This window comes from Kribbella capetownensis, from assembly GCF_004331485.1.
Lineage (GTDB): Bacteria > Actinomycetota > Actinomycetes > Propionibacteriales > Kribbellaceae > Kribbella > Kribbella capetownensis.
Map to the genome: position 1 here is coordinate 167,042 of NZ_SJKD01000009.1, position 228,478 is coordinate 395,519.

Sequence of the window (228,478 nt, forward strand, 5' to 3'; positions counted from 1 at the left end):
AGGACCTGCTGCGTGAACTGGCGCCGCAGGTGCTCGGGGCGCTGGTCCGGCGGTACGGGCATTTCGGCACCGCGGAGGACGCGGTGCAGGAGGCACTGCTCGCCGCGGCGCAGCAGTGGCCGGAGGACGGCGTACCGGACAGTCCGCGCGGGTGGCTCATTTCGGTGGCCTCGCGCCGGCTGACGGATCTGCTCCGCCGGGAGCAGGCTCGGCGGCGGCGCGAGGACCGGGTGGCGCAGTGGGCCTCCGGTCCGAGCGAGCCAATCGCGGACACGGACGACACGCTGATCCTGCTGTTCATGTGCTGCCACCCGTCGCTGTCGCCGGCGTCGCAGATCGCGTTGACGTTGCGGGCGGTCGGCGGTCTGACCACCGCGGAGATCGCTCGCGCGTTCCTGGTGCCGGAGGCAACGATGACGCGGCGGATCACCCGGGCGAAGGCGAGTGTGAGCGACAGCGGTGCGCGGTTCGCCCTGCCGGCGGATCGGGACGAGCGGCTCGGCGCGGTACTGAAGGTCGTGTACCTGATCTTCAACGAGGGCTACGCGAGTACGACGGGGCCGAGTCTGCAACGGGTCGAGTTGTCGGCGGAGGGGATCCGGCTGGGGCGGATGCTGCACCGGTTGCTGCCGGACGACAGCGAGGTGACTGGGTTGCTCGCGCTGATGCTGCTGACGGACGCGCGTCGGCCGGCGCGGACGGGACCGTTGGGTGAGTTGGTTCCGATGAACGAGCAGGACCGGACGCTGTGGATCTCTGAGTTGATCGAGGAAGGAGTGGGGCTGATCACCACAGCGCTGCCGCGAGGTCCGGCGGGTCCATATCAGCTGCAGGCTGCGATCGCCGCCGTACACGATGAGGCTGCGTCGGCCGAGGAGACCGACTGGCCGCAGATCCTTGCGCTGTACGAGGTCCTGCTCCAACTGACCGACAACCCGATGGTCGCGCTCAACCACGTCGTCGCGGTCGCGATGACGCGCGGCCCGGACGAAGGTCTGAAGCAACTAAGCACCATCGAAGACGACGACCTCCTCGCCAACGATCACCGCCTGTCAGCCGTCCGCGCCCACCTGTTGGAAATGTCCGGCGACACCGCAGCAGCCCGAGCCGCCTACGAAGAAGCAGCAACCAAAACCACCAGCCTCCCCCAACAGCGCTACCTCCACACCCGAGCCAAGCGCCTCTGACCGCGGTGGGGAATCGACCGGCGGTGGCTATGGCTGTGGGGTGGGGGTGAGTATCTGGTAGCGGATGTGGGTGGCTTGGGGGTGTCTGTTGCGCGGATGATCTTTGGTTCGGTTTCGGTGGGGAGGAGGTCGAAGAGGCGGTGGCCTCGGCCCAGGAGGACTGGGATCTGGTGGATCTGGATCTCGTCGAGGACGCCGGCCTCGAGGGCGCGTTGGCCGGTGTAGCCGCCGCGGACCTGGACGTCGCGGTCGCCGGCGGCTGCTTTGGCCTGTTTCATCGCGCTCACGATCCCGTCGGAGACGTACGTCACCAGCGGGTCAACCCCACGCCCGCGACCGTAGGCCGGCCGGCTTTCAGGCCCCTTTCACGCCCAGAAGAACGAGGGCGGCCCTGAAAGACGAGTCACGCCCTGGTGGGCGAGAGGCGCTCTGGACGGCTGGGAAGGGAGTTAGCGGAGGCCGGTGGGGCGGGTTCGGGCCAGGGTGAGGAGGCGGTTGACGAGGGTTGGGTAGTCGATGCCGGATTCGGCCCACAGGCGGGGGAACATGCTCGTGGGGGTGAAGCCGGGCATCGTGTTGATCTCGTTGATCACGACCCGCCCGTCGGCGTCGAGGAAGAAGTCGACCCGGGCCAGACCCTCGGCCTCGATCGCGTCGAAGGCTGTCAGAGCCTTCGCGCGGATGTCCGCGGCAACCTCCGCCGGGAGGTCGGCCGGCACCGAGAGCGCGAGGTATTCCTCACCCTCCGGCAGGTACTTCGTCTCGAAGTCGTAGAAGTCGTGCCCACCACCGGAGACCGCGACCTCGCCGCAGACACTGACCTCCGGCAGAGCACCGTCCAAGCCGCCCAGGACGCCGACCTCGATCTCGCGCGGGTCGTTCGCCGACGCCTCGACGATCACCTTCGGATCGTGGGCGCGGGCCTCGACGATCGCGTCGTCGAGTTCGTCGCGGCTGTTGACCTTGCTGATGCCCAGGCTCGACCCGCCGCGGGCCGGCTTCACGAACACCGGGTATCCGAGCTCGTCCACCGCGTTGCGGCAGGCCTCCGCGTCGCGCATCCAGTCGCGGTCGCGGATCACGACGTACGGGCCGACCTCGAGGCCGGCGGCCTGGAAGACGACCTTCATGTAGTGCTTGTCCATGCCGACCGCGCTGGACAGTACGCCGGAGCCGACGTAGCGGATGTCTGACATCTCGAGGAGGCCCTGGATGGTGCCGTCCTCGCCCCACGGACCGTGCAGGAGTGGGAACACCACGTCGACCTCGCCGAGCGTGCTCGGCACTGTGCCGGGTTCGCTCACCACGAGCTCGCGGTTCGCGCCGAACAGCACCGGCATCGCGGTGACGTCGACCTCCGGGAGCTTGCCGTCGGTGATCGACAGCCGCTCCGGATCACCGCTTTCCAGCACCCAGTGACCGCTGGTACTGATGCCGACCGGGACCACGTCGTAGACGTCGCGGTCGATCGCCTGCAGCACGTTGGCCGCGGTCACACAGGAGATGGCGTGCTCGCTCGACCGTCCGCCGAAGACCACAGCGACGCGGGGCTTGCGTTGTTCCCTCGAGTACTCACTCACCGGCTCGACTGTAGCGGCCCGGCGATCAGGTTCCGATCTGGGTTCGGTTAAGAGCTGTTCAGATTTCGGACGGTAGCGGCGCGTCCCAGGTGACCGGGAGCGCGGTCACGCCGTACACCAAGGTGTTGTCCTTGAACTCGAGTTCCTCGAACGGTACGGCGAGTCGCAGCGTCGGGATCCGCCGGTACAACCGGGTGAACACCTCCAGCAGTTCGACCCGGGCCAGCTGTTGTCCGAGGCACTGGTGTGGACCGAAACCGAACGCCACATGGCCAGCCGCCTTGCGAGTCAGCTCGAGCCGATCAGGGTCGGGGAACGCCCGCTCGTCGCGGTTGGCCGACGACAGCGCCGCGACCAGGAACCCACCCGCCTCGATCGTCTGACAGCCGGCCGGGAGGTCTTCCGTCACGTGCCGGAACACGCCGAACTGAACGACCGACAGGTACCGTAGCAGCTCCTCGACAGCGGACGACGCCAGCGACGGATCCGCGCGCAGAGCCTTGAGCTGCTGCGGATTGCGCAACAGCGCAAGGGTGCTGAGGGCAATCATGTTCGCCGTCGTCTCGTGACCGGCGATCAGCAGAGTGATGCCGATCGACACCAGCTCGGGCACTGTCAGCGGCTCGCCCTGTTCCTCGGCGCGGGTGATCAGGCGGGACAGCAGGTCGTCCTCACGCTCGGCCCGCTTGGCGAGCACGAGACCGACGATGTACTGGTTCAGTTCGCCGCTGACACGCATCATCTCGTCCGGATCCCGGTCGATCGCGACCAGCACCGCGCTCCGCTGCTGGAACTCGTCCCGATCCGCGTACGGCACGCCGAGCAGTTCGCAGATGACCAGCGACGGGATCGGCAGCGCGAACGCCTGCACCAGGTCGATCGGCCCGCCCGCCGCGAGCATCGCATCCAAGTGGTCCTCGATCATCTGCACGATCCGCGGCCGCAGCGCCTCCATCCGCTTCACCGCGAACTCGGTCGCCAGCAACCGGCGCAAGCGTCGGTGCGCCATGCCGTCGTTGTGCAGGACCGAGCCCGAGTCGACCTGCCGATCGAGGTCGGCGTCCACCCGGACGTGGTCCGACGGCGCCGACCGCGAACTCAGCCGGTCGTCACGCAGCACCGTGCGTACGTCGTCGTACCGGCTGAAGACCCAGGCGTCGACGCCGGCCGGGGTGGAGACCTTCGACGGTCCCTCGGTACGGCGGAGTGCGGCGTACTCGCTCGCGGGGTCGAACGGGCACCCGGACGGGCGGTTGACGGGGAACGTGTCGGTCATCGGCACCCTTTCGGCAGATTCTGGTAGCGACTACCATATGACTGAGACTGCCGACTGGGAATCGTACTGGCGAGTCGGCCAACCGATACTCTGCCCGCGGAGGTGGAGATGGGACTGCGCGAACTCAAGCGGGAGCGGACCCGCCGGCTGATCGCGGACAAGGCGTTCGAGCTGTTCACCGACCACGGCTTCGGCCGGACCACGGTGGAACAGATCGCCGCCGCCGCGGAGGTTGGTCCGAGCACCCTGTACCGGTACTTCCCGACCAAGGAGACGCTCGTCCTCGAGTTCGTCGAGGACTGCCTGATGGACGCTGTCGGCTGGTTCCGCGGGCAGCCGGTGGTCATCGCCCTGCCCGACGGCCTGCAGTCGGTGATCGAGCGGGTGCTGGAGCGGCTCGAGAGCAACCCGCAGCGGGTGCGCGCGGTGTTCGACCTGGCCGGACAGACCGCGTCGGTGAGTGCCCACCTGAACGAGCTGATCTGGCGGTTCCGCAACGACCTCACCGACGAACTGGTCCGCCGCCTCTCCGGCCCGCCCCGCCAACGCGCCGAGGCCGGTCTGGACCGCCAACGGGTCGGCATCGGTCCGGATCCGCAGCAGGTCGAGTTCACCGCGGCGCTGTCGGCCGGGATCGCGATGAACATCATCGAGACGGTGGTCCGGATCTGGGTCGAGAACCCGGACGACACCGAGGTCAAGGTGCTGGCCCGTCGCGCGATGAGCCTGCTCCGCAGCGGCGGCATCCCCCTCCCCGCCGCGGGTCCGCAGCTGCCCGGCCCGCTCCCGTCCTCCCCCGCCCGGAGCGACGCGGACGGCGGGCGGAACAATTCGCCGTATGGCCTCTGATCTCGATCCCTTCACTGTCGTCGTCCACGCCGGCCGCCCCGAGCGCGTGCCGAACGCGCCGGTCGGCGACTCGCCGGTGTTCAGCTCGACGTACGTCGCGGGCGGCGACCGCGGCTACGGACGGTTCGGCAACGACGCCTGGACCGCACTCGAGGAGACCCTCGGCGCCCTTGAAGGCGGGCGCGGACTGACCTTCGCCTCCGGAATGGCTGCGGTCGCGGCAGTCTGCGATCTCGTCCCCGTCGGCGGCCGGATCGTCGCACCACAGCACGCGTACTCCGGTGTCCTCGCGCTCCTCGACCAGCACGCAGCATCCGGCCGCCTGCACGTCGACAAGGTCAACATCGCGGACACCGACGCCGTCATCCAAGCGGTCGCGGGCGCCGACATGCTCTGGATCGAGTCGCCGACCAACCCGGCGATGGAGGTCGCGGACATCCCCGCGCTCTCGGCCGCCGGTCACGCGGCCGGCGCAACCGTCGTCGTCGACAACACGTTCGCGACCCCGCTCCTGCAGCAGCCGCTCAAGCTCGGCGCGGACGTCGTGATGCACTCGGCAACCAAGTTCATCGCCGGCCACTCCGACGTCATCCTCGGCGCGGTCGTCACCGCCGACGAGGACCTCTGGGCCGCGATCGAGCTCCGCCGCCGCGGCAGCGGCGCGATCCCCGGTCCGATGGAAGCCTGGCTAGGCCTCCGCGGCCTGCGAACACTCGCGCTGCGGCTCGAGCGCGCACAGTCCAACGCCGCGTTCCTGGCCGAGCGTCTCCTTCAGCACCCACGCGTGAGCCGCGTGCGGTACCCGGGCCTGCCGGATGACCCCGGCCACGCCCGCGCCGCCGCGCAGATGTCCGGCTTCGGCGCGATCCTGTCCATCGAGCTCGGCGGCGATGCTGAGTACGCCCAGCGGGTCTGTGAGAGCACCGAGCTGTGGGTTCACGCGACCAGCCTCGGTGGCGTGGAGTCGATGCTCGAACGCCGTCGCCGCTGGGCGATGGAGGTCGAGACGATCCCGGTGGACCTGATCCGGCTGGCCGTCGGGATCGAGCACCCCGACGACCTCTGGGCCGATCTGGCGCACGCGCTCAAGACCGCGACTTGAGCACCGGCCCACCGAGGAACGTCAGCACGCAGAGCACCAGCGGCAGGATGAACGCGATGTTCAGCGGCATCCAGTGCGCGAGCCCACCGATCAGCGCCGGGCCGGCGAGCAGGCCGACGTACCCGAGTCCGACGACGCGGGCCATCAGGGCGCCGGCGGCGCGCGGGTCGAGGTTGCCGGCGGCGGTGAAGAGTTGCGGTACGCCGCCGGCCAGGCCGAGACCGAACAACGCCCAGCCGAAGAGGGCGACGGGCACCCACGGAACGACGATCACGATGGTCAGACCGACCGCGGCCATCGCGGCACCCCACCGGACGATCGCCGCCGGCCCGACGACCGCGGCGACCCGGTCGGTGAGGAACCGGCCGACGGTCATCGCCACCGCGAAGGCGCCGTACGCGTAGGCCGCCGTGCTGACCGACGTACCGAGGATGTCGCGGAAATGCAGCGCGGCCCAGTCGTTGGCCACGCCCTCCGCGAGCATCAGGCCGAACGCGAGCCCGCCGAGCGCCCAGACCAGCTTGCCGGGCGGCTTCGCCCGCTCCTCCGCCGGCTCGTCGTTCTCGTCGGTGGTTGCCTCGATCAAAAACCGGCTGGCGGCAAGGGCGATCACGATGCACAGCGCCCCCGCCACGCCGAGGGTGACCTCGATCGGTACGCCGGCTCGCAGCGTGGCGGCACCGATCAGCGCTGCGATGGCGCCGCCGATCGACCACATCGCGTGGAAGGCGGCCATGATCGGGCGCGGGTAGCCGCGCTCCACCACCACCGCCTGAGCGTTCATCCCGACGTCGATCGAGCCGTTGCCGAAGCCGATGAGAATCAGCGTCAGGCCGAGCGTCCACCAGTTCGTCGCCAGGCCGGGACCAGCGAGGGCGATGCCGAGCAGTACACCGGCCGCAGGCACAAGCCGTCGCTGGCCGAGGCGGTCCACCAGCGGACCGGCCACCTGCATGCCGGTGAACGCGGCGCCACCGAGGACCAGCAGCAGAAGCCCGAGCGTGGGGTGCGAGATGCCGGCGGCGTGCTCGATGCTGGGGATGTGGACGACCCACATGCCGACGGCGAACCCATTCAGGCCGAAGTACAGCCAGGTGGCGACGCGAGCGGCTCTTGGCGGTGCGGTCTGCGAACGCAGATCGGTGGCGGTCAAGAAACGTCCTCCAAAGCGGCCACCTCGATCAGTACGCCGCGTTGGGCCAGCAGCGTGCGCTGTTCCTCCGGCGCGGTCGGGTCGGTGATGATCAGGTCCGGGTAGTCGGCCGGACAGACGTAGGCCAGCGCGGCGCGATCCCACTTCGCGCCGTCGGCCAGCACCATCGAGCGAGCGGCGACGGCCATTGCCTCCTGCTTGACCTCGGCGTCGCCCAGGTCGAACGCAGTCAGTCCCGCGTCGAGGCTGAACGCACAAGGGCTCAGCACGGCGAGGTCGAAACGCAACGCGCGCAGCGAGGCGACCGTGAGCGGACCGACCAGCGCAAGCTCGCCGCGGCGCGCCTCTCCCCCGGGCATCAGCAGCCGGATCCGCGGCGCGTCCGCCAACTCGTGCGCGACGTGCAGCGACAGCGGCATGACCGTCACCGCGCGATCGTGCAGAAGCTTGGCCACCTCGAGCGCCGTCGTACCGCTGTCGAGGACGATCGTCTCGCCGTCGTGGATGTGCTCGACCGCGGCGCGCGCGATCGCACGCTTGGCGGCGACGGCGGCCTGCGCCCGCAGCGAGTACGGCGGCTCGACGCCCGAGGCCATCGCCGGGACGGCACCGCCGTGGACCCGCTTGAGGACACCCTGGGCGGCCAGGAAGTCGAGGTCGCGGCGAATCGTCATGTCCGACGACTCGGTAGCCTCGACCAGTTCCTGGACCGAGACTCGGTCAACGCCCCGAAGTCGTTCTACGATCACTTGATGCCGTTCTGCACTCCTCACGCGCAGAAATCTACCATCCGCCTGATCGTTCAAACAGATTGTCTGTTCGCTTGTGACTGATGACACCACGCTGGTCAGGCGGTCGCGGTACGCCGTGGCCGCGGTCTTCTGCGTGCACGGCTCGGTGACGGGATCGTTCGCGACCCGGGTGCCGTGGATCCAGGAGCACGCCGGACTATCAGCCGGGCAGCTCGGGATCGCGCTCGCCTTCCCCGCGCTGGGTGCGGCGTTGATGATGCCGATGGCCGCCCGGGTCACCCACCGCTTCGGGACGCGGAACGCATTGCGGGGTCTGCTGGCGTTGTGGACGCTCGCGCTGATCCTGCCGTCGTTCGCTCCGAACCTGCTGCTGCTGTGCGCCGCCCTCTTCGTGTACGGGGGGACGTCGGGGATGGCCGATGTAGCGATGAACGCCCTCGGGGTCGAGGTGGAGCATCGGCTGAACAAATCGATCATGTCCGGCCTGCACGGGATGTGGAGTCTCGGTGCGCTGTTCGGGGCCGCGGTCGGCACCGTGGCGGCGCACTCTGAGCTCAGTGCGCAGGTCCATCATGTGGCGGCGGCCATCGTCCTGACGGTGATCGGCGCTGTGGTGTGCCAGTTCGTGCTGAACATTCACCCGGACGACGACGAGGAGCCGCCGGCGCGGTTCGCGCTGCCGCCGAGGTCGGCGTTGCTGATCGGTGCGGTCGGGTTCTGCGCGGTGTTCGCGGAGGGCGCGAGCCTGGACTGGTCGGCGGTCTACCTGCGCGACGTCCTCGACAGCACGGCCGGGGTCGCCGCGGGTGCGACGACGGGCTTCGCGTTGACGATGGCGATCGCACGGATCACCGGTGACGCGGTGGTCGACCGCTTCGGCGCCGTACGGACGGTGCGCTGGAGTGGCGTGATCGCGACGGCGGGCGGCGTACTGGTCGTCATCGCGCCTGTCCCGGCCGTCGCGATGCTGGGGTTCGGACTGGTCGGGATCGGGATCGCGGTCGTCGTACCGCTCGCGTTCGCCGCGGCCGGACGGACCGGCACCAACGCGAGTCAGGCCATCGCGGGCGTCGCCACGATCACGTACGCCTCCGGCCTGGTCGCGCCGTCGATCATCGGCGGCATCGCCCAGGCCAGCAACCTGACCGTCTCGTTCATGGTCGTCACCCTCCTCACCGTCGCCCTGGCTGTCTTCGCCCCAGTCCTCCGCACCAAGCCCCGCGTCCGCGCCTAGTCGAGCAGGCGGTTGAGCACCTCCCCCGCCTCCTCGTAGCCGGCGTCGCTGATCCGCTGCAGCTCCAGCAGATGCTTCGCGGCAGCCGCACGCCGCGTGAGGTGCTCCCCCGCCCGCTCATTCCCCTCGTCCAGCAACTCGTTCAGAACGTCCAGCTCAGACCGCCCATCCGCCAGATCGGCGAGCCGGTCCATCGCCTTCTCGTTCCCCTCGTCGGCGAGCGCGCGCAGGGTGTCCCAGTCACTCATGGATCGATGATGCGACCTTGCCCCTAGGGCAAGGTCAACAATGGCCGTGTGCTCACGATCGGACAGCTGGCCAAGTACGTCGGGGTGTCGACCAAGACCATCCGCGTCTACCACGCCAAGGGCCTACTGCCCGAGCCCGACCGCGACTCGTCCGGCTACCGGCGGTACGGCGCGGAGGCGGTGGTCGACCTGCTCCGGATCCGGACGCTCGCCGAGGCCGGTGTTCCGCTGGCGACAATCCGCAACCTGGGTGCAGGTCAGGAACTGGCCGCGGCCCTGCAGCAGATCGACGACGATCTGACCGACCGGATCCGTGGCCTGGAAGCGACCCAAGCCCGACTACGCGAGCTTGCCTCAGGCGACGTACAGCTGCTCCCGGCCGAGGTCGACGTACACCTGCGGGGTCTGGCTGAGCTGGGCTTCAGTGCGCAGTGGGTGGCGATGGAGCGCGATCTGTGGATCATCGTGTTCGCCACCTACCCGGAGACCGGGGACGAGCTCTTCAGGGATCAGGCCGGCGCTCTGGCCGAGCCGGCACTGCGCGAGCTCTACCTCGAGTACGACCGCGCCCGCGACCTGGAACCGGACGACCCAACACTGGTCGATCTCGCCGACCGGATCGTCGCAGCGAGCATCGAGCGCTACGGCTCGGATCTCCCGGGCCAGGCGATCGACCCCAACCTCCCCCAACTCCTGCAGAACACGGTCAACGCCTCCTCGCCCGCCTGGCAACGCCTCGACCAACTGATCCGCCGCCGCCTCGGCTAGGGCGCGCCTCCTCATTGCCTGCAGCGCAGCGAGGAGACACGCCCAGCGCAACTACTTGTCGGTGGCGAAGGCTGCGTCGAAGGCGGCTTCGGGCTTGTCGAAGGCGAGTTTGCGGATGACGTTGACCGCTTCGGCGGCGCCGACCTTGCGCTCCATGCCGGCGTCCTCCCACTCGACCGAGATCGGGCCGTCGTAGCCGATCGCGTTCAGGACACGGAAGCAGTCCTCCCACTGCACGTCGCCGTGGCCGGTGGAGTAGAAGTCCCAGCCGCGGCGCGGGTCGCCCCACGGCAGGTGCGAGCCGAGCCGGCCGTTGCGGCCGCCGCCGACGCGCATCCGGGTGTCCTTGCAGTCGACGTGGTAGATGCGGTCCTTGAAGTCCCACAGGAACGCGACCGGGTCGATGTCCTGCCACACCATGTGCGACGGATCCCAGTTCAGGCCGAACGCCTCACGGTGCCCGATCGCCTCGAGAGTCAGCGTGGTGGTCCAGTAGTCGTACGCGATCTCCGACGGGTGCACCTCGTGCGCGAACCGCACACCCTCCTGGTCGAACACGTCCAGGATCGGGTTCCACCGGTCCGCGAAGTCCTGGTACCCGGCATCGATCCGCTCGGCCGGCACCGGTGGGAACATCGCGACGTACTGCCAGATCGACGACCCGGTGAAGCCGATGACGGTGTTCACGCCGAGCTTGGCGGCCGCGCGGGCGGTGTTCTTCAGGTCCTCGGCGGCGCGCTGCCGGACGCCTTCGGGATCGCCGTCGCCCCAGATCCGCGACGGCACGATCGCCTGGTGCCGGAAGTCGATCGGGTTGTCGCAGACGGCCTGGCCGACCAGGTGGTTCGAGATCGCGAACACCTGCAGGTTGTACTTGGCCAGGATGTCCTTGCGGCCCTGGACGTACGAGTCGTCGTCGACCGCCTGCTGGACGTCGAAGTGGTCACCCGAGCAGGCGATCTCGACGCCGTCGTACCCGGCCTCGGAGGCGAACTGACAGACCTCCTCGAACGGCAGGTCGGCCCACTGACCGGTGAACAACGTGATCGGACGTGGCATCTGACTGACTCCTCAGCGATTAAGAGTTCTCGACGGTGGTCCAGGCGCTGTCGTCCGCGGCCGACCGCAGTACGGCGTCGACCAGCCGGGCGGACCGGGCACCGGCGGCGAAATCGGGCAGACCGTCCGGGCGATCACCCAGTACGGCGGCATAGCTGTCGGCAACGAACGAGTCGAACGCGTCCTGGTACCCCTGCGCATGCCCGGCCGGCAGCCGGTTCACACGGGCCGCAGGCGGGCTGAGCGTCTCCGGGTCCCGGGTCAGCAACTGCGAGGCGGCACGACGGCCGACCCAGAGGCGATCCGGGTCCTCCTGGTCGAAGCCGAAGCTCGACTCGGTCCCCGAGACCTCCAGATACAGGCGGTTCTTCCGGCCCGCGGCGACCTGGCTGACGACGATCGTGCCGACCACTCCGGCCTCGGTGCGGAACTGCGCGGTCGCCAGATCCTCGGTGCGCACCTGCACGCCACCACGCTCGCCCCGGACGGTTCGCAGCTGCGCGCTGATCGCCGCGATCCGGTCACCGGTGACGAACTCGGTCAGGTCACACCAGTGCGACCCGATGTCGGCGAACGTCCGGGACGGACCGCCGGTCTGGTCGTCCACCCGCCAGTTCTGGTCGTCCACACCGGCCAGCCAGTCCTGCAGGTACGACCCGTGCAGGCTGGTGATCACTCCGGCCTCGCCGGCAGCGATCCGGGTCCGCAGCTCGCGGACCATCGGGTGGTAGCGGTAGACGAAGGGCACGGCTCCAACGCGCTCGGCGTCGACAGCGGCTGCCTGCAGACCGGCCGCGTCCTGCGCCGAAGTCGCCAGCGGCTTCTCGCAGATCACGTGCTTGCCGGCCTCGAGTGCCTGCAGCGTCACCGGGAGGTGCGTGTTGTTCGGCGTACAGACGTGGACGACGTCGATGTCGGCGGCAAGCAGCTCGTCCAGAGTCGCGAAGCCGCGCTCGGCGCCGGTCGCCTCGGCCGCCGCCTCCGCGCGAGCCGGGCTGGATCCGATCGCACCGACCACCTGGGCTCCGGCCACCAGGGCCGACCTGCCGTGAACGCGGCCCATGAAGCCGCCGCCGACGATCCCGACCCGGAGCTTGCGCGCACTGGTGGACACGTCGAAGGACGCTATGTGACACTTTTGAACCCTGTCAAGCAAAAGTCCATCGGTCCAACGACGGAAGTGCTGCGATGAGCGATCTGGGTACGGCGGGCACCGGTGCCGTGCTGCGGTTGCTCCTGGACGGGCAGCCCCGGACCCGCGCCGAACTCATCGACCTCAGCGGCCTGGCCCGGTCCACGGTGACCGGCCGGATCGAGGAATTGCTGACGGCGGGGCTCGTCGTACCGTCCGGTGAGGCAGCGTCGACCGGTGGTCGCCCGCCGGCGCGGTTCCGGTTCAACCCGACCGCGCGGCTGATCCTGGCCGCGGACGTCGGCGCGACGCATCTGTCCGTCGCGCTCACCGACCTGACCGGCGAGATCCTCGATCGGTCGACCACGCCGCTCAACATCGCCGAAGGACCCGAGGTGGTCCTGACTGCCATCGCGCAGACCGGACGGTCGTTGCTGAAGGCCGCGCGGCGTTCGGTCAAGGACCTTGCCGGCACCGGAGTCGGACTGCCTGGACCGGTCGAGCACAGCACCGGCCGCCCGAACCATCCGCCGATCATGCCGGGCTGGGACTCCTACGACGTGGTCGGCCGGCTCGAACACGAACTGAAGGCGCCGGTCCTGGTCGACAACGACGTGAACATCATGGCCCTCGGCGAACACGCCACCGAGTACGCCGACGTCGAGCATCTCCTGTTCGTCAAGGTCGCCACCGGCATCGGCGCCGGTGTCATCAGCGGCGGCCGGCTGCATCGTGGCGCCAACGGCGCGGCCGGCGACATCGGGCACGTCCAGGCACCAGGTCGCACCGAGCTCTGCCGCTGCGGCAACACCGGCTGTCTCGAGGCGGTCGCGTCGGCCGCAGCCATCGCCGCCCAACTGCACGTCGGTGGCAGTCACGACATCGTCGACCTCGTCCGCGCCGGCAACACCGCCGCAACCGCAGCGGTCCGGCAAGCAGGCCGCGAGATCGGCACTGTCCTGGCCGCGGCCGTCAGCCTGCTGAACCCGTCGGTCATCGTCATCGGTGGCTCACTGTCCCAGTCCGGCGACAGCCTGCTGGCCGGGATCCGGGAAGCGATCTACGCCAGATCGTTGCCCCTGGCCACCACCGACCTGCACGTGACCACCAGCCGGTCAGGTCAGGACGCCGCCTTGTGTGGCGCCGCAACCCTCGTACTCCAGCACGCCCTCGCCGTTTAGCCGGGATCACCAAGACCAGCGGAGCGAGCCCGGATGATCGCCTCGGCCCGGCCGGCCACCTGCAGTTTCGCGAAGATACTGGTGATGTGGTTGCCGACGGTCGCGTTCGCGACGCCGAGCCTGGCAGCGATCGCAGCGTTGCCGAGTCCACCCGCGATCAGGTTCAGCACGTCGCGTTCGCGCGGCGTCAACTCCGCAAACGCGGGCTCGTCCGGCCGGGGCCCGGACAGGTAGGCGAGCGCCCGGCGAGCGACCCCCGGTCCGAAGATCGCCTCGCCGGCGGCGACCGCGGCGATGGCCCGAATCACGTTGTCCGGTGCCGCACCCTTCAGCACATATCCGCGGGCACCGGCGCGCATCGCGGCGAACACCGACTCGTCGTCGTCGAACATCGTCAGCATCACCACGGCCACGTCCGGCGCGACCCGACCGATCTCGCGGGTTGCGTCGATCCCGGACATTCCCGGCATCTGGATGTCCATCACCAACACGTCGGGCCGGAGCGTCACAGCCGAACGAACCGCCTCTGCCCCGTCGGCCGCCGTACCGACCAACTCGTATCCGTCGTGCGCGGACAGCAGGGCGCCAAGGCCTTCCCGGACGATGCCGTGGTCGTCGGCCACCACGATCCGCACCGTCATGCCCGCACCTCCAGGACGGACGGCCCCAACGGGAGTACGACGCTGACCGTGCACCCGGTCCGGTCGTACCGGATGTCGCACTCGCCACCGAGCTCGGCCGCCCGCTCGGTGATCGACGTGAGCCCGACCCCGGGTTGCCACTCCGGCCCGTCGTTCACACCGTTGTCCCGCACCTCCATCGACAGCCGCCTGTTCTGCACCGACAGCCGGACCCCGGCCGACGTCGCGTTCGAGTGCCTGATCACATTCGTCAACGCCTCGGTGACGATCCGGTACGTCGCGACCTCCACCGCCGCGGGCAGTTCGCCCACCTCAGGCGGCGCGTCCACCGTGATGCCGAGTGGGCCGCCGTCACTGCGCCGGCCCGCGGTCACGGCGTACTCCCGAAGCGCACCGAGCAGACCCAGTCCGTCCAGCGCGGGCGGCCGCAACTGGTCCACCAACCGGCGGATCTCCTCGACCGCCCCGATCGTCAGGTCGCGCAGACTCACCAGCAGGACCGAACTCCGCTCGCGATCCCGGTCGAGCAGGCGCAACGCCGCGTCGGCGTTCAGCACCACCGCGGTCAGCACCGGACCGAGCCCGTCGTGCAGATCGCGGCGGATCCGCCGGCGCTCCTCCTCACGGCCGGAGATGACCCGTTCCCGGGAGTCCCGCAACTGATCGGCCAGCCGCCTCGCCTGCACCGCGACCGCAAGCGGAGCCGCCAGCAGCGTGAGGACTCGCTCGTCTGCCGGAGCGAGCCGCTGTTCACCCGAACGCAGGCCGACGACGAGTTCACCAAGCCGCTCGCTTCCGGACCTGAGCTCGATCGCGTGCCGGACGGCGGGCAACTCGCTGTGCGCCGACACCTGGTTGCCGTCGACGACCACAGCGGCCGCCGGGAAGCGCATGACCCGGCACAGCGCCTCCAGTACGCCGTCCAGCCCGGAGCCGGCCGCCGTACCGAGCCGGGCGCCGACCTCGGCCATCGCCCGCACCGGATCCTTCCGTGCGCCGTAGAACGCCCGATGAATCAACCGCTGCAACCAGACCCGCACGGGGTTGAAGGCGAGCGCGATCACCAGGGTGGCGAGAACCGACGAGTTGAGCGAGACCTGGTGGCGCACTGTCCGGTCCAGCAGGAGGACGAGTGCCAGATAGCCGGCCACGACTCCGCCGGTGAGCAGCAGGTACAGCAGCGATCGCGAGACCACGAGCCGGATGTCGAGCAACTGGTACCGCAGGATGGCGATCGCGATGGCCACCGGGACGAGCAGGATCGGCAGCACCCCGATGAGCAGCGACTCCGATCCGGCCGCGCTCGCGACCACGAAACAGCCGACCATCAGGATCGTTGCCAGCAGCAACCAGAGGATCTGCCGGCGGGTCTGCTCGGAGCCGCGCCGGTAGCGGACGACGACCGCGGCCGGCGCCGACAGGTAGCCGACCGCGAGCCCGATCGAGCTGGCGTTCTGCAGCCAGACGATCTGCCCGAACCCGGACCAGGCCGGATAGCCCGGGATGCCCAGCTCGCTCGTCAGTCCGCCCTTCGGATCCAGCACCGCCGACGCTGTCCACGTGACTCCGGTGACCACGAGCACCACGACGACCCAACGCCAGCGACGACTTGGCAACCGCCCGTCCGGAAAAAGCACGAGTGACAACGGCAGGAACGTCGCCAAGGTCCAGGTCCAGCCGCCGTTCGTCAGCGTGGCGAACCAACGCCAGAACGTGCTGGACTCTCCCAGCCACGCGAGCACGCTGGTCCCGCACGCGGTCGAACCGTAGAACAAGCCACCGGCAAGCAGCGACCAGCCCACCAGGTTGCGCGGATGGCGGTTCGCGATCGGCCAGCCCGTCGACGCCAGACAGATCCCGATCAGGGCATTGGTCACTACGAAGAGATCGATCAGCCGGGTCCAGCTCAGTCCCGAAGCCGCTGCCCCGACCACGGTGATGACGGTTTGCGCCCACGCCACAGCGAGCACCGCGAGGGCTACCGACCGCAACCGGCGGTCGGCCAGGCCCGTCCTCGCCGAGGTGGTGCTCACTGGCTCATCATCAGTCCGCGAACCCACAGGCGGATAGGGGCACGCCCCCATGGCACCCAGGAGGATCTCCGGATCAGGACGTGAGCCGTGCACCTGCCGGCTGGGGCCGGTCCGGCCCGACGCTGAGGTGTCCAGCGCTGACGGCAGCGCATTCTCGAAGGAGTTGCTCATGTCCACCACAGCTTCGAAGGCCGCGAAGACCGAACGGAAACCCCGTGATGTGCGCGGCTTCTGGCGGGTCCTGCTCGCCGTCCTCGCCCCGGTGCCGATGCTGCTGCAGGGCATCGTCTACCTGACCAACCCGGTCGGCGGCAACGCGCCGTTCGACCAGGCGCTCGCCGCGATCGCCGCCGACCAGGGCCGGTTCGAACTCATACAGTGGCTGCAGGTGCCGTTCTTCTTGCTGATCCCGGCGACCTTCGCCGTCGCCTGGGTGACGCGCCGGCAGGTGCCGCGGCTGTCGACCGCCGGAGCCATCGTCTGTCTCGGCGGTCTGGGCGCCGGAATGTTCCTGCTTGGTGGTCCGGTGACACCGGACTACATGACAGTCCATGCAGGGCTGGACCCGGCGGTGATGGAGAAGTTCTCCGCCGCGATGGAAGACCAGCCCATCCTCGCCCTCGGCAGCCTGCTGTTCATTCTCGCCATCACCGTCGGCCTGTTGCTGCAAGGTCTCGCCCTCTGGCGCAGCCGGGTGGCGCCCGCCTGGATGGGCATCGCCCTGGCAGTGGGCGGCTTCACCCACCCGTTCATGCCGACCCATGTGGTCGCCGGCATCGGACTCCTGGTCGCAGCAGTCGGCTTCGCCGGAGCTAGCGTGGCTCTGCTCCGCACCTCGAACGACGCCTTCGACCTGCCACCTCTCGGTTGACCCGTACGTACGTCAGCACCAGCTGATGGCCCAGTGATCCACCAAGGCGAGCATCCGGTCGAGGAGCGGGCCGCCTCGTGCCCGCCCGAAGCCGCGGCGCCTGCCATGAAAGGCGGCCTGCACGACCTGGAGATGTGCCCACCTCCGGACCCGCTCCGGCTCCAGCTCCGCGGCGTCGGAGAAGACGTCGAGCTCGTGCAGCAGCGCCTTCATCACATCCTCGGACTCCATCAGCGCCAAGGCGCGCGGCTTGAGCAAGGTGGCACCGTCGTACGCCGGATCCCCGACGTACCCCTTGGGATCGACGGCCAGCCACGGTTCGCGGTCGGCGCGAAGGATGTTGCGGGGATGGAAGTCGCCGTGGACGACGAGGTCCGGCTGATCCCGGCCCAGTTCGTCGATCACCGCGCGTGCGGAGTCGACCACCGCAACGGGCAGGGCGCCCGCGAACTCCGCGGCGTCCTTGCGAAGCTCCTCGTCCCAACTGTCGGCCTGATCCGCCAGTCGCGGTAGCCCCGCCGATGCTGGGATCGACAACCGGCGACTGAGCCGGCCGGCCAGGGTGGCGATCTCGTCGCCGTCACCGAGCTCGGTCAGCGTCGAAGGTTGTGCTCGCTCGAGCAGCATGGCGAAGCGATCGTCGTCGCGCTCGTACAAGTGCACCGCACCGCGGCCATCCCAGGCAGCGAAGGCATCGGGCTCGTGCACGTTGCCGGGATGCGGGAAAGACACCTTGAGCACAGCCGGTCCGCCGGACCGCCGGACCGGCGCAATCACTCCGACCTGACCGTGCCCGAGCGGACCGTCCAAAGTGCAGTCCCAGCTCGCCAGCACGTCCTCGATGATCGTCGGCAGTTCGGACAGCCAGGCCTGCCCTGCCTCGCCTTCGCGGTCGACCGTCGATTGCGCGAAGGCGGAAGGGATCATCCCCAGCGCTCCGACTTCGCCGACCGGGACACCAGGCTGAACAGCATGTCCTTGGGGGTCATCTCGCCGGCCACGACCTTGGTGACGTGCTCGGCGATCGGCATCTCGACATCGTGGTGGTGAGCCAGGTCGGTGATCGACGAGCAGGACTTCACACCCTCGGCGACCTGGCGAGTGCCGCCGGCGATCTCGGCCACGGTCATGCCCTGGCCGAGCTTCTCACCGAACGTCCGGTTCCGCGACAGCGGTGACGAGCAGGTCGCGACCAGGTCACCCAAGCCGGCCAGCCCCGAGAACGTGTGCTCCTGCGCGCCCAGCGCCCTACCCAGGCGGGCTGTCTCGACCAGACCGCGGGTGATGACAGAGGCCCTGGCGTTGTCGCCGAAGCCGAGGCCGACCGCCATCCCCACGGCCAGCGCGATCACGTTCTTGGTCGCGCCACCGAGCTCGCAGCCGATCACGTCGTTGTTCGTGTACGGGCGGAACGTCGGCGAATGGCACAGCTTCTGCAGCCGCGTCGCAGTCCCTTCGTCGGCACACGCGACGACGGACGCAGCCGGTTGTCCTTCGGCGATCTCCCGCGCCAGGTTGGGTCCCGACACCACAGCGATCCGCTCCGGTCCGGCGCCGGTGACCTCCGCGATCACCTCGCTCATCCGCTTCGTCGTACCGACCTCGACGCCCTTCATCAGGCTGACCAGGGGTACGGCGTTCGGCAGTACGTCGGCCCAGTCCTTCAGGTTCTCCCGCAACGACTGACTCGGGACCGCCAGTACGACGGCCTCCGCGCCGTCGGCGGCCGCGGCCGGATCGTGGGTCGCGGTGATCGTGTCCGGGAGTCGCAGTCCAGGCAGGTAGTCGGGGTTCTCGTGCTGGGTGTTGATCACTTCGCACAGGGACTCACGCCGTCCCCAGACGGACACCTGGTTCCCCGCGTTCGCCAGCACCGTGGCGAACGCCGTACCCCAGGATCCGGCTCCGAACACCGCTACCTTCGTCATGCCGTCTCCTCACCATCGTCGGCTGCACGGGCCTTGCGCAGGTCGTAGAGCTCCTTCGGCGGGGTCTCACCGCGCAGCTCGCCCAGAGTGGCAGCGACCTCGGCCATGATCACCTCGGTTGCCTGGTGCAACAGCGAGTTGGTGATCGGCTTGCCCTGGAACGCGCTCAGGTCGACCGGCTTGCCGGCCCGCACCAGCAGCGTCTTGCGCGGCAGCAGCCGGATCCGCACGCCGCGGCCGGTGTAGGACTTGATGACCTCCTGGGCGCCCCAGTTGGCGATCGGGACCACCGGACAGCCGGTCATCAAGGCGATCCGGGCGGCGCCGGTCTTGCCGGTCATCGGCCACATCGCCGGGTCACGGGTGATCGTGCCCTCGGGGTAGACGCCGACGCACTCGCCCCGCTCGACCGCCGCGACCGCGTCCCGGAACGCGTCCGCGGCCTGGGTGGAGTCCCGATAGACCGGGATCTGGCCGGCGCTGGTGATGATCCGGCCGAGCACCGGCAGCTTGAACAGCGACGCCTTGCCCAGGAACCGCGGGATCCGCCGGCACTCCCAGATGAAGTACCCGAGCACGACCGGGTCGAAATGCGAGATGTGGTTCGGCACGTAGACCACGCCGCCGGAGCGGGGCATGTTCTCCCGGCCGGTGAACGTGCACTTGGTGAACACCAGCATGAACGGTTTCACGATCGCCACGATCAGGCCGAACCAGAAGCCCCGGGGTGGCCGGGGATCTTTCCGCTGCCCGTCCACTGCTGCCTCCTGGTGCTCGTGCCTGCCATCCGTCATGGGAGAATCCTGCCTGATGGCAGACCTACAGGTCGCTCCCTGGACCCTGGTGATCCCGGTGAAGCGTACGGCGATCGCGAAGAGCCGGCTCGCTGCCGCCTACCCACAGCACCGTCCGGAGCTCGCGCGCGCCTTCGCCGTCGACACTACTGCGGCGGCCCTCACCTCTGCTCTCGTCCATGCTGTCCTGGTCGTGACCGACGATCCGGTGGTGTCCGCGGACGTCACCGCCGTCGGCGCGCGGGTGGTGCCGGACCTCCCGGCCGCGGGCCTCAACGAAGCCTTGCTGCATGGCGCCACTGTCGCCGCCGCGGAGTTCCCGGAGCACGGGGTCGTTGCCCTCTCCGCGGATCTGCCCGCGTTGCGGCCCGCCGAGCTGACCGCCGTACTGGCTGCTTGTGTGGCTCCGCGGTCGTTCGTCATCGACCGGCCCGGCACCGGTACGACGCTCCTCGCGGCACAGCCCGGGGTCGCGCTGGACCCGCGGTTCGGTGTGGGTTCCGCACTAGCCCACCAAGCGTCCGGGGCGATGCCGATCGAGTTGACCGGCATCGAGTCGGTACGCCGCGACGTCGACACGGCAGCCGATCTGGCTCACGCCGTACAACTGGGCGTCGGTGAAGCGACCGCGGACGTGATGTCGCTCGTACTCGGCGCCGCGACGGGAACCGAGAGCCTCGCGGGCTGACTGACCGGGGTGGTGGGGTGGGCGACGAATCAACACTGCTTTAGGTTGAGGGCATGCAGGCAACTGTGAGCCGCTATGACACCGAGACGTTCTCCGGCGCGGTGCTGACCGACACCGGGATCGAGCTGCCCTTCACCGTGCACGCGGTCGCGAACACTCCGGTCCGCCATCTGCGCGTAGGCCAGCGGGTCCGGATCGAGACCACCGGCTCGGGCGCGGATCTCAGCGTGACCAGGGTGGATTTCGGCACCGTGCTGTAGAAGGTTGCCAAAGGCATCGTGACACGGCGCTGTGCACACGGCGAAGGCCGGTCGCCCCTGGAGTGGGGTGACCGGCCTTCGCTGTAGTGCGTACTGCGGTGCTGCAGTGCTGAAGGTCAGCGAGACGATGCGCGCTTCGCCGGAGCCTTCTTGGCGGGGGCCTTCTTGGCCGGCGCCTTCTTGGCCACGGTCGCCTTCTTCGCCGGAGCCTTCTTGGCCACGGTCTTGGCCGGGGCCTTCTTGGCCACGGTCTTGGCCGGCGCCTTCTTGGCAACCGTCTTGGTGGCCGTCGCCCTCTTGGCGGCGGTCTTGGTCGCCGCGGCCTTGGCCGGAGCGGCCTTCTTCGCCGGGGCGGCCGCCTTGGTGGCGGTCGCGGCCGGCTTCGGCACGACGAGCTTCGGCAGCTTCTTCGCGCCGGAGACAACGGCCTTCAGCTCCGCACCCGCGCGGAACTTCGGAACCACGGTCTTCTTGGCACGCTTGGTCTCACCGGTCCGCGGGTTGCGCACGATGCGCGCCCCACGCTCGATGGCCTCGAAGGCACCGAAACCGGTGATGGCGACCTTGCCACCCTTTTTGGTCAGCTCGCGCTCCACGGTGTCGATCACCGATTCCAGTGCGTGCTGGGCCTGGCGGCGGTTTCCGTCGAAGTGCACTGCGAGCGCTTCGACCAACTGGCTCTTGTTCACTGCTTCCCTCCGTGAACACTAGGCGTCGAGCACAGCGCTCGATCTCACGTGAACGTTATGGACTCAAGTGCCAGTTCACAAACACCAACGCGGCAATTCGGCCTTGTTTTGGGCGATTCGTGCCACAATTTGGCCCGATCCGGCCCTTACGGGCCTTCAGAATCCCTGCTGAGCAACGATCCGATGCCCATCCGTGACCGGGTGGAAGCCGCCTTCACAACCAGCCGCGGCGCTTGAAGATCTGGTGCAGACCCCCGCAGACCAACGCCATCAGGCCGATCGCGAAGGGGTAGCCGAACTGCCAGTGCAGCTCGGGCATGCTGTCGAAGTTCATCCCGTAGACGGTGCCGATCAGCGTCGGTGCGAACAGGATCGCCGCCCACGCGGAGATCCGCTTCACCTCTTCGTTCTGCTCGCTGCTGGCGATCGCGAGACTCTTCATCTCCTCGTTCTGCTGCTGGGCCACCAGGGTCGCGTTCACGGTCAGGATGTCGCGCAGCAGTTCGCGGAATCCGTCGACCTTCTCCACCACCTCGGTGACGTGGTCAGCGACATCGCGCAGCGAACGCTGCAGCTCCTCGTCGATGCCGTACTTCTCGAATCCGCCGCGCAACGCCTCGAGGATCGCGACCAGCGGCCGGGTCGCGCGCTGGAACTCGATCACCTCGCGGGACAGTTCGTAGATGCGCCGCGACACCTTCGGATCGCCGCGGAACACCTCGGTCTCGATCTCGTCGATGTCGTTCTCGAGGCCGGCCACCACCGGTGCGTACCCGTCGACGACCTTGTCCATGATCGCGTAGAGCACGGCCTCGGTGCCGCGGTCGAGCAACTCGGGGTCGCGTTCGACCCGGCGCCGTACCGCGGCCAGGTTGGGCGCCTCGGCATGCCGGACCGTCACCACGAAGTCCGGGCCGACGAACACGTGCACCTCGCCGAACTCGACCTCCTCGGTCGCGTCCCGGTAGCGGGCTGCCTTCAGTACGACGAACAACGTGTCGCCGTAACGCTCCAGTTTCGGCCGCTGATGGGCCTGGATGGCGTCCTCGATGGCCAACTCGTGCAGGTCGAACTCCTGGGCCAGGGACGCGAGTTCGCGCCGGTCCGGCCGGTACAGGCCGATCCAGGCCAGGCTCTTGGGCGCCTTGTGCAGCACGCGATAGGTCTCGGCCAGCGAACCCGGCGACGCGACCCGGCGGCCGTCGCAGTAGATCGCACTGTCGACGACGCTGTGTCCCTTGGGCTTCGGCTGGTCGCGCGGCTTCTCGGCCGGCTCGACGACCGGAGCAAGGGCATGCTTGCGGGCGGCGGTACGAAGCGACGGGGTGCGGCCGAAGGCGCGCAGCGTGCGCAGACGCAGGTCGGACATGAGTCCTCCAGGTGCGGTGAGGCAAGCGAGTGATGGGCACGCGTCTGCCCGACCCCCACGGCACTCAAGCCGCAACTACCAGAGGATTCCGCCTCTCAAGGTCGAGCGAGACCGGTATGTCTGGAGGGATCGCTGGTCATCAGCGCCTCACCTCCTCGGTCTCGCAAGCCTTGTTCTGACAACCCGGTAAGGGTAACACCAGAGTTATCGCCGCCGATGTGCTGCGCGTTACGGCGGCGACAACTCCAGATGTCTCAGGCCTTCGCCGGCAGCGTGGCCGGCTTGAAGGCGGGCCGGGTCGCCTCGTACGCGGCGATGTCGGCCTCGTGGGACAAGGTGATGCCGACGTCGTCGAGCCCGTTCAGCAACCGGTAGCGGGTGTAGTCGTCGATCTCGAACGGCGCCGAGACGTCACCGGCGGAGATCGTCTTGTGCTCCAGGTCGACGGTCACCTTGGTGCCCGGGTCGGCCTCGATCGTGGTCCACAGCCGCTCCACGACGTCCTGCTCGACCAGGGCCGCGAGCAGCCCGGCCTTGCCCGAGTTGCCGCGGAAGATGTCGCCGAACCGCGACGACACCACGACCCGGAACCCGTAGTCGAGCAGGGCCCAGACCGCGTGCTCGCGCGACGATCCGGTGCCGAAGTCCGGTCCGGCCACGAGCACCGAGACACCGCCGTACTCGGGCTGGTTCAAGACGAACTCGGGGTCGTTGCGCCAGGCCGCGAACAGCCCGTCCTCGAAGCCGGTCCGGGTGACCCGCTTCAGGTAGACCGCCGGGATGATCTGGTCGGTGTCGACGTTGCTGCGGCGCAGCGGGGCCGCCGTACCGATGTGCTGGGTGAAGGCTTCCATTCTTCCTCTGCTCCTCAGACGTTCTCGGGTACGGCGACATCGACCGGCGGCAGGTCCGCCGGGGCGGCGAGCGTCCCGGTGACCGCAGTCGCGGCGGCAACCAGCGGGGACACCAAGTGGGTCCGGCCGCCCTTGCCCTGACGTCCTTCGAAGTTCCGGTTCGAGGTGGAGGCGCTGCGCTCCCCCGGGGCCAACTGGTCCGGGTTCATGCCCAGGCACATCGAGCATCCGGCCCCACGCCATTCGGCGCCGGCGTCCTTGAAGATCGCGTCCAGGCCCTCGGCCTCGGCCTGCAACCGGACCCGGCCCGATCCCGGCACGACGAGCATCCGGGTGCCCTCGGCAACCTTCCGGCCGGCCAGCACTCCGGCTGCGGCGCGCAGGTCCTCGATCCGGCCGTTGGTGCAGGAGCCCAGGAACACTGTGTCCACGTGGATCTCGCGCATCGGCGTACCGGCGGTCAGGCCCATGTACTCCAGCGCCCGCTCGGCGGCGCGCTTGTCGTTCTCGTTGGCGAAGGCGTCCGGCGACGGGACGGACTCCGACAGCGGAATGCCCTGGCCGGGGTTGGTGCCCCAGGTGACGAACGGCGTGATGTCCTCGGCGCGCAGTACGACCTCACGGTCGAAGGTCGCGTCCGCGTCGGTGGCCAGGCTCTTCCAGTACTCGACCGCGGCTTCCCAGTCGACGCCCTGCGGCGCGTGCGGCTTGTCCTGCAGGTAGGAGAACGTGGTCTCGTCCGGCGCGATCATGCCGGCCTTCGCGCCCCACTCGATCGACATGTTGCAGATCGTCATCCGGGCTTCCATGCTCAGCGCGCGGATCGCCTCACCGCGGTACTCGACGATGTAGCCCTGGCCGCCGCCGGTGCCGACCTGCGCGATCAGCGCGAGCACCAGGTCCTTCGCCGAGACGCCGTCGGGCAGTACGCCGTCGACCGTGACAGCCATCGTCTTCGGCCGGGCCTGCATCAGCGTCTGGGTGGCCAGCACGTGCTCGACCTCGCTGGTGCCGATGCCGAAGGCAATCGCGCCGAACGCGCCGTGCGTGCTGGTGTGGCTGTCGCCGCAGACCACGGTCATGCCGGGCTGGGTCAGTCCGAGCTGCGGGCCGATCACGTGGACGACGCCCTGGTCCGGGTCGCCGAGGGTGTGGATCCGGATGCCGAACTCCTCGGCGTTCTTGCGCAGCGTGTCGACCTGGGTGCGCGACACCGGGTCGGCGATCGGCTTGTCCACGTCGTACGTCGGGACGTTGTGATCCTCGGTGGCGATGGTCAGGTCCGGGCGCCGGACCTGCCGGCCGCCCAGCCGGAGGCCGTCGAACGCCTGCGGACTGGTCACCTCGTGAACCAGGTGGAGGTCGATGTAGAGGAGGTCGGGTTCCCCGTCGGCATGGCGCACGACGTGCGCATCCCACACCTTTTCCGACAACGTCCTACCCATCAGACTTCTCCTCCTTGGATACTTTTTCCCAACCCCACCGCCCCGGTCGAGGCGTCTGGTGAGGTGCTGTATCGCTCACAGTGCTCTCGATCGGGTCACGGAAGCGACTTGCGTTCCACGATTCGAGACGGCAATATCGTCTCATGGACAACTCTAGCGGAGTCGGCGTTCTCGACAAAGCAGCCCTCGTTCTGTCCGCCCTCGAGTCCGGGCCGGCGACCCTGGCCGGCCTGGTGGCGGCCACGGGGCTGGCCCGTCCGACGGCACACCGGCTGGCGGTGGCGCTGGAGCACCACCGGCTGGTCGGGCGCGACATGCAGGGCCGGTTCGTGCTCGGCCCGCGGCTCAGCGAGTTGGCCTCGGCCGCCGGTGAGGACCGGCTGCTCGCGACCGCCGGCCCGGTGCTGGCGCGGCTGCGGGACATCACCGGTGAGTCGGCGCAGTTGTTCCGCCGCCAGGGTGAGTACCGCGTGTGCGTCGCGGCCGCCGAGCGCCCGTCTGGCCTGCGGGACACTGTGCCGGTCGGCAGTCAGTTGACCATGGCGGCCGGCTCCGCGGCCCAGATCCTGCTGGCCTGGGAGGACCCGGAGCGGATGCACCGCGGTCTGCACAACGCCACCTTCAACGCGGCCGCCCTGGCCGGCGTACGGCGCCGCGGCTGGGCCCACTCGGTCGGCGAACGCGAGCAGGGTGTCGCGTCGGTCTCCGCTCCGGTGCGTTCCCCGTCCGGCAAGGTGATCGCGGCCGTGTCCGTCTCCGGCCCGATCGAGCGCTTGTCCCGCCAGCCCGGCCGGATGCACGCCCCCGCGGTGATGGCCGCCGCCGAACGGCTCTCGGAGGCCCTGCGCCGCGCCTCGGAGTAGTCGAACGCCTGCGATCGAGCTGCCCCGCCGGCGTTCAGCCCCCGTACGGCACCGTGAGGATCTCGAGGTTGTGCCCGTCGGGATCGTCCCAGTAGAGGCCACGTCCGCCGTCGTTGGTGTTGATCTCACCGTCGCGGCGATGGAACGGGTCGGCCCAGTAGGTCAGTCCGCGCTCGACGATCCGGGCGTGGATCTGGTCGAACTCCTCCTCGCTGACGAGGAAGGCGTAGTGCTGCCGGTGTGGCTGCCCGTGGTCGTCGGCGAAGTCCAGCGTCGTGCCGTTCCCGAGTTGCACCACCGCGAACGGCCCGTAGCTGGTCGGATCGCCGAGTCCGAGGATCCCGGCCAGGAAGCGCGCCGACGCCTCCTTGTCAGTGCAGTTCACGATGGTGTGGTTGAACTCGACGGTCATGACCTCAGCGTAGGCCGATCTGGTCTCTTCAGGGTCGCTCTCCGCACCCGTTGTGCATTCGGGTGAGCGGGGTGACCATGAAGCTTGAGTGCTCTGGGAGCTCAAGGAGGTCTGGCCATGGATCGGGATTGGCTCACACTCGGTTGGAAGATGCTGCTCGTCCGCGGGGCGATCGGCATCGTCTTCGGGATTCTCGCGATCATCTGGCCGATCGAAACGGCCATCGCGCTGGCAGTGCTGTGGGGTGTCTGGGCCCTTGCGGACGGCATCGGTTCGATCGTGCAGGCGTTCCAGCCGGAATCGAAAGGCAACCGGATCTGGCTCGTGGTGCTCGGCGTCATCGCCCTGCTCGCGGCGTTCTTCGCGATCGTCCATCCGGGAATGGCCGCGAAGACACTGACATGGATCCTCGGCATCTGGCTGATCGTCCGCGGTCTGTTCGAACTGTTCGGTGCCTTCACCAACAACCACGTCATGCCCCGCTGGCTGCTCGTCGTGAGCGGTGCCCTGTCGATCCTGATCGGCGTCCTCTTCGTCACGAACCCGGGTGCGTCCGCGGTCGGCATCGCCGTACTCCTCGGGGTGACCGCCCTGGTCTGGGGTGTCGTCCTGATCGCCGTCGGCCTCAGCGTCCGCCGCGACCTGAGCCACCCACCCCAGGCCACCACGCCGTCCCCGGCGTGACGGCATTCAGTCCTCGACGACGGTGAGCGTCTCGATGAGCCGATCGATGTGACTGGACAGCGCTCGACCGGCCGGCACGAGGTCCGGTGTCGAGTGCGCCAGTTGCGCGTGACCGAGGAAGGCGGCGTACGCCAGTAGGCCACGGTCGCGAGCCCGGGCCTGGGAGAGACCGAGCTCGGCGAACAGCGAGGTGAGGTAGGCCAGCCGGCGCTCGGTCACGCGCGCCAGCGTAGGCGCGACCAGCGGATGCGTCGCGGTGGCCTGCAGGGCCAGCTCGACGGATCCGGCACCGGCCCCGGGGTCGCCGACCACCGCGGTGAACACCAGGCGGAGGAGCTTGCGCAGACGCGTCGCGACGTCCGGCGTCCGGTCGACCGCCGCGATCACCCGGTCGGTGTCGCGTTGCTCCCAGCGCTCGAGCGCGGCCGCGATGAGTGCGTTCCGATCGGTGAAGTGCCAGTAGAAGCTGCCCTTCGTGGTCCCGAGGGACTTGGCCAGCGGCTCGACCGCGACCGCCCCGAGGCCGCCCCGGGCGAGCGCGTCGAGCGCTGCCGAGGTCCAGTCGTTCGCCGTCAATGATTCGCGCTTCCCAATGGCCATGTCCATACGCTACCGTATGGTCAATCCTCCATACGGAGGCGTATGGAAGGGGGATGTCATGAACGCACAGACCATCGAGGCCGAGCCCGCCGCCCGACGCATCGCCGAGCAGCACAAGCCCCGGGGCCCGATCGGTGTGATCCGGCGCTACCCGATCATCAGCTTCGTCGTGCTGGCCTGCTTCTTCGGCTGGCTGCGCTACATCACCGCCTACTTCGGGCTCGGATCGAATCCGGAGAACAATCCGCTCGGTCCACTCGCGGCCGCACTCGTCGTCACCGCCTGCCAGGGCCGTGCGGAGCTGCGCGCCTGGGGCCGGAGGCTGCGCAACTGGAGAGCCGCCCCGAAGTGGTACCTGCTGGCCATCCTGGCCCCGGTGGTGGTGCACATCGTCAACGTGCTGGTGAACCATCTGCTCGGTGCGCCGTTGCTCACCTCGGCGCAGCTCGCGGGCTGGCCCGAGGTACTGCCGTCGTTCCTTGTGCTGGTCGTGCTGATCGGCGTCGGCGAGGAGGCGGGCTGGATGGCGTTCGCGGCACCGATCCTGCTGCGCCGGCACGGCTTCCTGGCCGCCTGGGCGCTCGCAGCGGCGATGCGGATCCTCTGGCATCTGCCGCTGATGATCACCGGCGACCTGCCGTGGGTGGTCGGGATCGTGGGCAACGCGGCCTTCACGATGGTGATGCTGCGGGTCTTGGTCGCCAGCGGCGGACGCTGGACCCTGGCGGCGGTCTGGCACGCGGGCCTGAACGCCGTCGGCAGCGGTTTCTTCTTCCTGATGGTGACCGGCGAGGACAAGGCGAGGCTCGGATACCTGCTGGCCGCCGCGTACACCGTCATCGCCACCGTCGTGTACTTCGCCGGACGGCGCTCGGTGACCTGATCCGTCCGGAACCAGAAAAGCCTCCCACCAGTTGGTGGGAGGCTTTCTCTGGTAGCCCCGACGGGATTCGAACCCGCGCTACCGCCTTGAGAGGGCGGCGTGCTAGGCCGCTACACAACGGGGCCAGAGGGTTGTCGTCCGGTCCTCACGGGCCGGGCAACGAGGTTGAACCTTACCGATTTCCGTCGGTGCGGTCCAATCCGCTGGGGTACTAGGACTCGAACCTAGACTAACTGAACCAGAATCAGACGGGCTGCCAATTACCCCATACCCCAAAGGCATTTCACTGCCGTTGTGAGACCGTCTCCGCCCTCACAACCTGGCTCGAAGAGAGTACCCGAGCAATGGCTCGGACACCAAAACGGGGGTGCCGGTGGCGGGTTGTCACTCCCGTCACACCAGCCTCGTGCCCGGGTGCGGCGCCGGCGTCAGCGGCAGGTCGCACACCGTCGCCAGCTTCATCCGCCGGGCCAGCCACAGCGCGACCGCACCGAACAGCGCGAACTTCACCACATCCACCGTCACCAGCGACCAGGGCGCGTCCTTCGCGCCGAGGCTGGCACCCACGCTGTTCGTCAACGCCGCGAACACGAACGTCACCACGTTGTTGGCCGCGTGCGCCGCGATCGACGCCTCCAGCCCACCGGTCCGTACGACGAGGAAGCCCGCGACCAACCCGAACGCGAACCGATCCAGGAACAGCGCCGGGCTCTCCCACGGCCAGATCCCGTGAGCCATGGTGAACAGCACGGTGGTGACGAGGATCGCGATCACCGAACTCCGGACCAGCGCGCCGACGGCCTGCAACAGGTAGCCGCGGAAGAAGTACTCCTCCCCCGCCGCCTGGAACGTCGATGTGAGCAGCGTGACCGCAATCACGCCGGCCGCATCCGGCGCGATCCCACTGCCACCATCGCCGCCGATGAGCTCGACGCCGCCGACCTGGATCACACCGAGCATGACCAACTCGGTCGCGACCGCAGCCACCGCGAACCACGCCAGCGGCCGCCACCGCAGCCGGCCGATGACCGAGGACAACAGTCCCGGCGCCTGCCGGTTGAGCGCCCGCGCGACCAGCATGCTCAGCGGGATCAGCACGATCAGCGACAGGTTCGTCGCCAGCAACCCGAGCCACGAGACCGTACCCTCGGGATCCTTCCGAATGCCCTGCTGGATCCCGAGCACGACCACGCTCGTGATCATCCAGCCGACCAGGATCGCCAAGGCGCCGAGTACGACGTACCCGCGCGGTGCCTCCGGGTTCACCAGCAGCCGCTGGTACGGCGGTGGCCCCGCATCGGACCTGTCCGTCGCCGGCGTCACGTCCTGCGGCATCTAGTCCGCCAGGAGGGAGGCACGCGCCTGCTCGAGCCGGTGCAGAGCCTTCTCCCGGCCGAGCAGCTCGAGCGACTCGAACAGCGGTGGCGAGATCCGGCGTCCGGAGATCGCCACCCGGACCGGGCCGAACGCGTTCTTCGGCTTCAGGCCGAGCCCCTCGATCAGCGAGGTCCGCAGCGACGCCTCGATCGCCTCAGTGGTCCAGTCCACGTCGGCCAGCGCCTTCACCGACGCCTCGAGGACCGCGCCCGCGTCACCGGTCAGCACCTTCGCGGCGGCATCCGGGTCGACACTGAACGCCGCATCGTCGACGAACAGGAAGCCGAGCATGTCGACCGACTCCGACAGCGTGTTCATCCGCTCCTGCACCAGCGGTACGGCGGCCTGCAGGACAGCCCGCTGGTCCGCCGACGGCTCGGCCGGCAGCAAGCCCGCCTTGGCCAGGAACGGGACCATCCGGGACCCGAACTCCTCCGGCGCCAGCATCCGCATGTGCGCGGCGTTGATCGCCTCGCACTTCTTCGGGTCGAACCGGGCCGCGTTCGAGTTCACCTTGCGGATGTCGAACGCCTCGATCATCTCCGCCGTCGTGAACACGTCGCGGTCGTCGGCGATCGACCAGCCCAGCAGGGCCAGGTAGTTCAGCAGGCCCTCGGGCAGGAAGCCGCGCTGCATGTACTCGCCGAGGCCGGAGCCCGGGTCGCGCTTGGACAGCTTCTTGTTGCCCTCCCCCATCACGAACGGCAGGTGCCCGAACCGCGGCGTCCGGCCGCTGCCGACGCCGATCTCGGCCAGCGCCTCGTAGAGCGCGACCTGCCGCGGTGTGGACGGCAGCAGGTCCTCGCCGCGGAGCACGTGGGTGATCTCCATCAGCGCGTCGTCGACCGGGTTCACCAGTGGGTAGAGCGGGTAGCCGTTCGCCCGGACCAGCACGTAGTCGCTCAGGTTCTCGGGCAGGAAGGTGATCTCGCCGCGGACCAGGTCGTCGAACACGATCGGCCGGTCCGGCATCCGCAGCCGGACCACGGGCCGGCGGCCCTCGTCGGCGTACGCCTTGACCTGCTCCTCGGTGAGCGTGCGGCAGTGGCCGTCGTACCCGCTGTGCTGGCCGGCGGTGCGCGCGGCCTCACGACGCTGCTCGAGCTCCTCCTGCGAGCAGTAGCAGTGGTACGCCCGGCCGGCCGCCAGCAGCTTGGCGACGACATCGGCGTAGATGTCCATCCGCTCGGTCTGCTGGTACGGACCGAAGTCGCCGCCCTTCTCCGGGCCCTCGTCCCAGTCGATGCCCAGCCAGCGCAGCGACTCCAGGGTGAAGCTCAGCCCGTCCGGCGTGTTGCGGGCGACGTCGGTGTCCTCGATCCGCAGGACCAGCTTGCCGCCGTAGTGGCGGGCGAAGGCCCAGGCGAACAGCGCCGTCCGGATGTTGCCGACGTGCAGGTAACCCGTCGGGGAGGGCGCGAAGCGCAGCCGCACCTGGTTCGGTTCGAGGCCACCCAGAACATCGTCGTCAGTGGGGGCTGGCCGGTCAGTCACGCACGATCACCTTGTTCGTCAGAGTTCCGATTCCTTCGACGCTGATCGCGACCTCGTCGCCGGGCAGCATCGGGCCGACACCCGCGGGAGTGCCGGTGAGCACCACGTCGCCGGGCAGCAGCGTGGTGAAGGAGGTGATGTAGGCCAGCACCTCCGGGATGCCGAAGATGAACTGCGACGTCCGTCCGTCCTGCTTCGGCTCGCCGTTCACCTGCGTGCTGACCCGCAGGTCGGACACGTCGAGCTCGGTGGTGATCCACGGGCCGAGCGGGCAGAACGTGTCGTAGCCCTTGGCCCGGGCCCACTGCCCGTCGAGCTTCTGCAGGTCGCGCGCGGTGACGTCGTTGGCGATCGTGTACCCGAAGATCACCTCGTTCACCCGCTCCTTGGGCAGGTCGCGGCAGATCCGCCCGATCACGATCGCCAGCTCGCCCTCGAAGTGCAGGTTGTTGGTCTGCTCGGGGTAGACGATGCCGTCCCGCGGCCCGATCACCGAGGTGTTCGGCTTCAGGAAGATCAGCGGCTCGGCCGGTACGTCGTTGCCGAGCTCCTCGGCGTGCGCCGCGTAGTTGCGGCCGACGCAGACGACCTTGCTGCGCGGGATCACCGGCGCAAGCAGCCGGACGTCGGCCAGTTGCAGTTTCTCCCCGGTGAACTGGACCGGCCGGTAGAGCGGGTCCGAGTCGAGCACGGACACGGTGCCGGTGAGCCCTTCGGGGTCATCGGTCTCGACGACGCCGTACCTCGGCTCGTCGTCCACGGAGAATCTGGCGATACGCACGGCCCGAGCCTACCGTCGCGACGGAATGAGACAGTTATCCGGTGACGATCGAGATCCGGCCGGCCCTTCCATCCGAGTACGACGCCGTCGGCGAACTGACGGTGGAGGCGTACTCGCATGACGGTTACGTCCGGGGCGACTACGCGAGGACGCTGCGGGCGGCGGCGGATCGGGCGGCCAAGGCGGAGCTGTGGGTCGCGGCGGACGAGACCGGACTGCTCGGCTCTGTTACTTACTGTCCGGCAGGCTCTGTGTACCGAGAGATCGGGCTGGACGACGAGGGCGAGTTCCGGATGCTCGGAGTGGTCGGCCGAGCGCGCGGACTGGGTGTCGGGACCGCGCTGACCGAGCGCTGCATCGAGCGCACCCGCGAGCTGGGCCTCAGCCGGATCGTGATGAGCAGTGCAACGTACATGACGACGGCCCACCGCATCTACCAGCGGCTCGGCTTCGTCCGCCTCCCCGACCGCGACTGGTCCCCAATCGCCGGCGTCGATCTGTGGGCCTTCGCCCTGGACCTGTGACCGTCACCCTCACCCCCGCCGAGTGGACGTCGTACGAGACAGCCCATCGGAACCGCGTCGACGCCTTGGTCGCCGGGCACCTTGAGCGGCGACGCCGTCGGCAGGCGCATCCGGTCGAGGACTTCCTCTTCACCTACTACCCCACCCGACCGAACCAGCTCCGCGTCTGGCACCCCGGGCCTGGCGTCCGGTTGCTCGGAGCCACGCAGTACGACGGACGCCGCGGCTACAGGTACGTCGGCGGTGCGGCGAGTGTGGATCCGGCGGAGGTGGAGCGGCGGGCGGACAGCATTCGATGGATCCGGCGGCTGCTGGGGTCGACGCTGGATCGCCAACCGCAGTTCGGTTGTTTCGGTTTGCACGAGTGGGCGATGGTCTACCGGACGTCCGACGTACGGCATGAGTCGTGGCCGTTGCGGCTGGGATCCGAGGGGACGGATCAGGTGGTCGAGTCGCACAAGATCGCCTGCTCGCATTTCGACGCGTTCCGGTTCTTCACGGATCCAGCGCGGCCGCGGAACGTGCTGCAACCGACGCGGGAGTCGCAACCACAGCTCGAGCAGGGCGGCTGCCTGCACGCCAACATGGACCTCTACAAGTGGGCGTCGAAGCTGATGCCGTTCGCTCCGAGTTCCTTGGTGCTGGACTGCTTCGAGCTCGCCCGCGACATCCGCACACTCGACATGCGCGCCTCGCCGTACGACCTCTCCGCTCTCGGCTACTCCCCCGTGCCGATCGAAACCACAGCAGGCAAAGGCGAGTACGCCGCCGCCCAACGCACCTTCGCCGAACGCGCCCGGCCACTCCGCGGCCGACTCGTCGACCTCTGCGACGAGTTGCTCGGCTAGAGACCTGCACTAGGCTCCTCGGCATGGGGAAGATCGTCGCCATCGCGCTCGGTGCACTGCTGCTTGCCATCGGCGCGGTCTGGACGCTCCAGGGCCTCGGCTACCTCAAGGGCAGCTCGATGACCGGCAGCTCGTTCTGGGCGATCGTCGGCCCGATCGTCGCGGCCGCCGGCGTCTCGCTCATCTACGTCGCGTTCCGCGGTCCGCGGAAACGGTGACGACCGCCCACTGGTAGTGCATGGAGCCACCGTCGTCCCAGGTCTCCCATTCGTCGACGCTGCCGTAGCGCTGCAATGTCCGTCGCAGTACGTCGTCCGTGCGGATGCTGAAGAAGCGCCCCGGGCCGAAGCCGCTCTCGTCCTGCCAGACCCGCTCGCCGCCGGTGGCACCACCCCAGAGGCCGATTGCCAGCGGTGCACGTGGACGCAGCACTCGCACGATCTCGCTCAGCGCCTGATCGACGTCCTCGTCCGCAACGTGCAGGAGGGTGCTCATCGTCCAGCCGGCGTCGAACGTCTCGTCCTCGAACGGCAACTCCAGGACTGAAGCAACCTGCGCCTGCAGACCGAGTGAGCGACAGGTCTCAACGCTGGCGGGCGCGAGATCCACACCCACGTAGGCGAACCCGGCATCCGCAATCGCCTGCCCGTCGCGCCCGGGACCACACCCGATCTCGAGGACAGACCGCCGTCCCTCACTCGCCAGTCGCCCGAGGTACGCCGTACGCCGAGCGACCCTGGCATCAGGCAGCTCACGCCCGACCCGCGCCCCGACCTCATTGGTGTAGTAGGCAATCAAGTCACTCTCACGCTGCGCCCGGCCGCCGTTCGTCATGGTCCGATCCTAGAGACGAGCGACTGGCCCAGCCTCTCCGCCGCCGATTGGCCCATTCCACTGGGCATTTCAGGCCTTAGCGTTGCACTCGTGAAGGTGATGATTGCCGGCGCGACCGGAGCGATCGGACGACGGCTGGTCCCCCTCCTGATCGAGGCCGGGCATCAGGTGACCGGGACGACCCGCTCCGATGCGGGACTCGAACAACTGCGGGCGGCCGGGGCTCACGGCGTACGGCTCGATGTGTACGACGCGGATGCGGTCAAGGCCACGGTCGCGGCTGCTGCGCCCGACGTGATCATGCATCAATTGACCGACCTCAGCAGCGGCGCACCGGGCGGCAACGGCCGGATCCGGCGCATCGGCACCCGCAACCTCGTCGACGCTGTCCGCCAGGCCGCCGTACCCAAGATGATCGCGCAGTCGATCGCCTGGGCCTACGAAGCCGGAGTCGGGCCGGCCGTGGAGACCACTCCGCTGGACGAGTCGGCCCCGGATCCGCGCGGTACGACGGTGTCCGCGATCCGCGCGCTGGAGGACGGCGCAGCCGAACTCCCGGAGTACGTCGTCCTGCGGTACGGACTGCTCTACGGCCCTGGCACCTGGCTCCGACGCGGTGGGTTGGCGGACGACGTACTGCGGAGCGAGCGTCCGACCGAGCACCCGGGTGCCGCGTTCTTCGGAGGCCTGACCGAGGGCGATGGTGTCTTCTCGTTCCTCCACGTCGACGACGCAGCACGGGCTGCCGTCGACGCCCTGAGCTGGCCGAGCGGCGCCGTCAACGTGGTCGATGACGAGCCGGCACCGACGCGCGAATGGCTCCCCGTGTTCGCAGCGTCCGTCGGGGCACCGACTCCGGCTCTGGTGTCGGGTCGCAGATCGTGGGAGCGCGGCGCCGACAACGCCCTGGCCCGCTCGCTTGGCTGGACGCCCCTTCATCCCAGTTGGCGCACCGGCTTCAGCGCGGAATGACTGCCTTCAGGGCGAAGAGGAGCGGAATGCGTGGCGCGTCGTCGGGGAGGCGCCACCAGCCCTCGGCGGTCTGCTTCATGCTGGGCCAGCGGGGCCACTGAAGAACCTCGGATTCACGCAGGCTGGTGATGTGGAAGCCGGTGGCCGCGAGAGTGCTGACCACCTCGCCCAGCCCGTGCATCCATTCGTAGCTGGTTTGACGGCCGGGCACCGCGTCGCCGGTGTAGGTGAGGGTCGAGTCGTGGGCGATCGGTCCGCGGCCTTCGAGGTAGTCGGCGCGGATGATCAGGTCGTCGGACTCGCCTGGCAGCGACACCGGCCGCATCGCGTTCAGTAGTGGGTGAAACTCGACGACGTACAAGGCGCCGCCAGGCTTGAGGAGATCACGGACCACACGCGCCCAGTGCTCCAGATCGGGCAGGTAGCAGAGCGCGCCCTTGCCCGTGTAGACGACGTCGAACCGGCGACCTTGCACCGCGTCCACGGCCTCGTACACATTCGCGTGGACGTAGTCGACCTCGACCTCTGCATCAGCAGCGAGCTGCCGCGCCTCCTCGAGCGACTTGGCTGACAGGTCCAACCCGGTCGTCCGCGCCCCGCGCCGAGCGAACGCGATGGTCTCTGTCCCCAGATGGCACTGCAGATGCAGTACGTCGCGACCCTCGAGCGGACCGAGATCCTCCCACTCGTAGTCGGCGAACCAGAACTCCGCCGGCTGACTGTAGAAGCGGCTCGCCGCATGCAGCGGCGCCCGCGCATCCCAGTCCGCCTCGTTGGCGGCCACCATCTGCAGTGTCTGCGCGTCCAGTCGCATAAGCGTCCTCAGGCGTCGGAGTCGTCTGGCAGTCGACCGTAGGACAGATCCTTGGCGCGGTCGAACGTATTGCCGTCCGGGTGATGCGCGTGCGGCAGCGCCGAGTCGGTGTCCAGGTCGAAGCCGACCGCCTCCTCCGAGGCGGTGACGTCGTCCGTCTCCGGATGGTGGTGATGGTGCGGCAGGTGCTTGCCGAGAGAGTGCAGCAGACCGTGGTGCTCGTCCTGCGGCTCGGTCTCCGGCTCGGTCTCCGTCATTGCCGGGCTCCTTCGATAGTCGCCCTGCGACGCCGGGCGGAGGGACTGATCGTGACGCGTTCGGGTGGCCGGCGGGTGAACGCCGCCAGCTTGACCGCAGCATACTCTTGTTCAAGGTTGTGAAATAAGCTTGAATAAGAGGTATGGCACGGGTGGAGTTGCATCGGTGGCCTGGGCATCCGGACGGGTTCACCCGGGCCGAGCGGTTGGGCGGGTCGTACGAGCTGTACTTCCCGGACCCGCTGGTCGGGCGCGAGTTCGACCTGAGCGACGACGTCCTCGCGGCATTGGAGGACGCTGCCGGCGATCTGGCCCGTCTGGACGCGACTGCCGCCGTACTGACGAACAGTGAAGCCCTGGCCCGCCTCCTGCTGCGCGCAGAGGCTGTCGGGTCGTCGCAGATCGAGGGGCTGGTGGTCGGCGCGCGTCGCTTGCTCAAGGCTGACGTACTGCGGGACCGGCAGCGCGACGTCACCGCCGAGGAGGTGCTCGGCGCGGTCGACGCGATGACCTGGGCGACCGAGTCGGTCCAGGCCGGCGACAAACTCGAGGTCGACCACCTGCTCGAGGCGCACCGCCGGTTGATGGCCCGGTCCCCCACACCCGAGTTCGGCGGCGAGGTCCGCTTCCTGCAGAACTGGATCGGCGGCCGCTCCCCCGCCGAGGCGTACTACGTCCCGCCGCCGGCACACCTCGTGCCCGATCTGCTGGCGGATCTGATGACCTTCGTCCGGGAGTCCCGGCTGCCGGTGCTGGCGAAGACCGCGATCGCGCATGCGCAGTTCGAGACCATCCATCCATTTGCCGACGGCAACGGTCGGACGGGGCGCGCGCTGATCCACCTGATCCTGCGGGCCGACGGACTGGTCACACGGACCGTGCCGCCGGTGTCGCTGTCGCTCGCCACGCACGCGATGCAGTACGTCGACGCGCTGACGGCGTTCCGGCATGTCGGTCGCGCGACCACCGCGAAGGCTCGGTCGGCGGCGAATCCGTGGCTGCGGATGTTCGCGATGGCCTGCAGCCACGCGACGGCGGAGGCCGCTCGCTTCGAGCAGACCGCGGCTGAACTGAAGTCGGCGTGGCGCGAGCGAGCCGCGCCCGTCCGCGGCGGCTCGGCCGCCGACCTGCTCATCGAGGCGCTGCCCGCCGCGCCGGTCCTCACGCTCGCGGCGGCCGCGCAACTTGTCGACCGCTCCCAGCAGGCGACCAACCAGGGTCTGGCGAGGCTCGTCGAGACCGGCATCCTGCGCGAGATCACCGACGGCCGACGCAACCGCGTCTACGAGGCGCCCGAACTGATCGACGCGTTCACCCTGCTCGAACGGCGCTTCGCCAGCCCGGCCGCGGACACCCGGATCGAGCCACCTAGCAGACCAGTTCCATCGAGGCCAGCACCAACACGCCACGCACATTGACTTTCTTCTCCCGAGCGAGCGAGAATTCGAACATATGTTCGATCGTACAGGGAGACATGATGCCAGAGCCGTTCGACTGGGACATCCTGCACCGGCCATCGGCGATGGCGATGGTCCGGGGCCAACTCGGCTTCAGCTGGATGGTGCTGTCCGGCCGGCTCGCGCAGTTGACCGACGACCAGTACTTCTGGCGGCCGAGCAGCGAGGCGCTGACCGTCGTACGCCGCCACTACACCGGGCGGTTCCGATCACTCGGGTCCGGCGAGTGGGTCGCGCAGTGGCCCGACGAGCCGGACCATCGCGGGCCGCGCACGATCGCCTGGCTGATCGCGCATCTGACCGAGACGTTCTTCGAGCGCTGGGAGTGGACCTTCGGGGCGAGCCAGCAGGGACGGGCGGACATCAACCTGCACGGCAACGCACGGGACGCGGTCGCGTGGCTGACACATTGGGTCGAGGCCTGGCAGGACGCGATCGCCACCCTGGACGAGGAGCAGGTGATGACGGTCGGCCTCAGCCAGGCGACCGAGTTGGACGCCGGCGAGCCGTTCGGTCACGTCGTACTGCGGCTGAATCGCGAGCTGATCCATCACGGCTCGGAGATCATGACACTCCAGGATCTCTACGCGGTCGCGGCGTGAGATTCGGGCGAGAACCACAACATGTGCGACACGCGGCGTGGCGCTACCACAAGATCTAGGGGCGGCGACCTAGCATCACTACTGCTGGTGGTTCGGGGTGGTCGGCACCACAAGATGTGGGTCACTCCGAGGCAACAGGGGAATCCGGTGCGAGTCCGGAGCTGCCCCGCAACGGTGAGCGGAAGCCTTCCGCGAGTCCGGATACCTGCCACCGGCGCGTGCACCGCCGGTGCACGTGGTCCGAGACCTCGCGGGTGGGTCGCAGGGCGTGGCGGCAGTGTTCCCGGCCGGTGCTGCCGGCCCCGTCGTGCGCCCCTCCGCGTGGCTCCGGTCCTCCGAACTCGTTTGGAGACAACACCTGTGACGATTGCTTCCTCATCCCGGGCGGCCACAGCCGACCAGTCGATCCAGCTGACCGTCGTACGCCGCGACGGCGGCCACACCGGTTTCGACCAGACCAAGATCTCGGTCGCCATGACCAAGGCGTTCCTCGCCGTCGAGGGCGCCGAGGCGGCCGCCACCCACCGGGTCCGTGACCTGGTGACCGACCTGACCGGCCGGGTCGTCGAGGCCCTGACCAGCCGCGGCCTCCGCCACCATCATGCCCGTCGCAGCGTGCAGGTCGAGGACATCCAGGACCAGGTCGAGCTGGCGCTGATGCGCGCCGGCGAGCACCAGGTCGCCCGTGCGTACGTCCTCTACCGCGAGGAGCGCACCAAGGCCCGCACCCCGGCCGATCCATCCGGCATCACCGACAAGCCCGCGCTCACCGTCCGCGCGGCCGACGGCAGCACGGCGCCACTCGACGTCGACCGGCTGCGCGTGATCGTCGCGGAGGCGGCCGCGGGTCTGGACGCGGTCGACCCCGAGCTGATCCTCGACGAGACCCTCGGCTCCTGCTACGACGGAATCGCGCAGCACGAGGTCGAGCTCGCGCTGGTGATGGCCGCCAGGTCGTACGTCGAGGCCGAGCCGCAGTACAGCTTCGCGGCGTCCCGGCTGCTGCTCGACCAGATCCGTCGCGAGGCGCTCGGCCGGGTCCACGGTGAGCCGCGGCAGGCCAGCCAGGCCGACATGACCGACGCGTACGCGGACTACTTCCCGCGCTACATCCAGCTCGGCATCGAGGCGGGACAACTCGACCCGGAGCTGGCCAACTTCGACCTCGACCGGCTCGCCGCCGCGATCCGGCCCGAGCGCGACCTGGACTTCACCTTCCTCGCCCTGCAGACCCTCTACGACCGCTACCTGCTGCACATCGACAAGGTGCGGTTCGAGCTGCCGCAGGCGTTCTTCCTGCGGGTCGCGATGGGGATGGCGCTGCGCGAGGACGACCGCGAGGCGCGGGCGCTGCAGTTCTACGAGCTGCTCAGCGCGTTCCGGTTCATGTCGTCCACCCCGACGCTGTTCAACTCCGGCACCACCCGGCCGCAGCTGTCGTCCTGCTTCCTGACCACGGTCGAGGACGACCTGGCCGGCATCTTCCACGGCATCCGCAACAACGCCATGCTGGCGAAGTACTCCGGCGGCCTCGGCAACGACTGGACCCCGGTGCGCGGCATCGGCGCCAAGATCCGCGGGACCAACGGCGAATCGCAAGGCGTCGTCCCCTTCCTGAAGATCGCCAACGACACCGCGGTAGCTGTGAATCAAGGAGGAAAACGCAAGGGCGCGGTGTGCGCGTACCTGGAGACCTGGCACGTTGACATCGAGGAGTTCCTCGACCTGCGGAAGAACACCGGCGACGAGCGCCGGCGTACGCACGACATGAACACGGCGAACTGGGTGCCGGACCTGTTCCTGCAGCGGGTCGAGGCAGGCGGCGAGTGGACGCTGTTCTCGCCCGACGAGGTGCCCGACCTGCACGATCTGTACGGCGCGGAGTTCGCCGAGGCGTACAGCAGGTACGAGGCGGCGGCCGATCGTGGTGAGCTCCGGGTGTTCAAGCGGGTCAAGGCGGTCGACCTGTGGCGGCGGATGCTGACCGTGCTGTTCGAGACCGGTCATCCGTGGATCACCTTCAAGGACGCGTGCAACCTGCGCTCGCCGCAGCAGCACGACGGCGTCGTCCACTCGTCGAACCTGTGCACTGAGATCACCCTGAACACGACCGTCGACGAGACCGCGGTCTGCAACCTCGGTTCGGTCAACCTGGTCGCGCACCTGACCGAGGACGGGCTGGACGCCGACCTGCTCCGCGAGACGGTGAAGACCGCGGTCCGGATGCTCGACAACGTCATCGACGTGAACTTCTACACCACCGCGGAGTCGGAGCGGGCCAACCAGCGGCACCGCCCTGTCGGCCTCGGGCTGATGGGGTTCGCCGACGCACTGTTCGCGCTGCGGATCCCCTACTCCTCCGACGCCGCCGTGGCCTTCGCCGACAGGTCGATGGAGCAAATCAGCTACCACGCGATCGAGGCGTCCAGCGACCTCGCGGCCGAGCGCGGCCGCTACTCGTCGTACGACGGTTCGCTGTGGAGCCAGGGAATCCTGCCGATCGACTCGCTCGAGCTGCTCAAGACTGCGCGCGACGGCGACCTGATCGTTGACCAGAGCAAGCAACTCGACTGGGACGCGCTCCGCCAGAAGGTGCTGCGGGACGGCCTGCGGAACTCGAACGTGATGGCGATCGCGCCGACCGCGACGATCTCCAACATCTGCGGGGTGAGCCAGTCGATCGAGCCGACGTACAGCAACCTGTTCGTGAAGTCGAACATGTCGGGTGAGTTCACCGTCGCGAACCCGTACCTCGTGGCCGACCTGAAGGCGCGCGGGCTGTGGGACCAGGTGATGGTGTCCGACCTCAAGTACCACGACGGCATCCTGGCGGGGATCGAGCGGATCCCGGCCGACCTGCGCGAGTTGTACGCGACGGCCTTCGAGATCGACCCGATGTGGCTGGTCAAGGCGGCGTCGCGGCGGCAGAAGTGGATCGACCAGTCGCAGTCGCTCAACCTCTACATGGCCGCGCCGTCGGGCCGCGCGCTGGACGAGCTCTACAGGTCGACATGGCGGTATGGACTCAAGACGACCTATTACCTGCGTTCCCAGTCAGCGACCCATGTGGAGAAGTCCACACTGCAAGGGACGGACGGCCGGCTGAACGCCGTACCGGTTGCGCTTCCCGAACCCAGCGGAGCTGTCTGCGCGATCGACGACCCGGACTGCGAGGCCTGCCAGTGACGACCGGATTGGGAGAGATCGCCGTCGGGGCGTCCCGGGTCGAGGTCGCCGACAAGGCGATGATCAACGCCCGGGCGGACGTGAACCAGTTGCTGCCGCTGAAGTACCGGTGGGCCTGGGAGAAGTACCTTGCCGCCTGCAACAACCACTGGATGCCGACCGAGGTGTCCATGCAGGCCGACATCTCGTTGTGGAAGTCGAAAGACGGCCTGACCGAGGACGAGCGGATGATGCTGAAGCGCAACCTCGGCTTCTTCGCCACCGCGGAGTCTCTGGTCGCGAACAACATCGTCCTGGCCGTGTACCGGCAGCTGACGAACCCCGAATGCCGGCAGTACCTGCTGCGCCAGGCGTTCGAGGAGGCCGTGCACACGCACACCTTCCAGTACATCTGTACGTCGCTCGGCCTGGACGAGGGCGAGCTGTTCAACATGTACCGCGAGGTGCCGTCGATCTCGGACAAGGACGCCTGGGCGCTGAAGTACACCCAGCACCTGGAGGACCCGGACTTCCGGACCGGAACGCCGGAGACCGATACGGCGTTCCTGCGCGACCTGATCGCGTTCTACGTGGTGTTCGAGGGGATGTGGTTCTACACCGGGTTCGCGCAGATCCTGTCGCTGGGCCGGCGGAACAAGATGGTCGGCATCGCCGAGCAGTACCAGTACATCCTGCGCGACGAGTCGATCCACCTGAACTTCGGCATCGACTGCATCAACCAGATCAAGCAGGAGAACCCGCACCTGTGGACGGCGCGGTTCCAGGCCGAGGTGCGGCAGATGCTCACCGAAGCGTGTGAGCTGGAGGTCGCCTACGGCCGCGCGACGATGCCGAACGGCATGCTCGGCCTGACCGCGGAGCTCTGCGAGCAGTACATGCACTTCGTCACCGACCGCCGCGCTGAGCAGATCGGCCTCGCCCCCATCTTCGGCGAGACCCGCAACCCGTTCGGCTGGATGTCAGAAGTCATGGACCTGAAGAAGGAGAAGAACTTCTTCGAAACCCGCGTCATCGAGTACCAGTCCTCGAGCGGACTGAGCTGGGACTGACCCCGGGTACGACGCGAGCCGGGCAGCGCAACGGCTGCCCGGCTCGCGTGTCCTACCCGCGGTCTACGCGGGGCTCGCGTGTCCTGCCTTCGGTCTAGGCGGGGAGCTTGGCGAGGATGTCGGCGGTGGTGCCGGTCTCGCCGAGGCGGGGGAAGATGTAGGTGGTGGCGTGGAGGTGGGAGTCGGCGCTGAGGTCCGTCATCGCGTCGGTGGCGAGGGTGACGTGGTAGCCGTGCTCATGGGCGGCGCGGGCGGTCGACTCGACACCGAAGCTGGTGGCCACGCCAGTCAGGACGATCTGGGTGATGCCGCGGCGGCCCAGGTGGACGTCGAGGTCGGTGCCGTGGAAGGCGCCCCAGTTCCGCTTGGTCACCACGGTGTCCTCGGGGTGACCGGCCAACTGCGGGACGATCTGGTCGGCGTCGGCGGGCGGCGTACCGGTCGCGCGGGTCGGTTGCTCGGTCCGGCCTGGTATCCGGTCCGCACCGTCCGCGCGGAAGCTGGCGCGGACCAGGAACACCGGGAGGCCGCGCTTGCGGAAGGCGTCGGCAAGCTCCGCCGTCCGGGTGATGACGTCGGCGGTCGGGTACGGCGCACCGGGGATCGCGGTGATGCCGTTCTGCAGGTCGATCACAACGAGGGCGGTGTTCGGGTCAAAAGTGGTGACGGGCACGACGGGCCTCTCAGTTGGGTTGTGGACGACCGATCCGCGCGAGGGACCGGTCCAGGAGTGTCACCAGCACGAGCAGGCCGGCGACAACGAGCAGAAACAGGGCCAGCTCGTGCAGACCTGTGGTGGTCGCGCCATGCTGGAAGAAGCGGGCGTTGGCCGCCGCGGCGACGAGGGCGCCGAGGTACCCGCCGGTGCGCAGCAGGCCGGCCGACGATCCGATCCGGGCCGGATCGGCTTGGTGATACAGGGCGTTCTGGTTCGCGAGACCGGTGAGACCCGAGGACAAGCCGGCCAGGACGCCGACGAGCGCCAGCAGAGCCAGCGCAGTGTGCGCGCCGACGAACCGCGGTGCGGTCGCGGCCGCGACCAGGAAGATGCTTCCGGCAATAAGTTTGCCGCGGACCCGCGCGCGCCGGCCGGTGATCACGATGATCAGTACGGCGGTGACGGACAGCGGGAGCATGAGCAGACCGGCGGCCGCGGCGTCCAGACCGTGCCCCTCCTCGAGCCACTGCGGGAAGGCGTACAGGAAGGAGTACGAACCAACCATCGCCAGCACCTGCCTGATGTAGGTCGAGATCAGCGGACGATTGCCACCGAGCACGTGCAGATCGATGAACGGCTCGACCACGCGCAACTGCACCTGTACGAACGCCAGACCGACGGCAACCGCGAACACCACCAGATACCAGCGCGAGACCCGCGGCTGCATCAGGAACAGCATCAGCGAAACGAGAGTGGCGCTGAACAGCACGATGCCCGGGTAGTCCAGGCGGCCGGAGGCGTTTCGGGTCCGCGGGCGGCTCGGCAACCACACCACGCCGAGGATCACGCAGATCACCGACAGCGGGACGTTGATGGTGAAGATCAGGTGCCAGCCGCCGAGGCCGATCAGCGCACCGCCGAGCGTCGGGCCGATCACCGAGATGACCTGGTTGGCGATCGACAGGATGCTCAGAATCCCCGCCGGCGTACTCATGCCGGTCCGGTCGGCCTCGCTCCGGATCAGCGACATCGAGGCCGGGTACGCCGCCGACGTCCCGAAACCGAGGAGGACGCGGGACAGGATCAGCACCCCGAGCGTCGGCGCCAGCGCACCGAGCAGACCGGCGAGGCCGACGACCGCCGTACCGATCAGATAGAGCGGACGCGGGCCGTAGAGGTCGACCAACCGGCCGGCCACGGGCTGCCCGACGGCTGTCGCCAGGTAGAGGCCGGTGATCAGCCAGGCGGTCTGGGACGGAGGTACGCCGAACGTCGCGCCGATCGGGATCAGCGCGACCGCGAGCATCGACGAGTTGATCGGGTTGAGGATGCCGCCGATCACCATCGGCGCGATGAACCGCCGGTCGAATCCGGCAGGGTTTGCGGGCACAGCAGAGGTCACCGGGTGATCGCCGCCGGAGCAGATTCGAGGGCGTTGTCGAGCAGTTCCAGCGCCTTGAGGATGAGCCGGCGGTCGGCCTCGGTGCAGCGCTCCTGCAGAGTCTGGGCGAGCCACTCCTGGCGAACCCGCCGGTCGCCTTGGAGCCGGTGGCGGCCGGTCGTGGTCAGGGAGACGACCTGACGGCGACCGTCCTCGGGATCGGGATGGCGCTCGATCAGGTCAGTCTCGCGGAGGGCGGCCAGGATCGCGGCCATCGACTGCGGGCGGACCCGCTCGGCGGCCGCGAGCTCGCTGGCCGACGCCGGCCCGTCCTTGTCGAGCCGGCTCAGCACCGACGACTGGGACGGCGTCAGGTCATCCTGATCGGCCAGATCCTTCAGCCGCCGCTTGACCCGCCCGAACACCACCCGCACCTGACTGGCCGCCTGCACCGCCGACGCTGAGAGCATGCCTCCAGCGTAGTTCCTCAGTCCAAACTGTCCAGTTGGAACTGAGCAGTTTGTCCTGTCTACTTCGTCACTCCACGGCGCAGTCCGGGGAGCAGGTCGAGCGCGTTCTGCCGGCTGATGCGACGATGCCCCCGAAGGTCGTCGTACTGACCACGTTCGATCTGGATGAGTACGTCGAGACCGCGCTCCGCAACGGGGCAGTCGGGGTCCTGCTGAAGGACGCGACCGCGGAACAGATGGCGCTGGCAGTCCGCAGCGCGGCGGGCGGGGACGCGATGCTGTCGCCGCAGGTGACGAGGCGACTGCTGCACCGGTTCACCGGCTCGCCGGATCCGCGCCGGGAGGACGCCGTACGACGGCTGTCGGCACTGACCGGCAAGGAGCGCGAGGTACTGGCCGCCGTCGGGGACGGGCACGCCAACAGCGCCATCGCCGAGCGGCTGTACCTGAGTGAGGCAACGGTGAAGACCCACGTCAGCCGGATCCTCGCCAAGCTCCAGCTCACCAACCGGGTCCAGGCCGCCATCCTCGCCCATCACGCCGGACTCAGCTGATCACGACGTCCATGACTCCGATGACCTTTCCGAGCCGGGCGGCCACGCGGCCGGCGTCGAAGCCGTTGCCTTCGACGGTGATGGTCAGGGTGCCTTCGTCGAGGGAGAGGGCGAGTTCGCGAACGTCGTACGGGTTCAGCATGACGGCGATCCGGGCCAGCATGCCTTCGGTTTCGACGACGCGTGCAGTGAAGACGGTGACCGTTCGTTCGACTGCGAGCAGGGTCATCGCACGACCTCCTTGTGACGCAGCAGACCGAACGTGACGCCGTCGACGAGCGCCTCCCAGGACGCCTCGACGATGTTGTGGCCGACTCCGACCGTCACCCACGAGCCCTCGCCGTCCGCGGTCTCGATGAGAACTCTGATTACCGCGTCCGTGCCATGGCCTTGGTCGAGGATCCGGACCTTGTAGTCGACCAGCTCGAACTTGTTCACCACCGGGTACGCGCGCTCGATCGCAGTCCGCAGCGCATGGTCGAGGGCGTTGACCGGGCCGTTGCCTTCCCCGGTGACGATCTCCCGCTCGCCGCCCGCGACCAGCTTCACGGTCGATTCCGACACCGCCTCGCCGTCGGCGCGCGACTCGGTGATCACCCGCCACGACTCGACGTCGAAGAAGGACGCCCGCTTCCCGGTGACCTCCTCGGTGAGCAGCAGTTCGAACGACGCGTCGGCCGCCTCGAACGTGTACCCGCGGGCCTCCATCTCCTTCACCCGCTCGGTCACCCGGCTGACCAGTTCGCGGTCGTTGCCGAGGTCGAACCCGAGCTCGCGCCCCTTCAGCTCCACGCTGGCCCGGCCGGCCATCTCGGACACGAGCATCCGCATGTCGTTGCCCACCCGGGCCGGATCCGTGTGCTGGTAGAGATCGGGATCCACCTTGATGGCACTGGCGTGCAGCCCCGCCTTGTGGGCGAAGGCGGACACACCGACGTACGGCTGCCGGGTCGACGGCGGCACGTTCGTCACTTCGGCGATCGCGTGCGCGATCCGGAACGACTCAGCCAGCTTGCCGGCCGGGAGCAGATCCAGGCCGCGCTTCAGTTCGAGGTTGGCGACGATCGCGAGCAGGTCGGCGTTGCCGGTGCGTTCGCCGTACCCGTTGATGGTGCCCTGGACGTGGGTGACGCCGGCCTCGACGGCGGCGATCGTGTTCGCCACCGCGCAGCCGGCGTCGTTGTGACAGTGGATGCCGAGGCGCGCACCGGTCGAGTCGAGGACGTCGCGGACGATGTCCTGCAACTCCCGCGGCAACGTGCCGCCGTTGGTGTCGCACAACGCCACCACGTCGGCGCCGGCCTCGGCGGCTACCCGCACGACCTCCAGGGCGTAGGCGCGGTTGGCGCGGTAGCCGTCGAAGAAGTGCTCGGTGTCGAGGAAGACCCGCTGCCCGTTCTCGCGCAGGTGGCGGACCGTGTCCGCGACCATCCGGAGGTTCTCGTCCAGCGTCGTACGCAAAGCCCGCTCGACGTGTGCATCGTGGCTCTTGGCAACGAGTGTGACGACGCCGGCGCCGGAGTCGCGCAGGGCCGCCACCTGCTGGTCGTCCGCCACCGCGGTCGCGGGCTTGCGGGTCGCGCCGAAGGCCGCGAACGTCGCGTTCCGCAGCTGCAACTCGGTCCGGGCCTGCTCGAAGAACTCGGTGTCCTTGGGCACCGCGCCCGGCCAGCCGCCCTCGATGAATCCCACGCCCAGGTCGTCCAGGTGCCGCGCGATGGCGATCTTGTCGGCCACGGACAGCGCCAGCCCCTCCTGCTGCGCACCGTCGCGCAGAGTGGTGTCGTAGACGTGGAACTCGTCCGAGATACTCATGATCGGCCTTCCGGTGGGGGCTGGCGGGCAAACAAAAAACCTCCCGCAAGGTGCGAGAGGTCTGCGCGCTCAGGTAGTGCTGGCTGAGCGCGCCTAGATAATGATGACCCGGTAGTTCTTCATGACATTTCGCAGTCTGCCACACAATGTCCACACCGTGGCGGGACCGTCTCGAATCACGAACATTCAGTACGCCGACCAGTACTACGGCGCACGCGGGAGTTCAGGCGGTCAGGGAAGATCAGGCTGTCAGTGAGGTGAGGGACCAGCCCGGGTCGTCCCAGGCGCTGTAGAAGTCCTCGCGGCTGAGCGGGCGCAGGCCCCACTCGTCACGGTCCAGGGCCTTGTCGGTGAGCATGCCCTCGTCGTCCTCGAGCCGCTGCCACCAGTACCTGGTGATGGTGCCGTCCTCGGCCGCGCCGATCTGGCGAACCACGACCCACTCCCGCTCGTGCCACACGGCCTCGTACAGCCAGTCCGTGCCTTCCTCGTCGGCCACCGCGCCGTACGTGCGGGTCGCCGTACCGCGGTCGAGGTCGCGGATCAGCTCGACGGTCGACCGGATCGCGGTGACGGTCTCCGGCGACCAGTCACGTCGCCCGGCGAGCTCCGCGTAATAGGCCTCGACATCGTCGGGGAAGCTACTCATGCCGCCCGACCCTATCGAACCCATCCTGTGGACAGCGACCGCGCCGCAGACCCCAAGCCTGAGAAGATGCTGTGAAACAGCTGCTTGAAAGGACCGCCGTGCCTGAGCCAGACGACCGCGATTCGCTGGACATCCTCAAAGCGCCGCTGCGCCGGCTGCCCGAGCTCAAAGAGCTGCAATTCCGGCTGGCGGGCTTCGCCGTCGGGCTGGCGTTGCTCGTCACGCTGGCGCCGACCTGGCTCACCCGGGACTACGGCGACGGCCAGCTGATCTACAGCGGGATCGGCATGATCCATTTCACCGACCACTCGCCCAAGTCGCCGATGGGCGGCCTGGGCACCTTCCTGTTCCTGCTCTACCTCGTGCTGGCGCTGGCCGCGCTGCTGCCCCCGACCGAGACGATCTTCGCGCTGGTCAGGGGCGGCGCGGGGCTCGTGGTCACGATCCTGATCCTGGTGAGCAAGCCGGACCACCCGACGCTGGGGTGGACGGGCGCGCCGGTCGTTGCCCTCGGCCTGTGGTTGCTGGCCGTCGTCGTCGCGGGCGTGGCCCGGACGACGACGCGTGGCTAGCAGATCCTGGTCATCCAGCCGTGCGGGTCGGCGGCGCGGCCGTACTGGACGTCGAGCAGGGCGCTGCGGACCGCGGCGGTGACCGGGCCACCGTTGCCGTCGGCCACCTGCACCTCGCCGTCCTTCCACTTCAGCGACGCGACCGGGGTGATCACCGCGGCCGTGCCGCAGGCGAACACCTCGCGGATCTTGCCCGACGCCGCACCGTCGCGCCACTCGTCGATCGAGATCTTCCGCTCGGTGACGGTGTGGCCGAGGTCGGTCACCAGCTTCAGGATCGAGTCCCGGGTGACGCCCTCGAGGATGGTGCCGGACAGCTCCGGCGTGACGACCGAGTTGTCGTCGAGGACGAAGTACAGGTTCATCCCGCCGAGCTCCTCGACCCACTTCTTCTCGACCGCGTCGAGGAAGGCGACCTGGTCACAGCCCTGCTCGATGGCTTCGGCCTGCGCAATCAGCGACGAGGCGTAGTTGCCACCCGTCTTGGCCGCGCCGGTGCCACCGGGGGCCGCCCGGGTGTACTCCTCGCTCAGCCAGATCCGCACCGGCTTGACGCCGTTGGCGAAGTACGAGCCGGCCGGCGACGTGATCACGCAGTACGTGACTTCCGCGGACGGGCGTACGCCGAGGAACGGGTCGGAGCCGAACATGAACGGCCGCAGGTAGAGCGACGTCTCGCCGCCGCCGGGGACCCAGGCCTTGTCCAGCTCGACCAGCTTGCGCAGCGAGTCCAGGAAGGCGGCCTCGGGCAGCTCGGGCAGCGCGAGCCGGCGTGCCGACTTCGCGAACCGGGCCGCATTGGCTTCGGGGCGGAACATGTGGATCGAGTCGTCGGGATGCCGGTAGGCCTTCATCCCCTCGAAGATGGTCTGGGCGTAGTGGAACACCGCGGTGGCCGGAGACAGCTCCAGCGGTCCGAAGGCGGTGATCCTCGCGTCGTGCCAGCCGTTCTCCTTGGTCCAGGTGGCGATCGCCATGTGGTCGGAGAAGTACTGCCCGAATCCCGGGTTCGCCAGGATCGTGGCGCGCTGGTCGTCGCTGGCCGCATGGGTGGTTGGCTCAACGGTGAATCGCAGATCGGCGCTCATACCTACACCTCGCTGTCGCTCGGTTGCGGCATGAGCGCGATGGCGACAGTGCTCTTTGTTCGCTCGCTCATAAGCCGCACCGTACCTCTTGGCCGACTGGTCATGCGAGCGTCAGCCGATCGCGCGCTTGGTGATGGCGTCACCGATCTCCGCGGTGCTCCGGACGGCGCCGGTACGCTCCGCGATATCGGCCGTGACAGCCGCCTCGATCGCGGCCGCGGCCTCGGTCAGGCCGAGGTGGTCGCACAGCAGCGACGCGGACAGGATCGCCGCGGTCGGGTCGGCTTTCTGCTGGCCGGCGATGTCCGGCGCGGAGCCGTGCACCGGCTCGAACATGCTCGGCGCGGTCCGGTCCGGGTTGATGTTGCCGCTCGCGGCCAGCCCGATGCCACCGCTGATCGCGGCCGCCAGGTCGGTGATGATGTCGCCGAACAGGTTGTCGGTGACGATCACGTCGAACCGGGCCGGGTCGGTAACCAGGAAGATGGTCGCCGCGTCCACGTGCAGGTAGTCGACGGCGATCTCAGGGAAGTCCGCGGCGACCTTGTCGACGGTCCGCTTCCACAGGTGGCCGGCGTGCACGAGCACGTTGTTCTTGTGCACCAGCGTGAGCTTCTTGCGCGGCCGCGCCTGCGCCCGGGCGAAGGCGTCCCGGACCACGCGCTCGACGCCGTACGCCGTGTTGACCGACACCTCGGTGGCGATCTCGGCCGGCGTACCGACGCGGAGCGCTCCTCCGTTGCCGACGTACGGGCCTTCGGTGCCTTCGCGGATGACGACGAAGTCGACCTCGCCCGGGTCTGCCAGCGGGGAGCCGACGGACGGGTAGATCTTCGACGGGCGGAGGTTCACGTAGTGGTCGAGGGTGAACCGGAGCTTCAGCAGCAGGCCGCGCTCGAGCACGCCGGACGGGACCGACGGGTCGCCGACCGCGCCGAGCAGGATCGCGTCGTGCTTGCGAATCTCCTCGAGCTCCGCGTCCGGCAGCGTCTCGCCGGTCGCGTGCCAGCGCCGCGCGCCGAGGTCGTACTCGGTCCGCTCGAACGTCACGCCGTGCTGCGCGGCTACCGCGTCCAGCACCTTCAGCGCCTCGGTGGTCACCTCCGGACCGATACCGTCACCGGGGACCACGGCCAGCGTGAAGTTCTTCTTGTCGCTCACTTCTCGGGTTCTCCCCCATTGTCGCGGCGGTTCATAGCCTCTTGGACGGCCCTGGCCTCGGCCGCGGTCACGCTCCCCGGGCGCGCCGGACGGCGACGGCGGGTCGCCTTCCGTTCCCGGGCGTCGATCGCGGGCCAGTTGGCCGGATACATGTCGTACATGCTGCTCCTCCCCAGACAGGATGCGGGCGGCAGGATGGCGACGAATTTACTCTGACGTCCGACTATTTCACCACTATGCGGGCACGATGTCCCGGAATGTGAGATGCCGGTGCAGGCGCTGGACCAGAGCTGTGCAACTCTCAACCGGTGAGTGCTCCTCCAGAACTGCCGCCGCTGGTTTCAGCGGCCCTCAGCCTGTCCGGCCGGCGTGGATTCGTCAGCTCCACCAGGAACGAGACCGGCCGGCTGCTGGCGACTCTCGCCGCGTCGAGGACCGGTCTGCTCGGCGAGCTCGGGACCGGCTGTGGCGTGGGCTCCGCGTGGTTGCGCAGCGGCGCCGGAGAGAGCACCCGCATCGTCACCGCGGAGAGCGACCCGCAACTGGCGCAGGCGGTGGCGGAACTGTTCGCCGCCGACGAGCGGATCGAGGTCGTCTCCGCCGACTGGACCGCCCTGATCGAGCGCGGCCCGTTCGCGCTGCTGTTCGTGGACGCCCGCGAGGCGAAGCTGTCGGCCCGCGACATCATCGCGGACGTGGTCGAGCCGGGCGGCTTCGTCGTCCTGGACGACTTCACGCCGTCGGCCGTCTGGCCGCCGATGTACGAGGGCCGGGTCGACACGCTGCGGCAGGAATGGCTGATGGACAAGCGGTTCACCACCGTCGAGGTGATGGTCGCCCCGGACGCCGCCGTACTCCTCGCCACCCGGCACTGAAACAACCGGGAACGAAGGCGGGCCCGAGCCATAGGTGGCTCGGGCCCTTGTCGGCCGCCATGCGCCTGCGGGCGGCTGACCGCTTCCAGTAAATCAGTCGTTCGCCTGAATTACGCCTCCAGGTCCACAGTGCGAGCCGTATCGGCCTGCACCGCACCGGCGATGTCGTCCAGTACGCCGGTCGCGATCGCCGAGTCGACTGCCAGCGCGACCAGCGCCTTGCCGCCCTTGCGGTCCCGGCTCACCTGCATGCCGGCGATGTTGACCTCCGCGTCGCCGAGGATGCGGCCGATCTGGCCGACGATGCCCGGCCGGTCCTCGTAGGTGAGGAAAGCCAGGTGCGCGGACAGCTCGATCTCGACGTCGAACCCGTCGATCTCCACCAGCCGCTCCGACTGCCGGACCCCGACCAGCGTGCCGGACACCGACACCTGGATGCCGTCGGCAAGGGTCCCGCGCAGGGTGATCAGGTTGCGGTGCTCGGGGCTGTCGTGGTCGGTGACGAGCCGGACCTCGAGGCCCCGCTCGGCCGCCAGCAGCGGCGCGTTCACGTACGACACGTTGTCCTCGACCACGTCGGCGAACACGCCCTTGAGCGCGGCGAGCTCGAGCACCTTCACGTCGTACTGCGTGATCTCGCCGCGGACCTCGACGTCGAGCTGCTGCGCGACGCCACCGGCCAGTGCGGTGAAGATCCGGCCCAGCTTCTCGGTCAGACCGATCCCCGGCCGGACGTCCTCGGCGATCACGCCGCCCTGGACGTTGACCGCGTCCGGCACCAGCTCGCCCGACAGTGCCAGCCGGACCGACTTGGCCACGGCGATGCCGGCCTTCTCCTGTGCCTCGTCGGTCGACGCGCCCAGGTGCGGGGTGGCGATCACGTTCTCGAGCTCGAACAGAGGCGAGTCGGTGCACGGCTCGGACGCGAACACGTCCAGACCGGCGCCGGCCACTCGGCCCTCCTTGAGCGCGGTGAAGAGCGCCTGCTCGTCGACGATGCCGCCGCGGGCCGCGTTCACCACGATGACCTCGGGCTTGACCTTGTGCAGCTCCTCGTCGCCGATCAGACCGATGGTCTCCGGAGTCTTCGGAAGGTGCACCGAGATGAAGTCGCTGGCCGCGAGCAGCTCGTCCAGGGACGCGAGCCGCACGCCCATCTGAGCGGCCCGGCCGGCCTGCACGTACGGGTCGTAGGCGATCACGCTCATGCCGAACGCGGCCAGCCGCTGCGCGACCAGAACGCCGATCTTGCCGAGGCCGACGATGCCGACGGTCTTCTCGAACAGCTCGACGCCGGAGTACTTGCTGCGCTTCCACTCGCCGTTCTTCAGCGACTGGTCGGCGGCCGGGACCCGGCGCGCGGTGGCCAGCAGCAGCGCGACCGCGAGCTCGGCGGCGCTGACGATGTTGGAGGTCGGCGCGTTGACCACCATCACGCCGGCCTGGGTGGCGGCCTTCACGTCCACGTTGTCCAGGCCGACACCGGCCCGGGCGACGACCTTCAGGCGCTTGGCCGCGGCCAGTGCCTCGGCGTCCACCTTGGTGGCGCTGCGGATCAGGATGGCGTCGACGTCGGCGATGGCCGGGAGCAGCTGGGCGCGGTCGGCGCCATTGGTGTGCCGGATCTCGAAATCGGGGCCGAGGGCCTCGACGGTGGCCGGGCTCAGCTCTTCGGCGATCAGGACGACGGGCCGGGTTACGTCAGTCATGGGAGAAGTCTCCTGCAGAAGCGGTAGGGGCTCGAAAGTCAGAGCACCGCGCTGTGCCCGCTGATGCGATGGTACCTCGTCGCCGGTAAGACCCGCCGGGCGACCCGAATGACGGTCAGTCGGTGTCGCAGCTCTGTGCGACGTTCACCGAACTGCCCTGGTCGACCTTGAGCCGGTTGCCTTCCCGGACCAGACGGTAGCGGACGTCCAGCCGGTTGCAGGTCTGGCCCTTCGCTCCGCTCGCGTTCGGCGAGAACAGCACGGTGAACATCATCCGGGCGTTCACGCCCTGGGCGTTGGTGGTCACCTCGGTGATCCTGGCGCCGAAGAAGTACGTCGTCTGGTGGCTGTCGCGGTCCCGTTCCTCCGACAGCGCACCGAGCAGCCGCTTGGAGTAGTACGCCGTCCGCAGGCCGCCGAAGTCGTGCTGGTTCATCAGCGTCAAGTAGGTGCCGAGCAGTCGCTGCGCCTCCATCGCCAGCTTGGTCTTCGAGACCAGCAACTCCGGGACGATCGGGGTCTGCGGGCCGAGCGACCGCACACACGTGCCACCCGGTTCGGGCGTGAGCGCCGGCGCATTCGGTACGACGTACTCGCGCAGCCGGGCGACCGGGACGATTGAGGCGGTCTTGGCGGTGTCACCGACGACCAGGCCGACGAGCTGGCCGGACTTGTCGACGACAGGGCCGCCGAGCTTGGCCGTGTTCATGATCTCGGTCAGCGTCCGCGGGCGGTCCGTCGTACCGACCTTCTGGACGGCCTGCCTCCCGGCCGCGGTGTAGCCGATGTGCGCACGCTCGGCCTTCCGGTCCGGGTCCGTGGGCGCCAGCGGCACCGGGTCCTCGTCGAGCCGCCCGATCATGCGCAGTACGGCGACTCCGTCCGGACTGGTCCCGAGCAGGTTGGCCCGGCGGATCCGGCCGTCAGGGGTCACGATCGCCATCGACAGCGACTGCCTCATCGCGGACGCCGCGGTCAGGACCAGCCCGTCACCGATCACGACCCCGCTCGCCTCGCCGTCCCCCGCACACGTCGTGGCCAGCACGCGTACGACGCCTGGGCCGGCCAGGTCCAGGACCTTCGCCGTGTCGATCTTGAGGCTCTGCGCGCGGATCAGCCAGCCGGCCGAAGCACCGGCGCCGAGAATCAGCAGGACGACCAGGAGGCCGGCCAGGAACCGGCCGAACTTCCACGGCGGCCGCGGCCCTCGTCGCGGGGTTCGTGGCACCGGGGTCTGCAGCTGGGTGAGGACGCCGGCGCCCACGGGCACACGCCGAGGCGGCCGCGGCAGCGCCTGCCTGCCGTCCTCCACCAAGGCTCACCTCCCCCAACCATCACCAGTCCAGACCACAATCGTCACTGATTGTGCCAAACGACAAGGCCCGGACCATCCACCTGGATGGTCCGGGCCTATCACAACGTCGTGTCAGCGGGCCGCGGTGCCCTCCACGTAGTCCTCGTCGTGGGACTTGACCCAAGCCATCAGGCCGCGCAGTTCCTTGCCGACCGCCTCGATCGGGTGCGACTCGCTCTGCTTGCGGAACTCGGCGAACTCCGGCGCGCCGGCGTCCTGGTCGGCGATGAAGCGGGCCGCGAAGGTGCCGTCGGTGATGTCGCCGAGGACCTCCTTCATCCGCTGCTTGACCGACGCGTCGATGATGCGGGGGCCGGACACGTAGTCGCCGTACTCGGCGGTGTCGGAGACCGACCAGCGCTGCTTGGCGATGCCGCCTTCGTAGATCAGGTCGACGATCAGCTTGAGCTCGTGCAGGCACTCGAAGTACGCGACCTCGGGCTGGTAGCCGGCCTCTGTCAGTACCTCGAAGCCGTTCTGGATCAGCGCGGACACACCACCGCAGAGGACGGCCTGCTCACCGAACAGGTCGGTCTCGGTCTCCTCGGTGAAGGTGGTCTTGATCCCGCCGGCCCGCAGGCCGCCGATGCCCTTGGCGTACGACAGCGCGAGGTCCCACGCCTTGGCGGTGGCGTCCTGCTCGACCGCTACCAGCACGGGTACGCCGCGGCCCTCGGTGTACTCCCGGCGGACCAGGTGACCCGGGCCCTTCGGGGCGACCATGAACACGTCCACGCCGGCCGGCGGCTTGATGTAGCCGAACCGGATGTTGAAGCCGTGACCGAAGACGAGCGCGTCGCCGTCGACCAGGTTCGGCTCGATGGCCTCCTTGTAGAGCTTGCGCTGGGCCGGGTCCGGAGCGAGGACGACGATCACGTCGGCCTCCTCCACCGCCTCGGCCGGGCTGAGTACGCGCAGGCCCTGGGCCTCGGCCTTGGCCCGGCTCTTCGAGCCCTCGGGCAGGCCCACCCGGACGTCGACGCCGGAGTCGCGCAGGGACAGCGCGTGCGCGTGGCCCTGGGAGCCGTAGCCGAGAACGGCCACGTGGCGGCCCTGGATCACCGACAGGTCGGCGTTGTCGTCGTAGAACATTTCAGCAGCCACTGTGGCGCTCTTCTCCTCTGTAGATATTCGGTACGGCGCTTTGTTGTCGGCTCAGCCCTGGCGGGCCGGGGCCACAGGTCGGCCCGGCGGCGGCGCCGGCACCGGGTGATGGGGTCGATCGGCGGGTTGCGCCTGCAGGTTCGGGGGGCCCGACGCGACGTGCGGCGGCGGCACCGGGACCGGCCGCAGTGTGCGGTCGGAGATGGAGCGACTGCCCCGGCCGATCGCCACCATGCCGGACTGCACCAGCTCGCGGACGCCGAAGGGTTCCAGCACCCGGAGCATGGCCTCGAGCTTCTCGGGATTGCCGGTCGCCTCGATCGTGATCGCGTCCGGAGCCACGTCGACCACCTTCGCACGGAACAGCTGGACGGTCTCCAGCACCTGTCCCCTGGTCAGGGTGTCCGCCTTGACCTTCACCAGCAGCAGCTCACGCTGCACGGTCTGGCTGGGCTCGAGTTCGACGATCTTGATCACGTTCACCAGCTTGTTCAGCTGCTTGGTGATCTGCTCCAGAGGCTGCTCGTCCACGCTGACCGCGATGGTCATCCGGGACACCTCCGGGTGCTCGGTCGGACCGACCGCGAGGGAGTCGATGTTGAACCCCCGGCGGGAGATCAGCGCGGCCACCCGGGCCAGCACACCGTGCTTGTTCTCCACCAGGATGCTCAAAGTGTGCTTGCTCATCGACGTCCTCGCTTCGCTCCGGGCGCCGCTGAGCGATGCTCGCTCTGTTGAATGGTTCCTTCGCTTCGCTCAGTCACTAGAGCTCCTCGGTGTCCCAGGCCGGCGCCATGTCGCGGGCGATCTGGATGTCGTCGTTGCTGGTGCCGGCCGCGACCATCGGCCAGACCATCGCATCGCGGTGCACGACGAAGTCGACCACGACCGGCGCGTCGGTGACCGCCATCGCCTTCTCGATCGTGGCGTCGACCGAGTCGCGGTCGGAGCAGCGCAGCCCGACGCCGCCCATCGCCTCGGACAGCTTGGCGAAGTCGGGGATCCGGGCCGAGTGCAGGTCGGTGTTGGAGTAGCGCTTGTCGTAGAACAGCGTCTGCCACTGCCGGACCATGCCCAGCGACTGGTTGTTGATCACGGCAACCTTGATCGGGATGCCCTCCAGCGCGCAGGTGACCAGCTCCTGGTTGGTCATCTGGAAGCAGCCGTCGCCGTCGATGGCCCACACGGTCTTGTCCGGCCGGGCGACCTTGGCTCCCATCGCGGCCGGAACGGCGTACCCCATGGTGCCGAGACCGCCGGAGTTCAGCCAATGGCGGGGCTTCTCGAACGGGAGGTAGTGCGCGGCCCACATCTGGTGCTGGCCGACGCCCGCGGTGTAGACGGCGTCCGGGCCCGCGATCTGGCCGATCCGCTCGATCACGTACTGCGGGGACAGGCTGCCGTCCTCGGGTTCGTCGTACGCGACTGGGTATTTGGCCCGCACGGCCTCGAGCTGGTGCCGCCAGGTGTCGTACGACGGGGTCCTGCCGGCGTTCGCGATCTCGGTCTGGAGCGCGGCGATGAGGTCGGTGATGACCTCCTTGCAGTCACCCACGATCGGCACGTCGGCGGCCCGGTTCTTCCCGATCTCGGCCGGGTCGATGTCGGCGTGGATGACCTTCGCCTCGGGGGCGAACGAGTCGAGCTTGCCGGTGACCCGGTCGTCGAAGCGGGCACCCAGGCAGATCAGCAGATCGGAGCGCTGGAGCGCGCCGACGGCGGACACCGAGCCGTGCATGCCCGGCATGCCGAAGTGCAGGTCGTGGGTGTCCGGCAGCGCGCCGCGGGCCATCAGCGTGGTCACCACCGGGATGCCGAGGAGCTCCGCGAGTTCCTTCAGCTCGGCGTGAGCCTGGGCCCGGATCACGCCACCGCCGACGTACAGGACCGGCTTCTCGGCGGCGGCGATCAGGCGGGCCGCCTCGCGCACCTGCTTGGGGTGCGGCCGCGTCACCGGCCGGTAGCCGGGCAGCGAGAGTTCGGTCGGCCACTGGAAGTCGACCCGCGCCTGCATCGCGTCCTTGGTCACGTCGACCAGCACCGGGCCGGGGCGGCCGGTCGAGGCGATGTGGAACGCCTCGGCCACCGTGGTGGCGATGTCGTTCGGGTCGTTGACCAGGAAGTTGTGCTTGGTGATCGGCATCGTGATGCCGCGGATGTCGGCCTCCTGGAAGGCGTCCGTGCCGATCGCCGCGCTGGCCACCTGACCGGTGATCGCGACCATCGGGACGGAGTCCATGTACGCGTCGGCGATCGGCGTCACCAGGTTGGTCGCGCCCGGCCCGGAGGTCGCCATGCACACGCCGGTCTTGCCGGACGCGGAGGCGTACCCCTGGGCGGCGTGGCCGGCGCCCTGCTCGTGACGTACCAGGATGTGGCGGATCTGGGTCGAGTCGAGCATGGGGTCGTACGCCGGGAGGATCGCGCCACCCGGGATGCCGAAGACGGTGTCCACCCCGGCATGTTCCAGTGCACGGATCAGAGCCTGTGCCCCGGTCAGCTGCTCACTCATGAGTGCCTTCCTTGTCCTGTCACGTTATGGCTTGTCGCGACCGACCCATCCTCGCTTGTGGTTGTCGCTTCGCGACATCTGGGTCTCAGATAGTCGCCCTGGCAACAAAAAACCCCTTCCGCCGGGTTGGCTGAAGGGGCGCGCTCGACTCAGTGGTCGCGTCAGTCGGCGCGCCGCACAAGTACGAGGAGAATCGATCGCATGTAGGCATTATTCGCCTGCGGACCGCGACGCGGTCAAGCTGGACAGCGTGACGTCTCATTCTCTGAGATGACAGTCTTTAGATACAGACGGCTCCCTCGGAGGCCGAGCGGACCAGGCGGGTGTACTTGCCGAGCACGCCCTTGGTGATCGCGGGCGTGTTCGGAGTCCAGCCCTCCTTGCGGCGTTCGAGTTCGCCGGGGCTGATGTGCAGGTCGAGGGTGCGGTTCTTGACGTCGAGGGTGATCCGGTCGCCGTCGCGGACGAACGCGATCGGGCCGCCGTCGACGGCCTCCGGTGCGACATGGCCGACGCAGAGTCCCGTCGTACCGCCGGAGAACCGGCCGTCGGTGAGCAGCAGGACCTCCTTGCCGAGACCCGCGCCCTTGATCGCGCCGGTGACCGCGAGCATCTCGCGCATGCCGGGGCCGCCCTTCGGGCCTTCGTAGCGGATCACCACGACGTCGCCGGGGTTGAGTTCGGCGACCGCGTCCATGGCGGAGCGTTCGCCGTCGAAGACTCGCGCCGTACCTTCGAAGACGTCGGAGTCGAAGCCGGCGCTCTTCACCACCGCGCCCTCGGGCGCGAGCGAGCCGTGCAGGATCGTGATGCCGCCGGTGCCGTGGATCGGCTTGTCCAGCGCGCGGATGATCGTGCCGTCGACGTCCGGCGGGGCGATGTCGGCGAGGTTCTCGGCCATTGTCTTGCCAGTGACGGTCAGGCAGTCGCCGTGCAGCAGACCGGCGTCGAGGAGCGACCGCATGACGACCGGGATGCCGCCGACGCGGTCCACGTCCGTCATCACGTGCCGCCCGAACGGCTTGAGGTCGCCCAGGTGCGGGACCCGGTCGCCGATCCGGTTGAAGTCGGCCAGTGTCAGGTCGACGTCGGCTTCGCGCGCGATCGCGAGCAGATGCAGTACGGCGTTCGTCGAGCCACCGAGCGCCATCACGACGGCGATGGCGTTCTCGAAGGCTTCCTTCGTGAGGATCTGGCGGGCCGTGATCCCCTTCTGCAGAAGGCCGACCGCGGCCTCACCGGACTTGCGCGCGTAGCCGTCGCGGCGGCGATCGACCGCGGGCGGTGCGGCCGAGCCGGGGAGCGACATACCGAGCGCTTCGGCGGACGCGGCCATGGTGTTCGCGGTGTACATGCCGCCGCAGGCGCCTTCGCCCGGGCAGATGGCGCGCTCGACCGCGTCCACCTCGTCCTGCGTGATCAGGCCACGAAGGCAGGCACCGACCGCCTCGAACGCGTCGATGATCGTGACGTCCTTGTCGCCGAGCTTGCCGGGCATGATCGAACCGGCGTACAGGAACACACTCGCCAGATCGAGACGCGCGGCGGCCATCAGCATGCCGGGCAGAGACTTGTCGCAGCCGGCCAGCAGGACGGACCCGTCCAGCCGCTCGGCCTCCATCACGGTCTCGACCGAGTCGGCGATGATCTCGCGACTGACGAGCGAGTAGTGCATGCCGACGTGACCCATCGAGATGCCGTCGGAGACGCTGATCGTGCCGAACTCCAGCGGGTAGCCGCCGGCCGCGTGCACACCCTCCTTGACCGCCTTCGCGAGCCGGTCCAGGGACAGGTTGCACGGAGTGATCTCGTTCCAGCTCGACGCGACCCCGACCTGTGGCTTGGCCCAGTCGTCGTCGCCCATCCCGACCGCGCGAAGCATCCCGCGCGACGCGGTCGCCTCCAGTCCGTCGGTGACCGTCCGGCTGCGTGGCTTCACATCGACCATGCGGCTCACTCTATTCCTTGGTGAATCAACAACGCCTTCATGACTCTGCAAGGTTGGTTAGTTGCCTCCTCTCAGTGCGGGCCGGGGGTTGGGGCGTGCAGATCGACAGGAGGTGTCGGACCGTTCATAGTTCAGTCGAGCGCGCCGAGGGTGCTGCGTACGGTGTATCGCAGGTGCACTACCTGTCGGCCTGTACACCGCCTAGGCGCCTGCGAGTCCGTCGTAATCAGGACATCTGGCGTGCCACCGCGGTGGCGAAGGCGGTGAGGGGGTCGGGGTCGTTGGTATAACCCCAGGGCAGGCTCTCGATCCGGCCTGTGGTCAGTGCGGCGTGCTCCATCGCCGCGGCTTTGGCACCGACCGCCTTCAGCGCGAACGCCATCGCGCCGTGGGCGGAGATGTCCTCCGGCTGCTGCTCGCGTCCGGGAATCCACCATTTGTCCCGCGCAGCCAGCAGTTCTTCGCGCCGGTTCGAGACCTCGCGCGTGAAACGGGCACCCCGCTGCAGCCGGGAGAGCTCGGTGTCGCCGAGTACGTCGACCCACACCTCGTTGAGCACCTGCGCGGCGACGACACAGAGCGCGCTACCCGGCTGTGCGTTCGCCACCACCTGATGACCGAAGTGCACGAGCTGGGCGAGATCCAGGCCGGACCACTTCGGGGCCAGCACCTGCACCCGCCCGCTGTGCGCGGCGTAGCTGTCGGCATGCCGCTCCACCGCCGACCGAAAGACGTTGTCCTTGACCTCCATCGACGACTGCAGTCCGACCGTGACCCACTGCAGCACCTCCCAAGGTGCCGCATCGTCGGGCGCCGCATCGATCGCATGATCCAGTACTGCGCCCGCGATCCCGAGGACGTCATGGAACGTGGCGAACTGCTGCTCCGAGACGTACCTTGCGCGGCTCCCGGTCCGCACCTGCCACGCCTCGAACACCAACGTCTGCCCGAACCACAGCATCAGATCCGGGTCGCCGGGCAACGCCTCCAGTCGCAACTCCAACTGCTCACTGTGCCCGACCGCCGCCTGCCCCAGCCCCACCACCCGCACCGACCGCAGCCCGGTATTCGCCGGTGTCGCCTTCAACAACGCCATCCCCGTCGACAGATCGCCGGCGCGCACAGCGGCGTACGCCCGATCGAGCTCGGCATCGGCCCACGCCTGATCAAGCCGAAGCCTGGAGACATCCACCGCCTTGCGAGACAAGATCCCCATGGTCGGATCGTACGTGTGCGGGTTGCCCGAATAGACTGCCGAACGACCGCGACTGGCGAGGGTGGAGCACCACCGGGGAGCGGTCAGCCGGCAAGCAAGGCGTCGTCCGCCTGGGCGCCTCCGATGCCCTCTCAGATCTCGGAGGTCGCTGGATGCGTTACGGAATGAACCCACACCAGTCCGCCACGATGACGCCCGTGTCCGATCGGGCGCCGTTCGCGGTTGTCAGCGGGAGTCCGTCGTACATCAATGTTCTGGATGCACTCACCGGTTGGCAGCTCGTGCGGGAGGCGGCCGCGGCGCTCGGGGTGGTCGCGGCTGCGTCGTACAAGCACGTCTCCCCTGCCGGTGCTGCGCTGGCGGATTCGGTGAGCGCCGCGTATGTGCGAGCTCGTGATGCCGATCCGAAGTCGTCGTACGGCGATTTCGTTGCGGTGTCGCATCCGGTCGACGCCGAGCTTGCGGCGGTGCTCAAGCGGGTCGTGAGCGACGGGATCATTGCGCCTGGGTACGACGAGGGCGTCGTCGGGACGTTGGCTGGGAAGAAGCGTGGGACCTTTCTCGTCCTCGAAGCCGATGCGTCGTTCGAGCCGCCGGATGTCGAGGTGCGCGAGGTGCACGGGCTACGGCTGACGCAGCAGCGGGATGATCTGCCGCTGACTCGTGAGCTGCTGGATACGCGAGTACCGGATGCGGCGGCCCGGGATCTGTTGCTCGGGATGATCGTGGCGCGGTACACGCAGTCGAACACCGTCGCGATGGTGAAGGACGGCACCACAATCGGCATCGGCGCCGGCCAACAGTCAAGAGTCGACTGCGTCCGCCTAGCCGGCGAGAAGGCCGACGAGTGGTGGTCGCGTCGCTCGTCTGCACCGCTGACCGGAGTCGCAATGGTCTCCGACGGCGCCATCCCCTTCACCGACAACATCGAAGAAGCCCACCGCCACGGCGTAACCCACATAGCCGAACCCGGCGGCTCAATCCGCTCCAACGAGGTAGCCGCCGCGTGCGCGACTCGTGGGATCACGTTGTCATGGACCGGGGTGCGGCTGTTTCGTCACTGAGCGGCGGGTTCGTCGACCTTGGGGGCTGCCTGGGGAGTTGGTGGAGGTGGCGTGGGGCCGCCTTCCAGTTGGATGTCGGGGACGATGCGGTCGAGCCACCGCGGCAGCCACCACGCGCGGTCGCCGAGGAGCGTCATCACGGCAGGCACCAGCACCATCCGGACGATGCTGGCGTCGATGAGTACGGCGACCGCCATGCCGACCGCGAGCATCTTGACCGTCGGGTCGTCGTCGAGGACGAAGCTGAGGAAGACCACGATCATGATCGCGGCCGCGGTGGTGATCACCCGGGCCGTCGCGCCGATGCCGATCGCGACGGCGCGGTGACTGTCCTTGGTCGCGATCCACGCCTCGTGCACCCGCGACAGCAGGAAGACCTCGTAGTCCATCGACAACCCGAACACGATCGCGAACATCAGCATCGGCACGAACGACGGGATCGGCACCTTCTCGTCGATCCCGACCAGCGAGGATCCCCAGCCCCACTGGAACACCGCGACGATCACGCCGTACGCCGCTCCGACCGACAGCAGGTTGAGGATCGCGGCCTTGACCCCGATCAGCAGCGATCGGAACGCGACCGTGAGCAGCAGGAACGCCAGCAGTACCACGGCCCCGATCAGCCACAGCATCCGCCCGGCAACCTTCTCGGTGAAGTCGACGTACCCGGCAGTCGTGCCCACGACGTACGTCGGCTCCTGCTGCCCGGCCAGTACGTCGTCACGGATCCGGTTGACCAGGTCCTCGGTCTCCGCCGCGGATGGCGACGTGGTCGGGATGACGTTGATGATCGCCGTCGTACCGGAGCTGTTCAGGCTCGGCGGCTGTACGGCGGCCACGCCGGAAGTCTTCTGCAGCGTCGACGCGAGACCGTTCAGCAGGGTCTGCTTGTCGGTCGAGCTCTCGGTCGGGAGCTGTACGACGACCGTCAGCGGACCGTTGGCGCCCGGGCCGAAGCCTTGCGCAACCAGGTCGTACGCCTTCCGGCTCGAGTCCTGCTCCGGATCCGTGCCGGCATCGAGCTGGCCGAGGTTCATCGACAGCAGCGGGATCGCCAGCACGAGCAGCACCAGCGTGGCGACGATGCCGTACGGCCACGGCCGGTCGCTGACCTTGCGTCCCCAGCGGGCGAAGGCGCTCTGCTCGTGCTTGATGTCGCGCCGTTCGCGCTCCTCGGCCCGGTGTTCGGCCACGGCCACGTCGTTGTCGAGGCCGGCCTCGAGCTCCCGTTCCTCCGCCAGGTGCTGCCGGTCCTTGCGGTTCAGGACCAGGAACTTCGCCAGACCGAGCATGGCCGGGATCAGCGTCAGGGCGGCAAGTACGGTGACAGCGACCACGATCGCCGACGACAGACCGAGCGCGCCGACGAACGGTACGCCGGACACGTACAGGCCGAGGATCGCGATGACGACCGTCCCACCGGCGACGAGGATGGCTGCGCCGGAGGTCGATTCCGTCCGACCGACCGATTCCTCGATCCCCATGCCGTCGTCCAGCTGTTCTCGATGGCGCGACACCATGAAGAGGCCGTAGTCGATCGCGACACCGAGTCCGAGCAGGGTGGCGACGGTCGGCGCCGAGACCGGGAAGTCCTTCACAGCCGCGAGCAGCCCGAGTACGGCGAGCCCACCGCCGACGCTGAAGACCGCGGCCACCAACGGCAGCGCGGACGCGGTGATGGACCGGAACATCAGGAACAGCAACAGCAGAGCGAGCGCCAGACCGATCGCCTCCGACAACGCATCGTCGGCCTGCTTGCCGATCTGCCCCGCGCCACCGCCGTACTCGACCTCGAGCCCGGCGGCCCGAGCCGGCTGGACGGCCGCGTCCAGCTTGTCGAGGTAGGTGCTGTCGAGCGACGCCGGCACCACCGAGAACGACACCGGAGCGTTGACGACGCTCCCGTCCTTCGAGATGTACGTCGTCGATGACGTCGCCAGCGGATCGACGGCCGACACGACGTCAGGCAGCTTGCCGACCGCCGCCATCGACGTCTTGACCGCGTCGGACTGCTCGGAGACCGTCCCGGACTTCGCATGGAAGACGATCGATCCGGAGTACCCGCCGGCTGTGGAGAAGTCCTTGTTCAGGATCGTCAGTCCAGCAGACGACTCACTGCCCGGAACCGTGTAGTTGTTGACGTACGTGCCGCCGAACGCCGCCCGCAGAACGAACAACCCGGCCACGACGACCACCCAGCCGAGGATCACGAACCAGTGAAATCGTGCGGCCCCCCGGCCGAGCCGATCCAGAAACGCATGCATAGGGCGCCCCCTCCCCCAGGCGCCCCCAGGCCGCGGCCCCGCCGCGCGCCCCTTCGCCGACAGTAAGCCGCGCTGGACCGTGCGACAACCCCTTGGTCACTGTACGCAGCTCTACGCCACCAGCGAATCGCTCTCCGTCGTCATCCGACCAAACGGAAGCGTTCGGAGGAGACCGCACGCCGTACTTCGTCTGCCGTCCGCTGCGGGTCGAACTCGCTGGTGTCGATCGCATGCGACTCGAACTCACCCAGGCCGGCGAACATCTCGTGCAGCCCGGTGATCGCCGCGGCATCCTTGAGCGAGTCGCCGCCCCGGTCCTGGGCCCGGCCCAGCGTGGTGTCGAGATCCGGCCGGAGTACGACGTACGACAGCACCAGGCCGGCCCGCTCCGCGGCGGCGCGGAACGGTGGCACGTAATGGAGGCCGACGACCCCGTCCACCACGACGTCGTACCCACCTCGTGCGTACGTCGTGGCTGCCCCGACCATCACGTCGACGACCACATCGTTCTGGTCCCCCGCCCCGGGCAGGTACGGCGGCACGAAGCCGGTGCGGATGGCCGTGTAGAACTGATCGGTCAGCAGGTGCACGGTCAGCCGTTCCGCGTCGGTGGCAACCAACTCGGCCACGGTCGACTTGCCTGCGCCAGGCGGTCCGGTCAGCACGATGAGCTCGCCGTTCATGTCGCCAGACGCTAGCCAACCGGCCCGGCGAACGGCAGTCATTTAACCGCCGGCGACGCTGGGCAGGATGAGGAGCTCGGCTTCGTCGGGCAGCTTGGTGTCCAAACCGTCCAGGTCGCGGATGTTGTCGTTGCCGAGGTACACGTTCACGTGCCGGCGGATCGCACCCTGCTCGTCGGTCAGGCGCCGGCGGAGCGCCGGGTGCTGAGCCTCGAGGGCGGCGAACACCGAGGCGACGGTCGGCTCGCCGCCGGCCTCGATCTCGACCCGCTCGGCTCCGTCCGCGAACGGTCTGAGCACCGTCGGCAGCCTGACCGCGACCATCATCAGCCCAGCACCGCGGCGCGCACGGTGAGCACGTCCGGCAGGTGACTCGCCACCTCGACCCACGTGTCGCCGGCATCCGCGCTCGCGTATACGCACCCGTCGCGTGTGCCGACGTAGACGCCCGCCGGGTCGGCCGCGTCGGTCGTCATCGCATCGCGCAGGACCGGCACGAACGAGACGTCGGGCAGTCCGGTGGACAACGGCTCCCAGGTCGCTCCGGCGTCGCGGGACCGGTAGACGCGACAGTTGGCCTCGGTCGGGATCCGGTTCGCGTCCGCGACCAGCGGGAAGACGTACACCGTGTCGGGCTCGTGCGGATGCACGACGATCGGGAATCCGAAGTCCGACGGCAGTCCGTCCGCGATCGACTTCCAGATCGCGCCACCGTCGTCGGACCGGTAGACACCGTGGTGGTTCTGCGCGAACATCCGGTCCGGTACGTCGGGATGCCCGGCCAGCTTGTGCACACACTGACCGAACTCGGGGTACGGGTCGGGGAAGAACTTCGCCTGAATGCCCTGGTTAGCCGGCGACCAGGACGCACCGCCGTCGGCGGTCCGGTAGACGCCGCCGGTCGACATCGCGACACTGACCCGCTCGGGGTCGGTCGGGTGCGGCAGCACGGTGTGCACCGCCTGACCGCCGAAGCCGGCGCCCCACTCCTTGCGGTGCGGGTGGTCCCACAGGCCGCGGACCAGCTCGAACGTCACTCCCCCATCGGTCGACTTCCACAGCGCCGACGGCTGCGTCCCGGCGTACACCACGCCGGGCTGCGATTCGGGCGCAGGCTGGATCTGCCAGACCCGCTCGAGCGACGCCTCGGCGTCGTCGGGGAACCCGATCGAGCCCTGCGGCGGCTCGGCCCACGTCGTCCCGAGGTCGTCGGAGTGGAACACGGCGGGACCCCAGTGCTCGCTGGTCCCGCCGACGAACAGCCGAGGCCGGTCGTCACGCGTGTCGATGCCGACCGCATACACGCTCTGCATCTCGAACTCCGGCACCGGACCGTCCAGCGTCCAGCTCCGGCGCGCGGCGTCGCTCCGGCCGATCCAGAGCCCCTTCTTGGTCCCGATCAGCAGTACGGCCTCGGACATCGTTGTCCTCCTTTAGCGTGGCGGCCCCGCCACCACATTGATGAGTGCTTCCCCGTTCGCGTAGCGCTCCAGCTGGGCGCGCACCAAGCGGGCGACTCGCGGCTCGAAGGCCGTCGACGCGCCGCCACGGTGCGGGTTGATCAGAACGTTCGGAGCTGACCACAGTGGATGCCCGGCGGGCAACGGCTCAGGATGGGTCACGTCGAGCGCAGCGCTGATCCGCTCCGTGGTGAGCTCCGCCAGCAACGCGTCCGTGTCCACGACGACACCGCGGGCGACGTTCACCAGCAGTGCGCCGTCCTTCAGCTGGGCCAGGAACTTCGCGTCCACCATCCCCCGCGTCTCGGCGGTCGCCGGCGTCAGCACGACGACCACGTCCGCGCGAGGCAGCAGCTCAGGCAGGTCGATGATCGGGTGCACACCCTCCCGCGGCCGCCGGGCGACCCGGATGATCTCGCACTCGAACCCGGTCAGCCGCCGCTCCAGCGCCTCACCGATCGACCCGTACCCGAGGATCATCACCGTCCGGTCCGCGAGCGAGTCGTCCAGCTCGGTGTACGACGACGGCCAGACCTCCTGCTCCTGGTTGCGGACGGCTCGCGGCAGGCGCCGGTACGACGCCAGGATCAGGCCGACCGCCAGCTCCGCCGTGGACGCGTCATGGACGCCGCGGGCATTGCACAAGGTGACGCCTTCGGCCAGGTGTGGCACAACATGCTCGAACCCGGCCGTCTGGGTCTGCACGACCTTGAGGTTCGGCATGTCCCGGACGACCTGGATCACCCGGTCACCGCCCATGTACCCCGGCACGTAGAACTCCACCTCGGCGAGCGACGCCGGCCGCTCGTCACCGTCGAAGAAGTCCACGTCGAACCCCGCGGGCAGCCCACCGAGGAAGGTGTCGGGGTCCTCCCAGGGCAGCCATGCCTTCACCACATCAGCCATGCCCACGAACCTACTCGGCCGCTCCGACAGTGTGAACTCCCGTGCCAGCCGCGAGCCGTCGTCGTACTCTGGATCGGTGCCTTCGACATCGGATCCGGTTCGGACTCTCGATCACGATCAGGCGGTAGGACAGCTGCGGGCGTCGTACGAACGGATCCCCGCAGGCAGTCCTGTCCGGCTGGCGAAGCGCAGTTCCAACCTGTTCCGGCCGAGAACCGAGCTCGACCGGCCCGGCCTCGACGTGTCCGGACTGACCGGCGTGATCGAGGTCGATCCGGTGGCGCGGACGGCCGACGTCCAGGGCATGTGCACGTACGAGGACCTGGTCGCGGCGACGCTGCCGCACGGCCTCACCCCGATGGTCGTCCCGCAGCTGAAGACCATCACCCTCGGCGGCGCGGTCACCGGGCTCGGCATCGAGTCGTCGTCGTTCCGGGCCGGGCTGCCGCACGAGTCGGTGCTCGAGCTCGACATCCTCACCGGCGCCGGTCAGCTCGTCACGGCCCGGCCCGAGGGCGAGCACGCGGAGCTGTTCCGCACCTTCCCGAACTCCTACGGCACGCTCGGCTACGCGACCCGGCTGCGGATCGAGCTCGACCGCATCTCGCCGTACGTCGCGCTCCGGCATGTGCGGACCGAGCTGGACCGGCTGGGTCCGGTGATCGAGGAGATCGTTGCCTCCGGCATGTACGAGGGCGAGCCGGTGCACTTCGTCGACGGAGTGGCGTTCACTCCGTCGGAGGCGTACCTGACGCTCGGCCGCAACAGCGACGCGGCGGTGCGGACCAGTGACTACACCGGCCAGCAGATCTACTACCGCTCGATCCAGCAGCGGCCGACCGACTTCCTCACCGCGCACGACTACCTGTGGCGCTGGGACACCGACTGGTTCTGGTGCTCGGCCGCGTTCGGTGCGCAGAACCCCTGGGTACGGCGGGTGTGGCCGCGGCGCTGGCGGCGTAGCGACGTGTTCCACAAGATCGTCGGCTTCGAGAACCGGCACCACGTCGCCGCGCGCCTCAATCGCCGGCGCGGCCACGCCGACCGCGAACGTGTGGTCCAGGACGTCGAGATCCCGGCGTCGCAGCTGGCCGGGTTCCTGCGCTGGTTCGACGCCGAGGTGGGGATGCGGCCGGTGTGGCTGTGCCCGTTGCGGCTGCGCGGGTCCACCGATTGGCCGCTGTATCCGCTGAAGCCCGGCGAGCCGTACGTGAACGTTGGCTTCTGGGGCACCGTGGCCGTGGCCGACGGTGCCGCCGACGGTGACGTGAACCGGGCGATCGAGGACGCCGTCGCGCGCTTCGACGGCCACAAGTCGCTGTACTCCGACGCGTACTACGACCGCGACACGTTCGACGGCCTCTACAACGTTCCGGCCCTGAACGCGGTGAAGAAACGCTACGACCCCGACGCCCGGCTCACCGGGCTCTACGAGAAGGCGGTGACGCGCCGATGACGACGCTTGCGACCCAGGTTTCGATTGCCGATGCACTCACGACGGTGACCCCGGACGGTCTCCCGTTCCGGTTCACGGCGTACGACGGCAGCGCGACCGGCCCGGAGGATTCGCCGATCCACATGCACCTCGCCTCCGAGCGTGGCCTGTCCTACGTACTCACGGCGCCCGGCGACCTCGGCCTGGTCCGCGCCTACGTGATGGGTGACCTGGAGATCACCGGCATCCACCCGGCCAATCCGTACGAGCTGATGCGGATGATGCTCAACCAGTTGCACTTCGAGCGGCCGACGACGGCGGAGGCGCTGCGGATCGTCCGCGGTCTCGGCTGGAGCCACCTGAAACCACCGCCGCCCCCGCCGCAGGAGCACCTGCCGAAGTGGCGCCGTGCGTTCGAGGGACTGCGCCACTCGCGGACCCGGGACAAGGCGGCGATCCACCACCACTACGACGTGTCGAACACGTTCTACGAGTGGATCCTCGGGCCGTCGATGACGTACACATGCGCGGTCTACCCGTCCGCGGACGCGACGCTGGAGCAGGCGCAGTACGAGAAGTACGACCTGGTTGCGCGCAAGCTCGATCTGAAGGCGGGGCAGCGGCTGCTCGACGTCGGGTGCGGGTGGGGCGGCATGGTCCGGCACGCGGCCCGCGAGTACGGCGTCCGCGCGCTGGGGGTCACGTTGTCGTCGGCGCAGGCGGAGTGGGCGTCGGAGGCGATCAAACGCGAGGGGCTGGAGGATCTGGCCGAAGTACGGTTCCTCGACTACCGCGATGTGCCGGAGCGCGACTTCGACGCGATCAGCTCGATCGGTCTGACCGAGCACATCGGCGTACGGAACTATCCGTCGTACTTCGGCTTCCTGCTCGACCGGCTCAAGCCCGGCGGCCGGCTGCTGAACCACTGCATCACCCGGCCGGACAACCGCTTCCGCTCCACTGGCGCGTTCATCGACCGCTACATCTTCCCCGACGGCGAACTGATCGGCTCCGGCCGCATCATCGCCGAAGCCCAGGACGCCGGCTTCGAGGTCCGCCACTCCGAAAACCTCCGTGAGCACTACGCCCTCACCCTGGCCGCCTGGTCCGACAACCTCCAGACCCACTGGGACGAAGCCGTCGCCGAAGTAGGCCACCCCATCGCCAAGATCTGGGGCCTCTACCTAGCCGCCTGCCGAGTCGGCTTCGAACGCAACAACACCCAACTCCACCAATTCCTGGCCGTAAAGCTAGACCCCAACCACAACGCCCACTTTCCCCTCCGCCCCACCTGGCTCACCTGACCCGAGCGTTCCAGCCCGCCGGCGGTACCAGCGCTGGAGTCCTCTGCGTCACCTGCACCCGGGTGGCCAGCATCAGCGACTCGTCCGCGAGCCGGAGCGTCACGGAGAACCGGCGGTCGGGATAGGCCGACGCGAGCCGCGCCGACCAGGTCTCGACCAACACACTGCCGAGCTGCTGCACAACGTCCTCCTGCACGTTCGCAGTCGCTGGCCGGACGCCGAACAGATACTCCAACTCGAAGAAATTGAAGCTGTCGACCGCCTCGGCCCACGACCCGCGCGGCTCGTCGCGGCTCGCAGCAATCGCAGCTGCGAGCCGTTCGGCAATGTACGCCTCGTCGTCTCCGTTGAGGGCTAGGAATACCGCCCCGTGCTGCTCCACCAGCTTCGGCCAGTACAGCCATCCGTACACCAGCGCGTCGACCGCCGAACCGATCTCCCCGAAGTACTCGACCGGATCCTCGGACTCCACCTCAGGAAACGAAACCTGGAAGAGCCTGCGCACAGCCGCGGCGTCCATCTAATCTCCATCTAGATAACCCGGCGGAATTCGATCCGGGATTTGCGCCCCCGGGATGGCCTTACCTCTGCCCTTAGGGTAGTAGAGCGGCGGATTCATCCCGGAGTGCGGCCCACCTGTACCGCGGAAGCGCGGGCCTGGCTGCCAACCCGCCGGGTGACGATCGTTCTTGATCCAGGTCTGGTACCTGGTCACAACGCCGTTCGCGTCCCGCTCGAACACAGTATGGTCGCCTGTTGCGTTCTCATCCGGAGACAGTCCCTGCGCGCGACTACGCTTGGCAGCCTCCGCCACTTCGTCCTCGCCGCCACAGTTGTGGACGAGCACCGGCGTCGCGCCGGCCATCACGTAGTAGGTATGCGGGCCTGCCACCGTCAGGTTGTGGACTCGGGCGACAGCCTCGTACCGGGTCTGCGCCACAACCCGTGCCGGCGCCGAGGATTCAAGGCTCGACAGTTCGTCACCCGAGACGAGGCCGGCCGCAGCGACCCACTGCTGCGGGCCAGGCAGATAGAACGGATGCCCATCGGTCGCCACGAGGTGCTGCACTCGCTGCGAATCAGCACCCTTCGCCGAGACCGCGATATCGACGAGTTCCTTGGTGCCCTGGCCGATGATGGTAGCGACGACCGGATGCGGTGCAACTCCTCCGGTGCTGGGGTCTGACGCCAGGACCGCGTCACCGACTTCGATTTTCTCGATCGGTTTGGTCTTCCCGTTCGCGAGGAGCACCAAGGTCCCGGGTTTGAACGAGTTACATCGTGCGACGGCTTTGAGTTCGTCTTCGGCTTTGTGGACTCCCTTGATGCCGTCGATGGCTTCGCCGGCGAGGTCTTTGATGCGGCCTACGAGTTTCCAGGCTTTTTTGAGGCGCCAGGCGTATTTGGTGATGAGTTTGCCGGCTATGCCGCCGGCGAAGGAGGACAAGACGGTGACGCCGGTGGAGATGCAGGCGCCGATGTCGCCGTTGGTGAAGCAGTTGAGGGCGTCGGTGATGCCCAGTTCGTCGGCGACGATCTTGACCAGGTCCTTGATGACCTTCTTGACGTGCTCCTTGGCCTCCTTGACCTTCTGCGTGTGGTGGGAGATCTCGGTCTCCGCCGCACTGCTCGTCCCCTTGGCGTCGTTGTCCTTGCTGGAGACGGTGGGTGTCGTCTTGGTCGGCTTGGTGTCCTGCGGCCCAGGGACGTGCGAACCCGGTCCCCTGGTCTCGAAGCCGTCGGCGCCCTTGCCGCCGACGAACATCATTCCGTCGGGGTCGCTGAAGGTCGCCGGGCTGTTGTTCGAGTAGGCGTAGGCGTTCAGCGTCTGCGGGTCCGAGATGTCGACCAGCGGGTCCACACTGATGAACCGGCCGAGCTTGGCGTCGTACTCGCGTGCACCGAGATGAGTGAGCCCGGTCGATGGATCATCGACACCGTTGACGAAGCCGTGCGAGTTCGGCTCCCAGGTCGGCGACGGCGTACCGCGTGAGTTGCCGAACGGGTCCATGAAGCGTCGCGAGACGGTCGTCGACAGGCCGTCCACGGAGACCGACGCCGTGCCGTGCGGATCCGACATCAGGTACTCGACCGAGGAGCTGTTGTTGCGCATGGCAATCGTCGCGCCGTTGAAGTCGTAGTACCGGGTGGAGCTGGCCACGTCCGTGGCCTTGTCCCAGCGGACCTCGGCCGAGGCGAGGTAGAGCGTCGCACCCTGAGGATCGTGGCGGATCAACCGGCTGCCGTCCGCGTCGTACACGAAGCTGGTGTCGCCGCCCGGGCCGCTGACGGACGCCAGGTGGCCTTCCGCGTCCCAGCTGAAGGTGTCCGTGTCACCGCCGACCGTCCGGGTCGACATGTTGCCGGCCGCGTCATACCCGTAGGTGTCAGCCGACGTCCCGCCAGGCCCGGCGGTCGACACACCTGTCACGGCATGCGGCCGGACCGCGGTCGCCCCCGGATACGCGTACGTCGACGTCGTGTCCCCCGCCACCTTGTGGTCAACCAACCCAGTCCGGTTGCCCGAGGCATCGTACGAGTACGACTGCCAGTACGGCGCAGGCCCGCCCAACGTCGACGCAGACCGCGCCGTCGCGCACGAACTGGCCGGCGTCCAGGCCTCACTCGTCCGCTGTAGGTAGTCCGTCGCGAAGCACTGCAGATCCGTCGACGTCGCGAACTGGTGCGAGATCGACGTGACGTTCGACGCGTCGTCGTACCCGTAGACGAAGGTGTCGTCGGTCTGCAGGACGCTCTCGCGGTCGACCTTCATCTTGGCCAGCCGCCGCGTCCCCTGCTCGTACTCGAAGGACTGGTACACGGACTTGCCGGTCTGCTGACCGAGGTTGTACTGCAGCGGATCGCCGTACTCGCCGTACTTGGTCGCGCTGACGTACGCCTGCCAGCCACCCATCTTGGCGACGTTGCCGGCCGCGTCGTAGGACAGATCGACCGTCTCGTCCGGCAGGCCCGGCGTGGTCGGCAGCTTCGCCTTCTTGACGCTGCCGTCCGGGTTGTACTGCGTCGTACTCGTGTACGTCCCGGCCAGCTTCCCCTCGGACGCCGGAATGACGACCTGGGTCCCCACCGGGCGATCCATCGTGTCGTACCCGGTGATCGCCGACACGTAGTTGTTGCCGCTGATCGTCCGCGTCGACGAGGTCAGCAGTCCCTTGCCGAGCGTGTCGTACACCCAGCTGGACAGCACCGGCCCGGTCGCCGATCCGTTGCGTACGGCGGTCTTGCGGTCGAGCTCGTCGTAGGAGAAGAACAGCTCCTGACCTCGCGCGTCCTTGGTGGACGTCACCCGATCCGCCGCGTCGTACGCCGAGGTCGTGGTCCCCTTGTCCGGGTCCTCGGCCCGGATCTGACGCCCGCGCAGGTCGTACCCGTACCGCCACACGCTGCCCGCCGGGTTGGTCACCGTCTCCAGCTGGTCGTCCGGTGTGTAGGTGTACTTCGTCGAGTCGTAGTCACCACCCGCCGCACGCCCATGGAACTGCCGCAGCTCCGTCACCTTGCCCCGGGCATCGATCATGTTGATCGAGGTGGTCGCGCCGGCCGGTGGAATCGTCGCCACTGCGTTCCCGCCGTAGATCGTCTCCGTCCGCCACTGCTCGGCGTTCTGGACGACGAACTGGGACGAGACGAGCCTGTTCGCGCCGTCGTAGGTGTTGAGCGTCCGCGCCGGCAGATTCGGCTCATTGGCGTCGAACAGGACGTTCGACGGCGCCGCCGTGTCGTAGTACGGCCCGTCCTGGCTTGCGACGTTGCCGCGCTCGTCGTACCTCGTGTCGATCAGCACCCGGCCGACGCCGGTGGCCGCCGGGGTCTGCACCTGCCGCTGGCGCAAGAGGCCGTCGAACAGCGTGCGCGTCGTCTTGTACGTGCCGTCGGGCTTGAGTTCCTGCGTTGCGACAACGGTCGGCGCAGTCTTGGACACCGAGTAGCTGAAGATCATCGAGGCGGTCGCACCACCGGACTTCGACCGGTTCGGCAGCCAGACCCCGGTCAGTCGACCGAGGGCGTCGTACTCGAGATCGGTGCGGCGCAGGTTCGGGTCGACCTCGGCCAGGGTCGCTCCCCAGGCCGGCGAGATCGAGGTGGTGCTGACGAAGCCCTTGGCATCCGTCGTCGACCTGGCCGTCACCGGACCGCCGGTCGCGGGTGTGAACGCGACCTTGCTCGTACGCCGGCCCAGGCCGTCGTACGTCTCGATGATCCGGCCGAGCGTGTCGTAGACCGTCCGCGACCGCTGCTCGTACACCGGGCCGGACGTCCACCCGCTCATGGTCTCGACCTTGGACACGAGACCGCGCACGGGCGCGTCCGTGAGGCCGGCGTTGCCGTCGTAGTAGCTGCGCTGGTCCGAGATGACCTGGGCCGGCCGGCTCGGTGTCGTGCCGCATGCGACCGACACCTTCTCCTCCCGGCTCACCGGGCTGAGCAACCACAGGCCGGTGTTCCGGTTGTAGGTGTACCGGATGCAACGGTCGTCAGAGGTGGTGGACAGATCGCCCAGATCGTCGACCTGGGTGGGCAGACCGACCGAGTCGAACGTGGTCACTGTTCCCGCCGTGCGGTAGCTCCCACTGCTCAACCGAGTCCGTGTCACCGAGGACTTCGTCCGCAGGATCATGGCCGTCTCGCCATCCACGGATCCGGTCGCCACCACCCACGGCGTGGAGATGGTTCCCTCGACCTCTGCCCCGCCGGCGCCGTTGTAGGTGATCTGCTCACGGACGAAACCGTTGTACCGGTTGGCGTCCTCGACCGTGCCGCCCTGGCTGTCGGTCACGATGACCGTCTTCTTCGTCGTACCGGCCGCGTCGAGACGGTCGTCGTGCATACCCCGGAAGAAGAGGTACTGCGTCTGTGTCTGGTCAGCCGGTGGGCCGGACTTCACGTTGACCTTGGAGTACCCGCGCCAGTCACCCCAGCTGCGGTACTTCAGCAGCGTCAACTCGTTGTCGTCGAAGTGCCAGGCCGGTGTGCCGAGATACTCGTACGACGTCAACTGGTCCGGAGCATCCGTGGAGTTGTCGTCGACCGCGATCGACCTGACCACGTACTTGTTGAACCACTGCAGTGTCGGCGCGGCGCCGCCTTCGATCGTCCAGTAGACCGGGAAACACAGTCTGGTGCTGGTCGCGGGACTGGCCGGCTTGGAGGTCGGCGTGCAGTCCGCGTCGCTGTAGTTGACGTTGGTGATCTGGCCGGACTCCGACTGGATCGACGACACCCGGTACTTGACCATCGCCGGGGCACCGTCACCGATCGCGTCGACCCGGTTCGGCTTGTCGATTCCCGTGAACGTCACGCTGGGGTTGGTCAACGCCGTGCCGACTCGGCCCTGGTGCGTGATCGAGCGCAGGAACAACGACGGAGCCACATCGGTCGCCGGATAGTCCTGGGTCAGGGTCCAGGTGTCGATCGGGTTGTACCTGTTGTTGCTGCCGAGGACCTCGGTGTTGATGGTGGTCAGCCGCTTGCGGGTGAAGAACGACGGCGACGTGCGGTTGGGGCACGTCGTGGCCGACGTACAGAGCTGGTCGAACGGCGTGTCCGGCCAGCGGGACGCGGTGGCCGCGGTCAGCTGGGCCGGATCACACGCCAGCGCGGCGTCGGGCAGGCACCGCTCCGAGACCCCGAACCACACCCGTGCCGGCGCGGCCGTGGTCGTCTCGGTGCTTCCTGCAACCTTCCCGTAGTCGATGATCCACGGATAGCTGGCGCGCTGGTAGATCGAGACGCCGGTGTTGTTGTTGCGGCCGTAGTAGTTGCTCTCCTGGATGTAGCGGTAGCTCATCAGGTTGTTGCTGAGGTCAACGACCCGGTCGACGTTCCAGCGCCACGCCTGGGTGCAGTACGACGCGGCGAACGTGGTCTGGTGGCAGGGTTCGCCGGCCTGGTTGCCGAAGACCGGAACCGTGCTGACCGAGTCGGCGCGGGCGTCGCCCGGAACCTGCGGGTTGAGACCGAACGAGTACTTGGACCCGTCGGTCGTCGTGACCTGCCAGTACTCGCCGTCCTTGGCGCCGTTGGTGGCACCGTACAAACGCTGGACCAGGGTTCCGTCGTCGTTCTTCAGCCGGAACGTGTCGACCCGCGGCGTCGTGGTGCTGCTGATCTTCAGCAGCTCACCGGTGTGACTGCCCAGGGAAAGGACCGCGTTGTCGGTCTTCCAGCACAGGTCGCCGGTCTTGACCGTGGTGTTGCTACCGGTCATGTCGTCGGCGCACGACACGTACTTGCGTTCGATGTAGCCGGGCTCTAGAGAGTGCCCCTGGCCAATCCACGAGGTCTGGTTGTTGGTCGATGCGACCTGCCCGTCGACCGACCCCGAGCTGTAGCTGATCGACAGCTCAGGCTTCGGGCCCGCGGTGCCCGGCGGCACCCGCAACGGGTAGCTCCAGGTGAAGTCGCCGGTCTGAGCGCCGACGTTCCACATCGAGGACGGAGAGAGCGTCGTCGCGGCGTACGAGCCGGCCGGGCCGGAGGCGCCGGCGGTCACGGCGAAGGTCGAGGCCTGCTTGCCGGTCAGTTCGACCTCACCGGAGACGACCTTCGTGTCGACGTCGTTCTTCGCCCCGGCGACCTCCTGCTCCTGGGTGCAGGTGGTCGCGCAGCTCAGTCGCACCAGACGCAGCCGGGACGACCAGTCACCGCCGTAGGCGTCGGCGAACTTCGAATAGTCGACCTGCACCTTCACCTTCGCGGGCGCGGCGGCCTGGGCATCGGTCCGGGACAACCGCATCGCGATTCCCGCGACGCCGAGGTCCTTGCCAGCGGCCTGGCTGAGCACCTCCAGCCGAGCGGTCGGCGCCGCCGTGCTCCGGGCCGTCGAGTTGACGGCCGCGGAGACCGGCGACGTGGCCGCGACCTTGCTCTGCAGCGAGGTCCCGATGGTCGAGACCGAAGCCACCGGCCAGACCGGTGCCGACGTCTTGGCTGCTACGGCCCGGTCGACCGGCCGCTTCGCTGCGGGCACGAAGGCCTTGCCCGGAGTGGGCTTCTCCTGCTGCACCGCCGGCGCCGGCCGGTTGGGTGTCTTGGCCTGGGCCTCGGGGACGTACGACCCCACACCAGCGACCAGGCTGATGCCGAGCAGAGTGACCAACGCGGCCGTGCTGCGCCGCTTGGAGTGAAGAGATCGCATGCAGGTTCCTCAGTTGGTCGGGGCGGAGTCGTACAGGTCCTTGTAGACCGCGGCGTCGTCGATCGGCCCGGCATACATGCGAACGTCGTCGGCCTGTCCGTCGATCGGACTGGCAACGCCGGCAACCATGCCGGTACCAACTCGCAGCAGCCCAGGTGCGTCCGCCGTCGGAGCGACGTCTGATTTCGCCGCCACCGCCTCCTCGCCGACGAACAGGGTCAACGTGTGCTCGCCGGAGTCGTAGACGCCGGTGAGATAGACCCAGTCACCGGCCAGGTACGACGTGGGCGGCGACACGACCGAGATGTCGCCGGATCCCTTCGGATTGGCGATCGAGAAAGACCACACGGCCTTGGGATCGCCCGGATCGGAGAGGTTCTGGCTCAGGACTCCCAGGGTGAAGCCGCTGGTGCCGGCGCGATCCTCGCTCAGGGCGATCTGACGCCCGGGCGTGTTGCCCAGCTTGACTCGCACGCTGGCGCTGAAGCTCCGGCTGGTGTCGACGATGTCGCTCGCCGGCGACCCCATCGTGGCGCCGCCGGTCAGCCCGACCGACCAGTCCTGATTCGGCACGGATGGATCCCACCGGTCGCCCTGCGCCCAGGTCGCGGTCGTGGCCAGGTTGAGCCGACGCCCGTGGCCGCTCGAGTCCGCTGTCGTGATTCCCGAACCCTCGTCCATCCTCCAGATGCCGACCGGGTCACCGGTCTTCACCTTGACGACTGCTTCGCCGTAGTCGACGCTGCGGTTCCCGACCCGGTCGTAGGCCCAGGCCCTGATCACCGTCGGGCCGGTCCTGGTGGCTGTGAAGGTGAAGGTTCCGGGACTGACCGGGATGTTCGGGCTGGTGGGCTCTTCGGTGTCGATGGTGTAGCGGAAGTAGTTCTGGTCGACGGCGGTCGCGCCGATCTTGACGCTGATCTGCTCCCCGAGCGAGTAGATCTTGTCGTCGCCCGACAGGATCGTGACCTCGGGTGGCGCGGGTTTGGACGTATCGATCGTGAACCAGCACATCGGCGACCAGGCCGAGTAGTCGACGCCGTCCCAGGCCCGAACCCGCCAGCCGATCAGCTTGTTCGGCAGCAGCGGAGCGACGTCGCCCTGGGGCGTGAAGTCCACCGTGCTGGTGGCCACCTTGGTGACGCTGGTCAGGCGCTGCGTCGCCGCCTGCTGGCCGTTGTACCAGAACTCGAAGCCGGCGCTGGCCGGCAGCTGGTCACCGTCCAGGATCTTGACGTGCGGGACCGGGCTGGTCTGGTTCACCCGCGCCGGGTTCTGATAGTCGGTCGAGCAACCCATGGTCGGATCCGTCGTACGCATCGCGGAGACCACCGGGAGCCGGTTGAAGGTGATGACGAGCGTCACCACCTTGTCGAAGCGCTTCCACGCCATCGAGTCGGTCTCACTGGCGGCGCGCAGTCCGAGGTGGACCCAGGCGCTGCGCGCGGCGGCCTGCTCAGCGACCGCGGTCAGCACGTCGAACTCGAGCAACTTCCCGCCCGGAGTGCATTCGTCGCGACCGACCGCATCGGTGACCGAGGCCAGCTTCTTGAGCCAGACGTTGGATCCCGAGCCATTGCTCCAGTCGACCTCGGTGTTGATCGCGGCGACCTTCCAGGCCTGAACCTCCTTCTTGTCACAGCTCGCGGCCCACGTCTCTTTCGCGCTGAACTTCGCGGTGAGGATGTGCGTGCCGGCCAGGCCCGACAGGCCCATCTTGTAGATGAGCCGCTTGCGGCTCCAGGGTTCGAACGACTGGTAACCCACGCCCTCCGGGCCCGCCCAGTTCCACGAGGCCGTGGTCGGGTAGTGCTCGTTCATCATCGCGCGACCGGACTGCCCCGCGTTGAAGGTCGGGTCGATGTGCAGCGGGTACTTCGTCGCGGCGTCGTTGACGAGCGCGGGCGCCGGACTCATGGTCAGCGAGTTCCGCGTCACCTTGACCGGGAGTTGCGCGACCTTGTCGCCTTCCAGCGGAGCCTCGGAGCGGTCGTCGTCGGTCGGTGCCGCCGCCCGGCCACGGGAGTCCCACATGACTGGTTGCGCCCCGCTGAACACCACCTTGCCGAGGTTGTCCTTCGCCTCGATCACGCCTCCCGGCGCCTTCGCGACGGTCAGCCCGGGAGCGTCGATCTTCAGGTCCAGGGCCTGGAGTTGCGGCAGGCGGGCAGCCACGGGCGTCTTGACGACCAGGACCTCGGTGTACGAGTCCGCCAGCGCCGTGATCTTCAGATCGACGTCCGGGAACACGCCCGGGTACGTGACGTTGTCACCGGCAACGACCGGCGCGGGCAGCGGGCCCGGCCAGCCGAGCGCGAGCTTGCGGTTGCCGGCGTTCATCACGATGAGCGGACCGGTGCCGCCGCCGGAGAACGTCATGTCGAGCGCGGTCGCCTTCGGCCGTACCCGTCCGTCAGCGCTCCTCTCGAGCGTCGTGTCGATGTCGACCCACTCGTTGCCACGCTTGACGCGCGCGGGAATGTTGGTCTGCTCCAGCGTGAACGTGCCGTCCGGGTTGGCGAACGTCTGCTCGGTCTCGGTGCGCTTCTCCGGCACCTCGACCCGTTTCCCGGTCGCCTTCGCACGCTTGGCCGGCGAGTCGGCGGCGGCCGCGTTCACCGCCGCCGGATGAGCCTCGGCGGGCGTCACGACCACTGCTCCGAACAACCCCACAGCCAGCGCGCAGGAACCTGCCACCGCACGCCGCGAACCAGTCTTCCGCCCCTTGGGCAGACCCCACCGATACATCGCGCCCCACCGCTCTCGACTCCCCCGAGCCATAGATGCGGAACGGATCCTAAGGAACGCACCCAGTGATCAACAGGTACAACCCATACAGTTCACCCATACAAACCGCACCGCTCCCTGCGCCCGGGATCCCCATCGGCGGATGCATGGATTCGGGGGGTGGTTGGCATTGGACGAGGGTTGGTGGGGCGGGGGACGGTGGTGGGGTGGATGTTGAGTTCGGGGTTTTGGTGGATGTCCGGGAGGAGGGGGCGGGGTACTCGGCGGAACGGGTCGACGAGGTGGTGGTTGCCGACCGGCTCGGGTTCGTGGGGGCCTGGTTGTCGGAGCATCATCTGGCCGCGGATGGCGTGTTGCCGTCGCCCTTGGTGATGGCGGGACTGCTCGCGGGACGGACGACGCGGATCCGGATCGGGACGAACGTGTTGGTGTTGCCGCTGCACCATCCGTTGCGGGTCGCGGAGGACGCGGCCGTGCTCGACCTGGTCTCGGGTGGACGGTTCGTGCTGGGGGTCGGTCAGGGGTACGCCGAGCGCGAGTTCGCCGCGTTCGGAGCCGATCGACGACGGCGCGGGGCACTGCTCGAAGAAGGCGTCGAGACGATCCGGCGGGCGTGGGCGGGCGAGCTGGCGGTGACACCGCGGCCTGGCCATCGGATCCCGATCTACGCCGCTGGAGTGACGGCACCGGGGCTGCGGCGGGCGGCGCGAGTCGGCGACGGGGTGATCATCTACTGCGCCACCCCGGCGGATCTGATCGCCCGGCGGGAACTGCTGGACGAGGTCGTCGATCAACCTCCGCCGTTGATCTGCACCGGGATCATGCACGTCGACGAGGACGCGGATCGCGCCTGGGCCGACGCGTCGCCCGGGATCGCTTACCTGGAAGGGGAAATCGCGTCGTACGGCGGGACCGAGCCACCGGCGCTGCGGCGGGAGGACTATCTGATCGGTACGCCGGAGGATGTCGCCGAGCGGCTGATCGAGTTGCACGCGGCGACCCGGTTCGTCCAGTTCGCGCACTGGTTGCGGCTTCCAACCATGTCGCACGAGGCGGCGCTGCGGTCTCTCGAATTGGTTGCAGCTCGGGTGATTCCCGCCGTACGGGCTGGTGCTGGAGGCTAGCTTGGGTGCAGGACGACCTGAGGAGACGGCGTGGGCGGGACGAGGGTCAGGCAGCGGGGACGGGCCGTGGTGGTTTTGACCGCGCTGGCGTTGGCGGCGGGGTGCTCCGATGACGGTGGAGCGACGACGGCGGGTCCCGGCACCTCCGCACCCAGTACGACGCCCGCACCGAGCAGCACCGGTACGACGTCCAGCGTGGCGCCGAGCACCAGTCAGCAAGGGCCGGTGAAGCTGACGGTGGCGTCGACGGTGGCGACCGGGATCGACGTACCGTGGGGGCTCGCGTTCCTGCCGGACCAGAGTGCGCTCGTGGCGGAGCGGGATTCGGCCAAGATCAAGCGGATCGCCGGCGGGCAGGTGAACGAGGTCGGCGAGGTGGACGACGTCGACCCGTCGTCCGAGGGTGGACTGCTCGGGCTGGCCGTGGATCCGGGGTACCCGGCTAAGCCGTACATCTACGCCTACTACTCCGCCGGCGACGACAACCGGATCGCCCGGATCACGTACCAGAACAACAAACTGTCCGACCAGCAGGTGATCCTCGACGGGATCCCACAGTCGGCGGTCCACAACGGCGGGCGACTGCGGTTCGGCCCGGACGGGTACCTGTACGCCGGCACCGGTGACGGGTCCGACCGGCCGAACTCCCAGGACGACGGGTCGCTGGGAGGGAAGATCCTGCGCATCACCACCGACGGCAAGGCAGCGCCCGGGAATCCGGACGGCCGGCTCTGGTTCACCAAGGGCCACCGCAACGTGCAAGGCCTCGCCTTCGACGGCAAGCAGTTGTACGCCGCGGAGTTCGGACAGAACACCTGGGATGAGCTCAACGTGATCACCGCGGGCACGAACTACGGCTGGCCGGCCGCGGAGGGCGTGAGCGGACTCGACGGCATGGCGGACCCGATCGCGCAGTGGCACACCAGCGACGCGTCGCCGAGCGGGATCGCGTTCGCGCAGGGACACATCTTCATGGCCTCGCTCCGCGGCGAGCGGTTGTGGGCCATACCAGTTGCCGACGGCAAGCGAACCGGTGAACCGCAGGCGTTCTTCACCAACCAGTTCGGGCGGCTGCGCACGGTCGAGGCCGCGCCGGACGGCTCGCTGTGGCTGACCACCTCCAACACCGACGGCCGCGGCGGCACCCGCGACGGCGACGACAGAATTCTCCGGATCACCATCAGCCGTTGACCGACAACCGTTTCAAGGCTTTGCGCGTCTGGTACTAGTGGGGGGAAGCCTTACAGCACAGCCGGTTGAGGGAGGAGTTGGTGATGCGGCCCGACCAGGTGTCCGTTGTCCCTAGCAGTGTGGTCGCTTCGGTGAGCACCTTCGAGGATGCTCAGCAGACGGTCAGCTATCTGCGCAGTTACGGGATGGAAGCGGGCAGCCTGGAGGTGGTCGGATCAGACCTGAGACAGGCGCGGAGAAAGCGCGTCGTCCCGGTCGCCAAGCTGACCGGCCTCGGCGCCTTACAAGGCGCGCTGCTCGGCATCCTCGCCGCCGTCTTCATCACCCTCGTCGCCGAGACGACCCTGACCGGCCTTGCCGTCGTCGTCTGGGGCTTCGTGTACGGCGCACTGATCGGTGCGCTGTGGGGATTGTTCCGGGGACTCGTGCGGAACCGGCCGGACGCGGTGACGACCGAGGTCGTGCCGACGCGCTTCGAGGTGCGCTGTCCGTCCGGGGAACTGTCGGTCGCGCGGACGCTGCTCGCGGACGCCACGGACGCCGACGACGACGGCCGGGTCGAACGCGAGGTCATCGCGAACGCACCCCACAAGGACAAGAAAGCAGCCTGAAACCGCGTCGGACCCCCGCAGGTGATACCCGCGGGGGTCCGGCGACCGGGCCTAGATGCCGAGCTTGGCGTTCAGCAACTCGCGGACCTTGGCAGCGTCCGCTTGACCGCGCATGTCCTTCATGACCGCGCCGATCAGGGCACCGGCCGCGGCCGGCTTGCCGGAGTTGACCTTCTCGACCACGTCCGGGTTGGCCGCGATCGCACGGTCGATGGCCTCGATCAGAGCCGAGTCGTCAGAGACCAGAGCAAGGCCGCGGGCCGCAATGATCTCGTCGATCGTGCCTTCACCCTTGAGCAGACCGTCGAAGACCTGACGGGCCAGCTTGTCGTTCAGCTCGCCCTTGTCGACCCGAGCCTGGACGTTGGAGACATCAGTCGGACTGATGCCCAGCTCACCCAGGTCCTTGCCACTCTCGTTCGCGGCGCGTGCGAGCTCACCCAGCCACCACTTCTTGGCGGCGGCGGGGCTCACGCCGAGGTCCACGGTCGTGACGATCAACTCGAGCGCGTTGCCGTTGATGACGTCGCGCATCTCGAGATCGGTGAAGCCCCACTCCTCCTGCAGCCGGACCCGGCGCAGTGAAGGTGCCTCCGGCAACGAGGCGCGGATCTCCTCGACCCACTCGCGCGACGGCGCGACCGGGACCAGGTCGGGCTCCGGGAAGTACCGGTAGTCCTCGGCGTCGGACTTCTCCCGGCCGGAGGTGGTGATGCCGGTGTCCTCGTGCCAGTGCCGGGTCTCCTGCAGGACCTTGCCGCCGGCGGACAGCACCGCCGCCTGCCGGGTGATCTCGTACGTCACCGCGCGCTCGACCGAGCGGAAAGAGTTCACGTTCTTCGTCTCGGTCCGGGTGCCGAGAACAGTCGAGCCGGAAGGCTTCAGCGAGACGTTCGCGTCACAACGCAGCGAGCCCTGGTCCATCCGGACGTCGGAGACGCCGAGCGCGAGCAGCAGGTCGCGCAGCATGCTCACGTACGCGCGCGCCACCGCGGCGGCCTTCTCCCCCGGCACCTCGATCGTCTTGGTGACGATCTCGATCAGCGGGATGCCGGCCCGGTTGTAGTCGACCAGCGAGTGCGAGGCCCCGTGGATCCGGCCGGTCGCGCCACCGACGTGGGTGGACTTGCCGGTGTCCTCCTCCATGTGGGCGCGCTCGATCTCGATCCGGTACGTCTCACCGTCGACGACCACTTCGGTCCACCCGTTGTACGCGATCGGCTCGTCGTACTGGGAGGTCTGGAAGTTCTTCGGCATGTCCGGGTAGAAGTAGTTCTTCCGGGCGAACCGGCACCACTCGGCGATCTCGCAGTTCAGCGCCAGGCCGATCTTGATCGCGGACTCGACGCCACGCCGGTTCACCACCGGCAGCGCGCCGGGCAGGCCGAGGCAGACTGGGCAGGTCTGCGTGTTCGGCGGCGCGCCGAACTCGGTCGGGCAGCCGCAGAACATCTTCGACTTCGTGTTCAGCTCGACGTGGACCTCGAGGCCCATCACCGGGTCGTACTGCGCCAGTGCGTCGTCGATCTCGAGGACGTCGGCGGTCATCGGGTCACCTCCAGCTCCGGAGCCTTGGTCATCAGTACGCCGCCCCACTGCTCGGCCAGCGCGGACTCCAGCGCGGCGCCGACGGTGTAGCACAGGTCGTCGCGCAGCACCGGCGCCATCACGTGGAAGCCGACCGGCATGTTGTCCTCGTCGGCCAGGCCACACGGGAACGACGCGGCCGCGTTGCCGGCCAGGTTGGACGGGATCGTGCAGAGGTCGTTCTTGTACATCGCGATCGGGTCGTCGATCCGGTCGCCGATCGCGAACGCCGTCGTCGGCGTCGCCGGCGAGACGAGGACGTCGACCTGGTGGTAGGCGTTCTCGAAGTCGCGGGCGATCAGCGTCCGCACCTTCTGCGCCTGGCCGTAGTACGCGTCGTAGTACCCACTCGACAACGCGTGCGTGCCGAGCATGATCCGGCGCTTCACCTCGGCGCCGAAGCCGGCCTCACGGGTCAGGTTCATCACCTTCTCCGCGCTGTTCGTACCGTCGTCGCCGACCCGCAACCCGTACCGCATCGCGTCGAACTTGGCCAGGTTGGACGACGCCTCGCTCGGCAGGATCAGGTAGTACGCCGGCAGCGCGTACTGGAAGTGCGGGCAGGAGACCTCGACCACCTCGGCGCCGAGCTTGGTGAGCAGCTCGACCGCCTCGTGGAAACGCGCCTCGACACCCGGCTGGTATCCCTCGCCGCCGAGCTCCTTGACCACGCCGACGCGCAGGCCTGCCACGTCACCGTTGCGGGCCGCCGCGACGACGGCCGGGACCGGCTGGTCGATCGAGGTCGAGTCCATCGGGTCGTAGCCGGCGATCGCCTCGTGCAGCAGCGCCGCGTCGAGCGTCGTCCGAGCACACGGTCCAGGCGTGTCGAGCGAAGACGCCAGCGCGATCAGCCCGTACCGCGAGGTCCCGCCGTACGTCGGCTTGACCCCGACCGTCCCGGTGAACGCGCCGGGCTGCCGGATCGAGCCGCCGGTGTCGGTGCCGATCGCGAGCGGTGCCTCGTACGCCGCGAGCGCGGCCGACGACCCACCGCCGGAACCACCCGGGATCCGGCCGAGGTCCCACGGGTTGTGGGTCGTGCCGTACGCCGAGTTCTCCGTCGAGGAGCCCATCGCGAACTCGTCCATGTTGGTCTTGCCGAGGATGACGATGCCGGCCGCCTTCAGCCGCTTCACCATCGTCGAGTCGTACGGCGGCTTCCAGCCCTCGAGGATCTTCGAGCCGGCCGTGGTCGGAATGCCCTCTTGGGTGAGCACGTCCTTCAGCGCCAGCGGGACACCGGCCAGCGGCGCGAGCTCCTCGCCCGCCGCCCGGCGCGTGTCCACTGCGGCGGCCTGCGCCAGCGCGCCCTCGGTGTCAATATGCAGGAACGCGTGCACGTCAGCGTCGACGGCGGCGATCCGGTCCAGATGCGCCTGGGTGATCTCCACCGAGCTGGCCTGGCCGGACGTCATCAGCTCCGCGAGCTCTGCCGCGGTCTTGCGGATCAGGTCACTCATGTCAGTCCTCCTCCAGGATCCGCGGCACCCGGAATCGCTGCTCCTCGGCGGCCGGCGCACCGGACAGCGCCTGCTCGGGTGTGAGGCACGGCACGTTCTCGTCCGCGCGCATCACGTTGGTGAGCGGGAGGGCATGCGAGGTCGGCGGGATGTCGTCCGCGGCCACCTGGCTGACCTGCCCGACCCAGGTGATGATCTGGTCGAGCTGCGGTGCGAGGTGGTCGAGCTCGTCGTCGGTGAGCTCGATCCGCGCCAGTCGCGCCAGGTGCGCGACCTCTTCGCGGGTAATCGATGGCATGAACTGATCCAATGGTTTCTTGAGGATTGACCGGGGTGAATTCGGCCCGGACCCGGCCATCCTAGTGGGCTCGTGTATCGGCTGCGTTTCCTTGTCCCCCGGGCTGTGGACAACGCTGCGTGTTCGATCGCCGAGAGGGCCGGGCGTGTCTTCGGGTTCCGCTCTGTAACATGGGCCACGACAGGGCGTTACGCGCAAGGTGATCGGCTGGGAGATGATCGTTCGGTGTTCCTGCTGCGCTTGATCATCCCGGACCGGCCCGGTTCGCTCGGCACCGTGGCCACCGCCCTCGGTGAGGTGAACGCCGACATCCACGCGATCGAGATCGTCGAGCACCGCCGTGAGAACGGCACCGCCGTCGACGACATCGTCGTGGACGTGCCGACCGGCGTACTGCCGGACCGACTCGTCTCCGCGTGCAACAGCGTCGCGGACGTCGAGGTCATCTGGTTCTCCCGGTACGGCGCCGGCGGCGGACTGCACATGGACCTCGAGGCCGTCGAGCAGATGACGTCTGCTCCGGCCGACGCGATCGACATCCTGGTCGAGCAGTCACCGGCCGTGCTGCACGCCGACTGGGCCGCGCTGCTCGACGGCACGGGCAGTGAGGTGAAGGTCGCGCTCGAGACCAGCGCCACCCCGGAGTTCGGTGACGTGGCCGCGACGTGGCTGCCGCTGAAGAAGGCGACCACGATGGCGTCTCCGCTGGAGCACAAGGGTCTGGCGGAGTCGGTCTTGGTGGCGGCGCCGCTGGAGTCCGACCTCCGCATGCTGGTCATCGGGCGTCGTGGCGGGCCGGAGTTCCTGGCCTCCGAGGTGGCCCGGCTCAGCTACCTGGCGTCGTTGGCCGTCACCATCCGCGCCACGGCCTGACCGCCCAAGCGCACAGCGTCGTACGACTCGCCGTCGTTCGGCTCGCCTACGTGAACTTGAAGTAGGCGAGCGTCCACAGCCCTGCGATCACCAGCAGGACGACGACCCCGACCAGGGCCACGATCAGGATCGCCTGGCTGTTGCTGCCGGTGCGCTCCGGGAGGTCGAACTGGGTAGGCCCCCAGGGCCCACCGCCGTCGACCCGCTGGGATGCCTCGGGCGGCGGTTTGACCACCGCCCGGGCATCCCGCTTCTCGCGGGGGAACTTCATCCGGCCTCCGTTGTGCGCTTGCTCAGACGTAGAAGGTCTCGTAGCTGACCGAGATCCGCTGCGAGGCGTAGTCGTCCTCGCTGTTGCCGGTGATCTCGACCCGCCATCCGGCCACATAAGCAGCGTACGACTTGCCGTCACTGTGCTTGTCGACGTACTCCTTCACCGCGGCCACGTCCTCGCCCTTCAGCGCGCCGAACGCGTCGTTCACCGCGGCCGGGAACGCCGTCTTCACGTCCGCCGGATCGCCGGACGCGCTCACCTCGAGCGACCGGATGCCCTCGCCCTTGCCGGCGTAGGAGTAGACCCGCTGCGAACCGTACTTGCCGACCTGCTTGCTGCAGGAGCTCGTGCAGACGTACTTCTTCGTCTTCAGCGCGGCGACCAGCTGCGGCTCGGTCGTGTCGAACGCCTTTCGCGGCAGGTCGAGCGAGTCGGCGCCGGACTTGCCGCCGGACAGCTGCAGGTCGTCGCCGTCGTTGCGCAGTTCGAACTCGCCCCAGCTGCTGCCGACCTTCTGCGACTTCTGGCCGGTCTTGACCGCGTCCTGGATCTTCTTGACCTCGCCGCCGCCGAACGTGTCGTTGCCGATCGCCTGCAGCGCGGCGTCGAAGGTGACGCCGGCGTTGTTGACGTTGTCCTCGTTCTGCGACCGCAGCAGGACGCCGAGGATGGTGCCGTCCTTCTGGAACTGGAAGACCGCCTCGGCCTCGGTGGCGCCGTCGTACTTGAAGCAGCCGCGGTGTGCACCCTGGTCGGTGTTGAACAGGTCGCTGCACCGGAACCCGATGCCCTGCAGCTTCTCGGTCGCGGTCTTCGCCTGACCGGTCGACTCGCCGAGCGAACCGTCGTCCTCGCCGTTGCTCTGGTTGCCGGTCGGCTGCGACTGCCCGTTGGTGGGACCCGCCTCGGGCTTGTCGTCACCGCCGAGGGCGCGGACACCGAGGAAGATCAGCAGTCCGATCAGCACGATGCCGACGACACCGCCACCGATCACCAGCGGCATCTTGTCCTTGCTGATGCCACCGGGACCCTTGCCGGAACCGCCCTGCTGCCACTGCTGCTGGCCGGACTGACCGCCTTGCTGCTGGTGCCAACCGCCCTGCTGCTGGCCCTGCTGACCCCACGGCTGCTGCTGGTAGGAGCCGCCGCCTTGCTGCTGCTGCGGGGAGCGCTGACCCCAACCGCCCTGGCCCTGGCCCGGTTGATCCTGCTGACCCTGACCGGGCTGGCCCTGCTGAGGCGGCTGCTGTGCCCACCCGCCACCCTGCTGCGGGGGCTGCCCTTGCTGCGGAGGCTGCCCTTGCGGGGGCTGCCCCTGCTGCGGCGGCTGGCCTTGCTGCGGGGGCCCTTGGCGTGGGGGCTGACCCTGTTGCGGCGGCTGCTGCGGGCGCTGCCCCCAACCGCCACCACCCTGGCCCGGCGGCTGTTGTCCCCAGCCGCCTTGACCTCCCTGTCCCCCTTGCTGCCCGCCCGGCTGGCCCCCCGGCTGCCCAGGACCCCACGGTCCCTGCGGCGGCGTCGTCATATTCGCTCCTTCTGAACCCACGTGTAGACGTGCAAAGTTAACAGTCCGACGGCTCAGTCCGGCCGCCGGATCCGTGGAATCCGGTGCGTTATGCGTCTCCGGGTTCGGGGGTGGTCGCAACCGCGGCGGCAGCGTCCGCGCCTTCGTCCAGCAGGACGCGGAAACCGGGGGCATCGAGGATCGGTACGCCGAGCTGGACGGCCTTGTCGTACTTCGAACCCGGCGAGTCACCGACCACCACGAACGACGTCTTCTTCGAGACCGAACTGGCCACCTTGCCACCCCGGGACACGATCGCCTCGGTCGCCTCGTCGCGGCTGAACCCCTCGACGGTCCCGGTGACCACGATCGACAGACCGGTCAGCGTCTGCTCGACGGTCGGACCGGTCCGCTCCTGCCGCAGCTCGACGCCGGCCGCCTTCCACTTGTCCACGATCGCCTGGTGCCAGTCGACGTCGAACCACTCGATCACCGCGTGCGCGATGGTCGGTCCGACGCCCTCGATCTCGGACAGCTCTTCCTCGCTCGCCGCCCGCACCGCGTCGATGTCGTCGTACACCGCGGCCAGGGCCTGGGCCGCAGTCGGCCCGACGTGGCGGATCGACAACGCGACCAGGCCGCGGGACAGCGGCTGGGTTTTGGCCTGCTCCAGATTCGCGATCAGGCGCTGGGCGTTCGCCGACAGCGCCCCGGCCTTGGTGGTGAAGAACGGACTCCGGGCCAGGTCCTCCTCGGTCAAGGCGAAGAGGTCGCCTTCGTCCGTGATCAGGCCGCCACTGATCAGTGCGTCCGCGCCCTTGAACCCGAGCACCTCGATGTCGAACGCGGACCGCCCGGCCAGGTGGAACAGCCGCTCCCGCAACTGCGCCGGGCAGGACTTGTTGTTCGGGCAGCGGATGTCGACGTCGCCTTCCTTCATCGGGCGCAGCGTCGTACCGCAGGAGGGGCACTCGGTCGGCATGACGAACTCGTGCGCGTCGTCGGGCCGCAGGTCGATCACGGGGCCGAGGATCTCCGGGATCACGTCGCCGGCCTTGCGCAGTACGACGGTGTCGCCGATCCAGACGCCCTTGCGCTTGACCTCCTGCGCGTTGTGCAGGGTCGCGAACTCCACCGTCGACCCGGCCACCCGGACCGGCTCCATCTTCCCGTACGGCGTGACGCGGCCGGTGCGGCCGACGTTCACCTCGATGTCGAGGAGCTTGGTGGTGACCTCCTCCGGCGGGTACTTGTACGCGATCGCCCAGCGCGGCGCGCTCGAGGTGGAGCCGAGCGCGCGCTGCAGGTCGACCTCGTCCACCTTCACCACGACGCCGTCGATCTCGTGGTCGACCGAGTGCCGGTTCTCGCCGTAGTACGCGATGAACTCGTTCACCTGGTCGAGCGTCTCGACCTTGCGGGCGCGGTCACTGACCGGCAGGCCCCACGCCTTCAACTGGTCGTACGCCGACGACAGCCGCGCGACGTGGTACCCGTCGACGCGGCCGAGGCCGTGGACGACGAAGCGCAGCGGGCGGTTCGCGGACACCCGTGGATCCTTCTGCCGCAGCGAACCGGCGGCGCTGTTGCGCGGGTTCGAGAACGGGTCCTTGCCGGCCTCGACGAGTTGGGCGTTCAGCTCCTCGAAGTCCTCGACCCGGAAGTAGACCTCGCCGCGGACCTCGAGGAAGGCCGGGTGGTCGTTGCCTTCCAACTCGTTCGGGATGCTCTTGATGGTGTGGACGTTCGGCGTGACGTCCTCACCGGTGCGGCCGTCGCCGCGGGTGGCGCCGGTGACCAGGCGCCCGTTCTCGTAGACCAGGTCGAGGGCGAGGCCGTCCACCTTCAGCTCACACAAGAAGCCGCTGTCGTGGATCTGCTGGACGGTGACCTCCCGCTCCAGCCGCTTCGCCCAGGCCTCCATCTGCTCGGCGGAGAAGGCGTTGCCCAGGCTCTCCATCCGGGTCGGATGCCGCACCGGGGTGAACAGGGTGGAGATCGGTACGCCGACCTTCTGCGTCGGTGAGTCGGGTGTGCGGAGCTCGGGGTACTGCTCCTCGATCGCCTGCAACTCGTGCATCAGCGCGTCGAAGTCCGCGTCCGAGATCGTCGAGGTGGCCAGGTAGTACCGCACCCGGTGGTCCTCGATCTCCTTGCTCAAATCGGCATGCCGCTCCCGCACCTCAGCCGGCGCAGCAGGAATCTCCGTGCTCATGTGCAGAACTTACAGGGACCTACCGACGTTTCAGCTGTTCTCCGCGGCTTCGGCGACGGCATCCGCGGTACGCCGCAGGAGTTCGAGGCGGGACCGCGCATCGGCTGGAGACGGGGAGGCAGCCAGTCCACACGCGGGTGTGATGACGACCTTCTTGAGCAGCTCAGGGTCGAGACCGAGTTCACGCCAGCGACGGACCAGCGGGCCGGCAGCCTGCTCCTCGTTCGGCAGAGCGCCGGTCGTCGGGATCAGGCCTGCGTACAGGGTCGTTCCGGCCTCGGCCGCGATGGCGATCTGATCCCAGGCAGCGTTGTTGAGCAGCGAGATGTCCACGGCGACCCCGGCTGCACCGGACTTGGTGAAGACCTCGATCGGCGGTCGCGCAGCGCAGCAATGGATCACTGTCGGTGCCTGCGTGGTCACGAGACTGAGCAGCTCGACGGCACCCGGACCATCCACAGACCGGTGCTTGCTCCAGCCACTAGCGGTAGGAACGGCTCCAGCCAGCACAGCAGGCAGCCCCGGCTCATCGATCTGTACGACGACCTCCGCACCCGGCACACGACGTCGTACCTCGGCCACATGGTCACTCAGGCCCAACGCCAGCGTCTGAGCGAGGTCCCGGCGGGCACCGTGGTCCGCCAGCACCTTGTCACCGCGCGGCAACTCCACTGTGGATGCCAGGGTCCACGGACCGGTGAGCTGCAGCTTCAGTGGCCCGGTGTAACCGTCGGCCAACTCTTCGAGCGCATCCAGGTCCTCAGCCAGCAGCGAGCGCGCCCGCCGCTGGTCCAGGCTGGCCCGCGGATCGCCACCTCCGGTGAGCCGCCAGCCGGCCGGCTGCAGGTCGGCAGCGAGCTCATTCAGTACGGCGACCGCACGGCTGAGCATGTCGCCGTACGGCCGGGACGGCAACTCGGCGAGGAAGGGGATGTCGACAGCCTCGAGCAGCACCTTCGTCCACTCGCGAATCTCATCGCCCGGGAGCGACCCCAGGCCGGTTGTGCTCATCCACGTCCTCGCTTCGCTCCGGGCGCGGATGAGACACGAGGTCGGCCGTGCTTGATGATGAACTCACTGCGTTCGTTCATGCGTGCTGCGCCGCCACGCGCGAGACCGTGTCGATCGTGGCCGACCCGATCACGCGTGTCCCGTCGTACAGCACGACAGCCTGACCGGGCGCGACAGCGGACGTCGGCTCGTCGAAGGAGACCTGCACCTGCTCACCCTCGAGACGGGCGGTGACGGCGACCTCCTCACCATGCGCGCGCAGCTGAGCCTTGACGTGCAGCTCGGAGTCCGGCGCGGGTCCGCACCACCGCGGCTTCGAGGCGGTCAGGTGTGAGACGGCCAGCTCCTCGCGCGAGCCGACCGTGACGGTGCGATCCACCGGGCTGATGTCCAGCACGAACCGCGGCTTGCCGTCGGCGGCCGGCGTACCGATCCGCAGGCCCTTGCGCTGGCCGACGGTGAAGCCGTGCGTGCCCTTGTGCTCGCCGAGCTTGTTGCCCTGCGCATCGACGATGTCGCCGGGCGCCTGGCCCAGGTGCTGATCGAGGAACCCCGGGGTGTTGCCATCGGCAATGAAGCAGATGTCGTGGCTGTCCGGCTTGGCCGCCACCGACAGCCCGAGCCGCTCGGCCTCGGCCCGCACCTCGGTCTTGACCGTGTCACCGAGCGGGAAGAACGCGTGCGCGAGCTGCTGCTGGGTGAGTACGCCGAGCACGTAGGACTGGTCCTTGGCCGGATCCACCGCCCGGTGCAACTCGCGGGCGCCGTCCGGGGTGTCCACGATCCGCGCGTAATGCCCGGTCGCGACCGCGTCGAAGTCGAGCGCCAGCGCCCGCTCGAGGACGGCGCTGAACTTCACCTTCTCGTTGCAGCGCAGGCACGGGTTCGGAGTCCGGCCGGCGGCGTACTCGCTGACGAAGTCCTCGACCACGTCGGCGTGGAACCGCTCGGCCAGGTCCCAGATGTAGAACGGGATGCCGATCACGTCCGCGGCCCGGCGGGCGTCGCGGGAGTCCTCGATAGTGCAGCAGCCGCGCGCGCCACTGCGGTACGACTGCGGGTTGCGGCTCAGTGCCAGGTGCACTCCGACCACGTCGTGCCCGGCCTCGGCCATCCGCGCCGCCGCGACGGCGGAGTCGACCCCGCCGCTCATGGCTGCGAGTACCCGCATCAGGTGTTCCTTCCCACGTTCTGCAATCCGGCGGACTTCGCCCGCTCCACCACCGGTCCGATGTTGTCCAGTACGGCGTCGATGTCGGCGCGGGTGCTGGTGTGGCCGAGGGTGAACCGCAGCGATCCGCGCGCCCGCTGGTCGTCGTACCCCATGGCCAGCAGGACATGGCTCGGCTCGGCGACCCCGGCGTTGCACGCGGAGCCGGTGGAGACCTCGATCCCGCGTGCGTCGAGCAGCAGCAGGAGGGAATCGCCCTCGCAGCCGCTGAAGGACAAGTGTGCGTTACCGGGCAAACGGTTCGCGGGGTCCCCCGACAACTTGGCGCCCTCGACCGTGGTGACCACACCGCTGATCAGCGCGTCCCGCAGCTCGGTCAGCCGCCGCGCCTCGTCCGCCTGGTGCTTCACCGCGTGCTCCACCGCGACCGCGAAGCCGGCCGTCGCAGGAGCGTCCAGAGTGCCGGAGCGTACGTCGCGCTCCTGCCCGCCGCCGTGCAGGATCGGCGTCAGCTTCGTCTCCTTGTGGACGACCAGCGCACCTATCCCATAAGGACCACCGAGCTTGTGGGCGGACACGGTCATCGCGTCGACGCCCAACTCGGCGAAGTCGACCGGCACCTGCCCGACCGCCTGGACGGCGTCGGTGTGCACGGGGACGCCGTACTCCTTGGCGATCTCCGCGATCTCACGCACCGGCTGCAGGGTGCCGACCTCGTTGTTCGCCATCATCAACGTGACGAACGACACGGACTCCGGGTCCTGCTCGATCGCCCGCCGTACGTCGTCCGGCCGCACCCGGCCGAGCTCGTCGACCGGCAGCCACTCGATCTCGGCGTGCTCGTGCTCGGCCAGCCAGACGGCCGGATCGAGTACGGCGTGGTGCTCGATCCCGCTCAGCAGGATCCGGCGCCGGCGCGGATCCTCGGCCAGCCGGGCCCACCACAGCCCCTTCAGGGCCAGGTTGTCCGACTCGGTCCCGCCAGAGGTGAACACGACCTCGCTCGGCTGGGCCCCGAGCGCCGCGGCGATCGTCTCGCGCGACTCCTCGACGGTTCGCCGGGCGCAGCGGCCGGAGCCGTGCAGGGACGACGCGTTGCCGGTGCGCGCGAGGTGGAAGGTCATCGCCTCGATCGCTGCCGGCAACATCGGGGTCGTCGCCGCGTGGTCCAGGTACACCGGGCGGCGGTCGGAAGCAGTCATATCGGTTTCAAGGGTATGTCCGCTGCCGTTGTTCCCGCTCATCCGGGCCGATTCACAGCTCCAGCGTGACCTTCTGCTCGAATCGGGCCCCGATCCGCTCGAACGCGGCCGCTGCCTGGGTCATCGCCGCCGGGTCGCCGGTCTGCCGGGCCCTGATCCGGAGTACGACGGCGTCCGACCACAGATTCTCGGCAGCCGCGGCCAGCTCGACGTAGCGCTCGGCGTCGGCCAGTCCGGCGACCACAGCCAGCTCGGCGCCGGCGGCGTGGGCGTACGGGCCCCACCAGGGCTCAGGGAAGTCCGCGAAGGCTCCTCGGACCACCGCCCCGGCGGCTCTGGTGTCGTTGCGGTGGAGGGCCAGGCGCGCGGCGACGAACGCGGACGCGGCCTGCAGGTCCGGAGCCGTGGCCGGAGTGCGGACGTGAGCCATCTCCAGTGCCCGAGCGTGCCAGACCGGTTCCCGTTCCGTGCCGAGCAGACCGTGCGCGAGCGCGGCAAGACATGCGGCCGACGACATCCAGGCGTGCTGCGGGCGGCCGGCGGACTGCCAACTGCTCCACATTTCGTCGGCGCTTCGGATCGCCTCGTCGAACAGGCCGCCCAGGGTGAAGGCACGAACCTGGCGTGGGCCGACGATGAACGGATGCCCGTGCATGGGGTCATCGGTCAGCCGCGCCAGCCGGACCGCCTCGACCACGTCGCCGACCGCGACAGCGGTCGCCGAGGCGACGTGGAAGGCGTCCACGATCTCCGCGCACGCCCGCGGGTCGTGCTCCGGCAGGGTCGCGGCCAGTTCGAGCCGCTCGACCGCTGCCCGGCGCGCGTCACGCAGGCGGCCGGCAGTGCAAAGGGCTGCGCTGTACGCGTCGAGCGCGTTCATCACGGCCAGTGGGTCCTTCGACCGCCGGGCCGCCGCGACGGCAGTCTCGGCAGGCTCCAGCTCGAGGCGCGCCGCCCAGGCCCGCGCGATGTCGACCTGAACCGTGTCCGCAGCGGCCGCGATCAGGCCGGCACCACGGTCGGCCGGGAGCGGAGGCTGGACCTCGTAGCGGTTCATCATCATGACGACGTACGCGAGGGCTTCCTGCTGAAGCTCAGGGTTGCCTTCGGCGGCGGCGTGGTCCGCCGCGCGCAGCATCAGGTGATACGCCTGCGTGCCGTCGGCAACAGTCAGCGTCGCGTCGGCCGCATCCCTGAGGTCGTCGTACAGCTCTGCGGCATCGGTCGCGTGGGCGGCGGCAGTGAGGTAGTGGTCATGCGCCTCGACGAACCGCTTGCGGGCGAAGGTCAGGTGAGCCAGGCGCCGAGCCAACCGGCGTACGTCGGCCTCCGGGTGACTGACCGCTGCCCGGAGATCAGCGGTGACCTGGTCGAACTCGGCCTGCCACTCCTCCCCCGCTTCGAGCCGCTTCTCTAGGTCCCCGGCCGCGGCATCGGCCCAGGCAAGGTGCAGTACGGCGACCTCGTCGTACTCACCGGATCGGTTGAGCTCTTCGAGTGCGTAGACGCGGACTGTCTCCAGCATGCGCCACCTGCTCGCGCCTGCGTGCTGGCTGCGATGCAGGAGGCTCTTGTCGGTCAGACGACCCAGCAGGTCACTCAGCTCGCCGCGGGAGCTTGCGGGCGCCACTCCGCTCACAGTTGCCAGGTCGAACCCGCCGACGAACACTCCGAGCCGCCGGAACAGTGCGCGCTCGTCGTCGTAGAGCAGGTCGTAGCTCCAGCCGATGACCTGAGCCAGCGAGTGGTGCCGCTCGTTCGGCCCGCGTCCTCCGGCCAGGAGCCGCAGACGATCGTCCAGCGCGGCCAGCAGCCCGTCCGGCCCCAGCGAGCCCGCCCGTGCGGCGGCCAACTCGATAGCTAGCGGTATTCCGTCGACTCCGGCACACACTTGCGCCGCGACGTCTGTGGGCTCAGCTGCCGTGAACTCCGGTGCGACGAGCGCGGCCCGGTCCCGGAAGAGTTGCTCGGCCTCGGATCCCTCCAGCGGTCCCAGCCGCAACGGCCGCTCCCCCGCCACACCGATCCGCTCCCGACTGGTCGCCAGTACGACGGTCTCGGACGCCTCGGTGAGGATGCGGGCCACCAGATCGCCCACGTCCTCCACCACGTGTTCGCAGTTGTCGAGCACCAGCAGGGTCCGGCCCTGAGTAAGTCGTCCCATTACTGCGTCGGTGAGCGTCTGCGGTGGTTGCTCTCGCACCTGGAGTGCTTCCGCCACGGCTGCGACGACGAACCCAGGTCGCACCGGGACCAGGTCGACGACCGCTCCGCCATACGAGTAGTTCTCGCCGACCTCGGCGGCGACCCGCAGGGCCAGACGGGTCTTGCCGACGCCGCCTGGACCGAGGAGGCTCACCAGCCGGTTGGTGTCGAGGGCGGTGAGGAGTTCGGCGCGGTCCTGCTCGCGGCCGACGAAGCTGGTGCCTGGACCGGTCGGTGCAGTGAACCCGTGCGCTCGGGCCGGGCCCACGCCTTCCAGTTCGGCCAGTCTGGCCAGTTCACGGCGGTCCGATACGCCGTACTTGCGCAGCAGTGACGAGACGTGGCTCTCGACCGTGCGGACGCTGATGTGCAGGTGCCGCGCGATCTGGGCGTTCGAGCGGTCGCCGGCCAGCGCGGACAGGACCTCGGCCTCCCGCGCGGACACCTCTCTCGGACCAGCCACCGCCCCATCATGCCCTGGCCATGGTGCGTTCGGTGGCGGTTCCGTGGCCGCTACTGAGGACAATGCGTGGGGTCCGATGCGACGGTGAAACCATGACTCAGGAAATCCTCGACCGGCGCGCGGCGGCGGTCATCGAAGCGAACAAGTACATGACGCTGGGGACGGTCGACCCCGACGGCCGGCCGTGGGTGACCCCGGTCTACTTCACCCCGGACGGTCACGCCACCTTCTACTGGGCCTCGTCGACCGCGGCCGCGCACTCGGTGAACATCGCGGCCAACCCGGACGTGAGCATCGCGATCTTCGACTCCAGCGTCCCGATCGGCGGCGCCTCGGCCGTCTACTTCCGCGCCCGGGCCGAACGCGTCCCCGACGACGAGCTCGAACACTGCGCGGCCCTCTACACGTCGCGCTACCCGGAGCTGCGCAAGTACGGCGCCGAGGAGCTCCGCGAGCCCGAGGAGCTCCGCCTCTACCGAGCTCACGCGACCGACCACTGGATCCTGGTCCGCGGCGGCGACCCGGACTACGGCACCGGGATCGACTCCCGCCGCTCGGTGTGGTCGTGACGTGACCCCGGGTCACGGCTCAGGCTCTGACGGTCTCGATCCAGGCGTGGCCGGGGTGTAGGTGGTCGATCATGTCGGCCAGCCAGGTACGACGCTCATCGGTCAGCAACGGGAGCGTCGCGGCCAGATCCTGCTCGTCCTTCGGGCGTGCCTGCTTCGCCTTGTAGGCGAGCACGATCTCGGGGTTCAGGTAGCGGATGCCGTCGGGCGCGACCCAGCTGATGTCGTGGAGGACGTAGTCGAGCTCCGGGTCGCGGCGGAACACCCACCGCCCGTCGCGGTCCGGATTCACCACCAGGTCGAACTCCCAGGGCGACAAAGCGTGCTTCCGCAACCAGATCTGGTCCGCTTCAGCGGGCTGCTCCGGCCGCTCGTCAGTCAGCGGCTTGAGCCGTCCACCCCCATTCGACCACAGGTCGTACTTGCCCTTCAGGTGCAGCCGCAGCCTCTCGATGTCCCGCCGCCACAACGACACGTCGACGTCCTCGTGCTCCCGCCGTACGCCGGTGAAGGCCTCGATCGCCCATCCGCCGGCGATCCACCACTCCCCGTCGTACCCGTCGAGCACCTCGCGTGCCTCCGCGGGCGTCGACTGCTTCCACGGCCCGTACAGCCGCTGCCACGCGAGTTCTTCCGCGTCCAGTCCGTCCGGATACCAGGTGCGCTCCATGGTCAACGGTCCCTCCAACGGCTCTCATGGGTCCAGCCGATGATCTCGACGGCACGGCGGCAGTCGTACGTCGAGGTGGTGCCGGGGAGGTCTCCGCGGATCGCGGTATCCGGCGAGTAGCGGGCGAGCAGTTCGGTGGTCGGCTGCTCCATGCCGGTGTCCTCTGCGGCGATCAGCAGGGTCTCGAACCGTTGGGCCGCGGGTCGGGGTTTGAGGGAGAGCACGCACGCTCGGGCTGCCTCGGCGAGGTCGACGTACCCCCAGAGGTTGCGCCGGTTCTCCTCGGGCGGTGCTTCGGCGATGTAGCCGCGTACTTCGGTGGGCGTGAGGATCCAGTGGAAGCGCAGAGCGGTGACTTGCATGCCGCGGCGCGCGTACATCTCACCGGTGCGCTCCAGCAGGTCTTTGGTCAGCGCGTACGGGTCGACGTACCGCAGCTCGGTGTCCTCGTCGATTGGCACCTCGGCGACGGTGAGCTCCTCCGGTGACCAGGCCGTGCCATAGATCGAGCCGCTCGACGCGAGGACGGCTGTGCGGATGCCTTGTGTCCAGGCTTCCTCGAGGGCGTTGAACGTGGTGAGGGCGTTGATCTCCACCAACCGCACCGGCGTGATGTTCTCCGGGCTGGGGATCGCGGCGCAGTGCACGATCGCGTCCACCCCACGGAGCGACCGGGCAACCGCCTCACGATCACTCAGGTCAACAGGCGCCGGGCCAGTCAGGTCGGCCTCAACCACCTCATGCCCGTCACCGACCAACTGCCGACAGACCTCACTCCCCAACTTCCCCCTGGCCCCACTAACCCAGATCCGCACTCGCCGCATCGTAACCAGCCCACCGGTCACAATCACCTGTCAGCGCGAAGATCTGGTGCGGTGGGGTGGGGGTGGTACGGGCCGGCTCGGGAGGGGGCGGGCCGGGGCGCGGGTGGCTGGGGGCGGAGGGGGCGCCCCCAGCCGGGTGGGTTATGACTTGCGCTTGGTGACTTCCTCGGTGGCGGCGGGGAGGACCTTGTGGAGGTCGCCGACTACGCCGAAGTCGACCAGCTCGAAGATCGGGGCTTCCTCGTCCTTGTTGACCGCGACGATCGTCTTCGAGGTCTGCATCCCGGCCCGGTGCTGGATCGCGCCGGAGATCCCGGCCGCGACGTACAGCTGCGGCGAGACCGTCTTGCCGGTCTGGCCGACCTGGTAGGCGTGCGGGTACCAGCCCGAGTCGACCGCCGCACGGGATGCGCCGACCGCCGCGCCCAGGGAGTCGGCGAACGCCTCGATCGGACCGAAGTCACCACCGGTACCGCGACCACCGGACACGATGATCGCGGCCTCGGTCAGCTCCGGACGACCGGTGGCCTCCCGCGGCTTGGACTCGGTGATCCGCGCGGTCTTCGCGGCGTCGGAGACCGTCACGTCGAACTCCTCCACCTCCGGCGAGGTCTCCGCGGCCTCCGGGGTCGCTGCGTTCGGCTTCACCGTGATGATCGGCGTGCCATGGGTGACCTTCGCCTGCACCGTGTAGTTGCCCGCGAACACCGACTGCGTGGTGACCGGGCCACCGTCACCGGCGGTGACGTCGACCGCGTCAGTGATCAGGCCGGAGTCGAGCTTGACCGCCAGCCGGGCGGCGACCTCCTTGCCCTCCGTGCTCGACGAGATCAGGATCGCGGCCGGCTCGACCTTCGCCGCGACCTGCTGCAACGCCTCCGCCTTCGGCGCCACCAAGTACTGCGTGAGGTCGGCATTCGTCAGCGCGATCACCTTGGTCGCGCCGTACTGACCCAGGACCGGCAGCGCGTCGGAAACGCCGTCACCGATGAACACCGCGACCGGCTCGCCCAGGCGCCGCGCGATCGTGAGGAGCTCCGCGGTGGTCTTGCGGACCTTGCCCGCGGTGTGGTCAACGAGAACCAGAACGTTCGACATGAACTGATCGCCCCTCAGAGGAACTTGTTGGTGGACAGGAACTCGACGAGCTCGGCAGCACCGCTGCCGTTGTCATCGGTGACGATCGTGCCGGCGCTGCGCGGCGGACGGGCGGTCACCTCGACCACCTCGGTCCACGCGCTGGCGCCACCCACCTGGTCCGGCGCGATCTCCAGGTCGGCCAGCGACCAGGTCTCCACCGGCTTCTTCTTCGCCGCCATGATGCCCTTGAACGACGGGTACCGCGGCTCGTTCGCCTGATCCGACACCGACAACACCAACGGCAGGGTGCCCTCGATCGTGTCGCTGGCGGTGTCGCCGTCGCGGCGGATCCGCACGGTCTGCCCCTCGACGGTGACCTCCGAGCCCAGCGTCACGGCCGGCAGCCCAAGCCGCTCCGACACCATCGCCGGGACGACACCCATACCACCGTCGGTCGAACCCATCCCGAACACGACCAGGTCGGCCTCGAGCTTGGCCAGCGCCTTCGACAGGATCAGCGACGTCGCGACCGCGTCCGAGCCATGGATCGCGTCGTCGAGCACGTGGACACCCGCGTCGGCGCCCATCTGCAGACCCTTCTTCACCGCGTCGGCCGCCTGCTCCGGTCCGACCGTGAGGATGGTCACCTCAGCATCCCCGGCCTCTTTCACGGTCAGCGCGGTCTCGACGGCGTACTCGTCCAGCTCGGACAACAGCCCGTCGACACCGGCCCGGTCCACCGTGCTGTCCTCCGGGCGGAACCGGCGGTCCGCCGTGGCATCCGGCACGAACTTCGCGCAGACGACGATCTTCATAGCGTGTGGGACCCCTTCTGGTTAACGGTCTCTCCCAAGCCTGCCACGGATGTTACTCGCGAGAAACATGAGTCCCGTGCGAGTCCCATCACAGTCCGGCGCAGCACTAGTCTGAGCCTGGTGACCGAGACGTTACCGCTGACCGGCGAGAGAACCGCGCCCGGGATCTGGCACGAGAACTACTGGTTCGCGCGCCACGACGCCGCCTATCGCTGGATCACGGCCAATCTGGACCTCGGGACCGGCCGGGTCCTCGACGCCGGCTGCGGCGAGGGCTACGGCGCGGAGTTGCTCCGCCTGGCCGGCGCGGCCTCCGTGACCGGTCTCGACTATGAACATACGACGTTGGGCCACGTCCGCCGGGTTTATCCACAGGTCAATGTGGTGCGTGGCAATCTCGTCCAGACCGGGTTCGCCGACGACAGCTTCGACTTCGTCACGTCACTGCAGACCATCGAGCACCTGTGGGAGCAGCCGCGGTTCGTCACCGAGTGCGCGCGCATCCTCGACACGACCGGCACCCTCGTGCTGAGCACGCCGAACCGCCTGACCTTCCCGAGCGGCAACTGGTACCACACCCGCGAGCTGACCCCCGCCGAGTTCACCGATCTCCTCGAGCGCGAGTTCGAGATCACCCACACACTCGGACTCCACCACGGCGAACGGCTCACACGATGGGAAGCGCAGTACGGGTCGTGTGTGGATGCTCAGTTGGCCGCCGGCCACGACCGGTGGAACGAGGAGCTGGTCGAACTCGTGACGAGCACCAAACACCAGGACTTCGAGATTCGCCCAGGCGACCTGGACGAATCTCTCGACCTCATCCTCGTGGCCCGACCACGCAGCTAGGGCCGGACGAACCGCTCGACGATCTTGCCGACGATCAGGTAGACCAGCGCCGCGATCCCCCAGTTCACCAGCAGGGTGTTCTTAGCGGTCTCCAGCCGGAACAGATCCTTGAACGGACCGACCAGATCCTGACCGCGCTCCAGCACCCAGCGCACGATCTCGTTGCTCTGGTTGGTCTGGTCGAGCGCGGTGAACAGCGCACCGAGCGCAAGCACCGCCGCAGCCAGTACGGCGACCAGCCAGATCAGCGACGCCAGCAGATTGCGCAGCCGCTTGACTCCGGAGCCGACCGTGCCCAGCGCCTGCTTGCCCTTACCGGACGTTCCGACCGCGGTCCGGCCCGTCGGCGGTTTGTTGCCCGAGGCACCAGCACTGGTGGCCGGCACCTTGCTCACCGGCGTCGTCACCGAGGTCTCGGCCGGATCCTTGCCCGCGGCATCCTTACCGGTCCCCGTTGCGGCGTCCTCCGAGCCGGCCGCACCAGTTCCGGCCGCCGCGGCCGGAGCCTCGGCAGCTGCCCTCTCCCGGGCCCGCTGCTCCGCGACGATCTCCGCCGCGGTCTTCGGCCGGGCCGGCTTCGTCGCCGTCGCGGTCGCGCGGCCGCTGTCGGGTGAATCCGTGTCCTTCGAGGCCGTCACCGCCTTGTCGGCTTCGGCGGCCGCCGCCTTGTCGTCGTGCGTACCCACGTCGTCCATCTCCTCAGCCGGGGTCGGTTCCTCATCCGTCGCCGGTGCCGGCGCTGTGGCCGGCGGTCTCCTCCGCCGGCTGACCGGGACCGGGCGCGGCGACAGCCTGCGCCGGGCGCCCGCGAGCGGGGCCGGTGGGGCTGTCCTGCCGTCCACTGTCTGCACTTCTGGGTCCAACCTTCGGTTCACGCCCACTTCCGTTCCCGCCGCCGGCGAGCCAGCGCTCTTTTCAAGCACTGATTCCAACGTAGCGCCCCCGGGTTCCGTCACGATCGGAACCGGATCGACCGCGCGCGTCCGCGCCTGCGTGATCGAGTCGTCGGCCGCGGCCTGGTCGAGCGGCGACCGGTCGGTCGCGGACTCGGCCCCGGTCTGGTCAGCCACGCTGCGTCTCCTCTCCGACGATCGACCGATCGGGTGGGACATCCAACCGCTCGTGCGGGACATAGTGCCGGACTGATGAGTAACTTGAGAACCCCTCGCCGCCGGTCTCGTCCTCACCAGGTGCTCTTACCCCGTCACTCCCGGTTTCTCCCGGATCAGTTTCCGACCGGACAGGTTCGGGCCGGACAGGTTCGGCCCGGACGGTTTCCGGCTGAACAGTCTCCGGAGGTGGCGGTGCTCCCTCGTGCAGTCGGGCCGTCGTACGGGCGTTTGCCTCGGCCAGACCGGCCAGGTAGGCGCGGCGGGCGGCGTCGGCGGCATAGCGGGTGGTGCGGTCGGCCACCACCACGGCCGGAACCCCGACCGCGACGGCGTACGACGGAATGTTGCCACGGGCAACGCTGTTCGCACCGATCACCACGCCGCGGCCGATGTCGGTTCCACGGGTGACGGTCACCTTCGTGGCCAGCCAGCAGTCCGGACCGATCCGGACGGGAGACTTCACCAGGCCCTGGTCCTTGATCGGCAGGTCCAGGTCGTCGGTCTTGTGGTCGAAGTCGCAGATATAGGTCCAGTCCGCGATCAACGTGGACGCGCCGATCTCGATGTCCAGGTAGCAGTTGACCGTGACGTCGCGGGCGAACACCACCTTGTCGCCGATCCGCAGCGTCCCCTCGTGCGCGCGCAGCCGGGTCTCGTCACCCAGGTGCACCCACTTGCCGAGGATGATCCGGCCGTGCCCGGGCCGCGCCACGATCTCGAGATGCTTGCCCAGGAAGACGAATCCCTCGGTGATCACCTGCCGGTGGCGCAGCTTGAACCAGGCGAACCGCCAATAGCGCTTCAGGTAGTACGGCGTCCAGGCCCGATGGCGCACCACCCAGCTCAGATTCGCCGCGGTCAGCAACCGCATCCGGACACCCTACTGCGCAGGAGGCGCGACACCAGTGATCGAGACGTTGTAGTACAGCTCGTCGGGCACCACGGCCGACAGAACCTTGTCCACCTTGGACAACTGCAGCCACGACTTGTACGCGAACATCCGCCAGCCGAAGCCCAGCTTCTGCTCCGGTACGGCGGCCTCGAACGTCCGGATCGGCCAGCCGACCCATGCGGCCAGCAGCTCTTCCGTCACCGTCTTCACGTTCGTCGCACCGGCACGCGAAGCCATCCGGGCCAGCGTGTCGGGGTCGAACGTGTGCAGGTCGACGACAGCCTCCAGCGCGGCGGCCCGCGAGGACTCGTCGAGCTCCTCCTGCGGACGGCGCCAGTGCGAGAGCGCAGGCAACTTGGTCACGTTGGTGGTCGCCCACCAAGTGAACCGGGACAGTCGGCGGGCAACGTAATCGCCATACCGGGTGGGTTCGCCGCAGATGACGAAGCGGCCGCCCGGCTTGAGCACGCGCAGCATCTCGCGGAACGCGAGCTCGACGTCGGGGATGTGGTGGATCACCGCGTGCCCGATGACGAGGTCGAACGTGTCGTCGTCGTACGGCAGCTTCTCGGCGTCGGCGACCCGGCCCTCGACCGCGAAGCCGAGGGTCTTCGCGTTCTTCTCGGCCGCCTCCACCATGCCTGGCGAGAGATCGGTGACGTGCGCCTCGGCGAGAACCCCGGCCAGCTTGAGGTTCAGGGTGAAGAAGCCGGTGCCCGCGCCGATCTCCAACGACTTGCCGTAGGGCCGGCCGTTCGATCCGGCGATCGCATCGAAGCGGTCCCGGGCGTAGTTGACGCAGCGTTCGTCGTACGAGATCGACCACTTCTCGTCGTACGTCGACGCCTCCCAGTCGTGGTAGAGCACCTGGGCGAGCTTGTTGTCGTTCCAGGCCGCCTCGACCTCTTCGGCGGTCGCGGCCGGCTTCGCGGTTGCAGACATCAGATTCCCTTGAACTCGGCCTTGCCCGGGCCGTTCTCGACGAAGGACTTCATCCCGATCGCCCGGTCCTCGGTGGCGAACAGGGCGGCGAACTGTTGCCGCTCGATCTCCAGGCCGGTGGACAGATCCACGCCGAGCCCGGAGTCGATCGCCTCCTTGGCGGCCCGCAGCGCCAGCGCGGCGCCGCCCGCGAACTGCCCGGCCCACGCGACCGCAGCGTCGTACACCTCAGCTGCGGGCACGACCTTGTCGACCAGACCGATGGCCAGCGACTCGGCTGCGTCCACGAAGCGACCGGTGTAGATCAGGTCCTTCGCCTTGGACGGGCCGATCAGCCGGGACAGCCGCTGCGTGCCGCCAGCACCGGGGATGATGCCGAGCAGAATCTCCGGCTGGCCGAGCTTGGCGTCGTCGGCGGCGATCCGGTAGTCAGCGCACAGGGCCAGCTCGCAGCCACCGCCCAGCGCGTACCCGGTGACAGCGGCAACGGTCGGCTTCGGGATTGCGGCGACCGCAGACAGCGAGGACTGCAGCGGACCGGAGCGCTTGACCATGTCGGCGTACGACATGTCGGCCATCTCCTTGATGTCCGCGCCGGCCGCGAACACCCTCTCGCCGCCGTAGATCACCACCGCACGTACGTCGTCGTTCGCGGTCGCCTCCAGCGCGGCGGCCCGGATCTCTTCCTGGACCTGGACATTCAGCGCGTTCATCTTCGGCCGATCCAATCGGATCGTGCCGATCCCATCACTGACGGTGAGATTGACGAACTCGCCCATCGCGGTGCTCCTTATGGTCCCGGGGTCCTACCCGTCGGTCACATCCCCGGCACCGTACCGGACCCGGATCCGCAGCACTCAGCAAACCCCCTGCAACCGGCCCGGAAGGCCGCGCCCGAGCGTGGGCTACAGCCTTCCGGACTAGTTGGTGAGTGTCACAGGTCCACAGGCTGGCCGGAGGTTGCCGAGCGGCGGGCGGCGTCGACTATGCGGAGTGTGCGGACGCCGACGGCGCCATCTGGCTGCGGTACGGCGGCCGGAGGCTGGCCTGCCACGGCCGGACCGGACTCGCGGACGGCCCGGAGGAACGTGGCGAGCATCGAGGCGTCGAAGTTCTCGCCGATCCCCAGGTACACCTCCCCGTCGGGGTCGGTGCCGTTGATACGCGGCAGGAACGGCTCGATCTCCACCGATCCGTTGGTGCCGGTCACCTGCAGCGTGACGCCACCCCAGGTCGGACCGTTGTCGGGAACGCTCCACGAGCAGTCGATGGTTGCCAGCAGCCCGTTGTCGTAGTTGACCGTCACCAGACCGCCGGTCTCGACCTCGACGCCCTTGTCTTGGTGCAGTACGCGGTTGGCCGCGGCGTACACGCGCTGCGGCGCCGCACCACCGGTGAGGCCGTCGATCAGGTCAGCACAGTGCACGGTGTGGTCGACCAGCGCGCCACCGCCGGCGAGCTTGGGGTCGGTGAACCATTGCCGCCCACCGATCGGGATCTTGCCGTTGTTGGTGCCGAGGACCGCGAACACGTCGCCGAGCAACCCGGCCTCGACGGATGCACGCAGTCGCAGGTACTGCGGCGAGAACCGGACTGGGTAGGCGACCATCAGGATCGCACCGGCAGCCTCGCAAGCCGCCAGCATGGCCTCGCCGTCCTCGACTTCGGTGGCGAGCGGCTTCTCGCAGAGCACATGTGCACCCGCGGCCGCGGCCCGCTCGACCAGACCGCGGTGCAGTGCGTTCTCACTCGTCACGACGACCGCGTCCGGGCCCCACGCGAACAGTTCGTCGTAGCTGTCGACGTACGGGACGCCGAGCTGTGCGGCGAGCTCGGCACCACGCGGGCCCGGGTCCGGCGCGCTCGCGCCGTCGGGGTCGGCGGACAGCACCTCGACATCGGGCAGCTGGTTGAGCAGGTCCGCGTACGACATCGCGTGCCCGTGCGCGAACGACGCGATCGCCACCTTGAGGGTCATGCCGCCGCTCCCGTCGGGTCGAAGGTCACCATGTCGATCACACGGCCGGTCTCCATCGAGGCGCGCGCCGCCTCGGCCAGATACACGGCGGCCGCGCCGTCCGGCGCCAGAACCCGCGGCTCCGGACCACCGCGCAGTGCGAGAGCGAACTCGCGCAGCTGAGTCAGGTAGGGGCTCTCCCCCAAGGTGTTGGCCGGGATGAGCAGGTCGGCAGCCGCGCCGCCGTCCTGCAGTTCCTCGGCATAGCCGGTGTCCGCGGCGGACGTGTACTTCAGTACGCCGGTGGAGCCCGCGATGTTGTAGCCGGACTGGAACGCGGACCCGGCCGCAGCCCAGGTCGCGCGGCAGTGGCTGATCGCACCGGAGGCGTGGGTGAGCGTCACGTGCGCGGCCACCGTCAGCGGGCTGATCCCCTCCACGGTCGGCGGGTTCTGGACGGCGTACACCTTGGTGACGTCTCCACACATCCAGCGAGCCTGGTCGAGGTCGTGCACCATCAGGTCCATGATGACGCCGCCGGAGCGGGCCACATCGCCGTACCAGCCGCCGGCCGGGGACGATGCCTGGCGGAAGAACCGCGCCACCGCGACGTCGCCGATGCGCCCGGCCTGGATGGCGGAGTGCGCGGCGACGTACGCCGGGAAGAACCGGACCACGTGCGCCGGGTAGATCCGGACGCCGGCGGCCGCGGCGGCCGCGATCACCTCGTGCGAGTCGGCGGCGGTCAGGGTCAGCGGCTTCTCGCAGATCACGTTCCGGCCGGCCTTGATCGCGGCCAGCGTGACTTCCTTGTGGGTCGCCGACGGGGTGACGACGTCGACGAACTCCGCCTCGGCCAGGCAGCCGTCCAGCGATGCCGCGACCTCGAGGCCGTACTGTTCGGCCATCGTCTCGGCGCCCTCGAGTGAGTGCACCAGGATGCGCGCGCCGAGCGCCTTCCACGCGGCGACATGCAAGTGGGCGATGTTGCCCGCGCCGATCAGACCAACGGTCAGACCGGCCAACTCTTCCGACATGTGATCCCCTACTCCGCCCAGTTGGGAGTCCGGTAAATTAGTAACGGTCCTTGCGTATCATTGCGCACAGGCGTCCGCAACTACCGTCTCATGAACACAAGCACCTCCGTTATCGAGAAGCGATGGCTAACTGTGCAGAATGTGCCGGTGACCGAAGCGACCGCCGCCCCGAGTGCTCTCGGCCCGACCGCCGCTACCGGGCCGCGGCTCGGAGCAGTGGTCCAGACCGATGGGACGACCTTCACCCTGTGGGCTCCGGCCGCCGAGCGGGTCGAGCTCGCGCTGATCGCCGCCGACGGCAGCCAGCGGAACCTGGACCTCGCCCACGCCGGAGAGTTCTGGACCGGATTCGTCGCGGGTGTGGGCCACGGGCAACGGTACGGCTACCGCGTGCACGGTCCGTTCGATCCGTCGCACGGTCTCCGCTTCAACCCGTCCAAGCTGCTGCTCGACCCGTACGCCCGAGCCATCGATGGCTCGTTGGACTTCTCCAGCCCGCTCATCTACGACTCGTCCGACGGCGACTCGGCCGGGCATGTGCCAGTCGGCGTCGTGGTCGCCGAGTCGGAGCCGCCACCGCCGATCAGCCGGCCGGTGCACTGGGGCGAGACGGTCATCTACGAGTTGCACACCAAGGGCTTCACCAAGCTGCATCCCGACGTACCCGAGCATCAACGCGGGACGTACGCCGGGCTCACGCATCCGTCAGTGATCGACTATCTGACCGAGCTCGGCGTCACGTCGGTGGAGTTGTTGCCGATCCACCACTTCCTCACCGAGCCCTCGATCGCCGCCCGCGGCCTGCCGAACTACTGGGGGTACAACACCCTCGGGTACTTCGCTCCGCACGCGCCGTACTCGTCGTCGGGGTCGGACGGTCAGCAGGTGGCGGAGTTCAAGGCGATGGTCGCCGCGTTCCATGCCGCCGGCATCGAAGTGATCCTCGACGTGGTCTACAACCACACCGCCGAGGGCGGCTTCGACGGGCCGACGCTGAGCTTCCGCGGCATCGACAACCGCGCGTACTACCGGCTGTCGCACGGCGGCACGATGTACGACGTCACCGGGACCGGGAACTCGGTCGACACCTCGCACCCGCAGGTCCGCCGGCTGCTGATGGACTCGCTGCGCTACTGGGTCGAGGAGATGGGCGTCGACGGGTTCCGATTCGATCTGGCCGTGACGCTGGTTCGCAACGAGCGGCACGAGGTCGACATCCCCGACCATCCGTTCCTGGCCGAGGTCGCGGCCGACCCGGTCCTAGGCCGGGTCAAGCTGATCGCCGAACCGTGGGACGTCGGCCCGTTCGGGTACCAGGTCGGCAACTTCGGCCCGCCGTGGTCGGAGTGGAACGGTAAATTCCGCGACAGCGTCCGCGAGGTCTGGCGGAACACCTCCGACGGCGTCAAGGACCTCGCCTACCGGCTCTCCGGATCCAGCGACCTGTACGGCGACGACGGCCGCTACCCGTACGCGTCGATCAACTTCCTCACCGCGCACGACGGATTCACGCTGCGCGACCTGGTCAGCTACGACCACAAGCACAACGAGGCGAACCACGAGGACAACCGCGACGGCACCGACGACAACCGGTCCTGGAACTGCGGCGTCGAGGGCGAGACCGACGACCGGCGCGTGGTCGCGCTGCGCAAACGCCAGATGGCGAACCTGATGTCCACACTGATCCTGTCCACCGGCGTACCGATGATCACGGCCGGGGACGAGTGCGGACGGACGCAGCACGGCAACAACAACGCCTACTGCCAGGACAGCGAGATGTCCTGGTTCGACTGGTCACTACCGGGCGCGTGGTCCGATCACCTGGCGTTGACGAAGAAGCTGATCGCCTTGCGGGCCGCGCACCCTGTTCTCCGGCAGTGGCACTACTTCTCCGGGGAGCCGGTCGTCGCGGGCGGGCGCAAGGACCTCTCCTGGATCGCACCGCACGGCGGCGAGATGACCGACGCCGACTGGTACGACGGCAACCTCCGGACCATCGGCATGTTCCTGGCCGGCGACGCCCTCCGCGCAACCGATGCCCAAGGCAACGCCCTCACCGACAGCTCCTTCCTGATGGCCCTCAACGCCACCCCCGAAACCCGCCAGGTCCGCGTCCCCGACCCCTCGTGGGCCCCCGCCTACGAAGTAGTCCTGGACACCAGCAACAGCATGGTCACCGAAGTAGAAGCAGGCGCCACCGTCCCCCTGGCCCCCCGCTGCCTGGTCCTCCTCCGAGCCCTCTAACAAGTCTTCACATAAGGCCGATCCCCAAAATTCTCCCGCCACTCCGCCACCGTCAGATCCCGCCCCGCCATCCGGCACGCAGTCGCGATCGCATGCTCCAACCGGGTGTCCCAGTGGTAGACCCCGTCGTCGTACGACGCGATGGCAACGGTGTGCCCGTCGGTCATGAAATCGGCGGTCACCAGTTGCTGGTTCGGTGTCGCGATCGACCCCAGCAACCCCGCGGTCTTTCCGTCGAAGAGACTCACCACGCCGTCCCAGCCGGCCGTGACCAGCAGCGAACTGTCCGGTGAGAACGCGATCCCGTTGATCCACCCCTGGTTGGCAACCTGCGGTGCCGCGACGGCCTGGCCGGTGACGGGATCCACGATCTGTACTTCTCCCTTCTCGGTACCTACACCGACTCGCGTCCCGTCCGGGGCGAAAGTGACGATGCTGGGATACCTCATCGGCACGGTGCCGCGCCGGACCACCTCACCTGCCAGCAGATCGACCAGCGCCCAACTCGTCGAGGGCACGTCCAGCCGGTCGGAGATATGACGGCCTCCGACCACCACGAAGGCGGACCGGTTGTCCGGGCTCGTCGTCAACCACGCGATGGGACCGCCGACCTGAACGGACCTGCCGACCTCGCGCAGCGTGGCTGCGTCGAGGAGCATGGCCCGTCCGGACGCGTCACCGACGACCAATCGGCTGCCGTCGAGTCCGCTGTAGTCAAGGTCCGCGATCGTGGCGGCCGCGACCTTCCTCGCGGTCAGTAGTCGACCGGTTCTGGCATCCAGGACGAAGACTTCGCCGTCGTCGTTGCCGAGCGCGAACCTGTCGCCGTTCGGATGCCAGGTGCCGCAGCTGCTCGTCGTTTCGCCCAGGTGGCTCGCGTCGAAGCGGACGACCTTCCCGCTCGAGCTGTCGACGAAGCCCCCGGCCGGCACTACTGGATCCAGAAAGGCGGCGTCGTAGGCGAGCAGCCGGAAGTAGCTTCCCCCACCAGGAGCGATGAAGCGGCAGCCCCAGTCGAAGTTGGGCGGCTTCCGCAGTCTGGCGACATAGCGGCGATTCCCTATCAGGTCCCAGCTGCGTAAGGCGCTGTCACCCGCCGAGGTGTAGAGGGTGTCGTCATCTGGGCTGAACGCGGCCGTCAGCGTGTCGTTCTCGGAAATCGGGATCTCCTCAGACGCAGCGCCGCTCGCGACGTCCCACACCACCACACGCTGGTCGGCCCCGGTCGACACGATCGACCTCCCGTCGTGGGAGAACCGCGCGGCGAAGGCTCGGTTCGTGTGCTTCTCCAGGCGATGCACAGTGGCCCCGCTCGACGCGTCGACCAGCAGCACGTCGTCGAAGTCGGCGCCGGCGGTGTCCTTGGCCTCGGAGGCGAGCGCGAGCATTTTCCCGTCGGGACTCAGGTCCGCCTCGACGAAGGCGAGTTCGGCCCGCTCCCACAGTCGTTTGCCGCTGGCAACGTCATACGCGGCCACCGGCTTGGTCAGGTAGAACCGATCGCCCGCGGGAGCGAGTACGACCCCTTGGACGGCGACCGTCGGCAACCGCACCACCTTGCGCAGGGATGCCGGGCCGCCGGGGACGAGGTTCCAGAAGAACACGGCACCGCTGCTGAAGTCACTCGTCATGCCGTTGCCGTAGTACTGGATCATCGCGACCAGCGAGCGTCCGTCACGGCTGTACCGGACATGGGTGGCTCGGGCGGGCGTCTTGGTGAACCCGGGCAGGTGGCGACCAGTCGGCCGCAGCCTCAGTGGATCGAGCAGCACGACCGGTTCGGAGGTCGGCGGCGGCATTCCCACCGCGAGCTCGCGGCCTTCAGGGCTCAGAGACAGCGGGCCCAGCCCGTCGAGATGGACTGCGCCCGATGTCCTGTTCGCGGGTCGGTGGGCCGCCATCAGCCGTCCGGTGCTGAGCCCGTAGCGCAGGACGGTGCCGTTCGCGTCGTACACGAAGGCGCCCGTGCCGTCTTCGCTCACCTCCAAACCGTAGGAGTCCAACCGCTCCGTCCCGAAGGATCTGACCAGCTGTGGATGCTTGGCCAATGCGGCCAGCAGATTCGCACGGGACTCCGACGACGGGTTCAGCCGGGCAGCGGCCGCCGCCAGCAGCAGGGAGGTGTCGAGGTCGCTTTGGACGAGGGCCTTTGCGCCGGCGCGGCCGGAGTCTGCGACTACGGCTGCTTGTTCGGCGGCTAGGGCTTGACGGTCGGCTTCTTGGGCTTGGCCTACGGCTAGGAAGCCGGCTATCAGGGCTCCTACGAGGAGGAAGGCAGCGGTGCCCAGGGCGGTGCGGAGGCGGCGGTTGACTCGGGTTTGGTGGCGGGCTCGGTCTTCGGCGGCGCGGAGTTCGGCGACTGAGAGGCGTTCGCTGGCGGCTAGGAACTCGCGTTCGGTGTCGTTGAGGACTGGGGCGGCTGTCTGCTGCCATTGGAGTGCTTTGGCTAGGCGGACTCCTCGGTAGAGCTCGCTTTCAGGGCGGTCCAGGGAGTTCCAGGAGTCGGCTACCTGGGTGAGGTGGTGGAGGATCTGCTGGCCTTCCAGGTCGTCCTCGAGCCAGCCGCGCAGGCGGGGCCACGCTCTGGCAAGGGCTTCATGGGCCAGTTCGACGACGCCGTCGTCGCTGGTGACCAGGCGGGAGCTGATCAGGAGGTCGATGAGTGCTTCAGACTCCGGGCCGGTGATGACTGTCCGTCTGGGCAGTCTGCTGCGGACTGGTTGACCATCCGGCCCAGGTGTGACGAGGCGCAACAGCAACGCACGCAGCAGCGGCCGCTGCTCCGGAGTGACCTGCGCGTAGACCTGCTCGGCGGACTGCGCGACGGCACCTTGGACGCCGCCGGACGCGCGGTAGCCGGCGACGGTCAGCGTGCGACCTTCGCGACGTTGCCAGGTCTCGGCCAGGACGTGGGACATCAGCGGCAGGGCTCCCGGCTGACCCGCGACCTCACCGACCAGCAGGTCGACCAGCCCGGGCTCGACGACCAGTGCGGCCAGCCGTGCGGGCTCGGTGATCGCAGCGCGGAGTTCGTCTTCGGTCATGCCGGTGAGCAGGTGCAGGCCGTCCTCCATGGCCCGGGCGAACCCGGGATGGGAGGCGATGTCCGCGAGCCGGTCGGCACGGAACGACAAGATGAGGGGCGCTTGGGCGACATGATCGGTCACCCGGGCCAGGAACGCCTTGCGTTCGGGCACGTCCTGGCACAGCGAGAAGACCTCCTCGCATTGATCGACGACCACCGTCGGCAACGGTCCGGTGCCGGGCAGTGCGTCGGTCAGTGCCTTCATCGGATGACGTCCGGGCGTGATGGTGACGACGCGGCCGCCGTCCTGTCGCAGGGTCGCGGCGATGCCGGCCCGGATCAGCGAGGACTTGCCGCACCCCGACGGCCCGACGACCGCGAGGATCGAGTGGTCGGACAGTCTCCTCAGTCCGGCGGCGACCTCGGCATCGCGGCCGAAGAACAGTTCGGCGTCGTCCACGTCGTACGGCTTCAGGCCCTGGTACGGACAGACCGCGCTCGGCTCTGGCAACGCGCTCGTTCCCAGCAACGCCGGATCCTGACGCAGGATCGCCTGCTCGAGCGCATCGATCTCCGGGCTCGGATCGAGCCCGAGCTCACGATCAAGCACGACCCGCAGCCGTCGGAGCGTCTCCAGCGCCTCCCCCTGGCGGCCGGCCTGGTACTGCGCGGTGGCCAGTAGGGCCCACCGCCGCTCACGCAACGGCGCCTCGGCGGTCAGAGCCTCGGCCTTGGCCAGCACCCCCGCGTGACCACCGGACCGCAGCGCGGATTCGACGTACAGCTCCTGCGCGAGTTGCCGGAGTTCGGTCAGCCGGCCGAACTCGATCCGCGCCGGATCCCAGTCCGCGACCTCGTCGAACGGTCGCCCACGCCACAGCGTCAGTACGTCGGCCAGCACCACCGACGCTCGTTCCGCCTCACCCGCCTCGAGCAGTACGCCGGCCCGGCCGACCGCTCGCTCGAAGCGCTGACTGTCGATCTGATCGTGCGGAATCGTCAGCCGATAACCGTCTGGCGACGTCTCGACCGCGTGGCTGCCGAGCAGCTTCCGCAGCCGGACGACGCAGCCTTGGACCACCTTGCCTGCTGAGGCCGGTGGCCGTTCTCCCCACAGCACGTCAGCGAGTACCCCAGCGCTGACAACCTCCCCCGGATGCACCGCGAGTGCGACCAGGACGACGCGGTCACGTCGTGCGAGGTTCTTCCACTCCCCCTCGATGGTTAGTGGGCCGAGTACGGCGATACCCACCCTTCGACTGTCGCCCCCTACCGACGCTCCGTCAAGGTCGTTGATACCGAGCCGATACCGGCGTCCGCCGGGTCGATACCACCAGCGGCGAGAACGGTTCCAAGACCTCGAGGCGCAACCGGACAACCGATCACGGAAGTCCCGCCGGAAGAGGAGAGGAAGCCATGAACAACGCCGTACACACGAAGCAGTCCATGACCACCCGGCTCTGCCGGCTGGCCGCGGGTGCCGCAGTCAGCGTCGCCCTGATGACAGTCGCCGCCCCTGCAATGGCCCAGGAGTATCCCGAACCGAACTACGGAACCTACGAACGAAACTCGGATCCACCGCAAGAACCGGCGTCCGTTGGGGCCGGCGAGGTGGACCGGAGCTCCGTCGCGCTCGGCGCCCTGTGCGGTATCGCGCTGGGCGGCGTGGGGGCGGGAATCGTGCTGGACATCCAGCGACGGCGGGACCGTTCCGCCGAGGATTCAGCCTGAGCCGCAGCATCGAACCGTCCCCCGGAGAGCCCCGTCCGGACGCTCTCCGGGGGACCGCTGTGCGCTGCCGGGATTCGTTAACCTTCCTGCAGTACATTCGGCGGTCACCTTCTGTTCATCTGTGGGGGGACCGATGTTTTTGGTGCGGCGTGGGGTGCGCGAGCGTACGACGCCGATCGGTGCGTTGCACCGGGCGGTGATGCGTTGGGGCGAGGCGGAGCGGACGAATTCACGCCTGGCGTTCCGGCGTTGGGTCGACGGTGTCGCGTACGTCGACGTCCAGGCGAAGACGTACGCCGACTTCTGGACCCGGCAGAACGAGAAGGCCCTCACCGCGGACGGACCGCTGTGGGTGGTCCTCGGCGACTCGACCGCACAGGGGCTCGGCGCATCGTCGCCGCTGCATGGGTACGTCGGCCAGGTGCTCAACGCGCTCCGCAGGTCGGGACGTCCGTGGCGGGTGCTCAACCTGTCCCGCTCCGGCGCACAGACCCGGCACGTGCTGGACGACCAACTGCCGTTGCTCGACGGTCTGACCCCCGATCTGGTCACCTGCGGCGTCGGCAACAACGACATCCTCGCCACGCCGCCGAAGCGGTTCCGCGACCATCTCCGCCAGGTGATCGAGCGGCTGCCGTCCTCGTCGGTCGTAATGGACCTGACCGTCCCCGACCGTTTCTGGCGCGTCGGTGGCGCGGTCAGCCCGTACGTGACCAGCATCAATCAACTGATCAGCACCACCGCCACATCCCGCGGCATACCAGTCGCCGAGGTCTCCCGCCACGCCCGCCCCCCCCCGTGGCGCGGCCTCCTCGCCCCCGACGCCTTCCACCCCAACAACCTCGGCTACCGCCGCCACGCCGACGCCCTCCTGGCCGCCCTCTCAGCAACGGCCCGCCAGTTGCCCGGGACCTAACAGGTCTTCCTATACGGCCGATCACCGAAGGCCTGGGTCCACTCGTCGGTGGTGAGGTTTCGGCCGGCCATCTTGCAGGCGAAGTCAAGTGCCGGCCCGACGCGCACGTCCCAGCGGTAGGTCTGTCCGTCGAACGCCGCGACCGTCACGACGTCAGGTCCGTCGGTGAACCTCGGGGAGACGGCCACCTTCCTGCTCCCGGCCGAGGTGGCGACGGAGCCGAGCAACTCGAGGTTGCGCGCGTCCCAGAGGCTCAAGGTTCCGTCCTCAGCCCCCGACACCAGACGAGACCCGTCTGCCGAGAACCGGACGAAGAGGCCCGCACCACTGTGCCCGGTTGTCGGCGCAGGGCGGGGTTGAGTCGAGGGCAAATCGATGAGCACCACCTCACCGCTGCTCCCGGTGACCGCGATGCTTCGGCCGTCGGGCGAGAACGCCGAAGAGTTCACACGGAGATTCAGGTCGCCCTCCGCGAGCACCGTGCCGGTCGACGTGCGGACTACCCGCCAGTGCTCTGCGGCGTTGTCCGGCGAGTCTTCGAAGAGGACCGCTGTCTCGGCGTCCGGGGCCGCCGAGATGCAGCAACTGCTGGACAGATTGAGGTTTCCATCACTCCTGGGTCGCAGGGTGCGCGCGTCGAAGTACATGGTGTGGCGCCGGGAGTCGCCGACCACGATGCGGTTTCCACTCTCGACGTACGCCATCGAGGAGATCTCCGGCTCGACGACCCGGCGCCGCACGACGACCTTGCCGGTCCGGGAGTCGAGAACCGTGATCACACCCGCGAGGTCGAAGACGGCGAGGTGCCGGCCATTCGGATGCCAGGCAGCAGGCGTCCGGGGGCCCGGTCTCACCTCACCGTGCAGTCGCACGGGTGCGGTGGTCGCACCGGTCGCCGAATCCGCGAACATCAGCCAGGAGTCCGTGGCGTCCCGCCACACATAGGCCGTGCTTCTGCCGTCGCCAGATGCCAACGCGTGCAGGTAGTCGCGCGCGGGGACGCCCTGCGCCCGGCGCACGTACAACTTTTGCCCGGAGAGGTCGTAGGCCCGCAGGATGCCCTCATCGCCGCCGGTGTACAGCGTTCGATTGTCCGGGCTGAAGCCGACGCCCCACGAGATCTCGAAGGTCTTGATCCGTTCGCGCGGAGTGCCAGTGGCCACGTTCCAGACGATGACTTCCCCGTCCTGCGAGGCGGAGCCGAGGAGGGTGCCGTCGCGGGAGAAGGTCATGTCGCGCGGTTCGCCGTTGTGACCGCGCAGCATCCTGATGGTCTTGCCCGTCTGCGCGTCGACCAGTGCGATCTCGTTGCTGTTCGTCTCGGCGGAGCGCCGGAGCGCCAGCAGGTTGCCGTCCAGGGTGATGTCGATGGTTCTGTCACCCGCAAGATCGTCGCGTCGCCACTGCCGGTCTCCGGTGGCGACGTCGTAGGCCCTCAGCGGCAGCTGCGTGTAGATGGTGCGGCCATCGGGGCTGAGGGCCAGACCCTGAGGTCCGGCTGGGAGGGTGACCTTGACCGGCCTACGGTCACGCGCGCGGAGATCCCAGACGAGCGCGAAAGCAGGGTCGCCGAACGACGACTCACCCGACGCTGGGTTCAGGATCACCTGAACGCTCGCAGCGAGGTGCTGCGCGTCGGCACTGAACACGAGGTCGCGGTAGCGGAGGTTCCCCTGGGTCGGCAAGGCGAGCGGAACCACGTCGAGGGTGTCGGGGGTGAGCAACCGAACCGACCTGGCGCGCGAGCCCTCGGGCTCGTCGGAGGTGTAGGAGGTGATCGCCGCCGCGTACCGACCGTCCGAGCTGAAGACCGGATGACAGAACTCCCGACCCGCGACCCCGATCCCTCCACCCTCCCTCCTGATATTCGTATCGGGGTCCGCCACGAACGCGTACCTGGCGATCACTCGGCCCGACTCGGTGTCGTACAGATGGCACGCCGCCTTCTTCCCGCCCGCGACGATGCGGGTTCCGTCCGGCGAGAGCGAGAAGGCCCCGAGATCCCCGGGCACGGCAGCTGGGAACGACCGGATCAGGAGTGGGCGCTTGTTCAGCGCCGCCAACAGGTTGACCCGTGTCTCCGGGGAGTCGTCCAGCCGCACCCCTTGCGTCGCGAGTAGCAGCGAGTGACTGATGCCTTCGGCCAGGACCGCTCGTGCCCCGACGCGGCGCGCAAGTTCTCTGACGGCCGACTGCTCAGCAGCGGCTGCCTGCTGGTCGGCCTGCTCCGCCTGCCGAACGGCTACGAAGCCGGCTACCAGCGCCCCGGCCAGCAACAGGGCCGCCGTGGTCAGAGCTCCTCGGAGGCGTCGGTTGACGCGGACCTGGTACCGGGCCTGCCTCTCGGCGGCGCGAAGCTCAGCCTCCGACAGGTGTTTGCTGGCAACGAGGAACTCGTTCTCGGTCTCCGTCAGCGCCACCGTCGCGTGCTCCCGCCATTCCAGAGCTCTGGCGAGGCGCAAGCCACGGTAAAGCTCGCTGTCGGGTCGGCCGAGTGAGTCCCACGAGTCGGCGACGATCGTCAAGTGGTGCCGGATCTGCTGGCCCTCGAGGTCGTCGTCCAGCCAATGCCGCAGCCTCGGCCAGGCTCGGGCGAGAGCCTCGTGTGCGAGCTCGACGACGCCATCGTCGCTGGTGACCAGGCGCGACCCGACCAGCAGGTCGAGCATGGCTTCCGACTCGGGAGCCGTCACGACGAGCCGCCGGGGCAGGCGGCTGCGCACGGGCTCACCGTCAGGCCCCGGGGTGACCAGACGCAGCAACAACTCACGCAGCATCGTCTGCTGGTTCGGCGGCACCTTCGCGTACACGTCCTCCGCGGACTGGGCCACGGCGCCCTGGATCCCACCAGAGGCGAGGTAGGCCGCGACGGTGAGGGTTCTGCCTTCACGGCGTTGCCAGGTCTCGGCCAGTGCGTGCGACATCAGGGGCAGCGCACCAGGCTGACCGGCTACGTCGTTGACCAGGAGATCGACAAGGCCCGGTTCGGCGACCAGGGCGGCCAACCGGGCCGGCTCCTCGATGGCTGTCCGCAGCCCCGCCTCCGACATGCCGGTCAACAGGTGCAAACCTTGTTCGACGACTCGGGCGAAGCCCTCGTGGGATGCGAGGTCGGCGAGCCGATCGGCGCGGTACGACAAGATGAGCGGCGCGATCGAGCTGTGTGCTGCCAGGGCGGTCAGGAACGCTTCGCGCTCGGCGAGGTCCTGACACACCGAGAAGACTTCCTCGCATTGGTCGACGAGCAGCGTCGGCTTCGGGCCTTTGCCCGGCATGGCATCCGTCAGCGCAGCAAGCGGGTGCGCCCCGGGGGTGATGACCACGACCTTTCGGCCGTCCTTGCGCAGCGTCGCCGCAACACCGGCTCGCACCAGCGAAGACTTGCCACAGCCGGACGGACCGACCACGGCGAGGACCGAGGTTTCGGCCAGCTTCCGCAGTCCCGCTGTCACGTCGGCCTCCCGGCCGAAGAAGACATCCGCATCGTCCAGGTCGTAGCTTTTCAGGCCTTGGTAGGGACATTCCGGGCTCGGCTCCGGGAGTGCCTGGGTGACACCCAGCGAGGGATCCTGCCGGAGGATCGCCTCTTCCAGTTCGTCGATCTGCTGGCTCGGATCCAGGCCGAGCTCGCGAGCCAGTACCGTGCGGAGCCGACTGATGGTGGCCAGCGCGTCGGCCTGGCGGCCGGACTGGTATTGCGCTGTGGCGAGGAGAGCCCATCTTCGCTCGCGCAGTGGCGCCTCGGCGACGAAGGCCTCGGCTTTGGCGAGGACGCTGCCGTGGCGGCCCGATCGCAGCGCGGCCTCGACGTACGTCTCCTGCGCCAACTGCCGCAACTCCTCCAGCCGGGCCACCTCGATCCGGGCGGTGTCCCAACCCTCCAGGTCGGCCAGCGGCTTGCCGCGCCAGAGCAGCAGTGCGTCGGTGAGCAGCACGACCGTGCGCTCCGCATCGTCTGCCGCGAGCAGAGCTCCGGCACGCCCGATGGCTCGTTCGAAGCGCTGCGTGTCTATCTCATCGAGCGGGACACGCAATCGATAGCCATCAGACGACGTCTCTATCGCGTGGAGGCCGAGGATCTTGCGGAGTCGGACCACGCAGCCTTGGACGATCTTGGCCCAGGAGGCCGGTAGGTCGTCGCCCCACAGGACGTCGGCGAGTGTCTCGGCACGGACAACGTCCCCCGGGTGCACCACAAGTGCAGCCAACACAACGCGATCACGCCGCCCGAGACTGCTGCGCTCCCCCTCGATCGTGAGCGGGCCGAGTACGGCGATACCCACCCTTCGACTGTCGACCGGGCCAGACCTCCCGTCAAGGCCGGTGATACCGCGCCGATACCGGACGGGGCTGGATCGAAACCACCCGGCGGCAGAACTGGCTCAGCACCTCGAGGCGACATCGGAGGACCGACAGCGGCCATCCCGTCTAGCGAGGTCAGGAGCCGCGGAGATGAGTACCACAGCAGGACCGACGTCAGCGCCACGAATCAAGCGATCGATCAAGACCAGGCTGATCATGCTGGCCACCGGGGCGGCAGCGAGCGTGGCGCTCCTGACCGTCGTCACACCGGCCATGGCTCAGGAGTACCCGAGCCCGGAGGGCGCCTCGTCCGGCGTGTCAACGGCAGCCGCCCCGGTCCCGGGCGAGGGTCTGGACGCGGACTCGGTGGTTGTCGGCGCACTGGCCGGAATCGCGCTGGGCGCAGCAGGTCTGGGGATCACCCTGGGCGTGCAGCGGCGCCGGGATCGCGCCGCGATGCCGATCGCCTAACAGATCCACCGAGGAGGCCGCCGCTCGCCGACGGCCTCCTCGCCGCCCTCCCCACAAACGTCAGATAGCGCTTTACTTTGCCCCCGGGGCAGGGGGTTTGATGTTCGCGTGTTGACGATCAGCGAGTTCGGGCGGCGTACTGGGCTCTCGCACAAGGCGCTACGCCTGTACGACGTGTCCGGGCTGCTCCCGCCCGCACAGGTGGACCCGGCCAACGGGTACCGGCTGTACGACGAGGAGCAGCTCGAGCGGGCCCGGCGGATCAGCGTGCTGCGGCAGCTGGACATGCCGTTGACCACGATCGCCGAGGTCCTCGCGGGCTCCGACGAAGAGGGGTTGATCCGGCTGGATCGGTGGTGGGCCGCCCAGGAGGCGACCACCGCGGCCCGTCGGGCGACCCTGCAGTACCTGCGGGACCGGTTCTCGCGGTCCGGATCGACGGGACTGGCGCCGCGGCCGGTGCTGACCCGCGACGTACCGGAGACGAAGATCGCGTCGATCCGGTCCGACACCGATCAGCAGAATCTGATCGGGATCATCGTGACCGCGACCGACGAGATCCGCACGTACCTCCAGGCCGCCGGCGCGACCCTGCCCGGCGAGTCGTGGGTGATCTACCACGGCCCGGTGACACCGGAGGCCGAGGCGACTGTCGAGGTGTGCGTGCCGTTCCAGGGGCTGGTGGATCCGTCCGGACCGATCGCGATCCGGGTCGAGCCGGCCCACCACGAGGCGTACTGCACGATCACGATGGACGAGTGCGCGTACCCGCGCATCATGCTCGCCTACGACCTGGTCGACGACTTCGTCCGTACCGCGGGCAGCACGATCACCGGGCCGCCGCGTGAGGTCTACCGGGCGAACTGCCACCTGATGCCGCGCGACCAGCCGGCCGTCGACATCGCCCAGCCGATTTCTCGCTCAGCCATTCTAGAAGGGAAGCCCTGATGGACTACGCGGTGCAGACCGAGTACAGCGACCCAGGTGCGTACGCCGGGTTGTACGACGCATTGCCGGACGACATCCCCGGTGTCGGGGCGGTGGTTCGCAACCTGCTGATCCACTACCGCGGCGGCGGGATCGAATTCACCGGCGACCGCCTGGCCGAGATCGACCATCGGTGGGTCTCGTCGATGCTGGCCACCGACCAGCGGCGCAACGGTACGCCGCTCGCCGTGCCGAGGGAGCCGGTCGACCGGATCGTCGGATGCTGCCGGGACTACACACTGATGTTCGTCTCGATGCTTCGCCACCAGGGCATTCCGGTCCGCAGCCGGATCGGCTTCGCGGCGTACTTCGCCAGCGGTTTCAATCACGATCACGTGGTCGCGGAGTACTGGAACGGCGACCGGTGGGTGATGATCGACGCCCAGCTCGACCCGGCCGGCGACCATCCGTTCAACTCGCTCGACATGCCCGCCGGCCAGTTCCTGTCCGCGGCCGAGGTCTGGCTGGACGTCCGCGCCGGCACGCGCGACCCGGAGCTGTTCGGCATCGACCCGGGGTCGCCGATCGGCGGGAGCTGGTTCATCCGCAACTACGTCTACCTGCAACTCGCCCACCTGCACGGCGACGAACTCCTGCTCTGGGACAACTGGGGCGAGATGTCCGCATCCCTCGACGGCGCCGACCTCACCCTGACCGACCGCATCGCCGGCCTGTTGGTTGCCTCCGACAACGGAGACGACACGGCAACAAAGGAGCTCGCGGACCTCTACCCGTCGCTGAAGCCGGCCGGACGCTCGTACCTCACCTCCCCCGCGGGCGGAGGTCAGTTCGTCTGGGTGGACCTGGTACGCCCGTCGGCCTAGGAGTACCTCCGTTGGTGTAGGTGGAGTGTCTCCGTCCAGACGACGCGCGGTGTGGGTGTCGTCGCTGAGGATCGTAGCTACGTGATCCGAGTGGACGGAGAGGGTAATGAGTGGCGCGGCACTGGACGTGGCGGCGGTGAAGCCGTGGCGGTTGGGGGCCAGGACCCGGAAGGCCGTTCTGGTGCTGCACCTGGCGTCGGTGGGTTCGTGGCTGGGGATCGACGTGGTGATGGCGGTGTTGACGTTCACCGCGATCGGTACGGACGACCAGAGCACCAAGGCGCTGTGCTTCCGTGTGCTCGAACTGGTGACGATCTGGCCGATGACGGTCTCCGGCCTGACCTGTTTGCTCACGGGTGTCCTGCTCGGCCTGGGCAGCAAGTACGGCCTGACGAAGTACTGGTGGGTGGTCCTGAAACTGGTCATCAACCTGCTGCTGAGCACGCTGGTCCTGCTCGCCCTTCGGCCCGGTGTCGCCGAGCTCGCCGACCGCGGCGAGGCCAACGACCTGGCGGTCCCGTTGAACGACATGATCTTCCCGCCGATCGTCTCGCCGACGTTGCTGACGGTCGCGGTGGTCCTGTCGGTCTTCAAGCCGTGGGGCCTGCTCCGCAAACAGAAGCCGGCTAGTCGAGCTTGAGGCACATGTCGTAGTTGGGCAGGTTCTCGCCCCGGATCCAGTTGTCCGGATTGGCCCGCTCGACCTCGAACCCGAACCGCTTGAACGCCGGCATCGCCGTACGACTCGCGTGCGTGCGGAGCTGAGCCAGCCCCAACTCACGAGCCTTGGCGACCACCGCGCCGACCAGCGCCCGCGCGACCCCACTGCCGCCGGCATCCGAGTGCACGAACAGCATGTCGAGCAGGCCGTCATCCGTCACGTCGCTGAACCCGGCGACTCGACCCTCGATCGTCGCCACAAAGGTATGAGCCGCCGACCGACGCTCGTTCCACTGCACGAGATCAACCGTCTCGGGAGCCCACGCGGCAACCTGTTCCGGCGAGTAGTCCTTCGACGCCGTATCCCGAATCGCCCGGAAGTACGCCTCCCAGGTCCCCTCGGCATCCTCGGGCCCATACCCACGCACGACAACACTCACCGGGGCACGATAGAACACCCGACCCCGCCGGCTGACGCGGGCGGGGTCGGCTTCAGGGACAGGGGCCTCAGAACTCTGAGCCGGCGGGGAGGTCGGGGGCGGAGGGGTCGTCGGGGTCGGACGGGCCGGCGGCCAGGCCGAGTTCAGCGGGGCTGGCGAGGCCGGCGTGGCTTGGGACTACTCGGACGGTGTAGCCGAAGGGGCCGGTCCGGTCGAGCTTGAGTTCGCCTTCGTAGCGGTGCCGATTGCCCTCGTAGGTTTCCGCCATCGCCAGCGTCGCGCGGACCGGGTCGGTGATCTCGTCGTTCGTGTCGACACGCCCGTGCAGCACCTCGACACAGATGTCCGAGGGCTCGAGATCCCCAAGCGCCGCGAAAGCACGGATCCCAACAGTGGTCCCGAGCTGCGGTACGTCGCCCAGACCCTGCAGCTCCACGTGGTCGACGCGGATCTGCGGCCAGGCCGTCCGGACCTTCTTCTTCCATGCGGCCAGCTCACGCGCGCCGTCGTACGTCGCGTTCAGAGAGCGCGACGACTTGGCGGCCGGGACGTACAGCTGCTCGACATAGTCGCGGACCATCCGGGTGGCGAGCACCTTCGGGCCCAGCTCCTTGATGGTGTGCCGGAGCATCTCGATCCAGCGGCCCGGCACTTCGCCGTCGTAGAAGCGCGGCGCGACCTGCTTCTCGATCAGGTCGTACAGTGCGTGCGCCTCGAGGTCGTCACGCCGGTCGGTGTCCTCGATCCCTTCGGCGGACGGGATCGCCCAGCCGAACTCGTCGTCGTACCACTCGTCCCACCAGCCGTCGCGGATCGACAGGTTCAACGCACCGTTGAGAGCAGCCTTCATGCCCGAGGTACCGCACGCCTCATACGGACGCAGCGGGTTGTTCAGCCACACATCGCACCCCGGGTACATCGGCTGTGCCAAAGCGATGTCGTAGTCGGGCACGAACACGATCCGGTGCCGCACCTCGGGGTCGTCGGCGAAGCGGACCATCTCCTGGATGAGCTTCTTGCCGCCCTCGTCGTGCGGGTGCGCCTTGCCGGCGATGACGATCTGGACCGGCCGCTGCGGGTGCAGCAGCAGTGCCTTGAGCCGGGCCGGGTCGCGCAGCATCAGCGTGAGCCGCTTGTACGACGGGACGCGGCGGGCGAAGCCCATGGTCAGGACGTCCGGGTCGAGGATGGAGTCGACCCAGCCGAGCTCGGCGTCGCTGGCGCCGCGGTTGATCCAGGACTGCCGGACCCGGGCCCGGGTGTCGTCGATGAACCGCTGCCGCAGCGTCCGCTTGGTCTCCCAGATCTGCGCGTCGGAGGTCTTGTCGAGCCCGTCGAAGACGCCGTCGCTCTCGGCCGTGTCGGTCGCGGCGTACGTGAGCCCGTGGATCTCCCGCGCTACCCAGGTCGGCGCGTGGACGCCGTTGGTGATCGAGGTGATCGGTACGTCGACCGGGTCGAAGCTCGGCCACAGTCCGGCGAACATGCCGCGGCTGACCACGCCGTGCAGCTTGGACACGCCGTTGGCCCGCTGAGCGAGCCGCAGACCCATGATCGCCATGTTGAAGACGCCCGGGTCGCCGCCCTCGAAGTCCTCGGCGCCGAGCTCGAGGATCCGATCGATCGGCACGCCCTCGCCGTACGCGTCGGGCGAGAAGTGCTGCTGGATCAGCTCGACCGGGAACCGGTCGATGCCGGCCGGGACCGGCGTGTGGGTGGTGAACACGGTGCCGCCGCGGGCGACCTCGAGCGCGGTGTCGAAGTCCAGCGCCTGGTCGGTGGCCAGCTCACGGATCCGCTCGATGCCGAGGAAGCCGGCGTGGCCTTCGTTGGTGTGGAACACCTCGGGCGCCGAGTGCCCGGTGATGCGGCAGAACGTGCGGACCGCGCGGACACCACCGACGCCGAGCAGCAGTTCCTGGAGCAGCCGGTGCTCGGTAGAACCGCCGTACAGCCGGTCGGTCACCTCGCGCTCGGCGGGGTCGTTCTCCTCCATGTCGGAGTCGAGCATCAGCAGCGGCACCCGGCCGACCTGGGCGACCCAGATCTGCGCGTGCAGCTGCCGGTTGCCGGGCAGCGTCAGGGTCACGGTCGCGGGGGCCCCGTTGGATTCAGGGCCGTCGCGGAGCAGGCTGATCGGCAGCCCGTCCGGGTCCACCAGGGGGTAGCGCTCCTGCTGCCAGCCCTCGGCGTTCAGCGACTGCGCGAAGTAGCCGTGCCGGTACAGCAGACCGACGCCGATCAGCGGTACGCCGAGGTCGCTGGCCGCCTTCAGGTGGTCACCGGCCAGGATGCCCAGACCACCCGAGTACTGCGGGAGGACATAGGTGATGCCGAACTCCGGGGAGAAGTACGCCACCGAGCTCACCGGGGAGCCGGCGTCGGTCTGGAACCACCGGTCGCCGGACACGTAGGCGTTCAGGTCGGTCACGGCCAGTTCGAGCCGGCGCAGGAAGACATCGTCGTGGGCCAGCTCGTCGAGCCGGGCCGCCGGGACCTCGCCGAGGAGCTTGACCGGGTCACCGCCGGTGCTCCGCCACAGCTGCGGGTCGACCGCTTCGAAGACGTCCTGCGTCTCCGGGTGCCAGGACCAGCGGAGGTTGTTCACCAGGGTGCCCAGGCCGGTCAACGGCTCGGGCAGGACAGGGCGGACGGAGAATCGTCGTATCGCTCGCACCGGGACACCGTACCGGCCTCGGGTTCAGGAGACACCTTCGGCATGCATCGATCTTGCAACGCTGGCAAGATTTTGCAGACGCCGTGCCGGGGTCTGTCACTGATGTTCCATCGCGTGGACCGAAATGTGACCCCTGACCGGGGCGGTGGGGTGGGATCGAATCGGCACTGCATGTCACGGTCTACGGCTGGGAACCGATAACGTCAGTGCTGTAGTCCCGACGTTCATACCCCTCGGCCGGATCCGCAATCGGAAAGCGAAGGTTCGTCTACGCCATGACTGGGCGCATCCCGATCACCGACGTCACCCCGACCGTCGACGCCGGAGCGTATCCGGCCAAGGCCTCGGTCGGCGAGACCTTCACCATCGCGGCCACGGTGTTCCGCGAGGGCCACGACGCGGTGAACGCGAACGTCGTACTGACCTCGCCGACCGGGCAGACCAGACGGATGCTGATGACACCGGTCGGGCAGGGCAGCGACCGGTGGACGGTCGACGTGACGCTGCAGGAGCAGGGTGCGTGGACGTTCGCGGTCGAGGGCTGGAGCGACCCGTACGGCACCTGGCGGCACAACGCCGAGATCAAGGTCCCGGCCGGCCTCGACGTGGACCTGATGTTCGCCGAGGGCGCAGCGTTCTTCGACCGCGCCGCCGCCGGCGTACCGCCCGCCGTTCGTGCCGATCGGGCCACGCTGAGCGATGCCGCGCACGCGCTGGCTAACGGCGCGCTGCCGCCGGAGGCCCGGCTGGCCGCGGGCATCTCGCCGCAGGTCCGGGCAGCGCTCGGGCGCTACCCGGTGCGTGAGCTGATCACGTCATCGGAGACCTACCCGGTGTGGGTCGACCGGACGCTCGCGCTGTACGGCAGTTGGTACGAGTTCTTCCCGCGGTCCGAGGGAGCGACGTACGACGACGAGTCCGGGCAGTGGAAGTCCGGGACGTTCCGTACGGCGGCCAAGCGGCTGGACGCCGTGGCCGGGATGGGCTTCGACATCCTGTACGTGCCGCCGATCCACCCGATCGGTCACGCGTTCCGCAAGGGCCCGAACAACACCCTCGACCCGAAGCCCGGTGACCCGGGATCGCCGTGGGCGATCGGCTCGGACGAGGGCGGGCACGACGCGATCCACCCCGAGCTCGGCACCTTCGAGGACTTCGAGTATTTCGTCGGCCGGGCCCGCGAACTGGGCCTCGAGGTCGCCATCGACCTGGCCCTGCAGGCGTCGCCGGACCATCCCTGGGTCAAGGAGCACCCGAAGTGGTTCTCGATCCGCGCCGACGGCTCGATCGCGTACGCCGAGAACCCGCCGAAGAAGTACCAGGACATCTACCCGATCAACTTCGACAACGATCCCGAGGGGATCTACGCCGAGGTACTGCGGATCGTCCGGCTGTGGATCGACCACGGTGTGACCGTGTTCCGGGTCGACAATCCGCACACGAAGCCGGTCAACTTCTGGGAGTACCTGCTCGGCGAGATCCGCAAGACCGACCCGGACGTGGTGTTCCTGTCCGAGGCGTTCACCCGGCGGCCGATGATGCGCGAGCTGGCCAAGGTCGGCTTCCACCAGTCGTACACGTACTTCACCTGGCGCAACGAGAAGTGGGAGCTGGAGGAGTACCTGCAGGAGCTGACCAAGGAGACCGGGCACTTCCTGCGGCCGAACTTCTTCGTCAACACGCCGGACATCCTGACCGCTTACCTGCAGTACGGCGGGCCGGGCGCGTTCAAGATCCGCGCCGCGATCGCGTCAACCGCGTCGCCGGCTTGGGGTGTGTACGCCGGGTTCGAGTTGTTCGAGCATGTGGCGCTCCGGCCTGGCTCGGAGGAGTACCTCGACACCGAGAAGTTCCAGTTGCGTCCGCGTGACTGGGATGCCGCGGCCGCCGAGGGCCGCACGCTGGCGCCGTACCTGACCCTGCTGAACAACATCCGCCGCCGGCACCCGGCCCTGCAGCAGCTGCGCAACCTGTCGCTGCACTCGGTCGAGGACGAGGCGATCATGTGCTACTCCAAGCGCACGACCGCCCCCGACGGCCACAGCGACACCGTCATCGTCGTGGTGAACACCGACCCGCACTCGGTCCGCGAAACCATGGTCCACCTGGACATGGCCGCGCTCGGCATGCGCCCCGAGGACACCTTCACCGTGTACGACGAGATCACCGGCGCCACCTGGCGCTGGGGGCAGCAGAACTACGTCAAGCTCGACCCCAACGGCGAACCAGCCCACATCCTCGCCGTACGCCGCGGCCAGGCCTAACCGACCCACGCGGCTGGACTACAGCGGGACGGTCTCCGGGTACTTGAGGCCCGCGCCGGTGTTCAAGGCAACGACTTGTTCGTCGGCGTGGATCCAGCCGGACTCGCGGAGCTGGCGGACGGCGGCGAAGTTCGCTGCGCCCTCCGGGCAGATGAACGATCCTTCGAGCTGGGCGACCTTGTGCTGCTCGGCCAGCAGATCCTCGTCGTCGACAGCAACGGCACACCCGTCGGTCTCCGCGATCGCCTGCAGAACAAGGAAATCGCCGAGTGCTTTGGGCACAGTGATGCCGAAGGCAACGGTCTGCGCGTCCGGCCAGGGCTCGCTCTCCGGCAAGCCTTTCTCCCACGCCCGGACGATCGGCGCACAACCACTCGACTGTACGGCGACCAGTCGCGGCAGCGGACCGTCGATCCAGCCGAGCTCGCGCAACTCGACCAGCGCTTTCCAGATGCCGATGATTCCGACGCCGCCACCGGTCGGGTACAGGATGACGTCGGGCAGCTGCCAACCGAGCTGCTCGGCGATCTCTAGTCCCATCGTCTTCTTGCCTTCGATCCGGTACGGCTCCTTCAGTGTCGACACATCCAGGTAGCCGTCCCGCTTCTCCAGTTCCGCGCGGATGAACGCGCCGGCGTCACCGATCAGCCCGTCGATCAGGTGCAGCTCGGCACCGACCACCTTGACCTCGCGACGGCAGATCTCGGGTGCGGCGATCGGCATCGCGATCAACGCTTCCATCCCCGCACGAGCGGCGTACGCAGCCCAGGCCGAGCCGGCGTTGCCGTTGGTCGGCATCGCGATCTTGCGGACACCGACCTCGTACGCCCGGGATACGCCGACAGCGGCGCCGCGCGCCTTGAAGGTGCCGGTCGGGATGAGCCCCTCGTCCTTCATCAGCAGCCGTTCGACGCCGAGCTCATGCCCGTACCGCGGCAACGGCAGCAGCGGCGTCATCCCCTCCCCCAGCGTCACCACGTTCTCCGGCGACCGGACGGGCAGCAGCTCGTGATACCGCCACAGGTCCGGCGGCCGGGTCGCCAGCTCGTCCTTGGTCAGCATGATCGCCTGTACGTCGTACCGGGCCAGCAGAGGCGAGCCGCACGAACACAGTCCGATGACCTGGTCCGGGGAGTAGGTGAGGCCGCACTTCGGGCAGTCGAGGTGACTCAAAGCGGAGAAGGGCACGAATGCTGACGGTACTCCAGTGCCGATCAGGCGACCTCGACGGGGAGCTCGACGTGCAGCGTCGTTCCCTCGCCGACCGGGCTGGTGATCGAGATCCGCCCGCCGAGCGCCTCGACCCGGTCGGTCAGTCCGATCAGGCCGGAGCCCCGGGCCGGATCGGCTCCGCCCACGCCGTCGTCGCGAATGCTCAGCTCGAGGACGTCGTCGTGGATCGCGACCTGGATCTCGACGAGCCTGGCGTCGGCGTACTTCGCCGTGTTCGTGAGCGCCTCCGAGACGACGTAGTACGCCGCAACCTCGACCCGCTCCGCGAGTCGTTCGCCGACGTTCACGTCCAGCTTCACCGGTACGGCCGAACGCCGTCCGAGCGCCCGCAGCGCGGGGTCGAGACCGCCCTCGGAGAGGATCGCCGGGTGGATGCCGCGGGAGAGTTCGCGGAGGTCGTTGAACACATCGTCCAGTCCGCTGCCGATCTGAGTGAGCCGGGCCCGCAGCTCGGGTGTTGCGGCCGCCTCGACTCCCCGCAGTTCGAGGCCCAGTGAGACAAGCCGCTGCTGGGCTCCGTCGTGCAGATCGCGCTCGAACCGGCGGCGGGCCAGGTCGGTGGTCTCGACGATCCGGGCGCGGGACGCCTCGAGGTCGGCGTGCGCCTTGAGGTTCGAGATCGCCGTCGCCAGCAGCTCGGTGAACTCGCCGATCTTGGACTCGGTGTCCGGTGGGAACGGCGCATCGCCCGTCGTCGACGCCGCGATCACGCCCCACAGGCGGCCCTGGACGATGACCGGACAGCCGACCGACGACCGGATCCCGAGCCCCTGCGCCTCTTGTGCGATCGCGCCCGAGGCGCCGGCGAAGCTGTCCACCCGCATCGGGCGTCTGGTCTGTCGTACCAGCGCCGCGATGCTCGGCCCCTGGAGCACGAAGCGAGTGCCGCTGGACAGTTGGTGGTCGACGTCCCGGCTCCACACGCCGACCCCGGTCACCGTTCCATCCGTCTCGTAGCGCTCCAGCCGGGCCAGGTCCGCGCCAGAGAGAACCCCGACCTCACGGATGACCGTCTCGACGACCTCGGCCGAACGCCCACCACGAGCGACCAGCGTCGCGACCCGCCGCAGCGCGGCCTGTTCGTCCAGCAGCCGTTCGACCTGCCGTCGTGACTCCAGGTTGGCGATCGCCGTGGCCGCGAGCTCGGTGAAGTCGATCAGCCGCGACTCCGTGTCCGGCGGCAGCGCATCGGCGACGGACCAGACGATCATCACTCCCCACAACTCGCCCGCGACGATGATCGGCGCTCCGACCACGGACTTGATCCCCAGCCCGCGGGTGACCTTCAGCCGGTGCTCGATGTCGTCGTAGTTGTCGATCCGGGCGACGCGGCCGGTACGCCGTACATCGCCGGCCACGCTCCTGCCCTCGAGCCTGGTGCGCTCGTAGGGTGCGGGATGGTAGCCGGGCCTGCTCCAGGCAGTCAGGTTCACGATCTCCTCATCGCCCTCGTAGCGGATGATGCGGGTCGCGTCCACGGCGAGCAACGCGCCGACCTCCTCGGCCACAGCTGCCAGTAGCTTCTGCGCGGGCACCCCCTCGGCGACCCCTGTCGCCACCCGTCGCAAGGCCGCCTGCTCGTCGGCGAGCTCGGCTCGCGCCACCTCGGCGGTCTGGGCCTTACGAGTCGCGTGCGCGGCCAGCTCGCCGATCAGGACCGACACCGCCAGATAGACGAGCAGATCCACCAGGTTCGACCAGGTCGGGAACCCGAGCGGATGGGTCGGGGCCAGGTGGTACCAGTCGTAGGCGAGCATGCCGGCCATCGCGATCGGAACGGCGTACGCGATGCCGATCAACTTGGTCACCAGGACGACGGTGGTGACGAGCGGAACGGCCAGGATCACGATCAGCGCATCCGAGCTGATCCAGGCGGCGAGTACTGCCACCACGACGAACGTCCCGGCACCGGCAAGGAAGGCCAGGACGATCTCCGCGACTCGAGGGACCTGTCGCGGGTGCGGCAGCGTACTCATCCGATGAGGTTAGCCCCGGCGAACAGAGAGCAGACCCCGGGAAACCCCGGGGCAGACCACGGGTGTGTCAGCCGGCCCGCAACCCCATGATCGCGGGACGCTGGTGATCGGTGAGCCGGAAGCCGGTGCCGCGAACCGCGTCGATGGTGACCGTGGTGCCCAACTCGTCGAGCTTGCGACGCAGCCGCTTCACCACTGAGTGGACGTCGGCGGTCCCCCGCAGGTCCCGGTTGCGCCACACCGCCTGGTGCAGGGCGTCGTACGTCCAGACACGCAGCGGTGCCGTCATCAGCCGGGTGAGCAGGTCGTGCTCGAGCTCGGTGAGCTGGACCTCGCGACCGCGCCACCGGGCGACCGAGCGGGACCGGTCGATCGTCAGTACGTCGGCATCGGGATCCTCGGCCGTCTTCGCAACGACCGCCTTGACCGCCTCGGGCTCGGGCGGCTCGGGGTGCTCGGGCGGGGCCGGCGGGGACTGCTGGGCGGGTGCCAGCAGTTTGCGCAGTTCCTCGAGGCTGGACACGAGGAGCAGCGGAGCGACGTCGTCGACGAGCTCGGCGAGCCGGACACGATCCTCTGGGGAGGCGGCGACCGCGATCAGCAGCGGAAACGATTCCCGGTCGGTCGTGGTCAGGTCGACGTCCTCGGGGCCGGGGACACGGGCGGTGACCATCTGATCACGATGTCAACCTCTGCCTCGGATCGTCAACGGACTGCCAATCTTTGACCAGGTTGCTTCGATTCAGGGCGACGGCTAGTCACATCTTGCTCACCATGTGTGCTTGTTCCCCCTCTGATCTGACACATAGGGTCCTCGTCAGGCTCGCGGCGTCACATGTCGCGACCTGGGGGGCACGGAGCGTTCGCCACGGGACTCGAAATCCGCCCACGCGAGGACCCTTGCACCTCTGCACCAAATGACTCGGGGGAGTCGACTCGGGGTCGTTTCAAGTGAGGGGCTGCAGAGATGTCAGACATGAGACGAAGGGGGCTCGCCAGAACTTTGGTGGGCGCCCTGGCGACGGTAGCCGTCGTCGCGACCGGGCTGGCAGGCGCCGGCCAGGCGCAGGCGTCACCGCCCACCAAGCCCGAGGCCACTCCGGCGAGCAAGATCAAGCCGGAGCTGATGGCCCAACTGGACGGCAAGGACGCCAAGGAGGCGTCCGACTACTGGGTCCGGTTCGCCGCCAAGGCCGACCTGACCGCCGCCGGCAAGATCACCAACTGGAACGAGCGCGGCACCGCCGTCGCCGCAGCGCTGCGCAAGACCGCCGCGCAGAGCCAGGCGAAGATCCGCGCCGAGCTGGACGCGCAGCACGTCAAGTACCAGGCCTTCTGGGGCACGAACGCGATCCGGATCAACAGCGGATCGCTCGCCCTGGCCCAGAACCTGGCCACCCACGCCGAGGTCGAGGGGCTGTACGCCCCGATGAAGATCGAGGTGCCCAAGGTCACCCAGGGCACGACCGAGCACGAGATCAACGCGGTCGAGTGGGGCATCGCCAACATCAACGCCGACGACGTCTGGTCGCAGTTCGGCGACAAGGGCGAAGGCATCACCATCGCCAGCATCGACACCGGGGTCCAGTACGACCACCCGGCGCTGGTCAAGCAGTACCGCGGCAACAACGGCGACGGCACGTTCGACCACAACTACAACTGGTTCGACGCGGCCGGCACCTGCGGCAACGCACCGTGCGACGGCAACGGTCACGGCACCCACACGATGGGCACCATGGCCGGTGACGACGGCGCCGGCAACCAGATCGGCGTCGCGCCGGGAGTCAAGTGGATCGCCGCGAACGGCTGCTGCCCGACCGACGACGCACTGATCGCCTCGGGTCAGTGGATGCTCGAGCCGACCGACCTGGCCGGGAACAACCCGGACGCGAGCAAGCGGCCGGACATCATCAACAACTCCTGGGGCTCGCAGCTGCCGTCGAACGACCCGTTCATGGAGGACATCACCCTCAACTGGGCGGCATCGGGCATCTTCGGTGCGTTCGCCAACGGCAACAGCGGTGAGCTCGGCTGCAACAGCAGCGGGTCGCCGGGCAGCCTGACCAGCAACTACTCGGCGGGCGCCTACGACATCAACAACAACATCGCGTCGTTCTCCGGCCGCGGTGTCGGCCAGGACGGCACGATCAAGCCGAACATCTCGGCCCCCGGCGTCAACGTCCGGTCCAGCCTCCCCGGCAACACCTACGGCGCCTTCAACGGCACGTCGATGGCCACCCCACACCTCGCGGGCACTGTCGCGTTGCTGTGGGCCGCCTCGCCGGCCCTGAAGGGTCACGTCGACGCCACCCGCACGCTGCTGAACCAGACCGCGATCGACACGCCGAACAGCCAGTGCGGCGGAACCGACGCCAACAACAACGTGTTCGGCCAGGGCCGTCTGGACGCACTCGCCCTGCTGAACGCCGCGCCGATCGGCGACACCGGCACCCTGTCCGGCACGGTCACCGCCGCCACCGGTGGTGCCCCGCTCGCCGGCGCCAGCGTGACGGTGAAGCAGGCCGGCCAGCCCGACCGCGTGCTGACCACCACCAGCACCGGCGCGTTCTCGTCCGTCCTTCCGGCCGGGAGCTACGACCTGACCGCGGCATCGTTCGGGTACCAGACCCAGACCGCCACGGTCGCCATCACCACCGGGAACACCAGCACCCAGAACTTCGCTCTGGTGAGCTCGCCGCAGGTGAACGTCGGCGGCAGCATCACCGACGGCTCCGGCCACGGCTGGCCGCTGTACGCGAAGGTCAGCGTCGAGGGTCCGGGTGGCGTGTTCGACTACACCACCCCGACCAACGGCCGCTTCAGCCTGAAGGTTCCGGCCGGCGCGTCGTACTCGCTCAAGGTGGAGTCGCAGTTCCCGGGCTACCAGACGGTCAGCGAGCCGATCACGGTCGGCTCCGGCAACCTGACCAAGAACATCGCTGTCCCGGTCCGTGCCGACGCCTGCACCACGGCGCCGGGCTACCGGTACGGCTCCGACGGCACCTACCAGACGTTCGACTCCGGTAGCACCCCGAGCGGCTGGTCCGTCGTCGACAACAAGGGCAACGGGCAGGTCTGGCAGTTCAACGACCCGGGTGCCCGTGGCAACCTGGCCGGCGGTACCGGCGGTACCGCGATCATCGACAGCGACAAGTACGGTCCGGGCGGTTCGCAGGACACCTCGCTGGTCAGCCCGGTCGTGGACCTGACCGCGGTCACCGCTCCGGTGATCCGGTTCAACCAGGACCTCAACTGGCTCGGCGGCGAGAAGGCCGACGTGGACCTGTCGATCGACGGCGGTGCCACCTGGGCCAACGTACTGACCCAGGCCGCCGACATCCGTGGGCTCAAGGACATCGCGATCCCGCAGGCGGCCGGCAAGTCCGCTGTGCAGGTCCGCTTCCACTACTACGACGCGCAGTACGAGTGGTGGTGGCAGGTCGACAACGTGCTGATCGGCAGCCAGGTCACCTGTGAGCCTGCTGGTGGCGGCATCGTCGTCGGCAACGTCAAGGACGCCAACACGAACGGTTTCGTGAACGGTGCGGTCGTCACCCGTGACGGCAACCCGGCCGAGACCGCGACCACCGTGGCGACGCCCGAGGACACCGGTCTGAACGACGGCTTCTACTGGCTGTACTCCTCGGAGTCCGGCGACCAGGGCTTCACCGCCAAGGCCGGCAACTACGTCACGGCGCAGCAGACCGTGGGCGTCGAGGCCGACTGGGTCACCGCGGCCGACTACTCGCTGGCCGCGGGCCGGCTGAGCGTCACCCCGGGGAGCATCTCGGGCAACCTGAAGCTGCCGTCGGGCAAGGTGACCAAGTCGTTCACCGTCACCAACACCGGCGGTGCCGACGCCGACGTCAAGTTCGGCGAGCGGGACAACGGCTTCGTGCTGCAGAACGCGAACGGCTCCACCACCAGCAAGACGCAGGTGCTCACCGGCACCGGCGCCCCGCTGCAGCGACTGCAGGTGCCGACCTCGTTCGGCAAGGTGATGTCGGGCAAGACGGCCGTCAAGACCGCGGCCGCGAACCCGTTGGCCGCACCGTGGGCCGACATCGCCGACTACCCGGCGACCGTGATGGACAACCGGGTGGTCAACCTGGACGGCAAGATCTACTCGATTGCCGGTGGCAACGGTAGCGTCTCGTCCGCGAACAGCTACGTGTACGACCCGGCGACGCTGGCGTGGACCGCCATCGCTCCGCTGCCGGCTGCTCGCAACGCCATCACCGTCGGTGTCGTGGGTGGCAAGATCATTGCCAGCTCCGGCTGGGCCGACGCCGGTCCGGACCCGGCGACCTGGGCGTACGACCCGGCCGCCAACGCCTGGAGCGCGCTCGCCGCGAACCCGGCACCGCGGGCCGCGGCAGGTCAGGCGGTTCTCGACGGCAAGCTGTACGCCGTCGGCGGCTGCACGACCTCGGGCTGTCTCCCGATGAGCAACACGGTGGTCCGCTACGACGCGGCCGCCAACAGCTGGGAGACGCTGGCGAACTACCCGCAGTCGGTCGCGTTCGCATCCTGCGGCGCCATCGACGGCAAGCTGTACTGCGCCGGCGGTAACGACGGCGTGAACTCGCTGAAGTCGGCCTACGTCTACGACCCGGGTGCGAACTCGTGGACCCCGATCCCGGACGCTCCGGCCGACCACTGGGCGGCGTCGTACGCCGTCGCCAGCGGCAAGCTGCTGGTCGTCGGCGGTGTCCAGGCCGGTGCCGTCACCAACGCCGGGTTCGCCTACGACCCGGCGGCCGACAGCTGGTCCGCCCTGCCGAACTCCAACCTGCCGCGGTACCGCGGTGGCGCGGCGTGCGGCTTCTACAAGATCGGTGGCTCGTCCGGTGGCTTCACCGCCACGGTGGACAGCGAGGCCCTGCCGGGTCTCGAGGGCTGCTCGGAGTCGTCGGCGGACGTGAGCTGGATGTCCATCGACAAGACCGAGTCGACGCTGGCTCCCGGCCAGTCGACCACCGTCAAGGTCACGCTCAACGCGAACGTCGACCAGCCCGGCAAGTACAGCGGACAGGTCACGATCGGCGAGAACACCCCCTACTCCGTTCCCGCGGTGGACGTGACGATGAACGTCACCCCGCCGAACACCTGGAGCAAGTTGCAGGGCACCGTCACGGGCGTCAGCTCGTCCGGCGCCGGCGCGCCGCTCCCGGGGGCGATCGTGGAGGTGGACTCGTGGGCGCAGTCCTACACCTTCATCACCGACAAGGACGGCAACTACGCCTACTGGCTGGACCGTCGCAACAACCCGCTCACCCTGATCGCCGCGAAGGACGGCTACAAGCCCCAGACCCGGACCACCCGGCTCGTCGCCGGTGAACCGGTCACCGAGGACTTCGCGCTGAAGTCCATCAAGTAGCTGAAATCCATCAAGTAGCAGTGAAGTAGCAGTCACGCAGTCAGGGCCGGCCCCACTCGGATCTTCCGGGTGGGGCCGGTCCCGTTTCACAACCGCGGGAAGATCTTTCCGAAGAACTCCCGGTCGCCCGCGAAGATCGGCTCCAACGCAAGGAACTGTGCGGGAGTGACCCAGCGGGTCTCGCTCACCTCACGCGGATCCGCCGTCACCTCGCCGGGTGACGCCGCCGCGGTCCACCAGTGGAGAAGGTAGTCGCCTCGGGCGGTGGCCGATTCCCAGACCTTGGCGAGTGGGGTGACCGCCAGGCCGATCTCCTCCTGGACCTCGCGGACGAGGGCCTCCTGCTGGCTCTCGCCGGGTTCGAGGGTTCCGCTGAGAGGCGCCCAGTAACCGGGCATGCAGGCCCCCGGGCCGCGGCGGATGACGAGTACCTGGTCGGCTTGTCGCAGTACGGCGACTATCGCTTCGTGCTGAGGCATTCGGCGCCATTCGTCAGAGTGGTGTGGACGATGAGTGCGGTGGAGAGTGCGGCCGGGTCGTGAGTGCGGATGTAGTCCGCGCCTTGGGTGGTGGCGTGGAGTTCGGCGGCGAGCGTGGCGGGGCCGATGTCGGACAGCGCCGTGTTCGTGAGCGTGCGCAGGAAGGACTTGCGGGACGGGGAGACGAGGACCGGTAGGTCGTAGCGGCTCTTGAGGCGGCTGAGGTTGGCCAGGACGGTGAGCGACGGTTCCGGAGTACTGCCCAGGAAGTAGCCGAGGCCGGGGTCCAGGATCAGGCGGTCGCGGGCGAGGCCGGCTGATTCGAGGGCCGTGACGCGGGCGTCGAAGAATTGCTCGATGGCCGGCCAGATCGTCTGTGGTTCGGTCCGGACCTTGGTGGCCGGCCCGAGGCGCTGGACCGAGTGCATCACCACCAACTGACACGTCATCGCGGCCAGTTCGTCGTACCTACTTGGGTCCGGGAAGCCTTGGATGTCGTTCAGGTACGTCGCTCCGTGCTCGGCGGCGTACCGCTGCGTGGCCGGATGGTAGGAGTCGACGGCCAGCGGTAGATCCGCCAGTGCGTCCAGCACCGGAGCCAGCCGGGCGATCTCCTGCTCGGGCGTCACCTTGGCGGCATCCGGATGGCTGGACGCCGGGCCGAGTTCGATGATGTCGGCGCCGCCGGCGTGCAACCGGTGCGCATGGGAGATCGCGTTGTCGGCCGCAAGGTAGCGACCGCCGTCGGAGAACGAGTCCTCGGTGATGTTGACGATGCCGACCAGGCGGGGCTGACCGTCGTACCCGGGCTGGAGCATGGTGAGGCTGAACGCTACCTCAGGTCAGTTGGTGGGGAGCAGGTGGAAGCCCACCCCGCGGACCGCGTGGATGGTGACGGTGGCGCCGAGGTTGGCGAGCTTCTGGCGGAGCCGCTTCACCACGGAATGGATGTGCGAACCGTGGCCGAGGTGCTCGTTGCCCCAGACCGCGTGGTGCAGGCGCTGGTACGTCCAGACCCGGCCGGGCTCCTCCACCAAGCAGTGCAGGAAGTCGTGCTCGAGTCGCGTCAGCGGGACCTCGCGGTCCTTCCAGCGCACCACCCGCCGGTCGACGTCCAGGAACAGCTCCTCCTCCTGCACCGGCTCGGGCTCAGCGGTCGGCACTGCCATGATCTGGGCAGGCTGCTCTGTAGTGGGCAGCACGGTCGGGGTCAGCACCACCGGTCCGGACGACGACGTCACCCCGGTCAGCGCAAGGAACGTACGGGCCTGCTCCGCACTGGACACCAGCAACAATGCATCCGCACCAGCCAGCAACCGCGCGAGCCGCACCCGCTCGGCCCTGGACGTGGCCACCCCGATGATCAACGACGAATCCGACGGCCTCTCCATATGCGCCCCTCCCCTTCAACGCCGGCCCGCACTAAGTACGGTTTACGGCGCGAAGTAAGTCAAGGGATTCCCTGCGCGCGGACCTGGCACAAATGCGAATTGTCCAAGACAGGACAAGACCACTGACCCGAGGAACCGCCGGCCGGCCCAGGACGGTGGGCGCGGCCGGCGGTCCGGTGGGCGGTTCGGTCGGGGTCAGCCGATCGACTTGACCGCGCTGATCAGCGTCCCGTCGGAGGTGTCGCCGGACAGCTCCCAGAAGAACGCCCCGCCGAGTCCCTGGCTGTTCGCGTACGACATCTTTCCGCGGATCGTGTCGGGGGTGTCGTACCCCCACCACTGCCCGTTGCAGAACGCGTACGCCGTACCGCCGACGGTCCCGGTCGACGGGCACCGGGTCGAGATCAGCTTGTAGTCCTCGATCCCGGCCTCGTACTTCCCTGGCGCCGCACCGGTGGCGGTGCCACCCGGAGCAGCCTGCGTGACGCCGGTCCAGCCACGGCCGTAGAACCCGACGCCGAGCAGCAGCTTCGACGCCGGGATGCCCTTCGCCTTCAGCTTCTGGATCGCCGCGTCGCTGTAGAAGCCGGGAGTGGGGATCCCGGAGTACGACGTGAGCGGCGAATGCGGTGCGGTCGGGCCCTGAGCACTGAACGCACCGAAGTAGTCGTACGTCATCGGCATCAGCCAGTCGAGCTTGCCGGCCGCGGCCGCGTAGTCCGCCGCGTCGATCTTGCCGCCGTCGGTGCCGTCAGCGGTGATCGCGGCGGTGACGAGAGCAGACGAGCCGAACTTGTTGCGCAGCGCCGTGATCACGTTGTTGAACGCACCGGGTCCGGACGTGTCGCAGCTGAGGCCGCACGCGTTCGGGTACTCCCAGTCGATGTCGATCCCGTCGAACACATCGGCCCAGCGCGGGTCCTTGACCACGCTGTAGCAGGAGTCGGCGAACGCGGCCGGGTTCTTCGCGGCCTCGGTGAAGCCGCCGGACCAGGTCCAGCCACCGAACGACCAGACCACCTTGAGGTCGGGGAACTCCTTCTTCAGCTTGCGCAACTGGTTGAAGTTGCCGCGCAGCGCGCCGGTGTCCCAGGTGTCGGCCACGCCGTCGACCGACGACGCCGCGTCGTAGAACTTGTCGTACGCCGCGTAGGAGTCACCGACCGCACAACGGCCGCCGGCGGTGTTGCCGAACGCGTAGACGATCGTGGACAGCTTCGCCGCCGAGCCACTCGTCTTGATGTTCTTCACGTGGTAGTTGCGGTCGTACACACCCCACTCGGTGAAGTAGCCGACGACTCGCTGGCCGGCTGTCACCGTTGGGGTCTGGGTCGGCTCCGAGGCCGATGCGGCTGGTACGACGGCCGCGCCGAGCAGAGCCATGGCCGCAGTGGCGACCAGCAATCGGATTCGCATGTCGTTACCTCCTGGGGGCGGTGAGGGAACTGTCCGCACCCTACCGAGTACTCCAGGTTAAGAAAAGAAGACATTCGAATAAAAATGATCCCGTGATCATCGCGACGCTCCCGTCGCTGCTGTGCAGTCGGGGCGCCAAGCGGAGTAATGTCCACGCGCACGGTCACTTCTTTGACCGCACCCGACGGAGGAACAGTGCCCGGATTCGTTCGGCGGCCGGTCGTCGTCTGGCTGCTGGCAGCCCTCGCCGTACCCGTGCTGCTGACCGCTGTGCTGATCCCGTCGATCGCGGACACCGAGGACGACGAATCCGCACCCGCAGCGCAGACCTCCAGCAGTACGCCGTCCCCGACCGAGGCACGCACCGAGTCGTCGATGCCGCCGTTCGAGGTGGGCCGGACGGACAACTCGATCCGGGTCCGCACCGTGGTGAAGGACCAGGCGGTCAAGGACGCGATCGCCACCGACGTCGACCAGGTGCTCGGCCCGGACCGCGAGTTCGACAACCGGATCACGGTCGACGCCGCGACCGGCCTGGCCGACGCCGCCGTACTCTCCTCGCTCCTGCACGCCCTCGCGATCGGGACCGGCGACGCCTCGGTCCGGTACGACGGGACCACGGTGACACTGACGGGCGAGGTGCCGGAGCAGGCGACCAAGGCCACCGTGGCCCGCGCGGCGGCGAAGGCGGTCCCGGGTGCGGTGATCGCGGACCAGATGCAGGTCCCGGCGCAGAAGCCGGAAGTCAGTGAGCCGTGCCGGACGTTCCAAAGCCGGCTGTCGGAGTTCACCCGGCAGCACACGATCATCTTCCTGTCCGGGACGTCGATCGTGAACAACGCCTCGAAGCCGTCGGTCGCCCGGGCCGCGACGCTGCTCAAGTCGTGTCCGACCGTGCGGGCCGAGTTGGCCGGTCACACCGACAACCTCGGTTCCGCGGCATCCAGCCTGCCGCTGTCCGAGCAGCGGGCCGCCGCGGTCAAGCGCGAACTGGTCCGGCTCGGCATCGCCTCCGACCGGATGGTCGCCAACGGCTACGGCGAATCCTTCCCGGCCGCGAGCAACGGCACGCCCGCCGGCCGGATCGCGAACCGCCGCGTCGAGATCCGCGTCCTGTAGCGCCCGACCCAGCCTGCCCGCTGGTGCTATCCGCAGGCTCTATCCGCTACCGTCGTCGGGATCCGTGGTCCGTAGATTCTCTAGGGGACTCCATGAGTTGGCTGATCGCACAGGTCTGGATCTTGCTGCTGGTCTCGTTCGTGCTCGGCAGCGCGGCGGCCTGGCTGGTGTACCGCCTCCGGCCGTCGAAGGGCGCGCACTGATGAGCTCGCTGCTGCGGAACAACTGGTTGTGGTCCCTGCTGGCGTTCGTGCTCGGCGCGGCGATCACCTGGGTCCTGCTCGACCGGCGCGTAGCCGTCGCTGTCCCGGAGCCTGTGCCCGTCGAGGAAGAACCGGTCGAGGAGAAGGAACCGGTCCTGGTCGGGGCCGGCGCGGCCGAGGCCGAGACCGCACCCGAGCCGGTGTTCTCCCGGTTGATGGCACCGGGCCGGCCCGAAGAGCTGATGCTGTTCGACACGGATCCCGACACGGATCCCGACACAAACGCGACCGAGCCGCAGGTGCACGACGACGTACCGCCGGGACGGTACGGTGTGGGCTCGGCCGATGCGGTACCGCACCAGGGTCCGCCGGACGGGTTCACCATCAAGGGCAACGCCCAGTCGATGCTGTTCCACACCCCTGACTCGCCGTACTACGGCCGGACCAAACCCGAGGTCTGGTTCCGCAGCGAAGCCGACGCCGAACGCGCCGGTTTCACCAAGTACACCCGCCGCCCGCGCAAGTCGGCGAACCCGGGGAACACTGCCGGATAGGGCGTCGAGGCCCCTATTTGCCTGTACTGGCAAAAGACCGTCAGACTGACCTGCAACGCCCTCCCGGAACCGTCCGTCCGACGGCGTCACCACATCACCGGTCTCCCCCGGATCCATCGCGCTGCCCCCTCTCCGGACCCGTCCGCCGGAGTACGAACCCCGCAACGGGGTACGTGAACCAGTGCATGTCCGGGCGAGCCCACCACACACACCGCCACCTGCCGTGGCGGCAGGCCGCTGTACCGCTAGGTTTGGAGACACCCGATGGAGGTGAGCGTGACCGACATGCTGCCGGAGCAGCACCACGGACTGACGAAGAGTGACCCGCTGTGGTTCAAGCGGGCCGTCTTCTACGAGGTCCTCGTGCGGTCGTTCAAGGACTCGAACGCCGACGGCATCGGCGATCTGCAAGGCCTGACCGAGAAACTCGACTACCTCGAGTGGCTCGGCGTGGATTGCCTCTGGTTACCCCCGTTCCAGCCCTCACCTCTGCGTGACGGCGGGTACGACATCTCGGACTACACGGGCGTGATGACCGAGGTCGGCACGATCGCCGACTTCGCCGCGCTGATGGAGGCCGCGCACGCGCGCGGGATCCGGATCATCGTCGACTTCGTGATGAACCACACCTCGGACCAGCACCCCTGGTTCCAGGCGTCCCGATCGGACCCGGACGGACCGTACGGCGACTTCTACGTCTGGTCCGACACCGACGACAAGTACGCCGACGCGCGCATCATCTTCGTCGACACCGAGACCTCGAACTGGACCTGGGACCCGGTCCGCGGCCAGTACTTCTGGCACCGGTTCTACTCCAACCAGCCGGACCTGAACTTCGAGAACCCGGCCGTCGGAGACGCGATTGTCGAGGCGCTGAAGTTCTGGCTCGACCTCGGCGTGGACGGCTTCCGGCTGGACGCGGTGCCGTACCTGTTCGAGACCGAGAGCACCAACTGCGAGAACCTGCCGCGCACCCACGAGTTCCTCAAGCGGGTCCGCAAGGAGGTGGACGCGAACTACACCGACCGCGTCCTGCTCTGCGAGGCGAACCAGTGGCCGGCCGACGTGGTCGAGTACTTCGGCGACCGCAAGTCCGGCGGCGACGAGTGCCAGATGGCGTTCCACTTCCCGGTGATGCCGCGCATCTTCATGAGCGTACGGCGCGAATCGCGGTTCCCGATCTCGGAGATCCTCGCGCAGACCCCGGAGATCCCGGAGACCTGCCAGTGGGGCATCTTCCTGCGCAACCACGACGAGTTGACGCTCGAGATGGTCAGCGACGAGGACCGCGACTACATGTGGGGCGAGTACGCCCAGGACCCGCGGATGAAGGCCAACATCGGCATCCGCCGCCGGCTGGCACCGCTGCTGGACAACGACGTGAACAAGATGGAGTTGTTCACCGCGCTGCTGCTCAGCCTGCCCGGCTCCCCGATCCTGTACTACGGCGACGAGATCGGCATGGGCGACAACATCTGGCTCGGCGACCGCGACGGCGTCCGGACCCCGATGCAGTGGTCGCCGGACCGCAACGCCTCGTTCTCCACCGCCACGCCGGGCAAGCTCGGCCTCCCGGTGATCATGGACCCGGTCTACGGCTTCCAGGCGGTCAACGTCGAGGCCGAGATGGAGAACGCCTCGTCGCTGCTGCACTGGACCCGGCGGATGATCCAGGTCCGCAAGCAGCACCCGTGTTTCGGCATGGGCACCTTCACCGACCTGGGGGGTTCGAACCCGAGCGTGCTGTCGTACGTGCGCCAGTTCGGTGACGACGTGGTGCTGTGCGTGAACAACCTGTCGCGCTTCCCGCAGCCGATCGAGCTGGACCTGCGGCAGTGGCAAGGGGTGGAGCCGATCGAACTGCTCGGCGGGGTGCACTTCCCGACCATCGGGGAGCTGCCCTACCTCCTGACGCTCGGCTCCCACGGTTTCTACTGGTTCCGGCTTCCGGTCGCGAAGCCGGCTGACCATGAGGAGAGCAATTCGTGACTTCCCATCTGGACCAGGTCCAGTCCTTCTGCGCGAGCCAGCGGTGGTTCGGTGAGAAGGGACACGACGTCCATGTCGACGCGATGGCCACCTCGGTGTGGCTGTCCGGGGACGGCGTCTGGCCGGCGGTCCGGATCGGGTTCGTCTACTGCGCCGGTCCGCCCGGATCGGAAACCCCGATCCGGGTGTACCAGCTGCCGCTCAGCTACCACCAGGCACCGGTCGAGAACCTCGGCCACGCCCTGGTCGGTGACTGGGAGGAGCCGGATCTGGACGGCGGCCAGGTCTGGGTGTACGACGCGTTGCACGACAAGGAAGCGACGCCGTACTGGCTGGATGGGCTGACCCAGGGACGAAAGTTGGACGGGGTGGAGTTCCACCCGGTCCACTCACCCGACCGGAGCACCGTCGTACCGGAGGACGCGCAGTCGCTGGTGCTCACGGTGGAGCAGAGCAACACGTCCCTGGTGTTCTCGGACGTGGCGCTGCTGAAGGTGTTCCGTCGGCTCGAGCCCGGGAGCAACCCCGGGGTCGAGATCGAGTCGGCGCTCACCGAGGCCGGGTCGGAGCTGGTTCCTGAGGTGCTCGGATCGGCGCGCGGCTCGTGGCCGCGGGCCGGCGGCGGCACCGACAGCGGTGAGCTGGCGATGATGACGGCGTTCCAGAAGAACGCCACCGACGGCTGGTCGTTCGCGACCTCGTCGGTGCGGGACCTGTACGCCGAGGCCGACCTGCACGCCGAGGAGGTCGGCGGGGACTTCGCGGCCGAGTCACACCGGCTCGGCGCGAGCACCGCGCAGGTCCACTCCGAGCTGGCCAAGGCGCTCGGCACGGACATCTGGGAGCCGTCGAAGCTGGTCGAGCACTCCGCGGCGATGCGCCGCCGCCTCGACCTCGCCGCGATGGCCATCCCCGAGCTCATGCCGTACGCCGACGGCCTCGCCCGCGCGTTCGACGCGCTGGCGGCGCTCGACCAGCCGGTGACGGTGCAGCGGATCCACGGCGACTTCCACCTGGGTCAGGTGCTGCGGACCATCGACGGCTGGAAGCTGATCGACTTCGAGGGCGAGCCGGCCAAGTCGCTGATCGAGCGACGAGCGCTGGACACTCCGGTGAAGGACATCGCCGGGATGCTGCGGTCGTTCGACTACGCGGCCCGCTCGCTGCTGGCCGACCACGAGGGCGACCAGCAGATCGCCTACCGCGCGGCCGAGTGGGCGAGCCGGAACCAGCGCGCCTTCTGCGACGGGTACGCCGAGGTCGCGGGCACCGACCCGCGCGAGCAGGACGTCCTGCTGAGCGCGTTCCTGGCCGACAAGGTGATCTACGAAGTGCTCTACGAGGCCCGGAACCGGCCGACCTGGCTGCAGATCCCACTCTCCGCAGCGGCCCACCTGGCCGAGAAGTAGGCTCGCCGTCCCCGGCCTTTGTGTACGTCCGGACTCGGCGGGTACGGAGTGCGGTGAATGCAGACTCGATCGGGCAGGATGGGGTTCATGGGAGCGAGCGAGCACGACGCCATGGAGGTGCCGGCCGTACCGGCGGAGAAGCCTGTGGTGACAGCGGTTCCGGTGGACCGGACGGTGCTGGAGCGGCTGGTCGGTGGGACGTACCACGACCCGCATCAGGTTCTCGGGCCGCATCTCGGCGAGCACGGCGTCACGGTTCGCGTGCTGCGCCCGTTCGCCCAGTCGGTGACCGTGCTGTACGACGGCCAGCGGCTCGAGCTGCGGCACGAGTTCGAGGGTGTCTGGGTCGGCGTACTGGTGGACATCGACAAGGTGCCCGACTACCGCCTCGAGATCACCTACACCGACGGTCCGGCGCTCGAGCTGGACGACCCGTACCGCTACCTCCCGTCGCTCGGTGAGGTCGACCTGCACCTGATCGGCGAAGGCCGGCACGAGCAGTTGTGGACCGTGCTCGGTGCCCACGTCCGCCGCTACGACGGTCCGACCGGGGCGGTGACAGGGACGTCGTTCGCAGTCTGGGCTCCGGGCGCGCAGGGCATCCGGCTGACCGCCGACTTCAACTTCTGGGATGGTCGCGCGCACCCGCTGCGCTCGCTGGGCTCGTCTGGCGTCTGGGAGCTGTTCGTCCCCGGCGTCGGCCCGGGTACGCGGTACAAGTTCGACATCTGCGGCCGCGACGGCGTCTGGCGGCAGAAGGCCGACCCGATGGCCAACCTGGCCGAGACTCCCCCGGCGAACGCTTCCGTCGTACACGAGTCGTCGTACGAGTGGAACGACGCGGCCTGGCTGGACCGGCGGGCGGCGGCACAGCCGTACGCCGAGCCGATGAGCGTGTACGAGGTGCACCTCGGCTCCTGGCGGAAGGGGAAGTCGTACCGCGAGCTGGCCGACGAGCTTGTTGCCTACGTCAACGAGATGGGCTTCACCCACGTCGAGCTGATGCCGGTGATGGAGCACCCGTTCGGCGGCTCGTGGGGCTACCAGGTGACGTCGTACTTCGCGCCGACCTCGCGCTTCGGTGACCCGGACGACTTCCGGCACCTCGTCGACGCGCTGCACCAGGCCGGCATCGGTGTGATCGTCGACTGGGTGCCCGCCCACTTCCCGAAGGACGCCTGGGCGCTGGCCCGCTTCGACGGCACGCCGCTGTACGAGCACCCGGATCCGCGCCGCGGCGAGCAGCCGGACTGGGGCACGCTCGTGTTCGACTTCGGCCGGCCGCAGGTGCGCAACTTCCTGGTCGCGAACGCGATCTACTGGGCCGAGGAGTACCACATCGACGGGCTGCGGGTGGATGCCGTCGCCTCGATGCTCTACCTGGACTACTCCCGCGCCGAGGGCCAATGGGTGCCGAACCAGTACGGCGGCCGGGAGAACCTGGAGGCCGTCTCGTTCCTGCAGGAGATGAACGCCACCCTCTACAAGCGGGTCCCCGGCGTCATCACCGTCGCCGAGGAGTCGACCTCGTGGCCGGGCGTCACCCGGGCGACGCATCTGGGCGGGCTCGGGTTCGGCTTCAAGTGGAACATGGGCTGGATGAACGACTCGCTCCGCTACCTGGAGCACGAGCCGGTCCACCGGCAGTACCACCACCACGAGCTGACGTTCTCGATGATGTACGCGTATTCGGAGAACTTCGTTCTGCCGCTGTCCCACGACGAGGTTGTGCACGGCAAGGGCTCGCTGCTGCGCAAGATGCCGGGCGATCGCTGGCAGCAGCTGGCTACGCTCCGCGCGTACCTGGCGATGATGTGGGCGCACCCGGGCAAGCAGCTGCTGTTCATGGGCTCGGAGTTCGGCCAGGAGTCGGAGTGGTCCGAGAAGGGCGAGCTCGACTGGTGGCTGCTGGACCACTCGGACCACCGTGGTCTGCAGCAGCTGGTCCGCGACCTGAACGGCGTCTACCGCGACACCGCCGCACTGTGGCGGACCGACCACGCGCCGGAGAAGTTCACTTGGATCGACGCCAACGACGCGAGCAACAACATCTTCTCCTTCGTCCGGTACGGCGACGACGGCGAACCGACCATCGCATGCGTCGCGAACTTCTCCGCCTTACCGCACCACGGTTACCGCCTCGGCCTCCCGTACGCCGGCGAGTGGATGGAGGCGGTCAACACCGACGCCGACACGTACGGCGGTTCGGGCGTCGGCAACTTCGGCTCGGTCCAGGCGGACGGACCGGAGTGGCACGGCATGTCGACCAGCGCCGAGCTGTCCGTCCCACCCCTGGCGACGCTGTACCTGCGGTACACCGGGTAGCGTTCACGGGGTGACCGCCGAACCTCCGCTGACCGATGGTGAGCTGACGCTGCGATTGACGCAGCAGGACGAGCAGGTGGTGACCTTCACGGTGTCCGGATCTCTCGGCACTGTGGAGGTACGGCGAACCTCTCCCGGTGCCGGCTTGCTCTCGTGGGCGGTCGACGGTGGACCCGGGGTCGCGCAGCGTGCTGTCCGGCTGGTGACGGAGTACGCCTTCAGCGAGCTGGGGCTGGAGCGGCTGCAGGTCGAGGTGGATCCGGAGCTGCGTGCGTCTGCCCGAGTGGCGATCCGGTCCGGTTTCCGGCGCGAGGGCGTACTGCGTGGCGGGGTCTTGGTGGACGGCGAGCGCCGCGACGTGGCGGTGTACGGGATGCGCAGCGACGACCCGCGCCCGGACACGTTGCTGGGCTGGACCTCCTTGATGGACTCGGCGCTGCCGAAGAAGCGCGTCATCGCGCATGTGGTCGTGCGGGACACCTCCGGCCGGGTGCTGCTGTGCCAGGTCAGCTACAAGAAGGATCTCGAGCTACCGGGTGGCGTGGTCGAGCCGGACGAGGACCCGGCGACGGGTGCGTCCCGTGAGATGGAAGAGGAACTCGGGGTCGCACTGCCACTGCTCGGCGTCCTCGCGATCGACTGGCTGCCGCGATGGGAAGGCTGGGGCGACGCGATCGAGATCCTGTACGACGGCGGCGTTCACGACCCGTCGCTGCTCGACTCGCTGAGCCCGGACGGCTTCGAGATCCTCGGCCTGTCCTGGCACGCCCCGGACGCGCTGGAGGGGCTGGTGTCGCCGCTGAACGCACGCCGGTTGCCGCAGGTCCTGAAAGAACCGTCGATGCTGCACAATCTGCGCGACGGTGCGCCGATCAGACTGGCAGGCGATTGAGGTCGGCCACGCACCAGGCGTAGTGGCCATCCTGCGCGTCCGCGTCGTAGATCGTAGCGGTGGTGATCGCGTAGGCCGCGCGGTACAGGTGCATGCGCTCGCGGTCGTGTCCTAGCTTCTCGAAGCGATCGAGCAGCAGGGTGTCGAGGCGTCGCGCCTGCGGTCCGTACATGTCGAAGAACCCGGCGGCCAGTGCGGCGTCGAAGGTGTTGTCGCCGGCGGTGGAGTAGAAGCCCCAATCCAGGACGGCTGCGGTCCGCTCGCTATCCATCAGCAGGTTGGGTGGGCAGATGTCGCCGTGGACGACGCTCAGGTGGTCCAGCTCGATCTGCTCGAGTGCTGCAGTGAGTCTCGCGAGCAGAGTGGTGAAGTCGGCGACGTCGCGTTCGAGGTGCGGCGCGGACTCCGCGGCACGGCGTCGTACCAGGGCTGCCAAGGCCTCCCCCCAGGACAGTCCGTCGCGCCAGAACGGCTGGTTGAGTACCAGCAGTTCCTTGCTCGCGGGTCCGGCCGTGGTCGTGCCGAGCGCCTCGACCACGCCGACGAACGCATCGAGCGCGTCTTCCTCGGGCAGGTTCGCCTCGTGCATCGGCGTACCGGTCAGCTTGTCCTCGACGCTGACGGCCAATCCGTTGCCGTCCGCATGGATCTCGCGGATCCGCGGCGTCCGGAACGGGAGCGGCGGCAACTCGTCCAGGAACGCCTGCATCGGGCGTACGTCGTCCGGCCGCCGGTCGAACCAGATCTTGCGCACCCGGCCGTCACCGACGTCGTAGACGGCGCCTTCCATGCCCTGACCGATCAGCTCCACCCGCGGAAGTCTGCCTGGATCGGGGCGGTCGATCCAAGTGGATTACTTCACGAAGCGGATGGTCAGTGGGTAGCGGTACTCGCTGCCGCCCGCGGCCGCGACGGTCGCCACGACGATGACGACCAGCGCCGCCACCGCGCCGATCAGGATCAGCGGAACGATGATCAGGACGCCGAGGCCGAACGTGATCAGGATCAGGATCACCGCCACCGCGGTGTAGATCAGCAGCGAGAGCTGGAAGTTGAGCGACTCCAGTGCGTGCTGCCGGACGTAGTCCGACCGGTAGCGGTAGATCAGCCAGATCACCAACGGGCACAGGAATCCCATCGCGAACCAGGCCGCGACCAGAACCCCGATGTGGGCCACCATCGCCCACGTCCGCTCCTCCGAGGCCGACAGCGGCGGCCCGACGTTCGGCGCACTCATACTCCAGTCAAGCACGCCCGGCACGCTCCGGCACCGATTCCTTTTCGCTCGGCTCTGGTCTGTATCTGTGCAAAGTCAGCCGAGAGAGGACAGCAGTTATGGCGAGCAAGCAGTCGGAAGCGGTCAGGGCGCACTGGGCGGCGGCCCGGGCCGGGAGTCAGTCGGCCGTCGACCAGGAGGCCTCCGACCATGGATGGGCGGTGCTGACGACCGAGCCACCTGGAGTCGACTACCTGTCGGTCGAGGAGCTTCCCGCGGTGTGGGTCGTGCCTCATGACGCCGCATCGGATCGGGTGTTGTTGTGCCTGCACGGTGGTGGGTTCATCAGCGGGTCGATGTACTCGCACCGGAAGATGTTCGCTCACCTCGCGAAGGCGGCCGGTGTGCGGGCGCTGGTCGTGGACTACCGGTTGGCGCCGGCGCACACGCATCCGGCACCAGTCGATGACACGACAGCGGCGTACCAGTGGCTGCTCGATCAGGGATTCGCTGCTACGAGGATCGCCATCACCGGGGACTCGGTCGGCGGTGCGCTCGCGATCACGACACAGTTGCGCGCCCGGGAGCGCGGCCTGCCACTGCCGGCCGCGGCCATGCCGTTCTCACCGGCGGTGGATTTCGAGGCTACCGGGACGTCGTACGACACCAATCGGGACCGGGACGCCTTCTTCCACCGGGATCTCGTGCGCGGGCTCGCCGGGATGTTCCTCGGGCCGGACGGTGATCCGCGCGACCCACTGGTGAACCCGCTGTACGGCGACCTGACCGGATTCGGGCCGATCTACATCCAGGTCGGCGGGGACGAAGTACTGCTGGACGACGCTCGTCAACTCGCCGCGGCGGCCGAGAAGGCCGGGGTCGAGGTGCGGCTCGATGTCTTCCCGGACATGCAGCACACCTTCCAGATGGCCGCGGGCCGCGCACCCGAGGCCGACGACGCGATCGAGCGGATGGCGGCCTGGGTCCGCCCGCACCTCGGGCTGCCAGACCTCGAACCGACGGACCTCGGGGCGACGGACCTCGGGCTGACACACTGATGCCCGACGTCGACGTACAGGGAGCCGCGATGACGGGCGAGGCCGAGTTTGCTCGTCGTACCGAACCGTTCCGGAAGGAACTGCTGGCGCACTGCTATCGCCTGACGGCGTCGGTGGACGAGGCCGAGGATCTCGTCCAGGAGACGTACCTGCGGGCATGGCGATCCTTCTCGACGTTCGAAGGCCGCTCGTCGCTGCGGGTGTGGCTCTATCGGATCGCCACCAACGCATGCCTGACCGCGCTCGAACAGCGTGGCCGGCGAGCGCTGCCCTCCGGTCTTGGCGCTCCTAGTGAAGACCTGTCCGGTGCTGTGCCTTCGCTGCCTGACGGGGTGACCTGGGTGGAGCCGATCCCGGATGCGTTGGTGATCTCCTCCACTGCCGATCCGGCCAGCATCGTGACCACTCGCGAGAGTCTGCGGTTGGCGCTGATCGCGGCGCTGCAACACCTTCCGCCGAAGCAGCGCGCCGTACTGATCCTCCGTGAGGTGCTCGCGTTCCCGGCTGCCGAGGTGGCGACGATGCTCGACACCTCGGTGGCCGCGGTCAAGAGCACGCTGCAACGGGCGCGCGCCCGCCTGGACGAGACCGCACCGGCGCGTGGCGAGGTGATCGAACCGAGCGATCCGCAGGCTCAGGCGCTGCTTGCCGAGTACATCGCCGGCTTCGAGAACGCCGACACGGCCGCACTCGAACGTGCCCTGCGCACCGATGCCGCGATCGAAATGGTCGGGAGCGCTGCCTGGTTCAACGGCCGGGTCATGTGCCTGCGCGTCCTCGCGGCGTCGGTCGGCAAGCCAGGCGATTGGCACATGCAGCCAACGATGGCCAACGGCCAACCGGCTGTCGTCGCCTATGTCCGCTCATCGGTCGACGCCCCGCACGAGGCCCTCGGCGTCGCTCTGCTGACGCCGACGGCCTCCGGGCTGACCCACATCCACGTCTTCAGCATCCCTGAGTTCGCTCGCCGGTTCGGCTGCCCGCTCACGTATCCGGCGAGCTGATCAGCGTGGTCTCGGCCCAGCGGCTGGTGCTGATCAGTGCCAGCAACAGGATGCCGAGACCGAGCCCGAGGACCGGCCACCACAGGACGTGTTCGGCGCGCGTGAACGCTTCGGGGTTGAGGGCTGTCGTCGATCCGACGATCGTGCCGGCGATGGCCACCCCCAGCGTCGTACCGGTCTGGCGGGCCGCCGAGGCCACAGAGGCTGCCAGGCCGGCCATCGAGGTTGGCATGCCGGAGACGGCAGTATTCGTGATCGGCGGGTTGACCATGCCGAGGAAGAGGCCGAACAGCAGATAGATCGCGAGTACGACGGGCAGCGGCGTGTCCACGCCGATCGCCTGCGACGCCGCCGCTCCGAGGGCCAGCGCGCTGCCGGCGATCACCAACGGCAGGCGCGGTCCCCTGCTCCCGACGATCCGGCCGGTGTACGGCGAGAGCACCAGGATCAATCCACCGACGGGTAGCAACGACAGGCCGGCGTTGACGGCCGAGAGTCCTCGGATGTTCTGCAGGTACAGGGTTGTGACGAACAGGAAGGCGCCGAATCCGCAGAGCGCGAACAAGGCCATCAGGATCGCCGAACTGAACGGCACGCTCCGGAACAGCCTCAGCTCCAGCAGTGGCTGCTGCCTCCGGCGCTCGTAGGTCAGCAGGCCGATCGCCGCCAGTACAGCCATCACGAGCAGGCCGAGGATCAGCGGTGAGGTCCAGCCGAGCTTCTCCGATTCGATGATCGCGTACACGAGTCCGCCGAGCATCAGGACCACCAACAGCTGTCCGATCGGGTCGAAGCGCCGTACCCTCGCGGCCCGGGACTCCGGAACGAACAGGCCGGTGCAGATCACCGCCGCAACCACGATCGGCACGTTCACCCAGAAGATCGACTGCCAGCCGAGGCCCTCGACCAGTACTCCGCCCAGGATCGGTCCCAGCGCCAACGACAAGCCGGACATCGAACCAAAAACGCCGATCGCCCTGGCCCGCTCGGCCCGATCCGGGAACGTGGTCGCGACGATCGCCATCGCGACCGGGTTGAGCATCGTCCCGCCGACCGCCTGCACCGCCCGGGCACCGATCAACCACCCGACGCTCGGCGCCAGACTGCACAGCAGCGAACCGATCCCGAACACCACCAGCCCGATCTGAAAGATGCGTTTACGCCCGAGCCGATCGGCCGTGGAACCGGCCAGCAACAGGAAGCTCGCCAGCACCAGCGTGTACGCGTCGACCGTCCACTGCAGGTCCGCCACCGAGGCGCCGAGGTCGGTCCGGATCGACGGCAGGGCGACGTTGACGATGGAAATGTCCATCACCACGACGATGATGCTGGCACAACACACCGCCAGCACCGCCAACCGCCGCCCACGACTCAGCTCGGTCGAGACCTCGTTCGCAACCGTTGAGACACTCATACCAACGACGCTAGGATTTAGAGCGTGCTCGAAGTCAACAACCAATCCCCCGAGCCCGAAGCACACCCGCCGAAGCCACCCAGGCCAACAACCAAGACCACCGAGCCTACGACCAAGGCAGGCGATCCGACGGCTCAGGCCAGCGCGTCATCCACCCAGACAGACGACTCAATGACTGAGACGGACGCCCGATGACTGAGACCGGCAGGCCGACCGCCAAGGCAGACCCGCCGACCGCTGAGGCAGGCGGTCCGACGGCTGAGGCGGGCATCAGCATTGCTGAGGCTGCCCGTCGTACCGGCGTGAGCGTCCACACCCTGCGCTACTACGAACGCGCCGGCCTGGTCGTCACCACCGTCGACCGCACCGCCGGCGGCCGCCGCCGCTACCACCAGATCGACCTGGACTGGATCAAGATCTGCACCCGCCTCCGCGCCACCGGCATGCCGATCCGAACCATCCGCGAGTACGCCGAACTCGTCACCGCCGGCCGCGGCAACGAGAAGGAACGCCTGGCCCTCCTCGAATCCCACCGCGCCGAGGTACTCGCCAAGCTGGCCGACCTCCAGGACAACCTGGAACTCATCGACCACAAGATCGACGTCTACCGAGGCCGCCTCGAAGCCGGCACCGCCGACCACCTCTGGGCCCCCACCCCCAACAACTAACAACACCCCCAGCCAACCGGCCTCAGCCACCCAGCCGCGCTCAACCCCCACAACCGACCGGCCCCAGCCACACAGCCGACGTAAGTGCCGCCGACCTCAGCCGCCCCGCGCACCTGAGTCCCGCCGACCATGGCCTCGACGTACGCCGGGACCGCCTGGCGCGCGCTGCCGACGCCTGGCCTGCTCACGCAGCTGACCTCAGTCGCGCGGCTGACCTCGGCCGCACAGCTGGCCGGCCCCAGTCGCTCAGCTGGCCTCAGTCATGCAGCTGATCTCGGTAGCGCAGGCGAGCGGACTCGGGCGCACTGGCGTACTCAGGCGCATAGGCCGGCGCGGCGGTGGGTGAGGAAGCGGCGTTCGGTCTCGTTGGCGGTGAGTGTGATGGCGGCGTCGTAGGCGTCGGCTGCTTCGTCGACGCGACCCAGGCGCGCGAGCACATCAGCTCGAGCAGCCGGCAGGTAGGCGTACGCCTTCAGGGCCGGTTCGTTGCTCAAGGCGTCCATCTCGGCAAGGACTGCTTCAAGGTCCGCCCCAGGCACCAGGCTGTGCGCGGCCGCCCGGTTCAGCGCGACGATCGGAGTCGGCCAACTGACCATCATCGCGTCGTACATCCGAACCACCTGGGTCCAATTCGTCTTCTCCCACGACGGCGCGGTCACGTGCAGCCCAGCAACCGCCGCCTGCAACACGAACCGTCCCTGACCACGATCCAGCGCAGCCGTCGCCCGCGACACTCCCTCCGCCAGCATCCGCACATCCCACCGCGAACGGTCCTGGTCGGCCAGCAGCACCAACTCCCCGTCCTCGCTCAACCGCGCATCGCCCCGCGCCTCGGTCATCAGCAGCAGACCGAGCAACGCCTGCGGCTCCGTCTCCGTCGGCATCAACCGCACGAGCAGTCGCGCGAGTTCAACTGCCCGCCCAGTCAGCTCCGTACGCGTCAGGTCAGGCCCAGCTGCCACGTGCCCGGCCGTGTAGACCAGGTGCACCACCGTCAGCACCGCATCCAGACGCTTGGACAGCTCATGGTCTGCCGGGATCCGGTACGGGATCCCGGCCGCCGCGATCTTCTTCTTCGCCCGGGTGATCCGCGCGGCCGCCGTCGCCTCGCTGATCAGCAGACCCGCCGCCACCTCCCGCGTCGTCAGTCCGCAGATCAGCCGCAACGTCAGCGCCACCTGCGAGTCCCGCGCCAGGGCGGGGTGGCAGCAGGTGAACACCAGCCGCAGTGGATCCGTTGGCTGCTCGACGTCCCCCGGAGCGACCGGGTCCTCTACCAGCAGCGGAAGCTTCCGCCGCAGCGTGGTCTCCCGCCGCAGCCGGTCGAGCGCCAGCCGTCGTGCGACCGTGGTCAGCCAGCCGCCCGGGTTCGACGGGATGCCGTCCGGCCACGTGCGCAGCGCCTGCACGAACGCATCCTGCGTACAGTCCTCCGCCAGATCCAGATCCCGCGTCAGCCGCACGACCGAAGCCAGCACCGTGGACCAACTCTCCCGGTGCACCCGGTCCACCACCCGAGCGACCTCCACCGCCACGACCTCACTCACCCCATCTCACTCCCACCACACGCTGCAGACAGTCCACCGGGCAACCAACCACCGCGACCGCGCACGCACCACGAACCGGTGTACGCCGAGCGCGCATGCACCGCGAACCGGCGTGCACCGGGAGCCGGCGTGTACCGCGAACGGGCGTGGACCGGGAGCTGGCGGGCAGGCGGGTACGGCGGGTGGAGGGGTCCGCGTACCCGGCTGCGTGCCATGTCTCAGGCCGGGGCTGAGCCTGCTGAGGTGTCCATGACAGGGCGGACCTCGACGTTGCCTGATGGGCAGAGCTTGGCCAGCTCCAGGGCCTGGTCGAGGTCGCGTGCCTCGATCACGTAGAAGCCGCCCAGACCCTCCTTGGTTTCGATGAACGGGCCGTCGGTGACCAACGGCTCGGCACCCTCGCGATTCTTGACCGTACTCGCGGTGCTGGAGCGCTCGAGCGCCTCGCCACCGAGAATCCGGGCGCCGGCCTTCTCGACCGCCTCGGCGAACGCACCGTGCAGCTTCATCGCCTGCTGCCAATCCTCCGCGGTGACGTTGTCGTACCACTCTTCGCTGTCGAACAGCAGGAACATGTACTGCGCCATCTCCGGCTCCCTTGTCTCGGGCTTGTACTGGACATCTTGCTGACGAACGGCCCCGGGCGGAATCGACAGCGCCGATCACGAATCTCTCGGTCATGATTCGACTCACCTCACCGTGACGTGCCGGATACGGACAGCACCATCCTGGCGACCTCGCCTACCGTTGACCATGCACCGAACATGCACTCAGTAGGAACTGGCCCGGCATTCTGGAGGAACTTGATGGAGCACCTCGACGTCCTGATCGTCGGCGCGGGGCTGTCCGGCATCGGTGCGGCCTATCGCCTCCAGACCCAGAGCCCGGACCGCTCGTACGCCGTACTCGAGGCGCGCGACAGCATGGGCGGCACCTGGGACCTGTTCCGCTACCCGGGGATCCGGTCGGACTCCGACATGTTCACGCTCGGCTTCCCCTTCCACCCGTGGAAGGCGGCGAAGGCGATCGCGGACGGCCCGGCGATCATGGAGTACCTCCGCGAGACCGCGAGCACCTACGGCATCGACCGCCGGATCCGCTACGGGCAGCGCGTCCTCAAGGCGTCCTGGTCGTCCGAGGACGCGCAGTGGACCGTGGAGACGACCAAGGCGACGTACACCTGCTCGTTCCTGTATGTGTGCAGCGGCTACTACGACTACGACTCGGGCTATGTGGTCGACTTCCCCGGGCAGAGCGAGTTCCAGGGTCGGATCGTGCATCCGCAGCAGTGGCCGGACGACCTGGACTACAGCGGTCAACGAGTTGTTGTCATCGGCAGCGGCGCGACGGCGGTGACACTGGTGCCGGCCATGGCGAGTACGGCGGAACACGTGACGATGCTGCAGCGGTCTCCGAGCTATGTGGCGTCCCGGCCGGCCCATGACGCGTTCTCCGACCGTCTGCGCGCCGTACTGCCCGAGAAGCTCGCACACCGACTGATCCGGGGTAAGAACGTTGCCCTGAGCACAGCGCTCTACAGTGCGTTCCGGAAGTGGCCGGCGCATGCAGCGTGGCTTCTGAACAGTGCGGCGGCCAAGCAGCTACCGGAGTCCATCCCGGCGGATCCGCACTTCACGCCCCGGTACAAGCCCTGGGACCAGCGCCTATGTCTGGTGCCGGATGCGGACCTGTTCAAGGCTCTGCGCAATGGTTCGGCCTCGGTGGTGACGGACGAGATCGAGACCTTCACACCGACCGGTCTGCGCCTGCAGTCCGGACGAGAACTGCAGGCCGACCTGGTGATCGCCGCGACCGGACTCCGGATGGTTGTCCTCGGCAAGATCCAGCTCACGGTGGACGGACGGTCGGTGGCGCCGCACGACACCTTCGTCTACAAGGGCATGATGCTGAGCGCCGTACCGAACCTGGCCTGGTGCATCGGCTACACCAACAACTCCTGGACGCTGCGCTCCGACCTGACGTCGCAGTACGTGTGCAGGCTGCTCAACCACCTCACCGAGACCGGCACCAGCATCTGCGTCCCGGAGATCGATCCAGCGGAGTACGACGCTCCGCCGCGTCCGGTGGTCGACCTGTCTTCCGGCTACATCCGACGGGCCGCAGCGATCCTGCCGCGCCAGGGCTCCACCGGCCCCTGGCGCCTTCGACAGAACTACCCGCGCGATCTCCTGTCGCTGCGCTTCAAGCCGGTGGAGGACGGCACCATGCAGTTCAAGGACCGGGCTACGGGATCGGTGCGGGCGGCTGAGGACCGACGTACGTCGCGATCGGGCGGATGATCTTCGGATCGGTGGCCTGCTCGAGGATGTTGGCGGACCAGCCGATCACGCGACTCACGGCGAACGTCGGCGTGAACATGGCACGCGGGATGCCACAGAGCTCCATCACCACTCCGGCGTAGAACTCCACGTTGGCGTACAGATTGCGACCGGGCTTGAGCTCGGCCAGTACGTCGACGATGCGCTGCTCCACCGTGGTCGCGAACTCCACCAGGTCTCCCCCGATGCCGCGAGCGATGTCACGCAGCATCAGCGAACGCGGATCCTCGGTCCGGTAGACCGCGTGCCCGAAGCCCATGATGCGGTCGCCGGCCGACACCTTCTCCCGCACCCACGAGTCGATGCGGTCCGGCGTACCGATCTCGTCGAGACTGGCCAGCGCCCGGTCCGGTGCGCCGCCGTGTAGCGGACCGGAGAATGCGCCGATCGCTCCAGCGATGGCGGAGACCACGTCCGCACCGGTCGACGCGATCACGCGCGCGGTGAACGTCGATGCGTTGAACCCGTGATCCAGAGTGGAGATCAGGTAGTGCTCGATCGCCGTTGCGTCGACCGCGCTCGGCTCATTGCCGGTCACGAGGTACAGCCAGTTGGCCGCGGCAGTGAGATCGGCCCGTGGCTCCAATGGCTCGAGCCCCTCGCGCAGCCGGTAGAGCGCGGCCAGGATCGTCGGTGTCACCGCGCACACCAGCATCGCGTCCGCCTTCTGGCGTACCGGATCCGCGTCCCACAACGGCGGGAGACGGCGTACGGCGGCTAGGAGTGACAAGGCGGTGCGGAGACCGGCAAGCGGGTTGAACACCGGTCCCGCGATCGCGATCGCGGGCAGGACCGCGCGAACCTCGTCGGGGAGCACGCGCAGCGGCGCCACTTCGGCGATGAAGCGCTCCCGCTCGTCAGCGGTCGGGAGATGCCCCTCGAACATCAGGAACCAGACGTCTTCGAGCGTCTTCGACTTGGCGAGGTCGATCGCCGAGTACTGCCGATAGTGGTAGAAACCTTCCTCACCGCGAACGTCGCCGAGGGTCGTCTCGGTGACCACGACATTGCGAAGGCCCGGCGGAACATTGATCGTTGTTGACATACCTTCAGAGTTGACAGGCGATCAATGATTGTCAATATTGATCCAGTCAATGTAACCGCCCACAGGAGCGGGATCGACGCTCGGAGGAGCGGGGAATGACCCAGCAGAGTGACGAGAATTACCTGACCACGGCCGAGGTTGCGCGCCGGCTGAAGGTCAAGCCGGAGACGATCTACGCCTATGTGAGCCGTGGCCTGCTGACCAGCGTCCGGGCGCGGGGGCGACGCGGGAGCCTCTTCGCGATCGCCGATGTCGAGCGGTTGGCGAGTAGGTCGGTCGAGCACTCGGGGGTGGTCGAGCAGATCGAGTCCGCGCTGACGTTGCTGGAGGATGACGAGCTGTACTACCGCGGTCATTCCGTGCGCGACCTTGCGATCAACTCATCGGTCGAGTCGGTCGCGCATCTGCTGTGGACCGGCGAGCTGACCGCTCAACAGCCCTTCCCCGCGCCGCGCGAATCCGTCCAGCTCGCGCGTGCTGCGATGAACGTGCTGCCGGGTTCGGCGCGCTTGACCGACGAACTGCGGGTTGCTGTCGCCGCGCTGGGTGCCGCGGATCCGATGCGATTCGACCTGTCACCGCGGTCGGTGACCAACGTGGCCGAGAAGCTGATCGGCACGTTGATCGCCGCTCTGCCTGGTCCGTCCGTGACGTCGCGGGCGACGCTGGGCGCGCGGCTCTGGCCGAAACTGTCGCCGCACGCGCCGCGCCCCGAGGTGCTGGAGGCCGCCCTGATCCTGCTGGCCGATCACGGCCTGGCGGTGTCGACCGTGGCTGCTCGCGTCGCGGCTAGCGCGCGGGCGAATCTGTACGCCGTGGTGTCTGCGGGGCTTGGGGCGTTGGACGGGCAGTACCACGGTGCTGCGCCGACGCTGGCGTACGAGTTCCTGGGGCGGGCTCAGCAGGATCCGCTCGCCGCTCTCTCCGACAGGCTGCGATCCGGTGAGCCAGTGCCCGGGTTCGGGCACCGGATTTACCACGAGCGTGATCCACGTGCCGAGGTACTGGGCGAACTGCTTGGCGATCATCCGATCACGGAAACCGTGAGTGTGCTGGCCGCACGCCTTCCGTCGTTCCCGAACAGCGATCTGGCTGTGGCGGCGATGATGCATGCCTTCGACTTCCGCCGCGACGCCGGCGACGCCCTGTTCGCCCTCGCCCGCATCATCGGCTGGACTGCCCACGCCCTGGAGGAGTACGCCGCCCCACCCCTCCGCTACCGAGCCCAAGGCATCTACACCGGCCTACCAAGCTGAACCCACAGGCCTCGATGCAGGGGCGGGAGGCTTGGTCGGCGCCGGGCTTGGGGGGTGGGCTCAGCGCCGACCGGGGGGCCTACTTGGATGTGAGTTTGATCAGGGTGGCTGCGCCGGGTGGGAGGTCGACTGGGGTTGGGGTGGTGGGGCGCGGGGTGTAGGACTGGGTGGCGGGCTGGAAGACACCTACCGTGCTGACGGTTTGGGGGTTTGGGGTTAGGACGGCGCGGGAGCGGGTGGTGTGGGAGCGGTTGGCGACTAGGAGCCAGCGGTCGGTGGAGGCGGTGTCTCGGGAGTGGAAGGTGCCGATGACGACCGGGTCGCCGGTGACGGCGGTGACGAGGTTTGTGGGGGTGAAGCCGATTGTGCCGTTGGGTAGTGGGGTTTCGTTAGCGTGGACAACGGTTTCGGAGACGAGTGGCTTGAGTTCGCGGCCGACTTGATGAAGCCAGGTGGTGTTGATCTTGCGCGCCGCGGCGTACCGGGGTGTACGACGGCCGTCAACAGTGATCAATGCGGGACCGAAGCCTTCACCGCGGGCGGCCTCGGGCGTCCAGTAGGTGAAGTACTGGATGCCCTTCGCGCCGTACGCGAGGCTGATGTTGACCTGCCAGAGCAGTTCGGCGGCGGTCGGTTCGCGGTGACCGTTGTACGCGAGGGTCTGGATGAACACCCAGGACGGGATGTCGCCGTGCAGGGCGGCGTCGCGGACGATCGCCCAGTTGTGGAAGTAGTTCGCGTCCTCGCGGCCCTCGGACAGGAGCGGGTACCGGTCGAAGGAGATCAGCGACGGCTTCACGACGTCGACGAAGCTGCGGTAGTACGCGGCGTCGTCGGACGGGAAGAGGTTGATGTACGGCAGCAGTTGCGGGGCCAGTTCGCGTGAGATCGCGACAGCCTGAGCCAAACTGCCGAACCAGCCGGCGCCCGGCTCGTCGTACAGGTTGAAGCCGGCCAGGGATGAGAACGGGCCGTAGGCGTCGCGGGCGCGGGTGTAGAGGGCGCGGGCCTCGTCGGGAGTGACGCTGAGGAAGTCGGCTGTGTTGTCGGAGATCGAGAACCAGCGGGACATGTTGCGGATCTGGATGTCGTCGGAGATCAGCATCTGCAGGCCGGCGGTGCGGGCCAGGTCTAGCTGGTACTGGAAGATGTTGCCGTCACCGGCGTAGTTGCCGGAGATGACGAAGTCGAAACCGGCGTCCTTGATCTCGGTGAACCGTTCGGCGGTGCTCGCGTACGGGTGCGGCGGCCAGAACAAGCCGACCGGGAACTCCGGTCCACCCGTCAGCGGCAGGTCGTCCGGCGACGGGATAGCCGCGGAGGCCGAGACAGCGGCCGACCCAGTAGCGGCGGCGGACCCAGCAGCGGCGGCGGACCCAGCAGCGGCGGCGGCAGGAAGAGCGGAAGCAGGAAGGGCCGACGCGGACGCGGCGGTGAGGGCTGTCGCGCCGGCCCCGAACAGGAGGGTGCGGCGCGACGGGGCGAAAGCGCGATGAGGGCTGTCCATGGTGCTCCTTCAAGGGCGGTTGACGGAGGGCGGAAATCAGGGGCGGCGGCGATGGGTGGAGACGGCTTCGCTCGTGGCGTCGAAGGCTTGTTCGGCCAGCGGGTAGTCGCGTTGAGCGACGCCGAGATAGAGGGCGTCGAGAACGATCATCTGAGCGTGCCGGCCGGAGAGACCGCCGCTGCGGAAGGTGACGTCTCGGGCGGACGTGACGAGAACGATGTCGGCGGTCCGGGCCAGCGGTGAGCGCGGATAGTTGGTGATGGCAACGGTGGTGGCGCCCTGGCGGCCGGCTCGTTCGAGCGGCTCGAGCACCTCGATCGTCTCGCCGCTGTGCGAGATGCCCACGGCAACATCCCCGGCTCCGAGCAGCGCCGCGCTGGTGAGTGCGTTGTGTACGTCGCTCCAGGTGTTGGCGCCACGCCCGATCCGATGCAACCGAAGCCGCAGATCCTCAGCCACGGACGCTGACCCGGACACGGCGTACATGTCGATCCGCCGCGCATTGGAGATCGCCGACACTGCACGCCCGAGCGCGTCGATGTCGAGCGAGGCGACCGTGTCCTCGAGTGCACGAGTGTCAGCCCGCAACAGCGTCCGCAGTACGTCGTCCAGCGAGTCATCCGGCCCGACCTCGGCACCGGTCCCCCGCTCCCAACTCAGACTGCTCCGCCCACTCTCAGCCGCGAGCGCCAGCCGCAGCTCGGCGTACCCGGACAAGCCAAGCGCAAGGCAGAACCGCGTGACGCTCGGCAGCGACGTACCGCACCGGGCCGCGAGCTGCCCGATCGTCGACGACGCCACGGCTGCCGGATCCCGGAGTACCTCGGTCGCGATCCGCGCCTGCGCCGGACTGAGCGCGGGCAGCAGTCCGTGGATCCGGGCCTCGAGGCTCGGCGGTGGCGTCGCGGCGACAGCGCTGGTCATGTGAATTATTCTCAGAGCATCGAACGCAGAATTGCAAGAGTTCACACCGTTGCAAAAGACAAGACCCCCTCAGCCACGAGGGCCGAGGGGGTCTGTCAACAAGCAGGGATCAGAACAACGCAGCCATCAACCGCCGCCGCGCCTTGATCACCCGGTCGTCGTCGGCACCCACGACCTCGAAGAGCTCCAGCAGGTGCAACCGCACCGCGTTCCGCTCGTCACCAGAGGTCGCCTGGACAGTGCTGATCAGCCGGTTGAACGCGTCGTCGACATGCCCGCCCATCAGATCGACATCGGCCACCAACTGCTGCGCCTCGATGTCCGTGGGGTTGTCAGCCGCGCGCGTCCGCAGATCGGCGGGCACGTCCTGGGTGCGCTTGACGAGCTGCACCCGAGCCAGGCCCGACTTCGCCTCGGCGTCGGCCGGCGTCTCCTTCAACAACTCCTCGTACGCCGCGATCGCGCCATCCAGGTCACCCGCGCCGACCGCGTTCTCAGCCTTCTCGTACCGCGGATTCGGCGGCGGCTCCTCCTCGTCCTCCACCGAAGGCGCCGCGGGCCCGACGGGATCGGCCCGCCCGGTGATGCCGTTCGCGACCGCCACCGTGAGCAGCTGATCGAGGTACCCACGCACCTCCGGCTCACCCAGCGTGCCCTGGAACAGCGGGACCACCTGACCCCGCAGTACGGCGATCACCAGCGGCACCGACTGCACGCCGACCGCCTGGGCCAGCTGTGGGTTCGCATCGACGTCGATCCGGGCCAGCAGGAACTTGCCGGCGTACTCGGTCGACAGCTGGGCCAGCACCGGGCCGAGCGCGGTCGACGCCTCCGACCGCGGCGACCAGAACTCGACCACCACCGGCGACTGGATGGACCGCTCGATCACATCGGACTGGAAGGTCGCCTCGCTGACGTTCAGCACATAAGAGCCCGACGCTCCGCCACCGGCCGCCGGTGCGCCACCACCGGAGCCGGGCGGCGGGGCCGCGGGCTTGCGCAGGGACGACAGATCGATCGCCCCGGGACGGGAGAAGTTCGACTGACTCACCACTGCCCTCGCATTCCGGTCGCGCCCAGTTGGCGCTCACTGCGTACGTTCACAGGGTCCATCCTCTATGAGAGCGCCCTCCGCCGGAAATCCGGCGGAGGGCGCTAGGCCGAACCGTGCCGTGCTCGGGTCGCCAGGAGCAGTCTGGCCAGGCCGCTCCGGGTGCCCGCCACGGCGAGCCGGTCACCGCCTCGGAGCAGTTTGCCGGACGCCGGATTCCAGTCCCACGGACCATCGTCCTGGCGAGCGAGCACCCGCAATCCGCCTTCCTCGTCCAGTTCGCCCAGGCGCAGCCCGACGGCGACCGAGCCCGGCTCGACGGTGACCTCGGTGAGCAGCAGAACCCGGCGACCTGCCGGCACCGTCACCTGACTGCGCCGGTTCGCGGCGGCCGCGGCGATCGCCGGGGCGACCAGCATCGACACCGAGCGGCTGTGGCCGAGCCCGAGCCGGCGCTCGACGCGCTGGGCCAGGTCGTGGTCGAACATCCGCATCGTGATCCGGGCATCCGGGTTCAGGTCGCGCACGACCATTGCCGACTCCAGATTCGTGATGTCGCCGTCGGTGAGCGCGAGCACGGACAGACATCGCTGCACCCCGGCCGACCGCAGCGTCTCCTCGTTGCTGCTGTCGCCGATGACCACCGGGATCCGCAACCGATGCGCGGTCTGTACGCCGGGCGCGTCCTCGTCATGCTCGACGCCGACCACCGCGACACCGCGCTCCGCCAGGATCTCCAGCACTCGCGCGCCGACAGTCCCGAGGCCGCAGACGACCACATGGTTGCGAGGCCGCCCGCGGACGCCGCCGATCACCCGCGACAGTCGCGCACCGATCAGCGAGTCGACGATGACCGCGGTCAGCAGCGCCACCAACACGATCCCCGTCAACTGGACCACGACGGCCGCGACCTTCGCCCACGGCGCCGCCTCGGAGAACGTGTCGTCCTCGATCCCCGCCGACGTCACCGCTCCGGCCGCGAGATAGACAGCCCGCAGCCATTCGACCTTCGCGATGAAGTGCGTGAGCACGGTCCCGGCCAGCACGAGCAACGCCATCACCGCGGCGATCCGCCGTACCCGCCGGTCGAAGATGTCGCCGGCCGCCATCAGCCAACCGGCCCGCCGTACGTCTCTGGTCCGCCAGACGCTGCGGATGCCGGTGCCGAGCACGATGTCACCACTCGGGTCGTCACTCGAGCTCGGCAAGAGTTCGGGTGTCGCGGACGACGTCGTGTCGGCGAGCACGGTCAGATGCGGCTGCCTGATCAGGTCGGCCTGACCGGCGACCAGGCGCCGGCCACCGATCTCGAGCCAGGTGAGCTCGTCGTCCTCGAGCGCGTCGGAGACGAACGCGGGCGCGGCCAGCGACGGTCCGGAGATCACCACGCAGTCGCCGAGCAGACTGTGCAACTGCTTGCCCAGTCGCGGGTTCACCATCTGCACGATGATGCGCAGATCGGGATCCATGTCGCGAGCGGTCAACGCGGTGTGCACGTTGTGAACGTCGTCGGTGTCGAGCAGCACCAGAGCCCGCGCGGTCGACCCGATGCCGTCCTGGGCGTCGACCCCGGCCCGGCGCAGCAGCGACTCACTGATGACCCGGACACCCATCACCTGGGCGCCGAGCTCACTGATCCGGTCGTAGTGCCGCGACGCCGGGTTGACGACTGCGATCACCCGCTCGCCGGAGCTCACCAACTCGGTGACGACCCGCAGCATGGTGCGATCCGAACCGCAGACGACCACGCCGCGGCCGTCCGCCGGGCCGATCGCCTCCCGGGCCTGCGATCCCAATCCACTGGGTTCGGCCGGGCCTCCGTCGGAGGAGGAACTCTCGTCAGAAGCGGGCGGGCTCTCGGTATTCGCCCCACTCGTCCCGAAGAACGTGACAGATTTCCCCCATCGTGGCCTCCGCACGCGCCGCCTCCAGCATGGGCTCGATCAGGTTGCCAGTACTCCTGGCCGCCTCCACCAGAGCCGTTAGCGTACGCCGGACCCGGTCCTCGTCACGGTGCGACTTGCGTTCCGCGAGCACCCGGCACTGCTCGACCTCGACCTCGTGGCTGACCCGGAGGATCTCCAGCTCGCCGGAGACGGTGTCGGTCAGCGTGTTCACGCCGACGATCTTCTTCTCGCCCTTCTCCAGCTTCTGCTGGTACTCGAAGGCGGCGTCGGCGATCTCGCCCATGAACCAGCCGTCCTCGATCCCGCGCAGGATGCCGCCGGTCATCGAGCCGTCCGGGCTCATCTCCTTGATCCGCGCGAAGATCTCCTCGGCCTCGGCCTCGATCTTGTCGGTGAGCGCCTCGACGAACCAGGATCCGCCGAGCGGGTCGGCGACGTTGGTCACGCCGACCTCCTCCATCAGCACCGACTGGGTGCGCAGTGCGATCTCGGCCGACTCCTCGCTCGGCAGCGCGAGCGTCTCGTCGAGCGCGTTCGTGTGCAGCGAGTTCGTCCCGCCGAGGATGGCGGCCAGCGCCTCGACAGCCGTCCGTACGACGTTGTTGTACGGCTGCTGGGCGGTCAGCGACACCCCAGCGGTCTGGGTGTGGAATCGCAACGACTGGGCCTTGTCCGTGCGAGCGCCGTACACATCGCGCAGCCAGCGCGCCCAGATCCGGCGGGCCGCGCGGAACTTCGCGATCTCCTCGAAGAAGTCCAGGTGGCTGTCGAAGAAGAACGACAGACCCGGCGCGAACACGTCGATGTCGAGACCGCGGTTGAGCCCGAGCTCGACGTACCCGAACCCGTCGGCCAGTGTGTACGCCAACTCCTGCCCAGCCGTCGAACCGGCCTCGCGGATGTGATAGCCGGAGACGCTGAGCGGCTTGTACGCCGGGATGCGTTCGGCGCAGTACTCCATCAGGTCACCGATCAGGCGCAGGTGCGGTTCCGGTGGGAACAGCCACTCCTTCTGCGCGATGTACTCCTTGAAGATGTCGGTCTGCAGCGTCCCGTTGAGCTTGGTGATGTCCGCGCCCTGCCGCTCGGCGGAGACCAGGTACATCACGAACGCCGGTACGGCGGGACCGGAGATCGTCATCGAGGTCGTGACGTCCTGCAGCGGGATGTCCTTGAACAGCCGGTCCATGTCGGCGGCCGAGTCGATCGCGACCCCGCAGTGGCCGACCTCGCCGAGCGCCTTCGGGTCGTCGGAGTCGCGGCCCATCAGCGTCGGCATGTCGAACGCGACGGACAGGCCGCCGCCCCCGCCGTTCAGGATCATCTTGTACCGCTCGTTGGTCTGCTCGGCGTTGCCGAAGCCGGCGAACTGGCGGATCGTCCAGGTGCGGCCGCGGTAGCCGGTCGGATACAGCCCGCGGGTGAACGGGAACTCCCCCGGCCAGCCGATCCGCTCCATCCGCGGGTCGTCCACACCTTCGGGAGGTCCGTACACCGGCGCGACCTCGGTGCCGGACAGCGTGGTGAAGTCCGCCTCCCGCTTGCGCGCCGCGTCGTACCGCTGCTGCCACCGGCTCCGGCCGGCCGCGATCTGCTCGGCATCCATCACTCAGACCTCCTAGGGGACTGGTCCCAAAATACTAGGACGTCCAACTATTTCCAATTCCCGGACTGACCCCGATCCGGCGAGATGATGCGCGGCAATACCTGGGGAGGAGATTCCGTGCGGACTTTGACGACCGGACCGGTCGGGGTGCACTACGGCCAGTTGTATGTCCAGAGCCACGAGTTCGTGTCGGACCTGGGCGCGTCCTACGCCGGCCAGCAGAACGGACTGTGTGGTGCGGCGGTGCCCGGAGCGCTGTTCCTGATCACCGGCCTGCACACCGGCGACGTCGGCTTCTCGACCGAACTGCACGACTCCGAACCACCGGTCGACGACACCTGGGAGGAGATCGTCGAGGCGTCGTTCACGCCGGTCGGCGCGACCACCGCGCTCGTCGGCTGGGCCGGCGAGTGGCAGGAGCCGCTGGACCTGGCCGAGACCGATTACCGGGTGCGGTACTGCGGGATCGGCATGGACTCCGGCCACGAGACCGACAACACGCTCGACGGCGAGCCGCTCGTCGACCACTACCTGCTGCAGTTCTGGCCGGCGCCGCCCGAACCGGACCGGGTCATCAAGGTGACGAGCGGTACGGCGGCGTACTGGCACGACTACGCGCGACAGCAAGCTCCTCCACCGACGGCGGAGGAGCGAGCTGAGACCGAGCGGCAAGCGGTGCTGGAGCACGAGCGCAGACAGGTCGAGGCCCGGCTGGCGGTGGAGACCCGAGACTGGGGCGGCAAGCTGCCGAGTGAACCGCTTCGTGCCTTGGGCTGGGCCGCGATTCCGGTGGCGCTTCTGGACCGCGCCGCGGCGGAGGCGATCGCCCGGGCCGACGCCGGGTCGCAGCGAGGGATCGCACGGTGGGCCGCTCGGCGCGCGTACGAGGAAGCCCAACTGACCGAGCATGACTGGATCGCGGCAGCACTCGCCGCGATGGACCGGGGCGAGGAACTGCCGGAACCGTTCGACACCACCAGCAAGGCGTTCGACCGAGCTTGGGGCGATCCGGGCGTGGCGAAGACGCTGATCACCACCCGCGACGGCCGGTACGACAACTTCTCACAGCAGGCGATGGCCATCCCGGCGATCTTCGAGGCGTGCGCCGACGATCCACTGGCCGCCGCGATCGGGGCGGTGCGAGTCTCCGTCGACACCTTCGGCTTCGGGCGGGAGCAGGAGTTCCTCGCGGAGCTGCGGCAGGCCTTCCCCGTGCTAGCCGACCAGCCGTAGCGAGCGGCGGTGAGCCTGTTCGCGGGGATCCGGGACGGGCGCCGCCGCCAGCAAACGGATCGTGTACGGGTCCTGGGGTGCGCGCAGCACGGCTTCGCGTGTGCCCTGTTCGACCAGCTTGCCGTGGCTCATCACGGCGACGCGGTCGCAGACCTGGTCGACCACCGCGAGGTCGTGGCTGATGAACAGGCAGGCGAAATGCAGCCGGTCCTGCAGCGACCGGAGCAACTCGAGCACCGTCGCCTGCACGGACACGTCCAGCGCTGATGTGGGCTCGTCCGCGATCAGCAGTCCGGGATCGAGCGAGATCGCCCGCGCGATCGACACCCGCTGCCGCTGACCGCCGGACAACTCGTGCGGATACCGCCCGGCCCAGCCACGCGGCAGCTCGACGCTGTCCAGCAGCTCCTCGACCCGTCCACGCAACTCTCCACCCCGTACGCCGCGATGTACGGCGAGCGGTTCGCCGATGGACTGACCGATCGTGGCACGCGGGTTCAGTGAGCCGGCCGGGTTCTGGAACACCACGCCGATCCGGGACCGGGTCCGCCGCACGACCGAGGACGACGCCGTGGTCAGCGCCCGACCGTCGACCCGGACCTCGCCTGAGGTGATCGGTGCGAGGCCGAGTACGGACTTCCCGATGGTCGACTTCCCCGACCCGGACTCCCCGACCAGACCGGTGATCTCGCCGGGGTTGAGCGCCAGGTTCACGTGATCCACCGCGAGGACCGTCTTACCGCGCCGGCCGCGGTACTCCACCACGAGATCCTCGACCGACAGAGCCGGCGTACCTTCCGTCGGGCCGGAGGGTTTGTCGTCGCGAAGACCGCCACGCGGCACCGCGTCGAGCAGCGCCTGGGTGTACGGCTGGGTCGGCCGGTCGAACAGCTCGTGGACGTCGGCCGTCTCGACCACCGATCCCTTGCGCATGACAACGACCCGGTCGGCCACGTCCGCGACCACCCCCATGTCGTGCGTGATGATCATGATCGCGCCGGAGATCTCCGACCGCATCGCGAGCAGTACGTCGAGCACCTCCTGCTGCACCGTCACATCGAGCGCGGTGGTCGGCTCGTCGGCGATCAGCAGCTCGGGGTCACAGGCGACCGCGACCGCGATCATGACGCGCTGGCACTGACCGCCGGACAGCTGATGCGGGTAGTACTTCAGCCGCGATTCGGGCTCGGGGATCTCGACCATCCGCAGCAGCTCGATCGCCCGCTCGCGGGCCTGCCCACGAGACAGCGCCGGCTGATGCGCGCGGATCATCTCGATCAGCTGCGACCCGATCGTGAACACCGGGTCCAGCGCGCCGACCGGGTCCTGGAAGATCATCGCGATCCGCCGGCCGCGCAGCGTCGTCAGCTCGGCCCGCGACATCGACAGGACGTCCTCGCCGCCGAAGCTGATCCGCCCGCCGACAGTCGCGTTGGACGGCAGCAGCCCGAGCGCCGCCAACGACGTGACACTCTTGCCCGATCCGGACTCCCCGACGACCGCGAGCACCTCACCCGGCCGGACCGCGAAGCTCACGTTGTCCACCGCGCGATGCGTCGTACCGCCGACGGTGAAGTCGACGGTGAGGTCCTCGAACCGCAGGATGTCGTCCTTCACTCACCCTCCCCTTGATCGGACACAGCGTCGAGTTTGTCCTTGTACTCCTGCCAGTCGACCAGCATTTTGCGGTGGTACGTCGCCAGCCACTCGAAATAGTTGCGCGCGTTCCGCAGCCGCTTCCGCGGACCGGTCATCCCTTCGGGCAGATCGGCCAGCATGTCCTCGAAGACCTGCCGTTGCTTGCCGAGGGACCTGCGCTCGCCGGCGAGGAAGCTTCCCCAGACGTCGTCCTCGACCTTGAAGTAGTGACTGCGATCCCCCGGTACGGCGTGCCGCGCGATGAACCCGAGGTCGATCAGCCGCCGGGTGGTACTCGAGATCGAGCCCGCACTCGCGGACAGCGCCCGGGCCAGCTCGGCCGAGGAGACGAACGGCTTGTTGCTCACCATCAGATAGCCGAGCACCCGGCCCTCCATCCGCGGCGAGCCGGCCAGCTCTCTGAGCAGGGCGAACTGCTCGACGAACTCCGCGCGGCGCGGGTCCTCCTCCCAGGCCTCGTCGTCGACCGGCTTGTCATCCGCCATTACGACCTCCTGGCCAAAGCATGCACCTCGGCGTCCGCGATCTGCGCCGACCGCCGTGCCCGGAACACCTCGACCGGCCACCGCGAGCTCCCGCCGTACCGGACGACCTCGGGCTGACCGTCCGAGTCCCAGGTGAACTCCACCTTCTCGCCGATCGACCCGAACCCGGCAGCCGGTACGACGGCCAGCGTGTTCTCGTCGATGACCTGGAGCTCCTCGTAGCTGTCGACCGGGTCCGGCGCGGCCGGGAAGAACGCGACCAGCCGGTCGCCGAGCAGTGCGATGCTCATCACGCCCATCAGGTTCGCGAAGTCGCCGCAGAACCGGCGCCCGTCGATGTCGCTCGGCACCGCGGAGCCGGCCGGAGCATTGGCAGCCAGGTTGAGCAGCTTGACCACGCCGGTCGCGAGGATGCCGGCCGGGCCGCCGATGCAGTTGGTGAGCACCGACACGACGATCTGGTCGACCGGGTCGATGAAGGTCCGGGTGATGTGGCCCGGGTAGCCACCGCTGTGGCCGACCAGTCGGCGGTCGCCGACCTTCACGATGTCCAGACCCAGCCCGTACCGGCCGATCTCGCGCCCGTGCGCGTTGACCAGGCTCTCATCGCGCTGCAGCAGCCGCTTGCTCGCGTCGGTCAGCAGCTGGCCCGCTCCGAAGAAGTGCGCGGCGCCGTACGTCGTGAGGTCCTCGGCGGTCGAGTAGAAGCCGGTGGCCGCGGCCATCGCCCGGGTGTCGACGTGCGGGATGGTCTCGCGTACGTCGGAGCCGTCCAGCAGCCCGGTGTGGCCACCGGCGTACTCACCCGCCCGCTCCGGATCCCACTCGGCGCCGGTGTTCGCCAGGCCGAGGCGGGCGGTGATGTTGGCGGCGACGTAATCGCCGTACGAGAGCCCGCTCGCGGACTCGATCACCAGGCCGAGCAGCGAGTAGCCGATGTTCGTGTACTTGAAGTGCTCGTTCGGCTCGAAGACCTGGCCGTGGCTGAGGCACAGCTCCACCAGCGCCTTGCGGTCCGGGAACGGATCCATCAGCTGCCAGTAGTCCTTGTCGACGCCGTCGCGGATGACGCCGCCCTGATGGCCGAGCAGCTCGCGCACGGTGACCGGCGCCAGCGCGCTGCCGGCCAACTCGGGAACATGCGCCTCGATCGGGTCGTCGAGGCGGACCTTGCCCTGCTCGACCAGCTGCAGGATCGAGGTCGCCGTGAAAGTCTTCGAGTGCGACGCGATCCGGAACAGATGGTCGGTCCGCAGCGGCGTACCGGTCACCTCGTCACTGGTGCCCAGGGCGGTCGACAGGACGAGCTCGTCACCGACCCGGATCGCCGCTTGGACTCCCGGCGTCCGCAGGTAGCGGCGCTGGTACTCCAGCCAGCTCTGGATCGCGGGTGCGGCTTCACGAGCGGTGGTGAGGTCGTACGAGGACAAGGCGGCGTCCGTTCTGTCGTGGGTGGTCATTCAGGAGCGTCCCTTCGGGTTGACCGCGTCGCGGAGTACGTCGCCGAGGGTGATCAGGCTCAGTACGGTCGCGGCGAGGAAGATGCCCGGGTAGATCAGGGTGTGCGGTGCCTGCTGGAACCTGGACTGCGCGGTGGCGAGTTGCAGGCCCCACGAGATCGACGGCGCCCGCAGGCCGAGGCCGAGGAACGTCAGTGTCGACTCCGCGACGATCACGCCTCCGACGGTCAGGGTGGCGACCGCAAGCACCGGGCCGATCGAGTTCGGCAACACATAGTGACTGAGAATGCGGGTGGTCGGGAACCCCATGGCCTTCGCCGCTTGCACATACTCCGCGTCCCGGGTCGCGCGAACCGTCGTACGGACCATCCGGGCGAGCGCAGGCCAGGAGAACAACGCGAGCACGAGGGCGACCGACAGGACCGACCGCTTGCCGAGACTGTTCAGTACGACGATCGCCCCGAGCAGGAACGGGAAGCCGAGGAACACATCGGTCAGCCGGGCCAGCACCGAGTCCGCCCAACCACCGACGTACCCGGCGATGGTGCCGACTCCGACGGCGATGACGAGCGCGACCAGTGTGCACATCAGTCCGACCGCGAGCGACGCGCGAGCGCCGTGAACGACGTTCGCGTACACATCGCAGCCCTGCAGGTCCTGCCCGAACGGATGCCCGTGCGACGACGGACGGGCACTCGCCGAGATGTCGCACGCGCGCGGATCCGGGTTGCCGAACCAGCCGCCGACCCACCCCGGGAACAGAGCGAGCAGCAGGAGTACGGCGAGCACGGTCAGCGGCACCCAGAACAGCACGCGGCGGCGGACGGTCGCCCAGACCCCGCGCCCGGCCAGGGTGTCCTCCTCGATCGGCTGCACCAGCACCTGGTCAGTCATGGCGGATCCTCGGGTCGAGCAGCGAGTTGAGCAGATCGACGACCACGCTGGTCAGCAGGAAGATCAGGATCAGCGCGGTCGCGATGCCGACCACGGTCGGACCCTCGTGCACCCGGATCGACTGGAACAGCAACTGACCGACACCGGGCAGGTTGAAGATGCCCTCGGTCACCACGGCACCGCCGAGCAACGCGCCCAGGTCGATCGCCAGATAGGTCAGCACCGGGATCGACGAGTTCCGCAGTACATGGATGCCGACCACTCGCCGCCGGGTCAGACCCTTGGCCCACAACGCCCGGACGAAGTCCGAACTCATCGTGTCGACCACGCTTCCCCGGGTCAGCCGCGCCACCGCAGCCAGCCCATACAGCGCCAGCACCGTCGCCGGCAGCAGATACGACAACGGCCAGCCGTCGGTCACGCCCGCGATCGGCAGCAGCGACAGCTTCACACCGAACACCAGTTGCGCGGTCACAGCCATGACGAAGATCGGCACCGAGGTGATCAGGATCGTCAGGATCAGTACGCCGCGGTCGATCCAGGTGTTCTTCCGCAACCCGGCGATCAGGCCGAGACCGACCCCGATCACGACCTGGATCACCCACGCGGTCAACGCCAACCGGATCGTCACGGGCCATCGCGTCGCGAGCCGCTCCGCCACCGACCGGCCGCGGAAGTCGACGCCGAGGTCGCCGGTCAGCAGATGGCCGAGATAGCGCAGGTACTGCGACCAGAGCGGGTCGTTCAGGTGGTAGAGCTCCCGGATCCGCTCGACCACCGCCGGGGACAGCGGCTGATCGCCACCCAGGCTGGAGATCGGGTCGCCAGGCAGCGCGAACACGGCCGCGTAGATGGCGAACGTGACGCCGAAGAACACCAGGACGAGTTCGATCACCCGCCGGATGGTAAAGCGCAGCATCAGCCCGCCTCTCGCCGGACGGCGTTCAGCAGCGCGAGGGTGGCGGCGTACTGGACTCCGACCAGGTCCTTGATCGGGACGGTCCGCAGTTCCTGGTCGAGTGCAGCGGCCTCCTCCTGCCACTCGCTGTAGAGCTCACGCATCCGCCGACTCAGTGGGTGCAGTGCGGCGGCCGCACTCCCCCGCGCGATCTCGCCCTCGAGCGAGCGCAGCAGCATGCCGCCGAACCGCAGCCGGAACGACCGGTGCACATCGGTCAGCCCGAAGGCCTCCGCGACCGTCGCCACCCGCGCGGGGTCCTCCTTCTCGGCTCGGAGCCGGTCGCGTTCCGGCCGCTTGGCCAGGTACGGGAGGAAGGCGTCGGTCGCCCGGACCAGCTGCGAATCGTCGGACAGGTACGCACGGGCGGCGTCGAAGATCTCGATCATCGCGTCGAGATCCTTGCCCAGGGCATCGGCCATCCGGGCCAGCACGTCGCGGTACGGCACGTCGCTCGGCGTCTGGTCGTCGTTCGCGGGATGCGTCCAGTACGGCAGCTCGGCGACCAGACTGACCGTCCCGTGCCGCTCGGCGTACTCCGACGATGATCCACCTGACGACGAGTACGGCGTCAGCCCCAGACTCTCGGTGTAGTCGTACGTCGCCTTGGCCGAGATCATCTCGTAGACCGCGGGACCGAGCGGCCGCGCGACCGGGCTCTCGGGCTCGCCCAGGTCGAGCGGCAGACCGAACGACGCGGTGATCGCGTGCAACTCGTCGACGAAACCACCGAGCTCACGGCTGACGTAGTAGTACACGCCGCCGACCTCGGTGTTGTGCAACGAGACGGCGACCACCGGCTTGAGCTCGTCGATCACCCGCATCAGCGCGAACGTCTCGGGCATCACCTGGTCGAAGTACGCGCTCTTGTACTGGAACGGGAACGACCACTCGACCTGCTCGGCCGGGGCCGGGCGGTAGAAGTGCTCGAGACAGTTCACCCGGTTGAACGGACCGTCGAACCAGCCTTCGTTCAGGCGGGTGCCGTCCGGGTCGATGCAGCCGATGATGTTCCAGCGGCAGCCGCCGCGGAGGTCCTCGTCGGCACACAGGTCCTCGGCCAGCCGGATCGCGGTCCAGAAGCCGATCGGTTCGTTCGGGTGCACGCCGGCGTACACGAGCGCTTCGTCGGGGCCGGTGCCGATCGAGTACATCGTGATCGGGTCGCCGAGGCGCGACGTACCGATCCGTCGCCTGGTGACCAGGTCCGGATAGCGGCCGGCCAGTTCGTCGAGGCGCTCGGTGATCTCGTCGACGCCTGGGAAGTGGTCGAGGCCGGGCACGCGGTGGGCCCGCTCCAGGATGTCCTGGAGCGGGCCGCCGTTGGTTGCCGCCATCAACTATCCGCCAGGGTGGTGTTCTCGAGCTCCAGGCTGCCCGCGCCTTCGGCCAGCTTCGCGATCCGGTCCGAGGTCGCGTAGGTGTACTTCTCGAAGAACATCGGCGGCGCCGGGAAGTCCTTGATGATCGCCTTCTGGACCTCGACGTACCCCTCGATCGCCTTCTGCGGATCGACCTGCGCGTCCGCCTTGGCCAGCAACTGCTCGACCTGCGGGGTGTAGTAGGGAATGCAGTTCACGCAGCCGCCGGCCTTGGTGTAGAAGGACCGCAGCGTGTTCTGCTGGCTGGCGTAGAGGGCGCCCCAGCGGGAGAAGTACGGACCGCTCAGCTTCTTCTCGTTGCGCAGCTTCTGGAACTCCGGGAAGTCGGTGGTCGGCGTCGCGGTGACGTCCTTGATACCGAGGTTCTGCCGGAGCTGGTTGGCGTAGGCGTTGTACAGGTCGTCGAGACCGGAACCGCCCGGGTAGCGGATCTCCATCTTGCCGCTGAAGCCACCTGCCTCGGCCAGCAACTGCTTGGCCTTGGTCGGGTTGAACGTGCACAGCTCACCGCACAGGTCCTTCGGCGTACCCGGCTCACCCGGTGGGGTCAGTGCGGTGGCGGGCGTCCAGATCCCGCCGTAGATCACGTTGCTGACGGCCTGGCGGTCGATCGCCATCGAGATCGCTTCGCGGACCCGGACGTCCTGGTAGCGCTTGTCCCACAGCGGCAGGCCGAGGTAGTTCATGCCGAGGCCCTCGAAGACGTACGCACGGTCGCCGAAGTCCTTCTTCACCTGCGCCATCCGGGCCGCCGGCACGAAGATGATGTCGGTGTTGCCGGCCTGGACGTCGGTGTAGGCGGTGGTCATGTCGGTGTACGGCTTGAAGACGATCTCGTCGATGCTCGGCTTCGGGCCATGGTAGTTCGCGAAGGCCTTGACCGTCATCGGCTCGTTCTCGGTGTAGCTGCCGTCCATCTCGAACGGCCCGTTGCCGATCGGCTTCTTGCCGTACCCGTCGAGGTCCTTGTACGCCGCCTCAGGCATCGGGAAGAACCCGGTCTGCGCCTGCGACAGCTGGGTCGGGAACTGCCCGTCGGGGCTCTTCAGCGTGACCGTGAAGGTGAGCTCGTCGACGACCTTCAGGCCGGACAGCTCCTTGGTCTTCGGCGTGCCCTTGGCCGGGTTGAGAGCGTCGTACCCGGCGATGTTGACCAGTTGGCCGCTGTTCTCCCAGGCGTTCGGGCCGTACGCGACCGTGCTCCACGCCTTCACATAGCTCTCCGCGGTGACCTTCTCGCCGTTGTGGAAGGTCCAGCCCGGGCGCAGCTTGACGGTCCAGTGCACGGCGTCGGTCGACTTGACCGACTCGGCGTTCAGGTAGGTCAGGCTGCCGTCGCTCTTCACGTAGGTGAGCGCGGAGAACAGCGCCTTGTCCTGCGCGAAGGCGATGGTCTGACGGCCCGGGTTCAGCGTGACCGGGTCGTCGACGGCAAACGAGATCGACCGCACCCCGTCGGCCGGGGAGGCGGAGCCGCCGCCGGAACAGCCTGACAGCGTGAGGGCGCCGGCGAGCAGGACGGCGGTCACCCGGACAGCACGGCGTTTCATGGGTCCTCCAGCTACTTCCGCGGCCGCAGGGCGGGCCGACTGTGTTCCCCCGATCCTGGATGCCCTGAGCTTGTAGCGCAATAGGGAAACTTGGGAAGTTTCAGTAGGAAATGAACTCTTAGCGCGGGCGTAACAGTTGGAGACGCACTCATCAGGCTTGGATCAGCTGAAGTCGCCGGCGTTGTGGCGGAGCGGTTCGAGCACCGACCAGAGCATCTTCAGCTGCTCGTCGGTGAGGCCGCTGAGCGCGAAATCGGCGGCCACCAGGTCGGCCGTGGCGCGCTCGACCAGCTCCCGTCCGTCCTGGGTGATCTCGCACAGGACTGCCCGGCCGTCGTCCGGATGCGGGGTCCGGGTCACCAGCCCGGCCGCCTCCAGCCGCCGCACGATCGAGGTCACCGACGTCGGGTGCACCTGCAGCCGCTCGCCCATCTTCCCCAGCGGCAGCGACCCGCGTCGCGAGAACGTGAGCAGCACCAGCGCCTCGAACCGTGCGAAGGTCAACCCGTGCTTGCGAAGGATGTCGTCCAGTTCCCCGATGACGATCTGCTGGGCCCGCATCAGCGACGTGACGGCCCGCATCTGCTCGACCGCACCCCACCGCCGCCCCCACTGCCGCGACGCCTCGTCGATCGGATCGAACGGCAACGCCCTCTTCCTCGCCATGAGCCGAAGATTAGCTGGAGACTAGGCACACCATGGCCAGACTCAGAGATTCGGACTTCCCGGCGCTCGGCACCGACCCGCCCGCGGAGCAGTATCAGCCTCCGCTTCCGCTGGGATCACCACCAGGCCAACCAGGCGATCCGGACGCTGTTCGCGTTCAAGGATTCCTATCCGACCTATCGCCGGACCGCCGAGGACCTGCGGAACGAAGCCTGGTTGTACGTCCAGCGGGCCGGCCGGTACACATCCACCGAGGATCCGGCCAAGCTGCTGACCGAGCGCGTGGTGGAGATCAGCCACACCGAGACCGCCGACTGGGAAGAAGCACTCAAGCAGCGGAGCGTCTGAAAGTGTCTGTGGGGTCTGGGAGGGTCCGGGTATGACGTTGTCGACGGAGCAGGCCGAGTTCTACTTGGGGCACGTGCGGAGTGAGGGTGCTCGGCTGGGTGAAGTCGGGCGGATGGGGCTGGATGCGGCAGTGCCGAGTTGTCCGGGGTGGACCGTGGAGTCGGTACTGCGGCATGTGGCGCTGGTGTATGTGCACAAGGTGGAGGTGCTGCGGCTCGGCGCGCTGCCCGATCCGTGGCCGCCAGACTTCGACGCACGGGACACGTTCGAGTGGTACGACGAGGCGCTCGCGGCGATCGTGGCCGCGTTGGAGAAGGCCGGTACGTCGCTGGAGACCTGGACGTTCAATCCGGACGACGCCACCTCGGGCTTCTGGTACCGGCGGATGGCGCTGGAGAGTGTCGTGCACCGAATAGACGTCGAGCAGGCGCACGACGTGGTCACACCGATCGCCGCCGAACTGGCGCTCGACGGCATCGACGAGTTGCTGTTCCCGAACCTCGGTGGACCGTGGTGGGAGGAGGGCGACACCGATCACCCCCTCGACGCGACCGTGCGCATCACGTCCGAGGGCCGCACGTGGACCGTCACCGCGGACAGCACCATCGTCACCGTGCAGCAGGGCGCCGAGGGCGACGCGGCCGCCGAGATCTTCGGATCACCCGACGCGGTGTTCCTCTGGTTGTGGGGCCGCACGGACGCTTCCGCGATCCAGACGGCCGGCGACGCGAGCGTCGTGCAGGAGTTCCGTGCGCGGGTCGCGGAGGCCACTCGCTGACGGATGTCCTGTTCGCGGGTTGCTGTTCGTTCACTTGCCGAGGGACCAGAGTGGATCCTGAAGCACGGAAAGGAGTGGGCTGATGGCGCAGTACCTGGCGCTCGTTTACAGCGCGGACGTGGACTGGTTCGCACCTGAGCAGGCCGAGGAGCTCGCGGAGTACCGGCGGTTCCAGGACGACAACGCCGGCCTGATCACCGCCAGCGCGGTGCTCCACCCGACCAGTACGGCGACCGTCGTACGGGTGGAAGGCGCTCGCGGCGGGAAGGTCGTCACCACCGACGGGCCGTACGCGGAGACGAAGGAAGCCCTGACCGGCTACTACCTGGTCGAGGCCGAGGACCTGGAGGCGGCGATCGCGATCGCCCAGCAGATCCCGTCGGCCTGGAACGGCGCGGTCGAGGTCCGCCCGGTGATCCGGGCCCGCTGAAGACTCCGACGATGGAGCCAGGGCACGACGCGGTGGCCGAGACGGTCCGGGTCGAGGGGACTCGCATCCTCGCGACGCTGATCCGGACCGTCGGCGACGTGCAACTCGCCGAGGACGCCGTCCAGGAGGCCACCCTGGCGGCCCTCGGCGCCTGGCCGGTGACCGGCGTACCGCCCGAGCCGCGCGCCTGGATGACCGTGACTGCCCGGCGCAAGGCGATCGACATCATCCGGCGCGAGCGGGCCCGAGCCGACAAGGAACGTGACAGCACCCGGCTGATCGAGCTCGGCCGCACCGACATCGTCCCGGCCGCGGTCGTCCAGGACGACCTGCTGCGGCTGATCTTCACGTGTTGCCACCCGGCGCTGTCGCCGCCAACCAGGGTCGCGTTGGCCTTGCGCACCTTGTGCGGACTGTCTCCCACGCAGATCGCCGGCGTCATGCTGACCACCGAGGCCGCGACCGCGAAGCGCCTCACCCGGGCACGGCAGAAGATCGCCGCCGCCCGCATCCCGTACCGGGTGCCGCCCGAGGCCGAACTCCCCGAGCGCCTGCCCGCCGTCTGCGGCGTGGTCCACAGCCTCTACACCTCCGGCCATGCTCCGGTCGAAGGACAGACGGCGTACGACGTCGATGTCTGCGCGGAGGCCATCCGACTGGCGGAGCTCCTGCACGAACTGCTGCCCGAGCAGCAGATGCCGACCGCCGTACTCGCACTGCTGCTGCTCACCGAGGCGCGCCGGCCCGCCCGACTGGACGCCGACGGTGACGTCGTCACGCTCGACCAGCAAGACCGCAGCCGCTGGGACAACGCCGCGATCGCCCGCGGGATCGACCTTCTCAACGACTCGCTCCTGCGATCGAACCAGCAGGCCGACGCCTATCAACTCCAGGCCGCCATCGCGGCCGAGCACGCCCGCGCAGCCACTTACGACACGACGGACTGGACCGAGATCCTCCGCCTGTACGAGCTCCTGGTGTCGGTAGCGCCCAGCCCAGCAGCCGACCTGGGGCTCGCGGTCGCGGCCGCCGAAGCAAAAGACACCACAGCGGGACTCGCGTTGCTCAGCGAGCTCACGCCCAGTCCACGCTGGCACGCCGTCCGCGCCGAGCTACTGGCCCGCGATCACCGGTACGACGAAGCCGTCGGGGAACTCACCAAGGCGCTGGAAGGTCCGTCGACCGACGCCGAACGACGCCATCGCGAGCGCCGTCTCGAGCTCTTCCGAGCCGCGGCGGACTGAGCTCAGTCCTCGTCGGTCCAGTTGCCGCGTTCGCTGTTGAAGATCGACTTCGACGCCGGACCCGAGGATGGTGGTGGGCCACCGCGACGCGCCGGCGCGGGTGCGGGCACCGTGGTGGTGATCTCCTGCGCGGAGTCCATCCCGATTGGACCGGTGCCGTCGTCATCGGAGTCGTCGTCGCCCTCCACCACGTCGACGCTGGCCGACGCGCGCAGACCGGTGCGCTGGATCACTCGCTGGATGGTCAGGTCACGGTCGTCGGGACGGCTGACCCACTTGATCTCGCGGAAGCCCTGGTCCTGGGCCGCGGACTCGAAGACGAAGTGGCCGTAGCCGAAGATCCGGCCGACGATCGGCTTCTGCAGGGTGATGTCCAGGACTCGCGCGATCGGTGTGGTCGCGACGGTCTGGGAGAAGACGCCGCGGATCCGCATGACCCGCATGTTGGTGACCACGAACCGGTCCCGGTGGTGGGTGAGGAACTGCCAGAAGGCATGCGCGAGCAGCACCAGCACGAGCGCCAGGACGACGGGCTGGCCGCCGATCGGAGTGGTCACCATCGCGATCAGCAGGGCCGTCGCCAGCGCGACCTCGAGCATCGGCACCGAATAGACCACCCAGTGCTGCCGGACCTCGTCGATGACGACCTCGCCCTCGTCCGAGATCAGGTGCCGCCGGACCTTCGGGTCGAAGATCCGGAACAGGCCTATGCCGGCCATCCACTCACTCCCCTACCACCCTCTCCGGCCATCGCAGCGGGCTGCTCCGCGGTCCATACAGCCAAGTGTCCCGCACGATTGCTCGTAACGGGACACTCAGACGGCAGATCAGCTGAACAGCGCGCTCAAGAAGGTGATCACACTCTCGAACGCGTCACCGACGGCCGAGAACGCGCCTCCCACCGCATCGGCAGCGTTCGCCGGCTGAGTGAACAGATAGAAGCCGGCAAAGGCGATGACCGACCAGATCAACAGCTTCTTCGGCATGTCACCACTCCTCGTTCGCAACCACTCGGTCGACTGTGTTTGATTTTGTATCACGGACCGTCACCAATTGTCACTGACTGAACACAGCCCACCGCACAATGCTCACCAGCTACAAGGTCCATTCTGTAACGGATTCGGGGGCATGGCAGCCACCGGCGCGCCGCCGTGAGACGTCCATCGCGCCGTACTCTGGAAATCTCGCGGAGTTTGCCCGATTTCGGAACAACCATTGGGTGAACGCCAGGGAAAGACACAATGTGACAGTCCGTGGTCGCGTGTTGCAGCTGAGATCGATCAGAGCGCCGCGATCAACTCGTCCGCGGCAGTGTACGGGTCGGTGTTTCCCTCGGCGACCTTGGCGGCCAGTACGTCGAGCCGCGCATCGCCGTGCAGGTGCGCGAACCGGGACCGCAACGAGGTCATCGCGATCGCCTCGATCTCGTCCCGGGCCCGGCTCCGGCGCCGTTCGTCCAGGACGCCGTTGGACCGCATCCAGGCCAGCCGCTCCTCGATCGCCGCCACCACCTCGTCGACCCCTTCGTTGCGCGAGGCAACTGTCTTCAGGATCGGCGGCGACCAGGCGCCTTCGGGCCGTTCGGCCAGCGCGAGCATGTGCCGCAGATCGCGGGTGACGTTCTGCACGCCGTCCCGATCGGCCTTGTTCACAACGTAGATGTCGCCGACCTCGAGGATGCCGGCCTTCGCGGCCTGGATCCCGTCACCCATCCCCGGCGCCAGCAGGATGAGGGTCGTGTCCGCCATCCCGGCGATCTCCACCTCGGACTGGCCGACGCCGACGGTCTCGACCAGGACGACGTCGTACCCGGCCGCGTCGAGCACCCGCAGCGCCTGCGGGGTCGACCAGGCAAGTCCGCCGAGATGCCCACGCGACGCCATCGACCGGATGAACACGCCGGAGTCCGTCGCGTGGTCCTGCATCCGCACCCGGTCCCCAAGCAGCGCACCGCCGGAGAACGGCGACGACGGGTCGACCGCGAGCACCCCGACCCGCTTCCCGGTCGCCCGGTACGCCGTGACGAGCGCCGACGTCGACGTGGATTTCCCGACGCCGGGTGAGCCCGTGATGCCGACGATGTGCGCATGACCGGCGTACGGCGACAGGGCCGCCATCACCTCACGCAGCAAGGGCGATTCGTCCTCGACCAGTGAGATCAGCCGGGCGACGGCCCGGGAGTCACCCTCCCGGGCCCGCTCGACCAGCTCCGAGACCGGTGCGGTCCGGCGCGGCATCAGCTCTTCGGGACCCGGACGATGAGCGCGTCGCCCTGGCCACCGCCACCGCAGAGCGCGGCCGCGCCGACGCCGCCACCGCGCCGGCCCAGCTCGAGCGCGAGGTGCAGGACCAGGCGGGCACCGGACATCCCGATCGGGTGTCCGACGGCGATCGCGCCACCGTTCACGTTGACCTTGTCGGCGTCGACCTTCAGCTCCCGCGTGGAGGCGATCCCGACCGACGCGAACGCCTCGTTGATCTCGATCAGGTCGAGTGCGGTGGGCTCGATGCCTTCCTTCTCGCAGGCCTTCGCGATCGCGTGCGCGGGCTGGCTCTGCAGCGTCGAGTCCGGCCCGGCCACCGAGCTGTGGGCGCCGATCTCGGCGATCCAGCTCAACCCGAGCTCCTCGGCCTTCGCCTTGCTCATCACGACTACCGCGCAGCCGCCGTCGGAGATCGGCGACGACGACCCGGCCGTGATCGTGCCGTCCTTGCCGAAGGCCGGACGCAGCCTGGCCAGCGCCTCGACGGAGGTGTCACTGCGGACGCCTTCGTCGCTGTCGACCACGATCGGGTCGCCCTTGCGCTGCGGCACCTCGACCGGGATCACCTCGTCGGCGAACAGACCGTTCTTCCAGCCCTCGGCGGCCCGCTGGTGCGAGCGCACGGCGAACTCGTCCTGCTCCTCGCGGCTGAGCTTCAGACCCTCGTTGTTGGCCCGGTCGGTGAGCGCGCCCATCGGCTGGTCGGTGAACGCGTCCCACAACCCGTCGTACGCCATCGAGTCGACCAGGGTGGTGTCGCCGTACTTGAAGCCCTCGCGGGACTTGGGCAGCAGGTGCGGCGCGTTCGTCATCGACTCCATCCCGCCGGCGACGACGATGTCGTGCTCACCGGCGCGGATCAGCTGGCTGGCGAGCGCGATCGCGTTCAGGCCGGACAGGCAGACCTTGTTGATGGTGATGGCCGGGACGCTCATCGGGAGGCCGGCCTTGACGGCGGCCTGCCGGGCGGCGATCTGACCCGCGCCGGCCTGCAGCACCTGGCCCATGATCACGTACTCGACCTGGTCCGGCGCGACGCCGGCCTTCTCCAGTGCGCCCTTGATCGCGAATCCGCCGAGCTCGGCGCCGGTGAAGCCCTTGAGGCCACCCAGCAGCCGCCCGATCGGGGTCCGCGCGCCGGCGACTATGACAGTGGTGTTCGCTGAACTACGGGTGGCGTCAGACATGTTGTCACGATACCTGCGACCGCACTGGTACGCCGCTGTCGATCAAGTCACACACGTCGTGTCAGCTCTGCCACTTTCCATGGATTCCGGCGGCCGGCTGCGCCACTCTGGCGCTATGAAGAGCACCGTCACCGGGACCTTGTTCGACGCGATCGACCACGTGGGCGTTGCCGTGGCCGACTTCGACGAGGCGGTCCGGTTCTACGCCGAGGTGTTCGGCATGACGGTCGCGCACGAGGAGATCAACGAGGAGCAGGGCGTCCGCGAGGCCATGCTGTCGGTCGGCGACTCGGGTTCGTCGATCCAGCTGCTCGCACCGCTGTCGGACTCCTCGCCGATCGCGAAATTCCTGGTCCAGCGCGGGCCTGGCATCCAGCAACTCGCCTACCGGGTCAGCGACCTCGACGCGGTCTCGGCGACCCTGCGCGAGCGCGGCGCCGAACTCCTGTACGACGAGCCGCGCCGTGGCACCGCCGGTTCGCGGGTAAACTTCATCCATCCGCGCTCGGCCGGCGGCGTACTGGTCGAGCTCGTCGAGCCGGCCTGAACCCGGCCTTCACGACCGGTCTGTCACGCCTCTCGAACACCGGGTGACGGCGCGCCCCGACGCGCTGCCCGGTAGCGATCGCCGGACTAGGCTGTTCGGGTGCTGAAGGACAGCGCCACCGATTCTCTGGGCGGTGCGCACGCGGGGTTCCGGCATGACGCCTTCGTCTACACCTGTAGCGACGAGTTCGTGCATTCCGCGGCGCCGTACGTCCGTGACGGCCTGGCTGCCGGTGAGAAGGTCGTGGTCGCACTGCCCCCGGAACGGATTGCCGAGCTGCGCCAGGCGCTCGGTGCGGCGGCCGCCCAGGTCCGTTTTATCGATATGACAGTCGCCGGCCACAACCCGGCCCGGATCATTCCGTTCTGGCGTGAGGTCCTCGATGAGCACCCGGGCCGAGCGGTTCGCGGACTCGGCGAACCGGCGTACGCCGGCCGGACGCCAGCGGAGTACGAGGAAGCCTTGCTGCACGAGGCTCTGCTGTCGGTGGCCTTCGCCGATGCCATGGGTTTCCGCTTGCGCTGTCCGTACGACGCGGCCGTCGGGATCGACCCGACGGTGACCCATTCGGTGCCGGAAGGCCTTGCGGAGAAGACATTCCGGACCGCGCTGCCCGCCGTACCGGATCGGGCCGAGCGGTGGGAGTTCGTGCGCGGAGAGCTCGCGCAGATCCGGCAATGGGTCAACGCGCAGGCGTCGTCGCACGGGGTGTCGCGGCATCGGATGGACGACCTGGAGCTGGCGCTGCACGAGGTCTGCACGAACAGCATCCGGTTCGGCGGTGGCTCCGGGACGCTGTCGGTCTGGATCGAGGACGGCTCGCTGGTCTGTGACGTCGCGGACCAAGGCCGGATCCACGATCAGCTGGTCGGACGCGTGCTGCCGCCACTCGACGGACTCGGCGGGCGGGGCGTCTGGCTGGCGAACCAGCTGTGCGATCTGGTGCAGCTGCGGTCGGGCGACGACTTCACCCAGGTACGGCTGTACACGCGCCTGCGCTGAATAAGACCACTGACAACGGTGGACTACAAAAGTGACGGTCGTCTCACCGGCCCCCGCCTGTGTTACAAGGCACAGCCAGACGTGCATACTCAGCGGTAAGTTCCGCTCACCCAGACCCCGCTGTTGGAGGTACGACGTGAAGCAGATCCTCGAAGCGATTCTGTCCGGTGACACCACGGCCGTTGGCGAGCTCGACGTACCGGACCACTACCGCGGCATCACCGTGCACGCCGACGAGGCGACGATGTTCGAGGGTCTGGGCAGCAAGGAGAAGGATCCGCGCAAGAGCCTGCACCTGGACGACGTACCGACGCCCGAGCTCGGGCCGGGTGAGGCGCTGGTCGCGGTGATGGCGAGCGCGATCAACTACAACACCGTGTGGACGTCGATCTTCGAGCCGGTCTCGACGTTCGCGTTCCTGAGGCGGTACGGGAAGCTGTCGCCGCTGACCGCCCGCCACGACCTGCCGTATCACGTGGTCGGCTCCGACCTGGCCGGCGTCGTACTGCGGACCGGGCCTGGCGTGAACGCGTGGAAGCCCGGCGACGAGGTGGTCGCGCACTGCCTGTCCGTCGAGCTCGAGTCGCCCGACGGGCACAACGACACGATGCTCGACTCCGAGCAGCGGATCTGGGGCTTCGAGACGAACTTCGGCGGCCTGGCCGAGCTCGCGCTGGTGAAGTCGAACCAGCTGATGCCGAAGCCGGAGCACCTCACCTGGGAGGAGGCCGCGTCGCCGGGTCTGGTGAACAGTACGGCGTACCGGCAGCTCGTCTCCGCGAACGGCGCAGACATGAAGCAGGGCGACGTCGTACTGATCTGGGGAGCGTCCGGTGGGCTGGGTTCCTACGCGACGCAGTTCGCGCTGAACGGCGGGGCGATCCCGGTGTGCGTGGTGTCGTCGCCGGAGAAGGCGGAGATCTGCCGGGCGATGGGGGCGTCGCTGATCATCGACCGGTCGGCCGAGGGGTACAAGTTCTGGGCCGACGAGACGACGCAGGACCAGAAGGAATGGAAGCGGTTCGGGGCCCGGATCCGCGAGCTCACCGGTGGCGACGACCCCGACATCGTGTTCGAGCATCCGGGGCGGGAGACGTTCGGGGCGTCGGTGTACGTCGCCCGGCGCGGCGGGACGATCGTGACGTGCGCGTCGACGTCCGGCTTCATGCACGAGTACGACAACCGGTATCTGTGGATGAACCTGAAGCGGATCATCGGCTCTCACTTCGCCAACTACCGGGAGGCCTGGGAGGCGAACCGGTTGATTGCCAAGGGCATGGTCCACCCGACGGTCAGCAAGGTCTACCCGCTCGAGGACACCGCTCAGGCGGCGTACGACGTCCACCGCAACCTGCACCAGGGCAAGGTCGGCGTCCTCACCCTGGCGCCGAGTGAGGGCCTCGGCGTTCGCAATCCGTCGCTGCGGGCTCAGCACGAGGACGCGATCAACCGCTTCCGTAACAGGTAACGGTTGGGTCGGGTCGTCCCAGCGGCCCGATTGGCTGGTTACGCCCGAGTTCTGACAGGCTTAAGGTGGGGGATTCAGTGAGCCGCCAGAAGGGAATCTCGGGAATGCCTGACGAGTCGAGCCTGCCATTTTTCGACCGTACGGCGACAGCGGCCGGGGGTTTCCCGGTCAGTCGACGTGGGTACGACAAGCAGGCCGTGGACGACTATGTCCGCGCGCTGGAGATGCAACTCGTCGAAGCCCGGAACAGAGCCGACGAGCTCCAGGGCAGCGTCGCGCCGATGCAGCGGCAACTGGAGGAGACCCGGCGTCAGCTCGACGCGAGCGCCAACCCGTCGTACGCCGGACTCGGCGACCGGGCCGCGCAGATCCTCCGGCTCGCCCAGGACCAGGCGTCCGAGGCGCTCGAGGAGGCCCGCCGCGAAGCCGAGGAGCTGCGCAGCACGGCCGCCAAGGAGGCCGCGGCGGCCCGGGCGACCGGTGACCGCGAGGCCGAGGACATCCGCTCGGTCGCGCTGAACGAGGCCGACAGCCTGCGCCGGACCGCTGAGGGCGACGCCGCCGAGCTGCGTCGTACCGCGGAGACCGAGGGATCCGAGGTCCTGCAGGCCGCCCGGCGCAAGGCCGAGCAGTTGCAGCTGACCGCCGAGTCGCAGGCCAGCACGCTGAAGAACGGTGCCCTGCACGAGGCGGAGAAGATCCGTACGGCGATCCAGCGCGAGTCCGCGGCGCTGCGGGCCAGGCTCGCCGACGAGCGTGAGCAGCAGGCCAAGGAGCTCGCCGACAAGCACCAGCAGATCGCTGCCGACACGGAGAACCTCACCACCCAGATGCGCGAGGCCGCCGAGGCCTCCGAGCGCCGGGTGGCCGAGGCGACCGAGCAGGCCCGCAAGATCCGCGCCGAGGCCGAGGAGTCGGCCGAGCGGACCATCACCCGGGCGCGGCGCGAGGCCGAGCAACTGCTGACCACCGCACGGACCCGCTCCGAGTCGGAGCTCGCGAACGCCGCGGACGAGGCGGAGCGGTCCCGCACGATCGTCGCCCGGGAGACCGAGCGGCTAGCGAAGCGTCGTGACGGCATCCTGACCCAGATCGCGGGTCTGAACGAGATCGCCAGCAACATCGCCCGCCAGGCCGCCGAACTCGACTCCGAGACCGCGGCCCCGGCGTACGTCAGCCCCTTCAACCGCCAGCAGGCGGAGTCGCCGAACCCGCTGAGCGGGCCGTCGAGCAACCCGCTGTCCGGGCCGCAGAATGCGCCGGCGCCCAGCCCGTTCGCGGCACCGCCGGAGGCATCCGCACCGAGCCCGTTCGACGCACCTGCCGCCAGCTCCGACTCCGCTGACGCACTGGGCGACGCTTCCGCTGATTCCGGAGCGGCTGCGGACGGGGGCGCGTCCGCCGGATCCGCCGCATCGGCTGCCCGGCCGTTCGCGCCGAAGGATGACAGCCCGTTTGCGCCGAAGGACGACAACCCGTTCGCCGCGGCCACGCCGGTGCCGGCTGAGTCGTCGTACGACGAGGGTGAAGAGGGACCGTTCACCGGGGCGAGCCCGTTCGTCGGGCTGGGTGCGGGTGACGCGCGGGTCGACGAGACGCGCATCGACACCGCTCTGCGGGTCGACCCGAAGGACACCGACGACCTGGTGAGCAAAACCGCCGGCGGCCCGGCCGACGAGTCCGACTCCCCCACGTCCACCTCGGCGTCGAGCACTCCTGACGCGTCTGGCTCTGCTGCGTCGAACTCGGGGTCGTCGAGCTCGGCCGCGTCGATGTCTGGCGCGAGTACCTCTCGCGCGTCCTCCCGGTCTGCCTCGTCCAAGGCGTCCACGTCCGCGTCGCCGGCCGACGACTCGAAGGCCGCTGGCTCGAAGGCTGCCGCTTCGAAGACTGCCGATTCGAAGACTGCCGCTTCGAAGACTGCCGATTCGAAGGCGGACGACTCGAAGGGCGACGACGACGAGCCGGCGGACTCGACGAAGATCGACGAGTTCCGGCTGGATGACCTCGTGTCGGAGGAGACTCAGGCGCAGGCCCGGCCGAACGGCTCGGTCGACGAGAAGAAGACCGACGAGGCCAAGGCGGGCTCGCGATCCCCGAAGGACAAGACGACGTGACGCCAGCCGGCGACGACACCTCCACCACGATCCCCGACCGGGACCTCGCCGAGGCAACCCGCGAAGCGCAGGAGGCCGCCGCCGACGCAGAACAGGCCGCGGACAAGGCGGACCACTCCGCCGACGCGGCGGCAAAGTCCGCCCAGCAGGCCGACGGATCGGCCGACGAAGCCGACAAGTCGGCAGACAAAGCGGATGAGTCCGCGGACCTAGCCGACGAGTCCGCGGACAAGTCCGACGAGTCCGCCGAGAAGGCGGATGAGTCCGCTGACAAGGCCGGTGAGTCGGCTGGGGCGGCTGAGGTGTCGGCGGAGGATGCCAAGGCTTCGGCGGAGAAGGCGGACGACGATCTTGCCAGCGAACTGCTGATCGAGGAGCGGCATCCGGACGTCGGCATGGGCCTGCCCGGTCCGCCGCTGCGGCGCTCGAGCCCGTTCATGTTCGGCTTCTTCGCGGCCCTCGGCGTACTGGTCGCCTGGGGTTTGTGGAACGCGGCCGGCCAGGCCCGCTCGGTGCTGATCCTGCTGCTGGTCTCGATGTTCATCGCGGTCGGCCTGAATCCGCTGGTCGAGTGGTTCATGCGCCGCGGCCTGAAACGCGGCCTGTCCGTCGGCGTCGTGTTCCTGCTGATGATCCTCGCCGTGGCCGGCGTCGGGTTCGCGATCGTGCCGGTGGTCACCGACCAGATCGACAGCCTGATCCGGAACGCACCCCAGTGGCTCGACCTGGTACAGAAGTCGAAGACGCTGGACGAACTCGACGACCGCTACCACTACGTCCAGAAGGCCAAGGACTACATCCAGGACCCGGCCCTGGCGCAGCGCGCGTTCGGCGGCATCCTCGGTGTCGGCAAGGTGGTCGCGAACGCGTTGTTCAACACGTTCACGATCCTGATCCTGACCCTGTACTTCCTCGCCTCGCTCCCGTCGGTCAAGCGTGCGGCGTACAGCCTGGTCCCGCGGACCCGGCGTACCCGCGTCTCGATCCTCGGCGACGAGGTGCTGGCCCGGGTCGGCGGCTACGTCAGCGGCCAGTTCATGGTCGCCCTGTGCGCGGGCTTCTTCATGTTCGTGTTCCTGGAGATCGTCGGCCTGCGCGAGTACGCCGTGGCGCTGGCGATCGTGGTCATGTTCACCGCGTTCATCCCGATGGTCGGCGGCCTGATCGGCGTCGTCCTCGTCTCGCTGATCGGCTTCACCGACGGCCTGTGGACCGGCGTCGCCTGTCTCGCGTACGGGGTCATCTACCAGCAGATCGAGAACTACGTCGTCGCCCCGCGCATCATGCGCCGAGCCGTCGACATCCCCGGCGCCGTCACCGTCATCGCCGCCCTCCTCGGCGGCGCCCTCCTCGGCGTCGTCGGCGCCCTCCTGGCCATCCCCTGCGCCGCCGCCCTGCTCCTCATCATCCGAGAGGTCTGGGTCCGCAAAGCCGACGAATCCTAACCGCCGGAGGCCACGTCTCCGACCGCCCCGTCGAGCGCACGCCGCTCACATCCGCCGTCGACGAGTGCTGCGAAAGCAACCGCCACCTTGTCCGACGGCGAGTACGACGTACCCAATGGTCCCCTCCAGAGCCCGCTCAACCTGCCGGAAGGCAGTCCGCGAGCAGGGTCTGGACAGATAGATATCGGGTATATATTCTCGCTATCTATGCGGTCGTTGTTTCTTGCGTTGCTGGCCGACGAGAGCCGGCACGGGTACGAGATCAAGCAGGCCCTCGAGCAGGAGTTCGGGGACCAGCTGCCGGCCTTGAACGCCGGCCAGATCTACTCGACCCTGGCGCGGCTCGAGCGAGACGGGCTGGTGGTCGGGCAGAGCATCGAGGGCGACAACCGGCGCAAGCGGGTGTACGAGCTCACCGAGGCCGGCCGCGCAGCGCTGACGGGATGGATCGAGACGCCGGTGCCGGGCACGCGACTGAAGGACGAGTTCTTCATGAAGCTGGTGATTCTCGCGTCGGCCGGGCTGGCCGAGCCGAAGGCGTTGATCGCCGGGCAACGACGCGAGTACCTACAGTCCCTGCGCGACCTCGACGCGATGGTGTCGGCCGATGGGTCGCGGCCCGCCGCCGAGCTGCTGGCCGAAGGCGCGATCCTGCACCTGAAAGCCGACCTGGAGTGGCTCGACCTGATCGAGCAGCGACTGCCGATGCAACGGGAGCCGGCATGACACCGGTGCTCGAGACACGAAGGCTCGCGAAGACGTACGACACCGGGGGCACGCAGGTCCTGGCCGTCCGCGGGATCGACCTCACGATCAGCAGAGGTGAGTTCGTCGCGATCGTGGGACCGAGTGGGTGCGGGAAGTCAACCCTGCTCAACCTGATGGCGGGGCTCGATCGGGTGACCGCCGGCGAGGTCTGGCTCGGCGGCCGGCGGATCGACCAGTTGAGCGAGACCGCGCTGGCGCGGATGCGCCGGCAGAAGGTCGGGTTCGTGTTCCAGTTCTTCAACCTGATGCCGACCCTGTCCGCGATCGAGAACGTCGAACTGCCCCTCCTCCTGGTCGGACGTCACCGGAAGGAAGCCCGGGACGCCGCGAGCAGACTGCTGGACGACCTCGGTCTTGAAGACAAGTACGACGCGGCGCCGTCCCAACTGTCCGGTGGAGAGCAACAGCGGGTCGCTCTTGCCCGTGCCCTGGCGAACACCCCGGACATCCTGCTCGGCGACGAACCGACCGGGAACCTCGACTCGGCCTCGTCCCGCGAGGTGCTCGCCCTCCTCCGCGCCGCCCGCGACCGAGGCCAGACACTGTTGCTCGTAACCCATGACACCCGTGTCGCCGCCGCAGCGGATCGGGTCGTCACCCTTCGCGACGGACTGGTGAACGACGACACCGAGCTGCAGGCGGCCCGGCCGGTCACGCTCCCCCTCGACGCCGGTGGACCGGTATGACGCTCACGCTGGTCAGGCTCGCGTTCGCAGGACTCCGCTCGCGGCTCCTGGCGAGCGCGCTGACGGTCCTGCTCTGCAGTGCCGCGGCGGCAACCATCGTGCTCGCGCTCGAGGTCGGGGCAACCGTCCGCGATCCGTGGCAGCGGACCTTCGCCGAAGCAAACGGCGCACATGTCCTGGCGAACGTCGCCTCCGCAGCGGATGCGGACAAGATCGCGAGTCTCCCCGGCGTCGCCGAACGAGACAAGCCCATCCCGAACGCGAACGCTGACGTACTGGGCACGACCGACCGATTGCAACTGGCCGGCCAGGCCACCGCGCCACACGTCAACACGGCGATCCCGATCGAAGGCGGAGGCCAACCGGCGGCCGGGATCGTCCTCGAGCGCAGCTTCGCCGAAGCCCTCGGTCTCACCGTCGGTACGACGTTGCGCCTGGCAACGACCGGCGACCCGGTGGAGCTGACCGTCGTCGGTACTGCGGTGTCGCCCAGCCAGCCGCGCTATCCCCGCCGGAACCCCGGTCTCGCCTGGGTCTCACGCGCGACGCTGGAGCGGGTCCAGCCGGACACCGATCGCTGGCGCTGGACCGAGGCCATCCGTCTGTCCGATCCGGCTGCCGCACCGGACTTCGCCGTACGGGCTGCTGGGGCCGTGCCGCCGAGCAGCGCCTCGTTCGAGACGTGGCAGGACCAGCGTGAGAGTGCGTTGCAAGAGGCAGCTCCCACTCGGCTCGTGCTGACGACGTACACGATCGTCTTGCTTGCGGTGGTCTTCGCGGTGGTGGCGATCCTGGTCACGGCCCGCGCCGGCGCACAGCACCGTGAGATCGGACTGCTGAAGGCTGTCGGCGTGACGCCACGCCAGATCACCGTGGTGTTCGCGCTCGAGTCCGCCGTACTCGGCCTGGTCGCGGTGGTGTCCGGCTTCGCGATCGGGGTAGTGCTCGCGCCACGGCTGGCCGCGTCGAGTATCGCGACAATGGTGGGAGCGCCAACGATTGCGATGAACCCGTGGCATCTCCTGGTCGCCGCGTGCCCTGTGTTGATCGTGCTGATCGGCAGCGCCGCGTCGTCGGCCCGCCGTGGCACCGGGTTCAGTGTTCTGCAGGCGATCCAGTCCGGTTCCGCCGCACCGGCGTCGCGGTCACGCCTCGGACGGCTGATCGGCCGGGCGGCCCTTCCCCTCGTGCTGTCACTCGGGCTCAAGGACCTTGTCACCAGGCGACACCGAGCCACCCGGCTGGCCGGTGCCATCGTGGTCACCGGCGCGGCCGTCGTCTTCGCACTCTCGATGCAGGCGAACCTCGATGCCCAGGCCGCCGACGAGGTCAGCGACGTACCGCGTGAGCTGCCCGTCCTCGTCTACACCCTCGACGCCGTGCTCCTCCTGATCACCGTCACGACCCTGATCGCGGTCGCCCTCCTCTCGGTGCGCGAGCGCGTCCGCGAGTACGGCGTACTGAAGTCCGTCGGCCTCACACCCCGGCAGATCGCGTCCAGCCTGATCAGCGCCCACGTCGCACTCGCCACCGTCGCAGTCATCGTGTCGATCCCGGTAGGCATCGTCCTCTACCTCACCGTCTACGGTATCGCCGGCGGAAGCCCTGAGGACCGAGTGATCGCCTCATGGTGGTCACTGGCCCTTGTGCCGATCGGGACCGTCGTCCTGGTCGTCCTCGCCACCACCGTCCCCGCCCGCCTAGCCACCCAGATCCCCACCGCCGAAGCCCTTCGCTACGAGTAAGGCCTACGGGCCGGCGAGTTTGGTGATTTCGGGGGTGGGGTTGGTGTGGAAGGCGCAGGCTCGCGGGTAGCCGGCGAGGCAGCCTCGGGTGGTCATGAGGGCGGTGTAGTAGTCGATGTAGCGGAAGCCGTAGGTCTCGCCGCGGGCGAAGGCCTGGTGGCGGATGGCGGAGACCCAGAGGTAGAAGGCCTCGTCGGGGATGGGGACGTACATCGACGGCTGGAAGCCCTCCATGTCCTCCCAGTTCTCGGCGTGCAGGATCGAGCGGACGCCGTGCCGCGGGAGAGCGGCGAGCTTGCCCACGGCGCCTTCCATGCCGTCGATCTCCGGGTCCGACGGGAGGCCGGCCAGGAACCGGGCCCGTTCGACCAGGCTCGACGCATGTTCGTGGTCGCGGTGGATGCTGTGTTTCCAGTGCGCGATGAGCGTGTCGGGCTGCTTGTCGCGGATGATCGTGGCGAGTTCGAGCGCGACGTCGTCGGAGTCGGCGAGGAAGCCGTCGCTGTGGTCGAGGACCATGAAGTCGGCGCCGATCGCGGCGGCGAAGGCCTCGCCCTCGGCGATCTTCTGCTTCTTGTACTCCGAAGGAGTCATCCGCGGGTGGCCCCGCTCCCCCGGGGTGAGCGCGACGATGGTGGCGCTCGCGCCTTCCAGGACGAGCTTCGCCAGGGTCGGTCCGGCGGTCAGGTCCATGTCGCCGATGTGCGCCCCGACAGCGAGCACTGATTTGGTCACAAGGGTCTCCTCACTTCAGGCCACTCAGTACGACGCCTCGGACGTAGTACTTCTGGAACAGCAGGAACACAACGAGCACCGGCAGGGTGCTGAGCACCAGGCCGGCCATCACGATCGGCATCGTGCGGTCGGGGTCGAGGAAGCTCTGCAGCAACTGGATCCCGACCGGGAGGGTCTGCAGGGACGGGTCGGACGACGAGATCAACAGCGTCCAGATGTACTCGTTCCACTGGCCGATGAACGTGATCAGACCGAGCGTGATCGCGACCGGTTTGGTCTGCGGCAGGACGATGAGGCGCCAGGTCTGCCACTGGTTCGCCCCGTCGATCTTGGCCGCCTCGAGCATCTCGTCCGGCAGCGACACCATGAACTGGCGCATCAGGAAGATGCCGAACCCGCTCACCGTGAACGGCAGGATCAGCGCGATCAGGCTCGTGGTGAGCCCGCCGTCGCCGCCGCGTCCGAGGATGTCGTTGCCGCCGGCCAACGGCCAGTTCAGCATGATCAGGAACGTCGGGATCAGCAGCAGGAAGGGCGGCAGCATCATCGTGGCCAGGATGAACCGGAAGATCACCGCGCGGCCGCGGAACCGCAGCTTGGCCAGTGCGTATCCCGCCATCGACGACGTGACCAGCACACTGACGGTCACACTCACCGTGACGATCACGCTGTTGCGGAACAGCCGCCCGAGCTCGAGCTGGTCGAACGCCGCCTTGTAGTTGTCCAGCCCGAAGGACTTCGGCAGGAACTGGTACGGGATCACGCCGTACTCCCCCGCGCCCTTGAACGAGCTCATCAGCATGTCGAGGAACGGCATCACCATCGCGACACCGCCCAGGATCACCACCAGGTACGAGAACCACGGGAACCGACGGCGCCTCATGAGGTCTCCTCCCCGCGCCGCCGGGCGATCCACAGCTGCAGCAGTGTGATCACGAAGATGACCACGAACAGCACCATCGCCATCGCGCTGGCCGTCCCCCAGGCGCCGAACTTGAACGCCTGCTGGTACATCTCGAAGGCCGCAACGTTCGTCGCATTGACCGGTCCACCATCACCGGTCATGACAATGATCAATGCGAACGACTGCAGTCCGGCAATGAACTGTGTGATCAACACGAACAACAGTGAGGGCCGCAGCAACGGCAGCGTGATCTGCCAGAACATGTGCCAGCTGTTCGCACCGTCCACCTCGGCGGCCTCGTAGTACATGCCCGGGATCGCCTTCAGTCCCGCGGTGAGGATCAGTACGGCGCCCCCGATCGAGGCCCAGGCGTGAACGACGGTCACCGACGGCAAGGCGTACGACGCGTCGGACAGGAAGCCGATGCTGTTCACGCCGAGCTTGTTCAGGATGCCGTTGATCAGCCCGGCCGGCTGGTACATCATCTTCCACACGTTGCCGATGGCCACCACCGTCGCGACGACCGGCAGGAAGTACAGCACCCGCCAGAACCCCTGGAAGCTCAGCCGATCGATGCAGTAGGCGACGAGCACCGACCCCACCGTGGCCATCACCACCGAACCGAAGGCGAACAGCAGCGTGTTCACCAGGATCGGCTTCACGAACGTGCCGTCGAAGCTGAGTACGTCGGAGAAGTTCTTGATCCCGGCGAACTTGATCGTGCCGAGGTCGAACCCGCCCCAGTCGGAGAAGGCCAGCACGACGGCGAAGATGAACGGCAGGATCAGGAACACACAGAAGAACAGCAGGGACGGCGCCAGGAACAGGTACGCCGCCCGTCCCTCGCGATGCAGGGCAGGTCGCTTGGCCACGGTCACCGGGGCCGTGCGGACCTGAACAGCGGTCGTCATTGCGGCTTGACTGCCTTGGCCGCCTGCGCCAGCGCCTCGTCAGGACTCTTGCCATTGGCAAGCACGGTCATGATCGCATTGTGCAAAGCCGTCTTCGCCTCGTAGGCACCCGCCTGGTTCGGCTCCGGCATCGCGTACTCCGCGGCCGCGTAGATCGGCTTGAAGTTCGCGTCGGTCAGAGTCTTCTGGTACGTCGCAGCGTCCGCGGCGCGCGGCGGGATCAGGCCCTGGTCGGCCAGCCACTTGCCCATCTCGGTGACGCCGCCCTCGGTCTGGTGCTCGTTCAGCCAGCTGAGGAACTTCCACGCCTCGTCGGAGTGCTTGCTGCGCTGGTTCACGCCCATGAAGAAGCCGTACGCGAGCGATCCCTTGCTGCCCGCGGTCGGTCCCGGGATCGGGGCGACACCGACGTCGGAGTACTTGTCCTTCATCTGGGTCTTCAGGCTGCCCAGCCACCAGCCGGCCTGGATCGCCATCGCGACGCCGCCGCTGCGGAACTGCTTGGTCGGCGAGATCGACGGGTTGGTCGCCTTCGCCGCAGCCAGGTCGGCCTCGACCTGCAGCGCGGACTTGCCGGCGTCGTTGTTGAACTGCGGTGAGCCGTCCTTGCCGAGGAACGTTCCGCCGGCCGAGTCGAGCAGGGACAGGAATGGGTGCGCCGACTTGTTGTCGCCATCCTGAATCAGGCTCAGGCCCTCGACCTGGACGTTGCCGTTGGCATCGCGCTTGACGACCTTCTTCGCCACGTCCTCGAGCTCGGCCCAGGTCGCCGGCGGCTTGCTGACGCCGGCCGCGGCGAGGATCTTCTTGTTGTAGAAGAGCGCGTACGTGTTGAACTCGGTCGGGTACCCGAGCAGCGTGTCCCCGGTCGTGACCGCGCCGAGCGCCGCCGGGCTGTAGCTCGCCTTGATCTTCTGGGCGATCTCGTCGGGCACCTTCGCCACCACGTTCGCCTTCTCGAGTTGGCCGCCCCACAGTCCGTAGGCGCTGACGATGTCCGCACCGCGGCCACCGGTCTGCCGGACGGTCAGCGTGGTCAGGAGGTCGTCGAACTTGACCACCTCGGACTTCACCTGGATGTCTGGATTCTCCTTGTTCCACTGCGCGATCATCTTGTCCAGCCCACTCTTGGCCGGATCCGACGCGTAGTGGCTGAGCAGCGTGAGCTGCACGTTGCCGCCACCACCGCCCGAACCGTCCCCGCCGCCGCAGGCCGCGCCGGTGGCCATGAGTCCGAGTGCCGCGATCAGGGCCGGGATGCCCTTTCTGATACGCATATCAGTCCTTCCCGTCGGACCGGACCAAACGAGCCCGGAGGATGGTGAACGTGCGGGTGATGGTGAAGCCGGTCTTCAGATAGAGCTGCCCGGCCGCCGACTTCTCGCCGGTCCAGAGGAACCACGCGCTGTGCGCGCCGAGGCCGGCCATCCGCTCCAGCGTCAGATGCAGGAGCACCTTGCCGAGCCCGGTGCCACGGCTCGCCGGGAGTACGCCGAACGGCCCGAAGCGATCGATCACACCTTCGTAGGTGCCGTGCATCGCCCAGCCGAGGATCCCGCGGCCGGGATCGCGCGCGACCACGATCCGGTCCAGCGGCATGCCCGCCACCACGGCCTCGCGGATCGCTCGCGCCCAGTCCGGATTGAAATCAACCCCGGCAATGTTGATCAATGCGGTCAACTCATCACCGGTCGGTGTTCCGAACGTGTATCCATCATTGATCAACATGTTGATCCGGTCGCGGACCTCAGCCGGGATCTCGTACCCGACCAGGCTGCGGTCCATCGCGACCGCGTCGTACTGCGGCTCGAATCCGAGGGCTGTGGTCAGTCGCTGAGCGGCTGGATAGCGGGCGCTGTCGAGGCCGGGCAGGAAGTAGTTCGGGGTGTACGACGAGAAGAAGACTTCCGAGCGCCCTTGGTCGCGCAGCCAGTCCATGGCTGCGGTCAACAGTTCCGTGCCGATCCCTTGGCCGCGGTGGTCCGGGTGGACGAAGAAGAACGGGATCCATCCGCTGGCCGGTTCGAGGTCGTCGCCTGCCGCCGCGATCAGCCGTCGGACGGCGTACGCCGCCCCGACCACCTGGTCGTTGTGCACGGCAACCTTGAGGCCGGCCGGATCGAAGTTGCGGTCCAGCAGGAACTGGTCGCGGAAGCGCAGGTAGCCGATCGGGTCCGCCGGCGCAGCGGCGGTCCACACGGAGGCGAGCGCCGGCCCGTCCCCGACCTCGAACGAGCGGATCACTTGGCCGTCCCTTCGTAGAGCAGTGCGTCTGGCCGCGCCCAGTCGAGGGTTGTCGAGGGCAACAGGGCTACCGGGTCTTCTCCTGCCTCAAAAGCCTTGCGCAGCGAGTCGGAGCCCCAGAGCTTGTCCAGCGACGGGAGCAGACCGAAGTCGGAGGGGTAGAGCTCGTTCAGCACCCGCAACATGACCAGCGCGGTCCGCACCGGCTGGTACGCCGCCCGATCCACGACATGCACCTGGACCCCGGGCACCGCCTGACCGGCGTACTTGCTGAAGACCGGTTCGAACCAGGTACGGCGGAACACGACGCCGGGAAGCTCGCACTCGCGCAGCGCCGGGACGAACCGGGCGTCGACGAACGGCGCCCCGATGGTCTCGAACGGCCGCGTCGTGCCGCGGCCCTCGCTGAGGTTCGTGCCCTCGAAGAGCCCGGTACCCGGATAGACGAGCGCGGTGTCGAGGGTCGGCATGTTCGGCGACGGCGGCACCCAGGTCATCCCGGTCCCCCATGAGTCGCGAGTCCAGCCGTCCATCGTGATGACTGTTGCCTCACCCAACTGACGGGCCAGCTCACCGACGGTCAGACCGTGCCGGAGCGGGATCGGGGCGCGGCCGACAAAGCTCTCGAAGCCCGGCTGGAGCGCCGGACCTTCCACCTGGACGCCGCCGAGCGGGTTCGGGCGGTCGAGGACGACGAACGGCTTGCCGAGGCGTTCGGCCGCCTTCAGGCAGTCGTACATCGTCCAGACGTAGGTGTAGAACCGGGTGCCGATGTCCTGGATGTCGAACAGGAGCACGTCGACACCGGAGAACAGGTCGTCGAGTCCGCGACCGTGCCGGAGATAGGTGTCGAAGACAGGCAGCCCGGTGTCCGGGTCGACGCCTTCCGCCTCGCTCTCGCCGGCTTGCGCCGTACCGCGCAGACCATGCTCGGGGCCGAAGAGCGCGGTCAGGGGAAGACCGGCCTCCAGCAGCGCGACCGAGGTCGGTCGCAGATCCGGCAGTACGCCGGTGAAGTTCGTGATCAATCCGAGGCGGCCGTCGTCCACCAGCCCCGGTTCCCCGGCCAGACGCTCCGCGCCGGTCCGGACTGCCATCGTCAACCACCAACCCAGATCGTGGATCCTGCAGGAACTGGGTTGAAAACTTACCGATGGCTTCAGGCAAAGGTCAATGGATTACGGACAAACGTTTACCAACGAGCCGTCAGGACTGCAGCGAGGCCAGATACTCTATCGCCCGGGCGTTGATTTCCTCCGGTGGGACGTCCCGGGTCCGCAACTCTTCCATCCACGCGGCGTACACGGCGTTCGACGCGCTGAACTCGAGGGCGATGTTGTCCGATCACGGAAGTTCAGGTGGGAGGCGAACGCCTCGTCCCGGATCGGCGTCTAGGTCACGCCGAACTCGTCGACCGGCGTTCCCACTCGACCAGTTCGTCCCGGCTGGACGCCGCCATCCCGAGGTGGTCGAGTCCGGTGGTGAGCTCGGTGACCGACAGGCACACGTGGTCGACTCCAGCAAAGGCCGGCATGGGCTCCCCCTTTCCCCCGCTGCGGAATGTAGCTCCCCACCTCGGGCAGGAGGAAGGGACCGGCAAGCCCACAGATCAAGAGCCGGGAGCGTGTCAGGGCCGGAAGGGCGTCAGGGCAGGAAGGGAGTGAGCGCTGCGAGGAAGTCGTCGAGGCGCTCGGCGTGGACCCAGTGGCCGGCCTCGGGGACTTCGGCGTATTCGACCTGAGGGAAGTACGACGCGATCGTCGCGCGGTGGTCCTGCTGGACGTACTCCGACTTGCCGCCGTAGATGAACAGGGTCGGGCCGTCGTACCGCAGGCCCTCGACGTCGGAAGGCCAGCCAGAAATGGCCGGCAGCGCCGCCTCGATCACCGGCAGGTTGGGCCGCCAGCGAGCACCAGCCTCGTCGAGGATCAGATTCTGCAGCAGGAAGGCCCGGGTCCCAGGAGTCGGTACGGCGGCAACCAGTTGGGCGTCGACATCAGCCCGTCGCTGGACCGACGACAAGTCCGCACGCCGCATCGCTTGCGCGTACTCGACGAACGCCGGCGGATAAGCGATCGGCGCAGCATCAACCACGACCAGGCGCTCCACGACCTGCGGGTACCGCAGCGCGGTGAGCATCGCGGTCTTGCCACCCATTGAATGTCCGACCAGAGCGACCGACCCGACCCCGAGAGACTCGATCGTCTCCCGAACGTCGTCGGCCATCTCCGGGTAGCTCATCGTGTCGGTGTGCGGCGACGTGCCGTGGTTACGCAGGTCGAAGGCGAACACCCGATGCGCACTCGCGAGCCGCCGGGCCGCGGTCATCCAGTTCCGGCCGGACCCGAACAGTCCGTGCATGACCACGACCGGCGTACCGGAATCGCCGTACGACGCAACCGGAAGTTTCATGCAGGAGCCTTTCAGCGATGGCGCTGCCAGCAGGCGGTGTGCCAGTGGCGGCGTTCGTCGAGGGACTGGGCGCCGCCGATCGCGGCGAGCAGGCTGGGGTTCTCCGGCCACACCACGACGTGCGGCGTGCCGGGCGCGATCTGCTGGTCGCACCCCGGGCAGCGGTACGACTTCCCGGACGCGGTACCGGACACCCGGCGGACGATCCACCCGCCGTCGGCGCGTTCCTCCCGGAGTTGGCTGCCACCGAGCAACGGCCGGTCGCTGACGGGCCGCTGCCACTTCGACGGTTTCCTGCTCCGGGGTGACATAGCCCTGCAAGGCTATCCGTATGAGCCACGTCACCCCGGCCCAGTCAGGCTCAGCTGCGGGCGACGGCGTACGCCGCGCAGCCGATCAGCTCCATCGAGACCTGCAGACGCTCCAGGCTGACGTTCTTCGCGATGGTGTCCTCGGGCGAGTGGTACGGCGGTTCGAGGTACGCCGGTGAGATCTCACCACGCCAGGAGAAGTTGGCAGCCGCGATCCCGACCTCCTGGAACGACTGGTGATCGGACGCACCACGCTGCACCGGTCCGACCAGCTGCGGGTCGTACCCGAGCCGCTGACCGGCGGCCCGGACCGCGTCCGTCGCGGTGTTGGCGAGGCCGGTGAAGGACAGCAGCCAGTACGTGATCGCCGGATCCCAACTCGTCGCGACCATGTCGTTCTGGAACACCGCCGCATGCCGGTCGCGCTGGTCCTGCGCCAACTGCGCGACGTGGTACCGCGACCCGATCAGCCCCTGCTCCTCCGAGCCCCACAACGCGAACCGCAGCGTCGCCTCCGTGGAGATCTTGGTGAACACTCGCGCCAGCTCCATCGTGAGCACGGTCCCGGAGCCGTCGTCGTTGGCTCCCGGCGCGCCGATCACCGAATCGTAGTGACCGCAGACCATCACGATCGGCGAGTTCGCGCCGCCACGACCACGGCGTTCACCGATCACGTTGTTCGACACCAGGCCACGATGGGACGTCGTACTCATCCGCAGCGGCAGCGAGTTCACCACCGCGAGCGCCTCCCGGATCAGCCGCTTCTGCACCTGAGCCACCCCGAGCACTGGGATCGGCGCGTCGGTCAGACCGGACGGCGAGAATGCCGACGCGCGACGCGGGAACACCTGGTCGGCAGGCAGCAGGATCACACCCACTGCTCCACGCGCCGCCGCCTCCGCGACGAACACCGGACGCGCGGCCGAGGTGTCATCCGCGATCACGATCGACCCGGCGACGTCGGCCGGCCAGACCGGAGCCGTCGCCGCGCCGACGTCGCGAACCGGTCCTTCGACCGTGACGTCCAGCTTGCCGCCGGGTGCGGCGCCCGCCTGCCAGCTCAGGTCATCGGGCAGGATGCCCCGGACATCGAAGATCTGGGCCGTGAACTTGTCGGCGACCGGGAACGGCTCCAGCCGGGTCCGGTAGCCGAAGTCGTCGAGCTGGCCCGCGATGTAGTCGGCCGCTCGCTTCTCGCTCGTGGTCCCGCCGATCCGCGGGCCGATGTGTCCGGACAGCACCTGCAGGTGGCGCAGCGCGCGCTCCGAGGACAGGCCGGAGACGACCTGACGGTCGTACTTGTCCAGCTTCGGGCGGCTCACCGCACCGGGTCGCTGGTCGTCCGCGGCCCAGGCGGGGGCGGCGGGAAGAGCCGTGGCGGCGGTGACTCCGGCGACGGCGCCGAGCAGGCCGCGACGACTCAATCCGGACGATTCGGTCATCCAAGGTCTCCTCACAAGGTGGGCGGCCCCGAGACCAGTGACCGTAACCGATCTGCGACTGGGTCGCTCCCCCTCGTGACGGATTTTCTTGCAGGACAGGGAAATCCCGCGGTTCAGGCGTGCTGTTCGCGCAGTTCTCGGCCCACTTCGTGCATATGGCGCAACCCCATCCGGTACGAATCGATCAGGCCGGTGGTGACGTACGGCATCCCGATCCGTTGGCAGTACTCCTGCACGATCGGCTGGGCGAAGCGCAGGTTGGCGCGCGGCATGCTCGGGAACAGATGGTGCTCGATCTGGTAGTTCAGGCCGCCCATCATCCAGTCGATGACGAGGCCGCCGTCGACGTTGCGCGACGTCAGTACCTGCTTGTCCAGGTGACCCCACTGGGTGTCGCCGTCAGGCATCTCCATGCCCTTGTGGTTCGGCGCGAACACGCTGCCGAGGTGCAGTCCGAACACCATGTGGTGGATCAGTGCGAACAGCACCGCCTGGCCGGGCGACATGATCAGGAACAGTGCGCTGAAGTACAGCACCAGGTGCGCGGCCATCAGGCCGAGTTCCAGCCGGGCCTCGCGGCGCGGGCGGCCGAGCAGGAAGCGGATGCTGGAGACCTTGAGGTTGAAGCCCTCCAGGGTCAGCAGCGGGAAGAAGATCAGCGCCTGGTTGCGGGACAGCCAGCCGTGCAGGCCGGTGCGGCCCTCGGCCTGCTCGAGCGTCCAGACCAGCACGCCCTCGCCGACGTCGGGGTCCTTGTCGGTGTGGTTGGGATTCGCGTGGTGCCGGTTGTGCTTGTCGTTCCACCAGCCGTAGCTCATCCCGAGCAGCAGGTTGCCGTGCACCAGGCCGATCCAGTCGTGCAGCTTGCGGGATCCGGCGATCTGCTGGTGTCCGGCGTCGTGCCCGAAGAACGCCGCCCGGGTGGTCAGAATGCCGAGCGGAATCGCCAGCAGCAGCACCCACCAGGTGCTACCGAGAACCGCCGCGCCGGCCCAGGTCAGGCCCATCAGCACCACGTTGATCCCGATCGCCATCGCGTACGCCGCAGTACGGCGTTCGAGCAAGCCGGCCGACTTGATCTCGCGGAGCAGCGGGGAGAAGTCGCTGCCGCGGGTAGGAGGGGATAACGCAATTGGCTGAGCCATCAGGTCCTCGTCTCAGAAGCGGGGGGAGGCCTAGGCGTACAGCCGCGGCCAGCGTACGTCATCAAGCCTCATCGCCCTAACGGCCGAACACACGAGTGCTACGACCCGGATGTCCGGGGGAGGCAGCGCCAGCGCGGAAGTGGACCTAACACCACTGAGCGGGCCCGCACGCTCAGTCATGATGGGTGTATGACCACCATCGCCACCCAGGCACCGCCGATGCGGTACCCGAAGCTCGCCCAGCCGTGGATCGCGCTGGCCCTGTCGATCCTGGCCGAGCTCGGGATCGCGTTGTTCGTGCTCAACGTGGTGGCCGTTCCGCTGATCGCGGTCTGGGTCGGGATCCCGCTGCTGCTCGCGTTCGTTCCGGCCGCGCGGTGGTTCGCGAACTGCCACCGCACGATGCTGGCCGGCTTCCTCGGTGAGCGCATTCCACGCCCGTACAAGAAGCCACCGATGCCCGGCATCCTGATGTGGCTGCGGACCACGCTGACCGACCCGGCCACCTGGCGTGACATCATCTGGCTGCTGGTGAACGCGGTGATCGGCTTCACTCTGTGTCTGCTCAGCGCCGTTCTGTTCCTGGCGTCGCTGTTCTACCTGGTCTACCCGCTGCTCGTCGGCGTGACCCCGGAGGGCGTCTTCACCGAGCCGTTCGGCGGTCTGGTCACGGTGAACTTCTGGACCAGCTTCCTGGTGACGCCGGTGGCCCTGGTCGCCTTCATGATCTGGTACGCCGCCGGCGAGCGGCTGCTGAAGGCGAACGCGTTCATGGCGCGCTCCCTGCTCGGCCCGACCGAGAGCGCCAAGCTGGCGCTGCGGGTCCGCGAGCTGGCCGAGTCCCGGGCCGAGACCGTCGACACCCAGGCGGCCGAGCTGCGCCGGATCGAGCGGGACCTGCACGACGGCGCCCAGGCCCGGCTGGCCGCGCTCAGCATGAACCTGGGCATGGCCGAGGAGATGGTCGCCCGCGACCCGGCCCAGGCGGCAGCCCTGCTCACCGAGGCCCGGGAGTCGGCCAGTACGGCGCTGTCCGAGCTGCGCGACCTGGTCCGCGGGATCCACCCGCCGGTGCTGGCCGACCGCGGCCTGGAAGGTGCGGTCAAGGCGCTCGCACTGTCCTGTCCCTTCAAGGTGGACGTCACCTTCGACGTCCCCGGCCGCCCGCCCGCGCCGGTCGAGTCGGCGGCGTACTTCGCGGTGGCCGAATGCCTCGCGAACGCGGTCAAGTACTCCGCCGCGACGAACGCCTGGATCCAGATCACGCACGAGGAGGAGAAGCTGCACATGATCGTCGGTGACGACGGCGTCGGAGGTGCGGTGATCCGGCCCGGAGGCGGTCTGTACGGTATCGAACGGCGGCTGGCCGCCTTCGACGGTACGTTGACCGTGGTGAGCCCGAGCGCCGGGCCGACCACCGTGATCATGGAGCTGCCTTGCGAGTCCTCATCGCTGAAGACCACGCCCTCCTCCGGGACGGACTGATCCGCCTGCTGGAGGCGCACGACTTCGAGGTCGTCGAGGCAGTCGACAACGGTCCCCGGCTGGTGCCCGCCCTGGTGGAGCACCGGCCAGATGTGGCCGTTGTCGACGTACGGCTCCCGCCGACCTTCACCGACGAGGGCCTGAAGGCCGCGATCGAGGCCCGCCGCCAGGTCCCCGGCCTGCCGATCCTGGTGCTCTCGCAGTATGTCGAGCAACTGTACGCGCGGGAACTGCTGACCGGCGGCGGAGGCGCGGTCGGCTACCTGCTCAAGGACCGCGTCTCGAACGTGGCCGAGTTCCTCGATTCGGTACGACGGGTGGCCGCCGGCGGCACCGCGATGGACCCGGACGTGATCGGTCAGCTGCTGGCCCGCAACACGCGCGACGAACCGATCGGCCGGCTGACGCCACGCGAGGCCGAAGTGCTCGGCCTGATGGCCGAGGGCCGCTCGAACGCCGCCATCGCCAGCGCCCTCTTCGTCACCGAGAAGGCCGTCAGCAAACACACCAACAACATCTTCTCCAAGCTCGACCTCCCGCCCTCGGAGGACGACAACCGCCGAGTGATGGCAGTTCTCACCTACCTGTCGTCGCGCTGACGGTAGGTCGTCGGGCTGCTGCCGGTGTGGTGGCGGAAGCGGGTGGAGAAGTAGAGCGGGTCGAGATAGCCGACCTGCGCGGCCACTGACGCGACCGAACGGCTGGTCAGCTCGAGGAGGTTGCAGGCCGCGTCGAGGCGGCGGCGTTCGACGAACTGCTGCGGGCTGACGCCGAGCTGCGCACGGAACAGATGCGCGAAGCGGGACACCGAGAGATTCGCCGCGCGGGCCAGCCGGGGTACGTCGAGGTTCGCGGTCAGATCCTGGTCGATCAGCTCGATCGCGCGCAGCAGGCGGTCGTCGATCTGCACCGCCTTCGGGTTCTGGGTGTCGCACCACAGCAGGGCCGCCTCGAGGGAGTTGGCGCTCAGCTGTTCGGCCTGTGGGAGGACGCTGCTCTGGTGCCGGACGGCGTCGCGCAGGTGGTCGGCGATCCGGTCGGCGGCCGACCCGGCCGGGCGGAGCTGAACGATGCCGGCGGCAACTTCCGGCCAGTCCAGCAGCGGGAGCCAGTCGGGCTTCGGGTTGAGGTGGGCGTAGAGGAAGTGCCACCGCTCCCCCACGGTGCCGTAGTCGTGCATGGTGCGCGGCCGGACGAGAGTGACCGTGCCGGGGTCGGCGACCACGTCGCCGGTGGGTGCGCCGAAACGCCCTCGACCGTCCAGGGTCTGCGCCAGCAGCCAGTCCGTCGTGCCGCGCCGGCGGAAGGTCGCGTAATCGGAATCCTCGTCGAACTCGCCAGTGAGCAGCCGCCTGACGATCGGGGCCGGCGAATCACGAGTAGCAGGATCTCGAAGGTTCACAGCTTGATAGGCTATCGTCCCGGCTGCCCCGGGCCGCCGATCCTGGAGGCATGACCGACGTACTGGCCGAGATCTATCGCGACGAGGGGATCGTTCAGGTCCCGCAGGTGCTCTCCACCGCCGAGGTCGAGCGGATCAGGACCGTGTTCATGGAACAGGTTGCCGCGGACCACTCGCTCGCGATCGACGACGGCGTACCGGGCGACGACCCGCTGGCGCGCTATCCGCGGTTCGTGCATCCGCACCGGCGACCCGAGGTCGAGGCCGGCAAGATCTCGCTGGAGCTGATGCTGGACAGCCGGATCCTCGATGTCGTCACCACTCTGATCGGGCCGGCGCTGGGCGCCCAGTCGATGTTCTACTTCAAGCCGCCGGGCGCGCGCGGCCAGGCGTTGCACCAGGACAACACGTTCCTGCGGGCCGATCCCGAGACCTGCCTGGCGGCGTGGATCGCGATCGACGACGTGGATGCGGAGAACGGCGGGCTCGCGGTGGTCCCCGGTTCACACCAGACCGAGCTGGTCTGTCCCGAGCCGGCCGACCTGGCCGAGTCGTTCACCAATGCGGAGGTCCCGATCCCGGACGGTCTGCGGAAGGTGCAGACGAAGATGAAGGCCGGTGACGTGCTGTTCTTCCACGGCAGCGTCGTGCACGGCTCCCGCCCCAACTCGAGCCCGGACCGCTTCCGGCGCGCGCTGATCTTCCACTACATCCCGGAGGACAGCACGGAGATCGCCGCCTTCTACAACCCGCTCGTCCGGCCGGACCGGCGTACGGCGGTCCTGCCCGAAGCCATCGGCGGCGGTCCCTGCGGCGACTACGCGGACGCCGAGCCCTGAGTGATCTGACTCACTGGTGTCACATCCGCTGAGCACGCGGTGTCTTTAAGGCCATCTCTGAGACGAAGGAGTGGCCATGACCGAGAAGACCGATGTCATCGTGATCGGCGGCGGATACGCCGGCGTGATGGCTGCGAACCGCCTGACACAGCGTGACGACGTCTGCGTGAGACTGATCAACCCACGTCCGGCCTTCGTCGAACGGATCCGGCTGCACCAGCTCGTCGGCGGGTCAAACGACGCGCTGGTGGACTACCAGAGCATCCTGGCCGGTGGCGTCGAACTCGTGGTCGACACGGTCACCCAGATCGACGCGCCCGGACGTCGTGTGATTCTGGCGAGCGGCGGTGACCTCACCTACGACTACCTGATCTATGCGGTCGGCAGCGGTAGCGGTGAGCCAACCGTAAGTCGCGCGGCGGAGAACGCCTATCCGATCTCCACTCTGGAACAGGCACGGCGCCTCCAGCCGGTCGTCGACGCTGCGCCGGCATCAGCCGCGCTGATGGTGGTGGGCGCCGGACCGACCGGCCTGGAAACCGCGTCCGAACTGGCGGAGCAGGGCCGCAAAGTCACCCTTGTGTGCGGACAGATGCTCGGGCCGTACCTGCATCCGCGGGCCCGGCGCTCGGTCGCCCGGCGGCTCGCCAAGCTCGGTGTGACCGTGCTCGAAGGCGACGGCACGACGGTGACGGGCGTGACGGCTGACGCGGTCCGGCTCGCCGACGGCCGCGAGCTGCACAGCGACGTGACGATCTGGACCGCGGGGTTCAGCGCGCCGGATCTGGCCACCCGCAGCGGGCTGAGCACGGACTCCCTCGGGCGGTTGCTCACCGACGAGACCCTCACCAGCGTGGACAATGTACGCATCATCGCGGCCGGGGACGCGGGAGCCCCATCGAACCTGCCGGTGCGGATGAGTTGTCAGTCCGCGATGCAGCTGGGCCCGCAGGCTGCCGAGACGGTGCTGAGCCGGATCGCGAGCAAGGAGCCCGCCAGGTTCGATGTCGGGTTCTTCGGCGAGTGCATCAGCCTCGGACGCCGCGCCGGCGTGGTCCAGTACGCCAAGCGTGACGACACCCCGACCAGCGTGTTCCATCTGGGCAACCGATCGATGGCGATGCTCAAGGAAGGTGTCTGCAAGAGCACCATCTGGCAGCTGCGGCAGGAGGCGCGCCGACCCGGCAGGCTCGATCTCTGGTTCAAGGATCGCCAACGCCGGAAGGTAGTGAACGCCAAGGCCGCGCCCGTGGATTCGGGCCGGCCGGCCTGAGGAGAGCTGCCCAGATGAGCGAGCAGTCCAGTGACCCGGCGACGAACGCCTTCATCGCCCACCGGAACCTGCTGTTCACCGTCGCCTACGAGATCCTCGGATCGGCGGTCGACGCGGAGGATGTACTGCAGGAGACCTGGCTGCGGTGGAGCAAGGTCGAGCTGGATCAGGTCCGCGATCAGCGCGCGTACCTGATCCGGATCACCACCCGCCAGTCGCTCAACCGCCTGCGCACGATGCAGCGGCGCCGGGAGGCGTACGTCGGTCCCTGGCTGCCCGAACCGCTGCTCACCGCTCCGGACGCGGCCGAGGACGTCGAGCTGGCGGAGAGCGTGTCGATGGCGATGATGCTGGTCCTGGAAACGCTCACTCCGACCGAGCGGGCCGTGTTCGTCCTGCGCGAGGCGTTCAGTCTCAGCTACGACGACATCGCGGCGGCCGTCGACAAGAACGCTGCGGCCGTCCGCCAGATCGCGCACCGCGCCCGGCAGCACGTCGACGCCCGCCGCCCCCGCGCGGTGGTCTCCCCGAACGAAGGACGGGCGGCCTTCGAGGCCTTCCAGCGAGCGGTCGAGGCCAGCGACCTGCAGGCCCTGCTCAACGTACTCGCACCCGACGTGGTGCTTGTCAGCGACGGCGGCGGCCTCAAATTCACTGCACTGCGGCCGATCGTCGGAGCGGAGAAGGCGATCCGCATGTTCGTCGGCAGCGTGCAGAAGGTCGGCGGCACGCTGACCACCGAGCCGACCATGATCAACGGCAACCCGGCACTGCTGTTGCGCTTCGACGGGAAGCTCGACGGCGTCGTCGCGCTGCGGATCGAGGACGCCCACGTCACCGGCATCTACTACGTCCGCAACCCGCAGAAGCTGTCCCACCTCGAGTCGGAAACCGCACTGACGCTGCGCTGAGGCGGACGTGCGACACTCACCAACTGCGCGATGCCGGCGCTGATCACGCTCGGTCGGTCACTGTGCCAGAGCTCGTGCGGGGGTTGGTGAGTGGTGCAGGTCCGGAGTGCCACGCCATCACGATCGCGGCGCTCGGCTTCGCCAGGCGGGGACCGCAGCTGGAACGTCAGTTGTCATGGCCTGGGCGTCCGCCGCCTAGGTCCGGATGCGGCGGAGGAACTCCTGGGTGCGGGGCTGGCTGGGGTTGTCCAGGACCTGCGCGGGTGGGCCGCTTTCGAGCAGGCGGCCCTGGTGCAGGAAGCAGACCTGGTCGGCAATCTCGCGGGCGAACGCCATCTCGTGGGTGCAGATCAGCATCGTCATCCCCTCCGACCGCAGGTCGCGGAGCAGATCGAGAACTTCACCAACCAGTTCGGGGTCGAGCGCCGAGGTGATCTCGTCGAGCAGCATCAGGGTGGGTGAGTTGACCAGCGCCCGGGCGATCGCGGCGCGCTGCTGCTGACCGCCGGACAGGTCGTCCGGCCGCGCGTCCGCCTTGTCACGCAGGCCGACCCGGTCCAGCATCTCCAGCGCCCGCCGCCGCGCCTCGTCGCGCGGAACCCCATGCACCCGGATCGGGGCCAGCGTCGCGTTGTCGAGCACGGACAGGTGCGGGAACAGGTTGTACGACTGGAAGACGATCCCGATCGTGGACCGGATCTTGTCCGCGTCGGCCCGCGGGTCGGTGATGTCGGTGCCGGCCAGTTCGATCACGCCGTCGTCGACGACCTCGAGCAGGTTGATGCACCGCAGCAGCGTCGACTTCCCGGAGCCGGACGCGCCGATCAGCACCACGCACTCGCCCTCCGAAACCTCCAGGCCGAAGTCGTCGAGCACCACGTTGTCGCCGTACGCCTTCCGCACTCCCCGCAACGACAGCAGGCTCACACCGGTCCACCTCCCCCGCCGTACCAGCCTTGGCGGCGTGCGACGTAGTCGGTCAGCCGGGTCAGCGGGATCGTCAAGGCGACGAACAGCAGCCCGGCCACGACGTACGGCGTGAAGTTGAAGTCGATCGCCGTCTCCAACTGCGCCGCACGGATCGCGTCAATCACTCCGAGTACGGCGATCAGCCCCGAATCCTTCTGCAGGCTGACGAAGTCGTTCAGCAGCGGCGGCATGACCCGACGGACGGCCTGCGGCAGTACGACGAAACGCAGGGTCTGCCGGTACGACAACCCGAGCGAACGGGCGGCCGCGCGCTGCGACGGATGCACCGACTCGATCCCGGCCCGGAACACCTCGGCGACGTACGACGAATAGGTCAGCACCAGCGCGGCGCCACCCCAGATGACCGCGGCGTTCGGCACGCCCTGGAGCCGCAGAGCCGGTACGCCGAAGCCGAGCAGGAAGATCACCAGCAGCAGCGGGAGCCCGCGGAAGACATCCGTGTACGCCGCGGCGAAGACGCGGAGCGGGAAGAAGATCGGGCCGCGCAGGGTCCGCAGGATCGCCAGCGCCATCCCGATCACGACGATCAGGACCGCACAGATCAGCATCACCCGGATGTTCAGCCACAACCCCTCGGCGACGACCGGCAACGCCTCCCAGGCGCGCTGGGGGTCGAAGAACGTTGCCCGCACCCGCGGCCAGCCCGGTGTCGATCCGATGCCGATGGCAACCAGTACCAGCAGCACCACCGAGCTGACCACCGCGATCAAGGTCGAGCGCCGCGCTCGTCGCTGCCGGTACGCGATCCGTTCCAGCTGCAGCGCGGACGGCTGCCAGTCCGTCACGACAGTTCCGGCGCGCCCTGCGTCGTGAGGTACTCCTTCTGCAGATTGGCGAGCGTCCCGTCGCTCTTCAGCGCGTCCACGGCCTGGGACAGACACCCCGTCAGCCCGGACCCCTTCTCCAGCACGAAGCCGAACTGCTCGACCTGGCCCGACGACGCCGGCAGCTGACCGACGATCTTGCCGTCGTCGAGCTGTGCCGCGGTCATGTAGAACCCGGTCGGCAGGTCCACGACGATCCCGTCCAGCTGCTTGTTCTTCAGCGCCTGGACGGCCAGGTCGTTGGTGTCGTACGGCGCCATCTTCTGCTTCGGCTTGATCAGTTCCTCCGCCGTCGTGTAGCTGGTCGTACCGACCTGGGCGCCGAGCTTCGCGTCGGCCAGCTCCGCGACCGACTTCGCGTTCGCGATCTTGCTGCCCGCGGTCGTGATCACGGCCTGCCGGACGTCGTAGTACCCCGACGAGAAGTCCACCGCCTTGCGGCGGTCCTCGGAGATCGACACCTGGTTCACGTCGAAGTCGAACTTCTTCGGCCCGGGCGCGAACGCCGAGTTGAACGGCACCGTCTGCCACTTCACCTCGGCGGTCTCGAAGCCGAGCTTCTTCGCCACCGCGTAGGTGACGGCCGACTCGTACCCCTTGCCGTTGGCCGGATCGTCGTTGGAGAACCACGGCTCGTACGCCGGCTTGTCGGTGCCGACCGCGAGCGTGCCGGCCGTCTTCACCGCCAGCTTGTCCTTCGCGCAGGCGTCGGCGCCGGACGGCGTCGACGTACTGCTGGACTCATCCTCCGGAGCACACGCGCCGAGCCCGAGGACCAGCGCCACCCCCACCGCCGCCACTGCACGAGATCTCATGCGCAGCAGCGTAGATCAGCGACGCACCGCTGTGCAGTTAGTTGCTGTAGTCGCGGAATCCACGGCCGGTCTTGCGGCCGAGGTAGCCGGCAGTGACGAGGTGCTCGAGCAGCGGGGCCGGGGCGAATCCGGGCTCGCGGAACTCGAGGTAGAGAGTCCGCTGGATCGCCAGCGAGATGTCCAGTCCGACCACGTCGAGCAGCTCGAACGGACCCATCGGGAGCCGGCAGCCGAGCTTCATCGCGGCGTCGATGTCGTCGACCCCGGCGTAGTGCGCCTCGAGCATCCGGACCGCGTCGTTCAGGTACGGGAACAGCAGCGCGTTCACGATGAAGCCGGCCCGGTCGCCGCACCGGACCGGGTGCTTGCCAGCGGCAACCGCCAGCGCCGCGACCGTGTCGGCCACGTCCGGCAACGTGCTGACCGTGCTCACGACCTCGACCAGCTTCATCACCGGCGCCGGGTTGAAGAAGTGCAGCCCGACCACGTCGGCCGGCCGCTTGGTCGCCATCGCGAGATCGATCACCGGCAGACTCGAGGTGGTCGTCGCCAGGATCGCGCCCGGCTTGCAGATCTCGTCGAACGTCTCGAACAGCGCCTGCTTGACGCTCAACTCCTCGACCACGGCCTCGACCACCAGGTCGACGCTCGCGAGGTCGTCGAGCTTGGCCGTCCCGGTGGTCCGGCGCAGTGTCGCGTCCCGCTCCTCCGAGGACAGCTTGCCGCGCTGAACGCCCTTCTCCAGCGACCGTTCGAGGCCTGCGCGGACCCGGTCCACCTTCTCGGTACCGCGGGCGACGTACAGAACGTCGTACCCGGCCTTGGCGCAGACCTCGATGATGCCGACAGCCATCGTCCCGGAGCCGACCACGCCGACCTGCTTGACCGGGCGTACGGCGATCTCCGCGCCGTCCGACGGAGGCGTGTGCTCGTCGTCGACCACGAGCGGGGAGTCCGGCGCCTCGTAGGTGTAGAAGCCGCGACCGGTCTTGCGGCCGAGCAGTCCGGCCGTGACCATCTGCTTGAGGATCGGGGCCGGCGCGTGCAGCCGGTTGCGACCCTGCTTGTACATCGTGTCGAGGATCTCGTACGCAGTGTCGAGGCCGATCAGATCGAGTAGCGCGAGTGGGCCCATCGGGTAGCCGCAGCCGAGTCGCATCGCCGCGTCCACGTCCTCGCGGGTCGCGTAGCGCGACTCCACCATCGAGACCGCGTGGTTCAGGTAGCCGAACAGCAACGCGTTCGCGATGAAGCCGGCCCGGTCGGCCGCCACCACCGGGACCTTGTCGAGGCGGCGGGCCAGCGCGAGCACGTCCTCGACCACGTCCGGCTCGGTGACCACGGTCCGGATCACCTCGACGAACTCCTGCACCGGCGCCGGGTTGAAGAAGTGCATGCCGACGACGCGGCGCGGGCGCTGGGTGGCCACGGAGATCTCGGTGACCGACAGGGACGAGGTGTTGGTGGCCAGGATGGCGTCCTCGCGGACGACCTTGTCCAGCGCCGAGAAGATCTCGCGCTTGAGCTCGAGCCGCTCGATCACGGCCTCGATGACCAGGTCACAGTCCGCCAGCGCCTCGATCGAGGTGGCGAAGGTGACCCGGTCGAACAGCGCCTGCTGGTCCTCGACCGACAGCTTGCCGCGCTTCACCGCCCGGTCGGTGGAGTGCTGGATGTGCCCGCGGCCGCGCTCGGCCGCCTCGTCGTCACGCTCGACGCCGACCACCGTCAGCCCGTTGCGCGCGAACACCTCGGCGATCCCGGCACCCATCGTGCCCAGACCGACCACACCCACCGTCTTCAATTCCCGAGCCATGGCCCGAACTATGCCAGTCCCACTACTGGTCCGCCCATGAGCTGAGTCACCCGGGAGGCCAACCTCACACCTCGTCGAACACCACCGGCGACTCGAGCCATCCGTCCAGCAGCCAGGCCGGATCCGGCGCGCTGTCGAGCATCGACGCGACCGGTTTCGGCTTGAGGTCGCGCCCGAGAAGGTCCCCGACCGGCAGCCACACCGCCCGATAACTCCCGGCCTCCGACTCCGCAGTACTTCCCATCTCCGGGCCGTCCCCGGCGCCGAACTCGCCACCGATCGACTCCGCCAGGAAGTAGTGCTGAGTGCTGGTGCCGAAGTTCACCACGGCGACCAGCCCGCGGATCTTCACCAGCACACCCAGTTCCTCGTGGGTCTCACGCCGCGCCGCCTCCGCCAGACTCTCGCCCTCCTCGACCTGGCCGCCCGGCAGGACGTGGTACGTCCGGCCGTCGCGCACCCGCTCGATCGCGGCCACTCCGTGCCGGGAGAGCAAGACGATCCCCGCGCGGATCATGCGCGGGTCGCCAGGACGCTGAACCAGAACCCGATCCGCGACTCACTGCGCCGGACCTGCTCGACGTTCCAGCCGGTCGCGGTCAGCAGTTCGCGCAACGGTTCCTCCTGCCACATCACGAAATGCCGGGGCAGGTCGAGGTTCCGGTTCGACCACTCCTCGCCCTTGCCTTCTCTGGTCGCGAAGGCGAGCACCGGCGCGGCCCGCAACGCCTTCCGGAGTACGCCGGCCAGCTGGGCACGGTCGAAGTGCAGGAACACCGCGTCGGCGAACACAGCGTCGTACGGGCCGCCGAAGTCGTCCGTGATCGCGTTCAGCCGATCGGCGTCGTACCCGTCGGCCCACATCATCTCGAGGAAGGCCTGGGTCGCGTCGGTACGCCGTACGACGAAACCGCGGCGCTCCAACTCGAGCGCGTCGCGGCCGGTCCCGCTGCCGAGCTCGAGCACGCGGGCGCCGGGGGCGACTCCCTCGGCGAGCAGATCGATGAGCAGTTCGTTGGGCTCCTTGGGGATCGATTCCCGGAACTTCTCGGAGGCCTGCTCGTACGTCGACAGCGTCACCTCGTTGTCCGTCGGCACCCGGGTCCACCCGTCGCCGGTGTGCTCGACGATCGCCGGCAGCTTGAGCCCGAGATCGGCGCCGAGCACGACCACGGTCTCGCCGCGGTGCAGGTCCGCGATCGCCTGCAGCTCGTCGTCGGGACGCTGCGCGAGCTCGGGTACGACGGTCAGCCGGACGCCGAGGTGCTCGGCCAGCCGAGTGCCGGCTGCCGCCTCGAACGGGCCGGCGTACACCTGGGCGATCCTGTCCCCGACCACCGGATCCTGAACATCCCCAGGCAGCAACAGGATCCTCGCGGGGCACATGAGATTCATCCGGCGACGTACTCCAGTGCCTCGGCGGCGTAGTCCGGCCAGACCGCGGACTGTGCCAGCGGGATCACCACCCACTCCTTCATCGGCCGGCCCATGCCCGGGTCGAACGCGTCGACTCCCGGCAGTGCGAGCGCCTTCTCCCGCGGCTCCGGCGGGAGCTTGAACGTCATGGCATCGCCGAACATCCCGGCGAGCACCTTCTTGCCGATCTTGAGACAGGGCATGCCGAACATGCTTCCCCGCACCACGCCGGCCGACTCCAGTCCGGCCGCGACCGCGTCGTACTCGGCGATCGCCTGTTCGCTCACCTTCGGCATCATGTTCACCACCCTGCCACTCCGGACGGCCAGGCGACATGGGTTCCAGCCCGGTTGTGGACTACGGTGCTTTCTCGTGCGCTTGGTGATTGCTACCTGTTCTGTGGACTACTCCGGCCGGCTGACGGCTCATCTGCCGATGGCGCCGCGGTTGCTGATGGTGAAGGCGGACGGGTCGGTGCTGATCCACGCCGACGGCGGTTCGTACAAGCCGCTCAACTGGATGTCGCCGCCGTGCAAGCTGACCGAGGACGGCGACGTGTGGAGCGTCACCAACAAGGCGGGCGAGGAACTGCGGATCACCATCGAGGAGGTGCACAGCGACACCGCCTACGAGCTCGGTACCGACCCCGGTCTGATCAAGGACGGCGTCGAGGCGCACCTGCAGGAACTGCTGGCCGAGCACGTGCACACGTTCGGCGAGGGCTGGACCCTGGTACGCCGTGAGTATCCGACCGCGATCGGCCCGGTCGACCTGCTCTGCCGGGATGCCGACGGCAAGCATGTGGCGGTCGAGATCAAGCGCCGCGGCGAGATCGACGGCGTCGAGCAGCTCACCCGGTACGTCGAACTCCTCAACCGCGACCCGATGCTGGCCCCGGTCCGCGGCATCTTCGCCGCCCAACTCATCAAGCCCCAGGCCAAGGTCCTCGCCACCGACCGCGGCCTCGAGTGCCTCACCGTCGACTACGACGCCCTCCGAGGCATGGAGTCCGACGTACTGCGCCTGTTCTGAGCTCACCGAGGTGTTGACAGGCGTTCGCCGCAGGCAGTTACTTAGCAATATGGCTAAGGAAACGGTGATCTGTACCTATCGGGTCCGGGCGGCGGATGAGGATCGGTTCCGGGAGGTGCTCGGCGGGCATTGGGCGACGCTGCGGGGGCTCGGGTTCGTGACCGAGGAGCGGGCGACGGTGTTCCGGTCGGTGGACGAGCCGACGTACGTCGAGATCTTCACCTGGGTGGACGGTGGATTCGCCCGGGCACACGAGCACCCGGACGTACTCACGCTCTGGGAGCGGATGGACCCGCTGCTCGAGGAGCGGGACGGGCAGCCGAAGTGGGACTTCCCGCACTACCTGCCCCAGGATCTGGCCCAGGATCTGCCGGCTTGACCGCCGGCTCCCGCGGCGGGCGGGACCTGGACGACCTCGACCGGGTGTTCACCGCCCTCGCGCACCACTCCCGCCGTACCATCCTGCTGGTCCTGCACCTGCGCGGCGGCGAGATGACCTCGGGCGAGATCGCGGGCCGCTTCGACCATTCCTGGCCGACGATCACCCGCCACCTGGGTGTCCTCGAGCAAGCCGGACTTGTTCATGTCACCCTGAGAGGCCGCGAGCGGATCTACCGCCTCGACACCGGCCCACTGTTCGCCGTCGGCGTCCCGTGGCTGCACCGATTCGAGACTTCCTCCTGACAAGTCAGGAAATTTGCCCGATTTCGGGCAGATCCTTTGCGCTGACCTCGAAAACGCTGCAAGGTTGACGGGTGATCAGTGAGGCGACGGTGGGGCCCGTGGACGAGCTGGCCGAACAGGTCAGCCGGACCACCGGGCTGTCGGCGGACGACGCGCGGCGCGTCGTCGCCGACGTACTGGCCTATTTCACCGAGACCACCGAGGAGTACGTCCGGCGCCGGCATCGGGAGTTGCAGACCTACGGCGCCCGCAACGACGAGATCTTCGCCCGGCTCGGGACCGAGCTCCGGCACTGGCCGGTGCGCTCCCCCGAACTCTCAGCCCGCCAGCTGCGACGGATCGTCTACGGCTGAGCGGTGAGCAACCAACCTTCGAAAGGCACCAACACATGTGCGGAATCGTCGGGTACGTCGGCACCAAGCCGGCCGCGCCCATCCTGGTGGACGGACTGGCGCGGCTGGAGTACCGCGGCTACGACTCGGCAGGTGTCGCGGTCCTGGGATCCAGCGAGCTGAAGGTGCACAAGGACGCGGGTCGCGTCCGTGAGCTGGAGGCGTCGCTGCCGAAGCGGTTCGGCGGCAAGCTCGGCATCGGCCACACCCGGTGGGCCACGCACGGCGGCCCGAGCAAGGACAACGCGCACCCGCATGCCAGCGGCAACGAACGGATCGCCGTCGTCCACAACGGCATCTTCGACAACGCCGGCGTGCTGCGGGCCCAGTTGGAGGAAGCCGGCGTCAAGCTGCGCTCGGAGACCGACACCGAGGTGCTCGCCCACCTGATCGAGCAGTCCGAGGGCGGCACCCTCGAGGACAAGGTGATGGCCGCCCTGCGCCGGATCGAGGGTACCTACGGCATCGCCGTGATCGACCTGGACTTCCCGGACCGGATCGTGGTCGCCCGCAACGGCAGCCCGCTGATCCTCGGCATCGGCGACGGCGAGATGCACGTCGCCTCCGACGCGGCCGCGCTGATCCGCTACACCCGCCAGGTCGTCTACTTGGACGACGGCGAGCTGGCCACCGTCCGCGCCGACGGCTACCGCACCTTCACCCAGGACGCGGCGCCCACCACCAAGACCGCGAAGACGGTCGAGTGGGAGGCCGACGAGTACGAGCGCGGCCTGCACGAGCACTTCATGATGAAGGAGATCCACGAGCAGCCGGACGCGGTCGGCCGGGCCATCCGCGGCCGCCTGGACGAGCGCTTCCACACCGTCCACCTGGGCGGCCTGAACATGGACGCCCGCGAGGCCCGGGAGATCAAGCGGGTCAAGATCCTCGGCTGCGGCTCGGCGTACTACGCCGGCCAGATGGGCGCGCAGTTCATCGAGGAGGTCGCCCGGATCCCCGCCGACGCCGAGCCGGCCTCGGAGTTCCGTTACCGCAACCCGGTGGTCGAGCGGGACACGCTGTACATCGCGGTCAGCCAGTCCGGCGAAACGCTGGACACCCTCGTCGCCGTGCAAGAGCTGAAGCGCAAGGGCGGCCGGGTGATCGGCTTGGTCAACGCAGTTGGTTCCAGCATCGCCCGTGAGGTTGACGGTGGTGTCTACCTGCACGCCGGCCCGGAGGTCTCGGTCGCCTCGACCAAGGCGCTGACCAACATGGCAGTCGCGTTCGCGATGCTCGGCATCCACCTGGGCCGGATCCGCGACGTCTCCCCCGCCGACGGCCGCCGGCTGATCGAGGGCCTGAAGAAGCTGCCCGAGCACATCCAGTCGATCGTCGCCCAGGAGGAGGAGCTGGCCAAGATCGCCGGCCGGCTCGCCCAGCACGAGAGCCTGTTCTTCGTCGGCCGGACCCGCGGTTACCCGGTCGCGCGCGAGGGTGCGCAGAAGCTGAAGGAGATCTCCTACCGGCATGCCGAGGCGTACCAGACCTCCGAGCTCAAGCACGGCCCGCTCGCACTGATCTCGCCGGACGTCCCGAGCGTCGCGATCGTGCCGGACGACGAGCTGGTCGACCGCAACATCGGCGCGCTGCACGAGATCGCCGCCCGGTCCGGTCCGCTGTACGTCGTCACGCACCCGAGCGTCGACGTACCGGACGGGGTCGCCGCCAAGATCGTCGTACCGAAGAACGAGCCGGAGCTGGACCCGATCCTGCTCACCATCCCGCTGCAGATCCTCGCGTACTACGCGGCGGTCGCGCTCGGCCACGACGTCGACAAGCCGCGCAACCTGGCGAAGTCCGTCACGGTCGAGTAGTCACTCGTCGTACAAGTCGTGCACTTGTACGATGACTGGATGCCGAGCGATCAGATCCGCCACGTTCGCCTGTCGTCCGTCGTTCTGCCGCTGGACCGCCCGATCAGCGACGCCAAGGTGCTGACCGGGCGGCAGCGGCCGATGACCGAGATCGTGTTCCTGTTCGCGGAGATCGCGACCGCGCAGGACCAGCACGGGATCGGGTTCAGCTACTCCAAGCGGGCCGGCGGACCGGCGCAGTACGCGCACGCCCGGGAGATCGCGGCGAACCTGATCGGCGAGGACCCGTCGGACATCGGCAAGGTGTACGACAAGTTGCTCTGGGCCGGCGCCTCGGTCGGGCGGTCCGGGGTGGCGACGCAGGCGATCGCGGCGATCGACATCGCGCTGTGGGACCTGAAGGCCAAGCGGGCGGGGCTCCCACTGGCCAAGCTGCTCGGTGCCCACCGCGATTCGGTCCGGGCGTACAACACCTCCGGCGGGTTCTTGCACGCACCGATCGAGGAGGTCAAGGAGCGCGCGTCGAAATCCCTGGCGGACGGGATCGGCGGGATCAAGCTCAAGGTCGGCCAGCCGGACACCCGGATCGATCTCGACCGCGTCCGCGCCGTCCGTGAGCACCTCGGCGACGGCGTACCCCTGATGGTGGACGCGAACCAGCAGTGGGACCGGCCGACGGCACTTCGGTTCGGGCGGGTGCTCGAGCAGTTCGACCTGGTCTGGATCGAGGAGCCGCTCGACGCGTACGACGCCGAGGGACATGCTGAGTTGGCCGCGGCGCTGGACACGCCGATCGCCACCGGGGAGATGCTGTCCAGCGTGGGCGAACATGTCCGGCTGATCGAGGCGCGGGCGGCCGACATCATCCAGCCGGACGCGCCGCGAATCGGCGGCATCACGCCGTTCCTCAAGCTGGCCACGCTTGCGGATCATCACGGCCTCCAACTGGCGCCGCACTTCGCGATGGAGATCCACCTCCACCTGGCCGCCGCCTACCCGCGCGAGCCGTGGGTCGAGCACTTCGAGTGGCTGAATCCGTTGTTCAACGAGCGTCTGGAGACCTTGGACGGTCGCATGCTGGTCCCCGATCGGCCCGGTCTGGGCTTCACCACCAGCGAGCAGTGCGCCGCCTGGACAGTCGACAGCTGCGAGTTCGGCACGCGATGAGCGGGCGGGGACTGGCCTATGAGCTGGTCGAAGAGCTCAAGCGCCGGATCCTCGGCGGGGAGATCGCGCCCGGCGAGAAGCTGCCGGGCGAGAGCGCGCTGACGGAGGAGTTCGGGGTCAGCCGGACGGTGGTGCGTGAGGCGATCTCGCGGCTGCAGGCGGCCGGACTGGTGGAGACGTTCCAGGGGCGAGGGTCGTTCGTCCTGGAGGTGCCGACGGGTGAGTTCGGGTTGCGGGAGGTGCGGTCGCATCAGGACGTGCTGGAGTTGCTCGACTTCCGGATCGGGGTCGAGAGCGAGGCGGCCTGGCTGGCGGCGGTACGGCGTACCGAGCGTCAACTGAAGGCGATCGAGCGGGCGCTGAACGACTTCCGGCGGATCGGGGACGACCCGAGCCGGTCGGTCGAGGCGGACTTCGCGTTCCACCTCAAGGTCGCGGCGGCGTCGGGCAATCGGTTCTATCGCGAGCTGATCGGCTCGCTCGGTCCGATGATGATCATGCTGCCGCGGACGCGCCTCGATCCGGCGTACGAGATGTCGGATGCCACGCACGTGACGCGGGTCGTCTACGAGCACGAGAACATCTACGCCGCGATCGCCCGGTCCGATCCCGAGGCGGCGCGGGCTGCGGCGCGAGTGCATTTGGCCAACACCCGGCACCGGCTGGTGATGCCTGGGCGAGGCTGATACCGCACTCGGTGATACCTTCCGGGAATCATGTTCTCGCTCGACCAACTGAGCGCCTTCGTCGCCGTCGCCGAGGAACTGCACTTCGGCCGCGCTGCCGAGCGGCTGAACATGACCCAGCCACCGCTGAGCCGCCAGGTGCAGAAGCTGGAGCGTGCCGTCGGCGTGCGGCTGCTCGAGCGGGACAACCGCCGGGTCGAGCTCACCGAGGCCGGGCAGGCGTTCCTGACCGAGGCCCGCCGACTGCTGGCACTGGTCGAGACCGCCGGTGATCTGGCCCGCCGGGTCGACCAGGGTGCGGCCGGCACGCTGCGCCTCGGTTTCACCGCTGTCTCGGCGATCCGCACGCTCGGCCCGTTCCTGCGCCGGATGTCCGAGGAACTGCCGGACGTCGACGTGATCCTGCACGAGCGCGTCACCCCGGCCCAGCTCGACGGCCTGCTGCGCGGCGAACTGGATCTCGGCCTCGGCCGGCCGCCCGTCGACACCCGCCTGCTCAATTCCAGGGTCGTGTTCCGCGAGCCACTGTGTGCCGTTGTGCCGAGCAACCATCGGCTCGCGTCCCTGGATCGGCCGCTGGTCCCGGCCGACTTCGCCGACGAGCCGGTGATCAGCTACTCCCCCACCCAGGCCCGCTACTTCCACGAACTGACGGTCCGGTTCCTCGCCGACTCCCATCCCCGGATCGAGCAGCGGGTCCAGCAGATCCTCACCGTCGTCCTCTTGGTGGCGGCGGGTCGTGGCGTCGCGCTGGTCCCCGCTTCGGCGCGCGGCCTCGGGGTCGAGGGCGTGACGTACTGCGAGGTCGGCGTACCGGGTGAGCCGGTCGAACTGCATGCGATCTGGAACCGCGACTCGACCAGCCCGGTGCTGCAGCGGGTGCTCACGATGCTCCCAGAGCATCGATAGATCCAACATCGATCTTGGACAGGTATCCACACCGGTTCCTAGGCTGACAGGCATGACCCCTGCCGAACTCGCGGCCCAGCTCAAGACCGGACTGCTGTCCTTCCCGGTGACGCACTTCAACCCGGATCTCAGCTTCAACGAATCCGGTTATCGCGAGCACCTGTCCTGGCTGAGCCAGTACGACGTCGCCGGGTTGTTCGCGGCCGGCGGCACCGGTGAGGGCTTCTCGCTGACGCCCGCCGAGATCGACACGGTCGTCCGTGCGGCGGTGTCCGAGGTGAACGGCAAGCTCCCGGTGATCGCGCCCGCGACCGGCGGTACGGCGTCCGCGATCGCCCAGGCCCAGGCTGCGGAGGCCGCCGGGGCTGATGGGGTCCTGCTGCTGCCGCCGTACCTGACCGAGGCTGGTCAGCACGGGCTGATCGAGCATGTGTCGGCGGTCTGCCGCAGTACGAGTCTCGGCGTCACCGTCTACAGCCGGGCGAACGCGATCCTGACCGACGTCTCCGTCGCGGAGCTTGCCGACCGCAACGAAAACCTGGTCTGCCTGAAGGACGGCGTCGGCAGCATCGAGATGATGACCCGCACGTACGCCCGGGTCGGCGACCGGCTCACCTATATCGGCGGACTGCCGACGGCCGAGACGTTCGCGCTGCCGCTGCTGCAACTCGGCGTCAGCACCTACTCGTCGGCGATCTTCAACTTCGTACCCGAGTTCGCGCTCGGCTTCTACGCCGACGTCCTGGCGCAGGACCGCGAGAGCGTCTACCGCAAACTGAACGAGTTCATCCTGCCGTACCTGGACATCCGGGACCGGATGAAGGGGTACGCCGTCTCGATCGTCAAGGCCGGCGTGACCGCGATCGGGCGGTCCGCGGGACCGGTGCGACCACCGCTGCAGGACCTGAGCGAGGACGAGTTGGCCCAGCTCACCGAGCTGATCGGCAGGATCAAGTGACGCCGACCATCACGTCCGTCGAGGTCGTTCCCGTCGCCGGCTACGACAGCATGCTGCTGAATCTGAGCGGCGCGCACGGACCGTTCTTCACTCGCAACGTCGTGATCGTGACCGACAGCTCGGGCAACACCGGCCTCGGCGAGGTTCCCGGTGGCGACAAGATCGCGTCGACGATCCGCGCGGCCGCGGAGTTCGCGGTCGGTCAGGAACTCGCGCAGTATCGCCAACTCCTCCGACGTGTCGCCCAGACCTTTGCGGACCGAGATGCTGGTGGCCGAGGGCAACAGACTTACGACCTCCGGACGACGGTCCATGCGGTGACGGGACTGGAGTCCGCGCTGCTCGACCTGCTTGGGCGGCATCTCGGCGTACCCGTGGCCGAACTGCTGGGTGATGGGCAGCAGCGTTCTGCCGTGCCGGTTCTTGGTTACCTCTTCTATGTCGGCGACACCGGACGAACCGATCTTCCGTACCTGACCGACTCGGGCGAGGATCGGTGGTCGAAGGTACGGCGGCAGCCGGCGTTGACTCCGGACGCGATCGTCGCGTTGGCCGAGGCGGCGCAGGAGCGGTACGGGTTCGCGGACTTCAAGCTGAAGGGCGGTGTGTTCGACGGGCCTGTTGAGCTCGAGGCCGTGCGCGCGTTGGCCGGACGGTTCCCGTCGGCCCGGATCACCATCGACCCGAACGGTGCCTGGCCGGTGCGGGATGCGATCGCGTGGTGTTCGGGCCTGGACGACGTACTGGCGTATGTCGAGGATCCGGTCGGCGCGGAGCCGGGGTTCTCGGGGCGCGAGACGATGGCGGAGTTCAAGCGCGCGACCGGGCTGCGGACCGCGACGAACATGATCGCGACCGACTGGCGCGAGCTTGCGCACGCCATCCGGGTCGATGCGGTCGACATTCCACTGGCCGATCCGCACTTCTGGACGATGGCCGGGTCGGTGCGGGTCGCGCAGTTGTGCGCGGACTTCGGGCTGACCTGGGGGTCGCACTCGAACAACCACTTCGACATCTCGCTGGCGATGTTCACGCAGGTCGGCGCGGCGGCACCGGGCGACATCACGGCCCTGGACACGCATTGGATCTGGCAGGACGGGCAGGCGCTGACCAAGGAGCCGCTGCGGATCGCCGGCGGCGAGATCGCGGTACCGACGCGTCCTGGTCTCGGTGTCGAGCTGGATCGCGAGGCGCTCGCCGCCGCGCACGAGTTGTATCAACAGCATGGCCTCGGAGCACGCGACGACGCGATCGCGATGCAGTACCTGGTCGAGGACTGGAGGTTCGATCCGAAGCGCCCCTGTCTGGTGCGGTGATGTTCACCTGATGTTGTGCGCGATAGGTTTCGATCGGTGCTGATGTCTCGATCAAGGAGCCTTGAAATGCGCTGGCAGAAGTCACTCGCCGCAGCAGTTGTCCTGACCGCCCTGACTACGACGCTGACCGCGTCGGCGACACCGGGCAAACATCCCGGCGGTGGTGGTTCCTGCTCACCGGACGCGCAGTTCCTCGGTTTCAGCGATGCGCTGGACAAGACGACGTTCGACGGCCAGCCGGTCGCCGGCCTGTCGGCGCTGAACGTGACCGGCCCGCACAGCGCGACCGCTCTGGTGGACAACGTCGGGACCACGCCGGCCCGGGTGTTTCAGCTCAGGACCAACAGCCAGCCGACCACGGTGAGCGTCGACGGGATGACGATCCTGCGCCGCCCGGACGGTACGCCGTACACGGGTGCGGACTTCGACGGCGAGGGCCTGGTCGTCGAGCGGGGTGACCGGACCATCCTGGCCACCTCGGAGCGCGAGCCGTCGATCCGCCGCTTCCGGCTGTCCGACGGCAAGGAGATCGCCTCGCTGCCGGTGCCGGCGCGCTTCCAGGTCGCGCCGGCCGGTGAGGCGACGAGCAACGCGACGTTCGAGTCGCTCGCGGTCAGCCGTGACGGGCTGTCGCTGTTCGCCGGCATGGAGGGCCCGCTGGCGTCCGACGGCACCGATGCCGACGGGCGTACGCGCAACCGCGTCCTGCGGTACGCCGGGTTCCCGGGCCACGACTACCGGGTCGCCGCGCAGTACGCCTACAAGCCGGACCCGGGGCTCGCGTTGGTCGAGCTCGCCTGGGTGAACCGGGATGAACTGGTGTCGATGGAGCGCACGTTCACGCCCGGTGTCGGCAACACGATCCGGGTCTTCACGGTGTCGCTGCGCCGCGCCGTCGACGTGTCGAAGACGGCATCGCTGGCGGATGCGCCGGAGAAGGTCTTCCTGCAGAAGAAGCTGCTGTTCGACCTGGTGAACTGCCCGCCGTCCGGCGCGGTCGCCAAGCAGCCGCAGCCGAACCCGCTGCTGGACAACGTCGAGGCGCTCGCCCTCGGCGGCGACCTGCCTGGCGGGCGTCGGCAGCTGTACCTGCTGTCCGATGACAACAACGGCGCCACCCAGATCACCCGGTTCTACTCGCTGGCGGTCGACCTGCACTGAGGCCACTGGCACAAGATGGCGTGATGCGTACGCGCGGGTCACAATGTGTGAATGCGCGTGATCGTGGTGGGTGCGGGCGTGATCGGGCTGACCTGTGCCGTCCGGCTCGCCGAGGGTGGGTACGACGTGGCCGTGTTCGCCCGCGATCTGCCGCTGGAGACGACCTCGGCGGTGGCTGCGGCGATCTGGTACCCGTACCTGTCGGCTCCCGAGGACCGCGTCGCCGCCTGGTCCAGGACGGCGTACGAGGAGTTCTCCAAGCTGGCCGAGCTCGAGGCGTCGGTGCGGATGCGGCGCGGGCGCGAGTTCCTGGTCGAGCGGAAGCCGGATCCGCGCTGGGCCGACGTCCTGCCTGACCTGACCCGGGTGTCGCCGCCGGCCGGGTTCGAGGACGGTTGGTCGTTCACGACGGCGGTGATCGAGATGCCGGCGTACCTGCAGTCGCTCGTCAAGCGGCTGGACCAGGCGGGCGGCACACTCACCCGCGCTGCGTTGCCCGCGTTGCCGACGACCGCCGACGTGGTGATCAACTGTGCCGGCCTCGGGGCTCGACTCACCGCGAGCGACCCGACCGTGACGCCGGTGCGGGGCCAGGTGATGACGGTCGAGCAGTGCGGTCTGACCGAGTGGCTCGTCGCCGATCGGTCGCCGTCGGAGTTGACGTACGTCGTACCGCGCGAACATGACGTGGTGGTCGGCGGGACCAGCCAGCCGAACGACTGGAACCTCACGGTCGATCAGGCGACCGCGGATCAGATGCTGGAGCGGGCGGCCGAGTTGGTCCCTCAGTTGCGCAAGGCAAAGATCATCCGCCATCGGGTCGGTCTGCGGCCGGCTCGTCCGGCGATCCGGTGCGAGCTGATCCGGACACGGACGGGTGAACCGGTGATCCACTGCTACGGACATGGTGGATCCGGGGTGACGCTGTCCTGGGGCTGCGCGGACGAGGTCTTCGAGCTTGTCCAGGGAATCTGAGCGGCCGATCATCCTGGACGGCGGTCTGTCGAACGCCCTGGAAGATCGTGGCCACGATCTGTCGGACGCGTTGTGGTCGGCGCGGTTGCTGAAGGACGCGCCCGACGAGATCGCGGCGGTGCATCACGCGTACTACGACGCCGGTGCGATGGTGGCGACGACGGCCAGCTATCAAGCCAGCGTGGTCGGCTTCGAACGCGCCGGCGTGCCGCGCGCCGAGGCCGAGCGACTGATTGCGAGCAGTGTGCGGATCGCCCGCGACGTGCGCGACTCGTTCACCGACGGACGGCGCCGGTTGGTCGCTGCATCGGTCGGGCCGTACGGCGCGATGCTCGCGGACGGATCGGAGTACCGCGGCCGGTACGGCGTGAGTGCGGCGACCCTCCGCGATTTCCACGGGCCGCGGTTGGAGTTGCTGGTCAGTGCTGAGCCTGACCTGCTGGCGGTGGAGACCATCCCGGACGCCGACGAAGCCGAGGTGCTCGTCGGGCTGCTGGCCGAGCTGGACTTCCCGGCGTGGTTCTCCTACTCGATCTCCGGGGCCTACACCCGCGCCGGCCAACCTCTCACGGACGCCTTCGCGATCCCTGTGATCGACCAGGTGATTGCTGTAGGCATCAACTGCTGCACGCCCGACGATGTGCAGGCCGCGGTCGAGACAGCCATCGCGGTGACCGGCAAGCCGGCCGTTGCGTATCCCAACTCCGGCGAGTCCTGGGACGCCACCGCCCGCCACTGGATCGGTCCCCGCATCACCCCGGCCTCCGCCGGTGCTGCCGCTCCTCTTGCCTCCGACTGGTTCTCAGCCGGGGCGGCGTACATCGGTGGATGCTGCCGAGTCGGCCCCGACGACATCCGCGCACTCGCGAAGGCGCTGAGCTAGTTGTACTGCCCAGGGAGGTTGGTTAAGCGGGTGATGGGTGGGGTTTTGCCGATGGCGGTGTGGGGTCGGTGGTGGTTGTAGTGGTGGAGCCAGCCGGGTA

Annotated in this window: 206 protein-coding genes, 2 tRNA genes, 1 pseudogene and 2 riboswitches (1 of these 211 only partly in view); of the genes and pseudogenes, 84 read left to right on the forward strand and 125 right to left on the reverse strand. The window is 68.5% G+C overall.

All coding sequences use genetic code 11. The features are described 5' to 3' along the window. Positions 1 to 1,187, forward strand: partial view of an RNA polymerase sigma factor gene (locus tag E0H75_RS33855; RefSeq protein WP_131517785.1) — the 3' portion only. Its footprint begins 16 nt before the window's first position; the window shows 1,187 of its 1,203 coding nt (coding positions 17-1,203); its start codon lies beyond the left edge, outside the window; it ends in the stop codon at positions 1,185 to 1,187. Here E0H75_RS33855 and E0H75_RS33860 read toward each other — a convergent pair. The 3 genes from E0H75_RS33860 to E0H75_RS33870 form a co-directional block, all read right to left on the reverse strand. Further along, entirely contained in the window at positions 1,157 to 1,465 is a 309-nt protein-coding gene (locus E0H75_RS33860) for a dihydrofolate reductase family protein (RefSeq protein WP_238163456.1), read from the reverse strand. The genes E0H75_RS33855 and E0H75_RS33860 overlap by 31 nt on opposite strands. A 171-nt stretch (positions 1,466 to 1,636) precedes the next feature. After that, complete coding sequence (locus tag E0H75_RS33865) at positions 1,637 to 2,767, reverse strand: D-alanine--D-alanine ligase family protein (RefSeq protein WP_131517786.1); 1,131 nt, start codon at positions 2,765 to 2,767, stop codon at positions 1,637 to 1,639. 58 nt (positions 2,768 to 2,825) lie between these two features. After that, positions 2,826 to 4,043, reverse strand: a complete 1,218-nt coding sequence (locus tag E0H75_RS33870) for a cytochrome P450 (RefSeq protein WP_131517787.1) — start codon at positions 4,041 to 4,043, stop codon at positions 2,826 to 2,828. Positions 4,044 to 4,151: 108 nt separating this feature from the next. On the opposite strand from E0H75_RS33870, the gene E0H75_RS33875 reads away from it, so the two are divergent. After that, a complete protein-coding gene (locus E0H75_RS33875) occupies positions 4,152 to 4,892 on the forward strand; it encodes a TetR/AcrR family transcriptional regulator (protein ID WP_131517788.1) in 741 nt (246 codons plus the stop codon). Continuing rightward, on the forward strand, positions 4,882 to 5,994 hold the full coding sequence (locus tag E0H75_RS33880) for a trans-sulfuration enzyme family protein (RefSeq protein WP_131517789.1): 1,113 nt from the start codon (positions 4,882 to 4,884) through the stop codon (positions 5,992 to 5,994). Before E0H75_RS33875 ends, E0H75_RS33880 begins: the two co-directional genes overlap by 11 nt. On the opposite strand, the gene E0H75_RS33885 is transcribed toward E0H75_RS33880, so the two are convergent. Together E0H75_RS33885 and E0H75_RS33890 are read right to left on the reverse strand one after the other, a co-directional pair. Continuing rightward, positions 5,978 to 7,147: an MFS transporter gene (locus tag E0H75_RS33885; RefSeq protein ID WP_238163429.1), complete on the reverse strand. Its 1,170-nt coding sequence runs from the start codon at positions 7,145 to 7,147 to the stop codon at positions 5,978 to 5,980. The genes E0H75_RS33880 and E0H75_RS33885 overlap by 17 nt on opposite strands. After that, a complete protein-coding gene (locus E0H75_RS33890; protein ID WP_202873307.1) occupies positions 7,144 to 7,920 on the reverse strand; it encodes a DeoR/GlpR family DNA-binding transcription regulator in 777 nt (258 codons plus the stop codon). The genes E0H75_RS33885 and E0H75_RS33890 overlap by 4 nt, the downstream gene beginning before the upstream one ends. Positions 7,921 to 7,972: 52 nt before the next feature. Here E0H75_RS33890 and E0H75_RS33895 point away from each other — a divergent pair, with 52 nt between their 5' ends. After that, complete coding sequence (locus tag E0H75_RS33895; protein WP_131517791.1) at positions 7,973 to 9,133, forward strand: MFS transporter; 1,161 nt, start codon at positions 7,973 to 7,975, stop codon at positions 9,131 to 9,133. Here E0H75_RS33895 and E0H75_RS33900 read toward each other — a convergent pair. Continuing rightward, positions 9,130 to 9,381, reverse strand: coding sequence for a hypothetical protein (locus tag E0H75_RS33900; RefSeq protein WP_131517792.1), 252 nt, complete (start codon positions 9,379 to 9,381; stop codon positions 9,130 to 9,132). The two genes, E0H75_RS33895 and E0H75_RS33900, sit on opposite strands and share 4 nt — an antisense overlap. Positions 9,382 to 9,429: 48 nt before the next feature. Here E0H75_RS33900 and E0H75_RS33905 point away from each other — a divergent pair, with 48 nt between their 5' ends. Then, entirely contained in the window at positions 9,430 to 10,149 is a 720-nt protein-coding gene (locus E0H75_RS33905) for a MerR family transcriptional regulator (RefSeq protein ID WP_131517793.1), read from the forward strand. 51 nt (positions 10,150 to 10,200) lie between these two features. On the opposite strand, the gene E0H75_RS33910 is transcribed toward E0H75_RS33905, so the two are convergent. Both E0H75_RS33910 and E0H75_RS33915 read right to left on the reverse strand, forming a co-directional pair. Next, complete coding sequence (locus E0H75_RS33910; protein ID WP_131517794.1) at positions 10,201 to 11,208, reverse strand: sugar phosphate isomerase/epimerase family protein; 1,008 nt, start codon at positions 11,206 to 11,208, stop codon at positions 10,201 to 10,203. Positions 11,209 to 11,227: 19 nt separating this feature from the next. Continuing rightward, positions 11,228 to 12,322, reverse strand: a complete 1,095-nt coding sequence (locus E0H75_RS33915; protein WP_131517795.1) for a Gfo/Idh/MocA family protein — start codon at positions 12,320 to 12,322, stop codon at positions 11,228 to 11,230. Between the two features lie 74 nt (positions 12,323 to 12,396). Between E0H75_RS33915 and E0H75_RS33920 the strand changes: the two genes are divergently transcribed. Then, on the forward strand, positions 12,397 to 13,521 hold the full coding sequence (locus E0H75_RS33920; RefSeq protein WP_131517796.1) for an ROK family transcriptional regulator: 1,125 nt from the start codon (positions 12,397 to 12,399) through the stop codon (positions 13,519 to 13,521). On the opposite strand, the gene E0H75_RS33925 is transcribed toward E0H75_RS33920, so the two are convergent. Together E0H75_RS33925 and E0H75_RS33930 are read right to left on the reverse strand one after the other, a co-directional pair. Beyond that, positions 13,518 to 14,162, reverse strand: a complete 645-nt coding sequence (locus tag E0H75_RS33925; protein ID WP_165554206.1) for a response regulator transcription factor — start codon at positions 14,160 to 14,162, stop codon at positions 13,518 to 13,520. The two genes, E0H75_RS33920 and E0H75_RS33925, sit on opposite strands and share 4 nt — an antisense overlap. Beyond that, on the reverse strand, positions 14,159 to 16,195 hold the full coding sequence (locus E0H75_RS33930; RefSeq protein WP_165554208.1) for a sensor histidine kinase: 2,037 nt from the start codon (positions 16,193 to 16,195) through the stop codon (positions 14,159 to 14,161). Before E0H75_RS33930 ends, E0H75_RS33925 begins: the two co-directional genes overlap by 4 nt. Before the next feature lie 169 nt (positions 16,196 to 16,364). Here E0H75_RS33930 and E0H75_RS33935 point away from each other — a divergent pair, with 169 nt between their 5' ends. Further along, positions 16,365 to 17,066 carry a hypothetical protein gene (locus E0H75_RS33935; RefSeq protein WP_165554210.1) on the forward strand — a complete coding sequence of 234 codons (702 nt, stop codon included), beginning with the start codon at positions 16,365 to 16,367 and terminating at the stop codon, positions 17,064 to 17,066. Positions 17,067 to 17,078: 12 nt separating this feature from the next. Here the strand turns inward: E0H75_RS33935 and E0H75_RS33940 are convergent, their stop codons facing one another. Genes E0H75_RS33940 through E0H75_RS33950 form a run of 3 tightly spaced genes read right to left on the reverse strand, consistent with a single transcriptional unit; the run spans position 17,079 to position 19,788 of the window. Next, complete coding sequence (locus tag E0H75_RS33940) at positions 17,079 to 17,993, reverse strand: aminoglycoside phosphotransferase family protein (protein ID WP_202873308.1); 915 nt, start codon at positions 17,991 to 17,993, stop codon at positions 17,079 to 17,081. Further along, a complete protein-coding gene (locus E0H75_RS33945) occupies positions 17,990 to 18,994 on the reverse strand; it encodes an NAD(P)H-dependent glycerol-3-phosphate dehydrogenase (RefSeq protein WP_131517800.1) in 1,005 nt (334 codons plus the stop codon). The genes E0H75_RS33940 and E0H75_RS33945 overlap by 4 nt, the downstream gene beginning before the upstream one ends. Further along, on the reverse strand, positions 18,991 to 19,788 hold the full coding sequence (locus tag E0H75_RS33950) for a lysophospholipid acyltransferase family protein (RefSeq protein ID WP_131517801.1): 798 nt from the start codon (positions 19,786 to 19,788) through the stop codon (positions 18,991 to 18,993). Before E0H75_RS33950 ends, E0H75_RS33945 begins: the two co-directional genes overlap by 4 nt. Positions 19,789 to 19,804: 16 nt before the next feature. Here E0H75_RS33950 and cofC point away from each other — a divergent pair, with 16 nt between their 5' ends. After that, positions 19,805 to 20,476 carry a 2-phospho-L-lactate guanylyltransferase gene (gene cofC / locus E0H75_RS33955; RefSeq protein ID WP_131517802.1) on the forward strand — a complete coding sequence of 224 codons (672 nt, stop codon included), beginning with the start codon at positions 19,805 to 19,807 and terminating at the stop codon, positions 20,474 to 20,476. A gap of 53 nt (positions 20,477 to 20,529) precedes the next feature. Next, positions 20,530 to 20,736, forward strand: a complete 207-nt coding sequence (locus E0H75_RS33960; protein ID WP_131517803.1) for a hypothetical protein — start codon at positions 20,530 to 20,532, stop codon at positions 20,734 to 20,736. A gap of 116 nt (positions 20,737 to 20,852) precedes the next feature. Here the strand turns inward: E0H75_RS33960 and E0H75_RS33965 are convergent, their stop codons facing one another. The 4 genes from E0H75_RS33965 to leuC form a co-directional block, all read right to left on the reverse strand. Further along, positions 20,853 to 21,425 carry an HU family DNA-binding protein gene (locus E0H75_RS33965; RefSeq protein WP_131355328.1) on the reverse strand — a complete coding sequence of 191 codons (573 nt, stop codon included), beginning with the start codon at positions 21,423 to 21,425 and terminating at the stop codon, positions 20,853 to 20,855. A 214-nt stretch (positions 21,426 to 21,639) separates the two neighbouring features. After that, positions 21,640 to 22,794, reverse strand: coding sequence for a magnesium/cobalt transporter CorA (corA, locus tag E0H75_RS33970; protein WP_131517804.1), 1,155 nt, complete (start codon positions 22,792 to 22,794; stop codon positions 21,640 to 21,642). Between the two features lie 254 nt (positions 22,795 to 23,048). Next, positions 23,049 to 23,648 carry a 3-isopropylmalate dehydratase small subunit gene (gene leuD, locus E0H75_RS33975; RefSeq protein ID WP_131517805.1) on the reverse strand — a complete coding sequence of 200 codons (600 nt, stop codon included), beginning with the start codon at positions 23,646 to 23,648 and terminating at the stop codon, positions 23,049 to 23,051. 14 nt (positions 23,649 to 23,662) lie between these two features. After that, positions 23,663 to 25,093: a 3-isopropylmalate dehydratase large subunit gene (gene leuC, locus E0H75_RS33980; RefSeq protein WP_131517806.1), complete on the reverse strand. Its 1,431-nt coding sequence runs from the start codon at positions 25,091 to 25,093 to the stop codon at positions 23,663 to 23,665. A gap of 143 nt (positions 25,094 to 25,236) precedes the next feature. Here leuC and E0H75_RS33985 point away from each other — a divergent pair, with 143 nt between their 5' ends. Then, positions 25,237 to 25,956, forward strand: a complete 720-nt coding sequence (locus E0H75_RS33985; protein ID WP_012922430.1) for an IclR family transcriptional regulator — start codon at positions 25,237 to 25,239, stop codon at positions 25,954 to 25,956. Between the two features lie 34 nt (positions 25,957 to 25,990). Here E0H75_RS33985 and E0H75_RS33990 read toward each other — a convergent pair whose 3' ends face one another. After that, positions 25,991 to 26,368: a VOC family protein gene (locus E0H75_RS33990; protein ID WP_131517807.1), complete on the reverse strand. Its 378-nt coding sequence runs from the start codon at positions 26,366 to 26,368 to the stop codon at positions 25,991 to 25,993. Between the two features lie 117 nt (positions 26,369 to 26,485). On the opposite strand from E0H75_RS33990, the gene E0H75_RS33995 reads away from it, so the two are divergent. Further along, positions 26,486 to 27,052 (forward strand): HdeD family acid-resistance protein, encoded by a 567-nt coding sequence (locus tag E0H75_RS33995; protein ID WP_131517808.1) that lies wholly within the window; start codon positions 26,486 to 26,488, stop codon positions 27,050 to 27,052. 6 nt (positions 27,053 to 27,058) lie between these two features. On the opposite strand, the gene E0H75_RS34000 is transcribed toward E0H75_RS33995, so the two are convergent. Beyond that, positions 27,059 to 27,652 carry a TetR/AcrR family transcriptional regulator gene (locus tag E0H75_RS34000; protein WP_131517809.1) on the reverse strand — a complete coding sequence of 198 codons (594 nt, stop codon included), beginning with the start codon at positions 27,650 to 27,652 and terminating at the stop codon, positions 27,059 to 27,061. Between the two features lie 58 nt (positions 27,653 to 27,710). Between E0H75_RS34000 and E0H75_RS34005 the strand changes: the two genes are divergently transcribed. Then, positions 27,711 to 28,535: a CPBP family glutamic-type intramembrane protease gene (locus E0H75_RS34005; RefSeq protein ID WP_165554215.1), complete on the forward strand. Its 825-nt coding sequence runs from the start codon at positions 27,711 to 27,713 to the stop codon at positions 28,533 to 28,535. A gap of 49 nt (positions 28,536 to 28,584) precedes the next feature. Here the strand turns inward: E0H75_RS34005 and E0H75_RS34010 are convergent. The 5 genes from E0H75_RS34010 to E0H75_RS34030 form a co-directional block, all read right to left on the reverse strand. Further along, a tRNA-Glu gene (locus E0H75_RS34010) sits at positions 28,585 to 28,660 on the reverse strand. Between the two features lie 78 nt (positions 28,661 to 28,738). Further along, positions 28,739 to 28,810 (reverse strand) — tRNA-Gln (locus E0H75_RS34015). Positions 28,811 to 28,928: 118 nt separating this feature from the next. Continuing rightward, a complete protein-coding gene (locus tag E0H75_RS34020) occupies positions 28,929 to 29,870 on the reverse strand; it encodes a CPBP family intramembrane glutamic endopeptidase (protein ID WP_131517811.1) in 942 nt (313 codons plus the stop codon). Then, complete coding sequence (gltX, locus tag E0H75_RS34025; protein ID WP_131517812.1) at positions 29,871 to 31,406, reverse strand: glutamate--tRNA ligase; 1,536 nt, start codon at positions 31,404 to 31,406, stop codon at positions 29,871 to 29,873. It lies immediately after the preceding gene. Beyond that, positions 31,399 to 32,187 (reverse strand): fumarylacetoacetate hydrolase family protein, encoded by a 789-nt coding sequence (locus E0H75_RS34030; protein WP_131517813.1) that lies wholly within the window; start codon positions 32,185 to 32,187, stop codon positions 31,399 to 31,401. Before E0H75_RS34030 ends, gltX begins: the two co-directional genes overlap by 8 nt. A 41-nt stretch (positions 32,188 to 32,228) precedes the next feature. On the opposite strand from E0H75_RS34030, the gene E0H75_RS34035 reads away from it, so the two are divergent. The 3 genes from E0H75_RS34035 to E0H75_RS34045 are packed head-to-tail and all read left to right on the forward strand — an operon-like array spanning position 32,229 to position 33,777. Next, positions 32,229 to 32,711, forward strand: a complete 483-nt coding sequence (locus E0H75_RS34035) for a GNAT family N-acetyltransferase (protein WP_131517814.1) — start codon at positions 32,229 to 32,231, stop codon at positions 32,709 to 32,711. Continuing rightward, on the forward strand, positions 32,708 to 33,559 hold the full coding sequence (locus E0H75_RS34040) for a 3-methyladenine DNA glycosylase (RefSeq protein WP_131517815.1): 852 nt from the start codon (positions 32,708 to 32,710) through the stop codon (positions 33,557 to 33,559). The genes E0H75_RS34035 and E0H75_RS34040 overlap by 4 nt, the downstream gene beginning before the upstream one ends. A 23-nt stretch (positions 33,560 to 33,582) precedes the next feature. Continuing rightward, positions 33,583 to 33,777, forward strand: coding sequence for a hypothetical protein (locus E0H75_RS34045; protein ID WP_131517816.1), 195 nt, complete (start codon positions 33,583 to 33,585; stop codon positions 33,775 to 33,777). On the opposite strand, the gene E0H75_RS34050 is transcribed toward E0H75_RS34045, so the two are convergent. Further along, positions 33,740 to 34,393, reverse strand: coding sequence for a class I SAM-dependent methyltransferase (locus E0H75_RS34050; RefSeq protein ID WP_131517817.1), 654 nt, complete (start codon positions 34,391 to 34,393; stop codon positions 33,740 to 33,742). The two genes, E0H75_RS34045 and E0H75_RS34050, sit on opposite strands and share 38 nt — an antisense overlap. Before the next feature lie 99 nt (positions 34,394 to 34,492). Between E0H75_RS34050 and E0H75_RS34055 the strand changes: the two genes are divergently transcribed. After that, entirely contained in the window at positions 34,493 to 35,365 is an 873-nt protein-coding gene (locus tag E0H75_RS34055; protein ID WP_238163457.1) for an NAD-dependent epimerase/dehydratase family protein, read from the forward strand. Here E0H75_RS34055 and E0H75_RS34060 read toward each other — a convergent pair. After that, the gene (locus E0H75_RS34060; protein ID WP_131517819.1) at positions 35,352 to 36,179 is read right to left on the reverse strand and encodes a class I SAM-dependent methyltransferase; all 828 of its coding nucleotides are present in this window, start codon (positions 36,177 to 36,179) and stop codon (positions 35,352 to 35,354) included. The genes E0H75_RS34055 and E0H75_RS34060 overlap by 14 nt on opposite strands. 8 nt (positions 36,180 to 36,187) lie before the next feature. Continuing rightward, positions 36,188 to 36,436: a hypothetical protein gene (locus tag E0H75_RS34065; RefSeq protein ID WP_131517820.1), complete on the reverse strand. Its 249-nt coding sequence runs from the start codon at positions 36,434 to 36,436 to the stop codon at positions 36,188 to 36,190. A 143-nt stretch (positions 36,437 to 36,579) separates the two neighbouring features. Between E0H75_RS34065 and E0H75_RS34070 the strand changes: the two genes are divergently transcribed. The 4 genes from E0H75_RS34070 to E0H75_RS34085 all read left to right on the forward strand — a co-directional run bounded on the left by E0H75_RS34070 (position 36,580) and on the right by E0H75_RS34085 (position 42,730). After that, entirely contained in the window at positions 36,580 to 37,854 is a 1,275-nt protein-coding gene (locus E0H75_RS34070; protein WP_131517821.1) for a Fic family protein, read from the forward strand. Between the two features lie 59 nt (positions 37,855 to 37,913). After that, positions 37,914 to 38,495: a DinB family protein gene (locus E0H75_RS34075; protein WP_131517822.1), complete on the forward strand. Its 582-nt coding sequence runs from the start codon at positions 37,914 to 37,916 to the stop codon at positions 38,493 to 38,495. A gap of 71 nt (positions 38,496 to 38,566) precedes the next feature. Next, positions 38,567 to 38,722: riboswitch (cobalamin riboswitch) on the forward strand. Between the two features lie 133 nt (positions 38,723 to 38,855). After that, positions 38,856 to 41,681 carry a ribonucleoside-diphosphate reductase subunit alpha gene (locus tag E0H75_RS34080; protein WP_202873309.1) on the forward strand — a complete coding sequence of 942 codons (2,826 nt, stop codon included), beginning with the start codon at positions 38,856 to 38,858 and terminating at the stop codon, positions 41,679 to 41,681. Beyond that, positions 41,678 to 42,730 (forward strand): ribonucleotide-diphosphate reductase subunit beta, encoded by a 1,053-nt coding sequence (locus E0H75_RS34085; RefSeq protein WP_238163430.1) that lies wholly within the window; start codon positions 41,678 to 41,680, stop codon positions 42,728 to 42,730. Before E0H75_RS34080 ends, E0H75_RS34085 begins: the two co-directional genes overlap by 4 nt. 94 nt (positions 42,731 to 42,824) lie before the next feature. On the opposite strand, the gene E0H75_RS34090 is transcribed toward E0H75_RS34085, so the two are convergent. Genes E0H75_RS34090 through E0H75_RS34100 form a run of 3 tightly spaced genes read right to left on the reverse strand, consistent with a single transcriptional unit; the run spans position 42,825 to position 45,239 of the window. Beyond that, positions 42,825 to 43,403 carry an isochorismatase family protein gene (locus E0H75_RS34090; RefSeq protein WP_131517824.1) on the reverse strand — a complete coding sequence of 193 codons (579 nt, stop codon included), beginning with the start codon at positions 43,401 to 43,403 and terminating at the stop codon, positions 42,825 to 42,827. Between the two features lie 10 nt (positions 43,404 to 43,413). Further along, complete coding sequence (locus tag E0H75_RS34095) at positions 43,414 to 44,790, reverse strand: MFS transporter (protein WP_202873310.1); 1,377 nt, start codon at positions 44,788 to 44,790, stop codon at positions 43,414 to 43,416. Beyond that, positions 44,787 to 45,239, reverse strand: a complete 453-nt coding sequence (locus E0H75_RS34100) for a MarR family winged helix-turn-helix transcriptional regulator (protein WP_131517825.1) — start codon at positions 45,237 to 45,239, stop codon at positions 44,787 to 44,789. The genes E0H75_RS34095 and E0H75_RS34100 overlap by 4 nt, the downstream gene beginning before the upstream one ends. 35 nt (positions 45,240 to 45,274) lie before the next feature. Here E0H75_RS34100 and E0H75_RS34105 point away from each other — a divergent pair, with 35 nt between their 5' ends. Further along, positions 45,275 to 45,793, forward strand: a complete 519-nt coding sequence (locus tag E0H75_RS34105) for a LuxR C-terminal-related transcriptional regulator (RefSeq protein ID WP_238163431.1) — start codon at positions 45,275 to 45,277, stop codon at positions 45,791 to 45,793. Here the strand turns inward: E0H75_RS34105 and E0H75_RS34110 are convergent. From E0H75_RS34110 to E0H75_RS34120, 3 genes are all read right to left on the reverse strand, one after another. Continuing rightward, positions 45,786 to 46,022: a hypothetical protein gene (locus E0H75_RS34110; RefSeq protein WP_131517826.1), complete on the reverse strand. Its 237-nt coding sequence runs from the start codon at positions 46,020 to 46,022 to the stop codon at positions 45,786 to 45,788. The genes E0H75_RS34105 and E0H75_RS34110 overlap by 8 nt on opposite strands. Next, positions 46,019 to 47,608: a citramalate synthase gene (gene cimA, locus E0H75_RS34115; protein WP_131517827.1), complete on the reverse strand. Its 1,590-nt coding sequence runs from the start codon at positions 47,606 to 47,608 to the stop codon at positions 46,019 to 46,021. The genes E0H75_RS34110 and cimA overlap by 4 nt, the downstream gene beginning before the upstream one ends. Before the next feature lie 241 nt (positions 47,609 to 47,849). Beyond that, positions 47,850 to 48,257: a hypothetical protein gene (locus tag E0H75_RS34120; protein WP_131517828.1), complete on the reverse strand. Its 408-nt coding sequence runs from the start codon at positions 48,255 to 48,257 to the stop codon at positions 47,850 to 47,852. 98 nt (positions 48,258 to 48,355) lie between these two features. Between E0H75_RS34120 and E0H75_RS34125 the strand changes: the two genes are divergently transcribed. Next, a complete protein-coding gene (locus E0H75_RS34125) occupies positions 48,356 to 48,829 on the forward strand; it encodes a hypothetical protein (protein ID WP_131517829.1) in 474 nt (157 codons plus the stop codon). Here E0H75_RS34125 and E0H75_RS34130 read toward each other — a convergent pair. The 3 genes from E0H75_RS34130 to E0H75_RS43285 all read right to left on the reverse strand — a co-directional run bounded on the left by E0H75_RS34130 (position 48,826) and on the right by E0H75_RS43285 (position 51,239). After that, a complete protein-coding gene (locus E0H75_RS34130; RefSeq protein WP_131517830.1) occupies positions 48,826 to 49,917 on the reverse strand; it encodes a branched-chain amino acid aminotransferase in 1,092 nt (363 codons plus the stop codon). The genes E0H75_RS34125 and E0H75_RS34130 overlap by 4 nt on opposite strands. A gap of 111 nt (positions 49,918 to 50,028) precedes the next feature. Further along, on the reverse strand, positions 50,029 to 51,078 hold the full coding sequence (locus E0H75_RS34135; RefSeq protein ID WP_131517831.1) for a 3-isopropylmalate dehydrogenase: 1,050 nt from the start codon (positions 51,076 to 51,078) through the stop codon (positions 50,029 to 50,031). Further along, the gene (locus E0H75_RS43285; protein ID WP_165554217.1) at positions 51,075 to 51,239 is read right to left on the reverse strand and encodes a hypothetical protein; all 165 of its coding nucleotides are present in this window, start codon (positions 51,237 to 51,239) and stop codon (positions 51,075 to 51,077) included. Before E0H75_RS43285 ends, E0H75_RS34135 begins: the two co-directional genes overlap by 4 nt. A 147-nt stretch (positions 51,240 to 51,386) precedes the next feature. On the opposite strand from E0H75_RS43285, the gene E0H75_RS34140 reads away from it, so the two are divergent. Further along, on the forward strand, positions 51,387 to 51,953 hold the full coding sequence (locus tag E0H75_RS34140) for an O-methyltransferase (RefSeq protein WP_131355395.1): 567 nt from the start codon (positions 51,387 to 51,389) through the stop codon (positions 51,951 to 51,953). A 110-nt stretch (positions 51,954 to 52,063) separates the two neighbouring features. Here E0H75_RS34140 and serA read toward each other — a convergent pair whose 3' ends face one another. From serA to E0H75_RS34175, 7 genes are all read right to left on the reverse strand, one after another. Beyond that, a complete protein-coding gene (gene serA / locus E0H75_RS34145; RefSeq protein ID WP_131517832.1) occupies positions 52,064 to 53,662 on the reverse strand; it encodes a phosphoglycerate dehydrogenase in 1,599 nt (532 codons plus the stop codon). A 115-nt stretch (positions 53,663 to 53,777) separates the two neighbouring features. Beyond that, a complete protein-coding gene (locus E0H75_RS34150; RefSeq protein ID WP_238163432.1) occupies positions 53,778 to 54,974 on the reverse strand; it encodes a S1 family peptidase in 1,197 nt (398 codons plus the stop codon). A 114-nt stretch (positions 54,975 to 55,088) separates the two neighbouring features. After that, positions 55,089 to 56,108, reverse strand: a complete 1,020-nt coding sequence (gene ilvC, locus E0H75_RS34155) for a ketol-acid reductoisomerase (protein WP_131517977.1) — start codon at positions 56,106 to 56,108, stop codon at positions 55,089 to 55,091. Positions 56,109 to 56,171: 63 nt separating this feature from the next. Beyond that, a complete protein-coding gene (gene ilvN, locus E0H75_RS34160; RefSeq protein WP_131517834.1) occupies positions 56,172 to 56,807 on the reverse strand; it encodes an acetolactate synthase small subunit in 636 nt (211 codons plus the stop codon). A 76-nt stretch (positions 56,808 to 56,883) separates the two neighbouring features. Beyond that, complete coding sequence (locus tag E0H75_RS34165) at positions 56,884 to 58,632, reverse strand: acetolactate synthase large subunit (protein ID WP_131517835.1); 1,749 nt, start codon at positions 58,630 to 58,632, stop codon at positions 56,884 to 56,886. A gap of 280 nt (positions 58,633 to 58,912) precedes the next feature. After that, complete coding sequence (gene ilvD / locus E0H75_RS34170) at positions 58,913 to 60,580, reverse strand: dihydroxy-acid dehydratase (RefSeq protein ID WP_131517836.1); 1,668 nt, start codon at positions 60,578 to 60,580, stop codon at positions 58,913 to 58,915. A gap of 226 nt (positions 60,581 to 60,806) precedes the next feature. Further along, positions 60,807 to 61,796 carry a hypothetical protein gene (locus E0H75_RS34175; protein WP_131517837.1) on the reverse strand — a complete coding sequence of 330 codons (990 nt, stop codon included), beginning with the start codon at positions 61,794 to 61,796 and terminating at the stop codon, positions 60,807 to 60,809. Positions 61,797 to 61,834: 38 nt separating this feature from the next. Further along, a riboswitch (ZMP/ZTP riboswitch) is annotated at positions 61,835 to 61,919 on the forward strand. 41 nt (positions 61,920 to 61,960) lie between these two features. Here E0H75_RS34175 and E0H75_RS34180 point away from each other — a divergent pair. Then, the gene (locus tag E0H75_RS34180; protein ID WP_337589524.1) at positions 61,961 to 62,860 is read left to right on the forward strand and encodes a 5-aminoimidazole-4-carboxamide ribonucleotide transformylase; all 900 of its coding nucleotides are present in this window, start codon (positions 61,961 to 61,963) and stop codon (positions 62,858 to 62,860) included. Here the strand turns inward: E0H75_RS34180 and E0H75_RS34185 are convergent. From E0H75_RS34185 to E0H75_RS34205, 5 genes are all read right to left on the reverse strand, one after another. Continuing rightward, positions 62,854 to 65,124, reverse strand: coding sequence for an MMPL family transporter (locus E0H75_RS34185; protein ID WP_131517839.1), 2,271 nt, complete (start codon positions 65,122 to 65,124; stop codon positions 62,854 to 62,856). The two genes, E0H75_RS34180 and E0H75_RS34185, sit on opposite strands and share 7 nt — an antisense overlap. Before the next feature lie 140 nt (positions 65,125 to 65,264). Continuing rightward, positions 65,265 to 65,807: an AAA family ATPase gene (locus E0H75_RS34190; RefSeq protein WP_131517840.1), complete on the reverse strand. Its 543-nt coding sequence runs from the start codon at positions 65,805 to 65,807 to the stop codon at positions 65,265 to 65,267. Positions 65,808 to 65,849: 42 nt separating this feature from the next. Next, positions 65,850 to 66,134: a ubiquitin-like small modifier protein 1 gene (locus E0H75_RS34195; RefSeq protein ID WP_131517841.1), complete on the reverse strand. Its 285-nt coding sequence runs from the start codon at positions 66,132 to 66,134 to the stop codon at positions 65,850 to 65,852. After that, a complete protein-coding gene (locus E0H75_RS34200; RefSeq protein ID WP_131517842.1) occupies positions 66,134 to 67,228 on the reverse strand; it encodes a WD40/YVTN/BNR-like repeat-containing protein in 1,095 nt (364 codons plus the stop codon). The genes E0H75_RS34195 and E0H75_RS34200 overlap by 1 nt, the downstream gene beginning before the upstream one ends. A gap of 12 nt (positions 67,229 to 67,240) precedes the next feature. Then, the gene (locus E0H75_RS34205) at positions 67,241 to 68,173 is read right to left on the reverse strand and encodes a 2-hydroxyacid dehydrogenase (RefSeq protein ID WP_131517843.1); all 933 of its coding nucleotides are present in this window, start codon (positions 68,171 to 68,173) and stop codon (positions 67,241 to 67,243) included. A 76-nt stretch (positions 68,174 to 68,249) separates the two neighbouring features. Between E0H75_RS34205 and E0H75_RS34210 the strand changes: the two genes are divergently transcribed. After that, on the forward strand, positions 68,250 to 69,629 hold the full coding sequence (locus tag E0H75_RS34210) for an FAD-binding oxidoreductase (protein WP_238163434.1): 1,380 nt from the start codon (positions 68,250 to 68,252) through the stop codon (positions 69,627 to 69,629). Beyond that, complete coding sequence (locus E0H75_RS34215; RefSeq protein ID WP_131517845.1) at positions 69,626 to 70,912, forward strand: SAM-dependent methyltransferase; 1,287 nt, start codon at positions 69,626 to 69,628, stop codon at positions 70,910 to 70,912. Before E0H75_RS34210 ends, E0H75_RS34215 begins: the two co-directional genes overlap by 4 nt. On the opposite strand, the gene E0H75_RS34220 is transcribed toward E0H75_RS34215, so the two are convergent. Genes E0H75_RS34220 through E0H75_RS34230 form a run of 3 tightly spaced genes read right to left on the reverse strand, consistent with a single transcriptional unit; the run spans position 70,905 to position 80,720 of the window. Further along, the gene (locus E0H75_RS34220; RefSeq protein WP_131517846.1) at positions 70,905 to 71,432 is read right to left on the reverse strand and encodes a hypothetical protein; all 528 of its coding nucleotides are present in this window, start codon (positions 71,430 to 71,432) and stop codon (positions 70,905 to 70,907) included. The two genes, E0H75_RS34215 and E0H75_RS34220, sit on opposite strands and share 8 nt — an antisense overlap. Next, complete coding sequence (locus E0H75_RS34225; RefSeq protein WP_131517847.1) at positions 71,433 to 78,071, reverse strand: polymorphic toxin-type HINT domain-containing protein; 6,639 nt, start codon at positions 78,069 to 78,071, stop codon at positions 71,433 to 71,435. A 9-nt stretch (positions 78,072 to 78,080) separates the two neighbouring features. Beyond that, positions 78,081 to 80,720: a LamG-like jellyroll fold domain-containing protein gene (locus E0H75_RS34230; RefSeq protein ID WP_131517848.1), complete on the reverse strand. Its 2,640-nt coding sequence runs from the start codon at positions 80,718 to 80,720 to the stop codon at positions 78,081 to 78,083. A 305-nt stretch (positions 80,721 to 81,025) separates the two neighbouring features. Between E0H75_RS34230 and E0H75_RS34235 the strand changes: the two genes are divergently transcribed. From E0H75_RS34235 to E0H75_RS34245, 3 genes are all read left to right on the forward strand, one after another. Continuing rightward, the gene (locus E0H75_RS34235) at positions 81,026 to 81,943 is read left to right on the forward strand and encodes an LLM class flavin-dependent oxidoreductase (protein WP_165554220.1); all 918 of its coding nucleotides are present in this window, start codon (positions 81,026 to 81,028) and stop codon (positions 81,941 to 81,943) included. A 66-nt stretch (positions 81,944 to 82,009) separates the two neighbouring features. After that, the gene (locus tag E0H75_RS34240; protein WP_238163435.1) at positions 82,010 to 83,134 is read left to right on the forward strand and encodes a PQQ-dependent sugar dehydrogenase; all 1,125 of its coding nucleotides are present in this window, start codon (positions 82,010 to 82,012) and stop codon (positions 83,132 to 83,134) included. A gap of 131 nt (positions 83,135 to 83,265) precedes the next feature. Further along, complete coding sequence (locus tag E0H75_RS34245) at positions 83,266 to 83,745, forward strand: hypothetical protein (protein ID WP_131517851.1); 480 nt, start codon at positions 83,266 to 83,268, stop codon at positions 83,743 to 83,745. Positions 83,746 to 83,796: 51 nt separating this feature from the next. Here the strand turns inward: E0H75_RS34245 and gatB are convergent, their stop codons facing one another. The 3 genes from gatB to gatC are packed head-to-tail and all read right to left on the reverse strand — an operon-like array spanning position 83,797 to position 87,093. After that, positions 83,797 to 85,293 carry an Asp-tRNA(Asn)/Glu-tRNA(Gln) amidotransferase subunit GatB gene (gene gatB / locus E0H75_RS34250; protein WP_131517852.1) on the reverse strand — a complete coding sequence of 499 codons (1,497 nt, stop codon included), beginning with the start codon at positions 85,291 to 85,293 and terminating at the stop codon, positions 83,797 to 83,799. Next, complete coding sequence (gene gatA / locus E0H75_RS34255; RefSeq protein ID WP_131517853.1) at positions 85,290 to 86,795, reverse strand: Asp-tRNA(Asn)/Glu-tRNA(Gln) amidotransferase subunit GatA; 1,506 nt, start codon at positions 86,793 to 86,795, stop codon at positions 85,290 to 85,292. The genes gatB and gatA overlap by 4 nt, the downstream gene beginning before the upstream one ends. A 1-nt stretch (position 86,796) precedes the next feature. After that, entirely contained in the window at positions 86,797 to 87,093 is a 297-nt protein-coding gene (gene gatC, locus E0H75_RS34260; RefSeq protein ID WP_131517854.1) for an Asp-tRNA(Asn)/Glu-tRNA(Gln) amidotransferase subunit GatC, read from the reverse strand. 225 nt (positions 87,094 to 87,318) lie between these two features. On the opposite strand from gatC, the gene E0H75_RS34265 reads away from it, so the two are divergent. Then, positions 87,319 to 87,966, forward strand: a complete 648-nt coding sequence (locus E0H75_RS34265) for an ACT domain-containing protein (RefSeq protein ID WP_131517855.1) — start codon at positions 87,319 to 87,321, stop codon at positions 87,964 to 87,966. 46 nt (positions 87,967 to 88,012) lie between these two features. On the opposite strand, the gene E0H75_RS34270 is transcribed toward E0H75_RS34265, so the two are convergent. Beyond that, positions 88,013 to 88,237, reverse strand: coding sequence for a hypothetical protein (locus E0H75_RS34270; protein WP_131517856.1), 225 nt, complete (start codon positions 88,235 to 88,237; stop codon positions 88,013 to 88,015). Between the two features lie 22 nt (positions 88,238 to 88,259). Continuing rightward, positions 88,260 to 89,243 carry a hypothetical protein gene (locus tag E0H75_RS34275; protein WP_238163436.1) on the reverse strand — a complete coding sequence of 328 codons (984 nt, stop codon included), beginning with the start codon at positions 89,241 to 89,243 and terminating at the stop codon, positions 88,260 to 88,262. Positions 89,244 to 89,318: 75 nt separating this feature from the next. Here E0H75_RS34275 and E0H75_RS44365 point away from each other — a divergent pair, with 75 nt between their 5' ends. Beyond that, positions 89,319 to 89,780, forward strand: a complete 462-nt coding sequence (locus E0H75_RS44365; RefSeq protein WP_238163437.1) for a hypothetical protein — start codon at positions 89,319 to 89,321, stop codon at positions 89,778 to 89,780. A gap of 73 nt (positions 89,781 to 89,853) precedes the next feature. On the opposite strand, the gene ligA is transcribed toward E0H75_RS44365, so the two are convergent. From ligA to E0H75_RS34300, 5 genes are all read right to left on the reverse strand, one after another. After that, positions 89,854 to 91,959 (reverse strand): NAD-dependent DNA ligase LigA, encoded by a 2,106-nt coding sequence (gene ligA / locus E0H75_RS34280; RefSeq protein WP_131517858.1) that lies wholly within the window; start codon positions 91,957 to 91,959, stop codon positions 89,854 to 89,856. A gap of 30 nt (positions 91,960 to 91,989) precedes the next feature. Next, the gene (locus tag E0H75_RS34285; RefSeq protein WP_131517859.1) at positions 91,990 to 92,970 is read right to left on the reverse strand and encodes a uroporphyrinogen decarboxylase/cobalamine-independent methonine synthase family protein; all 981 of its coding nucleotides are present in this window, start codon (positions 92,968 to 92,970) and stop codon (positions 91,990 to 91,992) included. 76 nt (positions 92,971 to 93,046) lie between these two features. Then, positions 93,047 to 94,141 (reverse strand): tRNA 2-thiouridine(34) synthase MnmA, encoded by a 1,095-nt coding sequence (gene mnmA / locus E0H75_RS34290; RefSeq protein WP_131517860.1) that lies wholly within the window; start codon positions 94,139 to 94,141, stop codon positions 93,047 to 93,049. Beyond that, positions 94,141 to 95,343, reverse strand: a complete 1,203-nt coding sequence (locus tag E0H75_RS34295; protein ID WP_131517861.1) for a cysteine desulfurase family protein — start codon at positions 95,341 to 95,343, stop codon at positions 94,141 to 94,143. Before E0H75_RS34295 ends, mnmA begins: the two co-directional genes overlap by 1 nt. Positions 95,344 to 95,395: 52 nt before the next feature. Next, entirely contained in the window at positions 95,396 to 98,011 is a 2,616-nt protein-coding gene (locus E0H75_RS34300) for an ATP-binding protein (RefSeq protein WP_131517862.1), read from the reverse strand. Positions 98,012 to 98,103: 92 nt separating this feature from the next. Here E0H75_RS34300 and E0H75_RS34305 point away from each other — a divergent pair, with 92 nt between their 5' ends. Further along, positions 98,104 to 98,580: a pyridoxamine 5'-phosphate oxidase family protein gene (locus E0H75_RS34305; RefSeq protein WP_165554222.1), complete on the forward strand. Its 477-nt coding sequence runs from the start codon at positions 98,104 to 98,106 to the stop codon at positions 98,578 to 98,580. Between the two features lie 19 nt (positions 98,581 to 98,599). Here the strand turns inward: E0H75_RS34305 and E0H75_RS34310 are convergent, their stop codons facing one another. From E0H75_RS34310 to E0H75_RS34325, 4 genes are all read right to left on the reverse strand, one after another. Beyond that, the gene (locus E0H75_RS34310; protein WP_131517864.1) at positions 98,600 to 99,250 is read right to left on the reverse strand and encodes a nucleotidyltransferase domain-containing protein; all 651 of its coding nucleotides are present in this window, start codon (positions 99,248 to 99,250) and stop codon (positions 98,600 to 98,602) included. Between the two features lie 2 nt (positions 99,251 to 99,252). Then, on the reverse strand, positions 99,253 to 100,065 hold the full coding sequence (locus tag E0H75_RS34315) for an NAD-dependent epimerase/dehydratase family protein (RefSeq protein WP_165554223.1): 813 nt from the start codon (positions 100,063 to 100,065) through the stop codon (positions 99,253 to 99,255). A 150-nt stretch (positions 100,066 to 100,215) separates the two neighbouring features. Further along, positions 100,216 to 101,172, reverse strand: a complete 957-nt coding sequence (locus tag E0H75_RS34320) for an electron transfer flavoprotein subunit alpha/FixB family protein (RefSeq protein WP_131517866.1) — start codon at positions 101,170 to 101,172, stop codon at positions 100,216 to 100,218. Between the two features lie 14 nt (positions 101,173 to 101,186). After that, complete coding sequence (locus E0H75_RS34325) at positions 101,187 to 101,969, reverse strand: electron transfer flavoprotein subunit beta/FixA family protein (RefSeq protein ID WP_131517867.1); 783 nt, start codon at positions 101,967 to 101,969, stop codon at positions 101,187 to 101,189. 120 nt (positions 101,970 to 102,089) lie between these two features. Between E0H75_RS34325 and E0H75_RS34330 the strand changes: the two genes are divergently transcribed. Then, positions 102,090 to 102,818: a class I SAM-dependent methyltransferase gene (locus E0H75_RS34330; RefSeq protein ID WP_131517868.1), complete on the forward strand. Its 729-nt coding sequence runs from the start codon at positions 102,090 to 102,092 to the stop codon at positions 102,816 to 102,818. Here the strand turns inward: E0H75_RS34330 and E0H75_RS44370 are convergent. The 6 genes from E0H75_RS44370 to E0H75_RS34360 form a co-directional block, all read right to left on the reverse strand. Beyond that, a complete protein-coding gene (locus tag E0H75_RS44370) occupies positions 102,815 to 103,504 on the reverse strand; it encodes a hypothetical protein (RefSeq protein WP_238163438.1) in 690 nt (229 codons plus the stop codon). The genes E0H75_RS34330 and E0H75_RS44370 overlap by 4 nt on opposite strands. 376 nt (positions 103,505 to 103,880) lie before the next feature. Continuing rightward, entirely contained in the window at positions 103,881 to 104,801 is a 921-nt protein-coding gene (locus E0H75_RS34340) for an acyltransferase (RefSeq protein WP_131517870.1), read from the reverse strand. 9 nt (positions 104,802 to 104,810) lie between these two features. Beyond that, positions 104,811 to 105,764: a class I SAM-dependent methyltransferase gene (locus tag E0H75_RS34345; RefSeq protein WP_131517871.1), complete on the reverse strand. Its 954-nt coding sequence runs from the start codon at positions 105,762 to 105,764 to the stop codon at positions 104,811 to 104,813. After that, positions 105,764 to 106,543 carry an enoyl-CoA hydratase/isomerase family protein gene (locus E0H75_RS34350; RefSeq protein ID WP_131517872.1) on the reverse strand — a complete coding sequence of 260 codons (780 nt, stop codon included), beginning with the start codon at positions 106,541 to 106,543 and terminating at the stop codon, positions 105,764 to 105,766. The genes E0H75_RS34345 and E0H75_RS34350 overlap by 1 nt, the downstream gene beginning before the upstream one ends. A 155-nt stretch (positions 106,544 to 106,698) precedes the next feature. Continuing rightward, a complete protein-coding gene (locus E0H75_RS34355; RefSeq protein WP_131517873.1) occupies positions 106,699 to 107,742 on the reverse strand; it encodes a Gfo/Idh/MocA family protein in 1,044 nt (347 codons plus the stop codon). Next, positions 107,739 to 108,758 (reverse strand): Gfo/Idh/MocA family protein, encoded by a 1,020-nt coding sequence (locus E0H75_RS34360; RefSeq protein ID WP_131517874.1) that lies wholly within the window; start codon positions 108,756 to 108,758, stop codon positions 107,739 to 107,741. Before E0H75_RS34360 ends, E0H75_RS34355 begins: the two co-directional genes overlap by 4 nt. A gap of 147 nt (positions 108,759 to 108,905) precedes the next feature. Here E0H75_RS34360 and glgX point away from each other — a divergent pair, with 147 nt between their 5' ends. Then, complete coding sequence (gene glgX / locus E0H75_RS34365; protein ID WP_238163439.1) at positions 108,906 to 111,002, forward strand: glycogen debranching protein GlgX; 2,097 nt, start codon at positions 108,906 to 108,908, stop codon at positions 111,000 to 111,002. On the opposite strand, the gene E0H75_RS34370 is transcribed toward glgX, so the two are convergent. Then, positions 110,999 to 115,279: an nSTAND1 domain-containing NTPase gene (locus tag E0H75_RS34370; protein WP_131517876.1), complete on the reverse strand. Its 4,281-nt coding sequence runs from the start codon at positions 115,277 to 115,279 to the stop codon at positions 110,999 to 111,001. The two genes, glgX and E0H75_RS34370, sit on opposite strands and share 4 nt — an antisense overlap. A gap of 164 nt (positions 115,280 to 115,443) precedes the next feature. On the opposite strand from E0H75_RS34370, the gene E0H75_RS34375 reads away from it, so the two are divergent. Both E0H75_RS34375 and E0H75_RS34380 read left to right on the forward strand, forming a co-directional pair. After that, on the forward strand, positions 115,444 to 115,758 hold the full coding sequence (locus tag E0H75_RS34375) for a hypothetical protein (RefSeq protein ID WP_131517877.1): 315 nt from the start codon (positions 115,444 to 115,446) through the stop codon (positions 115,756 to 115,758). 133 nt (positions 115,759 to 115,891) lie between these two features. Next, positions 115,892 to 116,674, forward strand: coding sequence for an SGNH/GDSL hydrolase family protein (locus tag E0H75_RS34380; protein WP_131517878.1), 783 nt, complete (start codon positions 115,892 to 115,894; stop codon positions 116,672 to 116,674). On the opposite strand, the gene E0H75_RS34385 is transcribed toward E0H75_RS34380, so the two are convergent. Continuing rightward, a complete protein-coding gene (locus tag E0H75_RS34385; RefSeq protein WP_131517879.1) occupies positions 116,671 to 120,957 on the reverse strand; it encodes an nSTAND1 domain-containing NTPase in 4,287 nt (1,428 codons plus the stop codon). The genes E0H75_RS34380 and E0H75_RS34385 overlap by 4 nt on opposite strands. Before the next feature lie 169 nt (positions 120,958 to 121,126). Between E0H75_RS34385 and E0H75_RS34390 the strand changes: the two genes are divergently transcribed. The 4 genes from E0H75_RS34390 to E0H75_RS34405 all read left to right on the forward strand — a co-directional run bounded on the left by E0H75_RS34390 (position 121,127) and on the right by E0H75_RS34405 (position 123,898). Then, complete coding sequence (locus E0H75_RS34390; RefSeq protein ID WP_131517880.1) at positions 121,127 to 121,447, forward strand: hypothetical protein; 321 nt, start codon at positions 121,127 to 121,129, stop codon at positions 121,445 to 121,447. Positions 121,448 to 121,555: 108 nt separating this feature from the next. Continuing rightward, positions 121,556 to 122,395, forward strand: a complete 840-nt coding sequence (locus E0H75_RS34395; protein WP_131517881.1) for a MerR family transcriptional regulator — start codon at positions 121,556 to 121,558, stop codon at positions 122,393 to 122,395. Continuing rightward, on the forward strand, positions 122,395 to 123,258 hold the full coding sequence (locus E0H75_RS34400) for a transglutaminase-like domain-containing protein (RefSeq protein WP_131517882.1): 864 nt from the start codon (positions 122,395 to 122,397) through the stop codon (positions 123,256 to 123,258). Before E0H75_RS34395 ends, E0H75_RS34400 begins: the two co-directional genes overlap by 1 nt. A 106-nt stretch (positions 123,259 to 123,364) precedes the next feature. Next, positions 123,365 to 123,898, forward strand: coding sequence for a hypothetical protein (locus E0H75_RS34405; RefSeq protein ID WP_131517883.1), 534 nt, complete (start codon positions 123,365 to 123,367; stop codon positions 123,896 to 123,898). Here the strand turns inward: E0H75_RS34405 and E0H75_RS34410 are convergent. Further along, positions 123,885 to 124,358, reverse strand: coding sequence for a GNAT family N-acetyltransferase (locus E0H75_RS34410; RefSeq protein ID WP_165554225.1), 474 nt, complete (start codon positions 124,356 to 124,358; stop codon positions 123,885 to 123,887). The two genes, E0H75_RS34405 and E0H75_RS34410, sit on opposite strands and share 14 nt — an antisense overlap. Before the next feature lie 67 nt (positions 124,359 to 124,425). Then, positions 124,426 to 127,035, reverse strand: coding sequence for an alpha-glucan family phosphorylase (glgP, locus tag E0H75_RS34415; protein ID WP_131517885.1), 2,610 nt, complete (start codon positions 127,033 to 127,035; stop codon positions 124,426 to 124,428). Positions 127,036 to 127,310: 275 nt separating this feature from the next. On the opposite strand from glgP, the gene E0H75_RS34420 reads away from it, so the two are divergent. Continuing rightward, positions 127,311 to 129,299 carry an alpha-1,4-glucan--maltose-1-phosphate maltosyltransferase gene (locus tag E0H75_RS34420; RefSeq protein WP_131517886.1) on the forward strand — a complete coding sequence of 663 codons (1,989 nt, stop codon included), beginning with the start codon at positions 127,311 to 127,313 and terminating at the stop codon, positions 129,297 to 129,299. A gap of 18 nt (positions 129,300 to 129,317) precedes the next feature. Here E0H75_RS34420 and E0H75_RS34425 read toward each other — a convergent pair whose 3' ends face one another. From E0H75_RS34425 to E0H75_RS34435, 3 genes are all read right to left on the reverse strand, one after another. Then, positions 129,318 to 130,487, reverse strand: a complete 1,170-nt coding sequence (locus tag E0H75_RS34425) for a threonine synthase (protein WP_131517887.1) — start codon at positions 130,485 to 130,487, stop codon at positions 129,318 to 129,320. Between the two features lie 26 nt (positions 130,488 to 130,513). Next, positions 130,514 to 132,508 carry a GAF domain-containing protein gene (locus tag E0H75_RS34430; protein ID WP_131517888.1) on the reverse strand — a complete coding sequence of 665 codons (1,995 nt, stop codon included), beginning with the start codon at positions 132,506 to 132,508 and terminating at the stop codon, positions 130,514 to 130,516. Between the two features lie 67 nt (positions 132,509 to 132,575). Next, positions 132,576 to 133,181, reverse strand: coding sequence for a winged helix-turn-helix domain-containing protein (locus E0H75_RS34435; protein ID WP_131517889.1), 606 nt, complete (start codon positions 133,179 to 133,181; stop codon positions 132,576 to 132,578). Between the two features lie 303 nt (positions 133,182 to 133,484). On the opposite strand from E0H75_RS34435, the gene E0H75_RS34440 reads away from it, so the two are divergent. After that, positions 133,485 to 137,888, forward strand: coding sequence for a S8 family serine peptidase (locus E0H75_RS34440; RefSeq protein ID WP_131517890.1), 4,404 nt, complete (start codon positions 133,485 to 133,487; stop codon positions 137,886 to 137,888). An 86-nt stretch (positions 137,889 to 137,974) separates the two neighbouring features. On the opposite strand, the gene E0H75_RS34445 is transcribed toward E0H75_RS34440, so the two are convergent. The 4 genes from E0H75_RS34445 to E0H75_RS34460 all read right to left on the reverse strand — a co-directional run bounded on the left by E0H75_RS34445 (position 137,975) and on the right by E0H75_RS34460 (position 141,174). Then, positions 137,975 to 138,367, reverse strand: a complete 393-nt coding sequence (locus tag E0H75_RS34445) for an NUDIX hydrolase (RefSeq protein WP_131517891.1) — start codon at positions 138,365 to 138,367, stop codon at positions 137,975 to 137,977. Next, positions 138,346 to 139,185, reverse strand: a complete 840-nt coding sequence (gene folP, locus E0H75_RS34450; RefSeq protein ID WP_131517892.1) for a dihydropteroate synthase — start codon at positions 139,183 to 139,185, stop codon at positions 138,346 to 138,348. The genes E0H75_RS34445 and folP overlap by 22 nt, the downstream gene beginning before the upstream one ends. Positions 139,186 to 139,209: 24 nt before the next feature. Then, positions 139,210 to 139,758 (reverse strand): winged helix-turn-helix domain-containing protein, encoded by a 549-nt coding sequence (locus tag E0H75_RS34455; protein WP_131517893.1) that lies wholly within the window; start codon positions 139,756 to 139,758, stop codon positions 139,210 to 139,212. Between the two features lie 195 nt (positions 139,759 to 139,953). Continuing rightward, a complete protein-coding gene (locus E0H75_RS34460) occupies positions 139,954 to 141,174 on the reverse strand; it encodes a glycoside hydrolase family 18 protein (protein WP_131517894.1) in 1,221 nt (406 codons plus the stop codon). A gap of 195 nt (positions 141,175 to 141,369) precedes the next feature. On the opposite strand from E0H75_RS34460, the gene arfA reads away from it, so the two are divergent. The 6 genes from arfA to E0H75_RS34490 all read left to right on the forward strand — a co-directional run bounded on the left by arfA (position 141,370) and on the right by E0H75_RS34490 (position 149,665). After that, a complete protein-coding gene (gene arfA / locus E0H75_RS34465; protein WP_238163440.1) occupies positions 141,370 to 142,293 on the forward strand; it encodes a channel-forming protein ArfA/OmpATb in 924 nt (307 codons plus the stop codon). Between the two features lie 202 nt (positions 142,294 to 142,495). Further along, positions 142,496 to 143,050 (forward strand): sunset domain-containing protein, encoded by a 555-nt coding sequence (locus E0H75_RS45110; protein ID WP_202873312.1) that lies wholly within the window; start codon positions 142,496 to 142,498, stop codon positions 143,048 to 143,050. 264 nt (positions 143,051 to 143,314) lie between these two features. Then, complete coding sequence (gene treS, locus E0H75_RS34475; RefSeq protein ID WP_131517896.1) at positions 143,315 to 145,039, forward strand: maltose alpha-D-glucosyltransferase; 1,725 nt, start codon at positions 143,315 to 143,317, stop codon at positions 145,037 to 145,039. After that, positions 145,036 to 146,448, forward strand: coding sequence for a maltokinase N-terminal cap-like domain-containing protein (locus E0H75_RS34480; RefSeq protein WP_131517897.1), 1,413 nt, complete (start codon positions 145,036 to 145,038; stop codon positions 146,446 to 146,448). The genes treS and E0H75_RS34480 overlap by 4 nt, the downstream gene beginning before the upstream one ends. Positions 146,449 to 146,535: 87 nt before the next feature. Further along, positions 146,536 to 148,773: a 1,4-alpha-glucan branching protein GlgB gene (gene glgB, locus E0H75_RS34485; RefSeq protein ID WP_238163441.1), complete on the forward strand. Its 2,238-nt coding sequence runs from the start codon at positions 146,536 to 146,538 to the stop codon at positions 148,771 to 148,773. A gap of 10 nt (positions 148,774 to 148,783) precedes the next feature. Then, complete coding sequence (locus E0H75_RS34490) at positions 148,784 to 149,665, forward strand: NUDIX hydrolase (RefSeq protein ID WP_131517898.1); 882 nt, start codon at positions 148,784 to 148,786, stop codon at positions 149,663 to 149,665. Here E0H75_RS34490 and E0H75_RS34495 read toward each other — a convergent pair. Beyond that, a complete protein-coding gene (locus E0H75_RS34495; protein WP_131517899.1) occupies positions 149,646 to 150,476 on the reverse strand; it encodes a phosphotransferase family protein in 831 nt (276 codons plus the stop codon). The genes E0H75_RS34490 and E0H75_RS34495 overlap by 20 nt on opposite strands. A 42-nt stretch (positions 150,477 to 150,518) precedes the next feature. Continuing rightward, a complete protein-coding gene (locus E0H75_RS34500; RefSeq protein ID WP_131517900.1) occupies positions 150,519 to 150,917 on the reverse strand; it encodes a DUF4870 domain-containing protein in 399 nt (132 codons plus the stop codon). 83 nt (positions 150,918 to 151,000) lie between these two features. Between E0H75_RS34500 and E0H75_RS34505 the strand changes: the two genes are divergently transcribed. Beyond that, positions 151,001 to 151,939 (forward strand): alpha/beta hydrolase, encoded by a 939-nt coding sequence (locus E0H75_RS34505; protein ID WP_131517901.1) that lies wholly within the window; start codon positions 151,001 to 151,003, stop codon positions 151,937 to 151,939. A 29-nt stretch (positions 151,940 to 151,968) separates the two neighbouring features. Continuing rightward, entirely contained in the window at positions 151,969 to 152,943 is a 975-nt protein-coding gene (locus E0H75_RS34510) for a sigma-70 family RNA polymerase sigma factor (RefSeq protein WP_165554227.1), read from the forward strand. On the opposite strand, the gene E0H75_RS34515 is transcribed toward E0H75_RS34510, so the two are convergent. Continuing rightward, positions 152,924 to 154,357 carry an MFS transporter gene (locus tag E0H75_RS34515; RefSeq protein WP_131517903.1) on the reverse strand — a complete coding sequence of 478 codons (1,434 nt, stop codon included), beginning with the start codon at positions 154,355 to 154,357 and terminating at the stop codon, positions 152,924 to 152,926. The two genes, E0H75_RS34510 and E0H75_RS34515, sit on opposite strands and share 20 nt — an antisense overlap. A 191-nt stretch (positions 154,358 to 154,548) precedes the next feature. On the opposite strand from E0H75_RS34515, the gene E0H75_RS34520 reads away from it, so the two are divergent. After that, entirely contained in the window at positions 154,549 to 155,025 is a 477-nt protein-coding gene (locus E0H75_RS34520) for a MerR family transcriptional regulator (RefSeq protein ID WP_131517904.1), read from the forward strand. A 314-nt stretch (positions 155,026 to 155,339) separates the two neighbouring features. On the opposite strand, the gene E0H75_RS34525 is transcribed toward E0H75_RS34520, so the two are convergent. Together E0H75_RS34525 and E0H75_RS34530 are read right to left on the reverse strand one after the other, a co-directional pair. After that, complete coding sequence (locus tag E0H75_RS34525; RefSeq protein WP_238163442.1) at positions 155,340 to 156,572, reverse strand: RNA polymerase sigma factor; 1,233 nt, start codon at positions 156,570 to 156,572, stop codon at positions 155,340 to 155,342. A 218-nt stretch (positions 156,573 to 156,790) separates the two neighbouring features. Next, positions 156,791 to 157,159 carry a YciI family protein gene (locus E0H75_RS34530; protein ID WP_131517905.1) on the reverse strand — a complete coding sequence of 123 codons (369 nt, stop codon included), beginning with the start codon at positions 157,157 to 157,159 and terminating at the stop codon, positions 156,791 to 156,793. Between the two features lie 219 nt (positions 157,160 to 157,378). Between E0H75_RS34530 and E0H75_RS34535 the strand changes: the two genes are divergently transcribed. Next, positions 157,379 to 158,872: a flavin-containing monooxygenase gene (locus E0H75_RS34535; protein ID WP_131517906.1), complete on the forward strand. Its 1,494-nt coding sequence runs from the start codon at positions 157,379 to 157,381 to the stop codon at positions 158,870 to 158,872. Here the strand turns inward: E0H75_RS34535 and E0H75_RS34540 are convergent. Further along, a complete protein-coding gene (locus E0H75_RS34540; RefSeq protein WP_131517907.1) occupies positions 158,817 to 159,956 on the reverse strand; it encodes a citrate/2-methylcitrate synthase in 1,140 nt (379 codons plus the stop codon). The two genes, E0H75_RS34535 and E0H75_RS34540, sit on opposite strands and share 56 nt — an antisense overlap. Before the next feature lie 95 nt (positions 159,957 to 160,051). Here E0H75_RS34540 and E0H75_RS34545 point away from each other — a divergent pair, with 95 nt between their 5' ends. Further along, positions 160,052 to 161,212, forward strand: a complete 1,161-nt coding sequence (locus E0H75_RS34545) for a citrate/2-methylcitrate synthase (RefSeq protein ID WP_131517908.1) — start codon at positions 160,052 to 160,054, stop codon at positions 161,210 to 161,212. A gap of 79 nt (positions 161,213 to 161,291) precedes the next feature. Here E0H75_RS34545 and E0H75_RS34550 read toward each other — a convergent pair whose 3' ends face one another. The 5 genes from E0H75_RS34550 to E0H75_RS34570 form a co-directional block, all read right to left on the reverse strand. Next, on the reverse strand, positions 161,292 to 162,719 hold the full coding sequence (locus E0H75_RS34550) for a hypothetical protein (RefSeq protein ID WP_202873313.1): 1,428 nt from the start codon (positions 162,717 to 162,719) through the stop codon (positions 161,292 to 161,294). A gap of 36 nt (positions 162,720 to 162,755) precedes the next feature. After that, positions 162,756 to 163,643: a MurR/RpiR family transcriptional regulator gene (locus E0H75_RS34555; RefSeq protein ID WP_131517909.1), complete on the reverse strand. Its 888-nt coding sequence runs from the start codon at positions 163,641 to 163,643 to the stop codon at positions 162,756 to 162,758. 109 nt (positions 163,644 to 163,752) lie between these two features. Then, positions 163,753 to 164,694 (reverse strand): tetratricopeptide repeat protein, encoded by a 942-nt coding sequence (locus E0H75_RS34560; RefSeq protein ID WP_131517910.1) that lies wholly within the window; start codon positions 164,692 to 164,694, stop codon positions 163,753 to 163,755. Between the two features lie 104 nt (positions 164,695 to 164,798). Beyond that, positions 164,799 to 166,490: an NAD-binding protein gene (locus E0H75_RS34565; protein WP_238163443.1), complete on the reverse strand. Its 1,692-nt coding sequence runs from the start codon at positions 166,488 to 166,490 to the stop codon at positions 164,799 to 164,801. A gap of 43 nt (positions 166,491 to 166,533) precedes the next feature. After that, entirely contained in the window at positions 166,534 to 168,207 is a 1,674-nt protein-coding gene (locus tag E0H75_RS34570) for a coenzyme B12-dependent isobutyryl-CoA mutase large subunit (RefSeq protein ID WP_131517912.1), read from the reverse strand. Between the two features lie 117 nt (positions 168,208 to 168,324). Between E0H75_RS34570 and E0H75_RS34575 the strand changes: the two genes are divergently transcribed. Then, positions 168,325 to 169,440 (forward strand): hypothetical protein, encoded by a 1,116-nt coding sequence (locus E0H75_RS34575; RefSeq protein ID WP_202873314.1) that lies wholly within the window; start codon positions 168,325 to 168,327, stop codon positions 169,438 to 169,440. Here the strand turns inward: E0H75_RS34575 and E0H75_RS34580 are convergent. From E0H75_RS34580 to E0H75_RS34615, 8 genes are all read right to left on the reverse strand, one after another. Then, a complete protein-coding gene (locus tag E0H75_RS34580) occupies positions 169,423 to 171,057 on the reverse strand; it encodes a dipeptide ABC transporter ATP-binding protein (RefSeq protein ID WP_131517913.1) in 1,635 nt (544 codons plus the stop codon). The genes E0H75_RS34575 and E0H75_RS34580 overlap by 18 nt on opposite strands. Beyond that, complete coding sequence (locus tag E0H75_RS34585) at positions 171,054 to 171,584, reverse strand: GbsR/MarR family transcriptional regulator (RefSeq protein WP_131517914.1); 531 nt, start codon at positions 171,582 to 171,584, stop codon at positions 171,054 to 171,056. Before E0H75_RS34585 ends, E0H75_RS34580 begins: the two co-directional genes overlap by 4 nt. Next, positions 171,584 to 173,044, reverse strand: a complete 1,461-nt coding sequence (locus tag E0H75_RS34590) for a serine hydrolase domain-containing protein (RefSeq protein ID WP_131517915.1) — start codon at positions 173,042 to 173,044, stop codon at positions 171,584 to 171,586. The genes E0H75_RS34585 and E0H75_RS34590 overlap by 1 nt, the downstream gene beginning before the upstream one ends. Continuing rightward, the gene (locus tag E0H75_RS34595; RefSeq protein ID WP_131517916.1) at positions 173,045 to 173,938 is read right to left on the reverse strand and encodes an ABC transporter permease; all 894 of its coding nucleotides are present in this window, start codon (positions 173,936 to 173,938) and stop codon (positions 173,045 to 173,047) included. Beyond that, complete coding sequence (locus E0H75_RS34600) at positions 173,931 to 174,857, reverse strand: ABC transporter permease (protein WP_131355656.1); 927 nt, start codon at positions 174,855 to 174,857, stop codon at positions 173,931 to 173,933. Before E0H75_RS34600 ends, E0H75_RS34595 begins: the two co-directional genes overlap by 8 nt. After that, a complete protein-coding gene (locus E0H75_RS34605; RefSeq protein ID WP_131517917.1) occupies positions 174,857 to 176,233 on the reverse strand; it encodes a M14 family zinc carboxypeptidase in 1,377 nt (458 codons plus the stop codon). The genes E0H75_RS34600 and E0H75_RS34605 overlap by 1 nt, the downstream gene beginning before the upstream one ends. After that, complete coding sequence (locus E0H75_RS34610; RefSeq protein WP_131517918.1) at positions 176,233 to 177,828, reverse strand: peptide ABC transporter substrate-binding protein; 1,596 nt, start codon at positions 177,826 to 177,828, stop codon at positions 176,233 to 176,235. The genes E0H75_RS34605 and E0H75_RS34610 overlap by 1 nt, the downstream gene beginning before the upstream one ends. A 162-nt stretch (positions 177,829 to 177,990) precedes the next feature. After that, a complete protein-coding gene (locus E0H75_RS34615; protein WP_131517919.1) occupies positions 177,991 to 178,494 on the reverse strand; it encodes a MarR family winged helix-turn-helix transcriptional regulator in 504 nt (167 codons plus the stop codon). Between the two features lie 138 nt (positions 178,495 to 178,632). On the opposite strand from E0H75_RS34615, the gene E0H75_RS44730 reads away from it, so the two are divergent. The 4 genes from E0H75_RS44730 (at position 178,633) to E0H75_RS34635 (ending at position 181,294) form a co-directional block, all read left to right on the forward strand. Then, a complete protein-coding gene (locus E0H75_RS44730) occupies positions 178,633 to 178,842 on the forward strand; it encodes a DUF4231 domain-containing protein (RefSeq protein ID WP_272948953.1) in 210 nt (69 codons plus the stop codon). A gap of 31 nt (positions 178,843 to 178,873) precedes the next feature. After that, a complete protein-coding gene (locus E0H75_RS34625; protein ID WP_131517921.1) occupies positions 178,874 to 179,620 on the forward strand; it encodes a maleylpyruvate isomerase family mycothiol-dependent enzyme in 747 nt (248 codons plus the stop codon). 82 nt (positions 179,621 to 179,702) lie between these two features. Further along, on the forward strand, positions 179,703 to 180,050 hold the full coding sequence (locus E0H75_RS34630; RefSeq protein WP_131517922.1) for a YciI family protein: 348 nt from the start codon (positions 179,703 to 179,705) through the stop codon (positions 180,048 to 180,050). Positions 180,051 to 180,061: 11 nt separating this feature from the next. Next, on the forward strand, positions 180,062 to 181,294 hold the full coding sequence (locus E0H75_RS34635; RefSeq protein WP_131517923.1) for an RNA polymerase sigma factor: 1,233 nt from the start codon (positions 180,062 to 180,064) through the stop codon (positions 181,292 to 181,294). Between the two features lie 2 nt (positions 181,295 to 181,296). Here E0H75_RS34635 and E0H75_RS34640 read toward each other — a convergent pair whose 3' ends face one another. The 4 genes from E0H75_RS34640 to E0H75_RS34650 all read right to left on the reverse strand — a co-directional run bounded on the left by E0H75_RS34640 (position 181,297) and on the right by E0H75_RS34650 (position 184,745). Further along, positions 181,297 to 182,013, reverse strand: a complete 717-nt coding sequence (locus E0H75_RS34640) for a PH domain-containing protein (protein ID WP_131517924.1) — start codon at positions 182,011 to 182,013, stop codon at positions 181,297 to 181,299. A 108-nt stretch (positions 182,014 to 182,121) separates the two neighbouring features. After that, positions 182,122 to 182,280 (reverse strand): hypothetical protein, encoded by a 159-nt coding sequence (locus E0H75_RS43290; protein WP_165554231.1) that lies wholly within the window; start codon positions 182,278 to 182,280, stop codon positions 182,122 to 182,124. A 294-nt stretch (positions 182,281 to 182,574) separates the two neighbouring features. Next, on the reverse strand, positions 182,575 to 183,531 hold the full coding sequence (gene meaB, locus E0H75_RS34645) for a methylmalonyl Co-A mutase-associated GTPase MeaB (RefSeq protein ID WP_131517925.1): 957 nt from the start codon (positions 183,529 to 183,531) through the stop codon (positions 182,575 to 182,577). Continuing rightward, the gene (locus tag E0H75_RS34650) at positions 183,531 to 184,745 is read right to left on the reverse strand and encodes an acetyl-CoA C-acetyltransferase (RefSeq protein ID WP_131517926.1); all 1,215 of its coding nucleotides are present in this window, start codon (positions 184,743 to 184,745) and stop codon (positions 183,531 to 183,533) included. Before E0H75_RS34650 ends, meaB begins: the two co-directional genes overlap by 1 nt. Before the next feature lie 115 nt (positions 184,746 to 184,860). Between E0H75_RS34650 and mce the strand changes: the two genes are divergently transcribed. The 8 genes from mce to E0H75_RS34695 all read left to right on the forward strand — a co-directional run bounded on the left by mce (position 184,861) and on the right by E0H75_RS34695 (position 194,523). Then, entirely contained in the window at positions 184,861 to 185,292 is a 432-nt protein-coding gene (gene mce / locus E0H75_RS34655) for a methylmalonyl-CoA epimerase (RefSeq protein WP_131355708.1), read from the forward strand. A 99-nt stretch (positions 185,293 to 185,391) separates the two neighbouring features. Then, entirely contained in the window at positions 185,392 to 186,294 is a 903-nt protein-coding gene (locus tag E0H75_RS34660; protein ID WP_131517927.1) for a sensor histidine kinase, read from the forward strand. A 136-nt stretch (positions 186,295 to 186,430) separates the two neighbouring features. Beyond that, positions 186,431 to 187,762, forward strand: a complete 1,332-nt coding sequence (ccrA, locus tag E0H75_RS34665) for a crotonyl-CoA carboxylase/reductase (protein ID WP_131517928.1) — start codon at positions 186,431 to 186,433, stop codon at positions 187,760 to 187,762. A 104-nt stretch (positions 187,763 to 187,866) separates the two neighbouring features. Further along, complete coding sequence (locus tag E0H75_RS45230; RefSeq protein WP_238163444.1) at positions 187,867 to 189,879, forward strand: coiled-coil domain-containing protein; 2,013 nt, start codon at positions 187,867 to 187,869, stop codon at positions 189,877 to 189,879. Continuing rightward, positions 189,876 to 191,324: an AI-2E family transporter gene (locus E0H75_RS34680; protein ID WP_131517929.1), complete on the forward strand. Its 1,449-nt coding sequence runs from the start codon at positions 189,876 to 189,878 to the stop codon at positions 191,322 to 191,324. The genes E0H75_RS45230 and E0H75_RS34680 overlap by 4 nt, the downstream gene beginning before the upstream one ends. A 207-nt stretch (positions 191,325 to 191,531) precedes the next feature. Then, a complete protein-coding gene (locus tag E0H75_RS34685; protein WP_131517930.1) occupies positions 191,532 to 192,050 on the forward strand; it encodes a PadR family transcriptional regulator in 519 nt (172 codons plus the stop codon). Next, positions 192,047 to 192,778 carry an ABC transporter ATP-binding protein gene (locus E0H75_RS34690; RefSeq protein WP_131517931.1) on the forward strand — a complete coding sequence of 244 codons (732 nt, stop codon included), beginning with the start codon at positions 192,047 to 192,049 and terminating at the stop codon, positions 192,776 to 192,778. Before E0H75_RS34685 ends, E0H75_RS34690 begins: the two co-directional genes overlap by 4 nt. Beyond that, positions 192,775 to 194,523: an ABC transporter permease gene (locus E0H75_RS34695; protein WP_131517932.1), complete on the forward strand. Its 1,749-nt coding sequence runs from the start codon at positions 192,775 to 192,777 to the stop codon at positions 194,521 to 194,523. Before E0H75_RS34690 ends, E0H75_RS34695 begins: the two co-directional genes overlap by 4 nt. A 3-nt stretch (positions 194,524 to 194,526) precedes the next feature. On the opposite strand, the gene E0H75_RS34700 is transcribed toward E0H75_RS34695, so the two are convergent. The 11 genes from E0H75_RS34700 to E0H75_RS34745 all read right to left on the reverse strand — a co-directional run bounded on the left by E0H75_RS34700 (position 194,527) and on the right by E0H75_RS34745 (position 204,627). Beyond that, entirely contained in the window at positions 194,527 to 195,258 is a 732-nt protein-coding gene (locus E0H75_RS34700; protein WP_131517933.1) for a PIG-L deacetylase family protein, read from the reverse strand. 10 nt (positions 195,259 to 195,268) lie between these two features. Continuing rightward, on the reverse strand, positions 195,269 to 196,141 hold the full coding sequence (locus E0H75_RS34705) for a carbohydrate ABC transporter permease (RefSeq protein ID WP_131517934.1): 873 nt from the start codon (positions 196,139 to 196,141) through the stop codon (positions 195,269 to 195,271). Continuing rightward, a complete protein-coding gene (locus E0H75_RS34710; protein WP_238163445.1) occupies positions 196,138 to 197,073 on the reverse strand; it encodes a carbohydrate ABC transporter permease in 936 nt (311 codons plus the stop codon). The genes E0H75_RS34705 and E0H75_RS34710 overlap by 4 nt, the downstream gene beginning before the upstream one ends. Then, the gene (locus E0H75_RS34715) at positions 197,070 to 198,350 is read right to left on the reverse strand and encodes an extracellular solute-binding protein (protein WP_131517935.1); all 1,281 of its coding nucleotides are present in this window, start codon (positions 198,348 to 198,350) and stop codon (positions 197,070 to 197,072) included. Before E0H75_RS34715 ends, E0H75_RS34710 begins: the two co-directional genes overlap by 4 nt. Before the next feature lies 1 nt (position 198,351). After that, positions 198,352 to 199,317: a GNAT family N-acetyltransferase gene (locus E0H75_RS34720; RefSeq protein WP_131517936.1), complete on the reverse strand. Its 966-nt coding sequence runs from the start codon at positions 199,315 to 199,317 to the stop codon at positions 198,352 to 198,354. Then, the gene (locus tag E0H75_RS34725; protein WP_131517937.1) at positions 199,314 to 200,414 is read right to left on the reverse strand and encodes an exo-beta-N-acetylmuramidase NamZ family protein; all 1,101 of its coding nucleotides are present in this window, start codon (positions 200,412 to 200,414) and stop codon (positions 199,314 to 199,316) included. Before E0H75_RS34725 ends, E0H75_RS34720 begins: the two co-directional genes overlap by 4 nt. 299 nt (positions 200,415 to 200,713) lie before the next feature. Beyond that, entirely contained in the window at positions 200,714 to 200,851 is a 138-nt protein-coding gene (locus E0H75_RS43295; protein WP_165554233.1) for a hypothetical protein, read from the reverse strand. Between the two features lie 110 nt (positions 200,852 to 200,961). After that, positions 200,962 to 201,729 (reverse strand): alpha/beta fold hydrolase, encoded by a 768-nt coding sequence (locus E0H75_RS34730; RefSeq protein ID WP_131517938.1) that lies wholly within the window; start codon positions 201,727 to 201,729, stop codon positions 200,962 to 200,964. 11 nt (positions 201,730 to 201,740) lie between these two features. Further along, positions 201,741 to 202,040, reverse strand: a complete 300-nt coding sequence (locus E0H75_RS34735) for a hypothetical protein (RefSeq protein WP_131517939.1) — start codon at positions 202,038 to 202,040, stop codon at positions 201,741 to 201,743. Positions 202,041 to 202,090: 50 nt separating this feature from the next. Next, positions 202,091 to 203,482 carry a M28 family metallopeptidase gene (locus tag E0H75_RS34740; RefSeq protein WP_131517940.1) on the reverse strand — a complete coding sequence of 464 codons (1,392 nt, stop codon included), beginning with the start codon at positions 203,480 to 203,482 and terminating at the stop codon, positions 202,091 to 202,093. 113 nt (positions 203,483 to 203,595) lie between these two features. Then, entirely contained in the window at positions 203,596 to 204,627 is a 1,032-nt protein-coding gene (locus E0H75_RS34745) for a fatty acid desaturase family protein (protein ID WP_131517941.1), read from the reverse strand. A gap of 189 nt (positions 204,628 to 204,816) precedes the next feature. Between E0H75_RS34745 and E0H75_RS34750 the strand changes: the two genes are divergently transcribed. Both E0H75_RS34750 and E0H75_RS34755 read left to right on the forward strand, forming a co-directional pair. Beyond that, positions 204,817 to 206,112, forward strand: coding sequence for a sensor histidine kinase (locus E0H75_RS34750; RefSeq protein ID WP_131517942.1), 1,296 nt, complete (start codon positions 204,817 to 204,819; stop codon positions 206,110 to 206,112). Beyond that, positions 206,064 to 206,711: a response regulator gene (locus E0H75_RS34755; RefSeq protein WP_131517943.1), complete on the forward strand. Its 648-nt coding sequence runs from the start codon at positions 206,064 to 206,066 to the stop codon at positions 206,709 to 206,711. The genes E0H75_RS34750 and E0H75_RS34755 overlap by 49 nt, the downstream gene beginning before the upstream one ends. On the opposite strand, the gene E0H75_RS34760 is transcribed toward E0H75_RS34755, so the two are convergent. Beyond that, positions 206,693 to 207,514 carry a helix-turn-helix domain-containing protein gene (locus tag E0H75_RS34760; RefSeq protein ID WP_238163446.1) on the reverse strand — a complete coding sequence of 274 codons (822 nt, stop codon included), beginning with the start codon at positions 207,512 to 207,514 and terminating at the stop codon, positions 206,693 to 206,695. The two genes, E0H75_RS34755 and E0H75_RS34760, sit on opposite strands and share 19 nt — an antisense overlap. 50 nt (positions 207,515 to 207,564) lie before the next feature. On the opposite strand from E0H75_RS34760, the gene E0H75_RS34765 reads away from it, so the two are divergent. The 3 genes from E0H75_RS34765 to E0H75_RS34775 all read left to right on the forward strand — a co-directional run bounded on the left by E0H75_RS34765 (position 207,565) and on the right by E0H75_RS34775 (position 210,537). Beyond that, on the forward strand, positions 207,565 to 208,353 hold the full coding sequence (locus tag E0H75_RS34765) for a phytanoyl-CoA dioxygenase family protein (protein ID WP_131517944.1): 789 nt from the start codon (positions 207,565 to 207,567) through the stop codon (positions 208,351 to 208,353). A 76-nt stretch (positions 208,354 to 208,429) separates the two neighbouring features. Continuing rightward, positions 208,430 to 209,626 carry an NAD(P)/FAD-dependent oxidoreductase gene (locus E0H75_RS34770; RefSeq protein ID WP_131517945.1) on the forward strand — a complete coding sequence of 399 codons (1,197 nt, stop codon included), beginning with the start codon at positions 208,430 to 208,432 and terminating at the stop codon, positions 209,624 to 209,626. Positions 209,627 to 209,640: 14 nt separating this feature from the next. Next, positions 209,641 to 210,537, forward strand: coding sequence for an RNA polymerase sigma-70 factor (locus tag E0H75_RS34775; protein WP_131517946.1), 897 nt, complete (start codon positions 209,641 to 209,643; stop codon positions 210,535 to 210,537). A gap of 195 nt (positions 210,538 to 210,732) precedes the next feature. Here E0H75_RS34775 and E0H75_RS34780 read toward each other — a convergent pair whose 3' ends face one another. The 7 genes from E0H75_RS34780 to E0H75_RS34810 form a co-directional block, all read right to left on the reverse strand. Next, entirely contained in the window at positions 210,733 to 211,464 is a 732-nt protein-coding gene (locus tag E0H75_RS34780) for an amino acid ABC transporter ATP-binding protein (protein WP_131517947.1), read from the reverse strand. Further along, a complete protein-coding gene (locus E0H75_RS34785; RefSeq protein ID WP_131517948.1) occupies positions 211,461 to 212,312 on the reverse strand; it encodes an amino acid ABC transporter permease in 852 nt (283 codons plus the stop codon). The genes E0H75_RS34780 and E0H75_RS34785 overlap by 4 nt, the downstream gene beginning before the upstream one ends. Next, entirely contained in the window at positions 212,309 to 213,166 is an 858-nt protein-coding gene (locus E0H75_RS34790) for an ABC transporter substrate-binding protein (RefSeq protein ID WP_131517949.1), read from the reverse strand. Before E0H75_RS34790 ends, E0H75_RS34785 begins: the two co-directional genes overlap by 4 nt. A gap of 37 nt (positions 213,167 to 213,203) precedes the next feature. Next, positions 213,204 to 214,982 carry a 3-hydroxyacyl-CoA dehydrogenase family protein gene (locus E0H75_RS34795; RefSeq protein ID WP_131517950.1) on the reverse strand — a complete coding sequence of 593 codons (1,779 nt, stop codon included), beginning with the start codon at positions 214,980 to 214,982 and terminating at the stop codon, positions 213,204 to 213,206. A gap of 64 nt (positions 214,983 to 215,046) precedes the next feature. Then, complete coding sequence (locus E0H75_RS34800) at positions 215,047 to 215,499, reverse strand: NUDIX domain-containing protein (protein ID WP_131517951.1); 453 nt, start codon at positions 215,497 to 215,499, stop codon at positions 215,047 to 215,049. Continuing rightward, positions 215,496 to 216,368 carry a class I SAM-dependent methyltransferase gene (locus E0H75_RS34805; RefSeq protein ID WP_238163447.1) on the reverse strand — a complete coding sequence of 291 codons (873 nt, stop codon included), beginning with the start codon at positions 216,366 to 216,368 and terminating at the stop codon, positions 215,496 to 215,498. Before E0H75_RS34805 ends, E0H75_RS34800 begins: the two co-directional genes overlap by 4 nt. 5 nt (positions 216,369 to 216,373) lie before the next feature. After that, entirely contained in the window at positions 216,374 to 216,697 is a 324-nt protein-coding gene (locus E0H75_RS34810; RefSeq protein WP_131517953.1) for a hypothetical protein, read from the reverse strand. Positions 216,698 to 216,770: 73 nt separating this feature from the next. Between E0H75_RS34810 and nucS the strand changes: the two genes are divergently transcribed. The 13 genes from nucS to mmuM all read left to right on the forward strand — a co-directional run bounded on the left by nucS (position 216,771) and on the right by mmuM (position 228,378). Beyond that, positions 216,771 to 217,430: an endonuclease NucS gene (nucS, locus tag E0H75_RS34815; protein WP_131517954.1), complete on the forward strand. Its 660-nt coding sequence runs from the start codon at positions 216,771 to 216,773 to the stop codon at positions 217,428 to 217,430. A gap of 49 nt (positions 217,431 to 217,479) precedes the next feature. Beyond that, positions 217,480 to 217,809, forward strand: a complete 330-nt coding sequence (locus E0H75_RS34820) for a hypothetical protein (protein ID WP_131517955.1) — start codon at positions 217,480 to 217,482, stop codon at positions 217,807 to 217,809. Beyond that, the gene (locus E0H75_RS34825) at positions 217,806 to 218,114 is read left to right on the forward strand and encodes a metalloregulator ArsR/SmtB family transcription factor (RefSeq protein ID WP_202873316.1); all 309 of its coding nucleotides are present in this window, start codon (positions 217,806 to 217,808) and stop codon (positions 218,112 to 218,114) included. Before E0H75_RS34820 ends, E0H75_RS34825 begins: the two co-directional genes overlap by 4 nt. A gap of 71 nt (positions 218,115 to 218,185) precedes the next feature. Beyond that, positions 218,186 to 218,467, forward strand: coding sequence for a hypothetical protein (locus E0H75_RS34830; RefSeq protein WP_238163448.1), 282 nt, complete (start codon positions 218,186 to 218,188; stop codon positions 218,465 to 218,467). Between the two features lie 35 nt (positions 218,468 to 218,502). Then, the gene (gene glmS, locus E0H75_RS34835; protein ID WP_131517956.1) at positions 218,503 to 220,323 is read left to right on the forward strand and encodes a glutamine--fructose-6-phosphate transaminase (isomerizing); all 1,821 of its coding nucleotides are present in this window, start codon (positions 218,503 to 218,505) and stop codon (positions 220,321 to 220,323) included. A 39-nt stretch (positions 220,324 to 220,362) separates the two neighbouring features. Next, positions 220,363 to 221,490 (forward strand): L-talarate/galactarate dehydratase, encoded by a 1,128-nt coding sequence (locus E0H75_RS34840; RefSeq protein ID WP_131517957.1) that lies wholly within the window; start codon positions 220,363 to 220,365, stop codon positions 221,488 to 221,490. Beyond that, on the forward strand, positions 221,487 to 222,176 hold the full coding sequence (locus E0H75_RS34845; protein ID WP_131517958.1) for a FadR/GntR family transcriptional regulator: 690 nt from the start codon (positions 221,487 to 221,489) through the stop codon (positions 222,174 to 222,176). The genes E0H75_RS34840 and E0H75_RS34845 overlap by 4 nt, the downstream gene beginning before the upstream one ends. Before the next feature lie 30 nt (positions 222,177 to 222,206). Beyond that, positions 222,207 to 223,085, forward strand: coding sequence for a LysR family transcriptional regulator (locus E0H75_RS34850; RefSeq protein ID WP_131517959.1), 879 nt, complete (start codon positions 222,207 to 222,209; stop codon positions 223,083 to 223,085). A gap of 52 nt (positions 223,086 to 223,137) precedes the next feature. After that, positions 223,138 to 224,043: a 5-dehydro-4-deoxyglucarate dehydratase gene (gene kdgD, locus E0H75_RS34855; RefSeq protein ID WP_238163449.1), complete on the forward strand. Its 906-nt coding sequence runs from the start codon at positions 223,138 to 223,140 to the stop codon at positions 224,041 to 224,043. Then, entirely contained in the window at positions 224,040 to 225,359 is a 1,320-nt protein-coding gene (locus tag E0H75_RS34860) for an enolase C-terminal domain-like protein (RefSeq protein WP_238163450.1), read from the forward strand. The genes kdgD and E0H75_RS34860 overlap by 4 nt, the downstream gene beginning before the upstream one ends. Positions 225,360 to 225,425: 66 nt before the next feature. Beyond that, positions 225,426 to 226,520: an esterase-like activity of phytase family protein gene (locus tag E0H75_RS34865; protein WP_131517960.1), complete on the forward strand. Its 1,095-nt coding sequence runs from the start codon at positions 225,426 to 225,428 to the stop codon at positions 226,518 to 226,520. A gap of 51 nt (positions 226,521 to 226,571) precedes the next feature. Then, positions 226,572 to 227,495, forward strand: coding sequence for an FAD-dependent oxidoreductase (locus E0H75_RS34870; protein ID WP_131517961.1), 924 nt, complete (start codon positions 226,572 to 226,574; stop codon positions 227,493 to 227,495). Beyond that, positions 227,479 to 228,378 carry a homocysteine S-methyltransferase gene (gene mmuM / locus E0H75_RS34875; RefSeq protein ID WP_238163451.1) on the forward strand — a complete coding sequence of 300 codons (900 nt, stop codon included), beginning with the start codon at positions 227,479 to 227,481 and terminating at the stop codon, positions 228,376 to 228,378. The genes E0H75_RS34870 and mmuM overlap by 17 nt, the downstream gene beginning before the upstream one ends. Here the strand turns inward: mmuM and E0H75_RS34880 are convergent. Continuing rightward, positions 228,375 to 228,478: pseudogene (locus E0H75_RS34880) on the reverse strand (IS481 family transposase); the annotation flags it as partial. The gene mmuM and the pseudogene E0H75_RS34880 overlap by 4 nt on opposite strands.

What these genes read in the sequence shown, in the direction of transcription:
- E0H75_RS33860 (WP_238163456.1), bottom strand. Translation starts at nt 1,465, where the DNA reads ATGAAACAGGCCAAAGCAGCCGCCGGCGACCGCGACGTCCAGGTCCGC.
- E0H75_RS33870 (WP_131517787.1), bottom strand. Translation starts at nt 4,043, where the DNA reads ATGACCGACACGTTCCCCGTCAACCGCCCGTCCGGGTGCCCGTTCGAC.
- E0H75_RS33875 (WP_131517788.1), top strand. Translation starts at nt 4,152, where the DNA reads ATGGGACTGCGCGAACTCAAGCGGGAGCGGACCCGCCGGCTGATCGCG.
- E0H75_RS33880 (WP_131517789.1), top strand. Translation starts at nt 4,882, where the DNA reads ATGGCCTCTGATCTCGATCCCTTCACTGTCGTCGTCCACGCCGGCCGC.
- E0H75_RS33900 (WP_131517792.1), bottom strand. Translation starts at nt 9,381, where the DNA reads ATGAGTGACTGGGACACCCTGCGCGCGCTCGCCGACGAGGGGAACGAG.
- E0H75_RS33910 (WP_131517794.1), bottom strand. Translation starts at nt 11,208, where the DNA reads ATGCCACGTCCGATCACGTTGTTCACCGGTCAGTGGGCCGACCTGCCG.
- E0H75_RS33920 (WP_131517796.1), top strand. Translation starts at nt 12,397, where the DNA reads ATGAGCGATCTGGGTACGGCGGGCACCGGTGCCGTGCTGCGGTTGCTC.
- E0H75_RS33925 (WP_165554206.1), bottom strand. Translation starts at nt 14,162, where the DNA reads ATGACGGTGCGGATCGTGGTGGCCGACGACCACGGCATCGTCCGGGAA.
- E0H75_RS33935 (WP_165554210.1), top strand. Translation starts at nt 16,365, where the DNA reads ATGTCCACCACAGCTTCGAAGGCCGCGAAGACCGAACGGAAACCCCGT.
- E0H75_RS33940 (WP_202873308.1), bottom strand. Translation starts at nt 17,993, where the DNA reads ATGATCCCTTCCGCCTTCGCGCAATCGACGGTCGACCGCGAAGGCGAG.
- E0H75_RS33945 (WP_131517800.1), bottom strand. Translation starts at nt 18,994, where the DNA reads ATGACGAAGGTAGCGGTGTTCGGAGCCGGATCCTGGGGTACGGCGTTC.
- E0H75_RS33950 (WP_131517801.1), bottom strand. Translation starts at nt 19,788, where the DNA reads ATGACGGATGGCAGGCACGAGCACCAGGAGGCAGCAGTGGACGGGCAG.
- cofC (WP_131517802.1), top strand. Translation starts at nt 19,805, where the DNA reads ATGGCAGACCTACAGGTCGCTCCCTGGACCCTGGTGATCCCGGTGAAG.
- E0H75_RS33960 (WP_131517803.1), top strand. Translation starts at nt 20,530, where the DNA reads ATGCAGGCAACTGTGAGCCGCTATGACACCGAGACGTTCTCCGGCGCG.
- corA (WP_131517804.1), bottom strand. Translation starts at nt 22,794, where the DNA reads ATGTCCGACCTGCGTCTGCGCACGCTGCGCGCCTTCGGCCGCACCCCG.
- leuD (WP_131517805.1), bottom strand. Translation starts at nt 23,648, where the DNA reads ATGGAAGCCTTCACCCAGCACATCGGTACGGCGGCCCCGCTGCGCCGC.
- leuC (WP_131517806.1), bottom strand. Translation starts at nt 25,093, where the DNA reads ATGGGTAGGACGTTGTCGGAAAAGGTGTGGGATGCGCACGTCGTGCGC.
- E0H75_RS33985 (WP_012922430.1), top strand. Translation starts at nt 25,237, where the DNA reads ATGGACAACTCTAGCGGAGTCGGCGTTCTCGACAAAGCAGCCCTCGTT.
- E0H75_RS33990 (WP_131517807.1), bottom strand. Translation starts at nt 26,368, where the DNA reads ATGACCGTCGAGTTCAACCACACCATCGTGAACTGCACTGACAAGGAG.
- E0H75_RS33995 (WP_131517808.1), top strand. Translation starts at nt 26,486, where the DNA reads ATGGATCGGGATTGGCTCACACTCGGTTGGAAGATGCTGCTCGTCCGC.
- E0H75_RS34000 (WP_131517809.1), bottom strand. Translation starts at nt 27,652, where the DNA reads ATGGCCATTGGGAAGCGCGAATCATTGACGGCGAACGACTGGACCTCG.
- E0H75_RS34005 (WP_165554215.1), top strand. Translation starts at nt 27,711, where the DNA reads ATGAACGCACAGACCATCGAGGCCGAGCCCGCCGCCCGACGCATCGCC.
- E0H75_RS34020 (WP_131517811.1), bottom strand. Translation starts at nt 29,870, where the DNA reads ATGCCGCAGGACGTGACGCCGGCGACGGACAGGTCCGATGCGGGGCCA.
- E0H75_RS34045 (WP_131517816.1), top strand. Translation starts at nt 33,583, where the DNA reads ATGGGGAAGATCGTCGCCATCGCGCTCGGTGCACTGCTGCTTGCCATC.
- E0H75_RS34050 (WP_131517817.1), bottom strand. Translation starts at nt 34,393, where the DNA reads ATGACGAACGGCGGCCGGGCGCAGCGTGAGAGTGACTTGATTGCCTAC.
- E0H75_RS34055 (WP_238163457.1), top strand. Translation starts at nt 34,493, where the DNA reads ATGATTGCCGGCGCGACCGGAGCGATCGGACGACGGCTGGTCCCCCTC.
- E0H75_RS34060 (WP_131517819.1), bottom strand. Translation starts at nt 36,179, where the DNA reads ATGCGACTGGACGCGCAGACACTGCAGATGGTGGCCGCCAACGAGGCG.
- E0H75_RS34065 (WP_131517820.1), bottom strand. Translation starts at nt 36,436, where the DNA reads ATGACGGAGACCGAGCCGGAGACCGAGCCGCAGGACGAGCACCACGGT.
- E0H75_RS34070 (WP_131517821.1), top strand. Translation starts at nt 36,580, where the DNA reads ATGGCACGGGTGGAGTTGCATCGGTGGCCTGGGCATCCGGACGGGTTC.
- E0H75_RS34075 (WP_131517822.1), top strand. Translation starts at nt 37,914, where the DNA reads ATGCCAGAGCCGTTCGACTGGGACATCCTGCACCGGCCATCGGCGATG.
- E0H75_RS34100 (WP_131517825.1), bottom strand. Translation starts at nt 45,239, where the DNA reads ATGCTCTCAGCGTCGGCGGTGCAGGCGGCCAGTCAGGTGCGGGTGGTG.
- E0H75_RS34110 (WP_131517826.1), bottom strand. Translation starts at nt 46,022, where the DNA reads ATGACCCTGCTCGCAGTCGAACGAACGGTCACCGTCTTCACTGCACGC.
- cimA (WP_131517827.1), bottom strand. Translation starts at nt 47,608, where the DNA reads ATGAGTATCTCGGACGAGTTCCACGTCTACGACACCACTCTGCGCGAC.
- E0H75_RS34120 (WP_131517828.1), bottom strand. Translation starts at nt 48,257, where the DNA reads ATGAGTAGCTTCCCCGACGATGTCGAGGCCTATTACGCGGAGCTCGCC.
- E0H75_RS34130 (WP_131517830.1), bottom strand. Translation starts at nt 49,917, where the DNA reads ATGAGCGCCGATCTGCGATTCACCGTTGAGCCAACCACCCATGCGGCC.
- E0H75_RS43285 (WP_165554217.1), bottom strand. Translation starts at nt 51,239, where the DNA reads ATGTACGACATGTATCCGGCCAACTGGCCCGCGATCGACGCCCGGGAA.
- serA (WP_131517832.1), bottom strand. Translation starts at nt 53,662, where the DNA reads ATGACTGACGTAACCCGGCCCGTCGTCCTGATCGCCGAAGAGCTGAGC.
- ilvC (WP_131517977.1), bottom strand. Translation starts at nt 56,108, where the DNA reads ATGTTCTACGACGACAACGCCGACCTGTCGGTGATCCAGGGCCGCCAC.
- ilvN (WP_131517834.1), bottom strand. Translation starts at nt 56,807, where the DNA reads ATGAGCAAGCACACTTTGAGCATCCTGGTGGAGAACAAGCACGGTGTG.
- E0H75_RS34165 (WP_131517835.1), bottom strand. Translation starts at nt 58,632, where the DNA reads ATGAGTGAGCAGCTGACCGGGGCACAGGCTCTGATCCGTGCACTGGAA.
- ilvD (WP_131517836.1), bottom strand. Translation starts at nt 60,580, where the DNA reads ATGGTCGATGTGAAGCCACGCAGCCGGACGGTCACCGACGGACTGGAG.
- E0H75_RS34175 (WP_131517837.1), bottom strand. Translation starts at nt 61,796, where the DNA reads ATGGGGATCTTGTCTCGCAAGGCGGTGGATGTCTCCAGGCTTCGGCTT.
- E0H75_RS34180 (WP_337589524.1), top strand. Translation starts at nt 61,961, where the DNA reads ATGAACCCACACCAGTCCGCCACGATGACGCCCGTGTCCGATCGGGCG.
- E0H75_RS34185 (WP_131517839.1), bottom strand. Translation starts at nt 65,124, where the DNA reads ATGCATGCGTTTCTGGATCGGCTCGGCCGGGGGGCCGCACGATTTCAC.
- E0H75_RS34190 (WP_131517840.1), bottom strand. Translation starts at nt 65,807, where the DNA reads ATGAACGGCGAGCTCATCGTGCTGACCGGACCGCCTGGCGCAGGCAAG.
- E0H75_RS34195 (WP_131517841.1), bottom strand. Translation starts at nt 66,134, where the DNA reads ATGATGGTCGCGGTCAGGCTGCCGACGGTGCTCAGACCGTTCGCGGAC.
- E0H75_RS34200 (WP_131517842.1), bottom strand. Translation starts at nt 67,228, where the DNA reads ATGTCCGAGGCCGTACTGCTGATCGGGACCAAGAAGGGGCTCTGGATC.
- E0H75_RS34205 (WP_131517843.1), bottom strand. Translation starts at nt 68,173, where the DNA reads ATGGCTGATGTGGTGAAGGCATGGCTGCCCTGGGAGGACCCCGACACC.
- E0H75_RS34215 (WP_131517845.1), top strand. Translation starts at nt 69,626, where the DNA reads ATGACGACGCTTGCGACCCAGGTTTCGATTGCCGATGCACTCACGACG.
- E0H75_RS34220 (WP_131517846.1), bottom strand. Translation starts at nt 71,432, where the DNA reads ATGGACGCCGCGGCTGTGCGCAGGCTCTTCCAGGTTTCGTTTCCTGAG.
- E0H75_RS34225 (WP_131517847.1), bottom strand. Translation starts at nt 78,071, where the DNA reads ATGCGATCTCTTCACTCCAAGCGGCGCAGCACGGCCGCGTTGGTCACT.
- gatB (WP_131517852.1), bottom strand. Translation starts at nt 85,293, where the DNA reads ATGACCGCCGACGTCCTCGAGATCGACGACGCACTGGCGCAGTACGAC.
- gatA (WP_131517853.1), bottom strand. Translation starts at nt 86,795, where the DNA reads ATGAGTGACCTGATCCGCAAGACCGCGGCAGAGCTCGCGGAGCTGATG.
- gatC (WP_131517854.1), bottom strand. Translation starts at nt 87,093, where the DNA reads ATGCCATCGATTACCCGCGAAGAGGTCGCGCACCTGGCGCGACTGGCG.
- E0H75_RS34270 (WP_131517856.1), bottom strand. Translation starts at nt 88,237, where the DNA reads ATGAAGTTCCCCCGCGAGAAGCGGGATGCCCGGGCGGTGGTCAAACCG.
- E0H75_RS34275 (WP_238163436.1), bottom strand. Translation starts at nt 89,243, where the DNA reads ATGCCGCTGGTGATCGGTGGCGGTGTCGTCGGCATCGTGCTGATCGGA.
- ligA (WP_131517858.1), bottom strand. Translation starts at nt 91,959, where the DNA reads ATGAGCACGGAGATTCCTGCTGCGCCGGCTGAGGTGCGGGAGCGGCAT.
- E0H75_RS34285 (WP_131517859.1), bottom strand. Translation starts at nt 92,970, where the DNA reads ATGAGCACAACCGGCCTGGGGTCGCTCCCGGGCGATGAGATTCGCGAG.
- mnmA (WP_131517860.1), bottom strand. Translation starts at nt 94,141, where the DNA reads ATGCGGGTACTCGCAGCCATGAGCGGCGGGGTCGACTCCGCCGTCGCG.
- E0H75_RS34295 (WP_131517861.1), bottom strand. Translation starts at nt 95,343, where the DNA reads ATGACTGCTTCCGACCGCCGCCCGGTGTACCTGGACCACGCGGCGACG.
- E0H75_RS34305 (WP_165554222.1), top strand. Translation starts at nt 98,104, where the DNA reads ATGACTCAGGAAATCCTCGACCGGCGCGCGGCGGCGGTCATCGAAGCG.
- E0H75_RS34310 (WP_131517864.1), bottom strand. Translation starts at nt 99,250, where the DNA reads ATGGAGCGCACCTGGTATCCGGACGGACTGGACGCGGAAGAACTCGCG.
- E0H75_RS34320 (WP_131517866.1), bottom strand. Translation starts at nt 101,172, where the DNA reads ATGTCGAACGTTCTGGTTCTCGTTGACCACACCGCGGGCAAGGTCCGC.
- E0H75_RS34325 (WP_131517867.1), bottom strand. Translation starts at nt 101,969, where the DNA reads ATGAAGATCGTCGTCTGCGCGAAGTTCGTGCCGGATGCCACGGCGGAC.
- E0H75_RS34340 (WP_131517870.1), bottom strand. Translation starts at nt 104,801, where the DNA reads ATGCGGTTGCTGACCGCGGCGAATCTGAGCTGGGTGGTGCGCCATCGG.
- E0H75_RS34345 (WP_131517871.1), bottom strand. Translation starts at nt 105,764, where the DNA reads ATGTCTGCAACCGCGAAGCCGGCCGCGACCGCCGAAGAGGTCGAGGCG.
- E0H75_RS34350 (WP_131517872.1), bottom strand. Translation starts at nt 106,543, where the DNA reads ATGGGCGAGTTCGTCAATCTCACCGTCAGTGATGGGATCGGCACGATC.
- E0H75_RS34355 (WP_131517873.1), bottom strand. Translation starts at nt 107,742, where the DNA reads ATGACCCTCAAGGTGGCGATCGCGTCGTTCGCGCACGGGCACGCGATG.
- E0H75_RS34360 (WP_131517874.1), bottom strand. Translation starts at nt 108,758, where the DNA reads ATGTCGGAAGAGTTGGCCGGTCTGACCGTTGGTCTGATCGGCGCGGGC.
- E0H75_RS34375 (WP_131517877.1), top strand. Translation starts at nt 115,444, where the DNA reads ATGAACAACGCCGTACACACGAAGCAGTCCATGACCACCCGGCTCTGC.
- E0H75_RS34380 (WP_131517878.1), top strand. Translation starts at nt 115,892, where the DNA reads ATGTTTTTGGTGCGGCGTGGGGTGCGCGAGCGTACGACGCCGATCGGT.
- E0H75_RS34390 (WP_131517880.1), top strand. Translation starts at nt 121,127, where the DNA reads ATGAGTACCACAGCAGGACCGACGTCAGCGCCACGAATCAAGCGATCG.
- E0H75_RS34400 (WP_131517882.1), top strand. Translation starts at nt 122,395, where the DNA reads ATGGACTACGCGGTGCAGACCGAGTACAGCGACCCAGGTGCGTACGCC.
- E0H75_RS34405 (WP_131517883.1), top strand. Translation starts at nt 123,365, where the DNA reads ATGAGTGGCGCGGCACTGGACGTGGCGGCGGTGAAGCCGTGGCGGTTG.
- E0H75_RS34420 (WP_131517886.1), top strand. Translation starts at nt 127,311, where the DNA reads ATGACTGGGCGCATCCCGATCACCGACGTCACCCCGACCGTCGACGCC.
- E0H75_RS34430 (WP_131517888.1), bottom strand. Translation starts at nt 132,508, where the DNA reads ATGAGTACGCTGCCGCACCCGCGACAGGTCCCTCGAGTCGCGGAGATC.
- E0H75_RS34435 (WP_131517889.1), bottom strand. Translation starts at nt 133,181, where the DNA reads ATGGTCACCGCCCGTGTCCCCGGCCCCGAGGACGTCGACCTGACCACG.
- E0H75_RS34440 (WP_131517890.1), top strand. Translation starts at nt 133,485, where the DNA reads ATGAGACGAAGGGGGCTCGCCAGAACTTTGGTGGGCGCCCTGGCGACG.
- E0H75_RS34445 (WP_131517891.1), bottom strand. Translation starts at nt 138,367, where the DNA reads ATGCCTCAGCACGAAGCGATAGTCGCCGTACTGCGACAAGCCGACCAG.
- folP (WP_131517892.1), bottom strand. Translation starts at nt 139,185, where the DNA reads ATGCTCCAGCCCGGGTACGACGGTCAGCCCCGCCTGGTCGGCATCGTC.
- E0H75_RS34455 (WP_131517893.1), bottom strand. Translation starts at nt 139,758, where the DNA reads ATGGAGAGGCCGTCGGATTCGTCGTTGATCATCGGGGTGGCCACGTCC.
- E0H75_RS34460 (WP_131517894.1), bottom strand. Translation starts at nt 141,174, where the DNA reads ATGCGAATCCGATTGCTGGTCGCCACTGCGGCCATGGCTCTGCTCGGC.
- E0H75_RS45110 (WP_202873312.1), top strand. Translation starts at nt 142,496, where the DNA reads ATGAGCTCGCTGCTGCGGAACAACTGGTTGTGGTCCCTGCTGGCGTTC.
- treS (WP_131517896.1), top strand. Translation starts at nt 143,315, where the DNA reads ATGGAGGTGAGCGTGACCGACATGCTGCCGGAGCAGCACCACGGACTG.
- glgB (WP_238163441.1), top strand. Translation starts at nt 146,536, where the DNA reads ATGGGAGCGAGCGAGCACGACGCCATGGAGGTGCCGGCCGTACCGGCG.
- E0H75_RS34505 (WP_131517901.1), top strand. Translation starts at nt 151,001, where the DNA reads ATGGCGAGCAAGCAGTCGGAAGCGGTCAGGGCGCACTGGGCGGCGGCC.
- E0H75_RS34510 (WP_165554227.1), top strand. Translation starts at nt 151,969, where the DNA reads ATGACGGGCGAGGCCGAGTTTGCTCGTCGTACCGAACCGTTCCGGAAG.
- E0H75_RS34515 (WP_131517903.1), bottom strand. Translation starts at nt 154,357, where the DNA reads ATGAGTGTCTCAACGGTTGCGAACGAGGTCTCGACCGAGCTGAGTCGT.
- E0H75_RS34520 (WP_131517904.1), top strand. Translation starts at nt 154,549, where the DNA reads ATGACTGAGACCGGCAGGCCGACCGCCAAGGCAGACCCGCCGACCGCT.
- E0H75_RS34530 (WP_131517905.1), bottom strand. Translation starts at nt 157,159, where the DNA reads ATGGCGCAGTACATGTTCCTGCTGTTCGACAGCGAAGAGTGGTACGAC.
- E0H75_RS34535 (WP_131517906.1), top strand. Translation starts at nt 157,379, where the DNA reads ATGGAGCACCTCGACGTCCTGATCGTCGGCGCGGGGCTGTCCGGCATC.
- E0H75_RS34540 (WP_131517907.1), bottom strand. Translation starts at nt 159,956, where the DNA reads ATGTCAACAACGATCAATGTTCCGCCGGGCCTTCGCAATGTCGTGGTC.
- E0H75_RS34545 (WP_131517908.1), top strand. Translation starts at nt 160,052, where the DNA reads ATGACCCAGCAGAGTGACGAGAATTACCTGACCACGGCCGAGGTTGCG.
- E0H75_RS34550 (WP_202873313.1), bottom strand. Translation starts at nt 162,719, where the DNA reads ATGGACAGCCCTCATCGCGCTTTCGCCCCGTCGCGCCGCACCCTCCTG.
- E0H75_RS34555 (WP_131517909.1), bottom strand. Translation starts at nt 163,643, where the DNA reads ATGACCAGCGCTGTCGCCGCGACGCCACCGCCGAGCCTCGAGGCCCGG.
- E0H75_RS34570 (WP_131517912.1), bottom strand. Translation starts at nt 168,207, where the DNA reads ATGGATGCCGAGCAGATCGCGGCCGGCCGGAGCCGGTGGCAGCAGCGG.
- E0H75_RS34585 (WP_131517914.1), bottom strand. Translation starts at nt 171,584, where the DNA reads ATGGCGGATGACAAGCCGGTCGACGACGAGGCCTGGGAGGAGGACCCG.
- E0H75_RS34590 (WP_131517915.1), bottom strand. Translation starts at nt 173,044, where the DNA reads ATGACCACCCACGACAGAACGGACGCCGCCTTGTCCTCGTACGACCTC.
- E0H75_RS34595 (WP_131517916.1), bottom strand. Translation starts at nt 173,938, where the DNA reads ATGACTGACCAGGTGCTGGTGCAGCCGATCGAGGAGGACACCCTGGCC.
- E0H75_RS34600 (WP_131355656.1), bottom strand. Translation starts at nt 174,857, where the DNA reads ATGCTGCGCTTTACCATCCGGCGGGTGATCGAACTCGTCCTGGTGTTC.
- E0H75_RS34605 (WP_131517917.1), bottom strand. Translation starts at nt 176,233, where the DNA reads ATGGCGGCAACCAACGGCGGCCCGCTCCAGGACATCCTGGAGCGGGCC.
- E0H75_RS34610 (WP_131517918.1), bottom strand. Translation starts at nt 177,828, where the DNA reads ATGAAACGCCGTGCTGTCCGGGTGACCGCCGTCCTGCTCGCCGGCGCC.
- E0H75_RS34615 (WP_131517919.1), bottom strand. Translation starts at nt 178,494, where the DNA reads ATGGCGAGGAAGAGGGCGTTGCCGTTCGATCCGATCGACGAGGCGTCG.
- E0H75_RS34625 (WP_131517921.1), top strand. Translation starts at nt 178,874, where the DNA reads ATGACGTTGTCGACGGAGCAGGCCGAGTTCTACTTGGGGCACGTGCGG.
- E0H75_RS34630 (WP_131517922.1), top strand. Translation starts at nt 179,703, where the DNA reads ATGGCGCAGTACCTGGCGCTCGTTTACAGCGCGGACGTGGACTGGTTC.
- E0H75_RS34635 (WP_131517923.1), top strand. Translation starts at nt 180,062, where the DNA reads ATGGAGCCAGGGCACGACGCGGTGGCCGAGACGGTCCGGGTCGAGGGG.
- E0H75_RS34640 (WP_131517924.1), bottom strand. Translation starts at nt 182,013, where the DNA reads ATGGCCGGCATAGGCCTGTTCCGGATCTTCGACCCGAAGGTCCGGCGG.
- E0H75_RS43290 (WP_165554231.1), bottom strand. Translation starts at nt 182,280, where the DNA reads ATGCCGAAGAAGCTGTTGATCTGGTCGGTCATCGCCTTTGCCGGCTTC.
- meaB (WP_131517925.1), bottom strand. Translation starts at nt 183,531, where the DNA reads ATGCCGCGCCGGACCGCACCGGTCTCGGAGCTGGTCGAGCGGGCCCGG.
- E0H75_RS34650 (WP_131517926.1), bottom strand. Translation starts at nt 184,745, where the DNA reads ATGTCTGACGCCACCCGTAGTTCAGCGAACACCACTGTCATAGTCGCC.
- mce (WP_131355708.1), top strand. Translation starts at nt 184,861, where the DNA reads ATGAAGAGCACCGTCACCGGGACCTTGTTCGACGCGATCGACCACGTG.
- E0H75_RS45230 (WP_238163444.1), top strand. Translation starts at nt 187,867, where the DNA reads ATGCCTGACGAGTCGAGCCTGCCATTTTTCGACCGTACGGCGACAGCG.
- E0H75_RS34685 (WP_131517930.1), top strand. Translation starts at nt 191,532, where the DNA reads ATGCGGTCGTTGTTTCTTGCGTTGCTGGCCGACGAGAGCCGGCACGGG.
- E0H75_RS34690 (WP_131517931.1), top strand. Translation starts at nt 192,047, where the DNA reads ATGACACCGGTGCTCGAGACACGAAGGCTCGCGAAGACGTACGACACC.
- E0H75_RS34695 (WP_131517932.1), top strand. Translation starts at nt 192,775, where the DNA reads ATGACGCTCACGCTGGTCAGGCTCGCGTTCGCAGGACTCCGCTCGCGG.
- E0H75_RS34705 (WP_131517934.1), bottom strand. Translation starts at nt 196,141, where the DNA reads ATGAGGCGCCGTCGGTTCCCGTGGTTCTCGTACCTGGTGGTGATCCTG.
- E0H75_RS34710 (WP_238163445.1), bottom strand. Translation starts at nt 197,073, where the DNA reads ATGACGACCGCTGTTCAGGTCCGCACGGCCCCGGTGACCGTGGCCAAG.
- E0H75_RS34715 (WP_131517935.1), bottom strand. Translation starts at nt 198,350, where the DNA reads ATGCGTATCAGAAAGGGCATCCCGGCCCTGATCGCGGCACTCGGACTC.
- E0H75_RS34725 (WP_131517937.1), bottom strand. Translation starts at nt 200,414, where the DNA reads ATGGCAGTCCGGACCGGCGCGGAGCGTCTGGCCGGGGAACCGGGGCTG.
- E0H75_RS43295 (WP_165554233.1), bottom strand. Translation starts at nt 200,851, where the DNA reads ATGCCGGCCTTTGCTGGAGTCGACCACGTGTGCCTGTCGGTCACCGAG.
- E0H75_RS34730 (WP_131517938.1), bottom strand. Translation starts at nt 201,729, where the DNA reads ATGAAACTTCCGGTTGCGTCGTACGGCGATTCCGGTACGCCGGTCGTG.
- E0H75_RS34735 (WP_131517939.1), bottom strand. Translation starts at nt 202,040, where the DNA reads ATGTCACCCCGGAGCAGGAAACCGTCGAAGTGGCAGCGGCCCGTCAGC.
- E0H75_RS34740 (WP_131517940.1), bottom strand. Translation starts at nt 203,482, where the DNA reads ATGACCGAATCGTCCGGATTGAGTCGTCGCGGCCTGCTCGGCGCCGTC.
- E0H75_RS34745 (WP_131517941.1), bottom strand. Translation starts at nt 204,627, where the DNA reads ATGGCTCAGCCAATTGCGTTATCCCCTCCTACCCGCGGCAGCGACTTC.
- E0H75_RS34750 (WP_131517942.1), top strand. Translation starts at nt 204,817, where the DNA reads ATGACCACCATCGCCACCCAGGCACCGCCGATGCGGTACCCGAAGCTC.
- E0H75_RS34765 (WP_131517944.1), top strand. Translation starts at nt 207,565, where the DNA reads ATGACCGACGTACTGGCCGAGATCTATCGCGACGAGGGGATCGTTCAG.
- E0H75_RS34770 (WP_131517945.1), top strand. Translation starts at nt 208,430, where the DNA reads ATGACCGAGAAGACCGATGTCATCGTGATCGGCGGCGGATACGCCGGC.
- E0H75_RS34775 (WP_131517946.1), top strand. Translation starts at nt 209,641, where the DNA reads ATGAGCGAGCAGTCCAGTGACCCGGCGACGAACGCCTTCATCGCCCAC.
- E0H75_RS34790 (WP_131517949.1), bottom strand. Translation starts at nt 213,166, where the DNA reads ATGAGATCTCGTGCAGTGGCGGCGGTGGGGGTGGCGCTGGTCCTCGGG.
- E0H75_RS34795 (WP_131517950.1), bottom strand. Translation starts at nt 214,982, where the DNA reads ATGGCTCGGGAATTGAAGACGGTGGGTGTGGTCGGTCTGGGCACGATG.
- E0H75_RS34800 (WP_131517951.1), bottom strand. Translation starts at nt 215,499, where the DNA reads ATGATCCGCGCGGGGATCGTCTTGCTCTCCCGGCACGGAGTGGCCGCG.
- E0H75_RS34805 (WP_238163447.1), bottom strand. Translation starts at nt 216,368, where the DNA reads ATGTGCCCCGCGAGGATCCTGTTGCTGCCTGGGGATGTTCAGGATCCG.
- E0H75_RS34810 (WP_131517953.1), bottom strand. Translation starts at nt 216,697, where the DNA reads ATGATGCCGAAGGTGAGCGAACAGGCGATCGCCGAGTACGACGCGGTC.
- E0H75_RS34820 (WP_131517955.1), top strand. Translation starts at nt 217,480, where the DNA reads ATGGCTAAGGAAACGGTGATCTGTACCTATCGGGTCCGGGCGGCGGAT.
- glmS (WP_131517956.1), top strand. Translation starts at nt 218,503, where the DNA reads ATGTGCGGAATCGTCGGGTACGTCGGCACCAAGCCGGCCGCGCCCATC.
- E0H75_RS34840 (WP_131517957.1), top strand. Translation starts at nt 220,363, where the DNA reads ATGCCGAGCGATCAGATCCGCCACGTTCGCCTGTCGTCCGTCGTTCTG.
- E0H75_RS34845 (WP_131517958.1), top strand. Translation starts at nt 221,487, where the DNA reads ATGAGCGGGCGGGGACTGGCCTATGAGCTGGTCGAAGAGCTCAAGCGC.
- E0H75_RS34850 (WP_131517959.1), top strand. Translation starts at nt 222,207, where the DNA reads ATGTTCTCGCTCGACCAACTGAGCGCCTTCGTCGCCGTCGCCGAGGAA.
- kdgD (WP_238163449.1), top strand. Translation starts at nt 223,138, where the DNA reads ATGACCCCTGCCGAACTCGCGGCCCAGCTCAAGACCGGACTGCTGTCC.
- E0H75_RS34865 (WP_131517960.1), top strand. Translation starts at nt 225,426, where the DNA reads ATGCGCTGGCAGAAGTCACTCGCCGCAGCAGTTGTCCTGACCGCCCTG.
- E0H75_RS34870 (WP_131517961.1), top strand. Translation starts at nt 226,572, where the DNA reads ATGCGCGTGATCGTGGTGGGTGCGGGCGTGATCGGGCTGACCTGTGCC.